The organism is Nocardioides seonyuensis (assembly GCF_004683965.1).
Taxonomy (GTDB): Bacteria; Actinomycetota; Actinomycetes; order Propionibacteriales; family Nocardioidaceae; genus Nocardioides; species Nocardioides seonyuensis.
In genome coordinates this window covers 57,672-284,369 of the sequence record NZ_CP038436.1, presented here as the reverse complement: position 1 = coordinate 284,369, position 226,698 = coordinate 57,672, and the positions used below count along the sequence as shown (strand labels likewise).

At 70.5% G+C, this 226,698-nt stretch carries 225 protein-coding genes, 2 tRNA genes, 1 pseudogene and 1 riboswitch (1 of these 229 cut by a window edge); of the genes and pseudogenes, 153 read left to right on the top strand and 75 right to left on the bottom strand.

Annotated features, from left to right (window positions below; all coding sequences use genetic code 11):
- The first annotated feature begins 146 nt into the window (after positions 1–146).
- Genes EXE58_RS01390 through ilvC form a run of 3 tightly spaced genes read left to right on the top strand, consistent with a single transcriptional unit; the run spans position 147 to position 3,502 of the window.
- Positions 147–1,889, top strand: a complete 1,743-nt coding sequence (locus EXE58_RS01390; protein WP_135266228.1) for an acetolactate synthase large subunit — start codon at positions 147–149, stop codon at positions 1,887–1,889.
- A gap of 7 nt (positions 1,890–1,896) precedes the next feature.
- Entirely contained in the window at positions 1,897–2,439 is a 543-nt protein-coding gene (gene ilvN / locus EXE58_RS01385; protein ID WP_135266227.1) for an acetolactate synthase small subunit, read from the top strand.
- 37 nt (positions 2,440–2,476) lie between these two features.
- Positions 2,477–3,502 (top strand): ketol-acid reductoisomerase, encoded by a 1,026-nt coding sequence (gene ilvC, locus EXE58_RS01380; RefSeq protein ID WP_135266226.1) that lies wholly within the window; start codon positions 2,477–2,479, stop codon positions 3,500–3,502.
- A 96-nt stretch (positions 3,503–3,598) separates the two neighbouring features.
- Here ilvC and EXE58_RS01375 read toward each other — a convergent pair whose 3' ends face one another.
- Positions 3,599–4,411, bottom strand: coding sequence for an ABC-2 transporter permease (locus EXE58_RS01375; protein WP_135266225.1), 813 nt, complete (start codon positions 4,409–4,411; stop codon positions 3,599–3,601).
- The gene (locus EXE58_RS01370; RefSeq protein WP_135266224.1) at positions 4,408–5,307 is read right to left on the bottom strand and encodes an ABC transporter ATP-binding protein; all 900 of its coding nucleotides are present in this window, start codon (positions 5,305–5,307) and stop codon (positions 4,408–4,410) included. The genes EXE58_RS01375 and EXE58_RS01370 overlap by 4 nt, the downstream gene beginning before the upstream one ends.
- Before the next feature lie 181 nt (positions 5,308–5,488).
- Between EXE58_RS01370 and EXE58_RS01365 the strand changes: the two genes are divergently transcribed.
- From EXE58_RS01365 to serA, 3 genes are all read left to right on the top strand, one after another.
- Entirely contained in the window at positions 5,489–7,012 is a 1,524-nt protein-coding gene (locus EXE58_RS01365; RefSeq protein ID WP_135266223.1) for a purine-cytosine permease family protein, read from the top strand.
- Positions 7,013–7,060: 48 nt separating this feature from the next.
- On the top strand, positions 7,061–7,777 hold the full coding sequence (locus EXE58_RS01360; protein WP_135266222.1) for a DsbA family oxidoreductase: 717 nt from the start codon (positions 7,061–7,063) through the stop codon (positions 7,775–7,777).
- A 78-nt stretch (positions 7,778–7,855) separates the two neighbouring features.
- Positions 7,856–9,457 carry a phosphoglycerate dehydrogenase gene (gene serA / locus EXE58_RS01355; protein WP_244242372.1) on the top strand — a complete coding sequence of 534 codons (1,602 nt, stop codon included), beginning with the start codon at positions 7,856–7,858 and terminating at the stop codon, positions 9,455–9,457.
- Positions 9,458–9,461: 4 nt separating this feature from the next.
- On the opposite strand, the gene yczR is transcribed toward serA, so the two are convergent.
- Positions 9,462–10,904, bottom strand: coding sequence for a MocR-like transcription factor YczR (yczR, locus tag EXE58_RS01350; RefSeq protein WP_135266220.1), 1,443 nt, complete (start codon positions 10,902–10,904; stop codon positions 9,462–9,464).
- A 61-nt stretch (positions 10,905–10,965) separates the two neighbouring features.
- On the opposite strand from yczR, the gene yczE reads away from it, so the two are divergent.
- Complete coding sequence (yczE, locus tag EXE58_RS19365; RefSeq protein ID WP_167288611.1) at positions 10,966–11,667, top strand: membrane protein YczE; 702 nt, start codon at positions 10,966–10,968, stop codon at positions 11,665–11,667.
- Here the strand turns inward: yczE and EXE58_RS20245 are convergent.
- The 3 genes from EXE58_RS20245 to EXE58_RS01330 all read right to left on the bottom strand — a co-directional run bounded on the left by EXE58_RS20245 (position 11,629) and on the right by EXE58_RS01330 (position 14,360).
- On the bottom strand, positions 11,629–12,981 hold the full coding sequence (locus EXE58_RS20245; protein ID WP_167288609.1) for a signal peptidase I: 1,353 nt from the start codon (positions 12,979–12,981) through the stop codon (positions 11,629–11,631). The two genes, yczE and EXE58_RS20245, sit on opposite strands and share 39 nt — an antisense overlap.
- Entirely contained in the window at positions 12,981–13,586 is a 606-nt protein-coding gene (locus EXE58_RS19360) for a hypothetical protein (protein WP_167288607.1), read from the bottom strand. Before EXE58_RS19360 ends, EXE58_RS20245 begins: the two co-directional genes overlap by 1 nt.
- Positions 13,587–13,793: 207 nt before the next feature.
- Positions 13,794–14,360, bottom strand: a complete 567-nt coding sequence (locus tag EXE58_RS01330; protein WP_135266217.1) for an O-methyltransferase — start codon at positions 14,358–14,360, stop codon at positions 13,794–13,796.
- 415 nt (positions 14,361–14,775) lie between these two features.
- On the opposite strand from EXE58_RS01330, the gene EXE58_RS19355 reads away from it, so the two are divergent.
- Genes EXE58_RS19355 through EXE58_RS01315 form a run of 4 tightly spaced genes read left to right on the top strand, consistent with a single transcriptional unit; the run spans position 14,776 to position 18,638 of the window.
- On the top strand, positions 14,776–14,913 hold the full coding sequence (locus EXE58_RS19355; protein ID WP_167288605.1) for a hypothetical protein: 138 nt from the start codon (positions 14,776–14,778) through the stop codon (positions 14,911–14,913).
- A gap of 10 nt (positions 14,914–14,923) precedes the next feature.
- A complete protein-coding gene (locus EXE58_RS01325; protein WP_135266216.1) occupies positions 14,924–15,991 on the top strand; it encodes a 3-isopropylmalate dehydrogenase in 1,068 nt (355 codons plus the stop codon).
- A gap of 17 nt (positions 15,992–16,008) precedes the next feature.
- Entirely contained in the window at positions 16,009–17,082 is a 1,074-nt protein-coding gene (locus EXE58_RS01320; protein ID WP_135266215.1) for a branched-chain amino acid aminotransferase, read from the top strand.
- 35 nt (positions 17,083–17,117) lie between these two features.
- A complete protein-coding gene (locus EXE58_RS01315) occupies positions 17,118–18,638 on the top strand; it encodes a serine/threonine-protein kinase (protein WP_135266214.1) in 1,521 nt (506 codons plus the stop codon).
- 30 nt (positions 18,639–18,668) lie between these two features.
- On the opposite strand, the gene EXE58_RS01310 is transcribed toward EXE58_RS01315, so the two are convergent.
- Complete coding sequence (locus tag EXE58_RS01310) at positions 18,669–19,427, bottom strand: alpha/beta hydrolase family protein (RefSeq protein WP_135266213.1); 759 nt, start codon at positions 19,425–19,427, stop codon at positions 18,669–18,671.
- Positions 19,428–19,481: 54 nt separating this feature from the next.
- Here EXE58_RS01310 and EXE58_RS01305 point away from each other — a divergent pair, with 54 nt between their 5' ends.
- The 5 genes from EXE58_RS01305 (at position 19,482) to cimA (ending at position 25,713) form a co-directional block, all read left to right on the top strand.
- A complete protein-coding gene (locus tag EXE58_RS01305) occupies positions 19,482–19,856 on the top strand; it encodes a response regulator transcription factor (protein ID WP_135266212.1) in 375 nt (124 codons plus the stop codon).
- Positions 19,853–20,914 carry a HEAT repeat domain-containing protein gene (locus tag EXE58_RS01300; protein ID WP_135266211.1) on the top strand — a complete coding sequence of 354 codons (1,062 nt, stop codon included), beginning with the start codon at positions 19,853–19,855 and terminating at the stop codon, positions 20,912–20,914. Before EXE58_RS01305 ends, EXE58_RS01300 begins: the two co-directional genes overlap by 4 nt.
- Positions 20,914–22,374: a glycosyltransferase family 2 protein gene (locus EXE58_RS01295; RefSeq protein WP_244242511.1), complete on the top strand. Its 1,461-nt coding sequence runs from the start codon at positions 20,914–20,916 to the stop codon at positions 22,372–22,374. The genes EXE58_RS01300 and EXE58_RS01295 overlap by 1 nt, the downstream gene beginning before the upstream one ends.
- Positions 22,371–23,939: a sensor histidine kinase gene (locus tag EXE58_RS01290; RefSeq protein WP_135266210.1), complete on the top strand. Its 1,569-nt coding sequence runs from the start codon at positions 22,371–22,373 to the stop codon at positions 23,937–23,939. The genes EXE58_RS01295 and EXE58_RS01290 overlap by 4 nt, the downstream gene beginning before the upstream one ends.
- Positions 23,940–24,120: 181 nt before the next feature.
- Complete coding sequence (gene cimA, locus EXE58_RS01285; protein ID WP_135266209.1) at positions 24,121–25,713, top strand: citramalate synthase; 1,593 nt, start codon at positions 24,121–24,123, stop codon at positions 25,711–25,713.
- Positions 25,714–25,722: 9 nt separating this feature from the next.
- Here cimA and EXE58_RS01280 read toward each other — a convergent pair whose 3' ends face one another.
- Complete coding sequence (locus EXE58_RS01280; protein WP_244242371.1) at positions 25,723–26,313, bottom strand: TetR/AcrR family transcriptional regulator; 591 nt, start codon at positions 26,311–26,313, stop codon at positions 25,723–25,725.
- A gap of 72 nt (positions 26,314–26,385) precedes the next feature.
- Here EXE58_RS01280 and EXE58_RS01275 point away from each other — a divergent pair, with 72 nt between their 5' ends.
- Together EXE58_RS01275 and EXE58_RS01270 are read left to right on the top strand one after the other, a co-directional pair.
- A complete protein-coding gene (locus tag EXE58_RS01275; protein ID WP_135266208.1) occupies positions 26,386–26,943 on the top strand; it encodes an NAD(P)H-dependent oxidoreductase in 558 nt (185 codons plus the stop codon).
- A gap of 32 nt (positions 26,944–26,975) precedes the next feature.
- The gene (locus tag EXE58_RS01270) at positions 26,976–28,373 is read left to right on the top strand and encodes an amidase (RefSeq protein WP_135266207.1); all 1,398 of its coding nucleotides are present in this window, start codon (positions 26,976–26,978) and stop codon (positions 28,371–28,373) included.
- 15 nt (positions 28,374–28,388) lie between these two features.
- Here the strand turns inward: EXE58_RS01270 and EXE58_RS01265 are convergent, their stop codons facing one another.
- The 3 genes from EXE58_RS01265 to EXE58_RS01255 are packed head-to-tail and all read right to left on the bottom strand — an operon-like array spanning position 28,389 to position 30,300.
- Positions 28,389–29,009, bottom strand: a complete 621-nt coding sequence (locus tag EXE58_RS01265) for an energy-coupling factor transporter transmembrane component T family protein (RefSeq protein ID WP_135266206.1) — start codon at positions 29,007–29,009, stop codon at positions 28,389–28,391.
- Positions 29,006–29,695 (bottom strand): energy-coupling factor ABC transporter ATP-binding protein, encoded by a 690-nt coding sequence (locus tag EXE58_RS01260; RefSeq protein ID WP_135266205.1) that lies wholly within the window; start codon positions 29,693–29,695, stop codon positions 29,006–29,008. Before EXE58_RS01260 ends, EXE58_RS01265 begins: the two co-directional genes overlap by 4 nt.
- Entirely contained in the window at positions 29,692–30,300 is a 609-nt protein-coding gene (locus EXE58_RS01255) for a biotin transporter BioY (RefSeq protein ID WP_208544093.1), read from the bottom strand. The genes EXE58_RS01260 and EXE58_RS01255 overlap by 4 nt, the downstream gene beginning before the upstream one ends.
- Before the next feature lie 123 nt (positions 30,301–30,423).
- On the opposite strand from EXE58_RS01255, the gene EXE58_RS01250 reads away from it, so the two are divergent.
- Genes EXE58_RS01250 through EXE58_RS01240 form a run of 4 tightly spaced genes read left to right on the top strand, consistent with a single transcriptional unit; the run spans position 30,424 to position 33,022 of the window.
- Positions 30,424–30,975 (top strand): TetR family transcriptional regulator, encoded by a 552-nt coding sequence (locus EXE58_RS01250; protein WP_135266203.1) that lies wholly within the window; start codon positions 30,424–30,426, stop codon positions 30,973–30,975.
- A gap of 28 nt (positions 30,976–31,003) precedes the next feature.
- Entirely contained in the window at positions 31,004–31,645 is a 642-nt protein-coding gene (locus tag EXE58_RS19350; RefSeq protein ID WP_167288603.1) for a sulfotransferase family protein, read from the top strand.
- Positions 31,646–31,655: 10 nt separating this feature from the next.
- Positions 31,656–32,192: a ribonuclease FAU-1 family protein gene (locus EXE58_RS19345; protein WP_167288601.1), complete on the top strand. Its 537-nt coding sequence runs from the start codon at positions 31,656–31,658 to the stop codon at positions 32,190–32,192.
- Positions 32,171–33,022 carry a phosphotransferase family protein gene (locus EXE58_RS01240; protein WP_244242370.1) on the top strand — a complete coding sequence of 284 codons (852 nt, stop codon included), beginning with the start codon at positions 32,171–32,173 and terminating at the stop codon, positions 33,020–33,022. The genes EXE58_RS19345 and EXE58_RS01240 overlap by 22 nt, the downstream gene beginning before the upstream one ends.
- Here EXE58_RS01240 and EXE58_RS01235 read toward each other — a convergent pair.
- Entirely contained in the window at positions 33,012–34,484 is a 1,473-nt protein-coding gene (locus EXE58_RS01235; protein WP_135266202.1) for a hypothetical protein, read from the bottom strand. The two genes, EXE58_RS01240 and EXE58_RS01235, sit on opposite strands and share 11 nt — an antisense overlap.
- A 143-nt stretch (positions 34,485–34,627) precedes the next feature.
- Here EXE58_RS01235 and EXE58_RS01230 point away from each other — a divergent pair, with 143 nt between their 5' ends.
- Positions 34,628–35,194 carry a DUF305 domain-containing protein gene (locus EXE58_RS01230; protein WP_244242369.1) on the top strand — a complete coding sequence of 189 codons (567 nt, stop codon included), beginning with the start codon at positions 34,628–34,630 and terminating at the stop codon, positions 35,192–35,194.
- A gap of 15 nt (positions 35,195–35,209) precedes the next feature.
- Here EXE58_RS01230 and EXE58_RS01225 read toward each other — a convergent pair whose 3' ends face one another.
- On the bottom strand, positions 35,210–36,097 hold the full coding sequence (locus EXE58_RS01225) for a 3-methyladenine DNA glycosylase (protein WP_135266201.1): 888 nt from the start codon (positions 36,095–36,097) through the stop codon (positions 35,210–35,212).
- A 32-nt stretch (positions 36,098–36,129) separates the two neighbouring features.
- Between EXE58_RS01225 and EXE58_RS01220 the strand changes: the two genes are divergently transcribed.
- From EXE58_RS01220 to EXE58_RS01200, 5 genes are all read left to right on the top strand, one after another.
- Complete coding sequence (locus EXE58_RS01220; RefSeq protein WP_135266200.1) at positions 36,130–36,942, top strand: fumarylacetoacetate hydrolase family protein; 813 nt, start codon at positions 36,130–36,132, stop codon at positions 36,940–36,942.
- Positions 36,939–38,420: a glutamate--tRNA ligase gene (gltX, locus tag EXE58_RS01215; protein WP_135266199.1), complete on the top strand. Its 1,482-nt coding sequence runs from the start codon at positions 36,939–36,941 to the stop codon at positions 38,418–38,420. The genes EXE58_RS01220 and gltX overlap by 4 nt, the downstream gene beginning before the upstream one ends.
- Positions 38,420–39,406 carry a CPBP family intramembrane glutamic endopeptidase gene (locus EXE58_RS01210; protein WP_135266198.1) on the top strand — a complete coding sequence of 329 codons (987 nt, stop codon included), beginning with the start codon at positions 38,420–38,422 and terminating at the stop codon, positions 39,404–39,406. The genes gltX and EXE58_RS01210 overlap by 1 nt, the downstream gene beginning before the upstream one ends.
- A gap of 75 nt (positions 39,407–39,481) precedes the next feature.
- Positions 39,482–39,553 (top strand) — tRNA-Gln (locus EXE58_RS01205).
- Between the two features lie 94 nt (positions 39,554–39,647).
- A tRNA-Glu gene (locus EXE58_RS01200) sits at positions 39,648–39,720 on the top strand.
- A 97-nt stretch (positions 39,721–39,817) separates the two neighbouring features.
- Here the strand turns inward: EXE58_RS01200 and EXE58_RS01195 are convergent.
- Complete coding sequence (locus EXE58_RS01195) at positions 39,818–40,501, bottom strand: response regulator (protein ID WP_135266197.1); 684 nt, start codon at positions 40,499–40,501, stop codon at positions 39,818–39,820.
- Entirely contained in the window at positions 40,498–41,580 is a 1,083-nt protein-coding gene (locus EXE58_RS01190; RefSeq protein ID WP_208544092.1) for a sensor histidine kinase, read from the bottom strand. The genes EXE58_RS01195 and EXE58_RS01190 overlap by 4 nt, the downstream gene beginning before the upstream one ends.
- Before the next feature lie 156 nt (positions 41,581–41,736).
- On the opposite strand from EXE58_RS01190, the gene EXE58_RS20240 reads away from it, so the two are divergent.
- From EXE58_RS20240 to EXE58_RS01170, 5 genes are read left to right on the top strand one after another with little or no spacing between them, the layout of a single operon-like run.
- Positions 41,737–41,871 (top strand): hypothetical protein, encoded by a 135-nt coding sequence (locus EXE58_RS20240; RefSeq protein ID WP_279638255.1) that lies wholly within the window; start codon positions 41,737–41,739, stop codon positions 41,869–41,871.
- Positions 41,868–43,238 (top strand): TrkH family potassium uptake protein, encoded by a 1,371-nt coding sequence (locus EXE58_RS01185; RefSeq protein WP_135266195.1) that lies wholly within the window; start codon positions 41,868–41,870, stop codon positions 43,236–43,238. The genes EXE58_RS20240 and EXE58_RS01185 overlap by 4 nt, the downstream gene beginning before the upstream one ends.
- Positions 43,231–43,896, top strand: a complete 666-nt coding sequence (locus tag EXE58_RS01180; protein WP_135266194.1) for a potassium channel family protein — start codon at positions 43,231–43,233, stop codon at positions 43,894–43,896. Before EXE58_RS01185 ends, EXE58_RS01180 begins: the two co-directional genes overlap by 8 nt.
- Positions 43,897–43,947: 51 nt before the next feature.
- On the top strand, positions 43,948–45,132 hold the full coding sequence (locus tag EXE58_RS01175) for a zinc-dependent alcohol dehydrogenase (RefSeq protein ID WP_135266193.1): 1,185 nt from the start codon (positions 43,948–43,950) through the stop codon (positions 45,130–45,132).
- A gap of 1 nt (position 45,133) precedes the next feature.
- Positions 45,134–45,844, top strand: coding sequence for a phosphodiesterase (locus EXE58_RS01170; protein WP_135266192.1), 711 nt, complete (start codon positions 45,134–45,136; stop codon positions 45,842–45,844).
- Here the strand turns inward: EXE58_RS01170 and EXE58_RS01165 are convergent.
- Together EXE58_RS01165 and EXE58_RS01160 are read right to left on the bottom strand one after the other, a co-directional pair.
- On the bottom strand, positions 45,772–46,656 hold the full coding sequence (locus EXE58_RS01165) for a MerR family transcriptional regulator (RefSeq protein WP_135266191.1): 885 nt from the start codon (positions 46,654–46,656) through the stop codon (positions 45,772–45,774). The genes EXE58_RS01170 and EXE58_RS01165 overlap by 73 nt on opposite strands.
- 9 nt (positions 46,657–46,665) lie before the next feature.
- Positions 46,666–47,103, bottom strand: a complete 438-nt coding sequence (locus tag EXE58_RS01160; protein WP_135266190.1) for an SRPBCC family protein — start codon at positions 47,101–47,103, stop codon at positions 46,666–46,668.
- A 131-nt stretch (positions 47,104–47,234) separates the two neighbouring features.
- On the opposite strand from EXE58_RS01160, the gene EXE58_RS01155 reads away from it, so the two are divergent.
- The 7 genes from EXE58_RS01155 to EXE58_RS01125 are packed head-to-tail and all read left to right on the top strand — an operon-like array spanning position 47,235 to position 54,650.
- Positions 47,235–48,491, top strand: coding sequence for an NAD(P)/FAD-dependent oxidoreductase (locus EXE58_RS01155; protein WP_135266189.1), 1,257 nt, complete (start codon positions 47,235–47,237; stop codon positions 48,489–48,491).
- The gene (locus EXE58_RS01150) at positions 48,488–49,240 is read left to right on the top strand and encodes a DUF1365 domain-containing protein (protein WP_244242368.1); all 753 of its coding nucleotides are present in this window, start codon (positions 48,488–48,490) and stop codon (positions 49,238–49,240) included. Before EXE58_RS01155 ends, EXE58_RS01150 begins: the two co-directional genes overlap by 4 nt.
- Positions 49,237–50,496, top strand: coding sequence for an SAM-dependent methyltransferase (locus EXE58_RS01145; RefSeq protein WP_135266188.1), 1,260 nt, complete (start codon positions 49,237–49,239; stop codon positions 50,494–50,496). The genes EXE58_RS01150 and EXE58_RS01145 overlap by 4 nt, the downstream gene beginning before the upstream one ends.
- Entirely contained in the window at positions 50,493–51,260 is a 768-nt protein-coding gene (locus EXE58_RS01140) for an SDR family NAD(P)-dependent oxidoreductase (RefSeq protein WP_135266187.1), read from the top strand. Before EXE58_RS01145 ends, EXE58_RS01140 begins: the two co-directional genes overlap by 4 nt.
- A complete protein-coding gene (locus EXE58_RS01135; protein ID WP_135266186.1) occupies positions 51,257–52,621 on the top strand; it encodes a cryptochrome/photolyase family protein in 1,365 nt (454 codons plus the stop codon). Before EXE58_RS01140 ends, EXE58_RS01135 begins: the two co-directional genes overlap by 4 nt.
- 56 nt (positions 52,622–52,677) lie before the next feature.
- A complete protein-coding gene (locus EXE58_RS01130) occupies positions 52,678–54,165 on the top strand; it encodes an AlkA N-terminal domain-containing protein (protein ID WP_135266185.1) in 1,488 nt (495 codons plus the stop codon).
- Positions 54,165–54,650, top strand: coding sequence for a methylated-DNA--[protein]-cysteine S-methyltransferase (locus EXE58_RS01125; RefSeq protein ID WP_135266184.1), 486 nt, complete (start codon positions 54,165–54,167; stop codon positions 54,648–54,650). The genes EXE58_RS01130 and EXE58_RS01125 overlap by 1 nt, the downstream gene beginning before the upstream one ends.
- 10 nt (positions 54,651–54,660) lie before the next feature.
- Here EXE58_RS01125 and EXE58_RS01120 read toward each other — a convergent pair whose 3' ends face one another.
- Both EXE58_RS01120 and EXE58_RS01115 read right to left on the bottom strand, forming a co-directional pair.
- Positions 54,661–55,074 carry a hypothetical protein gene (locus tag EXE58_RS01120; protein ID WP_135266183.1) on the bottom strand — a complete coding sequence of 138 codons (414 nt, stop codon included), beginning with the start codon at positions 55,072–55,074 and terminating at the stop codon, positions 54,661–54,663.
- Between the two features lie 56 nt (positions 55,075–55,130).
- Positions 55,131–55,853: an IclR family transcriptional regulator gene (locus EXE58_RS01115; protein ID WP_135266182.1), complete on the bottom strand. Its 723-nt coding sequence runs from the start codon at positions 55,851–55,853 to the stop codon at positions 55,131–55,133.
- Between the two features lie 141 nt (positions 55,854–55,994).
- Here EXE58_RS01115 and leuC point away from each other — a divergent pair, with 141 nt between their 5' ends.
- The 3 genes from leuC (at position 55,995) to EXE58_RS01100 (ending at position 58,902) form a co-directional block, all read left to right on the top strand.
- Positions 55,995–57,404, top strand: a complete 1,410-nt coding sequence (gene leuC, locus EXE58_RS01110; RefSeq protein ID WP_135266181.1) for a 3-isopropylmalate dehydratase large subunit — start codon at positions 55,995–55,997, stop codon at positions 57,402–57,404.
- Positions 57,405–57,416: 12 nt separating this feature from the next.
- Positions 57,417–58,016, top strand: a complete 600-nt coding sequence (leuD, locus tag EXE58_RS01105) for a 3-isopropylmalate dehydratase small subunit (RefSeq protein WP_135266180.1) — start codon at positions 57,417–57,419, stop codon at positions 58,014–58,016.
- A 214-nt stretch (positions 58,017–58,230) separates the two neighbouring features.
- Entirely contained in the window at positions 58,231–58,902 is a 672-nt protein-coding gene (locus EXE58_RS01100) for an HU family DNA-binding protein (RefSeq protein WP_135266179.1), read from the top strand.
- 119 nt (positions 58,903–59,021) lie between these two features.
- Here EXE58_RS01100 and EXE58_RS01095 read toward each other — a convergent pair whose 3' ends face one another.
- From EXE58_RS01095 to EXE58_RS01085, 3 genes are all read right to left on the bottom strand, one after another.
- A complete protein-coding gene (locus EXE58_RS01095) occupies positions 59,022–59,285 on the bottom strand; it encodes a hypothetical protein (protein WP_135266178.1) in 264 nt (87 codons plus the stop codon).
- 327 nt (positions 59,286–59,612) lie between these two features.
- Positions 59,613–60,986: an HNH endonuclease signature motif containing protein gene (locus tag EXE58_RS19890; RefSeq protein ID WP_135266177.1), complete on the bottom strand. Its 1,374-nt coding sequence runs from the start codon at positions 60,984–60,986 to the stop codon at positions 59,613–59,615.
- Between the two features lie 230 nt (positions 60,987–61,216).
- The gene (locus EXE58_RS01085; RefSeq protein WP_135266176.1) at positions 61,217–61,843 is read right to left on the bottom strand and encodes a CofC family guanylyltransferase; all 627 of its coding nucleotides are present in this window, start codon (positions 61,841–61,843) and stop codon (positions 61,217–61,219) included.
- Between the two features lie 84 nt (positions 61,844–61,927).
- Between EXE58_RS01085 and EXE58_RS01080 the strand changes: the two genes are divergently transcribed.
- Together EXE58_RS01080 and EXE58_RS01075 are read left to right on the top strand one after the other, a co-directional pair.
- Positions 61,928–62,704 carry a lysophospholipid acyltransferase family protein gene (locus tag EXE58_RS01080; RefSeq protein ID WP_135266175.1) on the top strand — a complete coding sequence of 259 codons (777 nt, stop codon included), beginning with the start codon at positions 61,928–61,930 and terminating at the stop codon, positions 62,702–62,704.
- A complete protein-coding gene (locus EXE58_RS01075) occupies positions 62,701–63,702 on the top strand; it encodes an NAD(P)H-dependent glycerol-3-phosphate dehydrogenase (RefSeq protein WP_135266174.1) in 1,002 nt (333 codons plus the stop codon). Before EXE58_RS01080 ends, EXE58_RS01075 begins: the two co-directional genes overlap by 4 nt.
- On the opposite strand, the gene EXE58_RS01070 is transcribed toward EXE58_RS01075, so the two are convergent.
- Positions 63,703–64,800 (bottom strand): trans-sulfuration enzyme family protein, encoded by a 1,098-nt coding sequence (locus EXE58_RS01070; RefSeq protein WP_135266173.1) that lies wholly within the window; start codon positions 64,798–64,800, stop codon positions 63,703–63,705.
- 33 nt (positions 64,801–64,833) lie between these two features.
- On the opposite strand from EXE58_RS01070, the gene EXE58_RS01065 reads away from it, so the two are divergent.
- The gene (locus EXE58_RS01065) at positions 64,834–65,970 is read left to right on the top strand and encodes a D-alanine--D-alanine ligase family protein (RefSeq protein ID WP_279638254.1); all 1,137 of its coding nucleotides are present in this window, start codon (positions 64,834–64,836) and stop codon (positions 65,968–65,970) included.
- Positions 65,971–65,988: 18 nt separating this feature from the next.
- Here the strand turns inward: EXE58_RS01065 and EXE58_RS01060 are convergent, their stop codons facing one another.
- Positions 65,989–66,225, bottom strand: coding sequence for an Lrp/AsnC family transcriptional regulator (locus EXE58_RS01060; RefSeq protein ID WP_135266172.1), 237 nt, complete (start codon positions 66,223–66,225; stop codon positions 65,989–65,991).
- 77 nt (positions 66,226–66,302) lie between these two features.
- Here EXE58_RS01060 and EXE58_RS01055 point away from each other — a divergent pair, with 77 nt between their 5' ends.
- Positions 66,303–67,253: a thiamine-phosphate kinase gene (locus tag EXE58_RS01055; RefSeq protein WP_135266171.1), complete on the top strand. Its 951-nt coding sequence runs from the start codon at positions 66,303–66,305 to the stop codon at positions 67,251–67,253.
- Between the two features lie 74 nt (positions 67,254–67,327).
- Here EXE58_RS01055 and rpmB read toward each other — a convergent pair whose 3' ends face one another.
- Entirely contained in the window at positions 67,328–67,513 is a 186-nt protein-coding gene (gene rpmB / locus EXE58_RS01050) for a 50S ribosomal protein L28 (protein WP_129473193.1), read from the bottom strand.
- 210 nt (positions 67,514–67,723) lie between these two features.
- Here rpmB and EXE58_RS01045 point away from each other — a divergent pair, with 210 nt between their 5' ends.
- From EXE58_RS01045 to ftsY, 15 genes are all read left to right on the top strand, one after another.
- Positions 67,724–69,370 carry a DAK2 domain-containing protein gene (locus tag EXE58_RS01045; RefSeq protein ID WP_135266170.1) on the top strand — a complete coding sequence of 549 codons (1,647 nt, stop codon included), beginning with the start codon at positions 67,724–67,726 and terminating at the stop codon, positions 69,368–69,370.
- The gene (locus EXE58_RS01040) at positions 69,371–71,581 is read left to right on the top strand and encodes an ATP-dependent DNA helicase RecG (RefSeq protein ID WP_135266169.1); all 2,211 of its coding nucleotides are present in this window, start codon (positions 69,371–69,373) and stop codon (positions 71,579–71,581) included.
- A 2-nt stretch (positions 71,582–71,583) separates the two neighbouring features.
- Complete coding sequence (rsmD, locus tag EXE58_RS01035) at positions 71,584–72,144, top strand: 16S rRNA (guanine(966)-N(2))-methyltransferase RsmD (RefSeq protein ID WP_135266168.1); 561 nt, start codon at positions 71,584–71,586, stop codon at positions 72,142–72,144.
- Positions 72,145–72,174: 30 nt separating this feature from the next.
- Entirely contained in the window at positions 72,175–72,660 is a 486-nt protein-coding gene (coaD, locus tag EXE58_RS01030; RefSeq protein ID WP_135266167.1) for a pantetheine-phosphate adenylyltransferase, read from the top strand.
- Positions 72,661–72,751: 91 nt separating this feature from the next.
- The gene (locus EXE58_RS01025) at positions 72,752–73,315 is read left to right on the top strand and encodes a YceD family protein (protein WP_135266166.1); all 564 of its coding nucleotides are present in this window, start codon (positions 72,752–72,754) and stop codon (positions 73,313–73,315) included.
- 61 nt (positions 73,316–73,376) lie between these two features.
- Entirely contained in the window at positions 73,377–73,562 is a 186-nt protein-coding gene (rpmF, locus tag EXE58_RS01020) for a 50S ribosomal protein L32 (protein ID WP_090972061.1), read from the top strand.
- Positions 73,504–74,274: a ribonuclease III gene (rnc, locus tag EXE58_RS01015; RefSeq protein WP_425271667.1), complete on the top strand. Its 771-nt coding sequence runs from the start codon at positions 73,504–73,506 to the stop codon at positions 74,272–74,274. Before rpmF ends, rnc begins: the two co-directional genes overlap by 59 nt.
- Complete coding sequence (gene mutM, locus EXE58_RS01010) at positions 74,258–75,121, top strand: bifunctional DNA-formamidopyrimidine glycosylase/DNA-(apurinic or apyrimidinic site) lyase (protein WP_135266164.1); 864 nt, start codon at positions 74,258–74,260, stop codon at positions 75,119–75,121. Before rnc ends, mutM begins: the two co-directional genes overlap by 17 nt.
- An 83-nt stretch (positions 75,122–75,204) precedes the next feature.
- Entirely contained in the window at positions 75,205–75,402 is a 198-nt protein-coding gene (locus EXE58_RS01005; RefSeq protein ID WP_135266163.1) for a hypothetical protein, read from the top strand.
- 71 nt (positions 75,403–75,473) lie between these two features.
- Complete coding sequence (locus EXE58_RS01000) at positions 75,474–76,718, top strand: MFS transporter (protein WP_135266162.1); 1,245 nt, start codon at positions 75,474–75,476, stop codon at positions 76,716–76,718.
- Between the two features lie 110 nt (positions 76,719–76,828).
- Positions 76,829–77,314, top strand: a complete 486-nt coding sequence (locus EXE58_RS00995; protein WP_135266161.1) for a DUF1707 SHOCT-like domain-containing protein — start codon at positions 76,829–76,831, stop codon at positions 77,312–77,314.
- A 176-nt stretch (positions 77,315–77,490) separates the two neighbouring features.
- Positions 77,491–81,249, top strand: a complete 3,759-nt coding sequence (gene smc, locus EXE58_RS00990; protein ID WP_425271666.1) for a chromosome segregation protein SMC — start codon at positions 77,491–77,493, stop codon at positions 81,247–81,249.
- 840 nt (positions 81,250–82,089) lie between these two features.
- The gene (locus EXE58_RS00980) at positions 82,090–82,548 is read left to right on the top strand and encodes an acyl-CoA thioesterase (RefSeq protein WP_244242367.1); all 459 of its coding nucleotides are present in this window, start codon (positions 82,090–82,092) and stop codon (positions 82,546–82,548) included.
- Positions 82,549–82,659: 111 nt separating this feature from the next.
- On the top strand, positions 82,660–82,836 hold the full coding sequence (locus tag EXE58_RS19340) for a hypothetical protein (protein WP_167288599.1): 177 nt from the start codon (positions 82,660–82,662) through the stop codon (positions 82,834–82,836).
- Positions 82,837–82,879: 43 nt separating this feature from the next.
- Complete coding sequence (gene ftsY / locus EXE58_RS00975) at positions 82,880–84,007, top strand: signal recognition particle-docking protein FtsY (protein ID WP_135266158.1); 1,128 nt, start codon at positions 82,880–82,882, stop codon at positions 84,005–84,007.
- Positions 84,008–84,013: 6 nt separating this feature from the next.
- Here the strand turns inward: ftsY and EXE58_RS00970 are convergent, their stop codons facing one another.
- Both EXE58_RS00970 and EXE58_RS00965 read right to left on the bottom strand, forming a co-directional pair.
- A complete protein-coding gene (locus EXE58_RS00970) occupies positions 84,014–86,980 on the bottom strand; it encodes a glycosyltransferase family protein (protein ID WP_135266157.1) in 2,967 nt (988 codons plus the stop codon).
- Positions 86,970–87,897: pseudogene (locus tag EXE58_RS00965) on the bottom strand (rhamnan synthesis F family protein). Before EXE58_RS00965 ends, EXE58_RS00970 begins: the two are co-directional and overlap by 11 nt.
- 212 nt (positions 87,898–88,109) lie before the next feature.
- Between EXE58_RS00965 and EXE58_RS00960 the strand changes: the two are divergent.
- The 6 genes from EXE58_RS00960 (at position 88,110) to EXE58_RS00935 (ending at position 95,095) form a co-directional block, all read left to right on the top strand.
- Positions 88,110–89,411 carry an ammonium transporter gene (locus EXE58_RS00960; protein WP_135266155.1) on the top strand — a complete coding sequence of 434 codons (1,302 nt, stop codon included), beginning with the start codon at positions 88,110–88,112 and terminating at the stop codon, positions 89,409–89,411.
- On the top strand, positions 89,408–89,746 hold the full coding sequence (locus EXE58_RS00955) for a P-II family nitrogen regulator (protein ID WP_135266154.1): 339 nt from the start codon (positions 89,408–89,410) through the stop codon (positions 89,744–89,746). Before EXE58_RS00960 ends, EXE58_RS00955 begins: the two co-directional genes overlap by 4 nt.
- Before the next feature lie 4 nt (positions 89,747–89,750).
- Positions 89,751–91,958: a [protein-PII] uridylyltransferase gene (locus EXE58_RS00950; RefSeq protein WP_135266153.1), complete on the top strand. Its 2,208-nt coding sequence runs from the start codon at positions 89,751–89,753 to the stop codon at positions 91,956–91,958.
- Positions 91,959–92,060: 102 nt separating this feature from the next.
- Complete coding sequence (gene ffh / locus EXE58_RS00945) at positions 92,061–93,638, top strand: signal recognition particle protein (protein WP_135266152.1); 1,578 nt, start codon at positions 92,061–92,063, stop codon at positions 93,636–93,638.
- Positions 93,635–94,003 (top strand): hypothetical protein, encoded by a 369-nt coding sequence (locus EXE58_RS00940; RefSeq protein ID WP_135266151.1) that lies wholly within the window; start codon positions 93,635–93,637, stop codon positions 94,001–94,003. The genes ffh and EXE58_RS00940 overlap by 4 nt, the downstream gene beginning before the upstream one ends.
- Before the next feature lie 21 nt (positions 94,004–94,024).
- The gene (locus EXE58_RS00935; protein ID WP_135266150.1) at positions 94,025–95,095 is read left to right on the top strand and encodes an amidohydrolase family protein; all 1,071 of its coding nucleotides are present in this window, start codon (positions 94,025–94,027) and stop codon (positions 95,093–95,095) included.
- 61 nt (positions 95,096–95,156) lie between these two features.
- On the opposite strand, the gene EXE58_RS00930 is transcribed toward EXE58_RS00935, so the two are convergent.
- A complete protein-coding gene (locus tag EXE58_RS00930; RefSeq protein ID WP_135266149.1) occupies positions 95,157–95,735 on the bottom strand; it encodes a hypothetical protein in 579 nt (192 codons plus the stop codon).
- A 106-nt stretch (positions 95,736–95,841) separates the two neighbouring features.
- The gene (locus EXE58_RS00925) at positions 95,842–96,738 is read right to left on the bottom strand and encodes a VanW family protein (RefSeq protein ID WP_135266148.1); all 897 of its coding nucleotides are present in this window, start codon (positions 96,736–96,738) and stop codon (positions 95,842–95,844) included.
- Here EXE58_RS00925 and EXE58_RS00920 point away from each other — a divergent pair.
- The 14 genes from EXE58_RS00920 (at position 96,737) to EXE58_RS00855 (ending at position 108,065) form a co-directional block, all read left to right on the top strand.
- Entirely contained in the window at positions 96,737–97,390 is a 654-nt protein-coding gene (locus tag EXE58_RS00920; RefSeq protein WP_135266147.1) for a GNAT family N-acetyltransferase, read from the top strand. The two genes, EXE58_RS00925 and EXE58_RS00920, sit on opposite strands and share 2 nt — an antisense overlap.
- Positions 97,391–97,422: 32 nt before the next feature.
- Positions 97,423–98,649, top strand: a complete 1,227-nt coding sequence (locus EXE58_RS00915; RefSeq protein WP_135266146.1) for a calcium-binding protein — start codon at positions 97,423–97,425, stop codon at positions 98,647–98,649.
- A 169-nt stretch (positions 98,650–98,818) separates the two neighbouring features.
- On the top strand, positions 98,819–99,349 hold the full coding sequence (rpsP, locus tag EXE58_RS00910) for a 30S ribosomal protein S16 (RefSeq protein WP_135266145.1): 531 nt from the start codon (positions 98,819–98,821) through the stop codon (positions 99,347–99,349).
- Between the two features lie 5 nt (positions 99,350–99,354).
- Complete coding sequence (locus EXE58_RS00905; protein WP_135269356.1) at positions 99,355–99,597, top strand: RNA-binding protein; 243 nt, start codon at positions 99,355–99,357, stop codon at positions 99,595–99,597.
- Between the two features lie 86 nt (positions 99,598–99,683).
- The gene (rimM, locus tag EXE58_RS00900) at positions 99,684–100,241 is read left to right on the top strand and encodes a ribosome maturation factor RimM (RefSeq protein WP_244242366.1); all 558 of its coding nucleotides are present in this window, start codon (positions 99,684–99,686) and stop codon (positions 100,239–100,241) included.
- Positions 100,238–101,410: a tRNA (guanosine(37)-N1)-methyltransferase TrmD gene (gene trmD, locus EXE58_RS00895; protein WP_135266144.1), complete on the top strand. Its 1,173-nt coding sequence runs from the start codon at positions 100,238–100,240 to the stop codon at positions 101,408–101,410. Before rimM ends, trmD begins: the two co-directional genes overlap by 4 nt.
- Positions 101,411–101,603: 193 nt before the next feature.
- Positions 101,604–101,954 carry a 50S ribosomal protein L19 gene (gene rplS, locus EXE58_RS00890; RefSeq protein ID WP_135266143.1) on the top strand — a complete coding sequence of 117 codons (351 nt, stop codon included), beginning with the start codon at positions 101,604–101,606 and terminating at the stop codon, positions 101,952–101,954.
- A gap of 30 nt (positions 101,955–101,984) precedes the next feature.
- Positions 101,985–102,767, top strand: coding sequence for a signal peptidase I (gene lepB / locus EXE58_RS00885; RefSeq protein WP_135266142.1), 783 nt, complete (start codon positions 101,985–101,987; stop codon positions 102,765–102,767).
- A 28-nt stretch (positions 102,768–102,795) separates the two neighbouring features.
- Positions 102,796–103,494 carry a ribonuclease HII gene (locus EXE58_RS00880; protein WP_208544091.1) on the top strand — a complete coding sequence of 233 codons (699 nt, stop codon included), beginning with the start codon at positions 102,796–102,798 and terminating at the stop codon, positions 103,492–103,494.
- Entirely contained in the window at positions 103,491–103,799 is a 309-nt protein-coding gene (locus EXE58_RS00875; RefSeq protein ID WP_135266140.1) for a DUF2469 domain-containing protein, read from the top strand. The genes EXE58_RS00880 and EXE58_RS00875 overlap by 4 nt, the downstream gene beginning before the upstream one ends.
- A 138-nt stretch (positions 103,800–103,937) precedes the next feature.
- Entirely contained in the window at positions 103,938–104,351 is a 414-nt protein-coding gene (locus EXE58_RS00870) for a YraN family protein (RefSeq protein ID WP_341869524.1), read from the top strand.
- Positions 104,351–105,967 carry a YifB family Mg chelatase-like AAA ATPase gene (locus tag EXE58_RS00865; protein ID WP_135266139.1) on the top strand — a complete coding sequence of 539 codons (1,617 nt, stop codon included), beginning with the start codon at positions 104,351–104,353 and terminating at the stop codon, positions 105,965–105,967. Before EXE58_RS00870 ends, EXE58_RS00865 begins: the two co-directional genes overlap by 1 nt.
- Positions 105,964–107,100: a DNA-processing protein DprA gene (gene dprA / locus EXE58_RS00860; RefSeq protein WP_167288597.1), complete on the top strand. Its 1,137-nt coding sequence runs from the start codon at positions 105,964–105,966 to the stop codon at positions 107,098–107,100. Before EXE58_RS00865 ends, dprA begins: the two co-directional genes overlap by 4 nt.
- Before the next feature lie 65 nt (positions 107,101–107,165).
- Positions 107,166–108,065 carry a tyrosine recombinase XerC gene (locus EXE58_RS00855; RefSeq protein ID WP_135269353.1) on the top strand — a complete coding sequence of 300 codons (900 nt, stop codon included), beginning with the start codon at positions 107,166–107,168 and terminating at the stop codon, positions 108,063–108,065.
- Here the strand turns inward: EXE58_RS00855 and EXE58_RS00850 are convergent.
- A complete protein-coding gene (locus tag EXE58_RS00850) occupies positions 108,013–108,627 on the bottom strand; it encodes a murein hydrolase activator EnvC family protein (protein WP_135266137.1) in 615 nt (204 codons plus the stop codon). The two genes, EXE58_RS00855 and EXE58_RS00850, sit on opposite strands and share 53 nt — an antisense overlap.
- A 428-nt stretch (positions 108,628–109,055) precedes the next feature.
- On the opposite strand from EXE58_RS00850, the gene rpsB reads away from it, so the two are divergent.
- The 9 genes from rpsB to rlmN all read left to right on the top strand — a co-directional run bounded on the left by rpsB (position 109,056) and on the right by rlmN (position 116,355).
- Positions 109,056–110,258, top strand: a complete 1,203-nt coding sequence (gene rpsB / locus EXE58_RS00845; RefSeq protein ID WP_167288595.1) for a 30S ribosomal protein S2, sunset domain variant — start codon at positions 109,056–109,058, stop codon at positions 110,256–110,258.
- Positions 110,259–110,265: 7 nt separating this feature from the next.
- Positions 110,266–111,078: a translation elongation factor Ts gene (tsf, locus tag EXE58_RS00840; protein WP_135266136.1), complete on the top strand. Its 813-nt coding sequence runs from the start codon at positions 110,266–110,268 to the stop codon at positions 111,076–111,078.
- A gap of 182 nt (positions 111,079–111,260) precedes the next feature.
- Complete coding sequence (locus EXE58_RS00835; protein ID WP_135266135.1) at positions 111,261–111,893, top strand: dihydrofolate reductase family protein; 633 nt, start codon at positions 111,261–111,263, stop codon at positions 111,891–111,893.
- Between the two features lie 113 nt (positions 111,894–112,006).
- Positions 112,007–112,723, top strand: coding sequence for a UMP kinase (gene pyrH / locus EXE58_RS00830; RefSeq protein WP_135266134.1), 717 nt, complete (start codon positions 112,007–112,009; stop codon positions 112,721–112,723).
- 64 nt (positions 112,724–112,787) lie between these two features.
- Positions 112,788–113,342: a ribosome recycling factor gene (gene frr / locus EXE58_RS00825; protein WP_208544194.1), complete on the top strand. Its 555-nt coding sequence runs from the start codon at positions 112,788–112,790 to the stop codon at positions 113,340–113,342.
- Positions 113,343–113,360: 18 nt separating this feature from the next.
- Positions 113,361–114,236: a phosphatidate cytidylyltransferase gene (locus EXE58_RS00820; protein ID WP_135266132.1), complete on the top strand. Its 876-nt coding sequence runs from the start codon at positions 113,361–113,363 to the stop codon at positions 114,234–114,236.
- Between the two features lie 4 nt (positions 114,237–114,240).
- The gene (locus EXE58_RS00815) at positions 114,241–114,813 is read left to right on the top strand and encodes a histidine phosphatase family protein (protein ID WP_135266131.1); all 573 of its coding nucleotides are present in this window, start codon (positions 114,241–114,243) and stop codon (positions 114,811–114,813) included.
- A 10-nt stretch (positions 114,814–114,823) separates the two neighbouring features.
- Positions 114,824–115,186, top strand: a complete 363-nt coding sequence (locus tag EXE58_RS00810) for a hypothetical protein (RefSeq protein ID WP_135266130.1) — start codon at positions 114,824–114,826, stop codon at positions 115,184–115,186.
- A 41-nt stretch (positions 115,187–115,227) separates the two neighbouring features.
- Positions 115,228–116,355: a dual-specificity RNA methyltransferase RlmN gene (gene rlmN / locus EXE58_RS00805; protein ID WP_135266129.1), complete on the top strand. Its 1,128-nt coding sequence runs from the start codon at positions 115,228–115,230 to the stop codon at positions 116,353–116,355.
- Between the two features lie 202 nt (positions 116,356–116,557).
- On the opposite strand, the gene EXE58_RS00800 is transcribed toward rlmN, so the two are convergent.
- Both EXE58_RS00800 and EXE58_RS00795 read right to left on the bottom strand, forming a co-directional pair.
- Positions 116,558–117,634, bottom strand: a complete 1,077-nt coding sequence (locus tag EXE58_RS00800; protein ID WP_135266128.1) for an LOG family protein — start codon at positions 117,632–117,634, stop codon at positions 116,558–116,560.
- 50 nt (positions 117,635–117,684) lie between these two features.
- A complete protein-coding gene (locus EXE58_RS00795; protein ID WP_244242364.1) occupies positions 117,685–118,566 on the bottom strand; it encodes a serine protein kinase RIO in 882 nt (293 codons plus the stop codon).
- A 152-nt stretch (positions 118,567–118,718) separates the two neighbouring features.
- On the opposite strand from EXE58_RS00795, the gene EXE58_RS00790 reads away from it, so the two are divergent.
- The 9 genes from EXE58_RS00790 to EXE58_RS00755 all read left to right on the top strand — a co-directional run bounded on the left by EXE58_RS00790 (position 118,719) and on the right by EXE58_RS00755 (position 126,622).
- Positions 118,719–120,131 carry a M1 family metallopeptidase gene (locus EXE58_RS00790; RefSeq protein WP_135266126.1) on the top strand — a complete coding sequence of 471 codons (1,413 nt, stop codon included), beginning with the start codon at positions 118,719–118,721 and terminating at the stop codon, positions 120,129–120,131.
- 2 nt (positions 120,132–120,133) lie between these two features.
- A complete protein-coding gene (locus tag EXE58_RS00785; protein WP_135266125.1) occupies positions 120,134–120,664 on the top strand; it encodes an AMP-binding protein in 531 nt (176 codons plus the stop codon).
- A gap of 64 nt (positions 120,665–120,728) precedes the next feature.
- Positions 120,729–120,881, top strand: coding sequence for a hypothetical protein (locus tag EXE58_RS19335; RefSeq protein WP_167288593.1), 153 nt, complete (start codon positions 120,729–120,731; stop codon positions 120,879–120,881).
- Between the two features lie 38 nt (positions 120,882–120,919).
- Positions 120,920–122,023, top strand: a complete 1,104-nt coding sequence (dxr, locus tag EXE58_RS00780; protein ID WP_167288592.1) for a 1-deoxy-D-xylulose-5-phosphate reductoisomerase — start codon at positions 120,920–120,922, stop codon at positions 122,021–122,023.
- On the top strand, positions 122,020–123,381 hold the full coding sequence (locus tag EXE58_RS00775) for a M50 family metallopeptidase (RefSeq protein ID WP_135266124.1): 1,362 nt from the start codon (positions 122,020–122,022) through the stop codon (positions 123,379–123,381). The genes dxr and EXE58_RS00775 overlap by 4 nt, the downstream gene beginning before the upstream one ends.
- A 34-nt stretch (positions 123,382–123,415) precedes the next feature.
- On the top strand, positions 123,416–124,567 hold the full coding sequence (ispG, locus tag EXE58_RS00770) for a flavodoxin-dependent (E)-4-hydroxy-3-methylbut-2-enyl-diphosphate synthase (RefSeq protein ID WP_135266123.1): 1,152 nt from the start codon (positions 123,416–123,418) through the stop codon (positions 124,565–124,567).
- A gap of 15 nt (positions 124,568–124,582) precedes the next feature.
- On the top strand, positions 124,583–125,434 hold the full coding sequence (locus tag EXE58_RS00765; protein WP_135266122.1) for a GNAT family N-acetyltransferase: 852 nt from the start codon (positions 124,583–124,585) through the stop codon (positions 125,432–125,434).
- A gap of 100 nt (positions 125,435–125,534) precedes the next feature.
- Positions 125,535–126,131, top strand: coding sequence for an RNA polymerase sigma factor (locus tag EXE58_RS00760; RefSeq protein WP_167288590.1), 597 nt, complete (start codon positions 125,535–125,537; stop codon positions 126,129–126,131).
- Positions 126,128–126,622: a hypothetical protein gene (locus EXE58_RS00755; protein ID WP_135266120.1), complete on the top strand. Its 495-nt coding sequence runs from the start codon at positions 126,128–126,130 to the stop codon at positions 126,620–126,622. Before EXE58_RS00760 ends, EXE58_RS00755 begins: the two co-directional genes overlap by 4 nt.
- On the opposite strand, the gene EXE58_RS00750 is transcribed toward EXE58_RS00755, so the two are convergent.
- On the bottom strand, positions 126,613–127,881 hold the full coding sequence (locus EXE58_RS00750) for a S8 family peptidase (protein WP_167288589.1): 1,269 nt from the start codon (positions 127,879–127,881) through the stop codon (positions 126,613–126,615). The genes EXE58_RS00755 and EXE58_RS00750 overlap by 10 nt on opposite strands.
- Positions 127,882–127,960: 79 nt before the next feature.
- Between EXE58_RS00750 and EXE58_RS00745 the strand changes: the two genes are divergently transcribed.
- From EXE58_RS00745 to EXE58_RS00735, 3 genes are read left to right on the top strand one after another with little or no spacing between them, the layout of a single operon-like run.
- Positions 127,961–130,552: a CHAT domain-containing protein gene (locus EXE58_RS00745; protein WP_167288588.1), complete on the top strand. Its 2,592-nt coding sequence runs from the start codon at positions 127,961–127,963 to the stop codon at positions 130,550–130,552.
- 38 nt (positions 130,553–130,590) lie between these two features.
- Positions 130,591–130,947, top strand: a complete 357-nt coding sequence (locus tag EXE58_RS00740; protein WP_135266117.1) for a DoxX family protein — start codon at positions 130,591–130,593, stop codon at positions 130,945–130,947.
- A 51-nt stretch (positions 130,948–130,998) separates the two neighbouring features.
- Positions 130,999–132,765, top strand: a complete 1,767-nt coding sequence (locus EXE58_RS00735; protein WP_135266116.1) for a proline--tRNA ligase — start codon at positions 130,999–131,001, stop codon at positions 132,763–132,765.
- A 217-nt stretch (positions 132,766–132,982) separates the two neighbouring features.
- Here the strand turns inward: EXE58_RS00735 and EXE58_RS00730 are convergent, their stop codons facing one another.
- Both EXE58_RS00730 and EXE58_RS00725 read right to left on the bottom strand, forming a co-directional pair.
- Positions 132,983–133,426: a DUF4439 domain-containing protein gene (locus EXE58_RS00730; protein ID WP_135266115.1), complete on the bottom strand. Its 444-nt coding sequence runs from the start codon at positions 133,424–133,426 to the stop codon at positions 132,983–132,985.
- Positions 133,423–133,935, bottom strand: a complete 513-nt coding sequence (locus EXE58_RS00725; RefSeq protein WP_135266114.1) for a hypothetical protein — start codon at positions 133,933–133,935, stop codon at positions 133,423–133,425. Before EXE58_RS00725 ends, EXE58_RS00730 begins: the two co-directional genes overlap by 4 nt.
- A gap of 86 nt (positions 133,936–134,021) precedes the next feature.
- Between EXE58_RS00725 and EXE58_RS00720 the strand changes: the two genes are divergently transcribed.
- The 10 genes from EXE58_RS00720 (at position 134,022) to EXE58_RS00675 (ending at position 146,282) form a co-directional block, all read left to right on the top strand.
- On the top strand, positions 134,022–137,666 hold the full coding sequence (locus EXE58_RS00720; RefSeq protein WP_167288587.1) for a fibronectin type III domain-containing protein: 3,645 nt from the start codon (positions 134,022–134,024) through the stop codon (positions 137,664–137,666).
- Between the two features lie 70 nt (positions 137,667–137,736).
- On the top strand, positions 137,737–138,240 hold the full coding sequence (gene rimP, locus EXE58_RS00715; RefSeq protein WP_135266112.1) for a ribosome maturation factor RimP: 504 nt from the start codon (positions 137,737–137,739) through the stop codon (positions 138,238–138,240).
- Positions 138,240–139,220 carry a transcription termination factor NusA gene (nusA, locus tag EXE58_RS00710; protein WP_135266111.1) on the top strand — a complete coding sequence of 327 codons (981 nt, stop codon included), beginning with the start codon at positions 138,240–138,242 and terminating at the stop codon, positions 139,218–139,220. The genes rimP and nusA overlap by 1 nt, the downstream gene beginning before the upstream one ends.
- Positions 139,221–139,259: 39 nt before the next feature.
- Entirely contained in the window at positions 139,260–139,556 is a 297-nt protein-coding gene (locus tag EXE58_RS00705) for a YlxR family protein (RefSeq protein WP_341869523.1), read from the top strand.
- A 140-nt stretch (positions 139,557–139,696) separates the two neighbouring features.
- Positions 139,697–142,504 carry a translation initiation factor IF-2 gene (gene infB / locus EXE58_RS00700; RefSeq protein ID WP_135266110.1) on the top strand — a complete coding sequence of 936 codons (2,808 nt, stop codon included), beginning with the start codon at positions 139,697–139,699 and terminating at the stop codon, positions 142,502–142,504.
- A 146-nt stretch (positions 142,505–142,650) separates the two neighbouring features.
- Positions 142,651–143,112 (top strand): 30S ribosome-binding factor RbfA, encoded by a 462-nt coding sequence (gene rbfA, locus EXE58_RS00695; RefSeq protein WP_135266109.1) that lies wholly within the window; start codon positions 142,651–142,653, stop codon positions 143,110–143,112.
- A complete protein-coding gene (gene truB / locus EXE58_RS00690; protein ID WP_135266108.1) occupies positions 143,112–143,987 on the top strand; it encodes a tRNA pseudouridine(55) synthase TruB in 876 nt (291 codons plus the stop codon). Before rbfA ends, truB begins: the two co-directional genes overlap by 1 nt.
- A gap of 111 nt (positions 143,988–144,098) precedes the next feature.
- A complete protein-coding gene (locus EXE58_RS00685) occupies positions 144,099–144,971 on the top strand; it encodes a hypothetical protein (RefSeq protein ID WP_135266107.1) in 873 nt (290 codons plus the stop codon).
- Positions 144,972–145,024: 53 nt separating this feature from the next.
- Positions 145,025–145,963, top strand: a complete 939-nt coding sequence (locus tag EXE58_RS00680) for a bifunctional riboflavin kinase/FAD synthetase (RefSeq protein ID WP_135266106.1) — start codon at positions 145,025–145,027, stop codon at positions 145,961–145,963.
- A gap of 52 nt (positions 145,964–146,015) precedes the next feature.
- On the top strand, positions 146,016–146,282 hold the full coding sequence (locus EXE58_RS00675; protein WP_135266105.1) for a DUF6458 family protein: 267 nt from the start codon (positions 146,016–146,018) through the stop codon (positions 146,280–146,282).
- On the opposite strand, the gene metW is transcribed toward EXE58_RS00675, so the two are convergent.
- Genes metW through EXE58_RS00665 form a run of 3 tightly spaced genes read right to left on the bottom strand, consistent with a single transcriptional unit; the run spans position 146,237 to position 149,287 of the window.
- Complete coding sequence (metW, locus tag EXE58_RS19885) at positions 146,237–146,872, bottom strand: methionine biosynthesis protein MetW (protein WP_244242362.1); 636 nt, start codon at positions 146,870–146,872, stop codon at positions 146,237–146,239. The two genes, EXE58_RS00675 and metW, sit on opposite strands and share 46 nt — an antisense overlap.
- Positions 146,862–147,980: a homoserine O-acetyltransferase MetX gene (metX, locus tag EXE58_RS19880; RefSeq protein ID WP_244242361.1), complete on the bottom strand. Its 1,119-nt coding sequence runs from the start codon at positions 147,978–147,980 to the stop codon at positions 146,862–146,864. Before metX ends, metW begins: the two co-directional genes overlap by 11 nt.
- Before the next feature lie 8 nt (positions 147,981–147,988).
- Positions 147,989–149,287: an O-acetylhomoserine aminocarboxypropyltransferase/cysteine synthase family protein gene (locus EXE58_RS00665; protein WP_135266104.1), complete on the bottom strand. Its 1,299-nt coding sequence runs from the start codon at positions 149,285–149,287 to the stop codon at positions 147,989–147,991.
- Positions 149,288–149,456: 169 nt separating this feature from the next.
- Between EXE58_RS00665 and rpsO the strand changes: the two genes are divergently transcribed.
- The 3 genes from rpsO (at position 149,457) to EXE58_RS00650 (ending at position 153,615) form a co-directional block, all read left to right on the top strand.
- On the top strand, positions 149,457–149,732 hold the full coding sequence (gene rpsO / locus EXE58_RS00660) for a 30S ribosomal protein S15 (protein WP_135266103.1): 276 nt from the start codon (positions 149,457–149,459) through the stop codon (positions 149,730–149,732).
- A 262-nt stretch (positions 149,733–149,994) separates the two neighbouring features.
- Positions 149,995–152,226: a polyribonucleotide nucleotidyltransferase gene (locus EXE58_RS00655; protein ID WP_135266102.1), complete on the top strand. Its 2,232-nt coding sequence runs from the start codon at positions 149,995–149,997 to the stop codon at positions 152,224–152,226.
- A 72-nt stretch (positions 152,227–152,298) separates the two neighbouring features.
- Positions 152,299–153,615, top strand: a complete 1,317-nt coding sequence (locus EXE58_RS00650) for a M16 family metallopeptidase (protein WP_135266101.1) — start codon at positions 152,299–152,301, stop codon at positions 153,613–153,615.
- A gap of 1 nt (position 153,616) precedes the next feature.
- Here EXE58_RS00650 and EXE58_RS00645 read toward each other — a convergent pair whose 3' ends face one another.
- Positions 153,617–154,132, bottom strand: coding sequence for a class I SAM-dependent methyltransferase (locus tag EXE58_RS00645; RefSeq protein ID WP_135266100.1), 516 nt, complete (start codon positions 154,130–154,132; stop codon positions 153,617–153,619).
- Between the two features lie 80 nt (positions 154,133–154,212).
- On the opposite strand from EXE58_RS00645, the gene dapB reads away from it, so the two are divergent.
- The 4 genes from dapB to EXE58_RS00625 all read left to right on the top strand — a co-directional run bounded on the left by dapB (position 154,213) and on the right by EXE58_RS00625 (position 159,640).
- Positions 154,213–154,968, top strand: coding sequence for a 4-hydroxy-tetrahydrodipicolinate reductase (gene dapB, locus EXE58_RS00640; protein ID WP_135266099.1), 756 nt, complete (start codon positions 154,213–154,215; stop codon positions 154,966–154,968).
- Between the two features lie 75 nt (positions 154,969–155,043).
- Positions 155,044–158,142: an FtsX-like permease family protein gene (locus EXE58_RS00635; protein ID WP_135266098.1), complete on the top strand. Its 3,099-nt coding sequence runs from the start codon at positions 155,044–155,046 to the stop codon at positions 158,140–158,142.
- Positions 158,139–158,984: an ABC transporter ATP-binding protein gene (locus EXE58_RS00630; RefSeq protein ID WP_135266097.1), complete on the top strand. Its 846-nt coding sequence runs from the start codon at positions 158,139–158,141 to the stop codon at positions 158,982–158,984. Before EXE58_RS00635 ends, EXE58_RS00630 begins: the two co-directional genes overlap by 4 nt.
- Positions 158,984–159,640 (top strand): ABC transporter ATP-binding protein, encoded by a 657-nt coding sequence (locus EXE58_RS00625; protein WP_135266096.1) that lies wholly within the window; start codon positions 158,984–158,986, stop codon positions 159,638–159,640. The genes EXE58_RS00630 and EXE58_RS00625 overlap by 1 nt, the downstream gene beginning before the upstream one ends.
- A 20-nt stretch (positions 159,641–159,660) precedes the next feature.
- Here EXE58_RS00625 and EXE58_RS00620 read toward each other — a convergent pair whose 3' ends face one another.
- Genes EXE58_RS00620 through EXE58_RS00605 form a run of 4 tightly spaced genes read right to left on the bottom strand, consistent with a single transcriptional unit; the run spans position 159,661 to position 161,825 of the window.
- The gene (locus EXE58_RS00620; RefSeq protein WP_135266095.1) at positions 159,661–159,957 is read right to left on the bottom strand and encodes an AzlD domain-containing protein; all 297 of its coding nucleotides are present in this window, start codon (positions 159,955–159,957) and stop codon (positions 159,661–159,663) included.
- A complete protein-coding gene (locus EXE58_RS00615) occupies positions 159,957–160,673 on the bottom strand; it encodes an AzlC family ABC transporter permease (protein WP_135266094.1) in 717 nt (238 codons plus the stop codon). The genes EXE58_RS00620 and EXE58_RS00615 overlap by 1 nt, the downstream gene beginning before the upstream one ends.
- On the bottom strand, positions 160,666–161,229 hold the full coding sequence (locus EXE58_RS00610; RefSeq protein ID WP_244242360.1) for a GNAT family N-acetyltransferase: 564 nt from the start codon (positions 161,227–161,229) through the stop codon (positions 160,666–160,668). The genes EXE58_RS00615 and EXE58_RS00610 overlap by 8 nt, the downstream gene beginning before the upstream one ends.
- Positions 161,226–161,825, bottom strand: a complete 600-nt coding sequence (locus EXE58_RS00605) for a DUF3043 domain-containing protein (protein ID WP_135266093.1) — start codon at positions 161,823–161,825, stop codon at positions 161,226–161,228. Before EXE58_RS00605 ends, EXE58_RS00610 begins: the two co-directional genes overlap by 4 nt.
- Before the next feature lie 165 nt (positions 161,826–161,990).
- Between EXE58_RS00605 and EXE58_RS00600 the strand changes: the two genes are divergently transcribed.
- From EXE58_RS00600 to pspAB, 4 genes are read left to right on the top strand one after another with little or no spacing between them, the layout of a single operon-like run.
- Complete coding sequence (locus EXE58_RS00600; RefSeq protein ID WP_208544090.1) at positions 161,991–162,782, top strand: PspA/IM30 family protein; 792 nt, start codon at positions 161,991–161,993, stop codon at positions 162,780–162,782.
- Positions 162,779–163,057 carry a PspA-associated protein PspAA gene (gene pspAA, locus EXE58_RS00595; RefSeq protein WP_135266092.1) on the top strand — a complete coding sequence of 93 codons (279 nt, stop codon included), beginning with the start codon at positions 162,779–162,781 and terminating at the stop codon, positions 163,055–163,057. Before EXE58_RS00600 ends, pspAA begins: the two co-directional genes overlap by 4 nt.
- 7 nt (positions 163,058–163,064) lie before the next feature.
- The gene (htpX, locus tag EXE58_RS00590) at positions 163,065–163,973 is read left to right on the top strand and encodes a zinc metalloprotease HtpX (RefSeq protein WP_135266091.1); all 909 of its coding nucleotides are present in this window, start codon (positions 163,065–163,067) and stop codon (positions 163,971–163,973) included.
- A gap of 10 nt (positions 163,974–163,983) precedes the next feature.
- Complete coding sequence (gene pspAB / locus EXE58_RS00585; RefSeq protein WP_135266090.1) at positions 163,984–164,556, top strand: PspA-associated protein PspAB; 573 nt, start codon at positions 163,984–163,986, stop codon at positions 164,554–164,556.
- An 82-nt stretch (positions 164,557–164,638) separates the two neighbouring features.
- Here the strand turns inward: pspAB and EXE58_RS00580 are convergent, their stop codons facing one another.
- From EXE58_RS00580 to EXE58_RS00570, 3 genes are read right to left on the bottom strand one after another with little or no spacing between them, the layout of a single operon-like run.
- Positions 164,639–165,826, bottom strand: a complete 1,188-nt coding sequence (locus tag EXE58_RS00580; RefSeq protein WP_135266089.1) for a winged helix DNA-binding domain-containing protein — start codon at positions 165,824–165,826, stop codon at positions 164,639–164,641.
- A 7-nt stretch (positions 165,827–165,833) separates the two neighbouring features.
- Positions 165,834–167,018, bottom strand: coding sequence for a quinolinate synthase NadA (gene nadA, locus EXE58_RS00575; RefSeq protein WP_135266088.1), 1,185 nt, complete (start codon positions 167,016–167,018; stop codon positions 165,834–165,836).
- 19 nt (positions 167,019–167,037) lie between these two features.
- Positions 167,038–167,937, bottom strand: coding sequence for a GNAT family N-acetyltransferase (locus tag EXE58_RS00570; protein ID WP_208544089.1), 900 nt, complete (start codon positions 167,935–167,937; stop codon positions 167,038–167,040).
- A 60-nt stretch (positions 167,938–167,997) separates the two neighbouring features.
- Here EXE58_RS00570 and EXE58_RS00565 point away from each other — a divergent pair, with 60 nt between their 5' ends.
- A complete protein-coding gene (locus EXE58_RS00565; protein ID WP_135266087.1) occupies positions 167,998–169,080 on the top strand; it encodes a glycerate kinase family protein in 1,083 nt (360 codons plus the stop codon).
- Positions 169,081–169,171: 91 nt separating this feature from the next.
- Positions 169,172–169,534 carry an iron-sulfur cluster insertion protein ErpA gene (gene erpA / locus EXE58_RS00560; RefSeq protein ID WP_135266086.1) on the top strand — a complete coding sequence of 121 codons (363 nt, stop codon included), beginning with the start codon at positions 169,172–169,174 and terminating at the stop codon, positions 169,532–169,534.
- Positions 169,535–169,656: 122 nt separating this feature from the next.
- Here erpA and EXE58_RS00555 read toward each other — a convergent pair whose 3' ends face one another.
- The gene (locus tag EXE58_RS00555; RefSeq protein WP_135266085.1) at positions 169,657–169,899 is read right to left on the bottom strand and encodes a hypothetical protein; all 243 of its coding nucleotides are present in this window, start codon (positions 169,897–169,899) and stop codon (positions 169,657–169,659) included.
- 64 nt (positions 169,900–169,963) lie between these two features.
- Between EXE58_RS00555 and EXE58_RS00550 the strand changes: the two genes are divergently transcribed.
- On the top strand, positions 169,964–170,950 hold the full coding sequence (locus EXE58_RS00550) for a carbohydrate kinase family protein (RefSeq protein WP_135266084.1): 987 nt from the start codon (positions 169,964–169,966) through the stop codon (positions 170,948–170,950).
- An 11-nt stretch (positions 170,951–170,961) separates the two neighbouring features.
- Here EXE58_RS00550 and EXE58_RS00545 read toward each other — a convergent pair whose 3' ends face one another.
- Positions 170,962–171,198 (bottom strand): sulfurtransferase TusA family protein, encoded by a 237-nt coding sequence (locus EXE58_RS00545; protein WP_167288585.1) that lies wholly within the window; start codon positions 171,196–171,198, stop codon positions 170,962–170,964.
- Positions 171,195–172,304, bottom strand: a complete 1,110-nt coding sequence (locus EXE58_RS00540; protein ID WP_244242359.1) for a cysteine desulfurase family protein — start codon at positions 172,302–172,304, stop codon at positions 171,195–171,197. Before EXE58_RS00540 ends, EXE58_RS00545 begins: the two co-directional genes overlap by 4 nt.
- A 105-nt stretch (positions 172,305–172,409) precedes the next feature.
- On the opposite strand from EXE58_RS00540, the gene ctaC reads away from it, so the two are divergent.
- From ctaC to EXE58_RS00515, 5 genes are all read left to right on the top strand, one after another.
- Positions 172,410–173,333, top strand: a complete 924-nt coding sequence (gene ctaC, locus EXE58_RS00535; protein WP_244242358.1) for an aa3-type cytochrome oxidase subunit II — start codon at positions 172,410–172,412, stop codon at positions 173,331–173,333.
- Positions 173,330–175,102 (top strand): aa3-type cytochrome oxidase subunit I, encoded by a 1,773-nt coding sequence (ctaD, locus tag EXE58_RS00530; RefSeq protein ID WP_135266081.1) that lies wholly within the window; start codon positions 173,330–173,332, stop codon positions 175,100–175,102. The genes ctaC and ctaD overlap by 4 nt, the downstream gene beginning before the upstream one ends.
- Positions 175,099–175,497, top strand: a complete 399-nt coding sequence (locus tag EXE58_RS00525) for a cytochrome c oxidase subunit 4 (RefSeq protein ID WP_135266080.1) — start codon at positions 175,099–175,101, stop codon at positions 175,495–175,497. The genes ctaD and EXE58_RS00525 overlap by 4 nt, the downstream gene beginning before the upstream one ends.
- Before the next feature lie 147 nt (positions 175,498–175,644).
- The gene (locus EXE58_RS00520; RefSeq protein ID WP_135266079.1) at positions 175,645–176,856 is read left to right on the top strand and encodes a L,D-transpeptidase; all 1,212 of its coding nucleotides are present in this window, start codon (positions 175,645–175,647) and stop codon (positions 176,854–176,856) included.
- 307 nt (positions 176,857–177,163) lie between these two features.
- Positions 177,164–178,150 (top strand): hypothetical protein, encoded by a 987-nt coding sequence (locus tag EXE58_RS00515; protein WP_135266078.1) that lies wholly within the window; start codon positions 177,164–177,166, stop codon positions 178,148–178,150.
- A gap of 181 nt (positions 178,151–178,331) precedes the next feature.
- Here the strand turns inward: EXE58_RS00515 and qcrB are convergent, their stop codons facing one another.
- Genes qcrB through ctaE form a run of 4 tightly spaced genes read right to left on the bottom strand, consistent with a single transcriptional unit; the run spans position 178,332 to position 182,711 of the window.
- Positions 178,332–180,083 (bottom strand): cytochrome bc1 complex cytochrome b subunit, encoded by a 1,752-nt coding sequence (gene qcrB, locus EXE58_RS00510; protein WP_135266077.1) that lies wholly within the window; start codon positions 180,081–180,083, stop codon positions 178,332–178,334.
- The gene (gene qcrA, locus EXE58_RS00505) at positions 180,080–181,147 is read right to left on the bottom strand and encodes a cytochrome bc1 complex Rieske iron-sulfur subunit (protein WP_167288583.1); all 1,068 of its coding nucleotides are present in this window, start codon (positions 181,145–181,147) and stop codon (positions 180,080–180,082) included. Before qcrA ends, qcrB begins: the two co-directional genes overlap by 4 nt.
- On the bottom strand, positions 181,144–182,016 hold the full coding sequence (gene qcrC, locus EXE58_RS00500; protein WP_135266076.1) for a cytochrome bc1 complex diheme cytochrome c subunit: 873 nt from the start codon (positions 182,014–182,016) through the stop codon (positions 181,144–181,146). Before qcrC ends, qcrA begins: the two co-directional genes overlap by 4 nt.
- Before the next feature lie 44 nt (positions 182,017–182,060).
- Positions 182,061–182,711 (bottom strand): aa3-type cytochrome oxidase subunit III, encoded by a 651-nt coding sequence (gene ctaE, locus EXE58_RS00495; RefSeq protein WP_482805351.1) that lies wholly within the window; start codon positions 182,709–182,711, stop codon positions 182,061–182,063.
- A gap of 73 nt (positions 182,712–182,784) precedes the next feature.
- Between ctaE and EXE58_RS00490 the strand changes: the two genes are divergently transcribed.
- From EXE58_RS00490 to trpD, 3 genes are read left to right on the top strand one after another with little or no spacing between them, the layout of a single operon-like run.
- The gene (locus EXE58_RS00490) at positions 182,785–183,705 is read left to right on the top strand and encodes a cytochrome c oxidase assembly protein (protein ID WP_244242357.1); all 921 of its coding nucleotides are present in this window, start codon (positions 182,785–182,787) and stop codon (positions 183,703–183,705) included.
- A complete protein-coding gene (locus EXE58_RS00485; protein WP_425271665.1) occupies positions 183,702–184,172 on the top strand; it encodes an Rv3143 family two-component system response regulator in 471 nt (156 codons plus the stop codon). The genes EXE58_RS00490 and EXE58_RS00485 overlap by 4 nt, the downstream gene beginning before the upstream one ends.
- Positions 184,173–184,215: 43 nt before the next feature.
- On the top strand, positions 184,216–185,244 hold the full coding sequence (trpD, locus tag EXE58_RS00480; RefSeq protein ID WP_135266073.1) for an anthranilate phosphoribosyltransferase: 1,029 nt from the start codon (positions 184,216–184,218) through the stop codon (positions 185,242–185,244).
- Here trpD and EXE58_RS00475 read toward each other — a convergent pair.
- Both EXE58_RS00475 and EXE58_RS00470 read right to left on the bottom strand, forming a co-directional pair.
- Positions 185,241–185,873 (bottom strand): hypothetical protein, encoded by a 633-nt coding sequence (locus tag EXE58_RS00475; protein WP_135266072.1) that lies wholly within the window; start codon positions 185,871–185,873, stop codon positions 185,241–185,243. The two genes, trpD and EXE58_RS00475, sit on opposite strands and share 4 nt — an antisense overlap.
- Positions 185,874–185,962: 89 nt before the next feature.
- Positions 185,963–190,384, bottom strand: a complete 4,422-nt coding sequence (locus tag EXE58_RS00470; protein WP_135266071.1) for an Ig-like domain repeat protein — start codon at positions 190,382–190,384, stop codon at positions 185,963–185,965.
- Positions 190,385–190,543: 159 nt separating this feature from the next.
- Between EXE58_RS00470 and EXE58_RS00465 the strand changes: the two genes are divergently transcribed.
- Positions 190,544–190,822: an Lrp/AsnC family transcriptional regulator gene (locus EXE58_RS00465; protein WP_135266070.1), complete on the top strand. Its 279-nt coding sequence runs from the start codon at positions 190,544–190,546 to the stop codon at positions 190,820–190,822.
- A gap of 53 nt (positions 190,823–190,875) precedes the next feature.
- On the opposite strand, the gene EXE58_RS00460 is transcribed toward EXE58_RS00465, so the two are convergent.
- A complete protein-coding gene (locus tag EXE58_RS00460; RefSeq protein ID WP_208544087.1) occupies positions 190,876–192,681 on the bottom strand; it encodes a DEDD exonuclease domain-containing protein in 1,806 nt (601 codons plus the stop codon).
- Positions 192,682–192,783: 102 nt separating this feature from the next.
- On the opposite strand from EXE58_RS00460, the gene EXE58_RS00455 reads away from it, so the two are divergent.
- The 5 genes from EXE58_RS00455 (at position 192,784) to EXE58_RS00430 (ending at position 198,393) form a co-directional block, all read left to right on the top strand.
- Positions 192,784–193,071 (top strand): hypothetical protein, encoded by a 288-nt coding sequence (locus EXE58_RS00455; RefSeq protein WP_135266068.1) that lies wholly within the window; start codon positions 192,784–192,786, stop codon positions 193,069–193,071.
- A gap of 13 nt (positions 193,072–193,084) precedes the next feature.
- Positions 193,085–194,335 (top strand): NYN domain-containing protein, encoded by a 1,251-nt coding sequence (locus EXE58_RS00450; RefSeq protein ID WP_135266067.1) that lies wholly within the window; start codon positions 193,085–193,087, stop codon positions 194,333–194,335.
- Positions 194,336–194,757: 422 nt separating this feature from the next.
- Positions 194,758–194,892, top strand: a riboswitch (cyclic di-AMP (ydaO/yuaA leader).
- A gap of 30 nt (positions 194,893–194,922) precedes the next feature.
- Positions 194,923–195,909 carry a C40 family peptidase gene (locus EXE58_RS00440; RefSeq protein WP_135266066.1) on the top strand — a complete coding sequence of 329 codons (987 nt, stop codon included), beginning with the start codon at positions 194,923–194,925 and terminating at the stop codon, positions 195,907–195,909.
- Positions 195,890–197,176, top strand: a complete 1,287-nt coding sequence (locus tag EXE58_RS00435) for a hypothetical protein (RefSeq protein ID WP_135266065.1) — start codon at positions 195,890–195,892, stop codon at positions 197,174–197,176. Before EXE58_RS00440 ends, EXE58_RS00435 begins: the two co-directional genes overlap by 20 nt.
- Positions 197,173–198,393 carry a M48 family metallopeptidase gene (locus tag EXE58_RS00430; RefSeq protein WP_135266064.1) on the top strand — a complete coding sequence of 407 codons (1,221 nt, stop codon included), beginning with the start codon at positions 197,173–197,175 and terminating at the stop codon, positions 198,391–198,393. Before EXE58_RS00435 ends, EXE58_RS00430 begins: the two co-directional genes overlap by 4 nt.
- Here EXE58_RS00430 and EXE58_RS00425 read toward each other — a convergent pair.
- The 11 genes from EXE58_RS00425 to EXE58_RS00375 all read right to left on the bottom strand — a co-directional run bounded on the left by EXE58_RS00425 (position 198,383) and on the right by EXE58_RS00375 (position 210,276).
- Complete coding sequence (locus tag EXE58_RS00425) at positions 198,383–198,544, bottom strand: Flp family type IVb pilin (protein ID WP_135266063.1); 162 nt, start codon at positions 198,542–198,544, stop codon at positions 198,383–198,385. The two genes, EXE58_RS00430 and EXE58_RS00425, sit on opposite strands and share 11 nt — an antisense overlap.
- A gap of 77 nt (positions 198,545–198,621) precedes the next feature.
- Positions 198,622–198,795 carry a Flp family type IVb pilin gene (locus tag EXE58_RS00420; protein ID WP_135266062.1) on the bottom strand — a complete coding sequence of 58 codons (174 nt, stop codon included), beginning with the start codon at positions 198,793–198,795 and terminating at the stop codon, positions 198,622–198,624.
- Between the two features lie 194 nt (positions 198,796–198,989).
- Positions 198,990–199,637, bottom strand: a complete 648-nt coding sequence (locus tag EXE58_RS00415) for a response regulator transcription factor (RefSeq protein WP_135266061.1) — start codon at positions 199,635–199,637, stop codon at positions 198,990–198,992.
- A complete protein-coding gene (locus EXE58_RS00410) occupies positions 199,612–201,207 on the bottom strand; it encodes a sensor histidine kinase (RefSeq protein ID WP_135266060.1) in 1,596 nt (531 codons plus the stop codon). The genes EXE58_RS00415 and EXE58_RS00410 overlap by 26 nt, the downstream gene beginning before the upstream one ends.
- Before the next feature lie 3 nt (positions 201,208–201,210).
- Positions 201,211–202,134, bottom strand: a complete 924-nt coding sequence (locus tag EXE58_RS00405) for a type II secretion system F family protein (protein WP_167288581.1) — start codon at positions 202,132–202,134, stop codon at positions 201,211–201,213.
- Between the two features lie 11 nt (positions 202,135–202,145).
- A complete protein-coding gene (locus EXE58_RS00400; RefSeq protein ID WP_135266058.1) occupies positions 202,146–204,044 on the bottom strand; it encodes a type II secretion system F family protein in 1,899 nt (632 codons plus the stop codon).
- Positions 204,041–205,498, bottom strand: a complete 1,458-nt coding sequence (locus EXE58_RS00395) for a TadA family conjugal transfer-associated ATPase (protein WP_208544086.1) — start codon at positions 205,496–205,498, stop codon at positions 204,041–204,043. The genes EXE58_RS00400 and EXE58_RS00395 overlap by 4 nt, the downstream gene beginning before the upstream one ends.
- 1 nt (position 205,499) lies before the next feature.
- Entirely contained in the window at positions 205,500–206,741 is a 1,242-nt protein-coding gene (locus EXE58_RS00390) for a CpaE/TadZ family protein (RefSeq protein WP_135266057.1), read from the bottom strand.
- The gene (gene cpaB, locus EXE58_RS00385; protein ID WP_135266056.1) at positions 206,738–207,517 is read right to left on the bottom strand and encodes a Flp pilus assembly protein CpaB; all 780 of its coding nucleotides are present in this window, start codon (positions 207,515–207,517) and stop codon (positions 206,738–206,740) included. Before cpaB ends, EXE58_RS00390 begins: the two co-directional genes overlap by 4 nt.
- Before the next feature lie 294 nt (positions 207,518–207,811).
- Positions 207,812–209,608, bottom strand: coding sequence for an AMP-dependent synthetase/ligase (locus tag EXE58_RS00380; RefSeq protein WP_135266055.1), 1,797 nt, complete (start codon positions 209,606–209,608; stop codon positions 207,812–207,814).
- Between the two features lie 20 nt (positions 209,609–209,628).
- Complete coding sequence (locus tag EXE58_RS00375; RefSeq protein ID WP_135266054.1) at positions 209,629–210,276, bottom strand: methyltransferase family protein; 648 nt, start codon at positions 210,274–210,276, stop codon at positions 209,629–209,631.
- 107 nt (positions 210,277–210,383) lie between these two features.
- On the opposite strand from EXE58_RS00375, the gene EXE58_RS00370 reads away from it, so the two are divergent.
- Together EXE58_RS00370 and EXE58_RS00365 are read left to right on the top strand one after the other, a co-directional pair.
- Positions 210,384–210,821, top strand: coding sequence for an SRPBCC family protein (locus EXE58_RS00370; protein WP_135266053.1), 438 nt, complete (start codon positions 210,384–210,386; stop codon positions 210,819–210,821).
- A 6-nt stretch (positions 210,822–210,827) separates the two neighbouring features.
- A complete protein-coding gene (locus EXE58_RS00365) occupies positions 210,828–211,142 on the top strand; it encodes a hypothetical protein (RefSeq protein WP_135266052.1) in 315 nt (104 codons plus the stop codon).
- A 28-nt stretch (positions 211,143–211,170) separates the two neighbouring features.
- Here EXE58_RS00365 and EXE58_RS00360 read toward each other — a convergent pair whose 3' ends face one another.
- Positions 211,171–212,376, bottom strand: coding sequence for a pilus assembly protein TadG-related protein (locus tag EXE58_RS00360; protein WP_135266051.1), 1,206 nt, complete (start codon positions 212,374–212,376; stop codon positions 211,171–211,173).
- A complete protein-coding gene (locus tag EXE58_RS00355) occupies positions 212,373–212,804 on the bottom strand; it encodes a TadE/TadG family type IV pilus assembly protein (RefSeq protein ID WP_135266050.1) in 432 nt (143 codons plus the stop codon). Before EXE58_RS00355 ends, EXE58_RS00360 begins: the two co-directional genes overlap by 4 nt.
- Before the next feature lie 169 nt (positions 212,805–212,973).
- Between EXE58_RS00355 and EXE58_RS00350 the strand changes: the two genes are divergently transcribed.
- Positions 212,974–213,945, top strand: coding sequence for an ROK family protein (locus tag EXE58_RS00350; protein ID WP_135266049.1), 972 nt, complete (start codon positions 212,974–212,976; stop codon positions 213,943–213,945).
- Here EXE58_RS00350 and EXE58_RS00345 read toward each other — a convergent pair.
- Together EXE58_RS00345 and EXE58_RS00340 are read right to left on the bottom strand one after the other, a co-directional pair.
- Positions 213,930–215,168: an ornithine cyclodeaminase, nickel-pincer nucleotide-dependent gene (locus EXE58_RS00345; protein ID WP_135266048.1), complete on the bottom strand. Its 1,239-nt coding sequence runs from the start codon at positions 215,166–215,168 to the stop codon at positions 213,930–213,932. The genes EXE58_RS00350 and EXE58_RS00345 overlap by 16 nt on opposite strands.
- A gap of 14 nt (positions 215,169–215,182) precedes the next feature.
- A complete protein-coding gene (locus tag EXE58_RS00340) occupies positions 215,183–215,632 on the bottom strand; it encodes a hypothetical protein (RefSeq protein ID WP_135266047.1) in 450 nt (149 codons plus the stop codon).
- A gap of 82 nt (positions 215,633–215,714) precedes the next feature.
- Between EXE58_RS00340 and EXE58_RS00335 the strand changes: the two genes are divergently transcribed.
- Genes EXE58_RS00335 through EXE58_RS00305 form a run of 7 tightly spaced genes read left to right on the top strand, consistent with a single transcriptional unit; the run spans position 215,715 to position 220,958 of the window.
- Entirely contained in the window at positions 215,715–216,533 is an 819-nt protein-coding gene (locus EXE58_RS00335) for an alpha/beta hydrolase (RefSeq protein ID WP_244242356.1), read from the top strand.
- A gap of 9 nt (positions 216,534–216,542) precedes the next feature.
- Positions 216,543–217,262 carry a lysophospholipid acyltransferase family protein gene (locus EXE58_RS00330; RefSeq protein ID WP_135266046.1) on the top strand — a complete coding sequence of 240 codons (720 nt, stop codon included), beginning with the start codon at positions 216,543–216,545 and terminating at the stop codon, positions 217,260–217,262.
- 44 nt (positions 217,263–217,306) lie between these two features.
- Positions 217,307–218,407, top strand: a complete 1,101-nt coding sequence (macS, locus tag EXE58_RS00325; RefSeq protein ID WP_244242355.1) for a MacS family sensor histidine kinase — start codon at positions 217,307–217,309, stop codon at positions 218,405–218,407.
- The gene (locus EXE58_RS00320; RefSeq protein ID WP_135266045.1) at positions 218,404–218,913 is read left to right on the top strand and encodes a flavin reductase family protein; all 510 of its coding nucleotides are present in this window, start codon (positions 218,404–218,406) and stop codon (positions 218,911–218,913) included. The genes macS and EXE58_RS00320 overlap by 4 nt, the downstream gene beginning before the upstream one ends.
- A gap of 10 nt (positions 218,914–218,923) precedes the next feature.
- Positions 218,924–219,568 (top strand): response regulator, encoded by a 645-nt coding sequence (locus EXE58_RS00315; RefSeq protein WP_135266044.1) that lies wholly within the window; start codon positions 218,924–218,926, stop codon positions 219,566–219,568.
- A complete protein-coding gene (locus EXE58_RS00310; protein WP_135266043.1) occupies positions 219,552–220,034 on the top strand; it encodes a GNAT family N-acetyltransferase in 483 nt (160 codons plus the stop codon). The genes EXE58_RS00315 and EXE58_RS00310 overlap by 17 nt, the downstream gene beginning before the upstream one ends.
- A gap of 9 nt (positions 220,035–220,043) precedes the next feature.
- Positions 220,044–220,958 (top strand): hypothetical protein, encoded by a 915-nt coding sequence (locus EXE58_RS00305; protein ID WP_244242354.1) that lies wholly within the window; start codon positions 220,044–220,046, stop codon positions 220,956–220,958.
- A 2-nt stretch (positions 220,959–220,960) separates the two neighbouring features.
- Here EXE58_RS00305 and glpK read toward each other — a convergent pair whose 3' ends face one another.
- The 4 genes from glpK to EXE58_RS00285 form a co-directional block, all read right to left on the bottom strand.
- Positions 220,961–222,433, bottom strand: a complete 1,473-nt coding sequence (glpK, locus tag EXE58_RS00300; RefSeq protein WP_135266042.1) for a glycerol kinase GlpK — start codon at positions 222,431–222,433, stop codon at positions 220,961–220,963.
- Positions 222,430–223,266, bottom strand: coding sequence for a DUF1028 domain-containing protein (locus EXE58_RS00295; protein ID WP_135266041.1), 837 nt, complete (start codon positions 223,264–223,266; stop codon positions 222,430–222,432). The genes glpK and EXE58_RS00295 overlap by 4 nt, the downstream gene beginning before the upstream one ends.
- Positions 223,267–223,412: 146 nt before the next feature.
- Entirely contained in the window at positions 223,413–224,609 is a 1,197-nt protein-coding gene (locus tag EXE58_RS00290; RefSeq protein WP_135266040.1) for a pyrophosphate--fructose-6-phosphate 1-phosphotransferase, read from the bottom strand.
- 51 nt (positions 224,610–224,660) lie between these two features.
- Positions 224,661–225,329 carry a helix-turn-helix transcriptional regulator gene (locus tag EXE58_RS00285; protein ID WP_135266039.1) on the bottom strand — a complete coding sequence of 223 codons (669 nt, stop codon included), beginning with the start codon at positions 225,327–225,329 and terminating at the stop codon, positions 224,661–224,663.
- Between the two features lie 56 nt (positions 225,330–225,385).
- On the opposite strand from EXE58_RS00285, the gene folE reads away from it, so the two are divergent.
- Together folE and EXE58_RS00275 are read left to right on the top strand one after the other, a co-directional pair.
- Positions 225,386–225,982: a GTP cyclohydrolase I FolE gene (gene folE, locus EXE58_RS00280; RefSeq protein WP_135266038.1), complete on the top strand. Its 597-nt coding sequence runs from the start codon at positions 225,386–225,388 to the stop codon at positions 225,980–225,982.
- Positions 225,979–226,698, top strand: the 5' portion of a protein-coding gene (locus tag EXE58_RS00275) for an NAD(P)/FAD-dependent oxidoreductase (RefSeq protein ID WP_135266037.1). It continues 489 nt past the right edge of the window; only the first 720 of its 1,209 coding nucleotides appear in the window; its start codon is at positions 225,979–225,981; its stop codon lies beyond the right edge, outside the window. Before folE ends, EXE58_RS00275 begins: the two co-directional genes overlap by 4 nt.

Below are 226,698 nucleotides of genomic sequence, written 5' to 3'. Positions count from 1 at the left end.
TTGTACGCACGCGACGCGTGAGCTGAGGTCCACCGGACCGAGCGCACACGCGTCACCCCTCGTCGCCCACCCGGGCCGAGGGGTTTTTTGTTGGGCAGCACCAGATCGCAGTCGGCACTGGCTCGAAGGACGAGGTTGAGGAAGTCATGACGCAGCACGGGCAGGTCACAGGAGCGCAGAGCCTGATCACCTCGCTGGAGGCCGTCGGCGTCACCGACATCTTCGGCATCCCGGGCGGCGCGATCCTTCCGGCCTACGACCCGTTGATGGACTCCCAGCGCATCCGGCACATCCTCGTGCGCCACGAGCAGGGCGCCGGCCACGCAGCCCAGGGCTACGCCGCCGCCACCGGCAAGGTGGGCGTCTGCATGGCCACCTCCGGCCCGGGTGCGACCAACCTGGTGACGCCGCTGGCCGACGCCCACATGGACTCCGTCCCGATGGTCGCCGTCACCGGCCAGGTCGGCGCGTCGATGATCGGGACCGACGCCTTCCAGGAGGCGGACATCCGCGGCATCACGATGCCGATCACCAAGCACGGCTTCCTGGTCACCGACCCTGCCGAGATCCCGCGCACCATCGCCGAGGCCTTCCACCTCGCCTCGACGGGTCGCCCCGGCCCGGTGCTGGTCGACGTCGCCAAGTCCGCCCTCCAGGCGCTCACCTCCTTCGAGTGGCCGACCGAGCTGCAGCTGCCCGGCTACCGCCCGGTGACCAAGCCCCACGCCAAGCAGATCAAGGAGGCCGCGCGGCTGATCACCGAGTCGCGCCGCCCGGTGCTCTATGTCGGCGGCGGTGTGATCCGGGCGGGCGCCTCCCGTGAGCTCGCCGAGCTCGCGGCGCTCACCGGGATCCCCGTGGTGACCACCCTCATGGCGCGCGGCGCGTTCCCCGACAGCCACCCGCAGCACCTCGGCATGCCCGGCATGCACGGCACGGTGGCTGCGGTCGCCGGCCTGCAGAAGAGCGACCTCATCATCAGCCTCGGCGCGCGCTTCGACGACCGGGTCACCGGCAACCTCGACTCCTTCGCGCCCCACGCCCAGGTCATCCACGCCGACATCGACCCGGCCGAGATCGGCAAGAACCGCCACGTCGACGTGCCGATCGTGGGGGACTGCAAGGAGGTCATCGCCGACCTGCTGACGCTCCTGCGCGAGACCGGCGAGCAGGGCGACTACGAGGCGTGGGTCGCCTTCCTCGCGGGCGTCAAGCAGCGCTACCCGTTGGGGTACGACACCCCGCCCGGCGGCGCGCTCGCTCCCCAGCACGTCCTGGAGCGGCTCGGCGCCATCGCCGGCCCGGAGGCGATCTACTGCGCCGGCGTGGGTCAGCACCAGATGTGGGCGGCGCACTTCGTCGGCTACGAGCGACCCAACACGTGGATCAACTCCGGCGGCCTCGGCACGATGGGCTACGCCGTTCCCGCCGCGATGGGCGCCAAGGTCGGCATGCCCGACTCGACCGTGTGGGCCATCGACGGTGACGGCTGCTTCCAGATGACCAACCAGGAGCTCGCCACCTGCGCGATCAACGACATCCCGATCAAGGTCGCGATCATCAACAACGAGTCGCTCGGCATGGTGCGCCAGTGGCAGACGCTGTTCTACAACGAGCGCTACTCCAACACCGACCTCCACAGCAAGCGCATCCCCGACTTCGTCAAGCTCGCCGAGGCCTACGGCTGCGTGGGCCTGGCATGCGACTCGCCGGCCGACGTCGACGCCACCATCGAGAAGGCTATGGCGATCGATGACCAGCCGGTCGTGGTGGACTTCCGTGTCCACCGCGACGCGATGGTGTGGCCGATGGTCGCCGCCGGCACCAGCAACGACGAGATCAAGTACGCCCGCGACCTGGCTCCCGACTTCGACGAGAACGACCTGTGAGGAACTGATGTCCAAGCACACCCTGTCCGTCCTCGTCGAGAACAAGCCGGGCGTCCTGGCCCGGATCGCGAGCCTCTTCTCCCGTCGCGGCTTCAACATCGACAGCCTCGCGGTCGGCCCGACCGAGCATCCCGAGGTGTCCCGGATGACCATCGTGGTCAACGTCGAGGAGTCCCCGCTCGAGCAGGTCACCAAGCAGCTCAACAAGCTGGTCGAGGTCCTCAAGATCGTCGAGCTCGACGGGCCGTCGTCGATCAGCCGCGAGCTGCTGCTGGTCAAGGTCCGTGCCGAGGCGTCCTCGCGGGGTGCCGTGCTCGACGCCGTCCAGCTCTTCCGCGCCAAGGTCGTCGACGTCGCCCCGGACGCCATCACCATCCAGGCGGTCGGCAACTCCGACAAGCTGTCCGACCTGCTGCGCGTCCTGGAGCCCTTCGGCATCCGCGAGCTCGTGCAGTCGGGCATGGTCGCGATCGGCCGCGGGTCCCGCTCCGTCAGCGAGCGCAGCCTCCGACCGGTCCCCGTGCCGGCGCCCGCCGCCCTCAACCTCTAGAAGCAACCCACCACCCCAACCCGAAGGAGAGCCCCCAGTGGCTGAGATGTTCTACGACGACGACGCCGACCTGGCCCTGATCCAGGGCAAGAACGTCGCCGTGATCGGCTACGGCAGCCAGGGCCACGCCCACGCGCTCAACCTGCGCGACTCCGGTGTCGACGTGCGCGTCGGCCTGCCCGAGGGGTCGAAGTCCCGTGCCAAGGCCGAGGACGAGGGCCTGCGCGTGCTCACCCCGGCGGAGGCGGTCCAGGAGGCCGACGTCATCGTCGTGCTCGCCCCTGACCAGGTGCAGCGCCACCTCTACAAGGAGTCGATCGAGCCCCACATCGCCGCGGGCGACACGCTCGTCTTCGGCCACGGGTTCAACGTCCGCTTCGGCTACATCCAGGCACCCGAGGGTGTCGACGTCATCCTGGTCGCCCCCAAGGCTCCCGGCCACACCGTGCGCCGCGAGTTCGTCGCCGGCCGTGGCATCCCCGACATCATCGCCGTCGAGCAGGACGCCTCCGGGAGTGCCTGGGAGCTCGCGAAGTCCTACGCCAAGGCCATCGGTGGCACCCGCGCGGGTGTCATCAAGACGACCTTCACCGAGGAGACCGAGACCGACCTCTTCGGCGAGCAGGCCGTGCTGTGCGGCGGCGTCTCCCACCTGGTGCAGGCGGGCTTCGAGACCCTGACCGAGGCCGGCTACCAGCCCGAGATCGCCTACTTCGAGGTGCTCCACGAGCTGAAGCTCATCGTCGACCTCATGTGGGAGGGCGGCATCGCCAAGCAGCGCTGGTCGGTCTCCGACACGGCCGAGTACGGCGACTACGTCTCCGGGCCGCGCGTCATCACCCCCGAGGTGAAGGCGAGCATGAAGTCGATCCTCGAGGACATCCAGAGCGGCGCGTTCGCGCAGCGGTTCATCGACGACCAGGACAACGGCGGCAAGGAGTTCCTGGAGCTCCGCGAGAAGGAGGCCGCCCACTCCATCGAGGCCACCGGCCGCGACCTGCGCGCCCACTTCGCGTGGAAGCAGCAGGACGCCGACTACACCGAGGGCTCCGCCGCGCGCTGACGCGTCCTCCGACCGGGCAATGCATGCCACTGACCGGGCACGAGCTCTGGGAGCTCGTGCCCGGTCAGTGCGTCGACGGTGCCTGTGCCCGCCCGCTCACTTCACCTCGGAGCGGCGGAGGAAGAGCAGCCCGACGACCAGCGGCAGCACGATCCAGATGGCGGTGGTCGAGCCGAGCATCGCCCACTCCCTGGCGGTGTCGGTGTTGCCCCCGAAGAGCTCCACCTGCGTGTGGTTCCAGTCGATCCACGGCTGCAGGTCGGCGAACCAGGCGCGCACCGAGGCGAGCAGCGCGAGGATGCCGGGCAGGACCAGCGAGACCACGAAGTAGCCGACGATCGCGGCCGCGGAGCTCCGGAGCACGACGCCGAGGGTGAAGCCGATGGCCATGCCGACCAGGTTGCCCAGGACGATCTGGGGTGCGGTCGCCAGCGAGATGTTCCAGACCGTGTCGACGCCGGCGAGCGCGGAGCCCACCAGGTTGCCGAGGGCACCGACGGCGAACGCGACGGCCATGGAGACCACGCCGACCAGGAAGGTGGCGATCGCCTTGGCACCGATCACCCGGGCCCGGCCCGGCACGAGCGTGAACGTGGTGAGCCCGCTGCGCTGGCTCCACTCGCTCGTGACGGCCAGGATCGCGATCATCGGCAGGATCACCGACATGGGGAAGCCGATCGCGGTCGCAAAGGCCTCGTAGGTGATCTCCTCGTCGGGGGCGAAGACGATGGTCGCCGCTGTCGCGAGCAGGGAGAGCGCCCCGATGCTGATGAGCATCCAGAAGCCCGAGCGGGTGTTGAACATCTTGCGGAGCTCGACCTTGACCAGGCGGGTGGTCGGGATCGTGCGTGTCGTACGACGACTGGGGGCGACCGTCGCGGTGTCGGGGATGGTGGTCGTGGCGGTCATGCCGCTACTCCTTCTCGTTGGGTGTCGGCAGTGAGCGACAGGAACATGTCTTCGAGTCCCGCGCCCTCGGCGGACCGGAGCTCGGTGAGGGCGATGCCGGCGGCCAGGGCCACCGCACCGACGTGGGAGGGGTCAGCGTCCGTGCGGACCGACCCGTCGCCGGCGAGCGTGCTGGGGATCCCGGCCAGCTCGAGGGCGTGCGCCAGGTCCCGAGGCGTAGCGCTGCGGGCCAGGGTGCCGGCCGCGGCGAGCAGCTCGTCCTTGGTGCCCGACGCCACGATCTTGCCGTTGCCGATGACGACCAGGTCGTCGGCGATGACCTCGATCTCGTGCAGCAGGTGCGACGAGAGCAGCACGGTGCCGCCCTTGTCGGCGTACCCGCGGAGCAGGTCGCGCATCCAGCGGATGCCGGCCGGGTCGAGGCCGTTCGCAGGCTCGTCGAGGATCAGCACCCGTGGGTCGCCCAGGAGGGCGGTGGCGATGCCGAGGCGCTGGCGCATGCCGAGCGAGTAGTTGCGCACGCGGCGCTTGGCCTCGCCCGGGGTCAGGCTGACGAGGTCGAGCATCTCGTCGACCCGCTTGCGCGGGAGCCCCATCGTGTCGGCGGCGACCGTGAGGATCTCCCGTCCCGTACGACCGGCGTGCTGCGCGGAGGCGTCGAGGAGGACGCCGACCTCGAGCCCGGGGTTGGGCAGGTCGGCGAAGTTGACGCCGTCGATGGTGGCCGAGCCGGCGCTCGGAACGGTGAGACCGACCATGACTCGCATCGTGGTGGACTTGCCGGCCCCGTTGGGACCGAGGAACCCGGTCACGCGGCCGGGCTGGGCGGTGAAGGAGACGTCGTCGACGGCGGTGAAGCCGGCGTACCTCCGGGTCAGTGAGTCAACTGTGATCATGGGCCCAACCCTCGCCGCGACGGGGACGGTCGCGCATCGGGTGCGGTCCCCGACTCCGCCCCCAGGCGACCCCCGCCCGACCCTGAGCCGAGGGGGTGCCGGCGTCAGGGTGCGAGCCACACCGAGGCGCGGGCACAGGCCCGGATGGCGCCCGGCTGGTTCGTCGGGAAGGATGCTGGGCATGAGCGACACATGGACCAAGGGACCCGACCCCGCCGGCGGCTCGGGGCTGGACCGCACCCGTCGCCTCGGGGTCGAGCAGACCGGCATCGAGATCATCGACGAGGCCGACCGCACGGCAAAGCCGTCGGACCTCTTCTGGCCGTGGTTCGCAGCCAACGTCTCGGTGTTCGGCATCAGCTACGGCTCGTTCGTCCTGGGCTTCGGCATCTCCTTCTGGCAGGCGGCCCTCGTCACGGTGGTCGGCGTGGTGTTCTCGTTCGCCCTCTGCGGCGTGATCGCGATCGCCGGCAAGCGGGGCTCGGCGCCCACGATGGTGCTGAGCAGGGCGGCGTTCGGCGTCAACGGGCAGAAGGTGCCCGGGGTCGTGTCGTGGCTGGTCTCGATCGGCTGGGAGACGTTCCTGGCGATCCTGGCCGTGCTGGCCACGGCCACGATCTTCGACCAGCTGGGATGGGCGGCAGGCACGACGACCAAGGTCGTCGCCACCGTCGTCGTGGCCGCGCTCATCGTCTCGGCGAGCGTGGCGGGCTACCACGTGATCATGAAGATGCAGTCGTGGCTCACCTGGATCACCGGCATCGCCACCCTCGTCTACGTCGCGCTCACCCTGGACGAGGTGCGCTGGTCGCAGATCTCGTCGATCCCCGACGGCAGCGCCCAGCAGATGGTCGGTGCGCTCGTGATGCTGATGACAGGCTTCGGCCTCGGGTGGATCAACATCGCGGCCGACTGGTCGCGCTACCAGAAGAGGTCCTCGCTGGGGGCTGCCATCGTGGGCTGGAACACCTTCGGCGGGGCGATCGCCCCTGTGCTCCTGGTCCTCTTCGGCCTCCTGCTCGCCGGCTCGTCACCCGACCTGTCCGCCGGCATCGTGGACGACCCCATCGGGACGCTCGGCACCCTCCTGCCGACCTGGTTCCTCGTGCCCTTCCTGCTCGCCGCGATCCTCGCGCTCGTCAGTGGTGCCGTGCTCGGCATCTACTCCTCGGGCCTGACGCTGCTCTCGCTGGGCGTGCGCATCCCGCGTCCGGCGGCGGCCTTCGTCGACGGCATGATCCTCACCCTCGGCACGATCTGGGTGGTGTTCTTCGCCGAGGACTTCCTCGGCCCGTTCCAGAGCTTCCTGATCACCCTCGGCGTCCCGCTCGCCGCGTGGGCCGGCATCATGATCGCCGACATCGCCCTGCGCAAGCGTGACTACGACGACGCCGCGCTGTTCGACGCGAGCGGCCGCTACGGCTCCTTCGACTGGGTCTCGATCGGGACCATGGTCGTCGCGTCAGTGCTGGGCTGGGGGCTCGTGGTCAACAACTTCGCAGCGGACGCCGCGTGGAACAACTGGCAGGGCTTCCTGATCTCGCCCTTCGGGCTGGGCACCTACGTCGACGACCCGGCGGGCCCCTACTGGGAGGGCAACTGGGCCTACGCCAACCTCGGCGTGCTGCTCGCCCTGGTGCTCTCGTTCGTCGTCACCCTGCTCGCCCGGCGTGCCAAGGTGCGAGGGCAGGAGACCGGGGCCTGAGACCTGGTTGAGGGAACAACCACCCCGGGGCGCGGCGTTGGGGCCGACATGCTGATCGAGATCTGGTCCGACGTCGTCTGCCCCTGGTGCTACATCGGCAAGCGCCGCCTCGAGCGGGCCCTGGAGAGCTTCGAGCACCGCGAGGCCGTCGAGGTGGTGTGGCGCTCCTACCAGCTCGACCCGGCGGCCCCGACCGAGCCGACGGAGCCGACGAGCGCGATGCTCGCCCGCAAGTACGGCCAGAGCGCCGAGGGCGCCCGTCAGATGCAGGACCGGGTCGAGGCCGTGGCGGCCGAGGAGGGCCTGGTCTACCGGCTCTCCGAGACCCTCCACCTCAACACTGTCGACGCCCACCGCCTGATCCACCTCGGCCACGAGCAAGGTGGGGCCGAGCTGCAGGGCAAGGTCAAGGAGGCCCTGCTCGACGCCTACTTCGTCCGGGCGCGCAATCTCGCCGACCACGCGGTCCTCCGGAAGGTCGGTGTCGAGGCCGGGCTCGATCCCGCCCGGGTCGATGAGGTCCTGGCCGGCTCTGAGTTCAACGACGACGTGTGGGCCGACGCCGAACGTGCGCGCCAGTACGGCGCCACAGGCGTGCCGTTCTTCGTCGTCGACCAGAAGTACGGCGTCTCGGGCGCGCAACCTGTCGAGGTGTTCACGCAGGTGCTCGACCGTGCCTGGTCGGAGTCGCACCCTCACGTCGAGATGGTCGCGGGCTCGGGCGATCACGACGCTGCCTGCGGACCGGACGGGTGCGCGGTCTGAGCGGCACGGCCGTTAGACTGGCGACCGCACAGCGTCGTGCGGTCCATGACCCGACCGATTCCTGACGAGGAAAACGCTGTGACGACATCCACCCAGGCCAAGCCCGTCGTACTCATCGCCGAAGAGCTGAGCCCGGCCACGATCGAGGCCCTCGGCCCCGACTTCGAGATCCGGCACTGCAACGGTGCCGATCGTGCCGAGCTGATCCCTGCGATCGCCGACGTCGACGCGATCCTGGTCCGCTCGGCCACCAAGGTCGACGCCGAGGCGCTCGCCGCCGCGAAGCGGCTCAACGTCGTGGCCCGGGCGGGTGTCGGTCTCGACAACGTCGACGTGAAGGCTGCGACCCAGGCCGGTGTCATGGTCGTCAACGCGCCCACCTCCAACATCGTGAGCGCCGCCGAGCTCGCCGTCGCGCTGATGCTCGCTGCCGCGCGCCACGTCTCCCCGGCCCACGCCGCGCTCCGCAACGGTGAGTGGAAGCGCTCCAAGTACACCGGCATCGAGCTCTACGAGAAGACCGTCGGCATCGTCGGTCTGGGCCGGATCGGCGTGCTCGTCGCGCAGCGGCTCTCCGCCTTCGGCATGAAGGTCATCGCGTTCGACCCCTACGTCCAGGCCGGCCGCGCCGCCCAGATGGGCGTGCGCCTCGTCGATCTCGACACCCTCCTCGCCGAGTCCGACTTCATGAGCGTCCACCTGCCCAAGACGCCCGAGACCGTGGGGCTGATCGGAGCCGAGCAGCTCGCCCGGGCCAAGCAGAGCCTGGTGCTCGTGAACGCCGCCCGCGGCGGCATCGTGGACGAGGCCGCGCTCTACGACGCGCTCAAGACGGGCCAGATCGCTGCGGCCGGGCTCGACGTATTCGCCCAGGAGCCGTGCACCGACAGCCCGCTCTTCGAGCTCGACAACGTCGTGGCCACCCCTCACCTCGGCGCCTCCACCGACGAGGCCCAGGAGAAGGCCGGGGTGGCTGTCGCCAGGTCCGTGCGCCTCGCGCTGTCGGGCGAGCTCGTTCCCGACGCCGTCAACGTCCAGGGCGGGGTCATCGCCGAGGACGTGCGTCCCGGCATCCCGCTCACCGAGAAGCTCGGCCGCGTCTTCACCGCGCTGGCGGGCGAGGTCGCGAGCGCCCTCGACGTCGAGGTGCGCGGCGAGATCACCGAGTACGACGTCAAGGTGCTCGAGCTGGCTGCGCTCAAGGGCGTCTTCTCCGACATCGTCGAGGACCAGGTCTCCTACGTGAACGCGCCGCTGCTCGCGGCCGAGCGCGGCACCGAGGTCCGCCTCGTCACCGAGACCGAGAGCCCCGACCACCGCAACCTGATCACCCTGCGGGGCACGCTCGCCGACGGTTCGCAGGTCTCGGTCAGCGGCACCCTGGTGGGCATCGCCCAGAAGGAGCGGCTCGTCGAGGTCAACGGGTTCGCTGTCGACATCGAGCCGACCGAGCACCTCGCGTTCTTCGCCTACGCCGATCGTCCCGGCATGGTCGGGACCGTCGGCGGGATCCTCGGCGCGGCCTCGGTCAACATCGCCGGCATGCAGGTCTCCCGCGACGAGCAGGGCGGCCAGGCCCTGGTGGCGCTGTCTGTCGACTCGGCCATCCCGGCCGAGACCCTGGCCGAGATCGAGGCTGCCATCGAGGCGTCCTCGGTGCGCGCGGTCGACCTCGACTGACCCCTCAGGCGACGGTGAGTCGCCCGGCTCCTTCGCCGTCGCCGACCCGGCCGCTCCCGACACTGGCCCAGGCGTGGGCGAGCCTGTCGACCGCGACCTCGAGCTCCTCCGCCGGCCTCGTCCACGGGATCCGCACGAAGTGCTCCAGCCCGCCCTCGACGGCGAACACGCGACCTGCCGCGACGACCACACCGCGTCGCTCGGCCTCGACCACCAGCGAGCTGGCCCGAGGCTGCGGCAGCTCGCACCACACGGCGAGGCCTCCGCTGGGTCGGTGGAACCGCCACTCCGGCAGGCGGTCGGCCAGCGCCCCGAGGAGGGCGTCACGCTGGTCGCGCAGCCTGGCGCGGTTGGCTGCCCAGACCTCGTGCCGGTGCTCGATCAGGTGCACGAGCGCGAGCTGGTCGACCAGCGGGGCGCCGAGGTCGAGGCTCATGCGGGCGTGCAAGAGCGTCGGCATCATCTCCTCGGGCGCGCGCAGCCACCCGAGGCGCAGCCCTCCCCAGAACTGCTTGCTGGCGCTGCCGATGGTGACCGCGGAGGGAGCGTGCGCGGCGAAGGGTGCGGGCATGGCCTGTCCGTCGAGGGCCAGCGCCTGGTGCGCCTCGTCGACCACGGGGACCGCGCGGGCACGCCGGAGGGAGGCGGCGTACTCCTCCCGCTGGGACTCGCTCATGACGTGTCCGGTGGGGTTCTGGAAGTCGGGGATCAGGTAGGCCAGTCGAGGCGCCGCCTGTCGGACGATCGCCGCCGTGGCCTCCAGGTCCCAGCCCTCGGGGTCGACCGGTGCGGGCACGAGTCTTGCGCTGCGGTGCGAGAGCGCCTGGGTGGCGTTGGGGTAGACGGGGTCCTCGACGACGACCCGGTCGCCCGGGGCGGTGAGCGCCTGGGCGACGATCGCCGCGCCGCCGAGCGCCCCGGCAGTGACCATGACCTGCTCGGGGGCGGTCGGCAGCCCGCGCTCGTCGTACAGCCCGGCAATGGCCTCTTGGAGCCGGGGGAGCCCGGCCGGGTAGTAGCCGTGGCTGGAGAGGTAGGCCGGCAGCTCGGTGACTGCTGCCTCGAACGCGGCGCCCACACCGCTCGGGGCGCTGGGGGCCGCGCAGTTGAGGTCGATGACGTCGTCGTCCTGCGTCCACGGTGCGAAGACCCGGTCCAGGACCGTCTGCGGCCTCAGTGGAAGGCGGGTGACCGTGCCCGACCCGCGGCGCGACTCGGCGTAGTCGCGCTCGCGAAGCTCGGCGTAGGCGCGCGTCACGGTCGTGCGGCTCACGGCGAGAGCCGTCGTCAGCTCGCGCTCGCTGGGCAGCCGCGTCGCAGCCGGGATGCGGCCCTCGCCCACGAGGAGCCGCAGCCGTTCGGCGAGCTCGAGGTAGAGAGGTCGTTCCGCGGCAGTCAGGGGACCCACCAGTGTGGCCACCCTGGCAGCGGTGATGGTGCGACTCATGCAGTCCACTCTCCCACGATTGGCTATCGGCGAGAAGGCCAATTCCGTGGAGGATGGGAGCATGAGCTCCACGGTCCACGCCCCTCGAGGTGTCCTCGCCGACCTCGGTCCGATCCAGCAGCTGCGAGCCGGCAGCCTCGGACGGAGGATTCCCCAGCTCCTCGTGGGCCTGGTGCTGTACGGCGTCTCGTTGGGGCTGATGGTCCGTGGAGCCCTGGGGCTCGCGCCGTGGGACGTCCTCCACTCAGGGTTCATCCGACACGTGCCGATGACCTTGGGTCAAGCGGTCATCCTGTTCAGCTTCGTCGTGCTGCTCCTGTGGATTCCGCTGCGCGAGAAACCCGGCATCGGCACTGTCGCCAACGCCTTCCTGGTCGGGCTATCCGCCGACGTGACGCTGGCGTTGCTCGGCGAGCCGGGCGCGTGGTCCGCGCGCATCGCCCTGATGGTCGGCGGCGTGGTGCTCAACGGGCTCGCCACCGCGCTCTACATCGGCTCCCAGCTCGGACGCGGGCCGCGTGACGGCCTGATGACGGGTCTCGCCCGTCGCACCGGACTGTCGCTGCGCCTGGTGCGCACGGTGCTCGAGGTCAGCGTCGTCGTGATCGGCCTGCTCCTGGGCGGCGTGCTGGGAGTCGGCACCGTCCTCTACGCGTTGGCGATCGGGCCGCTCGCCCAGGTGATGCTCCCGTGGGTCGTCGTCCAGCTGCCGGTGCGTGCAGGATCAGCGGGCAACCCAGTGGGCCGCGACCCGGCTGGGTGACAGCACCGAGTGGAACACCGACACGTTGTCGATCTCGCCGGGGAAGGACGACGTGTGGTTCGTCCCGGGGCCGACGGTGCCCTGGCCGAGCCTCCAGAAGCCGAAGTAGGTGGACACGGGCGAGGTCGGGCCGCTGGTGACGGGTGACCCGTCGACGTAGATCGTCGAGAGCCGGCCCGAGGTGGTGGTCACGACCACGTGGTGCCAGCGGCCGTCGTTGTAGGCCGCTGGGGTGGTGATGGAGGTCTTGTAGCTGTCCCAGGCGCCGAAGGTGAGTCGCCCGGACGGCTCGAGCTGGAGGATGCGGTCGGCGGTGGCCTTCCAGCCGGAGCCGTCGCGGTCGTTCTCGAATCCGGCGACGTAGCCACCGGAGGCCGACGTCGAGCGGAACCACAGCTCGAGCGAGTAGGCCGCCGGAGCCGGCGTCGGGTTGTTGCCGAGGACGGCTCGCCCCCCGCTGAGGCGCATGGCGGTGCCCGGGTTGTTGGGGAGGGCGCCGGGCTGCCCGAGCGTGAGGGAGTCGTAGAACTGCGCGGTATGGTCGTTGCCGGAGCGGTCCAGGCCGTAGGCCGATCCAGCCGGCTCGTCGAGGAGCCAGAACCCGAACGGCCGGTCCGCCGACACAGCCGCCACGTAGGGATGCATCCACGTGCCTGCCGTCCACTTGCTGGAGCCGTTGGCGGTGGTGTCGGTGAAGCCGGCACCGGCGGTTCCCGCGGTGGAGGTGGTGGCCACCGCGAGGGCCACTGCCGCGGCCGCGCCGGAGCGACGACCTCTGCCGGTGGGGCGACTCCCGTCGCAGGTGCGCGTGGCCAGGGTGAAGGCAGCACAGGTGAACATCAGGAAGAGCGCCAGCCGGCTCCACTGGCCGGTGTGCACCCAGTGCACGGGCAGCCCGACGTAGGGAGCCAGCAGGATGCCCTGGGCACGGATGCTCGACGGCTCCAGCGGCGTGCTGTCGGTGACCTCGTTGGCGTCACCCGCTGTGGTGAAACCACCGTCGTCACGGCGCTCGACGACGCGGTGGACGAGCAGCCGGTCGGCACGGGCGGGGTCGGCGAAGACGTAGACCCTGCCGACGTGCACGCGGTGCTCTGCTTCGACTGGCTTGGCGACCACGACGTCACCGACCGCGATCGACGGCTCCATCGACCCCGACTCGATCACGAACGAGCTCCAGCTGAGGAGCAGGGGCGCCGCCGCGACCGCTGCCAGCACCAGCAGTCCAGCGCGGTAGGCACGCGCGAGCACCACGAGGAGCAGCCGCGCCCAGGCGAGGGGCCCGGCTGCTGCCAGACGACGTGGTGTGCGCACTAGTTGCTCTGCATCTCCCACTGCACGTCGATGCCCGTGCTCTTCCCCTGCAGCTGGTCGACGGCGGCCTGGGAGAGACCGGTGGTGTCGAACTTCCAGCTGATCTGGTAGGTCTTGCTCGAGACGCCGGCGGGGACCGACCATCCGCCGATGCCGGCCTCGTAGCGGTTGGCCATGGCGAGGTTGAACAGCGGGGCATCCGAGACCAGCGTGTTCTCGGCCTGGAAGCCGGTGCAGTCGGCGAAGGAGCCGCCGGTGCCGTCCTTGATGGTGATCTTGACGTACTTCTCCAGGTCGGAGTTCGAGAGCACGGGGTTCACCGTGTAGCCCTTGACCGTGCTCGCCACGCTGGCGTTCGCGGTGACCTTGATGCACTTGCTGTCGTTGTCGCCGGGCAGCATGTTGCCGACCTGGAAGCGCGCCGAGCCCGCGTCGTCGTCGGTCAGGCTGACCGAGCCGGTGGACCACTGGTTGCCGGAGTTCCGGGTCTGTCCGCTGAATGCGGCGTACGACGCCTGGTAGATCATCGCGCCGGCTGCCACGAGGGCGAGGGGGGTGGCGGCGGCGGTCAGGATCTTCTGGGCACGCCGAGAGGGCATCTGCATGACGGGTTCCTTGTCTGGGCACGCCGCGCTGAGGTCTGAGAGCGATGGAGCCCGGGAGGGACGCTTACGTCACCGTGGGTGACGAGCGATCGAGTGAGGTGACTCACACGCTAGGCGGCGATCAGGGTCCACGTCTCAATGTTGCGGAAAATTGACCACCAAAGTCTTGACAAGCCAGGACAGAGGTCCTACGTGAGCGAGAGCCGCCTAGCGGCGCGTGGCGATCAACGCCGCCGCATCGGGGGCGATCATCACCTCGACGGCCGTGAAGCGGTCGTCGGTGAGCCACTGCTCGCGCAGGGTGTCGACGCGTCCGTAGGAGACCGGCGGCCACATCTCGCACGGGGTGAAGTCGTCGAGGACGACGATCCCGCCGGGCTCGAGCAGGTCGACCAGCGAGTCGACGCCGACGGACTCGGGGTCGCCGGAGTCGAGGAAGATCAGCGAGTAGGGGCCGCGCTGGTGGAGGGTCGACCAGTCGGCCGCGAGCACCTCGACCCTGTCGTCGTCCTCGAAGATCTCGGCAGCCGCCGTCGCGAGGCGTGGGTTGAGCTCGGCGGTGATGATGCGCGCACCGTCGCGGGCACCGCTGCGCAGCCACGCCGTGCCCACGCCGCATCCGGTGCCGAACTCCGCCATGGTCCCGCCTCGAGTCGCGGCGAGCGTGGACAGGAGTCGTCCGGTCTCGTTCCGACAGAAGGCGACATAGCCGGCCTCGCGGCACACGGCGAACGCGCGGGAGACGATCTCGGGGAGCTCGGGAGGTGCAGACATGAGGCTCCGGAGTCTGTCACGGCACGCTCGCGGTCTCGCCACCCGGGCACCCGTCTCAGGATCTGACACGTTCTGCGAACTGCGTGGCGGCGGGTGGGCGGGGCGTCGTACAGTCCTCGCACCATGCGGAGCGTCTTCGTACTTATCGTTCGCCGCGGCGGGGCCTGACAGAAGGGCCACCTCGTCGCGGTGTTCGGCGTTGACGAGGATCTCCGCCCCAGGCCCTTCAGAACCTTTCCTGGTTCGAAGCCACCGCCTCCGCGGCGGGTCCTGCCGATTAGGCGCGAGACCCGCACCTCCGCAGGCCGGTGTCCGGGCACGACGGGCGATCCCCGCCACCTCCCGACCCTTCACCCGCCGTGGTGTCGGTGTCTTCGAGCCGCACGACAGAGCCGAAGACCGAGGAGTGAGAGCGATGTACGACATGTATCCCGACTGGGGCCCCGCAGCGCACAGCCCCGACAACCCACGCAGCGTCGAGAACGTCAACCAGGCCCTGCAGACCGCGCTTGACCTGCGAGACAACGGCGCCCAGCGACCTGACGACAACTAGGTTCTCCGCCATGCCAGACACCCCGCAGACCCCATCCTCCGGCACCCCGACACTCGCCGTCATCCCCGGCGACGGCATCGGGCCGGAGGTCACCGCCGAGGCACTCAAGGTGCTCGAGGTGGCCGCGCCGACCAAGTTCGAGGCCACCCGCTACGACCTCGGCGCCGAGCGCTACCTCGCGACCGGCGAGGTGCTCCCAGACTCCGTGCTCGCCGAGATCCGCGAGCACGACGCCATCCTGCTGGGTGCCGTGGGCGGCAAGCCCAACGACCCGAACCTTCCGCCGGGCATCCTCGAGCGCGGGCTGCTCCTGAGGCTCCGCTTCGAGCTTGACCACTACGTCAACCTGCGGCCCTCACGGCTGTTCCCCGGGTCGGAGTCGCCCCTTGCCGCACCCGGTGAGGTCGACTTCGTCGTCGTACGCGAAGGCACAGAGGGCCCCTACACCGGCAACGGTGGAGCCCTGCGCGTCGGCACGCCGGCCGAGGTAGCCACCGAGGTCTCGGTCAACACCGCCTACGGCGTCGAGCGTGTCGTCCGCGACGCCTTCGCCCGCGCCGAGCGCCGCCCGCGCAAGCAGCTGACCCTGGTCCACAAGACCAACGTCCTGGTCAACGCGGGCTCGCTGTGGTGGCGCATCTTCGAGTCCGTGGCGGCCGAGCACCCCGACGTGACCACCGACTACATGCACATCGACGCCGCGATGATCCACATGACGGTCAACCCGTCCCGCTTCGACGTGATCGTGACCGACAACCTCTTCGGCGACATCATCACCGACCTCGCCGCCGCCATCACCGGTGGCATCGGTCTCGCGGCCAGCGGCAACGTCAACCCCGACCGCACCGCCCCCTCGATGTTCGAGCCCGTGCACGGTTCGGCCCCCGACATCGCGGGGCAGCAGAAGGCCGACCCCACCGCCGCGATCCTCTCGACCGCCCTGCTCCTGGACCACCTCGGTCACGGTGACGCCGCGGCTCGGGTGGAGGAGGCCGTGCTCGCCGACCTCGCGGCGCGGGCGCCCGGCACCACGCGTTCCACCTCCGAGGTCGGGGACGCGATCGCCGCCCGTCTCTGAAGCGTTAGGTTGCCTGTATGCAGATCAGCACCACCGCCAACCCCGCCCCGGTCGACGACGCCCGGTTGGTCGAGATCCTCGCCAACCCCGGCTTCGGCACCCACTTCACCGACCACATGCTCACGGTGGAGTGGACTCCCGAGAAGGGATGGTACGACGCCCGCATCACCCCCTACGGCCCCCTCACCCTCGACCCCGCGACCGCGGTGCTGCACTACGCGCAGGAGACCTTCGAGGGGATGAAGGCCTACCGCCACGACGACGGGTCGATCTGGACCTTCCGGCCCGAGCAGAACGCCGCGCGCATGGTCCGCTCGAGCCACCGGCTGGCGTTCCCGGAGCTGCCGGTCGACGACTTCGTCTCCTGCGTCGACGCGCTCGTCGAGGTCGACCAGCGGTGGGTGCCCGACAGCGAGGGGGAGAAGTCCCTCTACCTGCGCCCCTTCATGTTCGCCTCCGAGAAGTTCCTCGGTGTGCGGCCCGCGCAGCACGTCACCTTCATGGTGATCGCATCCCCGGCCGGCGCCTACTTCAAGGGCGGTGTCAGGCCGGTGACGCTGTGGCTCTCCGAGCAGTTCACCCGCGCCGGTCGCGGCGGCATGGGTGCGGCCAAGACCGGCGGCAACTACGCCTCCTCGCTGGCCGCCCAGCGCGAGGCCATCGAGCAGGGGTGCGACCAGGTCGTCTTCCTCGACGACCAGGAGTTCCGCTACGTCGAGGAGCTGGGCGGCATGAACATGTTCTACGTCCACGCCGACGGTCACATCGTCACACCCGAGACCGGCACGATCCTCGAGGGCATCACCCGCGCCTCCATCATCGAGCTGGCCGGCAAGCTCGGTCACCGCGTCGAGGAGCGGAAGTTCTCGATCGACGAGTGGCGCGAGGGCATCGCCAGCGGTGACATCATCGAGATCTTCGCGTGCGGGACCGCCGCCGTCGTCACGCCTGTCGGCGAGCTCAAGTCACCCCACGGCGACGTGCCGGCCCCGGCGAGCACCGACCTGACGATGCGGCTGCGCGATGCGCTGGTCGGCATGCAGTTCGGCCGCGCGGAGGACTCCTTCGGCTGGATGCACCGCGTCTGCTGACGCTTTCCGGCGATCCCCGCGGCTAGTCTCGTCGCGTGACGACCTCACCCCACGCGCCACCCCCGGGGCTCACCGTGGGCGGCTACGCCCTGCGCGCCCGACTGGGCGAGGGCGGCATGGGTGTCGTCCACCTCGGGCAACGGCCGGGGGAGCGGCCGGTGGCGATCAAGGTGCTGCGGCCCCACATCGTGGGCGACGAGGAGGCGCGGCGTCGCCTCGAGCGCGAGGTCGGCTCGCTGAGCCGGGTCCGCAGCCGGCGGATCGCCGAGATCGTCGACTCCGACCCGTGGGGAGACATCCCGTTCGTCGCCACGCGCTACGTCCCGGGACTCTCGCTGCAGGAGCACGTGCGCGAGGAGGGGCCGCTGGCCGGTGACGACCTGCTCTGGTTCGCCGACTGCCTGGCCGAGGCGCTCCAGGCCGTCCACTCCGTCGGCGTCGTCCATCGTGACGTCAAGCCGTCCAACGTCATCATGGAGGGTCGCAGCCCGGTCCTCATCGACTTCGGGCTCGCGCGGGTCGCCGACGACGCGCGGATCACCATGACCGGCTGGCTGCTGGGCACGCCGGGCTTCCTGGCACCGGAGATCCTCCTCGGAGAGGACGCGACCACGGCGTCCGACGTGCACTCGTGGGCGGCGACCGTGGCCTTCGCCGCCACCGGACACGCTCCCTTCGGCCGCGGCCCGTCGGCGGCGGTGATGGACCGCGTCCGTCGCGGCCAGCACGACCTGACCGGCGTCGACCGACGAGTCAGGGCACTCCTCGAGGACGCGCTGGCTCCCGACCCGGCGGTCCGCCCCTCCCTCGACGAGGTGCGCGACCGCCTGGCCGACCCCCACGCCGTGCCCACCACGTCGACGCTGCCCATCTCGGCGGCGCCCTTCTGGGAGCCGACGGACCCACCCACCCGCCCCGCGACGTCATACGTCGACGGACCCATGGATGCCTCGATGTATGACGCCCCGGTCGCCGCAGGCGCGGCGGAGCGGCTGCGCCGGGCGCTGCTCGTCCTGGCTGGCCTCGGCGTGGTCGCCGGCGGCGTGGCGCTGGCTCCCTACGTCACCGTGGCCGTGGCGTTCGTCGTCGTGTGGCTGTTGCGCAGCGGCTCCTTGTCGGCGACCTCGGCCAGCATGCGGCGGCAGCGCCGGGGCGCCCGCTGGTACGACGTCCCGCAGACCTTGCTCGCCAGTCCCTGGCACCTGGTGGCGGGCCTGGTGGGATCCCTCGTCCTGCTGCTCTGGAGCTTGGGCATCGGGCTGGCCGCGGCGCTGCTGTGCTTCGCCTTCTCCGTGTCGATGACCACCTCTCTCGGGATCATCGGCGCGGCGTTCGGACTCTCCTTGTGGTGGGGGCCAGGCAGCGGCCGTCTTCGCTGGCCGGTGCACCTGGTGGTCGACCCCATCGCGCGCCGCGGCGTTCCGTGGCTCCTGACGACGCTGCTCGTCGCGGCGCTGGGCAGCGGCCTGGGAGCTGCTGCCTCGGCCACGGGCACCAGCTGGTTGCCCGACGACTCCGCGCCGTTCGCCGGCGTCCAGCTGCCGAGCTGGTTGTGACCGAGGAGGTCATCGCGGGGATCCGCCGCGTCAGTCGACGAGGTACTGGTCCGCCCAGGCGCTGATGATCCGAGCGGCTCGCTGCGCCTGCCCCCGGGCCGTGAGGAGGTGGTCGGAGCCCTCGAGCGAGATGAAGTTGCGCGGGTGCCGGGCGGCCCTGAAGATCTCGCTGGCGTTGGAGATGCCCACGGTGTTGTCGGTGGGGGAGTGCATGACCAGGAGGGGGCGACGCAGTCCGACGATGGCGTCGTGGAGCTCGGCGCGACGGACATCCTCGACGAAGGCTCGCTTCATGGTCAGCACCTTGTCGCCGAAGGCCACAGGAGCATGTCCCTCCTCGAGGACGCGCCCGACCACTGCGTCGTACAGGTGCTCGACGTGCGAGGGGTCGTAGGGCGCCCCGACCGTGGCGATCGCACGTGCCTGGGGGATGCCGCGTGCGGCCGCGATCACCGCGGCACCTCCGAAAGAATGGCCGACCAGCAGCTCGACGGGCCGGCCGGTCGACTCCAGGAAGCGCGCCGCCTCGATCGTGTCGGCCACCTTGTGGGAGAAGGAGCCGTCTCCCCAGTCACCCTCGGAGTCGCCGAGGCCGAGGTTGTCGAAGCGGAGCATTCCCACGCCCTCTGCTGCGAGCTCCTTGCAGATCCTCGACGCTGCGGGACTGTCCTTGCCCAGGGTGAAGCCGTGGGAGAACACCCCCCAGCCGCGCACGTCGCCTCTGGGAACGTCCAGCAGACCCGCCAGCGCCTCGCCGGAGACGCTGGGAAAGGTCACGGGATCGGCCATGACACACATCTTCCCCGACCCGGGATCCGGGGTCGCTGTGGATACGGTGTCTCCATGGCGAAGATCGTGGTGGCAGATGACGACGCTGACATCCGAACCATGGTGGGCTACCGACTGCAGAGGGCAGGTCACGAGGTGATCCCCGTGGCGGACGGGGCGGCGGCCCTCGACGCGTGCCGTGAGCACGCGCCCGACCTGGCCGTGCTCGACCTGATGATGCCGGGGCTGGGCGGCCTCGACGCCGCACGCCAGATCCGCGCCGACTCGACGCTGCGGGACGTCCGCATCCTCATGCTGACCGCGCGCGCGCAGGAGTCCGACATCGAGCAGGGCTTCGCAGCCGGCGCCGACGACTACCTCACCAAGCCCTTCAGCCCGCGCGAGCTGTCCACCAGGGTCGCCGCGCTCCTCGGTCGCGGCCGCGCGTGAGCCTGGAGATCCTCGACATCGCCCGCGATGTCCTGCTCGGCACGATCGTTGCCTCGGCGGTCCTGGGCGTCGGTCTCCTCCTGATGCGTGGCAGCCGGGGGTGGCGTGACCGCCGCACCGAGTCACGTCGCGACGGAGCGCGCCAGGTGCTGATGTCGCTGATGATGGGTGAGCCCGACGAGGTGGAGACGGCCCGGGCGACCATCTCCTCAGCGACCCGGCGCGAGCGCGCCGACCTGCGGGCCGAGGCCTTCCAGCTGCTGACCAAGGTGCGTGGAGAGGCGGCCGACGAGCTCCGCAGGATGTTGCTCGCGGACACTGCCTCCGAGGACGCGCTCGCACTGACCAGGTCACGATCGGCCGTGCGCCGCTGCCGGGGGATCCACCGGCTCGGACTGCTGCGACGGGCCGAGGACCTGCCGGTCATGGTGCGCCTGCTCGACGACAAGGTCTTCGACGTCCGGCGGATGGCGGTGCGGGCCCTCGGATCGCTCGGGCACGCCGACGCGGCCAGCCCTCTGGTGCGGCGCGCCGGGCAGGCCCGGCTGCGCCGTGACCTGCTCGTCGCCCTGAGCCGGCTCGGAACCCCGGCTGCGCCCGCCCTGAGGCATGAGCTCCAGAACGGACTCACCCGCTCCAGCGGCCCCGGGCGAGCCGCAGAGCTGTCCGCCCATGCGCTGGGCCTGCTGGGGGACGTCGAGTCGGTCGGGTTGCTGGTGACCGGGCTCCGCTCGGGTGAGGTTCGGCTGATGGTGCGGTGCGCGAACGCGCTCGGCGACATCGGTGCGCCCGGGTCCGTGGCGGACCTCGCGGCACTGCTGGGCCACGAGGATCGCGAGGCACGCACGGCCGCGGCGACCGCGCTCGGCCGCATCGGCGCACCGGAGGCCGTCCCGGCCCTGGCCGCGACCTTCGACGACGGCGACCGCGTCCTCAACCGCGCCGTGGCCACCGCACTGCTGCGCATCGGGGACGCGGGACGCCAGGCACTGGCCTCGTGCCCGTCGCCGTACGCCCGGGAGGCTCTCGCAGTCTCCGAGGTCAGGGGGATCGCGTGATGGACGTGGTCGCGATCTTCTCCGAGCTCATGTGGTGGCTCGGCATGTTCTTCGTCGCCTACTCGGTGGCCATCAACACCAGCTTCGTCGGGCTGACGCTGTTGGCCCTCGGTGACCTGAGGTCCTACCGCCGCCGGTTGGGCTTCGCCGCCTACGACGAGACCTTCGGCGAGCCACTGGCGCGCGGGGTGTCCATCCTGATGCCCGCCTACAACGAGTCGGCCACCATCATCGACTCGGTGCAGGCGATGCTGTCGCTGCGCTACCCCGACTTCGAGGTCGTCGTCGTCGACGACGGGTCCAAGGACGACACCGCGGCCAAGGTCATCGAGGCGTTCGACATGGTCGAGGTCCCCCTCGTGGTGAGCCGGCGCATCGCGTTGGAGGGTGAGGTGCGAAGCGCCTGGCTCAGCCGTCGCGGCAGCTCCAACCTCCTGCTGATCCGCAAGGACAACGGCGGCAAGGCCGACTCGCTCAACGCCGGCATCAACGCGGCCCGCAAGGAGCTCGTGTGCATGGTCGACGCGGACTCCCTGCTCGATCCCGACTCGCTCCTCCACGTGTGCCGGCCGTTCGCCGACGACCCTGACCGTGTGGTCGCGGCCGGGGGAGTCATCCGGATCGCCAACGGCTCCTCGGTGCGGCACGGCCGCGTCGTCGACGTGCGCATGCCTCGCACCTGGTTGCCGCGGGTCCAGGTCGTGGAGTACCTGCGGGCCTTCCTGGTCGGCCGTGCGGGCTGGTCGGCGATCAGGGGCCTGCTCATCATCTCCGGCGCGTTCGGCGTCTTTCGGCGCGACGTCCTGCTCGCGGTGGACGGACTCTCCACCGACACCATCGGCGAGGACGCTGAGCTCGTGGTCCGCATCCACCGCTGGATCGGCGACAACGACGCCGACGCCCGCGTCGTGTGCATCTCCGAGCCCGTCGCGTGGACGGAGGCGCCCGAGGACCGCGCGGTCCTGCGCAAGCAACGACGTCGCTGGCACCGCGGCCTGACCGAGATCTTCCTGCGGCACAAGGACATGATGTTCCGCCCGCGCTACGGCGTGATCGGCATGGTCACCCTGCCCTGGTTCCTCGTCTTCGAGCTGCTCGCGCCCGTGGTCGAGGTCTTCGGTTTCGTCTACTTCGTGGTCGTGGTGGTGATCCTGGGCCTGGAGGAGGTGGGCGTCGTCCGCACCGACCTCGTCGATCCCACGGTCCTGGTCCTCCTCCTCGCGACGTCGGTCGTCTATGCCGTGCTCGTCACGTTCGCCTCGCTGATCGCCGAGGAGACCTCCTACCGCCGCTATCGTGGTGTTCCCGACCTCTTGGTGGCCATGTGGGCCGCCATCGAGGAGAACTTCGGCTATCGCCAGCTCAACGCCTTCTGGAGGCTGGGCGGCCTGGTCGAAGGGGTGCGGGGAACGCGTCACGACTGGGGCGAGATGCAACGGAAGGGGTTCGGCGAGGCATGAGCGAACCCACGACCGTCCGGCGCCGGCTCACCCCGATCCTCGTCCTCGCGACCATCCTCCTCGTGGTGACCGGGTCGGTCGGGACGCTGAGCGCGGTGCTGTCCTACCGGAACATCGTGCGGCTCACCGACGAGATCCGTCCGGCGTCCGAGTCGAACGCGGCGATCCTGCAGGACCTCACCGACGCCGAGACCGGCGTCCGCGCCTGGGGGATCAGCGGCGAGCGCTCGGGTCTCGATCCCTATGTCAAGGGCCTGGCCCGGCTGCCCAGGGACCAGGAGACGCTGCGGTCCTACGCCGCTGGCGACCCTGAGCTCAAGGCGCTGGTCGCCCGGCAGGAGCAGGCCGCCGACGCCTGGCTGCAGGACTACGCCACGGTCCGGGTGGAGAGAGCCGGGGGGCCGGGCACCTACGACCCGCAGCTCTTCGTCGTGGGCAAGAACCGCTTCGACACGATGCGCTCGATCAACGCGCAGGTCGCGGAGGTCCTCGGCGAGGAGGTGGCCGAGACCCGCAGGACGGCCGTCCTGCGCGCCCGTCGTACGGCCATCGGCCTCGGGTTCCTCGCGCTGCTCGGGGTCGGCGTGGCGTTCTTCGCCGTGAGACGTCTCCTGCGCGACATCCGCGACCCCCTCGAGCACCTCGAGAGCGTCGTACGACGCCAGGCAAAGGGCGATCGTGAGGTGCGCGCCAGGCTCGAGGGTCCGCGTGAGATGCGGGCGGTGGCCCGCGCGCTCAACGACCTCGCGGACGAGAACGACAGGTCGCGGGCCTCGGAGGAGAAGGTCGCCGCGGAGATCCGCGCTCTCGACACCGCCCGTGGTGACTTCGTCTCCAATGTCTCCCACGAGCTCAGGACCCCGCTGACGACCATCGCCGGCTACGTCGAGATGGTCGAGGACGAGTTCGAGGGGCGGCTCTCCGAGGAGCACCAGCAGATGCTGGAGGCCACGCAGCGCAACGTCACCAGACTGCGCATGCTCATCGAGGACCTCCTCACGCTGTCCCACGTGGAGAACCCCTCCACGGACCTGCAGCAGATCGACCTGTGCCAGCTCCTGCGCGACACCGTGGACGACCTGCGCCTCAACGCCAGTCGCCAGGGCGTCGGCCTCGTGCTCCGTTGCGAAGGTGACCCCGTCGCCGTGCTGGCTGACCCCGGGCAGCTTCAACGCGTCTTCGTCAACCTCGTGTCCAACGCACTGAAGTTCAGCGACGAGGGGAGCAGCGTCGACGTCGTGCTGGAGCGTCACTCCTACGAGGTCGAGGTGCGCGTCGTCGACCGCGGCATCGGGATCCCGGCCGAGGACCTGGTCCATGTCGGCTCGCGGTTCTTCAGGGCCAGGAACGCCGTGGTCGGCCAGGTTCCGGGGACCGGTCTGGGGCTGAGGATCGTGCAGACGATCGTGAGCAACCACGGCGGGACCCTTCGGCTCGACTCGGTCGAGGGCGAGGGCACCACGGTCACGGTGACGCTGCCGCGCCAGGCCTCGACATTCGCGGAGCAGGCCCTCGACGACCAAGAGCTCGACGACCAGGACCTCGCGGACTCCTCGCCCGGATGACGAGACCACTGCGCCGCACGCTCCACGCGTGGCAGAGTGGGCGCGTGCCCACCACGAACATCCCCACCACGATCATCATTGCCTAGCGCGACGGGACCTCCCGCCGCGCCGACCTCCTGCACCCCAGGAGGTTTTTTCTTGCCACGACCAGTGTGTGCCCCGGATTCGAGAGAGAAGATCGATGGACCTGCAGGGCGACTTCCACGTCTACGACACCACGCTGCGCGACGGTGCCCAGCAGGAGGGGCTCAACCTCTCGGTCGCCGACAAGCTGACGATCGCGCGCCAGCTCGACTCGCTGGGTGTGGGCTTCATCGAGGGCGGCTGGCCCGGCGCCAACCCCAAGGACACCGAGCTCTTCCGCCGCGCAGCCACCGAGCTGGACCTTCGGCACGCCCGGCTGGCAGCCTTCGGCTCCACCCGCAGGCCCGGCGTCGTGGCCGCCGACGACCCCCAGGTGGCTGCGTTGCGCGAGAGCGGTGCTTCTGTCGTCACCCTCGTCGCCAAGTCGCACGACCGGCACGTCGAGCTCGCGCTGCGGACCACGCTGGAGGAGAACCTCGCGATGGTCCGTGACACGGTGGCGCACCTGCGCGCGGAGGGTCGCACGGTCTTCGTGGACGCCGAGCACTTCTTCGACGGCTACCGCGCCAACCGCGACTACGCGCTGGAGGTCCTGCGCGTCGCCGCCGAGGCCGGCGCCGAGGTCGTCGCCCTGTGCGACACCAACGGCGGGATGCTGCCCGACTGGGTCTCCGAGGTCGTGCACGACGTGATCGGGTCCACGGGTGCCCGGGTCGGCATCCACGCCCACAACGACAGCGGCTGCGCGGTCGCCAACTCGCTGGCGGCCGTCAACGCCGGGGCCACCCACGTCCAGGGCTGCATCAACGGCTACGGCGAGCGCACCGGCAACGCCGACCTCGTCACCGTGGTCGCCAACCTCGAGCTCAAGCTCGACCGGCGCGTGCTCCCGCAGGGGCTGCTCCGCGACGCGACCCGTGTCGCCCACGCGGTCGCCGATGTCACGAACTTCCCGCCCGCGTCCCGCCAGCCCTACGTCGGCTCGTCGGCGTTCGCGCACAAGGCAGGCCTGCACGCCAGCGCCATCAAGGTCGACCCCAACCTCTACCAGCACCTGGACCCGGCCGAGGTCGGCAACGACATGCGGCTCCTCGTCTCCGACATGGCCGGCCGGGCGTCCATCGAGCTGAAGGGCCGCGAGCTCGGCTTCGACCTCTCGGGCGATCGTGAGCTGCTCACCCGGGTCACCGAGCGGGTCAAGGCGCTCGAGCAGCGTGGCTACACCTTCGAGGCGGCCGACGCGTCCTTCGAGCTGCTGCTGGCGGAGGAGGTCGAAGGCGCCCGCCCCAGCTACTTCGACGTCGAGTCCTGGCGGGTCATCACCGAGACCCTCGAGCACAGGCGGGTGGACGAGGAGGCGGTGTCGGAGGCCACGGTCAAGCTCCGGGCCGCAGGGGTGCGCTATGTCGTGACGGGGGAGGGCAACGGGCCGGTCAACGCCCTCGACGCGGCCCTGCGCGAGGCGATCGGCCAGGCCTTCCCCGAGGTCGCCAAGTTCGAGCTGATCGACTACAAGGTCCGCATCCTCGACCAGGGCCACGGCACCGACGCCATCACCCGCGTGCTCATCGAGACGACGGACGGCGAGTCCTCGTGGGTGACGGTCGGTGTCGGCCACAACGTCATCGAGGCCTCGTGGGGTGCGCTCGTCGACGGGCTCACCTTCGGGCTCCGGCGCCACCACCGCTGAGCGTGCCGCTCAGCCCGTCACGACCCGACGCACGAGGTCGTCCCACCCGGCCTCGATCCGTGCCAGCTCCATCTGCTCCGTGACGGTCTGCTGCTCCAGGATCGGGGCCTCCAGGGGCGCGAGCAGTGCCGTCGCCAACAGAGCCAGGTCTCCGCGGACGCCGAGCTCCCCGAGCAGGTAGCGCACGTGCATGGCAGCGAAGGAGACGGCCGCGTAGGAGCGGGCGCCGGCATGCCCGGCGGCCCGGATGAGCCGCCCGTGCTGGAGGTTGGTCCTCAGCCGGGAGTGGCCGAAGGCCAGCAGACGCTCCATGGCAGGTGCCCCGGGTCCGAGTGGAGGCGGCCCGGAGAGGACGGCCCGTTGCCAAGCCGTCTCCGAGCGGTTCAGGACGGCCGCCATCAGCCCTTCGCGGCTCTCGAACCGCCGGAACACCGTGCCCTTGCCGACCCCGGCCTCGTGCGCCACGGCATCCATGGTCACGTGGTCGATCCCGTGCCTGTCGATGAGCCTCTCGGCCGCGGCCAGGAGCAGCTCCCGGTTGCGCGCGGCGTCCGCGCGCTCGCGGGGCGGCTCGTCTGCGCGGGGAAGCTCGATGGGCACGCCCGCGATCCTAGGGAGAGAAGACTTGTCCGGCACCGGAATAGAAACGGACCGTGGTCCGTTTTGTACTCCATGACATCTGAGAAGCAGACCCGCGTCGTCGTCCTCCTCGGCAGCCTGCGCGCCAGCTCGTTGAACCGGCGCATCGCCGAGACCCTCCGGACCGAGGCGCCTGAGGGCGTCGTCGTCGAGATCGCCGAGGGTCTCGGTGAGGTCCCGTTCTACAACGAGGAGCTCGACGGCACCGAGATCCCTGCCGCTGCTGCCAGGCTCCGGGACACCGTCGCGACCGCCGACGCCGTCCTTGCGGTGACACCTGAGTACAACGGCACCATGCCCGCCGTCCTCAACAACGCCATCGACTGGCTCTCCCGGCCCTACGGCCAGGGCGCCATCGTCGGCAAGCCGTTCGCGGCGGTCGGCGCCACGCCTACGCCGTACGGCGGCAAGTGGTCCCACGAGCACGCCCGCCACTCCGCCACGATCGCCGGCGCGCGGGTCGTCGAGGACATCGTCGTGAGCGAGCCTGCCGTCGACGGTGACCCGCTCGAGGACCCCGCCGCCGTTGCCCGGCTGGTCGGCGCCCTGCGCTCGCTCGTCGAGCACCAGGCAGCCTCGACCGCGGCCTGAGCCCACTGCCGGGTCGGAGTACGGTCGCGCCTGTGACCGACCTCCACGACCTGACGGCCCTCGAGCAGGGTGGCCTCGTCCGCAGCGGCGAGGTCACCCCGCTCGACCTGGTCGACCACTACCTCCAGCGCGTCGACGACGTCGGCGCGTTCGTCACCGCCACGCCTGAGCTCGCACGGGTCCACGCGAGCCGCCTCCGGGACGCCGGGCGGCCCGACGGCGCCGGTCCGCTCTGGGGAGTGCCGACGGCGGTGAAGGACCTGCACCCCACCGCGGGCGTGCGCACGACCTTCGGCTCGGCGGCCTACGCCGACCACGTGCCCGACTTCTCCGACAACGTGGTGCTCTCCCTGGAGGCTGCCGGGATGCCCAGCCTGGGCAAGACCAGCACCCCCGAGTTCGGCTCGCCCTGCTACACCGAGCCCGACGTCGCGCCGCCCACGGTGACCCCGTGGGACCGCACTCGGACAGCAGGCGGGTCCTCGGGCGGTGCCGCGGCCGCCGTGGCCGCCGGCCTGATCCCGGTCGCACCCGGTTCCGACGGCGGCGGGTCGATCCGCATCCCTGCCTCGTGCTGCGGGCTCGTCGGCCTCAAGCCGACCCGGGGGCGCATCAGCGGCGCCCCGATGTACGGCGACCCGGTCGGCCTCTCGACCGCAGGCACCCTCGGTCGCACCGTGCGCGACGCAGCGGCGCTCCTCGACGTGCTGGCCGGCCGTCGCGTCGGCGATCCGTCGTGGGCGCCGCAGCCGCAGGAGTCGTTCCTGGCCTCGTGCGACCACGAGCCGGGTCGTCTACGGATCGCGCGGTTCGTCGCCCCGGTCATCGCCGAGGTCGAGGTGGACGACGAGTGCGTCACTGCCTGGGAGGACGCCTCGACGTTGCTCGCCGGGCTCGGCCACGACGTCGAGGACGTGCCGGTCCCGCTGCCGCCCGGGGCGGTCCCGGTCTTCGAGACCTGCTGGGCGGTCCTCACCGCGCTCTCGGCAGCACCCGGGGGCCGCGAGCACCTGCTGCGCCCGCTCACCCGCTGGCTGACCGAGCGCGGCCGGGCCGTGAGCGGCCCGGAGTTCGGCCTGGCGATCGGCGCGATGCGCAGGTTCGCGGCCGACGCCCTCGCCGCGCTGGCGCCGTACGACGCCGTCCTGACGCCGACGCTCGCCTCGCCCCCGCTCCCCGTCGGGGCGATGCGCGACGACGCCGACCCGGCGGCGGACTTCGAGGCGCAGAAGCGCTTCACCCCGTGGACCAGCGCGTGGAACGTCACGGGGATGCCAGCGGTCTCGCTGCCGACGCACTGGACGGCCGATGGGCTGCCAGTCGGCGTCATGCTCGCGGCGCGGCCTGCGGAGGAGGGCCTGCTCCTCGCCCTGTCAGCGCAGGTGGAGGCGGTGGCGGCGTGGTCGTCGTGGCGTCCGCCCTGCTGGTGACGCGGGCCGGACGGCTCAGTCGTCCCCGAGGCCGCGCGCGTGCAGGGCGTCGCCGGTCTCGCGCGCATGGGCCACCACGCGGATCACCAACGGGGTCAGCCGAGCCCGGGGATCGCGTTCCAGACCTCGAGCGATCGCGGCGTCCCGGGTCTCCTCGGCGATGGCCAGTGTGGTCGGGATGGAGCGCAGCAGCAGCGAGAAGGCGAGCGCGACCTGCTCGGCGTCGACGCCGAGACGACTGAACGGGCGCAGGGCTCGGACCACGGCGTCCAAGATTTCGTCGACCGGCGTTGCGACAGTGACTGCCGTGGCGAGCAGCACGAGGCCCAGCAGGTCAGCGACCACCTCGACTGCCCGGGGCCAGCCGTTCTGCCACACGTGGAAGGCGCCCAGCACGCTGACTGTCAGGAGCAGGAACCGCAGGCCCGAGAAGGTCGTGCGCAGTCCTGCTCCGGACGATGCGAGCACGCCGAGTGCCACCACCAGTCCGACCAGCGCAGGCCACGGGCCGCGTACCAGGACGACGACCAGCCCGGCCAGGAACAGCCCGGCAAGCTTGGCGCCCGCGGGGAGCCGGTGCAGCCAGGTGTTGCCGGGCACGTGCGCCCCGAGCAGCGCAGTTGCTGCCCGGGTCACGCTGTGGCCCGGTAGTGGTCGACGACGTTCTGCGCGTCCCCGTCGTGCTGCACGCGCCCGTCCGCGACCAGGATCGCTCGGTCGCACCGCGCAGCGAGGTCCAGGTCGTGGGTCACCAGCACGAGCTGTTGGGGGAGCGACAGCAACAGGTCGCCGATGCGTCGCGAGTTGGAGAGGTCGAGCAGCGTGGTCGGTTCGTCTGCGACGAGGATTTCGGGGCCAGTTGCCAGCACGCCGGCAAGAGCCAACATCTGGCGCTCTCCTCCGGAGAGGCCGTGCACGCTGCGGGGCCCGAAGCCCGCGAGACCGAAGTCGGACAGCACGGCCTCCGCTGCTGCCAAGCGGGCAGACTTGTGGGGGTGGGTGCGTCTCAACGAGAGCGCCACGTCCTCGGCTGCGGTGGGCATGACCAGCTGGGAGGCGGGATCGGTGAACACGAAACCGACCTTCCGCCGCACTTGTCTCCCGTCCCGCATCGTGTCCAGACCGTCGACGACGACGCGGCCGGAGGTCGGCTCGACGAGGCCGTTGAGCAACCTGGCCAGCGTCGACTTGCCGGAGCCGTTGGCTCCGATCAGGGCTACTCGGTGCTCGGTGATGCGCAGCGTCGTCTCGAAGAGGATCGTCCGGTCGCCCTCTGCTGTCGGGACCCGGACGCTGGCCGCCTCGACGCTGATCGTGCTCACGAGGCGAGCGCGCCCTCCGACTCGGATGCGTCGCGGTGGACGCGGCCCAGGAGGTCCGGGAACGCGCGGTGCACTGCGGTGGCAACCACGGCCATCGCCACGTTCTTGAGCACGTCGCCGATCCAGAAGACCTTGTCGACGTTGAACGCCTCGCTCCAGCTCAGATCGGCCCGCAGCACCAGACCAGCCATGCCGCAGGTGTGGATGAAGACTGCCGAGCTGAAGAGACCGGCGGCGAAGATCAGTGGTGCGCTGGACAGGGTGCGGCGCGGGAAGCTCTGCACGAGCAGGCCGCAGAGCCCGGCCGCAAACGGGAAACCGACCAAGTAGCCGGCCGACGGGCCGGTCAGGACCGCCAGCCCGGAGGCGCCCCCGGAGAAGATCGGGAGCCCCGCCGCCCCGGCCACGACGTACAACAGGACGGCGAGGAATCCGCGACGAGCGCCGAGCAGCGCCCCGGAGAGCAGGACAGCGAAGGTCTGCAACGTCACCGGCACGGGACCCGTGACGTTGATCGCCGGAAGCAGCGCACAGACAGCTGTAAGTGCTGCGAAGGCGGCGATGAGGGCGATGTCGGTGCTGTTGCGACGGGGGCTGACGTTCACGGGTCCTCGATTCGTGGGTGGCGCCAAGCGGGTTGTCCCACTCACGGCGACCTGAACGGTGTTCAGGTGAACAGCGTTCAGGTTAGGGTGGGTGTCGAGCATCGGTCAACTGAGGGGGAGGGTGTGGGACATCACCGCGACGACGTGCTCGCGCACGCCGTGGAGCTCCTCGACACCCACGGCCTCGGCGCCCTGACGATGCGCCGGCTCGGCACGGAGCTGGGCGTGCAGCCGAGCGCCATCTACCACCACTTCGCCAACAAGCAGACCCTGCTGGCGGCCGTGGCCGACGAGATCCTTGCGTCCCGGCCGGCAGCCACCGCGTCCTCCTGGCCGGACCGGGTGCGCGAGACCTGCGCCGGGCTGCGCACGGCCATGCTCGACTGCACCGACGGAGCCGACGTCGTCGCAACGGTGTGGGCCTTCGGGCTCGGCGCGCACGGGCCCGCCGACGAGCTGGTCGCCGTACTCGTGGAGGCAGGTGCCGACGACGAGCTCGCAGCCGTCGCGAGCCGGACCCTCCTGCACTACGTGTTCGGCCACGCCTTCGAGGAGCAGACCGCGCGTCAGGCGATCGCGGCCGGGGCGGTCGACCGCACCCTCGACAGCCTCCCCGACTTCGACCTCGGGCTCGAGCTGGTCATCGACGGACTCAGGTCCCGGTTGTCGGCGTGAGGGTGGGGCGGCCGATATGGTCAGGCTCGTGATCGCGTCCCATGCCCACCGCTTCGTCTTCCTCAAGACCCGGAAGACCGCCGGAACGAGCGTGGAGATCGCCTTGTCGAGGGTCTGCGGGCCCGACGACATCATCACCGAGATCAGCCCTGAGGACGAGGCGCTGCGCCAGGAGCGCGGCGGCCGTGCCCCCCAGAACTTCTCCTCCCCGCCACTGCCGCGCAAGGCCTACAACCACATGGGCGCCAAGGCTGCGCGCGAGGTCGTCGGCCCCGACGTGTGGCGCGACTACTTCACCTTCGCCATCGAGCGGAACCCCTGGGACGCGGTGGTCTCCCTCTACTTCTGGAAGTACAAGGACCTCCCCGAGCTCCCCGACTTCGAGCACTACGTCAACCAGATCTGGATCGAGCAGCTGGCCAACAACCGCAGGATGTACCGCATCCGCGGCGAGCTGGCCCTCGACCGGGTGCTGCGCTACGAGAGCCTCGACGCCGAGCTCCAGGAGGTCTGGGACCAGCTCTCCCTGCCCGGCAGCCCCGACCTTCCGCGCGCCAAGGGCCAGGCGCGCCCGGCCGGTCACTACCGCGACCTCTACACGCCGGCCTCGCGTGATCGTGTCGCCGACGTCTTCGCCGACACGATCGAGACCTTCGGCTACGAGTTCTGAGGCAGGGCTCGTGACTCGTGTGTTCGAGCCGGGCGAGGTCATCTCGCGACGCGAGGTGCTGCACGGACGCCTCTGGTTGGAGCACCCGGTCACGGTCGTCTCCGACGACGGCGAGATCCTCGCCACCCGACTCGACCCCGGGTCGGTCTTCACCTTCCCTGCCCACCCGTTCGGGCCGCACCCCTGGCGTGCGCACACTGCCTGGGGGAGCAGCATCGTCCTGCACCTGAGCCGGGCCGACACTGCCTACGGGGTGTGGAAGTTCTTCGACACCGACGGACAGTTCCGTCATTGGTACGTCAACTTCGAGCCCCCGTGCGTGCGCGTTCCCGGCGGCTACGAGACCGGCGACCATGGTCTCGACCTGATCGTCCACCCTGGCGGACGCCGCGAGTGGAAGGACGTCGAGGACCTCCACCACCAGCGGGAGCAGGGCCGGATCTCGCTGGAGACGGTCGGTGAGGTGCTGGCCGCTGCGGCCGAGGTCACCGAGCTGCTCCATCGTGAGGACCGTTGGTGGTCGCCGTGGGACACCTGGACTCCGTGACGGCAGTGACGCCGAGGCAGCGGGCGCTCCTGGAGGAGTGGCTGCCAGGCGCGGAGGTCGTCGCGGACCTCAGCTGGGGACTGGCGGGCACGACGGTCCTCCACGTCCGCCGTGGTGAGGAGTCGTACGTCGTCAAGGCGGGCGGCGACTCCGACCACCACATCGCGCGAGAGCTGCGAGCCCACCGCGAGTGGCTGCGACCCTGGACCGAGATCGATCGAGCGCCGGTGCTCGTCCACGCCGACGACGAGGCCAAGCTGCTGGTCACGCGCTTCCTGCCGGGTGAGCTCGTCGAGGGCCACCCCAGCGAGGGCGAGCCGTGGGCGTACCGAGAAGCCGGTCACCTGCTCGCGGTCTTCCACGCCCAGCTTGCCGTCGAGGACGCGACCTACGAGGCCCGGGCCAACGAGAAGACGCTGGCGTGGCTCAGCAAGCCGCATCGCATCGATGCCCACACCGAGGCGCGCCTGCGCGACGGGGTGACTTCCTGGCCGACGCCGCCGGCGACGTTGGTTCCCACCCACGGTGACTGGCAGCCGCGCAACTGGCTCGTTCACGAGGGTGTCGTGAGCGTCATCGACTTCGGGCGGGCAGACCTGCGACCGGCGTGGACCGACTTCTCGCGGCTGGCGGCCCGGCAGTTCCTGGCGGACCGCGCGCTGGAGGAGGCCTTCCTCGAGGGCTACGGCGACGACCCACGCGATCCGGACGCGTGGCGGCGCGAGCGCATCCGCGAGGCCGTCGCGACCGCCGTCTGGGCGCACCAGGTGGGCGACGAAGCCTTCGAGGAGCAAGGTCACCGCATGATCGCGGACGCCCTCACCGACTGAGGACGACGCTGGGTCCGACGTAGATGTCGCAGCCGGGTGGTGCGTTGAGGATGAGGTCGGCGGCGTGGTGGTCGAGGCGATGGGTGCCGGTGGGGTCGACGAGGTAGCAGAGCCCGTGGGGTGTCTGCCAGAGGTGTCGACCGGGTCCGGCTTGTCGGACGCGGTAGCCGCCGTGGGTCTTCCAGCGGTGGTGTCGGCGGCGGAGGGGGCCGGAGTTGTGAGGTCCGGTCTGGCCAGGAGGTCCGCCGGTGTCGGTGGGGGTGAACGGGCGGGCGTGGTCGAAGTCGACGCTGGCCCGGGTGGCTGTTCTGGGGGCGTAGGGGAAGACGTCGCCGCCGGTGGAGGTCCAGACGTGGTCCTTGAGGGACTCGGGGTGCTCGTAGGCATCGACCCGGCGGCGGATCCGGTGGTCGAGGACCGGCTTCATCGTCACGTCGGCGTGGCCGAGGAGCTCGCTGAGTGCCTGGACGAGCATCGGGCCCTGGGCCTCGACCCGGGCGATGCCGGCCTGCTGCAGGAGGCTGGTGTCTGTGAGGTGCACGAACACCACACCGCGTCCCCGCAGGCAGGCCAGCTGGCGTGTCGACATGGACGCCAGCCGGTCCACGGTCTGCACCAGGTGGGCGGGTGCCCACACGGGGTGCTCGCTTGTCTGGGTCGGCTCGGTGTGGTCGAGGAGGAGCTTGAGCAGGTCGGCGGGGCGAGCCAGCCACCCGAACGCCAGGGACCGCAGCTCGTCCCGGTTGTGGTCGTGGCCGTGCTGGGCGGCCAGGATGTCAGCGACGCGGTCGACCATCGCGTCGATCCAGGCGGCGTCGCCGGCCGTGGTCCTGGCGATGACGCACCGGAAGCCGTTCTCATCAGCCCGTGACAGGGTGACGTAGCGGCGGTGCCGCTCACGCTCACGCTCCATCGCGTGGGTCTCGGGATCGGCCTGCATCACCTTGGCCGCGGTGATCTCGAAGACCGTCGAAGGCGCGTGGCCGGTGATCGCAGCCGCGACAGCCCGGTCCACCACACGGATGTGCTCGAGGGCGAGCCGGCGGGTCAGGACCGCGACCCGGCGACCCACCCACGCATCACATGCGCCGGCGCGGACCTTGGCCCAGGTGAGTGGGAGGCGATGCTGGAGGTCCAGGACATCGGCGACCATCGCCCGGGTGCGCAGCGTGTGCTCGCCGCGAGCCATCGCCAGCTCGGGCAGCGCGTACTCCCGCACCGCTGGGGTGCCCTCGCCACCCGGGCTGACCATCGGGTCCCGCCGACCGCCCTCGACCGGCAGCGGATGACCATGTCGCACCACCCACTCGATTGCCACCTCGAGCTCGGCCACCTCGGCGAGACGCCGGGCCACCACGCCTGCAGCCGCGGCCTCGAGGAGCTCCCGGTTGTCCACCAAGGAGCCGACCGGCGTCGCGCCCACGGTGTCCGTGGGGGCCGCGACGAGGTGAGTGGTGGTCATGACCCATTCTCTCTCGAACGCATGTTCGAAGGCAAGCCCTTTGCCGACCTTGTTGAGCTGCAGTGCTCAGCCCGCGGCGGCGTGTGGCAGGCCGTCGATGGGTTACCACCCAAGGTGTCGTACCCGACGGAAGGACTGAAGTGATGCAGCACGACGCGGACAACCAGCACTCGAGCGGCGGCACGTCCGGCTCGCACGAGCGGAAGATGTACCTCCGCTTCGGCGCCATGATCGCGACCTCCACCGCCGTCATGTATGCGCTCACCTACACGAACCTCTTCGCCTTCGAGCATGCACGGTGGAGCGAGGAACGTGCCTACATGGCGATCCTCATGGGCTCGGCGATGGCGATCATCATGCTGGGGTTCATGTGGGGCTCGATGTACAAGAACGTCAAGGTCAACCTCGCGATCCTCGCCGCGGCGGTGGTCGTCGGCGGCAGCGCGCTCGCCCTCTCCCAGAGCCAGGTCCTGGTGGGCGACGTGGCCTACATGAAGGGCATGATCCCGCACCACTCCATCGCGATCTTGACGAGCGAGCGCGCGGACATCGACGACGTTCGGGTCCAGAAGCTCGCTGAGGACATCAGCAAGGCCCAGGTCAAGGAGATCAAGGAGATGGACTGGCTGATCGACGACATCGCGTCGAACGGCAAGGCCACCAGCGATGAGGAGGCCGGCGACCGACCGGTCCCCGACTTCTCGAAGTGAGATCCGGGTCGCGGGTCAGGACGGCTGACTGATCCGGAGCAGCAACCGCTCGCACTGCTCGATGAGCGCCTGCCGCAGGGGGGCGCCGCGCTCGGCGAACCCGCGCTGCGCCTCGGCGTACTCTCGCTTGCCCTCCGGCGTCTCGATCCGCACCGGGTCCAAGCCGAGGTCGGCGAGGTCGTAGGGAGCCGCGCGCATGTCGAGCACCCTGATGTCGCGGGCGAGCTCGAAGCAGTCTGCGACCAGGTCGCTGGGCACCATCGGGGTGAGGCGGAAGGCGTGCTTGTAGAGGTCCATCCCGGCGTGCAGACACCCAGGCTGCTCGTACGACGCCCGGTCGTCGCGGCCGGGCTGCAGGAGGTTGAGCTCCCGGGCCGGCTCGGTGAAGAACCGGAACGCGTCGAAGTGGGAGCACGCGACGCGGTGCGTCTCGACCACCTCGTCGGTGCCGGAGGAACCCAGGCGCAGGGGCCAGGCGTTGTGGCGCAGCTGGTCGGGGGACTGGCGGTACACCATCGCCCACTCGTGCAGCCCGAAGCACCCGAGCTGTGGCGCGCGACCGGCCGTGGCGGTCAGCAGCTGGTGCAGCTGCTCGACCAGGGGCCGCTGCGAGGCGACGTACGACGTCGCGACCGTCGCCGAGCTGCCGACCCGCTCATATCCCTTGAGGTCGGCGTGCTCGGGAGCATCCTGCAGCTCGACCCCGAAGCCAGGGTGCCAGCGTCGGAGCTGGGCGGGCCGCTGGGAGTAGTAGGTGAAGAGGAAGTCGTGCACCGGGTGCTTCACGCGGTCGGCACGACGAGCCAGGTGCGGCTCGATGAAGACGTCGACGCGGGCAGCGTGCGCCTCGGCCTGCGCCTGCCACTCCTCGCGCGAGAGCGTGGTCGGCCCGTGCACCCTCATGGCAGCCAAGGGTAGGTCGATAGGCTCACCTGGTGCGCATCGCGAGATTCACCACCGGCGACGAGCCCCAGTACGGCGTGGTCACGGGCGAGGTCGACGAGTTCGGCCAGCCCGCCGACGACTCGGTCGTCGTCGCGCTGGCTGGAGACCCGCTCTACGTCGGCATCAAGCTGCTCGAGCAGGAGCACCGCCTCGCCGACGTGCGCCTGCTCGCCCCCATCATCCCGCGCAGCAAGGTCGTCGGCATCGGGCGCAACTACGCCGCCCACGCTGCCGAGATGGGCCACGACCTGCCGACCGAGCCGTTGATGTTCCTCAAGCCCAACACCACCGTCGTCGGGCCCGGTGACCCGATCTTCTACCCCCCGCAGACCAGCGACCTCCACTACGAGGGCGAGCTCGCGGTCGTGATCGGCCGGATCTGCCGTGACGTGCCGGTCGAGCAGGCCACCGACGTGATCTTCGGCTACACGATCGCCAACGACGTGACGGCTCGTGACCTGCAGAAGTCCGACGTGCAGTTCACCCGCGCCAAGGGCTTCGACTCGTTCTGTCCTCTCGGACCGTGGATCGAGACCGATCTCGACCCCCAGGCCTTCGTCGACGGACGGCAGGTCCAGACGTTCCTCAACGGCGACGTCGTCCAGGACGGCTCGACGGCCGACATGGTCTTCGACGTGCCGACCCTGGTCGCCCACGTCTCCAGCGTGATGACGTTGCTGCCCGGCGACGTGATCCTCACCGGCACCCCCGAGGGTGTCGGCCCCATGCAGGTCGGTGACGAGGTCGAGATCTCGATCGCCGGCATCGGTTCCCTGACCAACAAGGTGAGCAAGAGAAATTGAGCACTGCGCCGAGCACGCCCGTCCGCGTCCGCTTCTGTCCGTCCCCGACCGGTTCCCCGCACGTCGGGTTCGCCCGGGCCGCCCTCTACAACTGGGTGTTCGCGCGCAAGCACGGCGGCACCTTCGTGTTCCGCATCGAGGACACCGACAAGGAGCGCAGCACCGCCGAGTCGTTCAACGCGATGGTGGAGACCATGCAGTGGCTGGGCCTCGACTGGGACGAGGGGCCGGGCAAGGGCGGTCCCCACGGCCCCTACCTGCAGTCCGAGCGCACGGACCTCTACCTCGAGGTGCTCGGCCGGCTGCGTGAGTCGTCCTACACCTACGACTGCTTCTGCACCAACGACGAGGTGACCGCTCGCCGCAAGGCGGCCGGGTCGAAGGTCCAGGGGTACGACGGCTTCTGCCGCGACCTCTCCGATGACCAGCGCGCCGCCTTCGAGGCGGAGGGCCGGTCGTCGGTGGTGCGGTTCAGGATGCCCGACGGCTCCGTCACCTGGAACGACCTCGTCCGGGGCGAGGTCACGTTCGAGACCGAGTTCGTCCCCGACTTCGCCCTGTGCCGAGCCAACGGAGACCCGCTCTACACGCTGGTCAACCCGGTCGACGACGCAGCGATGCACATCACCCACGTGCTGCGTGGCGAGGACCTGCTCTCCTCGACTCCCCGCCAGATCCCGCTGCACCGCGCGCTCGTGGAACTGGGCATCTCCGAGGGGGTGCCGGAGTTCGGGCACCTTCCGCTGATCATGGGGGAGGGCAACAAGAAGCTCTCCAAGCGCGACCCGCAGGCCCACCTGTTCATGTACCGCGACGCCGGCTTCCTCCCCGAGGGGCTGCTCAACTACCTCGCGCTGCTGGGCTGGGCGATCGCCGCCGACCGCGACATCTTCACCCTCGACGAGATGGTCGATGCCTTCGACATCGCCGACGTCAACCCCAACCCGGCCCGCTTCGACCTCAAGAAGGCCGAGGCGATCAACGCCGCCCACCTGCGCCTGCTGTCCGTCGAGGACATCACACACCGGGTGCTGCCGTTCCTCAAGGCGAGCGGTGTGGTCTCCGACCCCGTGAGCGACGCCGACGCCCAGCTGCTCGAGCTGGCGATGCCCCTGGTGGCCGAGCGGATCGGCAACCTCACCGAGGCGGTCGACATGCTGGGCTTCCTCTTCGTCGACGAGGCCGAGTTCACCCGCACCGACGAGCTCGACGGCCCCGGCCGCGACGTCGTCAAGGCGGCGTACGACGCCCTCTCGGCGCTCGACACCTGGAGCACTGCCGCGATCGAGGAGGCGTTGCGCGCCGCGCTGGTCGACAAGCTCGGGCTCAAGCCCCGCCTGGCCTTCGGTCCCGTGCGCATCGCGGTGTCCGGGCGCAAGGTCAGCCCGCCGCTGTTCGAGTCGATGGAGCTGCTGGGCCGCGACCGCTCCATGGCGCGGCTGCACGACGCCATGTTCGACGCCGACCCGGACGAGTGATGCCCCCGCTTAGGACCCAACCGCTCGACCCAGGGTTCCGCCCGCTCTACCACCAGCTGCACCGCGTCGGGAGGCCCGGCATCTGGCGTTCCCTGCTGGGAATCCTCACGATCGCGGCGATGATGATGCTGGTGGTGCCTGCCGTCGCCGGGCTGGTGATGTTCGCGGTGCTCATGGCCTCGGGCCAGTCGGTGGACCAGGCCACCGCGACCCTCGACATCACCCGTGAGGTCACCCCGATGGGCCTGGCCCTGGTCAACGTGGTGATCGCGCTGGCGATCCCCGTCGTGTGGCTGGTGACATGGCTGTTCCACCGGTTGAAGCCGCGCTGGATCTCCTCGGTCGCCCCGCGGCTGCGCTGGGGCTACCTGCTGGCCTGCGTGGGCCTGTCAATCGTCGCGCTGCTCGCCAGCTTCGGCGTGGCTCTCCTCCTGCCGACCACGCCCGGGGAGGCGCCGCTGGGGGAGATCAACCAGTTCACCGACCGGACACGGGCCTTCCTGCTCGTCATCGTCCTGCTCACGCCCCTGCAGGCAGCGGGGGAGGAGTACGTCTTCCGCGGCTACTTCACCCAGGCCTTCGGGTCGCTGGTGGCCGGTGAAGCGGTCTCCAAGGCACTCGCGGTGCTGTGTCCGGCGCTGCTGTTCGCACTGGCCCACGGTGCCCAGGACGTGCCGGTCTTCCTCGACCGCTTCGCCTTCGGTGTGGTGGCCGGGATCCTCGTGCTCGTGACGGGTGGGCTGGAGGCCGGGATCGCGATGCACGTCCTCAACAACTTCTTCGCCTTCGGCCTGGCGCTGGCCTTCGGCGACATGACCGAGACGCTCAACGCGACCGTCGCGAGCAACTGGTGGATGATCCTGACGACGCTGACCCAGTCCCTGGTCTACCTCGGCCTGGCGGTGCTGGTCGCTCGGGCGATGGGCCTGGTCGATCGTGGACCTGCGGTGGGGAGCGTTTTGGAGACGTCGCCGGCTCGCGTGTAGTCTTCGGGCCGCGGTTCCTTCACCGGGCCGCGTGGTCATCAGATGGGTCGCCCAGCGATCTGACTGATACCCCCTTGGGGTATGGTGTAATTGGCAACACGGCTGGTTCTGGTCCAGTTGTTCTAGGTTCGAGTCCTAGTACCCCAGCGAGATCGTCATCACCGATGATGATTTTGAGCGGAACCTCGGCTTCGGTTAGAGTTCCACTCGCTTCCCCGCCGCAAGGCGGAGGAGCAGGCAAGCCCCCGTCGTCTAGCGGCCTAGGACGTCGCCCTCTCACGGCGGTAACGCCGGTTCAAATCCGGTCGGGGGTACAAACGCCAGACTTGCGGCCCGCCCGGCCTCGCCGGGCGGGCCGCAGTCGTATTCATGGCGACTCGCCCCTGGGATCGGTGTAGGCGTCTCCGACGCTCACACCTGGAGTCGGTAGCCGAGTCCTGGCTCGGTCACGAAGTGCCGGGGCCGCGCTGGATCCACCTCGAGCTTGCGACGAAGCTGTGCCATGTAGAGCCGCAAGTTGCCCTGCGCGGTCTCGTAGCCGGGACCCCAGACAGCGCTGAGGAGGTCGGCCTGGCTCAGCAGGCGACCCGGGGACTCCAGGAAGGCTTCCAGGAGACGCCATTCGGTCGGCGTCAGGTGCTCCTCGTGCCTCATGCCGTCTCGGGCGACGGTGACGCGTTTGGCGACGACGTCGATCTCAGCGGCGCCGAAGCAGAAAGGGTCGATCTCGTCGGGTCCGGTTCGCCGCGACATCGCGCGCAGGCGCGCCAGGAGCTCGTCCATCCCGAAAGGCTTGGTGACGTAGTCGTCGGCGCCGGCGTCGAGGGCGTCGACCTTGTCTGCGCTGTCGGTGCGCCCGGACAGCACGAGGATCGGCGCCTGGCTGATGGCACGCAGCTGGGCGATGACCTGAATTCCATCGAGGTCGGGCAGACCGAGGTCGAGCACGACGATGTCAGGCTCTGTGCCGCCGGCCCGCGCAAGTGCATCTTCGCCGTCCGACGCGGTGTCGATGTCGTAGCCGCTGGCGCGCAGCGTGATGGCCAAGGTCTCGCGGATGCCGGGCTCGTCATCGACGATCAGGACTCGGGTCATGCGGGGGACTCCTTGCCCGCTGCCTCGAGGTCGAGCACCATCGTGAGGCCGTCTGCTGTCGAGTCCTTCGGCACGAGGGTGCCGCCCATCGCTTCGGTGAGCCCTCGGGCGAGCGCGAGTCCCAGCCCGAGACCGGTGCCTGCGTCGGTGTCGCCGAGGCGCTGGAAGGGAGCGAACACTCGCTCGCGGTCCTCGACCGGAATGCCGGGGCCGCGGTCGGCCACCTGGATCAGGACCCGTCCGGCGTCGGCCTGGGCGATGACGGTCGGTGGCATGCCCGCGGGGGAGAATCTCTGTGCGTTGGTGATGAGGTTCGCGAGCACCCGCTCCAGCAGCACGGGGTCGGCCAGGACGGGCGGAAGATGCTCGTCGATGTCCAGGATCACGCCGCGGGGCTCGACGCCGATGTCGTCCAGCGCACCGGACAAGACGTCGTCCACGGAGACGGCTTGGCGACGCAGGCTCAGCGCGCCGGTCTGGAGGCGACTGAGATCGAGCAGGTCCTCCAGGAGCCCGGCGAGCCGGTCCAGTGCGTGGTCTGCGCGGACCAGCAGTGCGTGCCGATCCTCGGCCGTGAGGTCGACGGCGGTGCTGCGGAGCCCGGAGACGCCGGCCTTCGCCACGGCGAGGGGGGTGCGGAGGTCGTGGCCGACCGCGGCGAGGATCGCGGTGCGCAGGTGTGCGGCTGCTGCGTTCGTCTCGGCGCGCGCCGCGGATTCGGCCGCCTGCTGGGTGCGCCGCGCAGCAAGGTCGACGGCCCAGCTGACCAGGACGGCCACGAGCACGAAGGTCACCACACTGACGACGTTCTCGGGGTCGGCGATCGACCAGTGGTGATACGGCGGGACGAAGAAGAAGTTGATGGCCACCGACCCGGCCAGTCCGGCCACGATCGCCGGGCCACGGCCACCGAGCAGCGCGATGACGACAGTGAGCAGGAGAAACGTGGGCATCGTGGTGGCCAGGGCCAACGAGTCACGGAACGGCACCAGAGCGAGCGTGAGGCCCGGGATCGCGCACGCAGCCAGCAGGTAGCCCCGCCGTCGGCGGGAGGGGCTGAGGCTGCTGGTTCCGAGCACGACCCAAGTGTGCCGTCCCATCGCGTGGTCGTCCGCCATCGGTGTTAGGAGTTCGTTAGGACCGGCACAGTGCACGATCGCGCCACCTTGAATGGAGGCGCGCCCCGGGTCCATCCCGGCTGCGGAGCCACGTGGGGACACCAGAAGGGAGCGTCGATGACCGAGGTTCTCATTGTCATCGGCGCGCTGCTGGTCTTCTGCATCCTCACGTTCGGCGCGGCGTGGCTCATGGCTGGCTGGGTGGGTGAGACACCGCTCTGGTGGCGCCGCAAGAGGAGCAACCACAGATGAGGGCCCGCCGCGACGTCCTCGCTGAGGGCAGGGCCAGACGTGCCTGGCTGCGTCATCCGGCGCAGCTCGTGGTTGCGGGTTTCCTCGTCGCGATCCTGGCCGGCACGCTGTTGCTGATGCTCCCTCTTGCCCGTAGCGGGCCCGGCGGTACGGGCTTCCTCACCGCCCTCTTCCATGCCACCAGTGCCGTGTGCGTGACCGGCCTCGTCACCGTGGACACGCCGGTCTACTGGTCGACTTTCGGCGAGGTGCTCATCCTGGCCCTGATCCAGGTCGGTGGATTCGGGATCATGACGCTGGCCTCGTTGCTTGCGATGCTGGTGTGGCGCCGGCTCGGTCTGCGCTCGCGGATGACCGCAGCGGTCGAGACGAAGGCGATCGGCATCGGCGAGGTCCGCACCGTGATCCGCGGGGTCCTGGTGATCACCGTTGTCATCGAGCTCCTCACCGCCACGTTGCTCACGTTCCGATTCGCCCTGGCGTACGACGAGGGCTGGGGGCGGGCGGCCTACCTGGGCGTGTTCCACGCGGTGTCGGCGTTCAACAACGCCGGCTTCGCGCTCTACAGCGACAGCCTGATCGGTTTCGTCGATGACCCGTGGGTGTGCCTGCCCATCGCGCTCGCGGTGATCGCCGGTGGCCTCGGGTTCCCGGTATGGCTCGAGCTCATCCGCCACGGGGCCGTGTGGCGGGCCTGGAGCCTGCACACCACGATGACGGTGTCCACGACGGTCGTGCTGCTCGTCGTCGGCACCGTGTTCGTCACTGCGAACGAGTGGGGCAACCCCGGCACCCTGGGCTCGCTGGACACCCCGGGTCGCATACTCGCCGGCTTCTTTCACTCCGTCATGCCCCGCACCGCCGGATTCAACGCCATCGACTACGCCCAGGCACGCGACGGCACCCTGCTCGGCACCAGTGCGCTGATGTTCATCGGCGGCGGCTCGGCCGGGACCGCTGGTGGCATCAAGATCACGACCTTCGTGCTGTTGTTCTGGGTGATCTGGGCCGAAGCGCGTGGCGAGCGCGACGTCGAGGTGCACGGACGACGCATCGATGACCGGGCCATCCGTCAGGCACTCACCGTCGCGCTGCTCGGTGTGGGTGCCGTCATGACGGCGACTCTCGCTCTCGTCGAGATGACCGACCACGCCCTCGACCTCGTCCTCTTCGAGGCCGTGTCGGCGTTCGCCACCGTGGGACTCTCCGCCGGCATCACCGACGACCTTCCAGCTGCCGGGCAGCTCATCCTCATCGGTCTGATGTTCCTCGGTCGCCTCGGTCCGATCACTCTCGTCTCCGCCCTCGCGCTGCGAGAGCGCGGCAGGCTCTACCGACTCCCGGAAGGACGGCCCCTCATTGGGTAAGCACCGCACGAACGGAGTCGTCGTGATCGGCCTGGGCCGCTTCGGGCGCTCCCTCGCACTGGAACTCGTCGCGCAGGGTGAGGAGGTCCTCGGCATCGATGGCGACCCCAAGATCGTCGCCGCCCTCGCTGGCAGGCTCACCCATGTGGTCGAGGCCGACTCCACCAACGAGGACGCGATGCGCCAGCTCTCGGTCGGAGAGTTCTCCCGGGCAGTGATCGGCGTGGGCACCAACCTCGAGGTCAGCATCCTGTCCGCATCGATCGCTCTCGAGCTCGGCGTCCAGAACGTCTGGGCCAAGGCGATCAGCGCGTCCCACGCCAAGATCCTCGAAAAGCTCGGCGTCCACCACGTCGTCCGCCCCGAGCACGACATGGGCAAGCGGGTCGCGCACCTCGTGCGCGGCGAGGAGATCCTCGACTACATCGAGTTCGACGAGGGCTACGCCTTCGCCAAGTCGCCGGCTCCGCGGGCCCTGCACGGCCGCAGCCTCCAGGGATACGGCGTCCGCCAGGAGTTCGGGATCACCGTCGTCGCAGTGAAACGTCTCGGTCAGACCTTCGCGTACGCCACACCCGAGAGCGTCATCCGTGAAGGCGACCAGGTTGTGGTGTCCGGACCGGCGGACAAGGTCGAGGCCTTCTGCAACCTTCGCTGACCCCGGACGACCGCTCGTATTCATGGCTGCCGGGTGGGTACCGCGCTCCCCATGAAGGCACTGACCTGGCACGGCAAGCGCGACGTCCGAGTGGAGGAAGTGCCCGATCCACGGATCGAGGAGCCGACCGACGCGATCATCAAGGTCACCTCGACCGCGATCTGTGGTTCGGACCTCCACCTCTATGAAGTGCTCGGACCCTTCCTCACCCCGGGCGACATCCTCGGGCACGAGACCATGGGCATCGTCGAGGAGGTGGGCAGCGGCGTCGAGAACCTCCAGCCGGGTGACCGCGTGGTGGTGCCGTTCAACATCTCCTGCGGCTCCTGCTTCATGTGCGACCGCGGACTCTTCGCGCAGTGCGAGACCACGCAGGTGCGCGAGCTGGGCAAGGGTGCGCGCCTGTTCGGCTACACCTCCCTCTACGGAGCCGTCCCCGGCGGCCAGGCGGAGTACCTCCGCGTCCCCCAGGCGCACTTCGGCCCGATCAAGGTGCCCGAGGAGCACCCCGACGAGCGCTGGCTCTTCCTCTCCGACATCCTTCCGACCGCGTGGCAGGCCGTGGAGTACGCCGACGTCGAGCCCGGCGGCACACTCGCGGTCCTCGGTCTCGGACCCGTCGGACAGCTCGCGGTGCGCTGTGCCCGCGCCATGGACGTGGAGCGTGTCATCGGCGTCGACCCCGTCCCCGAGAGGCGGGCTCTGGCAGCCAAGTACGGCGCCGAGGTCCTCGACCCGGCCGACGTGGGTGACGTCGCCGAGGCCCTCATCGAGATGACGAGCGGTCGCGGACCGGAGGGCGTGGTCGACGCCGTCGGGATGGAGGCGCACGGCTCGCCGGTCGCAAAGGTCGCCCAGAGCGCGGTCGGGCTGCTCCCTGACGCCGTCGCCAGGCCGTTGACCGACAAGATGGCCATCGATCGCCTGTCGGTGCTCCGCGCGGCGCTCAAGGGAGTGCGGCGGGGCGGCACGGTCTCGATCAGCGGGGTCTACGGAGGCGAGGTCGATCCGCTGCCGCTGATGGAGATGTTCGACCGCGGCATCCAGGTCCGGATGGGCCAGTGCCACGTCAAGAGATGGATCGACGAGCTGATGCCCCACGTCCAGGACGAGGCCGACCCCCTCGGCACCCAGGACCTGACCACCCACAGGGTTCCGCTCTCGGAGGCGCCGCGGATGTACGAGCTGTTCCAGAAGAAGGAGGACGGCTGCATCAAGGTCGTCCTCGAGCCCTGACATGGCTGCGCACCCTCTCTCGCGCGCAGCGGGCGCGCTGCCCGGCGCCGCACTGGCGGCAGCCGCCGGGGTGACTGGAGCCCTGCGCCGCGACAAGGCGCTGCACCCCCAGGGGCGGCTGGGCGCCGGCACCCTGCAGATCACCAGGCCCGACCCCACCCTCGGCCCTCCGGTGCTCGCGGGCGTCGGGGACCATCCGTGCGAGCTGCGGTGGTCGCGTGCGATGGGTCTCCCCACGAGCTGGCCCGACATCGAGGGCCTCGCCCTCCGCCTGCCGGGCCTCGGCGTGCAGGGCGATGCCGACCTGCTGTTCGCCAGCACGGGCGAGCACGCGTGGTCGCGCTACCTGCTCACGCTGCGGCCGCCTCGGGTGTACGGCGTGCTGACGACCTTGCTGCCCGTCCGAGCCGCAGGTGGTCCCCTGACGTTCCGTCTGGTCCCGGGGAGCGGAGCAGGCGGTGAGGTCCCGCCGGCGTCGTACGACCTCGAGGTCGCGCGAGGCACCGGCTCCTGGCACGCGGTAGGCCGCATCGACGCAGAGTGGTCCGAGGTCGACACGACCGAGCGCTACGACCCGGTCACCCACGCCCTGGCCGGGACCGAGCAGTACCCGCTGGTCTCGGCGATGCGCGAACCGGCCTACGTCGCGGCCCGCTTGGCTGCCAGGCTCCCCAGACGTTCGGCGAGCAGGACAGCAGCCGGTCCCACCTGATGGCCGAGGCGCAGGCACTCGGGCGGGGCCGAGTCCTGGGCGCTGCCACCCACGGCCACGATCGTGCCGGGTCGTGCCGCCGAGATCGCGGAGACAACCTGGTAGAGCGCGTCGACATCGGCGTCGTCCGACAGGGCCAGCACCGCGCAGGCGACCGGCCGCGCGGCCACGGCTGCCTGCCACGCACTCACGGGGACGTCGGCGCCGAGATAGGTCGTGGCCAGGCCGAGTCGGCGCGCAGCAGTCGCGAACGACAGGAGGCCGAGCTCGTGCCGTGATCCGGGGGGCAGACCCACCACGACGTTGGGTGTGGAGGCACCGAGGACGTTGCCCCCCGCGGCGTCGTAGGACGCGGACAGCCGACGAGCAATGCTGTAGGAGACGAGGTGCTCCCCGGCCACGCTCACCCGGCCCGCCTCCCAGGCGCTGCCGAGGTCCTGCAACGAGGGCATCAGCCACCCGTCGACCGCGGACTCGAACGAAGCCGTGCTGAACCTCTCGTCGAGGAGGGCAGTCAGGCTGGCCACGTCGTAGGACTCCGCCATCGCCACGAGCGACTGGTCGGAGGGGCGCGGCACTCTCTCGACGGGAGCCGCCGCACGACGGAGGGCCTCCTCCGCCGCGGCTCGCACCGACCATCCCTCTGTGATCAGGGCCTGCATGATGCTGAGCTCGCGCACGGCGTGCTCGTCGTAGAGCCGGTAGCCGGAGTCGGTCCGTTGCGGCGACCCGATCCCGTAGCGACGCTCCCAGGACCTCAACGTCGAGACGCTCACGCCGACCTGCTCGGCGGCACGCTTGATGGTGTACATCGTTCGCGGTCAGCGACCTGCGTCGCCGAGGACGTCGAGCAGCCGCTGCTCGGCCTCGTCCCCGAGTCGCTTGAAGGCGGGAGCCATGAGTGGCGCGACCAGGCGAGCAAGACCCTTGAAGTCGAACCGTGCGTGGTAGGTCAGCTCGGTCCCTCCTGAAGCGGTCGGCATCAGGGTCATCGTGTCATGGGCGACGACCGTCTTGTTCTCGCCCCTCAGCCGCAGGGTGCGTGGCGCCTGGACCTCCTCGACCACGTAGGTGAGCTCGGTCTCGCGACCCAGGAACTTCGACACGTTGTGGTAGCGCGTACCGACGCCGCCGTCGCCGGACACCAGCGTGGTGGAGACCGTGCCCGGGTCCCACTCGGTCGTCGTCGTGAAGTCCTGGAGGTAGGCGAAGACCTCGTCGTGCGGACGGCTGACAGTCATCGTGCGTCGGATCTCCACGGCAGTCTCCTTGTTGGACAAACCTTTGACAAACCTTGTGCAGAGACTATACCTTCTTGGCAAGCGGGTGGGCAATCCGCAGGGGCGACCGGCTCCGAAGCACTTCTACACACACGACTCGAGGAGTCCGCATGACCACCACGGCCGTCATCGGCGCAGGCGTCTCAGGGCTGACCGCCGCCCACGTCCTGGCGGGCAGCCGCGACGTCACCCTCTTCGAGGCGGACGGCCGTCTCGGCGGCCACGCCCACACCCACGACGTCCCCTCGGGCGCGGGCGGCCTGCTCGCGGTCGACAGCGGGTTCATCGTCCACAACGAACGCACCTACCCCCACCTGCTCCGGCTCTTCCGCGAGCTCGGGGTGGAGACCCGGCCGACCGAGATGAGCATGAGCGTCACCTGCTCCTCGTGCGGCCTGTCCTACGCCGGCGGCCGCGGCGCGGGCGGCATCCTCGCCCAGCCCTGGCGCGCCGCCGACCCACGGTTCCTTCGCACCCTCAGCGAGGTGCCGCGCTTCCACCGGGCCGCGCGGGCGCTGCTGGCCACCGAGGGCGCCGAGACGACCTGGGGCGAGTTCCTCGCCGAGGGCGGCTACTCCGACCACTTCGTCCACCACTTCGCCGTACCCCTCGTCTCCTGCGTGTGGTCCTCGGCCGACGCCGACGCGCTGGCCTACCCCGCGCGCCACCTCTTCCAGTTCCTGGACCACCACGGGATGCTCAGCGTGAAGGGCTCGCCGACCTGGCGGACCGTCGTGGGAGGGTCTCGCGTCTACGTCGAGCGGCTGGCCGCGCTGCTCCCCGACGTACGACGCTCGTCCCCGGTCGTGGCCGTGACGCGGCACGCCGACGGGGTGGACGTGATGACCGCCGGCGGCGAGGTGTCGACCTTCGACCAGGTCGTCGTGGCGACCCACGCCGACCAGGCGCTGGCGCTGCTCGCGGACGCCACGGCGCAGGAGAAGCAGGACCTCGACGCCATCACCTACTCCGTCAACCACACCGTCCTCCACCGGGACGAGTCGTTGCTGCCGGCCCGTCGGGCCGCGCGGGCGTCCTGGAACCACCGCACCAGCTGCGGTGGCCCTCTCGCGGATCGTGGTGTGACGGTGAGCTACTGGATGAACCGCCTGCAGGGCCTGCCCGCTGGCGACGACCTGGTCGTCACGCTCAACGGAGCCGGCCTGGTCGACCCCTCCAAGGTCGTCGCCGAGATGAGCTACGCCCACCCCGTATTCACCACCGAGGCGGTGGCTGCCGCGCAGCGTCTGCGGTCGGCGGGTGGCGAGCGCCTCGCCTTCGCCGGCGCCCACCTGGGCTGGGGATTCCACGAGGACGGCTGCCGCTCCGGCGTGGAGGCTGCCGCGTCCCTGGGTGTCAGCTGGTGAGCGCGCTCGACGCCCCGCAGGTGCCCGCGCTCGTGGTCGGCACGGTCAGCCACGTGCGCCGTGCTCCGATGCGCCATGCCTTCGAGAACGCCCACTACCAGTGGCTGGTCGACCTCGACGCGCTGCCGCGGTTCAGGGGCCCTCTGCGGTGGCTGGCCCGGTTCGACGCACGGGACCACCTCGACGGCGGACGTCTCGGGGGTGGAATCCGTGGAGACCTGAGCCGGTGGCTGGCGGGCCGCGGGGTCGTGGTCGAGCCCGGGGACAGGGTCCTCATGCTGGCCCACGCCCGGGTCCTCGGCCACGTGTTCGACCCGCTGACGGTCTTCTGGTGCCTGCGCGCGGACGGCTCGCCGCGTGCGGTGGTGTTCGAGGTGCACAACACCTACGGCGAGCGCCACGCCTACCTCGTCGAGGCCGACGAGCGTGGTCGCGCCCGGCTCGACAAGGAGTTCTACGTCTCGCCCTTCAACGACACCAGCGGCACCTACGACCTGGCGTGGCGCCTCACGTCCGACCAGGTACTGGTGAGCATCTCCCTCGAGCGGGCGGGCTCGCGGGTCTTCACCGCGGTGACGACCGGACGTCCCGTGCCCGCCACGACGAGCACCGTCCTGCGCACGTCCGCCCGCCACCTCTTCATGACCCACCGCGTGAGCCTGCTGATCCGCTGGCACGGCATCCGCCTCTGGCTCGCCCGACTCCCCATCCAGCCCAGACCCGCGCACTCCCAGGAGGCAGTTCGATGACCACGCTGACCACAGCCCCGACACGGCTTCCCGTGGCAGTGCCCTCAGGCCTGCGCGCCGGCGTGGCACGTCGGATCCTCCGGGCGGTGGCGGGCCGCGTCCCCGTGGACGTGCGACTTCCCGACGGCTCGCTCCTCGCCGGCGGGGCGGGGGAGCCCGGACGCCCCGTGCTCGAGCTCGTGCGACCGGAAGCGTTCTTCCGCCGCGTCTCCGAGCACCCGAAGATCGGCATCGGCGAAGGCTACATGGCCGGAGACTGGCGGCCGGCTGCCGGCACCGACCTGGCCGAGGTGCTGCTGCCCTTCGCCGAGCGGATGACCACCGCGGTTCCGCCGGCGCTCGCGCGTCTGCGCCGGGTGGTCGACCGACCGATCCCCAGGGCGCAGCGCAACTCGCTCGAGGGCTCGCGCCGCAACATCGAGGCCCACTACGACCTGAGCAACGACCTCTTCGCCGCCTTCCTCGACGAGACCATGAGCTACAGCTCGGCGCTGTTCGAGGAGTCCCTGCCCTTCCACGACCAGGACCTGGCCCTGGCCCAGGTCCGCAAGGTGCACGCGATCCTCGACCTCGCGCACGTCGGTGCCGGAAGCCGGGTGCTGGAGATCGGCACCGGGTGGGGCACTCTCGCCATCGAGGCGGCCCGGCGCGGCGCGGAGGTGACCACCGTGACTCTCTCGCGCGAGCAGGCCGACCTGGCGCAGGGGCGTGTCGAGGCCGCCGGGCTCGCACACCTGGTCGACATCCGGCTGCAGGACTACCGCGAGGTCTCAGGCACGTACGACGCCGTGGTCAGCGTCGAGATGATCGAAGCCGTGGGCGAGGAGTACTGGCCCACCTACTTCGAGGCCATCGACCGGCTCCTCGCCCCGGGCGGGGTCGCAGCGGTGCAGGCGATCCTCATGGCCCACGACCGCTACCTGGCCACACGGCGCTCCTACGGCTGGATCCAGAAGCACATCTTCCCCGGCGGGATGATCCCCTCGGTCCAGGCCATCACGACGACCGCGGACAAGCACACCCGGCTGCGGGTCGACCGGGTGCACGCCTTCGGTCCGCACTACGCCGAGACGCTGCGGCGCTGGCGCTACGCGTTCGACGCGGCCTGGCCCGAGATCAACCGCCTCGGGTTCGACGAGACCTTCCGCCGGAAGTGGGAGTTCTACCTGGCCTACTGTGAGGCGGGATTCGACTCCGGCTACCTCGACGTCGCGCAGGTGCGACTGACCCGCCGGGGACGGGAGGGACGGGCATGAGCAACGATGACGTGGTCAACGGCCGGCGTTTCTGGCTGGTCGGTGCCAGCAGCGGCATCGGTGCGGCCCTCGCGCGCGAGCTGCGCGCTCGCGGAGCCCACGTGGCGATCAGCGCCCGCAAGGCCGAGGACCTCCACGAGGTCGCCGGTGGCGACATGGTCGTCGTACCCCTCGACGCGACGGACCGGCAGGCCGTCAGCGCGGCCGAGGGCGAGGTCAGGGCCGCCCTGGGAGGCCTCGACACGGTCGTGTGGTGTGCCGGCTACTGGGAGCAGTTCGACGCTGCGCGGTGGGACGCCGACTCCTTCCAGCGCCACGTCGAGGTCAACCTGCTCGGGCTCAACAACGTGCTGGCCGCCGTCGTCCCGCCGATGGTCGACGCCGGGCACGGCCACCTGGTCGGCATCGCCTCCGTCGCGGGCTACCGCGGACTCGCCGGCGCCGAGGCCTACGGGGCCACCAAGGCCGCCCAGATCAACCTGCTCGAGGGTCTGCGCGCCGCGCTCAGGCGCCACGGCGTGCGGGTCACCACCGTCTGCCCCGGGTTCGTCCGCACTCCCATGACCGACACCAACGACTTCCCGATGCCGTTCATGGTGGAGGCGGAGGAGGCTGCGCGCACGATTGCCGACGGCCTCGAGGCGCAGCGCACCGAGATCGTCTTCCCGCTCCCGATGGCGATCATGATGAAGGTCGCGCGCGTCGTGCCCGTGCGCGTGTGGTCGGCCATCACGACCAGGATCGGCAACCCGGCGGACGGATGACCGCGATCGTGTGGCTCAGGCGCGACCTGCGCCTCCACGACCACCCTGCCCTGGCTGCCGCAGCCGAAGCGGGCCTCGTGCTGCCGCTCTTCGTCCGCGACCCGCGCTTGGCGGGAGCCGGCGACGCGCGCCGCAGCCGCCTGGAGGCGTCGCTCGCGGCCTTCGACGTCGCCACTGACGGGGCCCTCGTGGTGCGCACCGGCAACCCCGCCGTGGTCGTGCCTGAGGTGGCAGCGGAGGCAGGCGCGCGCAGCGTGCACGTCACGGGCGAGTTCACCCCCTTCGCCCTGGCCCGGGACCGGCAGGTCGCGCAGGCCCTCGACTCGGACGGGATCTCGATGCACGCCGGCGGGACGCCGTACGCCGTGCGTCCCGGCACCCTGCTGACCGGGGGCGGTACGCCCTACCAGGTCTTCACGCCGTTCTCCCGGGCGTGGCACGGCCACGAGGTCGCCCCGCCCGAGCCTCGTCCTGCCGGCCTGCGCTGGCGACGGACGGTGGAGTCCGAGCGCCTCGACGAGGGGCTCGTGGACCACGGGCGGTCGTTCGGCCCGGTGGGGGAGGAGGCGGCGCTCGCTCGGTGGCGCGAGTTCCTCGAGGACGGCCTCGAGCACTACGCCGAAGGGCGGGACAGGCCCGACCTCGACGGGACCAGCCAGCTCTCCGTCCACCTGAAGCACGGCGAGATCCACCCGCGCACGCTGCTCGCCGACGTGGCCGCGCACCCGGCCGCTCGGTCGACGGGCGCGCGCACCTTCGTGACCGAGCTCGCCTGGCGGGAGTTCTACGCCGACGTCCTCTGGCACCGACCGGACTCCGCGTGGGCGGACCTGCGCGACTCGCTGACGCGGATGTCGTACGACACCCAGGTCGAGACCGAGCCGTTGGTCGAGGCATGGCGCGCCGGCCGGACAGGCTTCCCGTTCGTCGACGCCGGGATGCGCCAGCTGCTCGAGACCGGCTGGATGCACAACCGGCTCCGGATGGTGACCGCCAGCTTCCTCGCCAAGGACCTCCACGTCTGGTGGCCGGTGGGCGCGCGCCACTTCCTCGACCACCTCGTCGACGGCGACCTCGCCTCCAACAACCACGGCTGGCAGTGGGTCGCAGGCACGGGCACGGACGCGTCGCCCTACTTCAGGGTCTTCAACCCCGTCACCCAGGGGACGCGGTTCGACCCCCAGGGCGACTTCGTACGCCGCTGGGTCCCCGAGCTGGCCCACCTCGAGGGCCGTCAGGCCCACGAGCCCTGGCGGCACGCGGACGGCTACGCCCACGGCTACCCCGAGCGGATCGTGGACCACGACCATGAGCGGGTCGAGGCGCTCGAACGCTACGAGCAGGCCCGGTCGACCGCCTGACTCGCAGTGTCCGATTTCCGCCGGTCGAGGGGTCGGGCACCGGGCATGATGGGCACATGACCGCAAGCACCGTCGACCTGGATCCCGCATCCTGCTACCGCGCGGTGAAGAGCCGGGACCGGCGGTTCGACGGGGTCTTCTACACCGCGGTGCGCACGACCGGGATCTACTGCCGCCCGTCCTGTCCCGCCCGGACGCCGGCCTTTGCCAACGTCTCCTTCCACCCGACCGCGGCCTCGGCGCAGTCGGCCGGCTACCGCGCCTGCAAGCGGTGCATCCCCGACGCCACGCCGGGGAGCCCGGGGTGGGACGTGGCCGCCGACGTCGCCGGACGCGCCATGCGGCTCATCAGCGACGGGGTGGTGGACCGGGAGGGCGTCGACGGCCTGTCCCGTCGGCTCGGCTACACCTCGCGCCACCTCTCCCGGCTGCTCACCCGCGAGCTCGGTGCGGGCCCCCTGGCCCTGGCGCGGGCCAGGCGGGCCCAGACGGCGCGGAGCCTGGTGGAGTCCACCGACCTCAGGCTGACCGACGTGGGGTTCGCGGCGGGCTTCTCCAGCATCCGTCAGTTCAACGAGACGATGCGCGAGGTCTACGGCTCCTCACCCACGCAGCTCCGCGGGCGCCGTCGCCACGGCCGCCCCGCCTCGGGGACGGTGTCGTTCCGGTTGGCCGTCCGCACCCCCTTCGAGGGTCGGTCGCTGCTCGAGTTCCTCGCGGTCCGTGCGGTGCCGGGTGTCGAGGTGGCCGACGAGTCGTCGTACTCCCGCACACTGTCTCTGCCCCACGGTCACGGGACGGTGCGCCTGGAGCTGGCCGACCTCCTGGCCGACGGCGGGGTCGGACAGGTGTCGGCGACCTTCGAGCTCAGCGACCTGCGCGACACCTCGGCGGCGGTCGAACGGACCCGGCGACTGCTCGACGCCGACTGCGACCCCGTCGCCGTCACCGAGGCGCTCGCCAGCGACCCGGTGATCGGCCCGCTCGTACGACGACACCCCGGCCTGCGCGTGCCCGGCCACGTCGACGGGGCGGAGCTGGCAGTCCGTGCCGTTCTCGGCCAGCAGGTCAGCGTCGCGCGCGCCCGAGGGATGGCAGAAGGCCTGGTCGCCGAGCACGGGGTCGCGATCGAGACCGGGACGGACGGGCTGACCCGGCTCTTCCCCACAGCCGCAGCGCTCGCGGGGCTGGCTCCCGAGGACTTCCCGATGCCTCGTGCCCGGGGCCGGGCCCTCCTCGCGCTCTGCGCAGCCGTCGCGGACGGCCAGGTCGCGCTCGACCGGGGTGGCGACCGGGTCGCCGTACGGGACTCCCTCCTCGCCATCCCCGGCATCGGACCCTGGACGGCCGACTACATCGCCCTGCGCGCCCTCGGCGACCCCGACGTCTTCCTCCCCACCGACGTCGGCATCAGACATGCCCTGGCCGCACTCGGTGCCGACCCGGCCGACGCGGCCACGCTGAGCGAGGAGTGGCGTCCCTGGCGCTCCTACGCGCAGCTCCAGCTCTGGCACTCCCTGTCCACTCCCGAAGGAGAACGTTGATGTTCACCGTGATGCCCTCGCCGATCGGCGACCTGCGCATCGTCGCGCGCGACGAGGCGATCGAGGCGATCGAGTTCACTCCGTTCCGCCCGCCGGCGGACGGGCGGCCGCTCGGTCCGCGCCTCGACGACGACCTGTTGTTGCGGGAGGCGGTCCGCCAGCTCGACGCCTACTTCGCTCGCGACCTCAAGGAGTTCGACCTCCCGCTGGCGCCGCAGGGGACCGAGTTCCAGCAGCGCGTCTGGGAGCAGCTGCGGGCCATCGGCTACGGCGAGACCGCTTCGTACGGCGCGATAGCCCACCGGCTCGGGATGACCAACGCCGCGTCGCGCGCGGTGGGCCTGGCCAACGGCCGCAACCCGATCCCGGTGGTGGTGCCCTGCCACCGGGTCATCGGCGCCAACGGGACGTTGACCGGCTATGCCGGCGGCCTGGAGCGCAAGCAGGCGCTGCTCGACCTGGAGCGCTCCGGCACGCTCTTCTGAGGGAGCGGTCTCAGCCTTCGCTGCCGGAGGCCCCGCCGAGGGCCCTGCCGATGGCCACGCCGACGAGCGCGGGGGCCAGCACCAGCGAGCCCATGAAGACCATCAGGAAGGCATCGACCTGGAGGCGTTCGGAGACGGTCATGCTGTCGTCGGACTCGACCAGCGCCAGGCCGACCAGCCACAGCACGCCGAAGACGACCGCGACCACGGCCCAGACGGCCGTCGCCGTGGCGGCGCCCCTGGCGCGACCGTCGACGATGCCCCACAGGCCGCAGGCCAGCGCCACGAGCGCGAACGCGAGGAGCCCGGCGCCGATGTTGGCGTCCTGCTCCCCGGGGAAGAGGTAGGGCATGGCTGCGTAGTAGGCGGTGAGCAGGACGCCCAGTACGACCAGGCGCAGGACGACGGCGAGGAGATGGGTCATGCGGCCAGCGTGCGCCGCAGGTGGCGGCGTGGCATCCGTCGTCGTACTCAGCCGCGCTATTCGGCCGCAGCGCGGCGCAGCGACTCCGAGAGTCTCTCGGCAGCGGCCAGGACGGCCGGAGCGTGCATGCGACCGGGCTGGCGGGAGAGCCGCTCGAGCGGGCCGGAGACCGAGACGGCGGCGATGATCTTGCCGCCGGGGGAGCGCACCGGGGCGGAGACGGAGGCGACGCCCTGCTCGCGCTCACCGACTGACTGGGCCCAGCCGCGGCGCCTGATCCCCGACAGCGCGGTCGCTGAGAACGCGGCGTTCTGGAGGCCTCGGTGCATGCGGTCGGGGTCTTCCCACGCGAGCAGCACCTGGGCGGCCGACCCGGCGCGCATGGTGAGCTGTGATCCGACCGGGATCGTGTCGCGCAGGCCCGAGGGACGCTCGGCAGCGGCGACGCACACACGGTGCTCGCCCTGCCGGCGCCACAGCTGGGCGGACTCGCCGGTGATGTCGCGCAGCCGCGCGAGCACGGGGCCGGCCGCCGCGAGGAGCCGGTCCTCGCCGGCGGCGGCGGAGAGCTCGGAGAGCCGTGGCCCCAGCACGAAACGGCCCTGCATGTCTCGCGAGACGAGGCGGTGGTGCTCGAGCGCCACTGCCAGCCGGTGGGCCGTCGGTCGCGCGAGGCCCGTTCCCGCCACCAGACCTGCCAGCGTGGCGGGTCCGGCCTCGAGCGCGGCCAGCACCAAGGCGGCCTTGTCGAGTACCCCTACCCCAGATCCGTTGTCCATATTGCGATATTCCCATCTCAGATCATGGGATGCAAGGCCTATTCTTGGTGAACACAGACACAGCACGTGACAACGCGTCGAACCTGCTCCGAGACCCGGAGCGCCGGCCCGTCACGGTAGCCGACGAAGGAGCCGCACGGCATGGCAACGAGCCCCAGGACATTGGCCGAGAAGGTGTGGGACGAGCACGTCGTCCGCACCGCACCGGGTGAGCCGGACCTGTTGTTCATCGACCTCCACCTCCTGCACGAGGTGACCTCGCCCCAGGCCTTCGACGGGCTCCGGCTGGCCAACCGTGCGGTCCGCAGGCCCGACCTGACCCTTGCGACCGAGGACCACAACGTCCCGACGCTCGACTGGGACAAGCCGATCAAGGATCCGGTGAGCCGCACGCAGGTCGAGACGCTGCGCAAGAACGCCGCGGAGTTCGGGGTCCGCCTGCACCCCCTCGGTGACGTCGAGCAGGGCATCGTGCACGTCGTCGGTCCTCAGCTGGGCCTGACCCAGCCGGGCATGACCATCGTCTGCGGCGACAGCCACACGTCCACGCACGGCGCCTTCGGAGCGATCGCCTTCGGCATCGGCACGTCCGAGGTCGAGCATGTCCTGGCGACGCAGACGCTCACCCAGGCCAAGCCCAAGACCATGTCGGTGACCGTCAACGGCTCGCTGCCTGCCGGGGTCACGGCCAAGGACCTCGTTCTCACGCTCATCGCCCACACCGGGACCGGCGGTGGCCAGGGCTACATCGTGGAGTACCGCGGCCAGGCCATCGAGGAGCTCTCGATGGAAGGACGCATGACGGTCTGCAACATGTCGATCGAGTGGGGTGCGAAGGCCGGCATGATCGCGCCCGACCAGACCACCTTCGACTACATCGAGGGCAAGCCCGAGGCCCCCAAGGGAGCCGACTGGGACGCCGCGGTCGCCCACTGGAAGACGCTGGTCACCGACGAGGACGCCGTCTTCGACAAGGAGATCGTGCTCGACGCGACGACCATGGCGCCCTTCGTGACGTGGGGGACCAACCCCGGCCAGGGGGTCCCGCTCAGTGCCGAGGTCCCCAGCCCCGACGACTTCGACGAGCCGACCGACAAGATCGCCACCGAGAAGGCCCTCGAGTACATGGGCCTCGAGGCCCGCACCCCGATGCGTGAGATCGCCATCGACACCGTCTTCGTCGGGTCCTGCACCAACGGCCGCATCGAGGACCTCCGCCTCGCAGCCCAGATCCTCGAGGGCCGCAAGGTCGCCGACAACACCCGCCTGCTCGTCGTGCCGGGCTCGGTCCGCGTGCGACTCCAGGCCCAGGAGGAGGGCCTCGACAAGATCTTCGTCGAGGCCGGCGCAGAGTGGCGAGGAGCCGGCTGCTCCATGTGCCTGGGCATGAACCCCGACCAGCTCGCCCCCCAGGAGCGAAGTGCGTCGACCTCCAACCGCAACTTCGAGGGTCGTCAGGGCAAGGGTGGGCGCACCCACCTGGTGTCGATCCCCGTGGCTGCCGCCACCGCCGTTCGCGGCACCCTGTCGTCGCCCGCCGACCTGGACTGACGAGGAGCCCTCATGGACAAGTTCACCACCCACACCGGCGTCGGCGTCCCACTGCGACGCAGCAACGTCGACACCGACCAGATCATCCCGGCGGTCTACCTCAAGCGCGTGACCCGCAGCGGTTTCGAGGACGGGCTGTTCGCAGCCTGGCGCGGCGACGAGGACTTCGTGCTCAACAAGCCCGAGTACGCCGCAGGCACCGTGCTCGTCGCCGGTCCCGACTTCGGCACCGGCTCCTCGCGCGAGCACGCCGTCTGGGCACTGCAGAACTACGGCTTCCGGGCCGTCATCTCCTCGAGGTTCGCTGACATCTTCCGCGGCAACTCCGGCAAGGCCGGTCTCGTCGCCGCGCAGGTCGACGAGAAGGTCGTGCAGCGACTCTGGGACTACCTCGAGGACTTCCCGGGCGCCTCCGTGACCGTCGACCTGGAGAGCCGAACGGTCAAGGCTGGTGAGGGTCCTGACGCAATCGAGGACTCCTTCGACATCGACGACTACACGCGTTGGCGTCTGCTCGAGGGGCTCGACGACATCGGCATCACGTTGGGTCACGCCGATGAGATCGCCAAATTCGAGGCAAGTCGCCCGAGCTGGAAACCAGCCACTCTCTGAGCACCAACTTCGACGAGAACCCCCATTCCATGGGGGTTCTCGCCATTTCTATGACATTCCAAGGCCGACCAGTGGTCCCATGGACGTTTCGGACACCCGAAAAAACCCCGGAAAATGGGCGGTTGGTGATTGTGGCGGTCCTTGCGAATACCTAGCGTGCACTCCATGAGGTCGAGCATCGGCTCGGCACCCGGGTTCATTGGAAGGGAAGCTAGTGAACAAGTCACAGCTCATCGACGCGCTCGCCGCGCGTTACGAGGGGAACCGCAAGCAGGCGGCCCACGCACTCGACTCGGTGCTCGACACCATCACCCGCGAAGTCGCGCGGGGTGAGAAGGTGGCGATCACCGGCTTCGGTTCGTTCGAGAAGGCGGTGCGCAACGCCCGCTGGGTCCGCAACCCGCAGACCGGCGAGCGCATCAAGTCCAAGAAGAAGTCGGTGCCGAAGTTCTCCGCAGGCAAGGAGTTCAAGGACATCATCTCCGGCGCCAAGAAGCTCCAGAAGCTGACGGCAGCCAACATGCCCAAGCCTCCGGCCCAGGTGCGCGCTGCCGCGTCCGCGGTGTCCGCCCCGGCCCGGGCTGCGGCGACGAAGAAGGCCACCCCGGCCAAGAAGGCCACGCCGGCAAAGACGGCAGCTGCCAAGAAGGCCACGCCGGCCAAGAAGACCACGGCGAAGAAGGCCACCCCGGCCAAGAAGACCGCTCCCGCCAAGACCGCGGCTGCCAAGAAGACGACGCCGGCCAAGAAGACCACGGCGAAGAAGGCCACCCCGGCCAAGAAGTCGACGCCGGCCAAGAAGACCACGGCGAAGAAGGCCACTCCCGCCAAGAAGACCACCACGGCCAAGAAGGCTCCGGCGAAGAAGACCGCCAAGAAGTCCTGACGCACCACTTTCCTCGAGGGCGGGCCTGCGGGCTCGCCCTCGAGGCATTTCTGCTGGTCCTGCCCGTGTCGGAACGCCGGCTACTTGATCTGCCGATGTCGGGAGGTGCCTCCCGGCGGCTACGCCGAGTTGAACACTGCCCAAGCGACGAAGACGGCCAGCCCCGACATGCCCGCCAGAAAACACCCAGCGGCGACCGCCGAAGTCGCGAGCCAACGGCGTAGGGCCAATCCCGCGAACACGACCAGCATCACCGCCCAGAGCGCGCTCAGCGTGGCCCATTCGATGAAGTCACTGGTCACCCAGATGCCACGGGCGCGTGACCTGTCGTTGATCAGGAACCATGCGACAACGGACACCGACGCCTGAGCGGCGAATGCCACGGCTACCAGCCGAGGCCAAGCCGGGTTGTGGGGCACAGGTGGCGGTGACATCGCATGAGTATGACGCCGCGAAGCCACCGCGCCGGGGGCTTCGCGGGCATCCGGACCTGTCGCGATGCGTGCGCTGCGCTGGGCCGGGAGGGCAACGGGGAATGTCCTGGCTCGTTCTCCTAGGCACGGGACCAAGTGTCTTCCCGACCTGCGAGAGCGCCGTATCGCAGATGTGTCTGACTCGGGTAAGGCATGCCCGCACCATGACCGCGCGACCTTCCAGCCGAGTGGAACTCAGCCAGTCGCAGGGCGAACTGACATCCGTGTGATCGGACCTCAGCTCGTGGGCAGGGTGATGGTGCCGGTGGGGGTGACGAGGGCGGTGAGGGCGGCGGGTCCGGTCCAGAGGTAGGTGCCGGGTGCGGTGCGTTGGTAGCTCCAGCGGCCTGTTGTCTTGGCGCGGTGGTGTCTTCGACACAGCGGCGCGAGATTGTCAGGTCTCGTCTGGCCCGGTGGTCCGCCTTCGTCGGGGTCCTCGTAGGGCTCGATGTGGTCGAGGTCGGCGTGCCGTGAGGGGTGTGAGCACCAGGGGAACACGCAGGTCGGGTCGCGCAGGACGACCTGCTCGGTCATCCGCGGGGGCGGGTCGTGGCGGTCGACGGACCAGGTGTCCTCGGTGGCGACGTGGAGGACCGGCTGGATGGTGAGGCGGGAGCGGCCGGCCCAGTCCTTGATCTGGGCCAGGGTGACCGGGCCGAGCCCTTCGACCGTGCCGACCGCGCCGGACGTGCCGGCGACGACGTCGGCGAGGGAGGCGTGGAGGTAGAGGCGGACCTTGGCGTCGCGGCGCTCGATCAGGCGACGCCGCAGCTGGGTCTGGTCCTCGGGGCTGGTGTCCTGGTCGAGGAGGCTGGTGAGGTCGAGGCGGGCCTGCGCGTCGGCGATGACACCGAGGGCCTTGGCCTTGCGGACCTCAAAGCTGTCGTCGTCACCCAGGGACCCGAGTGCTTCTGCTTCGGCGCACACGATGTCGTGGAACCGGGTCAGGTCGAGAGTGTCGCCGATCGCGTGGAGCTCACTGGTGGCGCCGCCCTGACTCGGGTCGCGGTGGTTGAGCTTCACGTCCCACTCGCTGCGCTGGCGCTTCTCCTTCTCGGCCAGGGGCTCGCCGTCCACCCGGGCCGCGGCCTCGGCGATCAGCCGGTCCAGTGCCCCGAGGCCGAGGGAACCGACCCTGCCGGCGGTCTGCCGGTCCACCCACAGGGCAGCGTCCAGGGACAGGTCTCGGGTCCGGAAGGCGACCCGGCGCGCCTTCCACACCGCAACCAGCCCGGCCTGGGTCTGGTCCCAGAGCACCGGGAGCCGGTGGTGGAGGTCCAGCGCATCAGCCAGCAACGCCGTCGCAGCAGTGGGTGCGATCCCGCAGGCGACGGCGAGCGGCTCGGCGGTGAACGCCGCCACCGCCGGCGTCCCTGCACCACCCAACGTCTCTGGGGCTTCCAGGACCGAAGGGAGGACAGGCCCATGAGGAGTCTCGGCCGCATCCACGACCGGGTGCGCAACAGCCCATTCGTAGGCGATGCGCAGCTGGTGCACTGCCGCTTCGCGCATCACGGCCTCGCACTCGGCGGCCTGCTCCAGCAGGCCACGCACGCTCGCGTCCGCGAGGTCGACGACCTCGGGATCGGAGTCTTGTGCGGTGCTGGTCATGGGAATACTCAACCAGTCGCCACCGACAGTCGAAGGCCCGAGAACCGCCATTCCACAGGGGTTTCGAGACAGGACTTCGTCCTTCCTCAACCAGCGAGGGGTGCGGGGTTTCGAGACGAAACTTCGTTCCTCCTCAACCACCGAAGGGGCGCCCTTCCTCAACCACCGGAGGGGCCTTCCTTCCTCAATCACCGAGGGAGGGCGTCCGCCCTCCTCGACCACCGGGCCAGTCAGTCGAGGTCGATCGCACTCGTGTGAGGACCCAGCCCGAGCTCACGCGCGACGTTGAGAGCCTCGACGTCGTCGACGTCGTGCCGGACTGTGGGCGCTGGTACGACGACCTCCTGGGCGCCCGCCGCGACGTGCGCGCCAGCCGAGCCCGGTCCGAAGTAGGGAGCGAACAGGCCCACAGGTGCGCCGTAGACGGTGGTGCCGGTGCCCGAGGAGTCCCGCACGAAGCCGGGGGAGTCGGGCGGCAGCGCGTCGAGGACGTCGGCAAGCTCCTCGGACCGCAAGGTCGGCAGGTCTGCGCAGAGCACGACCGGCCACGCGCCTTCCCAACGCCTCACTGCTTCGGCCGCGGCCTGCACCAGCACGACGTTGAGGTCGGTCGTCGTACCGTCCGGGATCACCTCGCACCCCAGTTCACGGAGCTGTGAGGCGAAGCGGTAGTCGTCGGTGACGGCCAGCACCGCGGTGACGCCCGGCGTCATCAACGCAGCTCGAGCGGTGTCGAGGGCGAAGGCGCCGGCGAGCCGGCGTCGTACGTCGTCGGGCAGCCCGGTCAGGCGCGACTTGCCGATCGCTGGCGGCTTCACCGGCAGGATCACGACATGGTGTCGGGGCGTCGTGGACACCCGAAGGAGTGTGCCAGCGAGTAGCCTGCTTCGCGACGCAGGGTGTGTCCCGGCCGCTTGGGCCGTAGAGATCGGAGTGGCGGCGTGCGGGTCCGCAAGCTTGAGCGGAAGCGAGGGTGGCCGTTCGTCGTCGCAGAGTCGATCCTGCGTCCGACGCTGCTCTCCGCGGTCGCCCACACCTGGATCGACGGGGAGAAGATCCCGGCCACAGGTGGCTGCATCCTGGTGCTCAACCACGTCTCCCACATCGACCCGATGCTCTCGGCCCACCTGGTCTACGACCACGGCCGGCTGCCGCGCTACCTCGCCAAGTCCGGCCTCTTCAAGAACCGCTTCCTCGGCGCCTTCCTGAGGGCGCTGGGTCAGATCCCGGTGGAGCGCCTCAGCCGCAACGCCGTCGGTGCCTTCGACGCCGCTGTCACAGCCGTGCGCGAGGGCGAGTGCATCATCGTCTACCCCGAGGGCACCTTGACCCGGGACCCGGACCTGTGGCCCATGGCCGGCAAGTCCGGCGCCGCCCGGATCGCGCTCGCCACCGGGTGTCCGGTGATCCCGGTGGGTCACTGGGGAGCCCAGGACGTGCTCTACCCCTACTCGACGCGTCCCCACCTGTTCCCGCGCAAGAGGGTCGTCATGAAGGTCGGTGACCCGGTCGACCTGGACGACCTGCTGGGCCAGCCCGTCACCACCGCGACCACGGCGGAGGCGACGCGTCGCATCATGCGAGCCATCACCGACATCGTGGAGGACCTGCGCGGGGAGAAGGCGCCCACCGATAGGTTCGACCCCAGGAAGGCCGGGGTCACCGAGATCGGCAACCCGGGCGCGTCGAGGTCGAAGAAGCGGAGGAGGCACCCGTGAGCAAGGTCGCCGTGTTCAGTGCCGGGTCCTGGGGCACCGCCTTCTCGCTCGTGCTGGCCGACGCCGGCAACGACGTCAGCCTCTGGGCCAGGCGCGAGAGCGTCGTCGAGACGATCAACGACCGCCGGGAGAACACCGACTACCTGCCCGGGGTGGAGCTCCCGACCTCGATCTCGGCCACGGCCGACGCCGAGCAGGCCATGTCCGGTGCCGACGTCGCGATCCTCACCGTCCCCTCCCAGACGTTGCGGGAGAACCTCACCGAGTGGGCGCCACTCATCGGGCCCGACACCACGCTGGTGTCGCTCATGAAGGGCGTCGAGCTCGGCACGCTGATGCGGATGAGCGAGGTCATCCACGAGGTGACCGGTGCCGACCCCTCCCGCATCGCGGTGGTCAGTGGTCCCAACCTGGCCCACGAGATCGCCCGACGCGAGCCGGCCGCCTCCGTGGTGGCGTGCACCGACGAGGACCAGGCCAAGCGCCTCCAGGCGATGATCCACGGCCCAGCCTTCCGTCCCTACACCTCCACCGACGTGCTCGGCTGCGAGATCGGCGGCGCCTACAAGAACGTCATCGGCCTCGCGGTCGGCATGGCGGTAGGCCTCGGCTTCGGTGACAACACCACCGCCTCGGTGATCACGCGCGGCCTCGCCGAGACTGCCCGGCTCGCGACCGCGCAGGGGGCCGACCCGCTCACCCTGATGGGTCTCGCCGGACTCGGCGACCTCGTCGCCACGTGCTCCTCGCCCCTCTCGCGCAACCGCACCTTCGGTGAGCGGCTGGGCCAGGGCATGACGACCGAGGAGATCTACGCCACCACGCGCCAGGTCGCCGAGGGTGCCAAGTCCTGCAAGTCGCTGCTCGCCCTCGCGGACCGTGTCGGGGTCGACGCTCCCATCGCCGCTGCCGTCGACGCGGTCGTCGACGGCAAGATGACCGCGCAGGACATGATGCAGAGCTTCATCAAGCGCGACACCAAGGCAGAGCGCGACTAGCTAGCCCACGCACCCGTCGAGCGCCTGGCGGAGGTCGTCCCACAGGTCCTCGACGTCCTCGATCCCGACGGACATCCGCACGAGTGCGTCCGGGATGGTGGCGGGCTCGGTCTTCCAGCGCCGACGACGCTCGAACGTCGACTCCACCCCGCCCAGCGACGTGGCGTGCACCCAGAGCGACGTCTTGCGCGTGAGCAGGTCGGCGGCCAGCTCGCCCTGGTTGGTGTCCGAGGGAGCCAGTACGACGCTCACGATGGCACCGAAGCCGGGGTAGCGGACCTCACCGACCGCAGGGTGCTCCCGCAGCCGGGTGACCAGCTCCTGGGCGTTGGCCTGGGCCCTCTCGACGCGCAGGTGCAGCGTGCGGAGCCCGCGGAGGGTCAGCCATGCCTCGAAGGCCCCCGGGATCGCGCCGAGCAGGTCGCGGCGACTCTTGAGCACGTCGTACAGCTCGTCGTCCCTGGTGCACACGGCACCCATGAGCACGTCGGAGTGACCGGCCAGGAACTTCGTGGCGGAGTGCACGACGATGTCGACGTCGTGGTCGAACGGAGTCTGCAGCAGGGGGGTGGCGAAGGTGTTGTCGACGACGACGTAGGCACCGGCCTCCTGGGCAGCAGCGGTGATGGTGGCGATGTCGGCCACCTCGAGGGCGGGGTTGGTGGGCGACTCCAGCCAGACGAGCGCTGCGTCGGCACAGGCCGACACCACGGCGTCGGTGTCGGTGATGTCGACCAGCTCCGCGACGATCCTGCCGCGCGACTCGAGGTCGGCCAGCTGCATCACCGTGCCGTTGTAGGAGTGGCGCGGTGCCACGACCTTCTGCCCGGCGCCCACGAGGTCCAGGACGGTCGACACCGCGGCCAGCCCGGAGGCGAACGTGAGGCACCGGCCGCCCTCCAGGGACCCGATCGCCTCCTCCAGCGCCGTCCACGTGGGGTTGCCGTAGCGGCCGTACTCGGTGGTCCCGCCGGCGACGTAGGTCGAGGCCATCGTGATCGGCTCGTTCAGCGGGCTGTCGGGTGTGCGGTCCGGCCGACCTGCGTGGACGGCCCTGGTGCTGGGGCGCAACGAGGAGGGCTGCGTGCTGGGTTCCATGACGGCCAGCGTAGGTGGATAGGGTCGGGCACGATGAACTCCTCCCAGCTGATGGCCTCGGGCCAGCGCAAGCCCCGCGTCGCCGTCGTCTTCGGTGGCCGTTCCAGCGAGCACGCCATCTCCTGCATCACCGCGGGCAGCGTCCTGAGGGCCATCGACCGCGAGGTCTACGACGTCGTCCCGGTGGGGATCGCCGCCGACGGCCGGTGGGTCCTGGAGTCCGGCGACACCTCTCGGCTGGCGCTGCACGGGTCGGCGCTGCCTGCGGTCGACGGTGAGCGGGCCGCGATCTCGCTCATGCGCGAGGAGGCCCACACCGACCTGGTCGTGAGCGAGCCCGGCCAACCCCCGCAGACGCTGGGCGAGGTCGACGTGGTCTTCCCGGTCCTGCACGGGCCGTGGGGGGAGGACGGCACCATCCAGGGCATGTTCGAGATGGCGGGCGTCCGCTACGTCGGAGCAGGCGTGCTCGCCTCGGCCCTGGGCATGGACAAGGCGTTCATGAAGATCGCCCTGGCTGCAGCGGGTCTCCCGGTGACCCCGGGCATCGTCGTCACGCGTCGGGAGTGGGAAGCCGATCGCGGCGACGTCCTCGCGCGGGTGGAGTCATTGGGCTACCCCTCCTTCTCCAAGCCCTCAAGGGCGGGCTCCAGCATGGGGATCAGCAAGATCCACGACGCCTCCGAGGTCGCGGGGGCCCTCGAGGAAGCCTTCGCCCACGACCCCAAGGTCCTCGTCGAGGTCTCGATGGAGGGCGCCCGCGAGGTCGAGTGCGGCGTCCTCGGGTCGCTCGAGGGTCCGCCGGAGACGTCCAGGCCCGGGGAGCTTCGCGTCGGGGGCGACCACGAGTTCTACGACTTCGAGGCGAAGTACCTCCCCGACCAGCACACCGAGATCGACATCCCCGCCGACCTGCCTGCCGACGTGGAGGAACGGCTGCGCGCCATGGCGCTGCGCGCCTTCGAGGCCGTGTCCTGCGAAGGGCTCGCCCGCGTCGACTTCTTTCTGATGCCTGACGACTCGGTCGTCATCAACGAGCTCAACACGATGCCGGGGTTCACCCCGACCTCGATGTACCCCCAGCTGTGGGCGGCCGCCGGCCTGACCTATCCCCAGCTGGTCGACCGCCTCATCCAGCTCGCGCTGCAGAGGGACACCGGCCTGCGCTGAGCCGGGCCGTCCCGGTGGTCAGATGTGGACGACGGGGCAGGTCAGGGTGCGGGTGATCCCGGAGAGGTTCTGCACCTTGGAGACGACCAGCTTGCCGAGCTCGTCGACGTTCTTGGCCTCGGCACGGACGATGACGTCGTAGGGGCCGGTCACGTCCTCGGCGAGGGTGACTCCCTTGACCTGGGCGATCTCGCTGGCCACCTCGGCGGCCTTGCCGACGTCGGTCTGGATCAGGATGTAGGCCTGGACGACCATCGTGGACTCCTCGAGCTCGGCGGGTGGGTCGGACCCGGCCAAACCTACCGGAACAGGCGATCTGGTGGGATGGGCGCATGGTCCTTCCTCCCGACGCCACCCTCGCCGACGTCGGCGAGTTCGGACTAATCGCCGCCCTGGTCGAGCAGTTCGGCACCGACGACCAGGTCCTGGTCGGGCCGGGCGACGACGCCGCGGTGCTGCGGATCCGCCACGGGCACGTGGTGGTCTCGACCGACCTCATGGTCGAGGGACGCCACTTCCGGCGGGACTGGGCCAGCGCGGAGGACGTCGGCCACCGCGCCGCCGCCCAGAACCTCTCCGACATCAACGCCATGGGCGGGCGAGGGACGCACCTCACGATCGGGCTGGCGGCCCCGGCCGACCTCCCCGCCGCCTGGGCGCTCGACTTCGCGCGCGGCTTCTCCCAGGAGTGCGCCGAGGTCGGGGCCACGGTCGTGGGCGGTGACCTGACACGGGCCGACCAGGTCGTGATCTCGGTGACCGTCCTGGGCCGGTGCACGCAGGCCCCGGTCCTGCGCTCGGGAGCCCAGCCCGGTGACGTGCTGGCGCTGGCGGGTCGCCAGGGCTGGGCCGCGGGGGGACTGGCGGTCCTCGGCCGCGGCTTCCGGTCGCCGAGGGTCCTCGTGGAGGCCTACCGACGTCCGCGGCCTCCCTACGCCCAGGGCCAGGCAGCCGCGGAGGCGGGCGCCACAGCACTGATCGACGTCTCCGACGGACTGCTCGCTGAGGCGGGGCACGTCGCCGTGGCCAGCGGCGTGGCCATCGACGTGCGTCGTGACGCGTTCGAGGTCCCCGAGCCGCTGCACGCCGTTGGTGCCGCCCTGGGCGCGGACCCGATGGAGTTCATCCTGGCCGGCGGCGACGACCACGCGCTGCTCGCCACGTTCCCCGGCACCGGCTCGGTCCCCGAGGGCTGGCAGGTAATCGGTGCCGTCGCCGAGGGGGAGGGCGTCACGGTCGACGGGGCGTCGTACGACGGCTCCACCGGCTGGACCCACTTCTGACGCGCCTGCTCCCGGGAGCAAAATGCGAAGACCCCGCCGCGGATCGCGGCGGGGTCATCGACGAAGACGTCAGGTCAGCGGGTGACCTTGCCGGCCTTGAGGCAGCCGGTGCAGACGTTGAGGCGCTTGGGCGTGCCGTTGACGGTGGCCCGGACGCGCTGGATGTTGGGGTTGAAGCGACGCTTCGTGATCTTGCGGGACCAGGGACGGTTGTTTCCGAAGCCCGGCTTCTTGGCGCAGATGTCGCAGACGGCAGCCACCGTGCACTCCGATCCGTTCGAGGGTGATTGAGGATGAGCCCCGCGCTCGGTCGTGAACCGATGGCGAGCACGAAGGCAACCGCGCAAGAGTAGCCGAGAGGCGCGCGCTGCATGAAATCGCAGCCGACGCCGGACCGGGCACTAGCCTGTGCCTCGCCACACCCTGGCATTCTCACAAGCTGATCCGATTCCTGGGAGAACACCGACGCGATGGAGCTGGTCAACCACGGCATCACGGTGGAGTCCCTGGTCAGGTTCGCCGACGTCGCCACCGATGCCCTGCTGGCGGCCCGCGAGGAGATCGACGCCCTCAACGTCTACCCGGTGCCCGACGGCGACACCGGCACGAACATGTTCCTCACGGTCTCGACCGCCCGTGACGAGCTGCGCCAGGCGCTGGCAGCCGATGCGGACCTCGACCTGGCCGCGGGGATGACCCTCCTCGCACGTGCCGCACTGCTGGGGGCCCGCGGCAACTCCGGGGTCATCCTGAGCCAGATGCTGCGCGCGTTCCTGGGGCGGGTGGCCCAGGTCGGAGCCGCGGGCGAGAGGCGTGCCGAGGTGGTGGCGGCGGCCATGGCCGCGGCGACCGACGCGAGCTACGCCGCGGTCGGCTCGCCCGTCGAGGGCACCATCCTCACGGTGGCGCGCGCCGCCTCGGACGCGGCCACCGAGGCCGCTGCCACCCCGGACGCCCGCGCCGGGGACGTCTTCACCGCCGCAGCCGCGGCCGCCCGCTCTGCTCTCGAGCGCACTCCCGAGCAGCTCCCCGTGCTCGCGCAGGCGGGCGTCGTCGACGCCGGCGGTCGCGGCCTCTGCGTCGTGCTCGACGCTGCCGAGCAGACCTCGACGGGCCGCCGCCCGCGGCCGGTGCCCGCGTCCATGGTCACCCGCCAGATCCCGGTCGCGCTCCCCACCGACGACCTGACCGCCGACGGCCCGGCCTACGAGGTGATGTACCTCCTCGACGCCGACGCCGACGCCATCGGTCCTCTGCGCGAGTCGCTCGCCGCGCTCGGAGACAGCCTCGTGGTGGTCGGCGGCGAGGGGCTGTGGAACGTCCACGTCCACGTCGACGACGTCGGTGCCGCGGTCGAGGCCGGCATCACCGCCGGCCGGCCCCACCGCATCCGGGTGACCCACTTCGCCGAGCAGGTCACCGCGGCTCGCCGAGCCTCGACCCGCTCGACCCGCTCGGGCCGCAAGGTCGTCGCGGTGTCCGCCGGTCCCGGACTGACCTCGCTGTTCGAGTCGGTGGGAGCCGTCGTCGTCCCCGGTGGACCCGGAAGGCGGCCGTCCACCGGCGTCCTGCTCGAAGCGATCCGCGCCTGCGGTGCGGCGGAGGTCGTGGTCCTCCCCAACGACGCCGACTCGGTGAGAGCAGCCGAGATCGCGGCCCACACCGCCGAGCACGAGCACGACGTCCGGGTCGAGGTCATCCCCACCCGTGCCCAGGTGCAGGGACTGGCAGCCGTGGCGGTGCACGAGCCGGGGCGGGCCTTCGACGCGGACGTGCGCGAGATGACGGCAACGGCACGGCACGTGCGCCACGGCGCCGTCACCGTGGCAGCCCGACAGGCGATCACGATGGCCGGGCCGTGCGAGCCGGGCGACGCGCTGGGGGTCATCGCCGGTGACTTCGCCCTCGTCGGCTCCGACCTCTCCGACGTCGCGAACGAGATCGTGGATCGCCTTCTTGCCGGCGGTGGCGAGCTGGTGACCATCGTGGCCGGGGAGGGTGGCGACGACCTGGCCGCGACCACCGCCGCCCACGTCGAGGAGCGCCACGCCCACGTCGACGTGGTGGTGCACTCCGGTGGCCAGGACCGCTACCCGTTGCTGGTGAGCGTGGAGTAGATGGCGGCGATCACTCCCGAGAGCCCCGTCGCGGCGGTCTTCGGCCGGCAGCACCAGAAGCGCAAGCTGGTGGAGGACGGCCTCGGGCTGCGCACCGTCGGCGACCTGTTGCGCCACTTCCCGCGCCGCTACATCGCCTCGACCGAGCTCTCGCAGGTCGGCGACCCGGTGGTGGGCGAGCAGCTCACCGTCGTCGGTGACGTGGTGGCGGTCAAGGTCGCCGACTTCTTCCGCAACAACCGGAAGAACTTCCGTACAGAGATCCGCGTGCGCACGGACGGGCCCGAGTTCACCTGCACGTTCTTCAGTCCCTACGCCAACCACGCCGAGAAGCTGGCGGCGGAGTTCCCGGTCGGGACCAGGGGGGTGTTCACCGGCAGGACCAAGCTCTTCAACGGCTCCTGGCAGCTGGAGCAACCCCACGGCCAGGCCTTGGGAGGTGACGACGACGCCAGCACGATGAGCCGGCTGATCCCGGTCTACCCGCTCACCCACAAGCTCTACTCCTGGGACCTGCAGAAGGTCATCCGCGCCACCCTCGACCTGGTCACCGATGTCCCCGACGTGTTCCCACCCGACCTGCGCGAGCGTTACGACCTCGTCGGGGTGATGCAGGCGCTGCGGTGGATCCACGGACCGGACGAGTGGAGCCAGCTCGGGGCCGCGCAGAAGCGGTTCCGCTTCGAGGAGGCCCTCGTCCTGCAGCTGGTGCTGGCGCGCCGCCGGGCGGTCCTGCGTGCCCGCGGTGCCCAGGCCCGCCCCCCGCGACCCGACGGGCTGCTGGCACGGTTCGACGACCGGCTGCCGTTCGAGCTGACGGCCGGCCAGCGCCAGATCGGAGAGGTGATCGCGGGTGAGCTCGCACAGCCCCATCCGATGAACCGCCTGCTGCAGGGCGAGGTCGGCTCGGGCAAGACCCTGGTCGCTCTCCGCGCGATGCTCCACACCGTCGATGCCGGGGGACAGGCAGCCCTGCTCGCACCTACCGAGGTGCTCGCCCAGCAGCACCACCGGTCCATCACGGCGATGCTCGGCGACCTCGCGCAGGGCGGGATGCTGGGTGGCGACGACGAGGGCACGTCGGTCGTCCTGCTGACCGGCTCGATGGGCAAGGCGGCTCGTCAGGAGGCGATGCTGCGGATCGTCTCCGGAGAGGCCGGCATCGTGATCGGCACGCACGCCATCCTGGAGACACAGGTCGAGTTCGCCGACCTCGGCCTGGTGGTGGTCGACGAGCAGCACCGCTTCGGCGTGGAGCAGCGCGCGGCCCTCACGGACAAGGCGGGCTCCCCGCCCCACGTGCTCGTGATGACCGCGACGCCGATCCCGCGCACCGTGGCGATGACCGTCTTCGGCGACCTCGAGACCTCGGTGCTCACCGAGCTGCCGGCGGGGCGCGCGCCGATCCAGACCAACGTCGTACCGCTCGCCGAGCAGCCCACGTGGATCGGTCGGGTGTGGGAGCGGGTGCGTGAGGAGGTGTCCAAGGGCCACCAGGTCTACGTCGTCTGCCCGCGCATCAGCGGCGACACCCGCGAGGAGGGCGGGCTCGACGAGTCAGACCTCGACGAGGAAGGACACGAGATGAAGCCCCAGCGGCCCCTCGCGGCGGTGGAGGACGTCCACGCCATGCTCGTGGAGGGACCCCTGTCCGGGCTCCGGGTGGCTGTGCTGCACGGCCGCCTCCCGTCCGACGAGAAGGACCGCACCATGCGCAGCTTCGCTGCGGGCCAGGTCGACGTGCTGGTCTCCACCACGGTGATCGAGGTCGGTGTCGACGTCCACAACGCCACCGCGATGGTGCTGCTCGACGCCGACAGGTTCGGGGTGTCCCAGCTCCACCAGCTCCGCGGTCGCGTCGGCCGAGGTGGCTTCCCCGGACTGTGTCTCCTGGTGACGCACGCCGAGCTCGCCAGTCCCGCCCGCGATCGGCTCGACGCCGTCGCCTCGACGACCGACGGTTTCGAGCTGAGCAGGATCGACCTCGAGCAGCGTCGTGAGGGCGACGTCCTCGGCGCCAGCCAGTCCGGGCTGCGCTCCGGACTGGTCAGCCTGCGCGTCCTGCGCGACGAGAAGACGATCCTGCGCGCGCGGGAGGCGGCCGAGGAGCTGCTCGCGGAGGACGCCGGGCTGTCCCGCGCACCGGACCTGGCTGCCGCTGTGCAGGAGGTTGAGCGCTCGACGGCGTCCGCCTTCCTGGAGAAGGGCTGAGGATGACGCGGATCATCGCGGGCAGGGCCGGGGGGCGGAGGCTCGCCACACCACGGGGGACAGCCACCCGTCCGACGAGCGACCGTGTCCGGGAGGCGCTGTTCTCGGCGATCGAGTCGTGGTGCGGCTCGCTCGACGGACTGCGCTTCCTCGACCTCTACGCCGGATCGGGAGCGGTGGGCCTGGAGGCCTGGTCGCGCGGCGCCGGTGCGGTCACCCTGGTGGAGCACGACCGCCGTACGTCCTCGCTCATCCGCACCAACGCCAAGGAGCTCGGGTTCCACGCCGCCCACGTCGTGACCGGCACGGTGGCCACCGTGCTGGCGGCCGCTCCGGCTGCTCCCTACGACGTGGTGTTCTCCGACCCGCCCTACCCGTTGGACGACGGGTCCGTGGCGGACGACCTCGTCGCGCTGGTCTCCCAGGGCTGGCTCGTCCCCGGCGCCCTCGTCGTGGTCGAGCGCTCCTCGCGCAGCCCCGAGCCGGCCTGGCCCCCGGGCATCGACGGGGCCCGGTCCAAGAAGTACGGCGAGACCGCGCTTTGGTACGGTCACGCCACCTGAGTCCGCCTCGCCTACCCGTCAGGAGACTCCGTGCGTCGTGCCGTCTGCCCCGGCTCCTTCGACCCGGTCACCAACGGACACCTCGACATCATCGAGAGGGCCGCGCGCCTCTTCGACGAGGTCGTCGTGGCCGTCGGTGCCAACATGTCGAAGAACCGCCTCTTCGAGCCCGACGAGCGCATCGCCATGCTCGAGGAGGTGACCGCCCACCTGCCCAGCGTCCGAGTGAGCGGCTTCACGGGACTGATCGTGGAGCTCTGCCAGGAGATCGACGCGGTCGCGATCGTCAAGGGCCTGCGGGGCTCGGTCGACTACGAGTACGAGCTGCCGATGGCCCAGATGAACCGCCACCTGACGACCGTGGAGACGGTGTTCCTGCCCGGGGCCGTGGGCAACGCCTTCGTGTCCTCCAGCCTCATCAAGGAAGTGGCTGGTCTGGGTGGCGACGTCGCGGGCCTGGTGCCCGAGCCGGTGCGTGCGCGACTGGTGGAGCGCGTGAACCGGCAGCGCCAGTGATCCGGGGGGTTCCACGACCGCGTTTTGCTGCGCCCGACCCCGACGGATACGATTCTCTGGTTCTGTACGTGTCCGGAATCAGGAGTTCGTCTTGACCAGCCTGGACCCGAGGGCGCCGCTCGTGCTCGACACACGCGAGCTCGGCCGCCGCCCGGGGTCCCAGCGTGAGGTCGAGCTCACGGCTCCGGCGCCGTCAGAGCTTGGTATCGAAGTCCTCCACGTCCCCGAAGGGTCGCCGGTCACGCTCGACCTGCGCCTCGAGGCGGTCATGGAGGGTGTGCTGGTCACGGGCACGGCCTCGGCCGTGCTCGAGGGTGAGTGCGTGCGGTGCCTGACGCCGATCGACGACGAGATCGTCGCGAGGCTGCAGGAGCTCTACGTCTACCCCGACCAGCACGACCGGGCTGCGGAGCACCACGACCGTGACCTGGACGACGAGACCAGCCGGCTCGAGGACGACCTGCTCGACCTCGAGCCGCTGCTGCGGGACGCGGTGGTGCTCGCACTGCCGTTCCAGCCGCTGTGCGAGGACGACTGTCCGGGGTTGTGCGTCGAGTGTGGAGCACGACTGGCGGACGACCCCGACCACGCACACGAGGCGGCGATCGACCCGCGGTGGGCCGGGCTCCAGCAGCTCCAAGCAGACCAGGACTAGACAGCATCAACCACCTGCTCCGGCGGACCAGCCGAGGCAACCAAGGCAACAGGAGACAATCATGGCTGTTCCGAAGCGGAAGATGTCGCGCAGCAACACGCGCCACCGCCGGTCGCAGTGGAAGGCCGTGGCCCCCACGCTCGCCACCTGCGCCAACCCCGCCTGCGGTGCCAAGCACCTGCCGCACCGTGCGTGCGGCCAGTGCGGCCAGTACGGCGCGCGCGCCGACCGCCGCCAGGTCCTCTGATCCCGCTCCACTGAGCACGGAGGCGCTTCGCAAGGAGCTCGGAGATCCGGTCCTGGATCCCGAGCTCCTCGAGCGTGCCCTGACGCACCGGTCGTTCGCCTACGAGAACGGCCAGATCCCGACCAACGAGCGCCTGGAGTTCTTGGGTGACTCCGTCCTCGGGGTCGTGATCACCGAGACGCTCTACCTGGCACACCCCGACTTCTCCGAGGGTCGCCTGGCGAAGCTCCGCGCGGCCGTGGTCAACGCTCGCGCACTCGCCGACGTCGCGCGCACCATCGGCCTCGGCGCCCACATCAAGCTGGGTCGCGGCGAGGAGACCACCGGGGGTCGCGACAAGGCCTCGATCCTCTCCGACACTGTCGAGGCGGTCATCGGAGCCATCCACCTCAGCGGCGGGCTCGACGAGGCCGCCAAGGTGATCCACCTCCTCTTCGACCCGGTGATGGAGGCCGCGTCCTCGATGGGTGCCGGGCTCGACTGGAAGACCTCCCTCCAGGAGCTGTCCGCCTCGCTGGGACTGGGCGTCCCCGAGTACGTCATCGAGGACGAGGGCCCCGACCACGCGAAGTCCTTCGTCGCCCGCGTCCGCGTCGGCGACCAGCTCCTGGGCAACGGCGCCGGGCGCTCCAAGAAGGAGGCCGAGCAGGGCGCCGCCGAGACGGCCTACCGCGACATCAGGGCTCAGCAGGACGGTGCCGGAGCTTCCTGAGGTCGAGGTCGTGCGTGCCGGCCTCGAGCGGCACGTCGTCGGCACGACCATCACCGGCGTCGAGGTCCTGCACCCGCGGCCGGTCCGGCGCGATCCCCGGGGCTCGACAGGTTTCGTCGCCGCGATGACGGGGCGTCGTATCGATGCCGCACGTCGTCGCGGCAAGTACTTCTGGTTGGCGCTCGCCCCCGAACCCGGCCAGGCGGTCGGGGACGCCCTCCTGGGTCACCTCGGCATGAGCGGTCAGATGCTCGTGCAACCCGTGGGAGCCCCCGACGAACGCCACCTGCGGGTGCGCTTCAGCCTCGCCCCGCAGTCGTGGGAGCTGCGCTTCGTCGACCAGCGGATGTTCGGCGGGCTCCTGGTCTCCGACGGCGGCGCCGAGCTGCCTGCCGAGATCGCCCACATCGCGCGCGACCCGCTCGACCCGGAGTTCGACGACGCCGACTTCGTGCGGCGCGTGCGACGCCGTACCTCCGGCATCAAGCGCCTGCTCCTGGACCAGGGACTCGTCTCGGGGGTGGGCAACATCTACGCCGACGAGGCGCTGTGGCGCGCGCGGCTCCACTTCGAGCGCCGGGGCGACCGGCTCCCGGTAGCGAAGGTCCGAGAGCTGCTCGAGCACGCACGAGCGGTGATGGGGGAGGCGCTTCACCAGGGCGGGACCTCCTTCGACGCTCTCTACGTCAACGTCAACGGCGAGTCGGGCTACTTCGACAGGTCCCTGGACGCCTACGGCCAGGAGGATGAGCCGTGTGCGCGTTGTGGCACCCCCATCCGGCGAGTGGCGTTCATGAACCGGTCCTCCTACTTCTGCCCCCGCTGCCAGCGGCGGCCGCGGGATTGACCTTGCAGCCCCCGGGGTGGGACTCTGGGAGACGGCTCGGCCGAGCCATCTCCACTGCACGTGCTCCACACGAAAGGCACTCCATGGCCAAGGCGCTGATGGGCCATCTGCACAGCGACCTGCGAGACGCCGCGACCCTCTCCTCGGAGAACCGTCGCCTGCGCGCCCGCGTGAAGGACCTCGAGGCGCTCGTCCTGCGCCTCCAGGCGGAGAATGACCGGCTCGCCGCTGCGGCGCGCACGGACGCACCTCTGTCGCTCGAGGACCTCCAGCCCGCCTGATCCCCCCTCAGGGACGGCGCTGCGAGAATTCACGCGACCCCGGGTTCGCCGCGGGGTAGCCTCCCGACCTTGTGAGCCGGCTGATCGAGTCCCTGGTCCCGAGCCGGCTCGGCACCTCCTTCCGCTGGCTGCTGGGCTCGGCCTGGACCTCGAACCTCGGCGACGGCATCGCGATGGCGGCCGGCCCCCTGCTGGTCGCCTCGCAGACCGATGACGCGCGCCTCGTCGCCCTGGCCGCCCTGCTCCAACGCCTGCCCTGGCTGCTCCTTGCCCTCTGGGCAGGGGCCGTGGCCGACCGGGTCGACCGGCGACTGCTCGTGGTGGCCGGAAACCTTGCGCGCGCCGCGGTGCTGCTGGTGCTGTGCACGACGATCGCGACCGGCGAGGTCTCGGTCGCGGTCGTGCTCCTCACCATGCTCGCCCTCGGTGTCGCGGAGGTCTTCACCGACACGACCGCCTCCACCCTCACGCCGATGCTCGTCGAGAAGGCCGACCTGGGGACGGCGAGCACCCGTATGCAGGCGGGCTTCCTGACGGTCAACCAGCTCGCAGGCCCCCCGGTCGGAGCGTTCCTGTTCGCCGCAGGCATGGCGTGGCCCTTCGTGACACAGCTCGTGACGATGGTGCTGGCCGCGATGCTGGTGAGCCGCATCTCGATCCCTCGCGGCAGCGTGCGGCCGGACACCGACAGCCACGTCCGCCAGGACATCGTCGAGGGGCTGCGGTGGGTGCGCGACCACGCCGCGATCCGAACCCTTGCGCTGGTCATCCTGACGTTCAACATCACCTGGGCAGCACCGTGGGGGGTGATGGTGCTCTGGGCGCTCGACCGCGTGCACATGAGCGAGGTCGGCTTCGGGCTGCTCACGACTGCGTCGGCGGTCGGGGGCGTGCTGGGGACGGTGTCGTACGGCTGGCTCGAGCGGCGCTTCGACCTGGCCACCTTGATGAAGGGCTGCCTGCTGCTGGAGGTGCTCATGCACCTGGTCCTGGCGCTCACCACCGTCCAGTGGCTGGCGTTCGTTACCATGTTCGGCTTCGGCGCCTACGCCTTCGTCTGGTTCAACGTCTCGCAGGTGGTCAGGCAGCGGGCCGTGCCGACGGAGTTCCAGGGCCGCGTGGCCTCGGTCTACCTGATGGCGGTCTTCGGCGGCATGGCGATCGGCCAGGCGCTCGGCGGCTTCATCGCCGAGCACTGGGGGCTGGCCGCCCCCTGGTGGTTCGCCTTCGTGGGGTCGGGCATCACCCTCGCGCTGGTGTGGACGCGGTTGGCGCACATCGCCCACCCCGACGAGGCCCCCGCCGAGGTCACCTGAGGCGGGAGGCGCTGGAGGACGTGCTCGGTCGCTGTCGGCCCGGCACTCGACCGTGTCACCGAGTCCGCGAAGTCGCCACGCAGGGGCCGGGAGGGGCCTAGCCTTGGCCCATGAGCATGCCGCACGGCGCGCCCGGAGCGGGCGACGAGGCCTACCGCCACTGGCTGCGATCGCAGAGCGAGGCAGACGCCGCCCAGGACTCGCTCCTCGCCTCCGACACCGAGCGCGACCAGGTCTGTCGGCGGTTGGCATCCGCGTTCAGCGAGGGCCGGATCACCTCCGCCGAGCTCGACGAGCGCACCTCGCAGGCACTGATCGCGCGGACGCATGGCGACCTCGACGCGGTGTTGCGGGGTCTGACCGTCCCGGCGGTTCCCGCTCGACCCATGCCGCCGGCTTCCTTCGGCTACGCCCCGCCAGCCGCGCGGGTCCCGAGCGGCGTCAACCCCCGGATGGTGTTCTGGATCGTGTGCTTCTTCATGGCGCCGTCCCTCCTCACGGGGCTCCTCGCGCAGGGGCCCACCGGGCTTGTCCCGGTCGTGATCCTCGGGCCCATCCTCTACCTGGTCTACCGGCGCCTCTACCCGCGCACCTGAGCGTCCACACCACCGGCGCCGACTCCCGGCCATCGCCCACACCGACACCGGCCGCGAGGTCCCCACGCCGGCCACGGGCTGACCTAGGCTGGCGGGGCTGGGCTTCCCCGTCACGGCGTCTGAGAGGATGCCGCGTCCAGCCGTCGACCAGCCGCGTGAAGAGGGAGCGCTCTGCCTTGTATCTCAAGAGCCTGACGCTGAAGGGGTTCAAGTCCTTCGCGTCCTCCACGACGCTCCAGCTCGAGCCCGGCATCACGTGCATCGTCGGGCCCAACGGTTCGGGCAAGTCCAACGTCGTCGACGCCCTGGCGTGGGTGATGGGCGAGCAGGGTGCCAAGAGCCTGCGTGGCGGCAAGATGGAGGACGTCATCTTCGCCGGGACCAGCGGTCGTCCGCCGCTGGGTCGCGCCGAGGTCCAGCTGACCATCGACAACACCGACGGTGCTCTGCCGATCGACTACTCCGAGGTGACGATCAGTCGCACCATGTTCCGCAACGGCGGGTCGGAGTACGCCATCAACAACCAGTCCTGCCGGCTGCTCGACGTGCAGGAGCTGCTCAGCGACTCCGGCATCGGGCGCGAGATGCACGTCATCGTCGGGCAGGGCCAGCTCGACTCCATCCTCCACGCGACCCCCGAGGACCGGCGCGGCTTCATCGAGGAGGCCGCCGGTGTCCTCAAGCACCGCAAGCGCAAGGAGAAGGCGCTCCGCAAGCTCGACTCCACCGACGGCAACCTCACCCGTCTCGGCGACCTGCTCAGCGAGATCCGGCGCCAGCTCAAGCCGCTCGGCCGACAGGCCGAGGTGGCCCGCAAGGCCGCGACCGTCCAGGCCGACGCGCGTGACGCGAAGGCGAGGCTCCTGGCCGACGACCTGGTGACCGCCCGGCGTGCGCTCGAGCAGGAGATGTCGGACGAGTCGCTGCTGGTGAAGCGGCGCGAGCAGGTGGAGGCCGAGACCGCCACCGCCCGCGAGAAGGAGTCGCGGCTCGAGGCCGCCCTGCGTGAGGACCTGCCACGGCTGGCAGCAGCCCAGGAGACCTGGTTCGCCCTCTCCGGTCTCAAGGAGCGGCTCCGCGGGATCCAGTCCCTGGCCGGCGAGCGCATCCGCAACGCGGCCGGCGCCGCAGAGCCCGACGGTGTCGACTCCGGCCGCGACCCCGACGAGCTCGAGGCCGAGGCCGAGCGCGTGCGCCTCCAGGAGCAGGAGATCGGCGCCCAGGTCGAGGAGCACCGCACGACACTTGAGTCGGCGGTCGCCGCCCGCCGCGAGGCCGAGGACGCAGCCGCAGAGGAGGACCGCAGGATCGCGGGCCTCCAGCGGGCAGCCGCCGACCGCCGGGAGGGGCTCGCCCGGCTGGCCGGGCAGGTCAACGCCGTGAAGTCCCGGGCCGAGGCCGCCGACGAGGAGATCCGACGACTCTCGGAGGCGCGCGAGGAGGCCCTCGCGCGTGCCGAGCGCGCGCAGGCCGATTTCACCGCGCTGGAGACGCGCGTGGCCGGCCTGGACGCCGGCGAGGAGGGGTTGGACGAGGAGCACGAGGCGGCCGTCGGCCTCCTCGACGACATCGAGGAGAAGCTCGCGACCGCCCGGGAGGCAGCTCAGGCGGCAGATCGTGACCGTGCCGGCCTCGTCGCCCGACGGGACGCGCTCGAGATCGGCCTGAACCGCAAGGACGGCGCCGGCGCCCTGCTCGCCGCCACCGACAGGGTCGGCGGCATGCTCGGCTCCGTGGCTGCTCTGCTGGACGTCCAGCACGGCTACGAGGCAGCCGTCGCGGCAGCGCTGGGCGCCGCGGCCGACGCCGTCGTCGTGACCGGTGCCGACGCGGCGGTCGGTGCCATCGAGCACCTCAAGGGCGAGGACCTGGGTCGCGCCGGGCTGCTCGTGGGGGGTGGACCGGCGGAGGACCGCGACTGGCCCGGGCTGCCGAGCGGGACGCCGTACGCCCTCGACGTCGTGCAGGCTCCCGCCGAGCTGTCCGGCGCGCTGACCCGGCTCCTGCACAAGGTCGCCGTGGTGGACGACCTCTCATCGGCGCGTGCCCTCGTGGGTGAGCTCCCCGACGTCACCGCAGTGACCCGCGAGGGGGACGTGATCGGGGCCCACTACGCAGCCGGTGGATCGTCCAGCCAGCCGAGCCTCATCGAGGTCCAGGCAGCCGTCGACGAGGCGACGAGCCAGCTCGCCGAGGCGACCGCCACCACCGAACGGCTCGGCTTCGAGATCTCCCGGCTGGAGGCCCAGCGGCACGACGCCCTCAAGCGCGTGGACGTCGCGCTGGCCAAGCTCCACGAGTCCGACGCCACGCTCGCCGCCGTCGCCGAGGAGCTCGGCCAGCACGGCTCGCAGGCGCGTGCCGCCCGTGGAGAGGCCGACCGCCTCGAGCGCAGCCTGGCCGCGGCGCGCGAAGCCCGCGAGAAGGACCAGGCCGGCCTGGCCGACCTCGAGGCTCGTCTCGGTGCGGCTCAGGAGGCGCCCGAGGAGGACCCCGACGTGAGCGAGCGTGAGCGCCTCGTCGAAGCGGCCAGGGCGTCGCGCCAGGGCGAGATGGACGCCCGCCTCGCGCTGCGCACGGCCGAGGAGCGAGCGCGAGCCCTCCACGGCCGCGCCGACTCCCTCCTACGAGCAGCCGCCGCCGAGCGCGAGTCGCGTGCCCGCGCCGCCGAGCGCCGTGAGCGACTGATCCGTGAGGGTCGTGCGGCCGAGGCAGTCGCCTCGGCCGTCGGGTTCGTGCTCCACCGGCTCGAGCGCTCGGTGATGCTGGCGGCCGACGAGCGGGCGGCGATCGAGGAGTCCCGGCAGGGTCGCGAGCAGGAGCTCATGGCGGTCCGCGCGTCGCTGCGCGACCTGGCGCGTGAGCACGACGAGCTGGTCAACTCCGTCCACCGCGACGAGATGGCCCGCACCCAGCAGAAGATGCGCATCGAGCAGCTCGAGGAGCGCGCTCTCGAGGAGCTGGGACTCGACCCCGACGGCCTCGCCAACGACTACGGCCCCGAGACGCTCGTGCCGTTCTTCGGAGAGGTCGCCGAGGGGGAGGAGACACCCGAGCCGGTCCCGTTCGTGCGTGAGGACCAGGTCAAGCGACTGCGCTCGGCCGAGCGAGCACTGGCGATGCTGGGGAGGGTCAACCCGCTGGCGCTCGAGGAGTTCTCCGCGATGGAGGAGCGACACAAGTTCCTCACCGAGCAGCTCGAGGACCTCAAGCGCACCCGCAAGGACCTCCTCGACATCGTCCGCGAGGTCGACCAGCGCGTGGAGCAGGTCTTCACCCAGGCCTACGAGGACGTCTCGAAGGCCTTCGACTCAACCTTCGCCCGTCTGTTCCCCGGGGGTGAGGGCCGCCTCGTGCTGACAGAGCCGGGCGACATGCTCAACACGGGCATCGAGGTCGAGGCCCGTCCGGCGGGCAAGAAGGTCAAGCGACTCTCGCTCCTCTCGGGGGAGAGCGTTCCCTGGTCGCGGTGGCGTTCCTCGTCTCCCTCTTCAAGGCGCGCCCCTCCCCGTTCTACATCCTCGACGAGGTCGAGGCCGCCCTCGACGACACCAACCTGGGTCGCCTGCTGGAGATCTACGAGGAGCTGCGCGAGAACTCCCAGCTCCTCGTCATCACCCACCAGAAGCGCACGATGGAGGTCGGTGACGCGCTGTACGGCGTCACCATGCGAGGCGACGGGGTGTCCGCTGTCATCTCGCAGCGCCTGCGCGACGCCGAGCCGGCCTGAGCCGACCCGGCGACGCGGCCAGGCCGTGCGTCACTGGACGGTGATGGCCTGGATCATCGAGTCGCTGGCGACCGCGTTGATGCGGTTCCCGGCGACGAGCGGGGCCAGGAACACGCTGGGCGCGCTGAGGCCTCGCAGCGTCAGGGTCGCCGGCCCGGTCGTGGTGATCTGCTTGGTCATGTCGACCATCGTCGTCCCCTGGTAGATCCCGGCCAGCACCACCAGGAACGCCGCCTCGGCCTCGCAGGAGGCCAGCTCGCTGGCGACCTGCGTGCCGTTGAGCATCAGCTGGCCGCGGGCGTAGAAGTAGGGCTGGTTGGGCGAGGGGTCCGCCGGGGTCGCTCCGTCGCTGCCGTCGTAGGTGCAGAAGACGGGGATCCGCGCGCTGACGAGGTACTTGCCCGCCTTGGGCAGCTCCAAGGTGACCAGGTCGGTGGGGGTCGTCTTCTCGATGTCGGTGCTGCCGCCTGCCTGGGTCCCCTCGAAGTACTCACCTCCAGCCGCGGCGACGATCTGCGCCACCGAGAGTCCCCCGAGGGTGCTGGCGTCGTCAAGGTCGGTGCGCAGGGTGCCCGCAAGCTCGCCGGCGCCGACCTGGCCGTCGGCGATGTCGGCCCCGGTGACCTGGCCGTCCGCGATCGCGGCGGAGTCCACGGCGTCGTCGGCCAGCTGCTTGGCCTTGACGGCGTTCTTCGTCACGTCCTTCGCCTTCACCTGGCCGTTCTTGATGTCGACGCTCTTGACCTGGCCGTTCTTGATGGTCTTCGAGATGACGGAGTTCTTGGGGAGCACCGTGGCGGCATAGGCGCCGGTGCTGCAGGCGACGACCAGGGCCAGAAGCGCCACGATCATCGACGGTGTCGGCCGGTAGCGGCCGTTCTCACGAGTGGTGGACATGAACGGATCCTCCTGTTGATGGATGAAAGCCGTCCTGCGTGCGCGGGGGTTCACGCGCAAGGCTGCAACCGTCCAGAGTTCTCCTCCACGTCGACCACGGCAAGGTGGTCTGGACCGATCGCGCAGCCCTGCGTGGCACGATGCGGCGGTGAGCGAACGTCAGGCCCCCCGTCCCGTCCGATCCGACTACGTCGCATGGCGCACGGCGACCTCCCGATGGCGTGACGACGACGCCTACGGGCACCTCAACAACGCCACCTACTACGAGCTCTTCGACACCGCGGTCAACGCCCACCTGTTCGAGGCCACCGGGACCAACGTGCGGCTGCTGCCGCAGATCGGGGTGGTGGCCGAGACGTCGTGCCGCTACTTCCGCGAGATCGGGTTCCCTGAGCCGATCGAGATGGGCCTGGTGGTCGACAAGGTGGGCACCAGCTCCGTGATCTACCGCATCGGCCTGTTCCAGGGCGAGGACGACGAGGCGGCTGCCGAAGGACGCTTCGTGCACGTCTACGTCGACAACACCCGCGGCCCGGGGGACCGGCCGGTGACTCCCATGCCCGAGGAGATCCGGGCCGCGGTGGAGCCGCTGCTGCGCACGACCTGACCGGCTGGCTGTGAGTCACGCCACAGCCTGTCGCCGTACGGCGTGGGGGCTGGCGAGCCGCCACGCAGGATGTGCCACTCTGGGACGGATGCATCCACTCGGGAGGAACCCATGCTCGCCATCGTGCTGATGATGATGTTCGGTCTCGCTCTCGCCGGTGCCGTGGCCGCCTACGTCGCCTTCCCACACCGGGGAGAACAGCTTCCGGTCGTGCCCCAGCTCGGCGACGCCATGCGCAAGGGCGTCGACGCGCTCCCCACGCTGGAGGACTCCGAGAGCCGCGTCTGACGGCTGTGTCCGGCCGTGCGCGAGCGTCTGATTGGATTGCGGCATGGGTGACTGGCTCTATCTGATCATCGGTATCGCCGTCGTCGGCGTGCTCACGCTCGTCGGCCTCCTCACTGCAGGCCGGCGCAGGCCGGCGCCGCCCGCGGGGGGCACCGACGTCATCGCGCCGCCTCCGACGGAGACAGACACCGCGGTCGACACCGCGCCGGAGCCGACCCTCGAGTCCCCGGCCGCGCCGACCCTCGAGCGCCCGGAGGGGACCGCCTCTCGCCTGGTCCGACTGCGCGAACGACTCTCGCGGAGCCAGGGCGGCCTCGGCAGGGGGCTGCTGGCGCTCCTCAGCCGCGACCGGCTCGACGAGGACACCTGGGAGTCGATCGAGGACACGCTCCTCACGGCCGACATCGGGGTCGGCCCCACCCAGGAGCTAGTGGACAACCTTCGCAGCCGTCTCAGGGTCCAGGGTGGCGACGCCCCCGACCCCCGTGCGGTGCTCCGCGAAGAGCTGGTCAAGCTGGTCGGGCCCGATCTGGATCGCCGTCTCCAGGTGACGGGCACAGACGGCAATCCGGGCGTCGTGCTGGTCGTCGGGGTGAACGGAGCCGGCAAGACGACGACGGTCGGCAAGATCGCTCGCATCCTCGTGGCCCAGGACCACACGGTCACGCTGGGCGCAGCCGACACGTTCCGCGCCGCGGCCGTCGACCAGCTGGCGACCTGGGGCGAGCGAGTGGGCGTCGACGTCGTACGCGGCCCCGAAGGCTCCGACCCGGCTAGCGTCGCCTTCGAGGCTGTGAAGACGGCCGCAGCACAGGGCGTCGACACCGTGCTCGTCGACACTGCCGGCCGCCTGCAGAACAAGGCCGGGCTGATGGACGAGCTCGGCAAGGTCAAGCGGGTGATCGAGAAGCAGGCCCCGGTCACCGAGGTCCTCCTCGTCCTCGACGCCACGACCGGCCAGAACGGGCTGATCCAGGCGCGTGTCTTCAGCGAGATCGTGGACGTGACCGGCATCGTGCTGACCAAGCTCGACGGGTCCGCCAAGGGCGGCATCGTCGTGCAGGTGCAGCGTGAGCTGGGCGTGCCGGTCAAGCTGGTCGGGCTGGGCGAGGGGGCAGACGACCTCGCCCCCTTCGACCCCGGCGCCTTCGTCGACGCACTGCTCGGCTGAGGGCCGTCAGCGGCCGCGCTCGCGGAGCAGGCGCACGGCATCGCCTATCAGCGTCTCGGCCCGCCGGTCGAAGGTGTGCTCGGCGACGATCCGCTGCGCGATGGACCGTCGGGTCGCGTCATCGGGGAAGGCCGGGTAGGGGCGAGAGATGAGCTCGCGCAGCTCGGCCTCGTTGCGGAAGGTCTGGACCAGCCCCGAGAACGTCTCGTCCAGTCCCTCGATGGGGTCGCTCACGATGCGTGCCCCACAGGCGGCGGCGTCGAAGAGCCGGTTGGAGGCGAAGCTGTCGCGGCGCATGTCGAGGTGGTGGTCGTTGAGGACCACTCCGGCTGAGGCGTAGAGGGCGCCGACGTCCTCGTTGGCGAGCCCGTTGGACGCGATGACCTCGGCCGGCACGAACTCCTTCCAGTCGTTGCCGTGCAGGGTCAGGGGCGCGCCGATGGCGAGTGCGCTGCGGACTGCGAACCGGTAGACACCCCTGGAGTTGCCGACGAAGACGACCTCGGGACCGGTGTCGGGCTCGGCGCGGTCGGGGTGGAACCACCGCGGGTCCGTGCACTGCAGCAGAGGAGTGATGGGCACGCCCCACTCCCGCGCAGCGCGCGCGGTCCAGCTCAGGCTTGCGGCGTAGACCGTGTCGAAGCCGACCACCTCCTCCGGCGTGACCATGTCGGGGTGGCTGATGATCCACTCCATGTTGAGCAGCCCGGGCCTGGGCTCCACGCGGTCGAGCCCCCTCAGAACGAGCAGCACGTCGTCGTGGTCCCGGGTGTCGCGGTCCCGGGCGTCCCGTCGGTCGACGGCCACGTCCTGGCCTCGCTGCTCGAGCGCGCTGGCCAGGGAGCGCGCGAAGTGGGTGTCCCCCCAACGGTCTCCCCGCGCGGCGGCGGGGGAGGCGATGTCGATGGCCCAGCGCAGCCGCGGTGGTGACTCGTGGATGCCGTCGATCGCGCGTACGACGGGGAGTGGCAGCAGCGCTGACCTGCGCGGGCTGGCGCTGATGCGCTGGGTGCGATGGTCGGTGACCTCGAAGCCAGCCCGACGCAGGAGGCCAGGGGTGTCGTCGGACGGGTGCGGAAGGTCTCGCGCGTGCAAGGACGCGAGAGCGGCCACGAGCTCCTCCGGGGTGGCGTAGTCACCGCGGGAGCTGACCACCGCGTCCGGGAGGAGCACGGACTCGCCGTGGCCGGCGGCCAGTGCGCGCAGGCCGAGGTCGGTCTCGGCGAGCACTGACCGGAAGCGGCAGTCGAGGCCGTGAAGAGCCTCGAACGTGGAGGCGCGGAGGGCGATGAGCGGGGAGGCTGGCGCGCCGACCCGGCACTGGCCGATGCGTCGGGCGTCCTCGACGACGTGCCCTGCGAGGAACAGCCCCGGATTGTCGTGCCCAGGGGCGAAGCGGGCCCCGCCGCTCAGCACCGTTCCGTCCGGCGCTGCCACCACGGGCTGCACGACAGCGACCCCGGGTTCGGCGAGCGCGCCGGCGAGCCGGGCCGTGATGGACTGACGGGGTGGCATCGCCTCCGGGCGCACGAGCGCGACCGTCGATCCCCCTGCCTGCGACGCGCCGATGTTGATCGCCACGTTGACGTTGACATCGGCCTGCACGCGGACGAACCGGGCGCCTGGCACGATCGCGGCGAGGGAGCCCGCGAGCATGTGGTGGTGCCGGGGAAGCCGAGTGCCCACGACGATCCGCTCGGCGTCGTTCAGGGACACCGCGGTGAGCCACTCGACGGTACGGCGCAGCTCGCTGCCGAGCGGGAGCACATAGCTGACGAGGTCGGCCTCGCGGGAACGGGCCGACACCGACTCCCAGTCCACCAGGTGCTGCTCGAGCACGAAGGACTCCCAGTCCTCGACCTGTGCGTTGCCCGAGCCGTTGAGGACGCTGTCGGGGCGCCGCTCGACCGGCAGGTCCACCGGGTCCATCGCGTGCTGCTGGGTGAGCCTCAGGGCCAGGTCGCGTTCGACGGCACCGGCCAAGGACTCGTCGAAGCCACCGACCGCCTTGATCGCGTCGCGGCGGACGAGGGCGGTGCTCAGGTCGGCGGGGCGGCCGGCGAGGAGCTCCTCGCGGGTGCGAGCGACCGGTCCGGTCCCCACCTGGACGAATGCGTGGCCGGTGCCGGCTGCATGCGCCAGCACCTGGCTCAGGTGCTCGACCGGCCAGGAGCGGCCGGGTGCCAGGAAGGCGAGATGGTCGTGACGAGCCTGCTCCACAGCGGTGTTGAGGCTGGCTCCGGGCGTTTGCCGAGGCTCCCGCAGCACGGTGATGCGCTCGTCGAAGGCCGCGAGCCCGTCGAGCACGGCGGCAGTGTCGTCGAGCGAGCCGGCGTCGACTGCGATGAGCTCCCAGTCGGTGAAGGTCTGGGCCTGCAGGGTGGCGACGGTGGACCGCAGGAGGGGGGCGGCGTCGCGCGCGATCATGACCACGCTGACCCCGCCGGCTGTCCCGGAGTCGACCGGCGGCGTCCTCCGTGGCCGCCGGATCGCGCTGTCCTCGCGCCAGGCAGCAGCTGCCTCGACCGCCGCAGCACGGAACTCACCCCAGGTCACCGGCGTGGACAGCAGCTGGGTCGGCAGCGGGGTGTCGGGGGTCGCCATGTCGAGCCAGTAGGACAGCACGCCGAAGGGGTGGAACCTGGCATCGAGGTGGCTGGTCCAGATGAGCCGCGGGTCGACCAGCGGGTGCGTGGGCAACCGGTTGCGTCGACGCCGCTCGGCGGCGTACCAGCTGATCGGGTGCAGCCCCGAGCGCTGCCACGACTTGCGGCGCGGCAGCCAGCCGAACTCCACCAGTGGGTGGGGCGACGCGTCGCCGGACTCGATGACGGCCCGGGCCGCGTCGGTCGCCGTGGCGAAGGACCTGCCCAGCTGGGCGGCCACGAAGTCGAGGTCGACGAAGCCGGCCTCGACGAGCACCTCGACCGGGTCCTCCGGGACCAGCGGCGGCTCGCGACGGTCAGCGCGCATCGGAGTACCTCACTCGGTGGAACAGCGGCTCGAGCGGCAGGGGAGTGGGGTGGAGCCGCTCGTTGTCACGGAGCGGGTAGTCCTCCGAAGTCTTCTCCAGGTAGTCCCGGACGCCGGCGAAGCGGTCGGGGAAGCGGCGCTCGCAGAGCGTGAGCAAGCGGTCCGCGTCGAGGTTGTAGGGGTCGTAGCGCAGGGTGTCGATCTTGACGTAGGGGAGACGCCCGTCGTCGAGCACGCGATCGGCCAGGCTCCGAGCCGGGTTCCAGGGCTCCCTGGCCCGTTCGCGCCACTCGCGCAGCTCGATCCGGGTGCGGGGGAACGCCGACCGGTGAACCGCCCACCAACGCACCCGCTCGCGCGCGATGCGGCGATCCTCCTCGGTCTCGACGAAGTAGCTGTCGGAGGCGAAGCCCGCCTCGTAGAGGCGGCGAGACATGCCGATCTCGTAGCGACGGATGACCTGACGTCGTCTGGAGATCGGCTCCATCTCCTCCCAGAAGGTCCGGAACGTCCGCGAGGTGACGACCCAGGGGCGGAAGGCGATGAAGAACGACTGGATGTGGGGGGGCGACGCGGTTGGCGGCGGTCAGCCCCCAGAAGTCGCAGGGCCGGTGCCGCATCTCCTCGATGATGCGGTCGTAGTTGTCGTGGGCGAAGACGTAGCTGTCGTTGCAGACCACGACCTCGTCGAACCCTGAGAGGTCTCCGACGGCGTCGAGGCCGACCTTGTAGCTGAAGAAGTCGTAGCCGTAGTTGGCGCGCTCCACGAGCTCGGCCCGCTCGGAGAGCCATGCGCGCGCGGAGTCCTTCAGCGGGGCGGTCGTGCAGACCACGACGCGGTCGAAGGAGGCCGCGAGCGAGTCGACCTGCCCCCGCACGTGCGGTCGCAGCTCACCGGCGACGTCGTAGTGCGCCATCACGGCCAGTCTGGACACGGCCGAACCCTAACAACAGGCGCTGGTGTTCACATGTCCGTAACACCGGGCGGGAATCTGTTTCACGACCGCAACAACGGGCGTCGTGCAGCGAAATCTGCGACGAGCAGGGTTCCGGTCAACTGGTGGACCGCCCGCACGACACCGGCGTCATGACCTGGCGGTCCACTCCCCGAACGTTCCCTGGAGGTCCTGTGGACGGCTACTACGCCTTCATGCTGGTGGCGACATCCTTCGTCCTGATGATGACGGTGCCCGCGCTGGCACTGTTCTACGGCGGCATGTCGCGATCGAAGTCCGTGCTCAACATGATGATGATGTCCTACGTCGCTGCCGCGATCGTCGGCATCCTGTACGTCGCAGTCGGCTGGTCGATGGGCTTCGGCGGGAACGGCACGCTGTTCGCCAACCCCTTCGAGATGCTCTGGCTCGACGGCGTCTCGACGGGCGACTACATCTTCGTGATGTTCCAGATGACCTTCGCGATCATCACCGCCGCCCTCATCAGCGGCGCGGTCGCCGACCGGATGAAGTTCTCGGCCTGGGTGCTGTTCGTCCCGCTGTGGGCGGTCATCGTCTACTTCCCGATGGCGCACATGGTGTTCAGCTGCACCGACGACTCGCTCATCTGCGGCCGCATCGGCGCGCAGGACTACGCGGGCGGCACGGCCGTGCACATCAACGCCGGTGTCGCGGCCCTCGTGCTCGTCCTGCTGCTCGGCAAGCGGATCGGGTGGCCCCGGGAGCAGATGCGTCCCCACAACCTGACGCTCACCATGCTCGGAGCCGGGCTGCTGTGGATGGGCTGGTACGGCTTCAACGTCGGCTCGATCGTGTTCGGCGACGACCCCGAGACCCAGTTCCCGCTGGAGACGGGTCGCACCTTCGCGACGACCACGCTGGCCACCATGGCCGCCATCCTCGGATGGCTGCTCGTCGAGCGCCTGATCCACAAGAAGGCCACGTCGCTCGGTGCGGCCTCCGGCATCGTCGCCGGCCTCGTGGCGATCACCCCGGCCACGGGCGCGGTCAACCTGTCGGGGGCGGTGGCCATCGGCGCCATCGCCGGCGGCGTCTGCGCCTGGGCCGTGGGCCTGAAGTACAAGCTGGGCTACGACGACTCCCTCGACGTGGTCGGGGTCCACCTGGTCGGTGGCATCATCGGCACGGTGCTGATCGGGGTGTTCTCCACGTCCGAGGGCGCCGGTGGCGTCGACGGCCTGCTCTACGGCGGTGGCTTCGGTTCACTGGGCGACCAGGCCCTGGGCGTGGTCGTGGCCGTCATCTACTCCGGCCTGCTCACCACGGTCATCGCAGTGGCGATCAAGTACACCATCGGTCTGCGCCTCGACGAGGAGGACGAGGTCAACGGCATCGACCTCGTCGCTCACGGCGAGTCGGCCTACGACCTGCACAGCGGAAGCTCCGGCGGCAGCAGCAGCGTCCTTGCTGCGGCCGCTGCCCCGACCACCAAGACTGAAGGAGCCAGCGCATGAAGCTCGTCACCGCGGTCATCAAGCCGCACAAGTGGGAAGAGGTCCGCGAGGCCCTCGAGACGTTCGGCGTCGCCGGCATGACCGTGTCCGAGGTCAGCGGCTACGGCCGCCAGAAGGGACACACCGAGGTCTACCGGGGCGCGGAGTACGACATCGCCCTGGTGCCCAAGATCCGCCTCGAGATCGTCGTCGACGACGCCGACGCGGACGACGTGGTCGGCATCATCGTCAAGACCGCCCAGACGGGCCGCATCGGCGACGGGAAGGTGTGGGTGAGCCCGGTCGACTCGGTCGTCAGGGTCCGCACCGGCGAGCAGGACGCGTCGGCGCTGTGACGGCGTGAGCGCCACCGACCGGGCCGCCAGGGCCGCGGCCGCTGACGGGATCTGCCAGGAGGCGTACGCCGCCGCCGGCGGCCCCGAGGCGGGCGTGGCCCTGGTGGCCGTCGGTGGCTACGGCCGTGCCGAGCTCGCTCCGCACTCCGACCTCGACGTGGTGCTCGTGCACGAGCCCGGGGTCGACCCCGGCGCGATGGGCGAGCAGCTGTGGTACCCGCTGTGGAACTCCGGTCGCCGCCTCGACCACGCGGTCCGCTCGCTGCCCGAGATGGTGGACGCGGCCCAGGACCTGCGCGTCGCGCTCGGCCTCCTCGACGTGCGGCACCTGGCCGGGGACTCCGGCCTGGCCATGCAGCTGCGCACCACGATGCTCGCGGACTGGCGCCGCCGGGCACGCCAGTCGCTGCCTGAGCTCCGGGCGCTGGTGGCCAAGCGCCATGCCGTCCTCGGGGAGCTCGCCCACGAGTCCGTGCCGGACCTCAAGGAGGCCGAGGGCGGGCTCCGTGACGCCGGTGTCCTGAGGGCACTCGAGGCGACCTGGCTCGTGGATGCCTCGACTCCCGCCTCGGAGTCGGCCCGGATGGCGCTGCTGGACGTCCGGGACGAGCTCCACGACCTCGCGGGCCGACCGACCGACCGGGTCGCGCCGGAGCTCTGGGCGCCCCTGGCGGAACGGCTGGGGCTCGCGGACGCCGAAGCGGCGCAGCGGCACGTCCGCTCCCTCGGCCGGCGGATCACCCACGTGTCGCGCCTGAGCTGGCGTCGGGTCGACGCGGTGCTGGCGAGGCCGAGCGGCGAGCGCGGTCGTCGTACCCCTGCCCTGCAGCCGGTCGCCCGCGGGATCGCCCTCTCGCGCGGGGAGGTCGTGCTCGACCGACAGGCTCGCCCCGCGGCAGACCCGACCCTGCTCCTGAGAGCCGCGGCGGAGGCTGCGAGTCGTGACGTGGTGCTCGCGCCGGTGACGGCCGCGCGCCTGGTGCGAGAGGCTCCGAGCCTGCCCGTGCCGTGGCCGGCAGAGGCGCGCGACGCCCTGGTGCGGCTGCTGGCCGGACCCGGACTCCTCCACGTGTGGGAGACCCTCGAGGAGACCGGCGCCCTCGAGACGTTCCTGCCCGAGTGGGACGCGATCAGGCTGCTGCCGCACGCTTCCGCGATCCACCGCTTCACCGTCGACCGCCACTCCGTCGAGACATGCACGGAGGCGGCCGCCCTCATCAGGTCCGTGGCGCGCCCGGACGTGCTCATGGTGGCCGCGCTGCTGCACGACATCGGCAAGGGGGAGCTCGTCGAGCACAGCGTGGCGGGGGAGCCGATCGCCCGGGAGATCGCGACGAGGATGGGGTTCGACGCGGCAGCGGTCGACATGGTGGGGGCGCTCGTGCGGTGGCACCTCCTGCTGGGCGAGACCGCCACCACGCGTGACCCGGACGACCCGGTGACGGTGGAGCGGGTTCTCGCGCGCTTCCCGACCGCGCAGGGGCTGGCCCTGCTGCACGCCCTGACCGAGGCGGACGCCCGGGCGACGGCACCGCAGGCCTGGTCGTCGTGGCGGGCCACGCTCATCGACCGGTTGGTCGAGCGCGCGCGCTCCGTGGTTGCTGGGGACGCCCCTGCCGAGGACGAGCCGACGCTGGAGGTGCCGGTCGCGCAGTCCTCCACGATCCAGGTCGACGTGGCCACCGACGAGGAGGGCGCGAGGGTCACGGTGGTCGCCGCAGACCGCGTCGGACTGCTCGCGGACATCGCCGGAGCACTCGCGCTCCTGCGAGTGTCGGTGCGCTCGGCCCGTGCCTGGTCCCAGCTCACGGACGGCGAGGAGTGGGCATGCTCGCTCTGGGAGGTGGCCGACGCCGACCTCGATCCCGGCGTGCTCAGGGACCGGCTGCGCCGCGTCGTCGCAGGCGAGGAGGTCCGCCTCCCGTCGTACGGAGACCGGGTGCTCCCGCCGACCGTGGCAGTGCGCGGCGACTCCTCCCGCCGGTGCGCGGTGCTGGAGGTCCGCGCTGCCGACCGTCCGGGGACCCTCTACGACGTCCTGGGGACACTCGCCGGGCTCGACCTCGCCGTGCGCTCGGCGCACGTCGCCACGCTGGGGCCCCAGGCGGTGGACGTGTTCTACGTGCAGGAGCCCGGCGGCGTGCGTCCGTCCGACGAGCGGGCCGCGGAGGCGGCGCGCGCACTCCGAGGTGTCCTCGCCGGAGCGAGGTGATCGCCTTCGACGTACGGCGGCAGCAGGCCTGCGGCTAGGCTGGACCGACGCCTCATCTGGCTTCAACCGCCGTCCTGACCGCAGACCCAGGGGAATCAATCCTTGTTCGCCACACTCTCCGACCGGCTCGCTGACACCTTCAAGAACCTGCGGGGGAAGGGTCGACTCTCCGACGCAGACATCGACGCGACAGCACGCGAGATCCGGATCGCGCTCCTCGAGGCCGACGTCGCGCTTCCCGTCGTCAAGGAGTTCGTGGGCGCCGTCAAGGAGCGAGCCCGAGGCGAGGAGGTCAGCGGAGCGCTCAACCCCGCCCAGCAGATCATCAAGATCGTCCACGAGGAGCTCGTGGCGATCCTCGGCGGCGAGACGCGCCGGCTGCGCTACGCCAAGAGCGGCCCGACGGTCATCATGCTCGCCGGGCTCCAGGGTGCGGGCAAGACCACCCTCGCGGCCAAGCTCGCCCTGTGGCTGAAGGAGCAGGACAAGACGCCGATGCTCGTGGCTGCCGACCTCCAGCGCCCCAACGCGGTGCAGCAGCTGCAGGTCAACGGTGAGCGCGTCGGCGTACCCGTCTTCGCGCCCGAGCCCGGCAACGGCACGGGCAACCCGGTCGACGTCGCTCGCGCGTCTCTCGAAGAGGCCAGGCGCAAGCTCCACGACGTGGTCATCATCGACACCGCGGGCCGGCTGGGCGTCGATGCCGAGCTGATGAAGCAGGCTGCCGACATCCGTGACGCGGTCCAGCCCGACGAGGTCCTCTTCGTCGTGGACGCGATGATCGGTCAGGACGCCGTCACCACCGCGCAGGCCTTCCTCGAGGGCGTGGGCTACGACGGTGTCGTGCTCACCAAGCTCGACGGTGACGCCCGCGGCGGTGCGGCGCTGTCCATCCGGTCGGTCACCGGCAGGCCCGTCATGTTCGCCTCCAGCGGCGAGAAGATGACCGACTTCGACCTCTTCCACCCCGACCGGATGGCCTCGCGCATCCTCGACATGGGCGACATGCTCACCCTGATCGAGCAGGCCGAGAAGGCCTTCGACTCCGAGCAGTCCATGAAGGCCGCCGAGAAGCTCGCCACCAAGGGCGGGTTCACGCTGGAGGACTTCCTCCAGCAGATGCAGCAGATCCGCAAGCTCGGCTCGATGACCAAGATCATGGGCATGCTGCCCGGCATGGGTCAGTTCCGTGACCAGCTGGAGAACTTCGACGAGCGCGAGATCGACCGCCTCCAGGCGATCATCCAGTCGATGACGCCCGCCGAGCGGGCCAACCCCAAGATCATCGACGGCTCCCGCCGCGCGCGCATCGCCAAGGGCTCGGGCCGTCAGGTCTCCGACGTCAACCAGCTCGTCGACCGCTTCTTCGAGGCGCGCAAGATGATGGAGCAGATGGCGCGGGGCGGCGGCATGCCCGGCATGCCCGGCATGCCCGGGATGGCCGGCAAGCGCGGCGGCGCCAAGCAGGCCGCCAAGGGCAAGAAGGGCAAGGGCAAGCGGACCTCGGGCAACCCGGCCAAGGCGGCACAGGAGAAGGCCGCCCAGCAGGCTGCCGCCAAGGCAGCGGCGGCCGAGAAGGCCGCCAACCCGTTCGGCGACCCCGCCGGCGGCGAGGTCGACTACGAGAAGGCTGCGGCCGCGCTCGACCTGCCGAAGGACTTCAGCAAGTTCCTGAAGTGACCCGCTCCGTCCTGGTGGTCGACGGCGCCAACGTCGTCGGCTCAGTCCCGGACGGCTGGTGGAAGGACAGATCAGGCGCTGCGCGGCGACTCCACGAGCGGTTGCTGGTGGCCGACCTCGCCCACGACGACGTCGTCCTGGTGCTCGAGGGGGCTGCCAAGGCCGGCGTCAGGGCAGGGCGCGACGGCCATGTCCTCACCGTGCACGCCGCCCGTGACGGCGACTCCGAGATCCGCGCCCGGGCACGCTCGGCCGTGTCCTCCGGTGCGCACGTGGTCGTGGTGACCGCCGACCGGGCCCTCGGCGCCAACGTCTCCCCGGCGCAGGTGCTCTCGCCCTCGTGGCTGCTCGACCGGATCGGCTGAGTCCGGGATAGCGTCGCCCGCATGCGAGCGCTGAAGTTCTCCGGCCCGGTCCTGCCCCACGCGGAGTCACGTGACGTCTACGTCGTCGACGGCCGGGTCACCTTCGAGAAGCAGGCCGGCGCCGAGTCGGCCGGAACAGGCTGGATCGTTCCCGGACTGGTGGACGCCCACAACCACCTGGGGCTCGACGACGGCGGAGCGGTGTCGGACGAGGAGACCGAGGCCCAGGCGCTCGCCGACCGTGACACGGGAGTGCTGCTGCTGCGTGACTGCGGCTCACCGGCCGACACGCGCTGGGTGCACGAGCGCGAGGACCTGCCGCGCCTGATCCGGGCCGGGCGGCACCTCGCGCGGACGCGGCGCTACATCCGCAACTACGGCCACGAGGTCGAGCCCGAGGAGCTGGCGTCGTACGCCGCCCGCGAGGCGAGGGGGTCGGACGGCTGGATCAAGCTCGTCGGCGACTGGATCTCCCGCGACGACGGCGACCTGGCTCCATCGTTCCCGGTCGAGGCGTTCGCCGCTGCGATCGAGTCGGCACATGCCGAAGGTGCTCGCGTCACGGCGCACTGCTTCGGCTCCGACGTGCTGCAGGGACTCCTCGACGCCGGCATCGACTGCATCGAGCACGGCACCGGGCTCTCGGTCGACCAGGTGGAGCAGATGGCGGCGAACGGCGTCGCCCTGGTGCCGACGGTCCAGCAGACCGGCAAGTTCCCGCAGTTCGCGAGCGCGGGACGTGAGAAGTTCCCCGACTACGCCACCACCATGGAGGAGCTCCACGCGAGGCGGCGCGAGACGCTGATGTCGGCATGGGAGGCTGGGGTCTCGCTGTTCGTCGGGTCCGACGGTGGCGGCGTGGCGCGGCACGGCGAGCTGATGGGGGAGATCGAGGCGATGGTCGAGATGGGTCTTCCCGCGGACGACGTCGTCGCTGCGGCGTCCTGGCGAGGCAGGGAATGGCTGGGCTGGCAGGGGATCGAGGAGGGAGCCGCGGCCGACTTCGTGGTCCTGGACGCGGACCCTCGGCAGGACCTCACGACGCTGCGCCGACCCGCCCGCGTCGTGCTGCGCGGTCGCGTCGTCGCCTGAGCGAGCACGACAAAGGGCGGCCACCCCCCGAGTGACCGCCCTTCGTCCGTGGCTCGTGCGCTCAGACCTCTTCGAGCTCCGTGTGGGCCAGCTCGAGGTGAGCACGAGCAGCCTTCACGTCCGCCTTGGTGCTGGTGGCGGTGAGAGCCAGGGCGGCAGTCTCGGCCGCGTCCAGCGCGGCGGTCGCCTCCGGGTCGGTGGCGGCCTCCTCAGCGAGGTTCTCGGCCTGCTTGAGGATGTTCACGGCCAGGCGGAAGTTGACCACCCGGAAGCTGCGCAGCTCCTTGCGGACCGCGCGGGTGTCGACGGTGGAGTCCGCGGCCTCGACAGCAGTCTTGACGTCGGTGAGCGCAGTCTGGGCGTCGGTGATGTTGGCGACGAGCGCAGCCTCGGTCTCGTCCGCCAGGCGAGCGACCGCGTTGCTCTCGGCCAGACGAGTCAGGCGCTTGTCCTTGCCGGCGACGTCCTTGAGCAGCTGCTTGGCCTGCGACTTGACGGTGCCCTTGGCAGGCTTGTCCGTCTTGGCGGGCTTGTCCTTGTGCTCGTGCGGCGCAGCGGTCGCCGAGGCGGTCACGGCTGCCGGAGCGACGAGCGCGGCCGTGGCGGCCGCTGTTGCGATGAGGCGTCGGGTGCGAGTCATTCTTGGTTGCTCCTCGAACTATCGGGGGGATTGACGCACCCGAGTGTGCGTGAGCCGTGCGGTCTAGACAAGTCGAGGATCGGCCAGTTCGCGTGGTCCGTTCGGGCTAGGCGTCGACCACAGGAGTGTCGGGCGAGAGGTCGTAGACGACCAGTGCGAAGTTCGCCTTGAGCAGCTCCTCGCCCACCGGCGAGCCCGTGTCAGGGTCGAGGGCCCGGCGCCAGATCTGGTTGCGCCGGAAGACCCGGTCGTCGTGCCGCACGAACTCCTCCTCACGCGCCTCCACCTCGAAGGATCGCGGCGGGCGCTCGTCGCTGCGCAGCTGCCCGTGGAGGAACCGCTTGCCGACCTCCACCCCCAGCTGGAAGGTCAGGTCGGTGTCGTTGCGGACGACCAGGTCGACGTAGTTGTAGACGATGGAGCAGCCCACACCCCAGGGGACGACCCGTCCGGTGTCGGGGAACAGGTCGAAGGAGTGCTCGGAGCGCTCGACGACCGTCAGTGGCGAGTGCAGGACCATCCAGTGGATCAGGTTGGCCAGCTGACAGATCCCGCCTCCGACACCCGACTCCGGAGAGCCGTTGGACAGGCGCATCCCGTCGAGGTAGCCCTGCCGCCGCGTGCAGTTGCCGACCACGCGGTTGAAGGAGAGCGTCTCGCCGGGACGGATCAGCAGGCCGTCGACGTGGGAGGAGGCCAGGCGCAGGTTGGTGACCTTGTTGTGCTGCAGCACCATCCGGTCGGGGTCGAGCTCACGCAGCAGCAGGGAGCCGTGCTGCTTGACGCGATGGGGGAGCGGCTCCGCGGCCCGAGTGGTCGCCCAGCAGGTGGTCCCGGTCAGCGACGCCTTGATCCACGACGTACGACGCCGTGCGCGGTGGACAGCGATCGCCAGCGGGAGGAGTCGGGGATGACGCTGGGTCAGTCGCGGTGGGCCGGTGAGATGAGCAGGGACCCGAAATGGTTGGGCCTGCGTGGCCGCTTCCGGCGAGGATGGCCCCATGTCCGGCATCGTAGACCTCTTCCCGCCCTTCGGGCTGCGCATCTGCGCGGGGCCGCTCGAGCTCCGCGGGATCACCGACGACGTCCTTCCCGAGCTCTGCGACCTCGTCGTCGGAGGGATCCACGACCCGGACGAGATGCCGTTCTACTTCCCGTGGACCGACGCCCCCAAGGAGGAGCTGGCTCGCAACACCGCGGCCTACCACTGGCGCACTCGCGCAGAGTTCTCCCGGGAGCAGTGGGGCCTGCACCTCGCGGTCTTCCACGATGGCCACCTGGTCGGCACCCAGGGTCTCGAGACCTCCGACTACCTCGTGACGCGCACCGGTGAGACCGGGTCGTGGTTGGGGCGCCAGTTCCAGGGCCGGGGCATCGGGACCGCGATGCGCCAGGTCGTGTGCGCGTTCGCCTTCGACCACCTCGGCGCGGCAGCCATCACCTCTGGTGCCTTCCTAGACAACCCGGCCTCGCTCGCGGTCTCGCGCAAGGTCGGTTACGTCCCCAACGGCGTCCGCAGGCTCAAGCGGCGCGAGGGCGAGCTGGCGCTGAACCAGGCGCTGCTGCTCACCCCGGACGCGTTCGTGCGCGGCCCCGACGAGCTCCAGGTCAGCGGAGTGGAAGCGTTCCGCCAGGCGATCGGCCTGGACGCGTAACCTGACGGGGGCAGACTGATCGGGGGAGCTTCATGAGGACTGTCCACTGGCTGGCCGTGGCGCTGGCCGCGGCAGGGTTGACGTCCGCCACAGCGGTGCAGGCTGCCGGGCCGGCCATGTGCGACGGCAGGCTCGCGACCATCGTGGGGAGCCCGGGTGACGACCGGATCACCGGCACCTCCGGCTCCGACGTGATCCTGGCCGGCGGCGGCCGGGACTCGGTCGACGGCCGTGGCGGCGACGACCGCGTCTGCGGCGGTGCGGGGGCAGACGTGATCGTCGGCGGGCCTGGGGACGACCGGCTCTTCGGCGAGGGCAACCAGTTCCACGCCGACCGCGGAGGCGTCCACTTCCGCGGCGACGTGCTCGACGGTGGCGCCGGAGACGACCTCCTGGACGTCGGACCCACTCCCGACGCCGACAGCCTCGCCGGTGAGCGGGTTGAGTTCCTCACGGTTCCGGGAGCGGTGGCCGTGGACCTCGCCGCAGGCACCTCGACCGGGCAGGGTGACGACGTCATCCGCGTGCGGCGGAACATGTCGGTGCGCACCGGCGACGGGGACGACACGATCCTGGGGACGAGACGGGCCGACAGCGTCGATGCCGGCCCGGGCAACGACACCGTGCGGCTGATGCGGGGCCAGGACACGTACGTCGAGCGCCGCACGTCCCTGCCCGACGACGACGTGGTCGACACCGGGGGCGGCTACGACACTGTCGACGTCGTGTCCGGGGCCGACACCGTCATGACGGGGAGGGAGGCTGACTCCGTCGGACTGAGGGGTCGCGGGCCGCACAGGGTGGAGACGGGTCCCGGCAGTGATCTGGTCGTCGCCGGCACGAGCGACGCCCCCGGGTCGTCGTACGACATGGGGCCGGGAGCCGCCGACGACCTGTCACTCGACGTCGGGCCCCTGCGCGGCGAGGGGGGTGTGCTGCCGATCCGGATCGACATCCCGGCCGGCCAGCTCCTGCTGACAGGACCTGCGGGGCCTGTCACCGTCGAGATCCACGGCATCGAGGACTTCGTGCTCGGGAAGGAGTTCAGGATCGACTTCCTGGGCAGCGATGCCGACGAGTCGCTGTTCCTCGCTCCCGTCGGGTCCATCCCGGTGCACGCACTCATGGGCGGCGGCGACGACCGTGTGTGGGGGTCTCGGGGCGACGACCACCTCGACGGTGGCGCCGGGGTCGACACGGCCTACGGGGACGAGGGGGACGACACCTGTGTGGGGATCGAGCACCCCACGAGCTGTTGAGCCGGGGCCGATTGGTCGTCGTACGCAGCCTCTGGCAGAATCATCCCTCGTGTCCTGCGCGGAGGGACCCTCTCATCCCGCCGTGACAGCGCCCATCGAGTGACCCGACCCGGTCCCCACCTGGCGGGGGTCGCTCACAAACCACAACTTTCGAGGAGACACCACAAACGTGGCCGTCAAGATCCGTTTGAAGCGCCTGGGCAAGATCCGGGTCCCGCAGTACCGCATCGTCGTCGTCGACTCCCGCAAGAAGCGCGACGGCAAGGTCCTCGAGGAGATCGGCAAGTACCACCCCAAGGAGGAGCCCTCGTTCATCGAGGTCACCTCCGAGCGGGCGCAGTACTGGCTCGGCGTGGGCGCACAGCCCTCCGAGGCCGTCGAGGCCATCCTCAAGATCACCGGCGACTGGCAGAAGTTCAAGGGCCTGCCGGGCACCGAGGGCACGCTCAAGGTCAAGGAGCCCAAGCGCTCCAAGCTCGACATCTTCAACGAGGCGCTGAAGGAGGCCGCCAGCGAGCCCAAGGGCGCTGCGGTCACCAAGAAGTCCTCGAAGAAGGCCGAGGAGAAGACCGAGGAGGCGGCTCCGGCTGCCGAGTCGGCTCCTGAGGTCCCCGCGTCGGAGACTCCTGAGGGCGCCGCCGAGCAGGCCGAGGCGGCCGAGACCGTCACCGCCGAGGACGCCGGCAAGAGCGAGGCGTGAGCGACGTGCTCCCCGACGCCCTCGAGCACCTCGTGCGCGGCGTGGTCGACAACCCCGACGACGTCGTCGTGCGCGACAAGCAGCTGCGTCGCGGGTCGATCCTCGAGGTTCGTGTGCACCCCGACGACCTCGGCAAGGTGATCGGCCGCAACGGCCGGACAGCCACGGCGTTCCGCACCGTGATCTCGGCCCTGGCAGGTCGCGGCGGTGCGCGGATCGACTTCGTCGACACCGACCGCCGCCGGTAGCCGCCGGTCCACCGGACCGCACAGCGTCATCCGAACGGACGTCACCCCGCACAGGGGTGGCGTCCGTTCGTCATTACGCTTGCAGCGTGAGTGAGGACATCGAGCTGGTGGTCGGTCGGATCGGCAAGCCGCACGGGGTGCGAGGAGAGGTCACCGTCGACGTCCGCACAGACGAGCCCGAGCGCCGTTTCGCGCCCGGCACGACCCTGCGCGCCGCACCTCCGGCCGGTGCGGACCGCCGTCCTGCGACGCTCACCGTGACCAGGTCACGCTGGCACCAGCAGACCCTGCTCGTCACGTTCGAGGAGCTCACCGATCGCAACGCCGCCGAGGCCGCGCGCGGCACGGTCCTGCACGCCACGGTGCCGGCCGACGAGCAGCCGGAGGACCCCGACGAGTACTACGACCACCAGCTCGTGGGGCTCGCGGCCGAGGACACCGACGGGACCCCGCTGGGGGAGGTGACCGCCGTGGTCCACGGCGCCGCCCAGGACCTCCTCCGCATCAGGACCACCGACGGGCGCGACGCCCTGGTGCCGTTCGTGGCAGCGCTCGTGCCGGAGGTCGACGTCGCCGGCGGGCGGGTCGTCGTCGCCGACAGGCCCGGGCTGGTCGCTCCGTTCGCGGACGAGGCCGGCTCGTGAGGATCGACGTCATCACGATCTTTCCCGACTACCTGGCGCCGCTCTCGCTGAGCCTCCCGGGCAAGGCACGGGACAAGGGGCTGCTCGACCTGCGCGTCCACGACCTCCGCGACTGGACCCAGGACCGCCACCGGACCGTCGATGACACCCCCTACGGCGGTGGTGCCGGCATGGTGATGAAGCCCGAGCCGTGGGGGGATGCCCTCGACGCGATCGCCGCCGGGGCGACGATCATCTTCACCACGCCCAGCGGGGAGCCGTTCTCCCAGGGGTTGGCCCAGGAGCTCAGCAAGCGCGAGCACCTGGTCCTCGCGTGCGGACGCTACGAGGGAATCGACCAGCGGGTGGTCGACCACGCCGCCACCGTGGGTGAGGTGCGTGAGGTGTCGCTCGGCGACTACGTCCTCAACGGTGGAGAGGTCGCGGCGCTCGCCATCACCGAGGCCGTGGTGCGCCTGCTTCCCGGCTTCATGGGTAACGCCGAGTCACTGGTCGAGGAGTCCCACGAGGACGGTCTGCTGGAGTACCCCGTCTACACCAAGCCCGCCTCCTGGCGTGGACGCGAGGTTCCCGAGGTGCTGCTCTCCGGCGACCACGGGAGGATCGCGACGTGGCGCCACGACCAGCGCGTGCGTCGTACTGCTGCCCGTCGCCCCGACCTCGTGGCTGCGGTGGCAGCGACCGGCGCCCTGTCCGACCTCGAGGTGCGCCGTGCGGTCCCGGCCGACGCCGGCGAGATCTACACGCTGCAGCGTGCGTGCTGGTTGCAGGAGCTGGAGGCCAACCCGGGGGTCACCATCCCTGCGCTCGAGGAGAGCCTCGAGGACGTACGCCGTGGGCTCGCCGAGTGGGCGACCTACGTCGCGCGCGACCCCGCATCCGGTCGCCTCGTCGGCGGGGTCCGCGGGCGCGTCGACCACGGCGAGTGGGACATCGGACGGATCATGGTCGCCCCAGACCTGCAGGGCCGGGGGCTGGGCCGAGACCTCCTCGCCCTCATCGAGGACGTCGCGCCGCCCGAGGCGACGGGATTCGTCCTCTTCACGGGCACGGGGTCGCAGCAGAACATCCGCATGTACAAGAGGGCCGGCTACCGGTTGCGTCCTGACCGGCCCGCACCCACGGGAGCCGTGGTCCTCACCAAGCGTCGGATTTCGCCGCGGACGTGAGCCTCTGGCAGACTTGCTCCTTGGTCCATCTGGTCAGGGACGTCCGGAAGTCATCACTCGTGGTGACATCACGCCGGAGTCCTGCCGCAACGCGCCTGCCACAGGGGGAGCGGCGGCAGACCACCTCGATGGCCGGCCTGCACCGACATCCACGATTCCGCGACTGACCTGTGGCGCTCGCGAGGAGCACATCATGACCAATGCCATCACCGAGCTCGGCAACGCCCACAAGCGCGACGACGTCCCGGCCTTCCGCGCCGGTGACACCGTCAAGGTCCACGTGAAGGTCGTCGAGGGCAGCCGCTCGCGCGTCCAGGTCTTCCAGGGAGTGGTGATCCGGGTCCACGGCTCGGGCGTCGGGCGCACCTTCACCGTCCGCAAGGTCTCCTTCGGCGTCGGCGTCGAGCGCACCTTCCCGCTGAACTCCCCGATCTTCGAGTCGATCGAGGTCGTGACCCGCGGCGACGTGCGTCGAGCCAAGCTCTACTACCTCCGCAACCTGCGCGGCAAGGCGGCCAAGATCAAGGAGCGCCGCGAGGCCTGAGATCCACCAGTCACTGGTTACTCTCTGCCCGTGACTTCCGACGACGACCGCGTCTCCTCCGCTGATCCGACCGAGGAGGCGCGGTCGTCGCACTCCCGGCACAAGCGCAAGCCACTGCCCCTGTGGCAGGAGACGATCCTGCTCCTGGGCGTCGCCCTGGTGCTCGCGCTCGTCGTCAAGACGTTCTTCATCCAGGCGTTCTACATCCCCTCGGAGTCGATGGAGCCGGGCCTGGTCGTCGACGACCGGATCCTCGTGCAGAAGGTCTCCTACTGGGGCGGTGGCGAGCCCGAGCGTGGCGACGTCGTGGTCTTCGAGGACCCGGGCGGTTGGCTCTCGGGGGTGGGCGCCGAGCCGGCGACGCCGATGATCAAGGTGATGACCAAGCTCGGTCTCTACCCGACGGGTGGGCACCTCGTGAAGCGCGTCATCGGAGTCGCGGGCGACACGATCGAGTGCTGTGACGACCAGGGTCGCCTGCTCGTCAACGGTGAGCCTCTCGACGAGGACGACTACGTCCAGCGGGCTGGCGTGACCTGCAACGGACCCATGGTCAACGGCTGCGACAAGGACTGGACCGCCGGCCCGGTTCCTGACGGCCACGTCTTCGTGATGGGCGACAACCGGGCGCGCTCGGCCGACTCCTCCGAGCACATGTGCACTGACCGGGAGACCGACTGCGTCCCGGGCGACGAGTTCGTCCGGGCCGACTCGGTCGTGGGCAAGGTCTTCGTGCTGCTCTGGCCCGCCGACAGGTTCACCTGGAAGACACGTCCCGAGACCTTCGAGGACGTTCCCGACGCGAAGTCGTGAGGTCACGGTGACACATCTTCCGGAGGGGATGACCGTCCGCCGCGATGCGGGCCTCTACGGCTACGAACGCGCGTTGCGCCGCGCCGGGCTCGACCCGATCGCCGGCGTGGACGAGGCGGGCCGAGGTGCCTGCGCCGGCCCCCTGGTGGCCGGTGCTGTCGTGCTGCCACCGGGCAAGGCCGGCATCGTCCCGGGCCTGGCCGACTCCAAGCTGCTCACCGAGAAGGCCCGGGAGCGGGTCTACGCCCAGGTCGTGCGCCGCGCCCTGGCCTGGTCGGTCGTGGTGATCGACAGCGAGGAGTGCGACCGTCTCGGCATGCACGTCGCCAACGTCGAGGCCCTGCGCCGCGCGGTGGCGCGGCTGGACACGCGACCCGCCTACGTCCTGACCGACGGGTTCCCCGTCGACGGGCTCGAGGTCCCGGGACTGGCCGTGTGGAAGGGGGACCGTGTCGCCGCCTGCATCGCCGCGGCGTCAGTGGTCGCCAAGGTCACTCGCGACCGGATCATGTGCGAGCTCGACGACGCCTGGCCGTCCTACGACTTCCGGACCCACAAGGGCTACATCACCGAGACCCACTCGGCCGCGCTGACCCAGCACGGTCCCTCGCCCGTCCACCGCATGAGGTTCGTGAACGTCCGCCGGGCGGCGGGCCTGGTCGATAGTGTCGGGAGCGGTCCTGCGCCGGGGCCGATGGCAGCGCACGCCGAGACGGAGGACGCATGAGTGCCGAGGACCTCGAGAAGTACGAGACCGAGATGGAGCTCACCCTCTACCGCGAGTACCGCGACGTCGTCGGCATCTTCAAGTACGTCGTCGAGACAGACCGCCGCTTCTACCTGTGCAACCAGGTGGACGTGAAGGCGCGGGCCGAGAGCGGAGACGTGTTCTTCGAGGTCTCCATGGCCGACGCCTGGGTCTGGGACATGTACCGCCCTGCGCGTTTCGCCAAGAACGTGAAGGTCCTGACGTTCAAGGACGTCAACGTCGAGGAGCTGGCCGACCAGGACATCGACCCCCCCAAGCCCTGACGCGCGGGGCGGATCGCGGGCCCGTTCCCGTCCACAGCTGCCCTACACACCCGGTCGTCCACAGGTCCCGCTCCGCACGGACGTGGGACGTCGGCGGCTGGCGCTGTGCTGGTGCCTCCCTACCAAGGAGACCGCACCGTGACAGCCACCGCTCCGAACTCGTCCACACCGCCTTCCCTGGCCGTCTCGCCGGCTGCGCTGCACAAGCGCCGCCTCGGCGCCTACGGCGAGAACATCGCAGCCCGGCACCTGTGTCGCGGCGGCATGGTCCTGCTCGACCGCAACTGGCGCTGCGACGCCGGCGAGATCGACCTGGTCCTGCGCGAGGGTCCGATCCTGGTCATCTGCGAGGTCAAGACCCGCACGTCCCTCGCCTACGGCTCGCCCCTGGAGGCCGTCGACGTGCGCAAGGCCGACCGCTTGCGCCGCCTGGGAGCGAGGTGGCTGCAGGCGCACCGGGTCCATCCCGACGACGTCCGGATCGACATGGTCGGTGTCCTCGTGCCACCGCGGGGCGAGATCGAGGTCGAGCACGTCCGCGGGATCGGCTGATGGCCTTCGCCACGGCACACACCATGGCCCTCCGCGGCGCCGAGGGCCACCTCATCGACGTCCAGGTGGACGTGTCGCCCGGCCTGGTCGGCACCACCTTGGTGGGCCGGGCCGACAAGAGCCTGAGCGAGGCGCGTGACCGCGTGCGGATGGCGATCAACAACAACTGCGGGAGCTGGCCGGCGACCAAGCGGGTGACCATCCTGCTGGCACCCGCCGACCTGCCGAAGTCCGGGACCCACCTGGACCTCGCCATCGCCTTGGCCGTCAAGGCGGCCGACACCGACCCCAAGGGTGCCGTGCCCTTCGGTCCCGACCTCCTTGCGGGGAGCCTGTTCATCGGCGAGCTCTCCGTCTCCGGGGGGCTCCGACCGGTGCAGGGGGTCCTGCCGATGGTCATGGCCGCGGCGTCGCACGGGATCACCCGCGTCTTCGTCCCCGAGCCGCAGGCCCACGAGGCCGCGCTGGTGCCGGGCGTCACCGTCTTCGGCATGCGCTCACTCGCGCAGGTCGTGGCTCAGCTCCAGGGGGAGGAGGTCCCCGACGCTCCGCCTGTGGCCAGCCCGTCGGCAAGCCGCCTGGCCTCGTGGCGCGGCGAGGACCGCATGTCTGAGCTCGACTTCGTCGACCTCGACGGTCTGGCGGAGGTGCGCTATGCCGTGGAGGTGGCCGCGGCGGGCGGTCACCCGGTGATGTTGATGGGCCCACGTGGCAGCGGCAAGACCTCGGTGGCGGAGCGGATCCCCTCGATCCTGCCTGACCTGACCGTCGAGCAGTCGCTCGAGGTGAGTGCGTTGCACTCGGTGGCGGGCACCCTGCAGGGCCGGGGGCTGGTCCGTCGCCCGCCGTGGTTCGCACCCCACCACGGTGCGTCGGGCGCCAGCGTCCTGGGCGGGGGCTCAGGTCGCGTCCGACCCGGCCAGGTGAGCCTCGCGCACCACGGCGTGCTCTTCCTCGACGAGTTCGCCCACTTCCGCGCCGACGTCGTCGAGGCGCTGCGCCAGCCACTGGAGTCGGGCGAGGTCACGATCGCGCGGGGCGAGGAGAGCGCCACCTATCCAGCGCGCAGCCTCGTCGTGCTGGCAGCCAACCCGTGCCCCTGCGGCAACTACTACGCCGGCGGCGGTGCTCTCCTCGACCCGTGCGAGTGTCCCGAGACGGCCCGGCGACACTACGGGCGCAAGCTGTCAGGTCCGGTGGTCGACCGCGTCGACATCTGGATGGAGGTCGCTCCTCAGGGGGCCCACCACGGCCGTGACCCGCTGCGGCCCCCGGAGCCGTCGGCGGCCATCCGAGCACGCGTCGCACGGGCCCGCGAGGTCCAGGCCCAGCGCTACTCCGGGCGCAGCTGGCAGCTCAACTCCGCGGTGCCGGGCCCTGTGCTCACGAGGGAGTGGCCGGTCGTGCCGTCGGCGCAGGCGCTCATGGACGAGGCGCTCAGCACGGGAGAGATCACCCGGAGGGGACTGACCCGGGTCCACCGACTCGCGTGGACGGTCGCCGACTGCGACGGCGTCGAGCAGCCCGGCGACGACGAGGTCCGCACAGCACTCGCACTCCGCGCGACCGACGCGGTCCACCCGTTGCCGGCCAGGATCTTGAGGAGGGCCTCGTGACGCCCTTGGTTCCGCCTTCGGAGAGTGAGCGACTGGCCCGCGTGGTCCTGAGCCGCGCGGCCGAGCCGGGTGACCTCACCGTCGCCTCGCTGGTGCTGCAGCTCGGCGCCGTCGGCGCAGTCCAGGCACAGCTCGAGCCCAAGGCCGACAGCCAGCTCCACCGACGGCTGGAGGAGGTCGACCCGGCTCGCGAGCTCGAGCAGGCCCAGACATTGGGCATCCGCTTCGTGGTGCCTGGTGACCCCGAATGGCCGCTCCAGCTCGACGACCTCACCCACGGCAGGCTCGACTGGCTGGGGATGGGCGGTCCCCCGATCGGCCTGTGGGTCAAGGGGCCGATGCCCCTGACCGAGCTCGCCGAGTCTGTCGCGGTGGTCGGGTCCCGCTCAGCCACCACCTATGGCACCACCGTCGCCAACGACATCTCCGCGGTCGTCGCACGCGCCGGGCTCGCGGTCGTCTCGGGGGCCGCCTTCGGCATCGACGAGGCGGCTCACCGGGGCGCGGTGGCGGCTGGCGGTGCAACGGTGGCTGTCCTCGCCTGCGGGGTCGACCGTGCCTATCCCGCGGAGCATCGTGCGCTCCTCGCCCACCTGGCCAGCCACTGTGCGGTGGTCTCGGAGTCTCCACCGGGAGCCTCCGTCACCCGGTTGAGGTTCCTGACCCGCAACCGGCTGATCGCCGCACTCACCCAGGGCACGGTGCTGGTCGAGGCGGCCATCCGCAGCGGCGCACTCAACACCGCCAGCTGGGCGCACGAGCTCAATCGTGTCGTGATGGGTGTCCCGGGCCCCATCACCGTCGCCCAGTCGCAGGGAGTGCACGAATGGATCCGCAGCGGGGGTGCGACCCTCGTGGCCAACGGCCACCACGTGCTCGAGCAGGTGGGTGCCGCGGGGGAGCACCTGCTCGAGGTTCCGCGTGAGGAGCCCAAGGCCCGCGATCGGCTCAGCGCGACCGACCAGAGGGTGCTGGAGGCAGTGCCGCTCGTGCAGCCCGCCGACGTGACCTCCATCGCCCGCGTCGCGAGGGCTCACGTGCGCGACGTCGACTCTGCGCTGCGGCGGCTGGAGCGCACGGGTTTCGTCCTGCGGGTCGAGCAACGCTGGCGGCAGTCGGTTGCGGTGTCCTGACCCGCCGGCGGCCTACCATCGTGGCTGTGACGGAGCAGCCGGAGGTCGACGTCCTCCCGGAGCCGATGGCTCGGGTGCTCGCCGACTACGAGCGTCACCTCTCCTCCGAGCGCGACCTGAGCTCCCACACGGTCCGTGCCTACCGCGGTGACCTGCTCAGCCTGCTCGAGCACGCCTCGCGCCTGGGCATGCACGGGGTCGACGAGCTCGACCTGCGCACCCTGCGCAGCTGGCTGGCCAAGCAGCAGACCATGGGCAAGAGCCGCACCACCTTGGCTCGACGAGCCACCGCGGCCCGCGTGTTCACGGCGTGGCTGGCAAGGACCGGGCGGATCGCGTCCGACCCAGGGGCCGCGCTCGGCTCGCCCAAGCGTCACAAGTCCCTGCCCCCCGTGCTGCGTGCCGACGAGGCCGCGGAGCTGATCCGGGCCGCGACCGACCTGGCCGACGACGGGAGCCCGGTGGGGTTGCGCGACGTGGCGATGCTCGAGCTCCTCTACGCCACCGGGATCCGGGTCGGCGAGCTGGTCGGGCTCGACGTCGACGACATCGACGGGGAGCGCCGGGTCGTGCGCGTCCTCGGCAAGGGGCGCAAGGAGCGGTCAGCTCCCTACGGGACGCCGGCGAGCAGGGCCCTGGACCGATGGCTGCGCCTGGGCCGGCCGGCACTCGTGGCCGAGGGGGCCGGTCCCGCGCTCTTCCTGGGCGCTCGCGGACGCCGCATCGACCCCCGCGCCGTACGCGAGCTGGTGCACCGCCGCGTCGCTCAGGTTCCGGGTGCCCCCGACATCGGACCCCACGGACTCCGTCACACCGCGGCGACCCATCTGCTGGAGGGGGGAGCCGACCTGCGCTCGGTGCAGGAGCTGCTCGGCCACGCCTCGCTGGCCACGACCCAGCTCTACACCCACGTCACCACGGACCGCCTGCGGCAGGCCTATCGCCAGGCTCATCCGCGCGCCTGACTGCCTGGGCGATCCACGGGTGCCAGGAGTCCAGCACCGACCGCCACGGATCACCGCCGGCGTCCGGCGCGACCGGGGTGTCCCGCCAGAGCGGGAGGAGGCGCACCGCGTGACCGCCGACGAGGACGAGCGGGTCGAGGTACTCGTCTCCCTCGCGCAGCCCCCAGTGCAGGCACGCGGCGGGAAAGCAGTGGCTCGACGTCAGCGCAAGTCTCCCGACCGGGTCGCCGGCGGCCACGTGGTCACCCGCCTTGGCGGTGCCGACCACCGGCTCGTAGGTCGTGCGCCGTGCACCGTGGCGGACGGTGACCACGGGCTTGCCGGCGATCGTGCCCACGAATGCGACCGTGCCGTCGAGAGCGCTGCGCACGACCTGTCCCGCCGTGCCCGCGAGGTCGACGCCGCGGTGGCCGGCACCCCACGTCTCCTCGGGAGGGGCGAAGTGGGCCAGCACCGTGGGCTCGGGGTCCAGCGGCCAGACCCCCTGGTCCTCCGGGGAGGAGAGGGCGGCTGGCGGCAGCGCAGCCAGCACCACACTCGTCAGCAAGCTTGCGAGGGTCATCGCCCCAGTGTCGTGAGTGCCGCTCGGGCGGGGGACCGCCTGTCGTCGTGCCTGGGGACGGGTGTCGTGCCACGCGGGCTGTGGACGCCCACCGGCCCGCGATCACGGGGGAGCGCGCGATTCGCGCACGGGAAGGGCGTGGGCCTAGGATTGTCCTCGCAGTCCACCGGACTGACTTCGCACGCACACAGACCGCGACGGGATGCAGCCTGGTCCCGACCGCCCGCGGGCGTCGATCCTCAGTTCCGACCCGTCCTCGCCGATGGGATCGGATCGGGTCGCGCGTGAGCGTCAGGGCCGAGGGCACCCGCCCGAGGCAGCAACTGAAAACAACCCCGGAGCACGCTCCCGGCTCGCCCTGACTCAAGGGCGAGCGCTCGGCCACGCGGTCGACGAGGGCAGCGCCTCCGCCTCACCAGGAGATACACATGGCAGTCGTCACCATGCGCCAGCTGCTCGAGAGCGGCGTCCACTTCGGTCACCAGACCCGTCGCTGGAACCCCAAGATGAAGCGCTTCATCATGACCGAGCGCAACGGCATCTACATCATCGACCTGCAGCAGTCGCTCGCCTACATCGACCGGTCCTTCGCCTTCGTGAAGGAGACCGTCGCCAAGGGTGGCGTCGTGATGTTCGTCGGCACCAAGAAGCAGGCCCAGGAGGCCATCGCGGAGCAGGCCACCCGCGTCGGCATGCCCTACGTCAACCAGCGTTGGCTCGGCGGCATGCTCACCAACTTCCAGACGGTGCACCAGCGGATCAACCGCCTCAAGGAGCTCGACGAGATCGACTTCGACGACGTCGCGGGCTCCAACCGCACCAAGAAGGAACTGCTCCAGATGAAGCGCGAGCGCGACAAGCTCGACAAGACCCTGGGCGGCATCCGTGAGATGTCGAAGGTTCCTTCCGCGGTCTGGATCGTCGACACCAACAAGGAGCACCTTGCCGTCGAGGAGGCGCGCAAGCTGCACATCCCGATCATCGGCATCCTCGACTCCAACTGCGACCCCGACCACGTCGACTACCCGATCCCGGGCAACGACGACGCCATCCGCGCCGTGGGCCTGCTGACCCGTGTGGTCGCCGACGCCGTCGCCGAGGGCCTGATCGCCCGCTCCGGGGGCAAGAACGCCTCCGCCGAGGGCACCGCGCAGGAGCCGCTCGCCGAGTGGGAGCGTGAGCTGCTCGAGGGCGACGCCGAGAAGGTCGCCGTCGAGGCGACCGGTGGCGACGCCACCGCCGAGGCCCCCGCCGCCGAGTCGACCGGTGCGGCCACCGAGGCCCCCGCCGCCGACGCTGCCGCTGCTGCCGCGACCGAGGTCCCCGCCGAGGCTGCCGCCACCGACGAGGCCGCCACCGAGGTCCCGGCCGCCGAGGCTGCCGCCACCGACGAGGCCGCCACCGAGGTCAAGCCCCTGGCCGCGACCGAGGGCGAGTTCGCCGACTCCGCGGCTCCTCTCGAGGACGGCACGGCGCCTGAGGGCTTCGAGATCAAGGGCAACAAGGGCTCCATGAAGTTCCACGCCCCCTCCAGCCCCTGGTACGACCGCACCAACGCCGAGGTCTGGTTCAAGTCGGCCGAGGCCGCCGAGGCTGCTGGATTCGTCAACGCCGAGCAGAAGAAGGACTGATCAGACCATGTCGAACTTCACCGCCGCCGACGTCAAGAAGCTCCGTGAGCTGACGCAGGCCGGGATGATGGACTGCAAGAAGGCGCTCACCGAGGCCGACGGCGACTTCGACAAGGCCGTCGAGCTGCTTCGCGTCAAGGGTGCCGCCAAGGCCGCCGCCCGCGGTGCCGAGCGCGAGACCGCTGCCGGTCTCGTCGCCACCGCCGGCAACGCGCTGGTCGAGCTCAAGAGCGAGACCGACTTCGTGGCCAAGAACGAGGACTTCATCGCCAAGGCACAGCAGATCGCCGAGGTGGCCGACGCCGTCAAGGCGGCCGACACCGAGGCCCTGAAGGCCGCTGAGCTCGACGGCAAGACCGTCGGCGCGGTGGTCGAGGACCTGGCCATCACCATCGGCGAGAAGATCGAGCTGGGCGACGTCGCCTACTTCGAGGGCAACACCGTCACCTACATGCACAAGCGTGCCGCCGACCTGCCTCCGGCCGTGGGCGTGCTGGTGGAGTTCGAGGGTGACGAGGCTGCCGCCCGCGCCGCCGCGATGCAGATCGCGGCGATGAAGGCCCAGTACCTCACCCGTGACGAGGTGCCTGCCGACGTCGTGGCGCAGGAGCGCTCGATCGCCGAGCAGAAGACCCGCGAGGAGGGCAAGCCCGAGCAGGCGATCGCCAAGATCGTCGAGGGACGCCTGGGCGGCTTCTTCAAGGAGATCGTCCTGCTCGAGCAGGAGTCGGTCACCGAGTCCAAGAAGTCGGTCAAGGCCGTGCTCGACGAGGCCGGCACCACCGTGAAGCGCTTCGCGCGCTTCGAGGTCGGCGCCTGACCGCGAGTCACCACCACGCCTGACAAGGGCGGTACGACGGCGACGTCGTACCGCCCTTGCGGCTTTCGTGGCCTGGTCGGCCTCCCAGGTGCGGGGGCGGGAGGTCGCGCGCCGCAGGTGGAGGCTGGCAGGCTGTCTCCGCGCGGATCGCACCAGGCGGCCACCTCACCAGGAGCGCACGGATGTCCCTGACCCGGGTGCACAACCTGTCCATCTCCCTCGACGGCTTCGCCACTGGCGAGCCCCAGTCCGCGGAGGCGCCGTTCGGGCACGCGGGCCAGCGGCTCCACGAGTGGATGTTCCGCACGCGGTTCTGGGACCAGGGCGGAACCACCGGGGTGGACGACGCCTTCGCCGAGCGCCACAGCGTGGGGATCGGCGCCGAGATCATGGGCGCCAACAAGTTCGGCCCCCCGGGCTGGCAGGACGACCCCGACTGGAAGGGCTGGTGGGGGACCGAGCCCCCGTTCCACACCCCGACGTTCGTGCTGACCCACCGTCCCCGTCCATCGATCGATCTGGAGGGAGGCACCACGTTCCACTTCCTCGACGCCAGTCCGGCAGACGCGCTCGAGGCGGCGCGCGAAGCCGCCAGCGGTCAGGACGTCCGGATAGGGGGCGGTGCCACCGTCGTGCGCGACTTCCTCGCCGCCGGGCTCGTCGACCAGATGCACGTGGTCCAGGTGCCGCTCGTGCTCGGCCGCGGCGTCCGCCTCTGGGACGGTCTCGAGGGCCTCGAGGACTCCTACGACGTCGAGGCGGTGTCCTCGCCCAGCGGCGTCGTCCATCTCACTTTCAGGCGCGCGCTCGCCTGAGCACCGGGGTCGTCCGTGGGGTCACCTGCCGGGAGCCACTCCGGCGTTCGCGCTGGGACGACTCGCCCCGGTAGGTTGCGCAGGACGATCGACCTTCTGCGGAAAGGCCTCACGTGGTGGCGTACAAGCGTGTCCTGCTCAAGCTCTCGGGAGAAGTGTTCGGAGGTGGTGAGGTCGGCCTCGACCTCGACGTCATCAACGCCACCGCGGCCGAGATCGCCGAGGTGGCCAAGTCGGGCGTGCAGATTGCGATCGTGGTCGGTGGTGGCAACTTCTTCCGGGGCGCCGAGCTGCAGCAACGAGGCATGGAGCGCGCGCGTGCCGACTACATGGGCATGCTGGGCACGGTGATGAACTGCCTGGCTCTCCAGGACTTCATCGAGAAGCACGGGGTGGAGACGCGGGTGCAGACCGCCATAGCGATGGGCCAGGTCGCCGAGCCCTACATCCCGCGGCGCGCGATCCGCCACATGGAGAAGGGGCGCGTGGTGATCTTCGGAGCGGGTGCGGGCATGCCGTTCTTCTCCACCGACACCGTCGCCGCGCAACGCGCCCTGGAGACCCGCTGCGAGGTCATCCTGATGGGCAAGCAGGGCGTCGACGGCGTCTACGACTCCGACCCCCACCTCAACCCTGCCGCCACGAAGTTCGACCGGCTCAGCTTCGACGAGTACCTCGCGCGGGACCTCAAGGTGGCCGACGCCACCGGGATCGCGATGGCTCGCGACAACAGGATGGACATGGTCTTCTTCAACCTCTCCACCCCCGGCACCATCGGCCGCGCTGTGCGGGGTGAGAAGATTGGCACGCTGGTGAGCAGCGAGGCCTGACCTGGCGCACTCCGCGCCCGCAGCACCCAGATCGAGACGACCCCGAGAAGGTGGAGAAGCCGTGATCAACGAGATCCTCAACGATGCCGACGCGAAGATGAACAAGTCGGTCGAAGCGACCCGTGAGGAGTTCGCCACCATCCGAGCGGGTCGGGCCAACCCGAGCATGTTCTCCAAGATCGTGGCCGACTACTACGGCACGCCCACGCCGCTGCAGTCGCTGGCCTCGTTCACGTCCCAGGACGCCCGCACGATCCTGATCCAGCCCTTCGACATCGGGGCCATGAGCGCGATCGAGAAGGCGGTGCGTGACTCCGACCTGGGCGTCAACCCCGCCAACGACGGCAAGGTGCTGCGCTGTGTGTTCCCCGAGCTGACCGAGGAGCGCCGCAAGGAGTACATCAAGATCGCCAGGGGCAAGGCCGAGGACGGCCGCGTCTCCGTGCGCAACGTGCGCCGCACGGCCAAGCAGGGGCTGGAGAAGCTCGAGAAGGACGGCGACGTCGGCAAGGACGACGTGACCGGTGCCGAGAAGAAGCTCGACTCCCTCACCAAGAAGCACACCGACGCGATCGACGAGATGCTCAAGAACAAGGAAGCCGAGCTGCTCGAGGTCTGAGACCGGCGAGCCTGCGACATGACGAACCCCTCTGCAGCACCCCCGAAGGACCACGGCCGCGCCGGCCGGGACCTGCCGGCTGCCATCACGTCTGCCGTCGTGCTGGTGGGGCTGATCCTGCTCTCGCTGCTGTTCTGGAAGACCGCCTTCATGGCCATCGTGGCCGTGGCCGTGGTCGTGGCGGTGTGGGAGCTCCACCGGGGCCTGTCCGCCCAGGGGATCGACATCCCTGAGCAGCCCCTCATGGTCGGCGGCGCCGCCATGGTGGTGCTCGCCTACTTCTGGGGGCCGCCGGCCCTGGTCACCGCCACGGCCGTCACGTCGCTGATCCTCATGCTGTGGCTGCTGCGGCGAGGGGTCGACGGATACGTCAGGAACGCCACGGCAGCGGTCTTCACGCTGGTCTACGTGCCCTTCCTCGCATCGTTCGTGGCGCTGCTCCTCGCCGAGGGTGGCACCACCCCGGGTCTCGGGTTCGACCCGCACGACATCGGCATGCGTGGCGTGGTCACCTTCATCACGATGACGGTCGCCTCCGACATCGGGGGGTACGCCGCAGGGGTGCTCTTCGGCAAGCACCCCATGGCCCCGGTGATCTCGCCCAAGAAGTCGTGGGAGGGGTTCGCCGGCTCCCTGGTCACCTGTGTCGCCGTGGGCATCGGCCTCGTCGTCTGGCTCCTCGACGGTGACTGGTGGATCGGGATCCTCCTGGGTCTCATCGCCGTGGTGATGGCCACGCTCGGCGACTTGTGCGAGTCGGTCATGAAGCGCGACCTCGGCATCAAGGACATGAGCCAGATCATCCCGGGGCACGGCGGGCTCATGGACCGGCTGGACTCCCTGCTGGCCACAGTCGCCCCGATCTGGCTCGTGCTCCACTACCTGGTGTTCTGAGCGCGTGACCCTGCACCTCGTCCGCCACGGCCGTCCCTCCGTCGTACCCGGTGTGCCGGCTGCCGAGTGGAACCTCGACCTGGCGACCTACGACGACGTCTGGGCACTGCGGGACCGGCTGCCGCGCCGTGCGGCGTGGTACTGCTCGCCCGAGCCCAAGGCGGTGGAGACCGCCCAGCTGCTCACCGATGCCGACGTCGGCATCGTCGAGGACCTGCGCGAGCACGAACGCGGTGGGGAGTGGTTCGACGACTTCCCGGCTGTGGTGCGACGGGCATTCGCCGAGCCGGAAGTCCCCGCCGTGCGGTCCTGGGAGCCCTTGGTCGCCTGCCGCACTCGCGTCGTGGCCGCAGTACGACGCATCCTCGCGGTCCACGGCTCGGATGACCTCGTCCTCGTAGGACACGGGACTGCCTGGACGCTCGTCGTCGCCGAGCTCACCGGCTCGGAACCGGACCTCCACGCCTGGGCGGCACTCGGGATGCCGGATGTCTGGACGGTCTCGGGTCCTGACAACCTCTCGGGAAGCTCATCGCAGCGGCGAGGTGCGGAAGACCGCCCGGACGCTCGCCCCTAGGATGAAGGCCATGAGCGCGCCGGAGTCTGTCGAGGTCCGCGACGAGGAGCACGCACGCGCCCGTCCCTTCGAGTGGTGGCACCACAGCCACCCCACCTTCGCGGCGCTCACGGGTTTCTTCAGCGGCATGCTCTTCGTGACGGCGGTGCCGGGCGGGTTCGCGGCGCTGCTGCGCCTGCTGTTCAGCTACGACCGGGCCGAGAAGCTCTTCCCGTGGGTCGCGGTGTTCCTGGTGGTGCCGATCGTCCTGCTCGCCAGGCGCAAGACCCGGCGCTTCGGCCAGTACATGGCGCTCGGCATGCTCCTGACGGCGCTGGTGGTCGGGGGCGTGGCGTCCCTGGTGCTCTACTTCATGGTGCGCGCCGACGCCTGAGAATCGCCGTTGGCGCCGAGGGGTGGGAGAATCGTCGCCTCATGTCTGATGCTCCGAAGCAACTGCCCCTCGTCCTCGCCGAGCCGCGCGGCCGCAAGAAGCCGCCGCGACACCTTGCCGACCTCGACGAGGACGGCCGCAAGGACCTGCTCACCGAGATGGGCCTGCCGGGCTTCCGTGCCAAGCAGCTCTCCACCCACTACTTCGGCCGCCTCGTCGATGACCCGGCGGAGATGACCGACCTGCCGGCCGGTCAGCGCGACGAGCTGGTGTCTGCGCTCCTCCCCGAGCTGATGACCCCGCTGCGCACCATGGAGGCCGACAAGGGGACCACGCGCAAGACGCTGTGGAAGCTCTTCGACGGCGCCCTGGTCGAGTCGGTGCTGATGCGCTATCCCGACCGCGCGACGGTGTGCGTGTCGAGCCAGGCCGGCTGCGGCATGGCGTGCCCGTTCTGCGCCACCGGCCAGGGCGGCCTGCAACGCAACATGTCGACCGCCGAGATCGTGGAGCAGGTCGTGGCCGGCGCCCGGTCGATGGCACGCGGCGAGGTCCCCGGCGGGCCCGGCCGGGTCTCCAACGTGGTCTTCATGGGAATGGGCGAACCGTTGGCCAACTACAACGCGGTGATCGGCGCCGTACGCCGTCTCACCGATCCCTCGCCGGCCGGTCTCGGGATGAGTGCCCGCGGCGTCACGGTCTCGACCGTGGGCCTCGTGCCGCGCATCAAGCAGCTCACCGAGGAGGGCATCCCGGTGACGCTCGCCCTGAGCCTCCACGCCCCCGACGACGAGCTGCGCAACGAGCTGGTGCCGATCAACACCCGCTTCTCCGTCGACGAGACCGTCGACGCTGCCTGGGGCTACGCCGAGAAGACCAAGCGGCGGGTCTCGATCGAGTACGCCATGATGCGCGGCATCAACGACCAGGCCTGGCGCGCCGACCTGCTCGGCGACGTCCTGCGCGCCCGGGGCGACTGGGGATGGGTCCACGTCAACCTGATCCCGCTCAACCCGACCCCGGGCTCGAAGTGGACCGCGAGCGACCCGAAGGACGAGCGCGAGTTCGTGCGCCGGCTCGAGGCCAAGGGGATCCCCACGACAGTCCGCGACACCCGCGGGCGGGAGATCGACGGGGCGTGCGGCCAGCTGGCCGCGACCGAGGCGTGAGGCCCGTCCGGGACGGGCAGGCGCGCCTGCTCCTCGCCATCATCGGCACGGACGGTTCGGGGAAGACCACGGCGGCGATAAGCGGTCGTCCGCTCGCTGCGGTCGAACGGTCACCGGGCTACCGAACAGTCAGGGGGCCTGGCCGGCGAACTGACCCCCGGACTGGTCGGTAACTCCGGTCGCTCGGTGCGCAGGTCGGCACTCACGAGAACAGGGCGACCGCCTCGTCCACGCTGTCGACGAGGTGGACGTGCGACTCCATCGCACGGTCCCTGGCGAGGGTGTGGAGGAGGGGCCACGCAGGCACCGTCTCGGTCCAGTGCGTGCGGCCGACGAGGACCATCGGGGCGATCGAGGCCGGATCGGCGTAGTAGTTCTCGCACGCGTCCTGGAAGACCTCCTGCACCGTGCCCGCGGCGCCCGGCAGGAAGACGATCCCTGCGTTGCACACCTGCAGCAGGATCGCCTCCCGCGTGGCGTTCTTGAAGTACTTCGCGATCGCGGTGGCGAACGGGTTGGGCGGCTCGTGCCCGTAGTGCCAGGTCGGGATCCCGAGGGTGTCGGTGCCCGTGCGGGCGTCGACCAGAGCCAGGGCTGCTCTCGCCCACGCACCGACGTCGGGCTCGAAGGAGGGTACGGCGGCCACGGCGGCGAGGGCGTCAGTGAGCGTGGCCGCCGACTCGCCGGACAGCCAGGCACCCAGGTTGGCCGCCTCCATGGCACCGGGCCCACCCCCGGTGGCGACGGTGAGGCGCGAGCCGAGGGCGTGCCCCAGCCGCGCGGCGTCGTCGTACCCGGCCGAGCCCCGGGCCAGGGCATGACCGCCCATGACCCCGACGATCGAGCGGCCGTCCACCCAGGCCGTGAGCGCGCCGTCCAGGGCATGGTCGTGCAGTGCCATCGCCAGCTCGTCGTCGGTCTCCACGGCCCCTTGGGACCAAGCGTAGGCGCGTGCGTCGAGGGTGTCCCGGTAGTGCTCGGCGTCGTAGAGCTCGCGTGGGGAGTAGAGCCTCGCGCGGTAGGGGTCCACCGGGGTGTCCGGGATCTTCGGCAGCACGACAGCCCCGGCTCGTCGTACGACCTCGCCGTCCCCGGGCGCGAAGGTGCAACCGAGGAACAGCGCCTGCGCCACCGAGCGCTCCTGGAGCGCCTTGCCGTGATGTGTGAGGTCGAGCCCGATCAGTCGCCAGCCCGCGAGCGAGCGAGCGCCGGCCGCGAGGTGTCGGTCGAGGTCGGCCAGGGAGGTGATGTCGACGACGCGTCCACGGTTGCTCTTCACGCTGATGACATTAGGGGGCGGCTCCAGGAGCACTCGTGACAGCGCGAACCTCAGAACGCGTGCGCCATCAGGTCCGCGAACAGCACGTGCTCGTCGACCTCCAGACCGCGCGCACGGAACCAGGTCGCCATGTTGGTGCAGTCGCGCAGCAGGAAGTCCATGCCCTGGGGGTTGCCCACGAGGTCGACCACCTGGGGCAGGTCGATGATCACGAGCCGGTCACCTGCCGCGAGGGTGTTGTACGGCGACAGGTCACCGTGGACGAGCCCCGCCTGGACCAGCGTGGCCATGCAGTCACGCAGCTGCTCGAGATAGCCCTCCAGCACCTGCCGGGACGGTCGGGTCTGCGCCAGTCGCGGTGCGGTGTCCCCGTCGTGGGTGATCCACTCCATCATGATCTCGGTGCCGTCGATCTGGACCGGGTAGGGGACCGGCAGGCCGAGCTCCCAGCAGCGCCTGAGCGCGGACCACTCGGAGGCCGCCCACTCGCCGGCGGCCACCACCTGGCCCCAGGTCGACTTGCGCTTGAGCGCACGGTTGTCGCGCGAGCGCTTCATCGAGCGCCCCTCGGTGTAGGCGGCAGCCCGGTGGAAGGAGCGGTGGTCGGTGTCGCGGTAGCGCTTGGCGGCCATCACGACGCCTGCCTCGGGATGCTGGGGGTCGGCTCGATCGACGAGGAACACGTCGGCCTCCTTGCCCGTCTTGAGGACGCCGAGGTCGGTGTCGACGGCGCCGCTGGACGTCACGACCCAGTCCGGGCGCGGCTCGGGGCCCCGCATGAGGGCCTCGAGGTCGTCCCAGCGCGACCAGCGCTGGTGGGGCGGGAGATCGTCGGAGTAGGAGGTGAAGTCGAAGACGAACCGCTCGTCGATGCCGTCGAGGGGGTCGTGGTGGTCAGGAGTGAGGAACTCCTGGGGAAATTCGCGGGTCAAGGGTGCTCCGTGGGGATGAGAGGTGGTCGGCGGGCAGGCCGAGGACAGTGATCGACATGTCGCGGCTCCTCTCTGGCACGGATGGGGCGAGACCATTGTGGGCTCCGGTGGAACGTGTCGCCACGGGTTTTCCCAGCGGCTAGATTGCGTGGGTGAAGCACCGACGCATCTCTCGCGCCCTCGCGGCGGCAGCAGTGGGGGTCGCCCTGCTGGCCGCCCCGGGGCAGGCGCACGCGCCCGCGGATGGCGCCGGGGGCGTCGGAGACTCCTACTGGCCGCTCGACGGCAACGGCGGCATCGACGTGCAGTCCTACCTGATCCGTGACCGCTACGACTTCGACACCCGTCGGCTCGAGGGCAGCACGGTGATCAGGCTGCGGACCACCCAGGAGCTCAGCAGCTTCTCCCTGGACTTCCTGCTCCCGGTCAAGCAGGTGTGGGTCGACGGCGTCAGGACACCACACTCCCAGTCGCAGCGCCACGAGCTGCGCATCACCCCTGCCGCCGGGCTGCCCGCGGGATCCCTGCACCGAGTGCTCGTGCACTATGCCGGCAAGCCCGACACCGAGCGCTATGCCGGCGAACGCAACTGGCTCGCAAACCGCCACGAGGTCGTGACGATGAACGAGCCTCACATGGCGCCGTGGTGGTTCCCCGTCAACGACCACCCCTCCGACAAGGCGTTGGTCACCATGGAGATCACGGTGCCCCGAGGCAAGCAGGTCGTCGGCAACGGTCGCCTCGACTGGCGTCGCTCCCGGGGCGAGACCACGACGTGGCGCTGGAGCGCCGCCGAGCCGATGGCGCCCTACCTCGCGTTCTTCGCGGCCGGCGACTTCACCATCGCCAAGGGCTCGCACGACGGGTTGCCGTGGCTGGTCGCGGTGTCGCGGCGCCTCCACCCAGCCGACCAGCGCGCCTCGATGAAGCTGATGCGACGCACTCCGCAGGTGATCGACCGGCTCGAGGACGACCTCGGCCCATACCCCTTCTCCGTCACCGGCGGCCTGACCACGTCGCTCCAGCCGGGCTTCGCGCTGGAGAACCAGACGCGGCCGATCTATCCGGCCGTGGGGGCCGGAGCCGTCTGGCTCGTCGTGCACGAGCTCGCCCACCAGTGGTTCGGCGACCACGTGGCCGTGGCGCGCTGGCGCGACATCTGGATCAACGAGGGTTTCGCCACCTTCATGGAGTGGCGGTGGGAGGAGCGCACCGGCGGCCGCACCGGCGCCGAGATCCTGGAGTCCGCGCACGCGGCCACCCCGGCCAGCTCGACCTTCTGGTCCGTCACGGTGGGGGACCCGGGGCCGGACAACCTGTTCTCCGGCGCGGTCTACGACCGCGGTGCGATGACCCTCCAGGCCCTGCGCAACCGCGTGGGCGACGAGGTCTTCTGGAGGCTGCTGCGCACCTGGATCGCCGAGCAGGGCGGTGGCAACGCCACCTCGGAGGAGTTCGAGGAGCTGGCCGCCCGCATCAGCGGCCAGGACCTGACGGGGTTCTTCGCTGCGTGGCTCCGGACCCCGGCGAAGCCCGCCTCGACCAGCGCCAACGGACTCGGTTGAGCATGCCCGAGTCGCGCAGTGCCGTGCACAACGCCTGCTTCCGTGCCCTGGACATGCACGTCGTCCGTGGCGGCGCCGACGACCCTGCGCTGGTGCACGAGCGCGCCGACGGCAGCAGGCACACGATGACCTACGCCGAGCTCCTGACCGAGGTCGCCGCCCTCGGGGGAGTGCTGCGTGCCTTCGGCGTCGCGCCGGACGACACGGTGGGCATCGACCTCCCCGAGACGCCCGACGCGGTGATCGCGGTGCTCGCCTGTGCCCGGATCGGGGCCCGGCACGTCGAGGGCACCGCCCCCGGGACCCCCGTCGTCCTCAGGTGCTCCGAGGAGTCCGGCACCGTGGTGGCCGCGGACGGCCAGGAGCTTGCGTGGGACGTGGCGATGCGAGCCGGTCGTACCGACCCGGCGGCCGTGGTCGAGGTGCTCGCGGACGGCCCGGGATCCCTGCCCGCGCAGGACTCTCAACTCTTCGAACCGCTGCTCGAGGGGGCGACGATCGTCCTCCAGGAGGCAGGGCCGACCGAGCGATGAAGCCGGGAGGACGCAGGTGACATCCATTTCGCGGGACGACCTCGTGGCGCCTAGACTCCCGTACATGGGCGAGACGATCTCGAGGAAGCCGACGCTGGCACAGCGCCGCCCCCAGCAGATCCCGGCCGACGAGATCGGTGAGCAGCACCGCCCCGAGGTCAGCGCCGACGAGATGCAGCAGATCCTCCTCGCTCTGATGGAGCAGCAGACGCGCTGAGGTTCGTGCTCGCAGTCGCGTCCTGACACACTTGGGCGGTGACTGCGCGCGACATCGTGATCCTCGGCTCGACCGGCTCGATCGGGACGCAGGCCCTCGACCTCGTGCGTGCCAACCCCGATCGGTTCCGCGTGGTCGGGCTGACGGCCGGCGGCTCCAACCCCGGCCTCTTCGACTCCCAGGTCGCGGAGTTCGCCCCGGCCTTCTCCGGTCTGGGCGAGGAGGCCTCCATCGAGGCAGCGAGCCTCGGGTGCGACGTCGTGCTCAACGGCATCACCGGGGCGGTGGGTCTGCGCCCGACGCTGGCGGCGCTCAAGGCCGGCACCACGCTGGCGCTGGCCAACAAGGAGTCCCTCATCATCGGCGGTCCCCTGGTCAAGGACCTGGCCCGGCCCGGGCAGATCGTCCCCGTCGACTCCGAGCACAGCGCCATCGCGCAGAGCCTGCGGGCCGGCTCTGCCGCTGAGGTACGACGTCTCGTCCTCACCGCCTCCGGTGGGCCGTTCCGGGGCCGCAGCAGTGGTGAGCTCGCGGCGGTGTCGCCCCAGGAGGCCCTCGCCCATCCCAACTTCGCCATGGGCAAGGTCATCACCACCAACTCCGCGACGCTCGTCAACAAGGGCCTCGAGGTGATCGAGGCCCACCTGCTCTTCGACGTCCCGTTCGACCGGATCGACGTGGTCGTCCACCCCCAGCAGCTGATCCACTCGATGGTCGAGTTCGTCGACGGTGCCGTGGTGGCGCAGCTCGGGCTGCCGACCATGCTGGTGCCGATCTCGCTCGGCATGGGGTGGCCGGACCGGGTGCCCGACGCGGAGACCCCCATCGACTGGACGAAGGCAGCCGACTGGCGCTTCGAGCCCCTCGACGACGAGGTGTTCCCCGCGGTGCGCCTCGCCCGCGAGGCAGGAGAGCGCGGGGGGACGGCCCCTGCGGTCTACAACGCGTCCAACGAGGTGTGCGTCGAGGCCTTCCACGACGGCCGCCTCGACTTCCCCGGGATCGTCGCGACGATCGCCGACGTGCTGACCAGTCACGGCGTAGGCTCCGTTGAGCACCTCTCCGTGGACACCGTCCTGGCCGCAGACGCCTGGGCGCGCGCAGAGGCCGCCCGACTCATCGACAAGGACCTTCCGGCATGACCGCGCTCCTCTACACGCTCGGCGTGCTGGCGTTCGTGCTGGCGATCCTGGTCTCGATCGGTCTCCACGAGCTCGGCCACCTGGTCCCGGCGAAGAAGTTCGGCGCCAAGGTCCCGCAGTGGTTCATCGGCTTCGGGCCCACGGTGTGGAGCAGGCAGATCGGTGAGACCGAGTACGGCGTCAAGGCGATCCCGCTCGGCGGCTACGTGAAGATCGTCGGCATGCTCCCGCCAGGGGCCGAGGAGCTGGTGGAGGAGACCACCTACGACGAGGACGGCGAGCCGGTCCACCGGGTGCGCCGCTCCAACACCGGCATGTTCACCCAGCTCATCTCCGACGCGCGTGCGGCGGAGTGGGAGTACGTCAAGGAGCACGACGCCGACAAGCTCTTCTACCGCCTGCCGTGGTGGCAGAAGGTGATCGTGATGGCGGGTGGTCCGACCGTCAACATCACCATCGCGTTCCTCATCTTCCTCGGGATCTTCGCCACCGTCGGCATCAAGACCCAGGAAGCGGTCCCGGGGCAGCCGGTGGTCGACTACGTCGCCGACTGCGTCGTACCCGCCTCGGAGAGCGGTCGCGAGTGCACCGAGGACGACCCGGTCGCCCCGGCGCGCGCCTCGGGGATCAGGGTCGGCGACCGGATCGTCTCGCTCAACGGCACGGAGATCGAGGAGTGGTCGCAGCTCCAGGAGCTGATCCGCGCCAACGACGACGGCCGCGCGGTCATCGGCCTGGTGCGCGACGGCAAGCCCACGGAGGTGACGACCAACACCACGGTGACGGCCCGCCCCACCTCCGCCGACGACGCCACCCTGCGCCAGGTCGGGTTCCTCGGGGTGTCCCCGCGCACGCGCATCGTGACCGAGACCGGCGGCGTCCTCTTCACCCTGGAGCAGATGGGCCACATGACGGTCGACACCGTCCAGGCCCTCGGCACCCTGCCGCTCAAGGTCTACGACGTCGGCCAGGCCATCCTGGGCCTCGAGGAGCGGGCGATCGACAGCCCGGTGAGCATTGTCGGCGGCGGCAGGTTCGCGGGTGAGGCGGCGTCCGACACGTCCGTCGACGTCACCGACCGGCTGCTCTTCCTCCTGACCCTGATCGCCTCCTTCAACTTCTTCATCGGGATGTTCAACTTCGTCCCGCTTCTCCCGCTGGACGGTGGCCACATCGCCGGGGCGCTGTTCGAGGCCCTGCGTCGCGGCCTGGCCCGACTGTTCGGACGGCCTGATCCCGGGCACGTCGACGTGGCCAAGCTGCTGCCGGTGGCCTATGTCGTCGGGCTCGCGATGCTGGTGATGGGGGTCGTGCTGATCCTGGGCGACCTGATCGTGCCGCTCCACCTCGCCGGCTGACGCAGCCGCTGCGGCCCGCCCCTAGGATTGCGGCATGACCTCCGTCGGCCTCGGCATGCCCGCACTTCCTCCGCCCGTCCTGGCCCCGCGCCGGGCGACACGCCAGATCAAGGTCGGTTCGGTCGGGGTGGGGAGCGAGAGCCCGATCTCGGTCCAGTCGATGACCACGACCCTCACCTCCGACGTCAACGCCACGCTCCAGCAAATCGCCGAGCTGACCGCGACAGGGTGCGACATCGTGCGGGTGGCGTGCCCGAGCCAGGACGACGCGGACGCGCTGCCCGAGATCGCGCAGCACTCGCAGATCCCTGTGATCGCCGACATCCACTTCCAGCCCAAGTACGTCTTCGCGGCCATCGACGCCGGCTGCGCTGCCGTACGCGTCAATCCCGGCAACATCCGCAAGTTCGACGACCAGGTGAAGGAGATCGCCCGGGCCGCCAAGGACCGCGGGACCTCCATCCGGATCGGCGTCAACGCCGGATCGCTCGACAAGCGGCTCCTGGAGAAGTACGGCAAGGCCACGCCCGAGGCGCTGGTCGAGAGCGCGGTGTGGGAGGCGAGCCTCTTCGAGGAGCACGGCTTCCACGACTTCAAGATCTCGGTCAAGCACAACGACCCGGTCGTCATGGTGCGCGCCTACGAGCTGCTCGCAGCGGCCGGCGACTGGCCGCTGCACCTCGGGGTGACCGAAGCAGGTCCGGCCTTCCAGGGCACGATCAAGTCGGCGGTCGCGTTCGGCCACCTGCTCAGCCAGGGCATCGGCGACACCATCCGGGTCTCGCTCAGTGCCCCGCCGGTCGAGGAGGTCAAGGTCGGCCTCCAGATCCTGGAGTCGTTGAACCTCAAGCCTCGTCGCCTCGAGATCGTCTCCTGCCCCTCGTGCGGTCGCGCCCAGGTCGACGTCTACAAGCTCGCCGAGGAGGTCACCGCCGGTCTCGACGGTCTCGAGGTGCCGCTCAGGGTGGCGGTCATGGGCTGTGTCGTCAACGGGCCGGGGGAGGCCCGCGAGGCCGACCTCGGGGTCGCCTCCGGCAACGGCAAGGGTCAGATCTTCGTCAAGGGCGAGGTGATCAAGACCGTGCCGGAGTCGCAGATCGTCGAGACCCTCATCGAGGAGGCCTTGCGTCTCGCCGAGGGGATGGAGCCGATCGAGGGCAGCGAGCCCGTCGTGAGCATCACCTGAGGTTAGGCTCGCTGCGTGCTGAGGACCCGTGAGCAGGTGCGCGTCCTGGGCCCGGCCGACCGGGACCAGTTCCTCGCCCTCGCCAACCTCGACCCGGTGGTCAACGTCTTCGCCGACCATCGCGCACGGCTCACGAGCCTCGACGAGCGCTGGCTCGGGGGACAGGTCTGGGGGCGGTTCGAGGGGGACGACCTCGTCGCTGCCTGCCACATGGCCGCCAACCTGGTGCCCGTCCAGTGCACCCCCCATGACATGCGTGCCTTCGCCGAGCCGGCGTTGCAGCGTCGTCGGAGCACCGGCACCATCGTGGGACCGCAGGAGGCCGTCGTGGCCCTGTGGGAGGCCGTGGGCAGCCGTTGGGGCGTGCCTCGCGAGGAGCGCTGGAACCAGCCCCACCTGGAGATCGCGCAGCCTCCGCTGGTCCCGCCCGCGCCGGACGTGCGCGTGACGGCTCCCTCCGACATGGGGCGGCTCTACCCGGCCTGCGTCGCGATGTACACCGAGGAGGTGGGGGTCACGCCCGAGACCGAGGGCGGCGGCGCCGACCTCTACCGAGCCCGCGTCCAGCAGCTCATCAGCAAGGGCTGGTCGTTCGCGAGCTTCGACGACCAGGGTGTCGTGTTCAAGGCCGAGGTCGCCTGTGTCTCGCCCCATGCCGCCCAGGTGCAGGGCGTGTGGGTGCGCCCGGACCGCAGGGGAGAGGGCCTGGCGGGTCCGGGGATGGCGGCCGTGGTGCACCAGGTGATCGCCGGCGGGATCGCGCCCGTCGTCTCGCTGTACGTCAACGAGTGGAACACCGCGGCCCGGGCGGCCTACGGCAGGGTCGGGTTCGTCCAGACCGCGACGCTGTCCACCCTGATGTTCTGACCCGCCTCGTGCTGGTCTGGACCACTGGGGGCGGTTTCAAGGCCGACGTATCAGGAGAGGTGCTGCCCACTCCTGAGATGGCATGGGGACAATGGTGGTCATGACGGAGCACCGTGGAGTCGCTGGGGGGCGACTCGAGGAGTCACCGTGGGACGCAGCCAAGGGGGCGTTCTCGGCATGGCGTCAGGGGGACGCGGCAGCCGTGGACGAGCTCGTCCGGGTGATGACTCCCGTGCTCTGGCACGTGGTGCGGTCCTACGGGCACGACCGGCAGACGTCTGAGGACATCGTCCAGACGACGTGGTTGGGATTCGTCCGGTCGCACCAGACCATCGTGGAACCGGGGGCCGTCGCCGCCTGGCTGATCACCTCAGCCAGGCGCGACGCGGCCCGCCACCTCGGACACGCCCGTCGTTCGCAGCCGGTCGAGGGCGAAGCGCTCGCCACATGGCTGCCCGACGTCGACTCCGCCGAGGCGCTGGCCGTCCTCGACGACGAGGGCTCACGCCTGTGGAAGGCGGTGTCCGGCCTGGACGAGCGCTGTCGCAGGCTCGTCAGCGTCATCGCCTTCCTCGACAGACCCGACTACGCCTCGCTGGGGCGGGAGCTCGACATGCCCGTGGGCAGCATCGGGCCGACCCGGGCCAGGTGCCTGGACAAGCTGCGCGCCGCACTGGCGAAGGAGGGTCGGCCATGACCACCGGAGATGACCGGGTGCTCGCTGACGTGCGCAGGATGTGGCACGAGGTCGACCCGCCCCCGACGGACCTCGTCGAGCGGATGATCGCTGCCGTTGCCTCCGCCGACCTCGACCTCGACATCGAGCTGGAGCTGATGCAGCTGGTGCGCGACTCGGCCACCGAGGCGCCGGCCGGCGTCAGGGGAGGCGCCACCGTCCGGGTGCTCCACTTCGCAGGGCTGCACGGATGGGTCCTGGAGACCGAGATCGACGCCGATCGGGTGCGGGGCCAGCTGCTCGACTTCCCGGGCGACCTGGCCTCCGTCGAGGTCGTCGTCGAGACGGCGGAGGGTGGCGAGTGGACGACCCGGCTCGACGAGGTGGGCTTCTTCGTGCTCGACACGAGGGTCGCCGGGTCTGTCAGGTTCGGCGTCCGCCACGAGGACTCGGGCTCGATCAGCAGCTGGGTGCGGCTCCAGGGATCGAGGAGCGCGCCCGGTCAGGAGTAGGGCGGGCCCAGCACCTGGATCGGACCCACCCCGGGGTCGGAGTCGTAGACCGACCGCGCCAGCACGGCGTCGGCCGCGTCACGGGCACTCGACCCGTTCAGGGAGATCTCCAGGGCTATCAGCCCCGCCACCACCGGAGCCGCGAACGACGTGCCGCTCCACCGCGCCATCCCGGTGCTGAACACTCGGACGTCGTCCTTGTCCGGGGTCTCCCGGCACACGAAGGTGCCGTCCGGGAAGGCGTTGACCAGGTTGCGGCCCAGGGCATAGACGTCTGCGGACACGCCGAAGTTGGAGTACGCCGACACGCGCCCGTCGCGATCGAGGGAACCGACGCCGACGGCCCAGTCGAAGGCGGCCGGCCAGAAGGGCGCCGACGTGGAGTCGTTCCCCGCAGCCGCCACGAGAACGCAGTCGCGTCTGCGCAGCCGTGTGGTGTGGAAGACATCGAGCGCGATCGGCGGTAGGTCCTGTCGCGTGCGACAGCCGGCGGAGAGGTTGATGACCCGGGGCTCGTGCTTGAGAGCCTCCTCGAGCTGGATCACCAGGTCGGACTCCAGGACACCACCTCCACCGAGACCGTCGACGGCGAACCCCTCGACGAAGATCGAGGTGCGCGGAGCGATGCACCGCACCACCCCGGCGATGAAGGTGCCGTGGCCGGCGTACTGACGCAGGTCGGGGCCGTTGTGCTCGTCGTCACCCTCGACTCCCTTCAGCCAAGGGGTGCGGAGGTCACTGCCCGCCGGTGGGTGCCATCCGGTGTCGACGACGACGACGCTCACCTCGTCGCCCCGCTCCTGCCAGGAGTCGGCCGGCCATGGCTTGGTGAGTCCGGTCTCCAGGGGCTCGATGGCGGGGCACAGGCTCCCTCCTTGCGGGGAGACGTGGACCCAGTGGTCGGGGGAGACACGTCCGGGTGTGAGCGCCCCCTCTGACTCGAGCAGGTCGAGCACCTCCGCCACGCTCTCGCCGCGCGCCCGGGGCGGCAGCGTGTAGCGAAGCAGCGCGCCGTCGAGCAGCGCTGCCTCGCGTTGCGGGGCGTCCTTGAGCAAACCGTCGATCCGGGAGACCGCCTCCTCGAACTCATCGGCATGCTCGGCTCGCACCAGCACCCGATCGGGGTGGTAGAGGAAGGTGAAGTCGGCGGGGGCCTCGGTGTCCCACGCCACCGCGCCGTCGTTGGCTCTCCGGAACTGCCGCAGCTGGTCGGTGGTACGTCGCCGCTGGTCACTGCCGATCTTCCAATCGCCTGCCATGTGCCCGACGCTAGCGCTGCCCCGCTTCGCTGGACAGGGAATCGGCACGGCTCGCCGGGGGATCGGCAAGGATGGGATCGTGGACCGGGATGACGCGGAGGAGCTGCTGCGCACCCTGTTCGCCGACCCGGCAGGGGCGCGAAGGCGCGCCGAGACGGTCCTGGCGACCACCGACGACGCCGCGGTGGCGTCGCTGGCACACCAGACGATCGGCATCGTCCTGCGTGACCTGGGCGAGACCGACGCATCGTTGGAGCAGCTGCGCGAGGCGCTGCGGCTGGCCAAGTCCACGGGCGAGTCCGAGCGGGTCGCCGACGTACGGGCGACGTGGGGTGCGTCGCTGGCAACCGCGGGTCGCACCAGCGAGGGGCTCGTCCAGCTGGACCGTGCCATCGAGGAGCTGGACGGAGTCCGACGCGCGACGGTGCTGGTCCGCCGGGCGTGGGTGCTGAGCGTCCTGCTGTCAAGGTTCGAGGAGAGCGTCCTCGACCTGCGTCGCGCGGGGCAGGTCTTCGCAGAGGTCGGAGACCCGGTGTGGGAGGCACGGGCGCTCAACCTCGAGGGCTATGCCCGAGCAGGACTCGGAGACCTCGCTGCGGCCGGGCGGGCCTTCGAGGCCTCCGGTGCGCTCCACGAGGAGCTGGGCAACGCCTTCGACCTCGCGGGCACCATCCACAACCTGGGCTTCGTGGCCTTCCTCGCCGGAGACCTGCCCCTGGCCTTCAGCCGGTACGCCGATGCTGCCGCGCGGCTCGAGGGGATCGGCGTCACCAGCCCCGACCTGGCCGTCGACCGTTGTGTCGCCTACCTCGCCGGTGGTCTGGCCGCCGACGCCCTCGACGTGGTCCACCAGGCGCTGACGGGCCGTCCCGTGCAGGCTCGCGAGCGAGCGGACCTGCTGGTGGCCCTCGCCGAGGCCGCGCTCGCGTCCGGAGACCTGGCTCGCGCTTGCGAGAGCGCCGACGAGGCGGCCCGGATGCTGCGCTCCCAGGGCCGCCGCGTCCGGGGTCTGCGCGCGCTGCTGCTGTCGATCTGGGCACGCGCCGAGGACGAGCAACCTCCGGGGCCGCTTCTCGTGCGAGTGGAGGCACTCGTCGACGAGGCTCGCGGCGAGCGTGCCCCCGAGCTCGTGCAGGCACTCCTGCTGGGTGCCCGACTCGCCTCGCGTGTTCGCTCGGCACGTGCGGCGGGCTTGGCGGACGCGTGGCTGGCCGAGGCCGCCGAGCATCGACACTCCGCTGTGCCCACGACCCGGGCGCTCGGTTGGCTGGCCCTCGCGCGACGTCGGGAGCGCGCCGGGAACAGCACGGGGGTGCTGAGGGCGTGCGGCCGCGGTCTCCAGGCACTCGACGACCACCAGGCGTCCCTGGGGAGCCACGAGCTCCGGGCGTTGGTGTCAGGTCAGGGGGCAGAGCTCGCTGCACTGGCGACCCGCACGGCGCTGGACTCCCGCCGCCCACGGAGCCTGCTGCGATGGGCCGAGCGGTGGCGTGCCACCGCGCTCACCCTGCCGCCAGCCACCCAGGACCACGACGCGGCCACCGGTGCTGACCTGGCCGCCCTGCGTGCGCACCACCGGCGGCTGGCCCAGGCCCGGGCAGAAGGAGAGTCCACCGAGCGCCTGGAGCAACGGACCCCCAGGCTCGAACGAGCCGTCCGTGAACGGTTGATCCAGGAGCGAGGAACCGGGACCACGTCGTCGTACTTCTCCGCGGATGCCTTGCTCGCTGCCCTGGCACAGGACGATGCGGTGCTGTTGGAGCTGCTCGAGGTCGAGGGCCACCTGCACGTGCTCGTCGCCGGGCACGGCCGGGTCCGCCAGCATGCCGTCGGTGGGGCGAGTGCTGCCCGTGCCGCGGTGGACTTCGCCCGGTTCGCCCTCCGGCAGACAGTCCGCGGCGCCAGCAGCTCGCGCCTGGAGATGGCAGGGGCCCGGCTCGAGAGAGCGCTGCTGGGTCCAGCCGTGCGCGAGCTCCGCGCCGATCGGGTGGTGGTGTGTGCTCCGAGCACTCTCCAGGACGTGCCCTGGGGACTGCTGCCAGCCCTGGCACGACGGGCTTTCACCACCACGCCGTCGGCTCGACTCTGGCTGCGGGCCCGTGGGGCCCAGGGGCCACAGGACGCCCGGCGCGTGTTCCTCGTCGGACCTGGGCTGGCCTCGGGTGGAGCCGAGGTGCCGGTGGTGGCATCCCAGGACGACCGAGCCAGGATCCTGACCGGTTCGGGGGCGACGGTCGAGGCATCTCTGGCCGCGCTGGAGGGCGCAGACCTGGTGCACGTGGCCGCTCACGGCCACTTCCGGAGCGACAGTCCTCTCTTCTCCTCGCTCGACATGGCCGACGGCCCGTTGGTGGTGCACGACCTGCAACGGCTGCGTCGCCCTCCGCACCGGGTGGTGCTCTCCGCCTGCGAGTCCGGCGTGATGCAGCCGGTGGGTGCCCATGAGCTCCTCGGGCTGGCGTCGGCGCTGCTGTCGATGGGCACTGCCGGAGTGGTCTCGAGCCTCGCGGAGGTCGACGATGCCGCCACCGTGGAAGTGATGGTCGCCCTCCACCGCGGGCTGCGCGAGGGCTCCGGCCTCGGTGAGGCGTTGCTGGCGGCTCGTGACCAGGCTGCGCGGGAGCCCGTGCTGGCTGCCACCGCCGCGTCCTTCACCGTGCTCGGCGCCTGACCCGGACGCCCCTGGCGCGTGCCGCTACCCTCCAGCGCATGCACAAGGACGTCACCGCCCTGGCAGGGCTCTTCACGGTCTCCGGCACGGTCCACCTGGTGAGGCCGGAGACGTTCGAGCCGATCATGCCGGCAGTCGTCCCGGCCCACCGCGAGGTGATCCTGGCCAGCGGGGTGGCCGAGCTGCTCTGTGCCGCGGGCCTCCTCCACCCCCGCACCCGCAGGGCCGCAGGGTGGGCCAGTGCGGCCCTGCTCCTGGCCGTCTATCCCGCCAACCTCAAGATGGCGGCCGACCTCAAGGACAGTCGCCGTACCGGCCTGAAGACCGCGGCGTTCGCCCGTCTGCCCCTCCAGATCCCGATGGTCAGGGCAGCCCTGCGCGCTGCGCGAGGCTGACGCGGGGGAACACCGTCGCCGCTGCCGCCGCGGTCGCCGTACCCTCTCCCCATGATCTTGCGGATGTCCTCCCTGTTCGTGCGCACGCTGCGTGACGACCCCAACGACGCCGAGGTCCCCAGCCACCGGCTGCTGGTCCGGGCGGGCTACATCCGTCGCAACGCGCCGGGCATCTACACCTGGCTGCCGCTGGGGCTGCGCGTGCTGCGGCGCATCGAGAACGTCATCCGCGAGGAGATGGACGCCATCGGCGCGCAGGAGCTGTCGTTCCCGGCGCTGCTGCCCCGCGAGCCCTACGAGGCGACGAACCGGTGGACCGAGTACGGCGACAACATCTTCCGGCTCCAGGACCGCAAGGGCGGCGACTACCTCCTCGGCCCGACCCACGAGGAGATGTTCACCCTCCTGGTGAAGGACCTCTACTCCTCCTACAAGGACCTGCCGCTCTCGATCTACCAGATCCAGACGAAGTACCGCGACGAGGCACGCCCGCGCGCCGGGCTGCTGCGCGGGCGCGAGTTCATCATGAAGGACTCCTACTCCTTCGACGTCGACGACGCCGGGCTGGACGCGTCGTACGCCTCGCACCGCGAGGCCTACATCCGCATCTTCGACAAGCTCGGCTTCGAGTACGTCATCGTGCGCGCGCACGCGGGCGCGATGGGAGGCTCCAAGTCGGAGGAGTTCCTCGCCAAGGCCGCGGTCGGTGAGGACACCTACGTCACCTGTCCCGCCTGCGGGTTCGCCGCCAACGTCGAGGCCGTGGAGACGCCGTCGCCGGCGCCGGTGCCCTACGACGACGCGCCCGACGCACACGTGGAGGACACGCCCGACACGCCCACCATCGACTCCCTGGTCCAGCTGCTCAACGGCTCGTTCCCTCGCGAGGACCGTCCGTGGGCGGCCGAGGACACGCTGAAGAACGTGCTGATGGTTGTCACGCAGCTCGACGGCACCAGCGAGCCGCTGGCGATCGGCGTCCCCGGCGATCGTGAGGTGGACCCCAAGCGGCTCGAGGCGACGCTCTACCCCGCGGAGTTCCGGCCGTTCAACGAGGAGGACTTCGCGAAGTACCCCGACCTCGTGAAGGGCTACATCGGTCCCGGCGTTCTCGGGGAGAAGGGCTCGTCCGGCATCCGCTTCCTCGTCGACCCGCGGATCGTGGAGGGGACGCGCTGGGTGACCGGCGCCAACGAGCCCGGTCGCCACGTGCTCGACCTCACCGTCGGCCGCGACTTCACCCCCGACGGAACGATCGAGGCCGCGGAGGTGCGAGCGGGCGACCCGTGCCCGCGCGGAGACGGCATCCTCGAGGCCGCGCGCGGCATCGAGATGGGCCACATCTTCCAGCTGGGCCGCAAGTTCGCCGACGCGCTGGGGCTTCAGGTCCTCGACGAGAACGGCAAGCTCGTCACCGTCACCATGGGGTCCTACGGCATCGGGCCCTCGCGCGCCGTCGCCGCGATCGCGGAGGGCACCCTCGACGAGATCGGGCTGTGCTGGCCCCGCAACGTGGCCCCCGCCGACGTCCACATCGTCGCCGCCGGCAAGGACGAGGCCGTCTTCGCGGCGGCCGCCGAGCTCGCCGAGGCGCTGTCGCAGCAGGGCCTCGACGTGCTGTACGACGACAGGGCCGGCAAGGTGAGCCCCGGGGTGAAGTTCAAGGATGCCGAGCTGATCGGCGTCCCGACGATCGTGACGGTCGGCCGCGGGCTTGCTGACGGCACCGTCGAGGTCCGCGACCGGGCCAGCGGTGAGAGGCAGGAGGTGGCGGTCGGGGAGGCCGCCGGGCACCTGGTCGGGATCGTCCGCGGCTGACTCGCGGCACCCCACTTCTGCAGGTTTGTGTGTTGCAAGAACATGCACCTCGATAACACTTGGCCTTCGCCTCGATCCGTTGCATGATTTTGCACGTGGCCAGGTTCCCCCACAGGCCGGGCCACACGGGTGATGCTGACCAACCCCCAAGGTGGTCCGCGTCCGTGCTTGGGAAGGGTCTCGGGGCTTTCCCAAGCACGTTGACGCGGGCCACCGTTCAGTTTCCGGCCCGTGCCTCCAGCTCGGGCGCTCCGGGCCACGTCGAGGGATCCTCACCCAGGGCGACATGCCACGTGGCCGACCACACCAGCTCTGCGGCCGCCCACCGACGGACCGCGGCCGTGGTCTGGGCCACCAACGCGGCCATCACCTCGGCGCTGGTCCGCTCGAGGTCCGCTGCAGCCGACCTGACCCCGGCCGCGGACCCCAGGCCCGCCGGGCTCTCGTAGGCCACCTCGGCGGGCACCGGCTCGGCCCCGACGTCTCGTAGGAAGGTCCGCAGCCGGTCGCGACGTGCGCGGTGACGGCGGTAGGCGGCGGTGATGGCGGCGAACAGCTCCGGCTCGGCGGAGGCAGAGGTGCGCGCACCCAGGACGCCGTGGACGTAGAGCGCAGCGTGCTCGGCCCGGAGGGCGTCCTGCATGGCCGACGCCGGCGTCACGATGCGCGCCCGGCATTGGCGTCGAGCGCGGCGAGGTGCTGCGAGGACGAGGCGCTGAGGCTGGCCAGGACCCGGGCGAGGTCTCCGCTGGAGGCGTCCACGCACGCCTCGATCGCGGTGCGCTGCAGCGTGGCCTCCGACCTGCGGACAGCGCGGAGCGCGGCTGCACGCCCGTCAGGAGGATCGGCCAGAGCCGGCGAGTCCGAGGCAGCATCGGGTGCTGCCTCGGCGAGGAGAGTGCGGTGAGCGGCGTGGGCGGTCGCGAGGAGCTCGAGCGGGCGCGCCAGGACTGGGGCGGCGACCGCAGCAGCTGCGATGACCGACTCCGCCCGCACGACCTCCGCAAGAACTGAAGCCACCAGCTCGCTGTCGGCGTCCCGGGGTGGCGTGCTCGGCGCGGTCGACGGCTCCTCGGCAGGAGATCCGACGTCGCACGCGGCAGCACCTGCGGGGACCAGGAGGACCGTCGTGATCGTGGTCCGTCGGGAGAGGGGGAGAGGTGCACGCACCGCGCCAACCTATCGACAGTCCGGCTGTCTAGACCTACGTCATGTCACGGATGACGAGCATCTCCGCTCGGTGGTGTGATGCGTCCATGATCGTCCCGAGCGGCTTCCCGGCACGCGCACTCGCGGCCTTCGGGCTGGCGCTGGCCAGCATCCTCGTCCCCAGTGCCGCCCCCGCGACGGTGGACGACGGGGACGCGAGCTGCGCATGCCCGACACCTGGCCCCTACGTCGCCCCAGCCGGCACGGAGGACCCCTTCATCGGTGACGACGGGTCGTCCGCGCAGACCGCTCCGCGCTACCGGGTCAGCGTCTCGGGCGCACCGCCCGCCACCACCGTGGAGGTTCGCCGAGTCAGCGACAGCTCCCTGGTGCTCAGCCTGACGACCGCCCTGACGCACTGGGGGTTCAGCCCCGACCAGGACCGCTTCGTCGTGACAGGCCTCGTCAACGGGCTGCACGAGGTGCGCCTCCACGACCTGACCAGCGCCACGCCCGCGTCGCCCGTGGTGCAGGTCTCGACCACCGAGCACGGTGCCCGCCTGGGATTCAGCCCTCACGGCGAGTACTTCGCCTACACCGGGCTGCTCGACGGCACCAGCAACACCGTGCGCACCCAGGTCTGGGACTCGCGCACGGGCACGCGGCGCCACGACACGACGTACGTCTTCGACGTGGGCGCCTCGCAGGGCGACGAGCTCGGCGAGGCGGGCTTCGGCTTCAGCCCCGACGACGACGAGTTCTTCTACGCCTACCGGTCGGGCCAGCAGACCGTCCAGTGGAGCCTGGTCGACCTCGACGCCGGTGTGCAGCGCTCCTCGGGCACCATGACCGGCACCGGGTTCTGGCAGTTCAGCCCGTGCGGGGAGGTCCTGGCGCTCGTCGAGCAGAACAGCCAGGCCTCGATGGAGGTCACCCTGCGCAGCACCGACACCGGTGCGGTGGTGTCCAGCACGTCGTACCCGGTCGCGGACATCGACTTCGTGCGGACCGCCACCCACCACCGCGCCGTCGTGGACGGCGTCGCGCACGACCTCGTCGCGGTCAGCCCGCCGGTGCCAGACGTGTGCGCACCCCGCTGGCCGGACCAGGCCGCGCTTCAGGCAGAGGCATCGGGTCCGGGACAGGTCACGTTGACCTGGAGCGCCGCGACCGACGACACCGAGGTGACGGCCTACCGCGTCTACCGCGGTACGACACTCGTGGGCTCCACCGCCGCGACGCCACGCGAGCTGGTGGTCTCCGGGCTCTCGGCGGAGACCACCTACACCTTCCGGGTCGAGGCGGGCGACGCCGCGGGCAACTGGTCGGACGACGGTCCGTCGGTGGAGGTGACCACCGCCGGGGCCGGTCCTTCGTGGCCTGCGGGGGCGAGCCTTCTCGCGAGCGACGTCAGCTCGACCGGTCTCCGGCTCACCTGGAGCTCGGCCGTCGACGACCAGGGGGTCACGGGCTACCGGGTCTTCCGCGACGGCGAGGTGGTGGCGACGCTGCCGGCTGCCCCGCGCACCTACGTCGTGTCGGGGCTGACGCGTGCGACGTCGTACACGTTCCGGGTCGAGGCGCTCGACGCCGACGACCGCGAGTCGACCGGGGGGCCCTCCGTGACGGTCGCCACCGACTCGCGCGAGCCTCTCGACCGCAACGCGGTCCTCGGCACGGTCTACATCGACGCCAACCGCAATGGCATCCAGGACTCGGGGGAGCCGGGCGTGCAGAGCCCCACCGTCTGGAGCGACTACCTCGACGTGTTCGCGTTCCGGGTGGACGCGGCGGGGCGGGTGCTGGACCGGCGCACCACGCAGACCGGCGCCGACGGGTCCTACTCGTTCGAGGGTCTCGCCCCGGGCACCTGGATGGTGGGTCAGGGCAACTACGACGTCTTCTACGGCATGCGTCAGCAGACCAGGCCTGCCGAGCTCCAGCCCCACGTGGTGGAGGTCGGTCCGCAGAGCGGGTGGTCCGGGGTCGACTTCGGCCTGGACGCGGCCCGCTCCTGGCCCTCGGAGTATCCCGACGGGCCCGCCTCGATCAGGGGTGTGGTCTTCGAGGACCTCGACCGGGACGGCGTCCAGGATGCCGGCGAGGACGGCATGCCCGGAATCAGCCCCACCTGCTACCGCATGTCCACCGCGGGCGGTCCCGGCTGCGGCAACGACCTGGGTGTCAGCGGGGCGGACGGCTCCTTCGAGCGCACCGGCTTGGGCATCGGCGTCTACACCGTCCACCCGCCGGTGGTCGACGGGTACTGGCGCACCACGCGCGGGGACTTCGTCGTCGCCGCCACGGCCGGGAGCACGTCCGGCGACGTCGCCTTCGGCCTGGTGGAGGGGCGGTCCAGCATCGCCGGGCTGGTCTTCGCCGATGCCGACGGCGACGGGGTGAAGGATCCTGAAGAAGGCGGTCCGGGCGATGGCGTGTGGCTCAACCTCTGCGCCCAGGGCCCACTGGCCGACGACTGCGTCAACCCCGACGCCGACGGCTCCTACACACTGAGCGGGCTCGTCGACGACGACTACGTCGTCCAGGTCTCCCTCGGCGGTGACCCCAACCTCCGCATCACCACTCCGGCCGCTCAGGGCCAGACGGTGACGATCGCCGTCAACGGGCAGAGCGTCAGCGCGCTGCCCATCGGGGTGAGGGACCTGCGCGGGTCCGTGAGTGGGGTCACCTTCGCGGACAGGGACGGCGACGGGGCGCAGGACGCGGGGGAGCCGGGCCTCGGGGGCGCCGACGTCTGCCTGACGGACACCGCGCCCGGCACCGAGGACGGCACGTGCATGCGCACCGCGTTCGACGACCCCTCGACGGACGCCGACGAGACCGGCCGATACCGCTTCGACCGGGTCCGCCCGGGCACCTACGACCTGACCTCCCAGTCCTTCGACTACCCGCCGACCCTCCCGGCCGGCGGCGAGGCGCGGCTGACCGTCCTCGAGAGCGGGGCCGTGCGCCAGGACCTCGGGTTCGCGCCTCCTGCCGGGGCACCGTCGGTCCCGCGCGACGTCACCGCCGCGCCCGGCCCGAGCAGCGCGGTGGTCTCGTGGCTGCCCGCGGACGCGGGGAGCGCCGGCTCGGTGACCGGCTACGTGCTGCGCTGGAGCCGCAGCCCCGACAGCGGCTCGTGGACGATGTCCGGCCTCGCGCAGGGCCCGACGTACACGATCACGGACCTCGACGAGGGCGAGGCCTACTGGGTCCAGGTCAGGGCGCTCAACAGCGCCGGCGGCGGGTGGTGGAGCGAGCGGGTCCGGGTCGTGCCGGGCGCGGGGACCCCGACGCCCACCCCGACCCCGACCCCCACCCCGACCCCCACCCCGACCCCGACGTCCAGCCCCACCGCGACGCCCACGGCGACCCCGACCGTTGCCCCGACCTCCACCCCCGCGACGACTCCGACGGTCGCCCCGCCTCCCGTCATCGCGCCGCCCACGCCCTCGAGCCCGTCGGCGCCGAGGTCACTCAAGGCGGTCGCGGGCAAGAAGGGGATCACGCTGACGTGGAAGCCGCCGCGCGGGACCAGTGACGCGCGCATCACCGACTACGTGGTGCGGCTCGCGACGAAGAAGTCCGGGCCGTGGCGCACGGTCAAGGACCAGCGTGGCACCCGGACGTCCTGGCTCCTCCCGCGACGCCGCCTCGTCGGCGGTACGACGTACTGGTTCCGGATCGCGGCGAAGAGCTCGGCCGGGCTCGGGGCGTGGAGCAGCCGCGTCAAGGTGAGGTGGCCCTGAGGGGTCTTCGGACCTGCCGGCATGGCCGGTAGGCTGTCGGTCCTACAACAGCACAAGGAGGTCACCCGTCGTGAGCACCCCCAAGCAGGACGCCACCAGGGACCGCATCGAGGCGGAGCTGGTCGACCCCCTGAGTGCGAAGGGCCTCGACGTCGAGGCGGTGGAGGTGACCCCCGCGGGCAAGCGTCGCGTGCTGCGGGTCGCGGTCGACAAGGACGGCGGTGTCACCCTCGACGACGTCGCCGAGGCCACCCGCGAGGTCTCCCGCGTCCTCGACGAGTCCGACGTGATGGGGGAGCAGCCCTACACCCTCGAGGTCACCTCGCGCGGGGTCGACCGGCCGCTGACGCTGCCGCGTCACTGGCGTCGCAACGCCGGCCGCCTCGTCAAGGCCGACCTCCGGGGCGGCGAGGTGGTCATCGGACGGATCACGTCCTCGACCGACGACACCGTCACCCTCGAGGTCGACGGAGTGTCCCGCGAGCTGGCCCTCGGCGACGTCGCCAAGGCACTGGTCCAGATCGAGTTCAACCGCAAGAGCGACGCCGACCGCGAGCAGGGGAAGGACTCCTGATGGACATCGACCTGAGCATCCTGCGGATGCTGGAGCGCGAGAAGGAGATCTCCTTCGAGGTCCTCGCCGACGCCATCGAGCAGGCGCTGCTGATCGCCTACCAGCGCACGGCGGAGGCCCAGCAGCACGCCCGGGTCGAGCTCGACCGCAAGACCGGTCACGTGACCGTCTTCGCCGCCGAGCTCGACGACGACGGCAACAAGATCGGGGAGTACGACGACACCCCCGAGGGGTTCGGCCGCATCGCTGCGACGACGGCCAAGCAGGTGATGCTGCAGCGCCTGCGCGACGCCGAGGACGAGATCAAGTTCGGGGAGTTCGCCGGCAAGGAGGGCGACATCATCTCCGGGATCATCCAGCAGGGTCGCAACCCCGACGACGTCATGGTCGACCTCGGCAAGATCGAGGCGCTCCTGCCTGTCGGCGAGCGGGTGCCGGGCGAGTCCTACGTCCACGGCGAGCGCATCAAGTGCCTGGTGGTGTCAGTGCGCAAGGGCATGCGCGGCCCCCAGATCACCCTCTCCCGCAGCCACCCCAACCTCGTGCGCAAGCTCTTCGCGCTGGAGGTGCCCGAGATCGCCGACGGGACCGTCGAGATCGCCGGCATCGCCCGCGAGGCCGGTCACCGCACCAAGATCGCGGTGCGCACCTCCGTGCCCGGCGTCAACCCCAAGGGTGCCTGCATCGGCCCGATGGGCCAGCGTGTCCGGAACGTCATGAGCGAGCTCCACGGCGAGAAGATCGACATCGTCGACTGGTCGGACGACCCCGCCGAGCTGGTGGGGCACGCGCTGTCGCCGGCTCGCGTGACCTCGGTGGAGATCCTCGACCTGGCCGCCCGGTCCTGCCGCGTCGTCGTACCCGACTTCCAGCTGTCGCTGGCGATCGGCAAGGAGGGCCAGAACGCCCGGCTCGCGGCACGCCTGACGGGCTGGCGCATCGACATCCGGTCCGACGAGGCCCCCGCCCCGGAGGACTGAGTTCGGTATTCCGCCTCGAGGCGGTAGGGTTCTTCCTTGGTGGCACGCTCGTCGATCAACCCTGTCCCCGGTCCTGTGCGGACCTGTGTCGGGTGTCGTGAGCGGGTCACCGCGAGCGAGTTGTTGCGTGTGACTGCAGGCTCGGACGGCGAGGGCCACCTGGTCCTCACCCCCGATCCGGGGCGCACGGCACCTGGCCGCGGGGCGCACGTGCACCCCACGTCCGAGTGCTTCGACCTCGCCGTGCGCCGGCGGGCGTTTCCCAGGGCCCTCAGGGTCGAGGGAGCGCTGAGCAGCACACGGGTGAGCGACTACCTCGCCTCGCTCGACACATGACCAAGCCAAGACCGACCAGAAACTGGAGCAGCAGCTCATGAGCACTCGATGAGTAGTTCCCGATGAGTTTGCACACCCGCTAACGGTCCGAACCACCCCGCCGCACCCTGCGATCCGGGACTCGGGCCAGAAGGAGAATTGTGGCCAAGACCCGAGTCCACGAACTCGCCAAGGAGTTCGGAGTCGAGAGCAAGTTCGTTCTCGAGAAGCTCAAGGAGATGGGCGAGTTCGTCAAGTCGGCTTCCTCGACTGTCGAGCCCCCCGTCGAGATGCGGTTCAAGAAGCAGTACGCCGACCAGCTGAAGGCCGCCGGCGCAGCCGCGCCCGCCGCCGAGCCGGCACCCGCCAAGAAGACCGCCGCCAAGAAGCCGGCCGCCGCGCCTGACGCCGAGGCCCCCGCGGCCCCTGCGGCGTCCACAGCGCCCAGGCCAGGTCCCAGGCCGGGGCCCAAGGCCGCTCCCGCCGAGCCTGTCGCGGAGCCCGTGGCAGAGCCGGTCGCGGAGCCCGCACCCGAGCCCCAGGCGCCCGCTGCCGCTGCGCCGCAGGCACCTGCCACGCCGGAGTCCGGCGAGGGCACCGCTCCTGCGGCACCCCGCCCCGGTGGAACTCCCGGCCCGCGTCCCGTGGGCCGGCCCGGAGCCCCGCGTCCGGGCAACAACCCGTTCGCGCCCAGTCAGGGCATGGGCAGCCGGCCGGCTCCTGCGCGCCCCGACGACACGCGGGCACCTCGCCCGCCGGCAGCACGTGAGGGTGGCGCCCCGGGCATGCCGCGGCCCAACCCGGCGATGATGCCGAAGTCCCCGGCAGCCTTCGGCTCCGGTCCCGGCGGGCGTCCCGCTCGTGGTGGCCCCGGTGGTGCTCCCGGTCGCGGTGGCCCCGGTGGTGCTCCCGGTCGCGGTGGCCCCGGTGGTGCTCCCGGTCGCGGTGGCCCCGGTGGCGGGGGCGGTGCTCCCGGTCGTCCCGGCGGCTTCCCCGGTGGCGGACGCCCCGGTGGTGGACGTCCCGGCCAGCGCGGTCAGACCCAGGGCGCCTTCGGGCGCGCAGGGGGTCCGTCGCGTCGAGGCCGCAAGTCCAAGCGTGCCCGTCGCATGGAGTTCGAGGCCATGGAGGCCCCGACGATCGGCGGCGTGCGCGTCCGCAAGGGCAACGGCGAGACCGTCCGCCTGCCGCGCGGCGCCTCCCTGACCGACTTCGCCGAGCGCATCGGCGTCGATCCTGCGGCGTTGGTGCAGATGCTGTTCTCGCTCGGCGAGATGGTGACCGCGACCCAGTCCGTCGGCGACGAGACGTTCGAGCTGCTCGGCGAGGAGCTCAACTACGTCGTCCAGGTCGTCTCCCCCGAGGACGAGGACCGCGAGCTGCTCGAGTCCTTCGACATCGAGTTCGGCGAGGACGAGGGCGACGAGGGCGACCTCGCCGTGCGTCCGCCCGTCGTCACCGTGATGGGTCACGTCGACCACGGAAAGACCAGGCTCCTCGACGCCCTCCGCAACGCCAACGTGGGCGACAAGGAGGCAGGTGGCATCACCCAGCACATCGGTGCCTACCAGGTGCAGACCCTCGTCGACGACCAGGAACGCCGCATCACCTTCATCGACACCCCGGGTCACGAGGCGTTCACCGCCATGCGTGCTCGTGGTGCCCAGGCGACCGACATCGCGATCCTCGTGGTGGCGGCCGACGACGGCGTGATGCCGCAGACGGTCGAGGCGCTCAACCACGCCAAGGCCGCCGGTGTCCCGATCGTGGTCGCGGTCAACAAGATCGACAAGCCCGAGGCCGACTCCACCAAGGTGCGAGGTCAGCTGACCGAGTACGGCCTGATCCCCGAGGAGTACGGCGGCGACGCCATGTTCGTCGACGTCTCCGCCAAGGCGGGGCTCAACCTCGACAAGCTGCTCGAGGCCGTCGTCCTCACCGCCGACGCCTCGCTCGACCTGCGGGCCAACCCCGACCAGGACGCCCAGGGCCTCGTCGTCGAGGCCCACCTCGACCGTGGTCGCGGCCCGGTCGCAACGGTCCTCGTCCAGCGCGGCACCCTGCGGGTCGGCGACTCGATCGTGGCCGGTCCGGCCCACGGCCGCGTCCGGGCGATGCTCGACGAGTTCGGCAACGAGATCGCCGAGGCAGACCCGTCGCGCCCGGCGATGGTGCTCGGCCTGAGCGCGGTTCCCGGTGCGGGCCAGAACTTCATCGTGGTCGAGGACGACCGCATGGCCCGCCAGATCGCCGAGAAGCGCGAGTCCCGCGAGCGGGCGGCCATGCAGGCCAAGCGTCGCGTGCGCCGCAGCCTCGAGGACTTCATGGCCTCCATGGAGAAGGGCGAGAGCCAGGAGCTCAACCTCATCCTCAAGGGTGACGTGTCCGGTTCGGTCGAGGCCCTCGAGGACGCGCTCGCCAAGATCGATGTGGGCGGTGACGAGGTCTCCATCCGCGTCATCGACCGCGGAGTCGGCGCCATCACCGAGACCAACGTCGACCTGGCGGCAGCCTCCGACGCCATCATCATCGGCTTCAACGTCCGCCCGCAGGGCAAGGCGACCGAGATGGCCGAGCGCGAGGGTGTCGAGATCCGCTACTACAGCGTCATCTACAACGCCATCGAGGAGATCGAGGCGGCGCTGAAGGGGATGCTCAAGCCCGAGTACGAAGAGGTCGCCCTGGGTCAGGCGGAGATCCGCGAGATCTTCCGCTCGTCCAAGACCGGCAACATCGCGGGCTGCATGGTCACCTCCGGTGTCATCCGCCGCAACGCCAAGGTGCGGGTGCTGCGTGACAACCAGGTCGTGGCCGACAACCTCGACCTCGCCTCGCTGCGTCGCGAGAAGGACGACGCGTCCGAGGTCCGCGAGGGCTTCGAGTGCGGTCTGGTGCTGAAGAACTACCAGGACATCAAGATCGGCGACTTCGTGGAGTCCTTCGAGATGCGCGAGATCCCGCGGGGCTGATCCCCACCACCCAGGCCGACCTCGTGCTCGGCGATCCCCGGTCAGCCGGGGATCGCCGAGCATGTCGGCCCTTGCAAGGCCTGACAACTTCAGTGGTCGCCGGTCAGCCGGGGATCACTGAAGAGTCATTTTGAGAGAGTGAGCACATGAGCAACCCCCGCATCCGCAAGATCGCCGACCGCATCCAGGTCATCGTCGCCGAGATGCTCGAGCGCCGGGTCAAGGACCCGCGGCTGGGCTTCGTGACCGTGACCGACGTCCGGGTCACCGGCGACAGCCAGCAGGCGAGCATCTTCTACACGGTTCTCGGCGGTGACGAGGAGCGTGCGAGCACGGCTGCGGCGCTCGAGTCCGCCAAGGGCGTGATCCGGTCCGAGGTCGCCAAGCAGCTGGGCATGCGCATCGTGCCGACGCTGTCGTTCTTCCCCGACGCCCTTCCCGAGAGCGCCCGCGCTCTCGACGAGGTGCTCGAGCGGGCCCGGAAGCAGGACGAGGAGGTCGCCGCGCGCCGCGTCGAGGCCTACGCAGGCGAGCCTGACCCCTACAAGAAGCCTCGGGTGGTCCAGGACGACGACCTCGACGACGAGGACGAGGACGACGAGGGCTGATGGCCCCCACACCCGGTCTGGTCGTCGTCGACAAGGCCGCGGGCATGACCTCCCACGACGTGGTGGCACGGGTCCGCCGCCTTGCAGGCACCCGCAAGGTCGGCCATGCCGGCACGCTCGACCCGATGGCCACCGGGGTGCTCGTGCTCGGGGTCGATCGCGCCACCCGGCTGCTGGGCCACCTCATGCTCACCGAGAAGTCGTACGACGCCACCGTGCGGCTGGGCGCCACGACCACGACCGACGACGCCGAGGGTGAGCTCGTCGACACCGCGCCTGCGGGTCACCTCGAGCCAGCGGGCGTCGCCGCCGCGTTCGCCGCTCAGGTCGGCGAGATCATGCAGGTCCCGACAGCGGTCTCGGCGATCAAGATCGACGGCAAGCGCGCCTACGCGCGGGTCCGCGACGGCGAGCAGGTGGAGCTGAAGGCGCGCCCGGTGACGGTGCACGCCCTGGAGGTGCTCGGCCAGCGCGTCGTGGACGACTTCCTCGACATCGACATCTCGATGCGGTGCTCGAGCGGCACCTACGTCCGGGCCATCGCCCGCGACGTGGGGGAGACCCTCGGGGTCGGCGGCCACCTCACCGCGCTGCGCCGTACAGCCGTGGGTCCCTTCGACCTCGCACGCGCCAGGACCCTCGAGGAGCTGGCCGACGACTTCGCCGTCGTTGCCATCGCGGACGCTGCGCGGGCGACCTTCCCCGGCGTCGACCTCTCGGAGGAGCAGGCCCAGCACGTGCGCTACGGCCGGGCCCTGGACCTGGCACTTCCCGGGGAGGGCGAGCACGCGTTGTTCGCCCCGGACGGCGAGTTCCTGGCCCTCTACGCCCCGAAGGGCGGTCGAGCGACCCCGGTGGCCGTGTTCGTCGGCTGACGACAGCAGGCTGGACGAGCACGCTTCTCACCAGAATCGGGCGTGACAGGGGGCGGTCCTGCTGCACACGCTGGCTGAGACCACCGATCCACATCGCCCGTTGGGGGAAGCATGGACTTCAGGAAGCTACGAGTGCTCGTGTCGGGGGTGGCACTCCTGGGAGCAGCCTCGATCACCACAGTCACCAGCGCATCGGCCGCGGAGACCTCCGCGTCCTCGAGCGCCGCCACCGTCGAGGTGAGCATCAGCAAGACGCACGCAGTGACGCTGCCGACGACGCTCCAGCCGGGCGTGAACGAGTTCCGCGTCACGACGGAGGCGAAGCGATCCGGCTTCCAGCTGGCACAGCTCGCCGACGGCTACACCCTGGACCAGGCCATCGCCGACATCGACAACGGCCTCAACAAGGGCAAGGTGAAGCCGTTCAAGCGCTTCGAGGCGAACGTCACCCTCCTGGGCGGTGTCACCGTCATGCCCGGGACCGTCGGAAAGGTGACGCTCGACCTGCCGGCCGGCACCTACTACGCGACCGACATCGAGAAGAACAAGGCCTCGGCGTTCACGCAGTTCACCGTGGCGGGCGCCGATGCCGGAGGCACGATGCCCTCGGGCGCGACGATCAGGGCGACCAAGAAGGCGACGTGGGCGAAGAACCCGAAGACCATCGATCGCAAGGGCATGCTCACCTTCGAGAACTTCAGCTCGGCAAACCACTTCGTGGGGCTGATGAGGCTCAAGAAGGGCAAGACGGTCAAGGACTTCAGGCGCTGGGTCGAGGCGACGATGAACGGAGAGCAGGGGCCGCCGCCGGTGCGATTCGACGGCGCCTACGACAGCGGCGTCGTCTCCCCGGGTCACACCGTCGCCATGAACTACAAGCTGCCCAAGGGCGACTACGTCCTCGCCTGCTTCTGGCCCGACGCCGACATGGGTGGCATGCCCCATGCGTTCATGGGCATGTACCGCGCGATCAGGCTGAGGTGACCGCAGCAGCACTGCGACGCGGGCCGGGAGGCCCGCGTCGCTAGGCTGCGCGGGTGCAGATCTGGCATCACATCGACGACGTCCCGGCCGACCTCGGTCGCACGGTCGTGAGCATCGGCAACTTCGACGGCGTCCACCTGGGCCACCAGCACGTCCTGAGAGAGGCTCGCGCCACGGCCGCTCGCCTGGGTGTCGACACGGTGGTGGTCGTCACCTTCGACCCGCACCCCATGGCGGTGCTGCGCCCCGAGCACGCCCCACCGACGCTCACCTCGATCCCGACCCGGTCGCGCCTGCTCGACACCGTCGGCGTGGACGCCATCCTCGTGGTGCCGTTCAGCCGGGAGGTCGCGAGCTGGACTCCCCAGCAGTTCATCGACCGCGTCCTGGTCGACGCCCTGCACGCCCGCGGGGTCGTGGTGGGCGCGAACTTCCGCTTCGGGGCCCGAGCAGCGGGGGACGTGACCAGCCTGCGCGAGGCGGGCGAGGCAGGCGGCTTCGAGACGGTCGGCGTCCCGCTCGACGGCGGACCCCAGGTGTGGAGCTCCACCTACGTGCGCCAGTGCCTGTCCACCGGTGACGTCTCGGGAGCGGCCGAGGCCCTCGGCCGTCCGTTCACCGTCCGGGGCGTCGTCGTGGAGGGCGACAAGCGCGGACGTGAGCTGGGCTTCCCGACGGCTAACGTCCCCGTGCCCCCGGTGGACGCAGCTCCGGCCGACGGCGTCTACGCGGGGTGGCTGACCCGGCTCGACACGGACGAGCGGTTTCCCGCGGCCATCTCGGTGGGCACCAACCCCACCTTCGCCGGAGAGCGTGCGCGCCGCGTCGAGTCCTACGTCCTGGACCGCGACGACCTCGAGCTCTACGGCCTCGAGGTCGAGGTGTCGTTCGTCGAGAGGCTCCGCGGGATGGTGAAGTTCGAGGGCATCGACGCCCTGGTCGAGACCATGCACGACGACGTACGACGCGCGCGTGCGGCCCTGGGCGACTGACGCACCCTAGGCTGTCGGTCGACACATCCACTCACAGAACCGGAGTCGTGCCATGGGATACGGAGGACCGATCGGTCTCATCGTGCTGGGCCTGATCCTGACCTTTGCCCTCAGGGAGCAGCAGGTCGGCCCGCTCAACGTCTGGACGCTCGGGCTGATCCTGGCGGGCGCGGGCGTGGTCTGGCTGCTTCTCGTCATCGCGCAGCAGAACACCAAGCGACGTCACACCACCACGGCCACCACGACGGATGCGGAGGGCCGCCAGGCCTCGACTCAGCGGACGAGCGAGTCCGACCCGCCGGCACCGCCGGCAGTCTGAGAGACCAGCAGGTAGACGGCCCCGCCAGCCACGAGGTTGGCGGGGCCTCGCCGTGCCAGGACGGTGCGCCGACCCGACGAGTCGAGCAGCACCCGCTCCTGGACGCGCATCCCCGCGGTCGCGAAGAGCTCCTCCACGTCGACGAGGCTGGCCAGGTGGATGTTGGGAGTGGCGTACCACGGGTGGGGAAGGACCGGCGAGACGGGCATCCGGCCCCGGAGCAGGAGAGCCAGGCGGTGTCGCCAGAGGGCGAAGTTGGGGATCGACACGATGCCTCGACCCGCGATGCGACCCACCTCGCCCAGGATGTCGTCGGGACGGCGCGTGGCCTGGAGCGTCTGGGAGACCACGACCAGGTCGTAGGAGCCGTCGCCGAACTGGTCGAGCTGGGAGTCGATGTCGAGGTCGATGACGGGCACACCCCGGCGGATGGCCGCCACGAGCGAGTCGGGGTCGCTGTCGACTCCGGTGCCGGTGCAGCCTCCCTCGCGGGTGAGGTGGTCCAGCAGCTCGCCGGAGCCGCAGCCCAGGTCGAGGACGCGCGACCCGGGTGGGACGAGCCCGGCGACCACTTCGAGGTCAGGACGCACGACCGGCCTCCTCGTGGGCGCGGTCCAGGAAGGCCGCGACGGTCGTGAGGTAGTCGGGGACGTCGAGGAGGAACGAGTCGTGCCCGTGGGGCGAGCCGATCTCGCGGAAGGAGGTCGGCAGCCGGGCACCTTCGAGCCTGCGTGTGATGCGTCGCGAGTGCTCGGTGGAGAACCGCCAGTCCGAGTCGAAGGACATGACCAGGAACCTGGGAGGACGTGGGCACGATGCGGCCGCGTCGAGGGCCCCCGGCTCGGAGAACGGGTCGAAGTAGTCCAGGGCTCGCGAGAGGTAGAGGTAGGAGAGGGGGTCGAAGCGGTCCAGGAAGGTGCTGCCCTGGTGCTCGAGGTAGGACTCGACCGCGAAGTCGACCCCGAACCGTCGCCTGGGCTCGTCGGCATCCTGGATCCGCCGCCCGAACTTCGAGGCCATCGCCTCCTCCGAGAGGTAGGTGATGTGGGCCATCATCCGTGCCGTGGCGAGCCCGGAGCGGGGTCCGCCGCCCTCGTCGTACCTTCCCTCGGAGAACTCGGGGTCACGCATGATGGCCGACCTGGCCACCGCCGAGAAGGCGATGTTCTGCGCCGACAACCGGCTCGAGGCCGCCACGACCACGGCGTTGGCCACCTCGTCCGGGGCGTCGAGCGCCCACTGGAGTGCCTGCATGCCCCCGAGCGAGCCGCCCACGACGGCGAGCAGCCGCGTGATGCCCAGGTGCCGGACGAGCCGGCGGTGCACCTCCACGAAGTCGCGGATCGAGAGCAGCGGGAAGTCCAGGGCGTACGACGCCCCGGTGGCGGGGTCGATCGACGCGGGGCCCGTCGTGCCGCGGCACCCGCCCAGGAGGTTGGCGCACACGACGAAGAACCTGTCGGTGTCCACGGGTCGCCCGGGTCCGACCATGGTGTCCCACCAGCCCGGGTCGTCGGTGGTCCCGCTCGCATGCGAGTCGCCGGTCAGCGCATGGGCGATGAACACGGCGTTGGACCCGGCGTCGTCGAGCTCGCCCCAGGTCTCGTAGGCCACCTCGACGTGGGGGAGCACCCGACCCCCCTCGAGCCGCAGCGGCTCGTCGAGGGTCAGCCGGTATGTGGTGCGGGCGTCCGGCACGTCCGCGGCTACTGCGTCCCGCCGGTTGCCTTGGTGAGGGCCTGCTCGAGGTCGGCGAGGATGTCGTCGACGTGCTCGATGCCGATGGAGAGGCGCACCATGTCCTCCGGGACGCCGGCCGCCTCGAGCTCCTCGGGCGTGAGCTGCGAGTGGGTGGTCGTGGCGTTGTGGATGGCCAGCGACTTGGCGTCGCCGATGTTGGCGAGGTGGCTGAACAGCCCCAGCCCCTCGACGAACGCCTTGCCCGCGTCGCGGCCGCCCTTGATCCCGAAGGAGACCAGGCCGCCGTACCCACGCCCGGTGAGGACCTTGTCGGCGGTCGCGTGGGAGCTGTCGGTCTCGAGGCCGGGGTAGTTCACCCAAGCCACGTCCTCGCGCGCGGCCAGCCACTGCGCGACCTTGAGGGCGTTCTCGCTGTGGCGCTCCATGCGCAGGTGGAGCGTCTCCAGGCCCTGGAGGAACAGCCAGGAGTTGAAGGGGGTCGTCGCCGCACCCGTGTTGCGCAGCAGCACGGTGCGCGCCCGGATGATGTAGGCGAGGTTGCCGACGGCCTCGGTCCACACGACGCCGTGGTAGGCGGCGTCGGGCTGGGTGAGACCCGGGAACCTCTCGGAGTGGGCGGCCCAGTCGAAGTTGCCGGAGTCGACGATCACGCCGCCGATGGACGTGCCGTGGCCGCCGATGTACTTGGTCGCGGCGTGCACCACCACGTCGACACCGTGCTCGAAGGGCTTGCACAGGTAGGGCGTGGGCGCGGTGTTGTCGATGATGAGCGGCAGGCCCTGGGCGTGCGCGGCGTCGGCCCAGGCGTCGAGGTCGACCACGTTGATGCGCGGGTTGCCGATCGTCTCGCCGAAGACGAGCTTCGTCTTCTCGTCGACGTGCTTGGCGAGCTCCTCCGGCTTGCCCGGGTCGACGAACCGGACCTCGATGCCGAACTGGGGGAGCGTGTGCGCGAACAGCGCGTAGGTGCCGCCGTAGAGCGTCGACAGCGCGACGATGTTGTCACCGGCGTAGGTCAGGTTGAGCACCGCGTAGGTCGTGGCGGTCGAGCCCGAGGCGACAGCCAGGGCGCCGACCCCGCCCTCGAGCTGGGTCATCCGCTGCTCGAACACGTCCTGGGTGGGGTTCATGATGCGGGTGTAGATGTTGCCCGGCTCGGCGAGGGAGAACAGGTTGGCCGCGTGCTCGGTGTCGTTGAACACGTAGCTCGTGGTCTGGTAGATCGGCACGGCACGGGAGTTGGTGGCCGAGTCGGCCTCCTCCTGTCCGGCGTGAACGGCGAGGGTCTCGGGCTGGAGGGTCATGCCTCCAGTGTGCGGGGTCGGAGCGTGCCGAGCGGGCCACGTCCGCGTTTTGGGAGGCCTCCGGCGCCGCTGATAGCCTCCCCATGTTGCCGTGCAACGGCCGCGGATCCCAGTGCCCGGATGGACAAGCTCCGGCGCGCCGCGCAACGAGAGAAAACAAGGAGCCCTCATGACTGTCGGAACCGACGCTGAGACCAAGAAGAAGATCATCGCCGAGTACGCCACCACCGAGGGCGACACCGGCTCTCCCGAGGTCCAGATCGCGCTGCTCAGCCACCGCATCTCCCACCTCACCGAGCACCTCAAGCAGCACAAGCACGACCACCACAGCCGCCGCGGGCTGCTGCTCCTCGTGGGCCAGCGCCGCCGGCTCCTCAACTACCTGCAGAAGACCGAGATCGCGCGCTACCGCTCGATCGTCGAGCGTCTCGGCCTTCGTCGCTGACTCTCCGGAGCGGCTCCCTGCCGGGGAGCCGCTCCGCTTCGTTTAACAACTCAACACACACCACACCAGGAGTGACCCGCAACGTCCGGCTCGGTCCTCGGTAGTGGCTCCCGGTTCGGCCTCGCGCCGACACCGAGGGCCTCGATCGAAGACCGGCCCCTCCACACCGGAGACGCAATGCTGGCGGGCAACCTTCGATGATCCGCCCACGCAGGCGGACGCCGCGGATCACTCCGAGAAGAGAAAGCAGGGACCTGCTTCCATGAGTGAACCCACCATCGCCGCAGTCGAGACAGTCCTCGACAACGGCAGCTTCGGCAAGCGCACCATCAAGTTCGAGACGGGTCTGCTGGCCCGCCAGGCAGCCGGCTCCGTCACGGCCTACATCGACGACGAGACGATGCTGCTCTCGGCGACGACCGCGGGCAAGACGCCCAAGGACCACTTCGACTTCTTCCCCCTGACGATCGACGTCGAGGAGCGGATGTACGCCGTGGGCCAGATCCCCGGCTCGTTCTTCCGCAGTGAGGGTCGTCCCGGCGAGGACGCGATCCTCACCTGCCGTCTCATCGACCGGCCGCTGCGCCCCACCTTCAAGAAGGGCCTGCGCAACGAGGTCCAGGTCGTCATCACCGTGATGGCGCTCGACCCCGACATGCCCTACGACGTGCTGGCCATCAACGCCGCGTCGCTGTCGACCCAGCTCTCCGGCCTGCCGTTCTCCGGCCCGGTCGGTGGCGTCCGCGTCGCCCTGATCAAGGGCCAGTGGGTCGCGTTCCCCACGCACTCCCAGCTCGAGGAGGCCGTGTTCGACATGGTCGTCGCGGGCCGGGTCACCGACACCGGTGACGTCGCGATCATGATGGTCGAGGCCGAAGCGACCGAGCAGGTCATCGAGCTCGTCCAGGGCGGCCAGCAGGCCCCCACGGAGGAGGTCGTGGCCAGTGGCCTCGACGCCGCAAAGCCGTTCATCAAGCAGCTCATCGAGGCCCAGGTCGAGCTCGCCAAGGAGTCGGCCAAGCCGGTTCAGGAGTTCCCGATCTTCCTCGACTACGAGGACGACGTCTACGCCGCCGTCGAGGCTGCCGTGCGCGACGACCTCGCCGCCGCGATGCAGATCGCGGGCAAGGAGGAGCGCAACGACCGCACCGACGAGCTCAAGGCCCAGGTGCTGGACAAGCTCTCCGGTCAGTTCGAGGGCCGCGAGAAGGAGATCGGGGCTGCGTTCCGCTCGCTGAACAAGTCCCTGGTGCGCGAGCGCGTCCTGCGCGACAAGGTCCGCATCGACGGCCGCGGCCCGGCCGACATCCGCCCGCTGCACTCCGAGGTCGGCGTGATCCCGCGCGTCCACGGCTCGGCCCTGTTCGAGCGCGGTGAGACCCAGATCCTGGGCGTCACCACCCTCAACATGCTCAAGCTTGAGCAGCAGCTGGACACGTTGTCGCCGGAGAAGCACCGCCGCTACATGCACAAGTACGTCTTCCCGCCGTTCTCCACCGGCGAGACCGGCCGGGTGGGCTCGCCCAAGCGTCGCGAGGTCGGTCACGGTGCGCTCGCGCGCCGCGCCATCCTGCCGGTGCTCCCCAGCCGCGAGGAGTTCCCCTACGCGATCCGCCAGCTCTCCGAGGCCATGGGCTCCAACGGCTCGACCTCGATGGGCTCGGTGTGCGCCTCGACGCTCTCGCTGCTCCAGGCCGGCGTGCCGCTGAAGGCCTCCGTCGCGGGCATCGCGATGGGTCTCATCTCCGACGAGGTCGACGGACAGACCCAGTACGTCGCCCTCACCGACATCCTCGGTGCCGAGGACGCGTTCGGTGACATGGACTTCAAGGTCGCCGGCACTCGCGAGTTCGTCACCGCGCTCCAGCTCGACACCAAGCTCGACGGCATTCCCGCCGAGGTCCTGGCCAGCGCGCTGACCCAGGCCCGCGACGCCAGGATCGCGATCCTCGACGTGATGGCCGAGGCCATCGACGCGCCCGAGGAGATGTCGATCCACGCGCCGCGGATCATCACCGTCCAGGTGCCCGTCGACAAGATCGGCGAGGTGATCGGGCCCAAGGGCAAGGTCATCAACCAGATCCAGGACGACACCGGGGCCACGCTCTCGATCGAGGACGACGGCACGGTCTACATCGGGGCCACCAACGGTGAGGCTGCCGAGGCGGCCAAGGCTGCGGTCAACGCCATCGCCAACCCGACGATGCCCGAGGTCGGCGAGCGCTACCTCGGCACGGTCGTGAAGACCACCAACTTCGGTGCCTTCGTCTCGCTCATGCCCGGCAGGGACGGTCTGCTGCACATCAGCAAGCTGCGCTCCCTCGCCGGCGGCAAGCGTGTCGACGCCGTCGAGGACGTCGTCTCCGTCGGCCAGAAGATCCAGGTCGAGATCGGTGAGATCGACGACCGCGGCAAGCTCTCGCTCGTCCCCGTGGTGGAGGAGTCCGCCGACGAGGCGACCGAGCCCGCCGACGAGGACGCCGCGTCCGAGTGACCTGAAGCTCCGTCACGACCGGCCGGCAGGGAACCTGCCGGCCGGTCCTGTTTCTCCCGCAGAAAGGCATCAGTGCAGAACAACGCTTCGAAGCAGGGCACCACCAGGACCCTCCAGACCGTCAAGGACAGCGGGGGGCAGGTGACCTCGCGGGTGCGTCGTACCGTCCTGCCCAGCGGGCTGCGCATCCTCACCGAGCAGATGGCCGGGACCCGGTCGGCGAGCATCGGCGTCTGGGTGGACGTGGGCTCGCGTCACGAGACCCCCAGCCTGCACGGCTGCTCCCACTTCCTCGAGCACCTGCTCTTCAAGGGAACCCCCGAGCGCAGCGCTCTCGACATCTCCGTCGAGCTCGACACCATCGGCGGTGAGTTCAACGCGTTCACCGCCAAGGAGTACACCGTCTTCCACGCTCGCGTGCTCGACGAGCACCTCCCGATCGCCGTCGACGTCCTGGGCGACATGGTCACCGCCTCGGTGATCGCCAAGGCCGACGTGGAGGCCGAGAGGGACGTCATCCTCGACGAGATCGCCATGCACGACGATGATCCCGACGACGTCGTCCACAACCTCTTCGCGCAGCAGGCGTGGGGTGATTCGCCGCTCGGCCGCCCGATCGCGGGCACCGAGGCGTCGATCTCCGCCATGACGCGCGCCCAGATCCACCGCTTCTACAAGCGTCACTACCGGCCCGAGCACATGGTGGTCGCGGTCGCCGGCAACGTCGACCACACCGCCGTGGTCCGGATGGTGCGCAAGGCGTTCTCCCGCCAGGGATTCCTCGACGGCGAGGCGACGCCCGCGGAGCCGAGACTCACCTCGCGCGCCCGCGCCGTGCACCCCGGGGAGTCGCGGACCACACGCCCCCTCGAGCAGGTCAACCTCGTGCTCGGGGTGAAGGGCCTGACCCGCACCGACGAGCGTCGCTTCGTGCTGGGCGTGCTCAACACCGCGCTCGGTGGCGGCACGTCCTCCCGCCTCTTCCAGGAGGTGCGCGAGCTCCGTGGACTGGCCTACTCGGTCTACTCGTTCGCGAGCCACCACGCCGACGCCGGCGTGGTCGGCGTCTCGGTCGGGTGCCTCCCGGCCAAGTACGACGCCGTGCTGGCCACGGTGCGTGCCGAGCTCGCGAAGGTCGCTGCCGAGGGCATCACCGCCGAGGAGCTCGAGCGCGGCAAGGGCCAGCTCAAGGGCGGACTGCTGCTCGGGCTGGAGGACTCCGGCTCGCGGATGTCACGCCTGGGCAAGGCCGAGCTCGTCTACGACGGGCTGCTGACCCTGGACGAGGTGGTGGCACGGATCGAGGCAGTCACCCTCGAGGACGTCCGCGCGCTGGCAGCAGAGCTCTTCGGCCAGCAGGAGATCCTCGCCGTCGTCGGGCCGGCCTGACTCAGCGGCGGCCGATGATGCCGATGACGGGCGGCGCCTTCTGCTCCACCACGCTGACGCGGAAGCCGCCTCGCATGAGGTTCTCGGAGGCGAGCTTGACGATGTTGGGGACGAGCTCGGGTCGGTTGGCCTCGTAGAACAGGTAGACCGCGCCGCCCGGGACGACGCGCTCGTGGAGCAGTGCCACCTCGTCCTCACAGGGGCGCACCCAGAAGAGGTTGACGTTGAAGGCGAAGACCTTGTTGAGGCGCTTGACGGGGACGCGCAGGGTGGCCAGGTCGATCTGACGGACGACGAGCCGGCCGGCGTCGACGTGCTTCTGGTTGCGCCGCTTGGTGCGGTCGACACCCGACTCCGAGCGGTCGATCGCGAACAGCTTGCCGGTCTCGAGCCGGGCGCAGATCGCCTCTGCCCCGGCGCCGGGACCACAACCGATCTCGAGGACCTGGTCGCTCGGCTGGACGTCCATCAGGTCCACTGCCCACTTGATGCGCGGTGGGATGGTCTGTTGCCGCATGGACGACAGCCTGCCAGACCCGAGTTCACCAGTCAGCCACCGCCACTCCCCACGGACGGCCCGGCACTAGGTTGGGAGCCATGAGCCAGAAGCTGCGAGTGGGTGTCCTGGGTGCGCGTGGAAAGGTCGGCCGTGAGGTCTGCCGGGCGGTCGAGGGCGCCCCGGACACCGAGCTGGTGGCCCAGGTGGACGCCGGCGACGACATCGAGGAGCTGGTGCGCGCCGGTGTCGAGGCCGTGGTCGACTTCACCCACCCGGACGTCGTCATGGACAACCTGCGCTTCTGCATCGAGCACGGCATCCACGCAGTCGTCGGCACCACCGGGTTCGACGACGACAGGCTCGAGCAGCTCCGAGGCTGGCTCGGAGACGAGCCGAGGGCGGGAGTGCTGATCGCGCCCAACTTCTCCATCGGCGCCATCTTGATGATGCACTTCGCTGCGCGAGCGGCCCCGTTCTTCGAGTCGGCCGAGATCGTCGAGCTGCACCACCCCGACAAGGCGGACGCACCGTCCGGCACCGCGCGTCGTACCGCGGCGCTCATCGCCGCGGCCCGGCGTGACGCAGGCATGGGGACGATGCCCGACGCCACGTCCACCGTCCTGGACGGAGCCCGCGGCGCCGACGTCGACGGGGTCCGGGTGCACGGGCTGCGCATCAGGGGCCTCGTCGCCCACCAGGAGGTGGTCCTGGGGGGAGTGGGGGAGACCCTGACCATCCGGCACGACTCCCTCGACCGGGCTTCCTTCACCCCCGGCGTGCTCACGGGACTCCGCGCGATCACCGATCACCCCGGCCTGACGGTCGGCCTGGAGAACTTCCTCGACCTCGGTTGACGGCTCGTGCCTGACCGCCTGCCCCGGGCGTAGGGTGCGCTCGACGGCCACGGAGCACGGGGGAGGGGGTTGAGAGTGCGGCGGTTCCGCAATCGTCCGCTCGAGACGTCGGGCCTGCTCGTCCTCTCGGCACTCCTGACCGCGATCGTCTGCTTCGCACCGCTCTACGACGGTGCCATGCGACAGGAGGCCACCGACCGCCAGCTCGCGCAGGCGCCGAGCTTCGTCACGGACGTCCGGTTCACCTCGACCGCGGACCCCGACTACTACGAGCCGCGGCCGGCCCTCCCGCCGGATGATCTCGAGCAGCTCGTTCCCGACAGCATCAGGCCCTACTACCGCGACCCCGTCGCGGGCCACGTGGCGGACGCGTCGGTGCCGTCCGGCCGGCACAAGTCCTCCGGCAGGGTGCTGTCCCGGCCGGGGCAGTGCGAGATCGTCACCATCGTGGAGGGCTCCTGCCCGTCCGGGCCCGGCGAGGTGCTGGTGAGCGCCGCTGACCGGGAGAACTTCGGCTTCCGGGTCGGCGAGGCCTTCGAGGTCTCGGCGCAGGACGGAGCGAAGGTCCGGCCCAACGGCCTGGTCGACCCCGTCCCGCGGGTCCTCGAGCTGGAAGTCGTCGGGACCTACGACTCCTCGCCCTTCCGTGAGCCGTCGCAGGTGTGGGCAGGACAGCGCCTCGGCGGGTTGTCCGGCACGGTCAACCCCGGTCCGCCCACCGGCCTGTTCCACGACGCCTGGCTGGCGGAGGCGAGCTCCTTCACCGCAGGGGAGCGCCTGCCCCTCGCGGGGCTGGCGTCCTACGTCGGTCTCGAGCTCGACCAGGACAGCGTGGGGGCCGGCGAGGTCGCGCTGGTGGCGAAGGTGCTCGAGCGGCTCGGTCCCGAGGTCGCGATGCGCACCGACGCCGACATCGCCGTGGAGTCGACGATCGGGACGATCGCGGAGAGCGTCGAGGTCCAGGTGGACCAGGCGCGGGTGACGGTCCCGTTGCTCATGGCGCAGCTGGCCCTGCTCTGCCTGGTGGTCTTGTGGCTGGCGTTGCGTGCAGCAGCGGAAGCACGACGTCCCGAGCTGGCGTTGGCGCGGCTGAGGGGCCGCCGGCGCACCGGCGCGCGCCGCCACGTGGTGAGCGAGCTGCTGCCCGTGCTGCTCGCGGGCGTGCTCCCCGGCGCGGTGATCGCCGTCGCCGGCTGCGCGCTCCTTCAGCGCTGGCTCCTCTCCGTGGTGTGGACGCTCCCGGAGGTTGGCCTTCGGCTCTGGGCCGCCCTGGCGCTCGCCGCGATGCTCCTGGCGGTCGCCGTCCTGCTCGTCGCCCACCGCATGAGCCTCGAGCCGGTGGCCGACCTGCTCCGCCGCGTCCCGGCCAGGCGGTCGCCGTGGCAGGTCGGGGTGGTCGCCACCGGCGCCGTGGCTGCAGCAGGAGCGGCGCTCGTCGCCATCGTCTCCGGTGACGCCCATGGACCGGTCGCCCTCGCTGTGCCGGCCCTCCTGGCCGTGGTGGTCGGGGTGGTCCTCGCCTACCTGAGCAGTCCCGCGGTGAGCCTGCTCGGGCGCTGGCTGCTCCGCCGCGGCCGCCTCGTGGAGTCGGTGGCCATGCTCGGCGCCGCCCGGAGCGGCGCGGCGGCCCGCACCGTCGCCATGGTGACAGTGGCCGCAGGACTCGCCGTCTTCTCGGTCAACGCGCTGTCCGTCGGTGAGCGCAACTGGAGCCTGGCTGCCGCTCAGCGCGCCGGTGCGTCCGTCGTCGTACCAGCCAGCGGCGGCACCGTCGCCCAGTTGCGTGCGGCGGCGAGGGAGGCCGACCCGTCGGGCGATCACGTCACGCCTGTCGTGCGGGTCACTCCACCCGGCACCAATGCGCCCGAGGTGCTGGCCGTGCTTCCCGAGTCTTTCGGCCGGGTGGCGCTCATCCCCGGTGGCTCGCCGCCCGACGACGTGTGGGCGACCCTCGAGCCGGGCGACGCGGAGCCGCTGCAGGTCACGGGGGAGCGTGCGCAGGTCAGGCTCGAGGTGGACGAGCTGCGGACCCGCGACGCCGACGGGGCATCGCCGCCCGTGGACCTGTGGGTGATGCTGCGCAACGAGACCGGGCCCACCTCGGTCTGGCTGGCACGCGACCTCCGGGCACGTACGACCACCCGCCCCAGCGTCGCGCTCCCGTGCTCGGCCGGGTGCGTCGTCACCGGCTTCGCCCTCCGGACGGTCCCGGGCTCGTCGATGCGAGCCCAGGTGACCCTGGGTGACCTGCGGGTCGACGGCGCACCGGTGGGGCTGGACCCGCGGGGTGGGTGGCACCAGTCGACGGGGACGGACCTCAGCGTGACCTCCACCAGGGTCGGTGACGACCTCGGGATCGAGGTGGAGAGCAGTGGTGCGGCCGCAGCAGAGCTGGTGTCCGCCTGGCTCCCCTCGTCCGTGCCCGTCCTCGCCACCGCGTGGGTGGCGAAGGACGCAGGCTCCTCCGGGGCGGGCATCACCGCGGTCACGGGGCTCGACGGGCTCCTGGTGCCGGCAGAGGTCACCGGGACGATCGCCCACGCCCCGGCCTCGGGCGACCGCACCGTGGTGGCTGCCCTCGAGACGCTCGAGCGAGTGGCGCCGGGCCGGCCGGAGGCGGCAATGGAGCTGTGGGTCGACTCGCCCTCGCGCCGGGTGGCGGCGGAGGAGGCTCTCGTCGCCCAGGGACTGGTCGCCGGTGAGGCCCGATCCGCGGCGGCCCTCGAGGAGGAGCTGCGCAGCACCACTGCTGCCTGGAGCCTCCAGCTGGCCCTGGTGGTGGGGATCCTCGGGGTCCTCCTGGCCGGCACGGCCCTGGTCGTGGTCGGGGTGGCGGGCTGGCGGTCGAGCAGCCGCGACCTCGCGGGGCTTCGGCTGGCGGGTCTCTCGGCGCGGGCCGTGCGTCGGGTCGCGATCCTGGCACAGCTCCCTGCGGTCCTGGTCGGTGTCCTCGCCGGGATCGTGAGCGGCCTGCTCGGGGCGAGGATCGCCCTGCCGATCGTGCCGCTGTTCGCCACGGAGCCCGAGGTCTCCCTGCTCGAGCTCGGCCCCGCCTGGTGGACGGCCGTGGCCGCTGGGGGGTGCTGCCTCGTGGCGCTCATGGGCACCGGGGCGGCGGCCGGGCTCGGTCTCGCCCGCCGGTCGGAACCCCAGCGGACGCGGGAGGCCCTGTGAACGGATCGGCGATCCGCACGCGTCGCCTCGTGCACATCTACCGCAGCGAGGGCCACGACGTGGCTGCCCTGTCGGGGGTGGACCTCGACGTCCGGTCGGGTGAGTTCATGGGCCTGCTCGGACCATCCGGAGCGGGCAAGTCGACGCTCCTCAACCTGCTGGCAGGGCTCTTCCGGCCGAGCGCGGGCAAGATCTTCATCGACGACGTCGAGCTGTCGCAGGCCCCGGAGGCCGAGCTCGACCGTCTGCTCCGCACGCGCGTGTCGCTGCTGCTCCAGGGTGCACCCCGCAACCTCATGCCCTTCCTCGACCCGACCGAGAACATCGCCTTCGCCCAGTCAGCGGCACGCAGTGACGGCGTCGACCTGCCGCCACCGGCAGACGTGCTGGACCAGGTGGGTCTCGCGGGAGCGGCGACGCGGCCACTGTCCGTCCTCTCGCCGGCTGACCGCCAGCGGCTCGCGATCGCGGTCGCGATCTCGACCGGGCCCGGCCTCATCCTCGCCGACGAGCCGACCAGCATGCTCGACCACCGGGCCAGGGACGCGATCCTGGAGACCCTGGCCGACATCAACCGGTCCACCGGGGCCACGATCGTGCTGGTCACCCATGATCCCGACGTCGCCGACTTCCTCCCGCGCACCGTGACCATCCGTGACGGCCGCATCGGCGGGGAGGGACGCTCCGGCGAGGAGTACGCCGTCGTGACCGCCGACGGCTCCCTGGTGCTGCCCGAGCACGCGCGGCTCGACCTGCCTCCCGGCACGTTGGTGAGGTTCCACCTCGTCGACGGCCAGTACGTCCTCCTCGTCGAGGACCCGAGCCGAGGTGTGGGTGACTGATGGACCGGAGAGCCTTGTGCGCCCAAGGGATGAGCGTGGCGTACGACGGGGTGGAGGCGCTGCGTGACGTCCACCTCGACCTGTCCCCGGGTTCGTTCCTGGCGGTGCGTGGGCCGTCGGGCTCCGGGAAGTCCACCTTGCTCTGGGCGCTGGCAGGCCTGGTCCCGCTGCGCAGCGGCTCGGTGTCGCTCGGTGACGTCGCCGTCACCGGCCCCGACCAGGCCTCGAGGCCGCGCATCGCACTGATGCCTCAGGGCAACGGCCTGGTCGGCACCCTGACGGCCCGGGAGAACGTCTACGTCGCGGCGGTCGCCTCCGGGCTGGCCCCGAAGGAAGCCGATCACCGCAGCGGTGAGGCGCTGCACCGCCTGGGGCTCGAGGACGTGGGGGAGCACCTCATCGAGGAGCTCTCCGGGGGCCAGCAGCAGCGTGCCGCCCTCGCGCGGGCGCTCGCCACGAACCCCGCAGTGCTCCTGGCCGACGAGCCCACGAGCGAGCTCGACTCCGCCAACCGTGAGCGGGTCATCGCGGCGCTGCGTGACGAGAGCGACCGGGGTGCGGTCGTGGTGATGACCACCAACGACCCGGTCGCCGCGGAGCAGGCTGACGTCGTGCTCCACATCCACGAGGGAGAGCTGACCGGGACGCTCCCCTGAGCCTGCCCGGCGCCCGGTGGTCAGAGGGCGCGGACGAGAGCGGCCACAGCCGCAGCGCCGATCACGACGACGAGGAACGGCGCCCGCAGCAGCAGTGCCACCACCGCGAATGCCAGCCCCGCGGTCCGGGCGTCGACCTCGAGGTCGGGACCGGTGCTCCAGACCTGGACGGCGACCAGCGCGGCCAGGAGCGCCACCGGGATCAGGTCGGCGACCCGCTCGACGACCGGGTGGGCCAGTACGCGGGCGGGGAGGGACAGCCCGGCCAGCTTGAGGGCGTAGCAGCCGACGCACGCGAGGAGGATCGCCGTCCACATCAGTGGTGACCCCCCGCCACGTCGCCGGGACCGGGAACCTCGGTGGGATCGGTCGTTCCCCGCGTCAACACCCCGGCGAGGAGGGCGACCCCGCCTGCGGCCAGCACCGGCCAGCCCGCCGCCGTCAACGGCACCAGCACGAGCGCCACCGCCGCGGCGACGAGCCCGACGACCTGGTTGGAGCGGACGTCCAACCTCGGCCAGAGCAGGGCGAGGAACGCCGCGCCCACCGCGGCGTCCAGCCCGTAGGTGCGGGGGTCGCCCAGGATCTGCCCACCGACCGCCCCGATGGCCGTGGCGAGGTTCCACAGCACGAACACCGACAACCCCGTCGAGGCGAACCCCAACCGGGCCTCCGCGCGCGTCCCGCGGTTGACGCTCATCGCGGTGGACTCGTCGATCAGGACGTGCGCCGCGGCGGCGCGGCGCCATCCCCTCCAGCCCAGCAGCGGGGCCATGCGAAGGCCGTAGAGGGTGTTGCGCGTGCCGAGCAGGAGGGCCGTAGCCGCACCCGAGACCGGGGCGCCGCCCGCCGCCACGACGCCGACGAACGCGAACTGGGACGCCCCGGTGAACATCAGGAGCGACAGGACGCAGGTCTGCAGGACGCTCAGGCCGCTGGCCACCCCGATCGCCCCGAAGCTGACGCCGTAGAGGCCGGTGGCCAGTCCGACGGCGAGGCCGTCGCGGACGATGCCGGAGCGCTCGTCAGTCACGACCTGCTCGGTCGCCGATCGCGGTGTGCAGGCGGACCTGCTTGACCGTCGTCGTGCCCTCCCCGTCGAGGTCGAGCTCGCGGTGGGCCGAGTCGGGAGCCCAGCCCGCGTCGGTGAGGAACGTGCGCGTCGCATCGTCGGTGGAGACCACCCACGTCACCGCGCGGGTGAACCGGTCGGCCACGAGCGTGTCCACGGCGGCCTGGAGAAGACGGGAGCCGTGCCCCTTGCCCCGCTCGTCGGGAGCCAGCACCAGCTCGCCCAGCTCACCGTCGGCCACCGGGTCGCAGTCGGGGTCGCTCGCGGGAGAGGTCACCGCGAACCCCACGACGCGGTTGCGCTCGAGGGCGACGAGCACGCGGTTGCGTGCGTCAGCCGGGCGCGTCATCGCCGCTCGCCAGGCTTCGGCCACCGCCGCAGCGTCGGCGGGCAGGGCGCCGGCCGGCAAGAGGTCGCCGTACATCTCGGGCCACGCGCGCATCTGGACCTCGGCGACGGCGGGGGCGTCATCGGCCCATGCCACGCGGACCGAGACGTCGGCGGTGGGTCCGCTCACCGGTAGGTGTCCGGGAGCTTCTGGCCGACCTTGACCTGGGCCTTGGGCAGCCGCATGAACCGCATCTGCATGGAGCGCATCAGGGCGTAGAGCGTCGAGCCCTTGGTCGACTCGCCCGGGAAGCGCCGCGCGAGCTCGCGTCGCAGGCGGAACCGCATGAAGAAGAAGTCGACCAGGATCAGCATCAGCGTCGTGAAGAGCAGCGTGTTGCTCAGGCGCGCGGCGGTGTCGTTGCCCGAGTAGCCCATGATCATGGACACGACCAGGAGCGGCACGAGCAGCTCGATGAACGTGAAGCGGACGTCGACGAAGTCGCGGATGAAGCGCCGGACCGGTCCCTTGTCACGGGCGAGCAGGTAGCGCTCCTCGCCGGCCTTCATGCCCTCCCGGGCCCGGCGCGTGGAGTCGCCCCGCGCGCTGCGCTGGGCGAGCATCTGCTCCTTGCGCGAGCGGGGGGCCTTGGCGCGCGCACGCGCAGCCGCCTCGGCCTCCTTGCGTGACGGGGTGGGCCGTCCCTTCGCGCCCGGTCGGTCGGGCGTGGACGTGGTCGCCGGGGCTGCGCTGGTGGGCGCCTCGGACTTCGTACGACGGAACAACTCAGGCTGCCTTCGGGGGGATCGGATGCTCCGGCCAGCCTATCGCCGTACCAGCGGACGCCCGCGATCGGCGCCGGACAACGCTGCTGGGTGCTACCTCTTGCTTGGCATTGGATCTAGGGTGAAGACGACAACCGAGCATGACGAGAGAGGGTCCGCACCCCGATGAGTCTCATGAAGCGCATCAGCCTGATCTTCCGGTCCAAGGCCAGCAATGCCCTCGACCGGGCGGAGGACCCCCGCCAGACGCTGGACTACAGCTACCAGCGCCAGCTCGACCTGCTCTCCAAGGTCCGTCGCGGCGTGGCCGACGTCGCCACCAGTCGTAAGCGCGTCGAGCTCCAGATCAAGCAGCTCGAGCAGCAGTCCGCCAAGCTCCAGGGCCAGGCCGAGAAGGCCATCGGCGTCGGTCGCGAGGACCTCGCCCGCGAGGCCCTCACCCGCAAGTCCGGCCTGACGACCCAGATCACCGACCTCCAGGCCCAGCGCGACAACCTCCAGGGCGAGGAGGAGAAGCTCGTGCTCGCCCAGCAGCGGTTGCAGACCAAGGTCGAGGCCTTCCGCACGCGCAAGGAGACCATCAAGGCCAACTACACCGCTGCCGAGGCGCAGACCCGCATCGGGGAGGCCATGTCCGGCATCGGCGAGGAGATGGGCGACGTCGGGCTTGCCATCCAGCGCGCCGAGGACAAGACCGCCCAACTGCAGGCGCGTGCCGGTGCCATCGACGAGCTGATCGCCTCCGGCGCCCTCGACGACGCCTCGCAGCTCAACTCCGGCGACGACATCGCCCGTGAGCTCGACGCCCTCAGCTCCGGCAGCGACGTGGAGGCTGAGCTCGCCCGGCTCAAGGCCGGCAGCCAGCCGCAGGCCATCGAGTCCGGTGGCGACATCCTCGCCGACGAACAGGCCGAGCCCGAGTCCGCCCGACGCGACACCGAGGGCGGTCAGCCGTGATCGTGCGCATCCTGGGCGAGGGCCAGTACGACCTCGAGGACCACGCCCTCGACGCCCTCAACGGTCTCGACACCCAGATCGAGTCCGCCATCGAGTCCGGTGACGAGGCGATGTTCCGCACCGCGCTCGAGGGCCTGCTGGCGGCCGTGCGTGCCTCGGGCACCCACCACGATCCCGAGAGCCTGGACGAGTCCGACCTCATCCTGCCTCCGGGCGACGCCACCCTCGAAGAGGTCCGCGAGCTGCTCGGGGACGACGGCCTGATTCCCGGCTGAGCGCTCCGTGGCCCACTCCCGCTTCATCAAGGACGCCGGTCTCACCGCCCGGATGACCCTGACGATGTTCCTCCTCGGGGGGCTCTTCGTCGCGCTGGTGGTCGGCGTCATCTATGCCGTGGGGTGGGGCTACGCGCCGATCGTCGCCGTCATCGCGATCGGCATCGCCTTCTGGCAGTGGTGGAGCTCCGACAAGGTCGCCATGAGGGCGATGCGGGCCCGCGAGGTGACCCCCGAGGAGGCTCCGGAGCTGCACGGCATGATCGACCGCCTCTGCGCCCTGGCCGACATGCCCAAGCCACGGGTGGGCGTCTCCGACATGGCGATGGCCAACGCCTTCGCGACGGGCCGGTCCCCGGAGCGTGCGGTGGTGTGCGTGACCACCGGGATCCTCCAGACGCTCGACGCCGAGGAGCTCGAGGCGGTGCTGGCCCACGAGCTGAGCCATGTCGCCCACCGTGACGTCCTGGTGATGACGATGGCGGCCTCCGCCGGCATCGCTGCTGGGCTGCTGATGCGTGGCGCCCAGTTCGGGATGATGGGGCGCTCCCGCAACAACAACGCCCTGCCAGCCGTCCTCGTCGCGGTGCTCGTCAGCCTGGTGGTCTACGCCGTCAGCTTCCTGCTGCTGCGCCTGCTCTCGCGCTACCGCGAGCTGTGTGCCGACCGAGCGGGCGCCTACCTCACCATGAAGCCCGGTGCCCTCGCCTCTGCGTTGCAGAAGATCAGTGGTAGCGGGGCGGCGGCCATCCCCACCAAGGACCTGCGCTCCGTCGATGCGGCGAGTGCGCTGTGCATCGTCCCGGCGATCAAGGGCGCCTCCCTGGCCTCGCTGATGGCGACCCACCCACCACTGGAGAAGCGCCTCGAGCAGCTGGCGCGCATCCAGGCCGAGCTCGGCCGCCCGACGGCCTGAGAGCGCGGTCATGGGCCTGTGGGACGCGATGCGCGGGCGGTCACGCCCCACGCGCAACAACCTCGACTCCCTCTTTCTCGTCCCCAGCGCGGCGATCACGCTGCAGACTGCCGCGGGTCTGGAACCCACGGGGCTCGGGGCCGTCTGCTACCGCGCCGCCGCGGGCGCGGCCTTCGCGCAGACGCAGGACGACGTCGTGACGCTGATCCGCGACGACCCCGATGCGCCTGAGGTGTCCTTGTCGACCGACCCCTTCGGCTTCACCTGGCTGGTGGTCGACGACGACCCGCACGACCTCACCGGCCTGTGCACCGACCTGCACGCCGTCAACACCAGCCTGGAGGCTCAGGGCTTCCAGGCCGGGCTGCTGTGCTCCGTGGTCCCCTTCGCCTCGTCCACGGGCCAGAAGGTCGGGCTCGTCTACCTCTACAAGCAGGGCACGTTCTACCCCTTCGCGCCCACCGGTCCGCAGGCACGCGACAACCTCCTCGAGCTCTCGGTGCGCGACCACCTCGCGGCCGAGCTGCCGATGGAGCAGGACCTCTCACGCTGGCTGGCGCTCTGGGGTGCCCCGGGTCTCTGACCTGTGCCGCGGGCTGCCCAGGGTGGCGGCACACGACATCGGCCAGGCTGGTCGCCAGGATGTCGTACGCCGCCAGCGTGGATCAGGGAAGCCGGGCCCGCTTCATCTGGGGCGAGGCGTAGACGTTGGTGACGACCGTGCCGTCCAGCCACGTGGAGAGGCGCGCGACCTCCCGCTCGAGGGCGGCCAGGCCTTCGGCCCCCACGTCCTCCAGCAGCGAGAGCCGCACCCTGCCTGCGGCGTCCTGGACCCAGCAGCCCACGATGCGGCCGTTCCACCAGGCCGTGGTCCCGGCGTTGCCGTTGGTGTCGAAGAGGTACGGCGCGTGGGCGGCGTCGAGGTAGTGGGCCCGCGACTTCCACCCCATCGTCGTCGGGTCGAGCGTCGGCAGCAGCGCCGCCCATGGCTCGACGGGGTCGGTCCCCTCGAGGTCGTCGGGCAGGACCCACCCCGTCGACCCGTCGTCGAGCGCGACCTCCACGGCATCCACGTCGGCAAGGGCCCGTGTGACAGCGGTCTTCGTCGACCCCAGCCACCACTGGATGTCTGCGGCTGTCCCGGGGCCGAAGGTGGCGAGCCAGCGTCGTACGAGCTCGGCGTAGCCGGCAGCCTCGTCGAGGGGCTCGGGAACATCGCCCAACCAGTGGGCGGTCAACGCCCACGTCGGCTTGTTGAAGCGCCAGTGGCCTGCGTTGTGGGCGCGTACGACGTCCCCGCGCACGCCGAGCTGGGTGAGCACCCACGGCGCGACGTTGACCGGACGGCCCCACTTCGTGCCGGTCCCGATCTCGACGGTGCCGGTGAGCTCCGGGACGTCCTGGCGCAGCTGCGTCGTCGTCGCGGGGCCCTCCTCCAGGCGAAGCAGCACCGCCTCGCAGGCGCGGTCGAGCCAGGCGTCACCGTCGTCGGTGATCCCGGCTGCGACGACGTCCTTGGCCACCCTGCGCGACAGCGCCCTCGCGACCCTGGCCGACGCGCTGCCCCATGCCGCGGGCAGCAGGTCGCGCGGGAAGACGAACAGGGTGCGCCGCATCGCCAGCTGCTTGACGACCGAGCGGTAGTCGTAGAGGGCGGCGTCCACGTCGGACGGCGTGACACCCTCCGCGCGCGCGGCCACGGCCAGGTGGACGGTGGCGGCTTCAGTGGCGTGCAGGACGGTCATGGCACGGGTGACTCCCACGACGTCGCACCGCCGCGCGCTGGGCGCGAGCGCGTGTCGTACGGCGATCCGGCGGCGACGCTCCTCGTCGTCGATCCGGGGGAGTGCCACGTGGGGCTCAGTCGCGGTGGGACTTGCCCGGCAGGTCGAGCATCCGCTGCAGGGCGACCAGCGCCTCGCGCTCGGTGTCGGGGTCGACGCTGATCTGGTTGACGACGTTGCCGGCGACGAGGTTCTCCATCGCCCACACGAGGTGGGGCAGGTCGATGCGGTTCATCGTCGAGCAGTAGCAGACGTTGCGGTCGAGGAAGACGATGTTCTTGTCGGGGTGGGCGTCGGCCAGGCGCTTGACGAGGTTGAGCTCGGTGCCGATGGCCCAGGTGGTGCCTGGCTCGGCCGCCTCGATCGTCTTGATGATGAACTCCGTCGAACCGACCAGGTCGGCCTTGAGCACCACCTCGTGGGTGCACTCCGGGTGGACTAGGATATGGATGCCGGGGTGCTGGGCGCGGAGATCGTCGACGACGCTGGCAGAGAACCGCCCGTGCACGGAGCAGTGTCCCTTCCACAGGATCATCCGGGCGGCTCGCAGCTCGTCGACGGTGAGGCCGCCGTTGGCCTTGTGGGGGTCCCAGACGACGCAGTCCTCGAGCGACATGCCCATCTTGAGCACCGCGGTGTTGCGGCCGAGGTGCTGGTCGGGGAAGAACAGCACCTTGGCGCCGTCCTCGAGGTGCGCCTTCTGCTCGAAGGCCCACTCCAGCGCGACGTCGGCGTTGGAGGAGGTGCAGACGACGCCGCCGTTGCGGCCGCAGAAGGCCTTGATGTCGGCGGTGGAGTTCATGTAGGTGACCGGCACGACGCTGTCCTGGACGCCGGCGTCGGCCAGCGCGTCCCAGGCGTCCTCGACCTGCGCGAGGCGGGCCATGTCGGCCATCGAGCACCCCGCGGCGAGGTCGGGCAGGATGACGCGCTGCGTGTCGGCGGTGAGGATGTCGGCGGACTCCGCCATGAAGTGGACGCCGCAGAACACGATGAACTCGGCATCGGGCCGGGCCGCGGCGTCGCGGGCCAGCTTGAAGGAGTCGCCGGTGACGTCGGCGAACTGGATGACCTCGTCGCGCTGGTAGTGGTGGCCCAGCACGAACACACGCTCGCCCAGGGCCTCCTTGGCCGCGAGGGCTCGGGCGACCAGGTCAGGGTCGGAGGCGGGCGGCAGGTCGCCGGGGCACTCGACGCCTCGCTCGGCGTCGAGGTCGCGGCCCTTGCCGAGCGGGAGCAGGGGCAGGTCCACCGTGGTCATGCCCCCATCCTAGGGAGGGTCACAGCAGGCTGCCGTGGTGGATGTACGGCGTGGGCGGCTTCATGCCGCGGAGCGCGAGGTAGCCCGACTGGTGCACCTCCAGGCCCGCGGCGAGCCCCACGTCGATGGCCCACTCGTTCGCCGCGGTGACGTGGCTGACCTGGACCAGCTCGCCCGGCGGCGTCGACGCGAGTGCTTCCCACATCAGGAGGGCGGCGGTGCGGCGACTCGTCGCCGCGAGGAGGACCGGTGAGCCGGAGTCGTCGACGTAGGCGTAGCCGGTGCCGGAGGGGTGGTCCACCACGGCCAGCCGGAAGAGCGACAGCAGCGGCTCGTGGTCGGGTCCGTGGGCGGCGCCGCGCGTCTGACGGTCGACGGAGTCCATCAGGTCCCGGTCGCCCGGGGACCCCTCGCGGACGCGGTCGAGGTCCGGCAGGACGGCGCGGTCCACGACGCCGCGCAGGAGCATCTGCGGGTGGAGCGTGAAGCCTGAACGCCGGTAGCGACGTACGGCGCGCGGATCGGCGGACGAGGCGAGCATCCCTCGCAGGCAGCCGCGCCCGTGGTGCATCGCCGCCTGGAGGAGCTGGGTGCCGACACCCAGGCCCTGTCGGCCGGGGAGCACGGCGTACGAGGAGAGGATCCACATCAGCTCCCGGACGCGCGAGACGGCGCATCCGACGACCTCTCCGTCCACCTCGGCCACCCAGCAGCCGCCCGGGTCGGTGCGCAGGGCGTGCCGGGTGCGCTCGATCCACGAGGCCTCCCGGGCGAGCGTGCGCGGCACGGGGTCGGGCCATGCGCGCTGGTAGGTCTGCAGGTCGACCTCGTGGAAGGCCCGTGACGTGATCTCGCCCATCGCCGGAAGGTCGGCCTCGGTCGCCGGCCTGACCAGCACGTCATGCGTCGTGTCACCCATAGCGCGCCGAGCGTATGACGTCCCGGCGGCGCACACCGGGCGGCAGGGCAGGATGTGGACATGCGCGTGCTCATAGCCCCCGACAAGTTCGCCGGCACCCTGACGGCCGTGGAGGCTGCCGAGGCCATCGCCGCGGGCTGGGCACGCCAGGCGCCCGGCGACGAGCTCGACCTCGCCCCGATGGCCGACGGTGGTCCCGGCTTCGTGGACGTGCTCCACGCCGCGCAGGGCGGGGAGCTCCTCGGTGTCACGGTGGAGGCTCCCCACGGCGAGAAGGTCCCTGCCACGGTGCTCGTGGTGGGCGACGTCGCCTACGTCGAGGCAGCCCAGGCCTGCGGGATCCACCTGATGGACGGCGGCGCCGAGTTCGGCAGCACCGTGGGCGTCGGCGAGCTCCTCATCGCCGCGCTCGAGAGCGGCGCCCGTCGTATCGTGGTCGGCCTGGGCGGCTCGGGCACCAACGACGGCGGAGCAGGCGTGCTGGCCGCCCTCGGCGCGACGTCCGACGGGATCCTCGACAGCGGCGCCATCGCGCTCGACACCGTCTCGCGCGTCGACGTCGCTCCGGCGCGTGCCCGGCTCGCAGGCGTCACCCTGGTCGCAGCCACCGACGTCGACATCCCCCTCACCGGCATGTTCGGCGCCACCAAGACGTTCGGTCCCCAGAAGGGGATCGACGAGGATCGCATCGCCGAGGTCGACGGCTGGCTCGAGGGCTTCGCGACGGCGAGCGATCGTCGTACCTCCCTGGAGAAGGGAGCCGGCGCCGCGGGCGGCATCGGGTTCGCGCTGCTGCTCCTGGGGGCCAGCCGCGAGCCCGGCATCGAGCTGGTCTCCGAGGCCGTCGGCCTGCTCGCTCGTGCGCGAGCGGCTGACCTGGTCATCACCGGCGAGGGGGCGTTCGACTTCAGCAGCAGGTCGGGCAAGGTGCCGTACGGCGTCGCCGAGGTCTGCTCCCAGGCACTGCGGCCGTGCGTCGCGCTCGCCGGTCAGGTCCTCGTCGGCTCCCGCGAGATGCGCGCCCTGGGCATCGAGTCGGCCTACTCGCTGGTCGACGCGGTGGGGGAGGAGCGGGCGTTCGCCGACCCGGCCGGCGCGCTGGCCGACCTCGCCGAGCGGGTCGCCCGCACCTGGTCACGCTGACCGGCTGGCGGATGAGGTGGGCCGCCACGGAATATCCACGCGTGTGCGACCATTGAAGGCAGCAGCACGTACCGACTTCTGGAGGATCACGATGACCGAGCAGGTCGAGACCAGCACCGAGCGCCGCACCGACCAGATCAACCTGTCCGCCGTCGCGGCCGAGAAGGTGAAGAGCCTGCTGGCGCAGGAGGGTCGTGACGACCTGGCGCTGCGCATCTCCGTGCAGCCGGGTGGCTGCTCCGGGCTGCGCTACCAGCTCTTCTTCGACGAGCGCACCCTCGACGGTGACGTCACGACCGACTTCGACGGCGTGACCGTCGTGGTCGACCGCATGAGCGTCCCCTACCTCAACGGCGCCCAGATCGACTTCGTCGACTCCATCGAGAAGCAGGGCTTCACGATCGACAACCCCAACGCCACCGGCTCCTGCGCCTGCGGCGACTCCTTCCACTGAGCTCGGGGCGGTCCGCCGCCCGAGCACGCAGGACCTGGACACGAACGAAGGGCCCCCGCCTGAGGCGGGGGCCCTTCGTCATGTCACGCGCGACACCTTCGACAGGGAGGGAGGGAGGGAGATCAGTCGAGATGCAGGTGAAGCGCATTCGCCAAGCGGGCGGCGGCATCGGAGATCGCAATTTCCCGTTTGCCCACCTCGCTCGGGTAGTCCTCGAACCGCAGGCTCGGCGCTGCTGCCACCCTTGCCCGCGCGGGGCTCGGCAGTCGCAGGTTGTGACCCACGACGTGGCAGTCGGCAGCCAGCTCCACAGACGGCGCGAGCTCCGCGTGCGTCAGGTGGGAAGCAGGTGTCTGTCGGCTCATGTCGACGACGCTATTGGCTACTGATTGGTATCCCAAACGGTACTCACGGGTAGTGTTTCGTGTCGTGTCTCTACTCATCGCGGGCTCCATCGCCACCGACCACCTGATGTCATTTCCGGGCAAGTTCGCCGACAGCCTGGTGGTCGACCAGCTCGACAAGCTCTCGGTGTCGTTCCTCGTGGAGGACCTCGAGGTACGACGCGGTGGTTGCGCCGCCAACATCTGCTTCGGGCTGGGCAACCTCGGCCTCGCCCCGGTGCTGGTGGGGGCGGTCGGCGAGGACTTCGCGGAGTACCGCGCCTGGCTCGAGCGCCATCAGGTCGACTGCCAGTCCGTGCACGTCTCGGAGACCCGTCACACGGCCCGCTTCGTGTGCACCAGCGACTCCTCGATGGCCCAGATCGCCAGCTTCTACGCCGGTGCCATGAGCGAGTCCCGCGAGATCGAGCTCAAGCCGATCGCCGACCGCGTGGGAGCGCCCGACTACGTCCTGATCGGCCCCGACGACCCGCAGGGCATGCTCCGCCACACCGACGAGTGCCGCCAGCGTGGCTACCGCTTCGTCGCGGACCCGTCCCAGCAGCTCGCCTTCGGCGACGGCGACCTCATCCGCCCCCTCATCGACGGTGCGGAGATCCTGTTCTCCAACGAGTACGAGGCCAGCCTCATCACCCAGAAGACCGGGTGGTCGCGCGAGGAGGTCTTGAGCCGGGTCGGCACCTGGGTCGTCACCCTCGGCGCCGAGGGCGTCCGCATCGACCGCGAGGGCGAGGAGTCGATCACCGTCGCCGCCGTGCCCGAGATCGAGAAGGTCGAGCCCACCGGGGTGGGCGACGCCTTCCGTGCCGGGTTCCTCGCAGCCCTCACGTGGGGGCTCGGCCACGAGCGGGCCGCGCAGCTGGGCTGCCTGCTGGCTGTCTACGTCGTGGAGCAGATCGGCACCCAGGAGTACACCCTCTCCCGCAAGGCGTTCCTCGAGCGCTGCGAGGCCACCTACGGGCCCGAGGCCGTCGCCGACTTCGAGCCGCACCTCAAGACGCTCCACCCCTGAGGCACACCCCCTCAGGCCAGGCGTCGTACGACGTAGCGGGGCGCGCCGTCGGCCGCGGTGTCGGCACCGACGTACTCCTGGCCGCGCATCCGGCACCACGCGGGAACGTCGACACGCGCCGCGGGATCGTGGGCGACCACGGCGATGAGCCCGCCGACCTCCACCTCGACGAGGTGCCGGGCGAGCTCGATGACCGGCATCGGGCAGGGCTGGTCCCTGCAGTCGAGCTCGAGCTGCGGCTCGCTCACAGACCGACCCGTGCCCGGATGTCGCCCACCACGTGGGGGAGGACGTCACAGAAGGCGTCGACCTCCGCACTGGTGACGTCGCGCTGCAAGGAGAGGCGCACGTTGCCGTGGGTGAGGACCCCCATCGCCTCCAGCACGTGGCTGGGCGTGAGGGTGGACGCCGTGCACGCCGATCCGCTGGCGATGCCGAAGCCCCGGCGGTCGAGCTCGCTGACGAGTGCCTCGCCGTCGACGTAGAGGCAGGAGAACGTCACCAGGTGGGGAAGCCGCTGCTCGGGATCGCCCACCACCTCCACGTCGGGGACCTCGGCGGCCACCCGGCGTCGTACGACGTCCACGAGTCGTCGGTGCCGCGCGTTGACCTCGTCCCGCTCGGCCACCACGGCCTGGAGCGACGCGGCCGCGGCCAGGATGGCGGGGACGTTCTCGAAGCCGACAGTCCGCTCGTCGATCCGGTCGTCGACGGGGAAGGGGTTGCGCCAGCGCGCGCGCTTGCGAACCAGCAGGACGCCCACCCCGGCGGGGCCGCCCCACTTGTGGGCCGACCCGGCCGCCACCGCCCAGCCACCGGGCAGCGGCAGCCGCCCCATGGAGGCGCACGCGTCGGTGAAGAGCGGGATGTCGTTGGGCAGCCGGAACTCGCCGACCGGCTGGACGGTGCCGACCTCGTGGTTGGCGGTCTGGAGCGCGACCACGCCCACCTCCGGCGCGACCGCCTCGTTGACGAGGTCGCCGTCGTAGACCCGGCCATCTCCCATCACGCCGACCGGCGCTGACCGGGCACCCCAGTCGATCGCGTGCCTGACCGCGGAGTGCTCCACCGCGGAGTGCACCACCACGTCACCGCGACGCGACCCGCGCACCAGGCCCAGGAGGCCCTGGTGGACCGCGTGGGTGCCGCTGGGGGTGAAGGTGACCTCGTCGGGACGGACGTCCAGTGCTTCCGCCACCGCCGCGCGGGCGTTCTCCAGGAGCAGGCGGGCCGTGCGGCCGGGTCCGTGGAGCCGGCGCGGGTCGGCGTACCCCTGCTCCAGCGCAGCCGCGAACGCCTCTCGGGCGGCCGGGTGCAGAGGCCCCGACGACGCGGAATCGAAGTCGGTCGTCACGAGGGGCAACCTATGCCACGCCCGACACTCGACCCTGCCCATGCTGTCGTCCTGCTTTGGGGATAGTGTTGGTGAGTCGAGATGGACCGAGAGAGAGGCTCGTTCGTGGGTCTGCAACTCCCCAAGCGCACCGCCGCGCGCACCAAGCGGGTGGCGATGGGCGCGATGCTGGGTGCGCTCCTGATGTCGCTGTCCGCCTGTGGTGGTGACGCGTGGACCAGGGACCAGTGGGCCAACCTGGCCATGCCGGATCCCGCCAGCGCCCAGGCTCCCTACACCTTCGACCTGTGGCGCTGGGCGTGGGTGGCCGCGATGGTCACCGGTGTCATCGTCTGGGGCCTCATCTTCTACGCGATGTGGCGCTTCCGTCGCCGCAACGACGACGAGATCCCGGTGCAGACGCGCTACAACCTCCCGCTCGAGGTCTTCTACACGATCGCCCCGGTCCTCATGGTCGTCGTCTTCTTCTTCCACACCGTCAAGGTGCAGGACGAGATGACCAACATCTCGCCCGACCCCGACGTCACCATCGAGGTCATGGGCCAGCAGTGGACGTGGACCTTCAACCACGGCATCGGCGAGCAGAACACCGCCGAGGCCGACCCCGAGAACGGCGAGTACGCCTACGGCGAGTACGCCTACACCTCCGGAGACGCCGGCACCATCCCGACCCTCGTGCTCCCGGTGGACCAGGTCGTCCAGTTCAACCTCCACTCCCCGGACGTCATCCACTCCTTCGGGGTGCCGGCGTTCCTGACCAAGCTCGATGTGATCCCCGGACGCGTCAACCAGCTCCAGGTCACGCCCACCGTCGAGGGCACCTTCGCCGGCAAGTGCTACGAGCTGTGCGGTGAGTCCCACGCCCGGATGCTCTTCACCGTCGAGGTGGTCAGCCAGGAGGAGTACGCCGCCTACGTCGAGGAGCTCCGGGCCAGCGGTGACGTCTCCGACGAGCCCGTGCTCGGTGGCGACTACGTCAACGACCAGGTCGGCCTCGACGAGCACGCACAGGAAGGAAGCCACGAGTGACCGCCGCAACTGCCTCCGTGACCACGGAGGACCGCAAGCCGCCGCTCGGCCAGCAGGTGGTGAGGGTGCTCACCACCACCGACCACAAGCTGATCGGCAAGCTCTACCTCGGCACCTCGTTCGCGTGGTTCATGGTCGGCGGCCTGATGGCCATGCTGATCCGTTCCGAGCTCGCCTTCCCCGGCACCCAGGTCGTCAACGACCAGCTCTACAACCAGCTGTTCACGATGCACGGCACGATCATGCTGCTGCTCTTCGCGACGCCACTGTTCTTCGGCTTCGCCAACGTGATCATGCCGCTGCAGATCGGCGCCCCCGACGTCGCCTTCCCGCGCCTGAACATGCTGAGCTACTGGTTCTTCCTGTTCGGCGGCCTGATCGCGGCCTCGGGGTTCCTCACCCCGCAGGGCGCGGCCGACTTCGGGTGGTTCGCCTACACGCCGCTCTCCGACGCCGTGCGCAGCCCGGGCGTCGGTGGTGACCTGTGGATCATGGGCCTGTGGCTCGCCGGTCTCGGCACGATCCTGGGTGCGGTCAACTTCATCACCACGATCATCTGCATGCGTGCACCGGGAATGACGATGTTCCGGATGCCGATCTTCGTCTGGAACACCCTGATCACCTCGATGCTCGTGATCATGGTCTTCCCGATCCTCGCGGGCGCTCTGCTCTCGCTGGAGGCCGACCGCCTCCTCGGTGCCCACGTCTTCGACCCGTCCCACGGCGGCCCGATCCTGTGGCAGCACCTCTTCTGGTTCTTCGGCCACCCCGAGGTCTACATCATCGCGCTGCCGTTCTTCGGCATCGTCTCGGAGATCCTGCCGGTCTTCTCCCGCAAGCCGATCTTCGGCTACGTCGGCCTCGTCGGAGCCACGCTCGGCATCGCGATGCTCTCGGTGGCGGTGTGGGCCCACCACATGTTCGTCACCGGAGCGGTCGACCTTCCGTTCTTCTCCGGCATGACCTTCCTCATCGCGGTGCCCACCGGGGTGAAGTTCTTCAACTGGATCGGCACGATGTGGGGTGGGTCCCTGTCCTTCGACACCCCCATGCTGTGGTCGCTCGGGTTCCTCACGACCTTCCTCTTCGGCGGCCTGACGGGTGTCATCCTGGCCAGCCCCCCGCTCGACTTCCACGTGTCCGACTCCTATTTCGTGGTGGCGCACTTCCACTACGTCGTCTTCGGCACCGTGGTGTTCGCTATGTTCGCCGGCTTCTACTTCTGGTGGCCGAAGATGACCGGGCGGATGCTCGACGAGCGCCTCGGCAAGGTCCACTTCTGGCTGCTCTTCGTGGGCTTCCACCTCACGTTCTTGGTCCAGCACTGGCTCGGTGTCGAGGGCATGCCGCGTCGCTACGCCGACTACCTGCCCGACGACGGGTTCACCACGCTCAACCAGATCTCGACGATCGGCGCGTTCCTGCTGGGTGCCTCCACGCTGCCGTTCCTCTACAACGTGTTCGTCAGCTCCAAGGGACCCAAGGTCCTGGTCGACGACCCGTGGGGCTGGGGACGCTCGCTGGAGTGGGCGACCAGCTGCCCGCCGCCGCGCCACAACTTCGCGTCGCTGCCGCGCATCCGCTCGGAGTCGCCTGCCTTCGACCTGCACCACCCGGAGGTCGCACTCCTCGAGCTCGGCGAGAACCCGGCCGAGCGGCACGACGAGCCGGCGGACGCTCCGGACACCCAGGGCCGCGAGGAGATGCTCCGCGACCGCATCGAGGACGGCCCCGACGCCTCCGAGACCACTGAGGGAGACAAGTCATGAAGGCAGAGACCCTGATCTTCGGTATCACCACCGTCTTCTTCGCGCTGGTCGCTCCTGCCTACTGGTTCATCACCTATGACCCGACCGGCACCTCGGCGCTGACGATGACGACGTTGCTCGTGGGCATGGTGACCCTCTACCTCGGGTTCCACGCTCGCAAGATGGACCCCCGTCCCGAGGACCTGCAGGAGGGCGAGATCGCCGACGGTGCCGGCGAGCTGGGCTTCTTCCCGCCCTACTCGTGGTGGCCACTGTGGTGCGCCCTGACGCTGGCGGTCATGGTCTACGGCGTCGCGTTCCTGGCATGGTGGCTCGTGATCATCGGAGGAGCGCTCGGCTCCCTTGCGCTGTGCGGCCTCATCTTCGAGTACTACCGCGGAGAGCACGCTCACTGAGCACCGTCCCGCTCCACGACTGTCGACGACCCGCCCGAGCTCCTCGGGCGGGTCGCGGCGTCCTCGGGGCCCTTCTCGAATCGGAGGTTGTCGGCGGGCGTGGTTAGGGTTGCCAGGAACGTGAACGCAACCTCATGGGGGATCTCGATGTCTGTGCGCCTGCCGCGCCGAGCGGTGCTGCGACGACGTGCCGCTGCCGTGCTCACGCTGCTCACCTGCTTGGCCCTGGTCGCCTGCGAAGCCGAGGCAGGTGACTCCGCCAGATCGGCCACCGAGCGGGGATCGGCCGACGAGGCGACGCCGCCAACGCCGGTGAAGCTCATGACCAACCTCCCCCAGGGCGCGTCGGTGCCGGTCGACCACAGGCTCCGGGTCGACGTGCAAGGGGCAGAGCTCGGTCGGGTCAAGGTCACCTCGTCCGCGGGTGAGCTCGCCGGCGCCGTCGGCGACGGCGCCTGGCGCGCCACGGGGCGGCTGGAGCCCAGCACTGACTACACCGTCCGTGTGACGGCCGAGCGTGCCGACGGTTCCAAGGTCCGACGCCGCGCTCGCTTCCACACTGCTGACCTCACGCTGGACCAGCAGGTCTACGCCTCGGTGGCTCCCCTGGACGGGGAGACCGTGGGGGTGGGCATGCCTGTGGTCGTCACCTTCGACCTCCCGGTGAGCGACCGCGCCGCCTTCGAGCGGCAGATGATCGTCACCAGCAGCCCTCGACAGGCCGGTTCCTGGCACTGGCTGAGCGACCTCGAGGCTCACTGGCGGCCACGGAGCTACTGGCAGCCCGGGACCGACGTCCACGTCGAGCTCGACATCAACTCCGTCGCTGCCGGTGAGGGTCTCTACGGCCAGGAGAGCCGCAGCATCGACTTCCGCGTCGGCGACTCGGTGGTGAGCAAGGTCGACGTCGACGCACACGTCATGCGCACGTTCATCAACGGCAAGCTCGCCCGGACGATCCCGGTCAGCGCGGGCAAGCCTGGCTGGGAGACCCGCTCAGGCACCAAGGTGATCATCGAGAAGTTCCGCCGCAAGCGCATGGACGCCAGCACGATCGGGGTCTCCGAGGACGACCCCGAGTACTACGACCTCGCCAACGTCCAGTACGCCCTGCGAGTGACCTACTCGGGAGAGTTCCTGCACGCCGCGCCATGGTCGGCAGGTTCTCAGGGGTCGGCCAACGTGTCCCACGGCTGCGTGGGGATGAGCGTGGCCGATGCCGCCTGGCTCTACGACCTCACTCATCGCGGAGACGTGGTCGAGGTGACAGGGTCTGATCGTCAGATGTCCCTCACCAACGGCTACGGCGACTGGAACGCCTCGTTCGCCGACTACCGCGCGGGCTCCGCCCTGCACTGACCGTCCCCGGCCCGCGATCCTGGGGGCACACGACAGCCCCTCACCCTCAGACTGGCGGCACCCGTCACCCAGGAATCCCAGAGTGGCGGCACACGACCGTGTGGTCGCGAGATTTCATGTCGAGTGCCGCCAGGGTGCGGCGTCACAAATCGGGTGCCGCCAGTCCCGGCCGGGACGTGCGACAGCGGCGCGTTCGAGGCGTCGTACCGGCCAGCCACTGTCAACAGGGCAGCGGGCGGTCTCTCCCTCCACAGGTGCACATCATCGTGCTGGTCGGGCGAGGTGACGCCCGGCACGCTCGGCCGACATGAGTGCCGACGAGAGACAGCCGAGTGACCTACCCCAAGCCGTCCGCGGACATCCTCGGATCAGGGCCTACGTCCGCGAGTCGTATGCCGTCCACCGGCGGGCAGACCTCGGCACCGATGACGTGGCCGGCCTGCACGCGTGGCAACTGCTGATGCCTGACGCAGGATGCTTCACGGGGCTGACCTCCGCACGCGTCCGCGGGTGGTGGCTACCACCCCTACCCGAGGGCACCCCGATCTTCTTGGCGCTCGGTCTCGACGACCCGCGCCCGATGCGGTCGGGGGTGAGGACCAGTCGGCATGCCCGCCCCATGGAGTTCGAGGAGATCGGCGGCCTCAGATGCGCCTCGGTCCCCGAGACCCTGCTTGCGTGCGCGCGCTGGCTGAGCCTGATCGACATGGTGGTCCTCCTCGACTGCGTGCTCCAGACCAAGCAGGCGGGCGTCGACGAGATCGAGGCCGTGATCAAGCCGCGCCGTCCTGGTGGGCTGGCTCTCAGACGCGCGCTGGCGCTGGCCGACGCGCGATCGGAGTCGGTGTTCGAGACGCTGACCCGGCTGCTCCACGTGTTCTGCGACGTGGACGTCGAGCCGCAGTTCGTGGTCGTCAACGAGCATGGCGAGGAGGTGGCGCGCCTGGACCTCATACTCATCGGGACCAACGCGGGTCACGAGTACGACGGCGACGAGCATGAGCAGGCGCCGCGTCGGGTGAAGGACCGCCGTCGAGACCGGACGCTGGAGAGGTTGGGCTATGTGCGTCGGGGCTACACCGCGGGCGACATCCTCCACCGCGGTGTCGCCGTGCTCCGGGATGCCGATCGCTCACTCGAAAGGCCTCATGACCCCAGCAGGATCCGTCCGTGGCTCGACGAGCTGCGCGGGTCGCTCTTCATGCCTTCTGGCCAGGCGTCCTTCGTCTCTCGCGTGACGCCGACGGTGCCGACGCGACAGCGACAGCCCTCCGACGGGGGATCAGCTGCCTGACACCCGCCGGGGTGACCCTGGCGGCGTACGACACCTACCCTTGAACCTGCCGCCGCAGCGAGTGCCGTGTGCCGCCAGTCTGCTGGGCAAGGTGTCGGGTGCCGCCAGTCTGGGGCGGCGGTGGGGGAGCAGGACGACGAAGGGCCCGCCGGATGATCCGGCGGGCCCTTCGTGCGCTGGCTCAGTCTCGCAGCGGTACGTCGTCCGCGTCGCGCAGGCGGTGGTCGTCGAACTGGTGTCCGTCGACCGGGTGGTCGAGCCCTGCTTCGAGAGCCGCCACGTGCTCAGCGTGGTGGTGGGCCTCCTCTAGCTCAGCCGCCGTGGGCTTCTGCACGTTGTGGCCGACCATCCACTGGGACAACCTGGCCCTGATCCGCTGGGAGCGGGAGCCGGGTGCGGCCACCCCGCCCTCGTCGGGAGCGCCGTCGACGGCGAGCACCTGGTCACGGTCACGCGCGGTGAGCGTGTAGGCCGCGCTGTTGCTGATCGGCAGGTGACGCTCGGAGTAGGCGCCCTCGGCCGACCGCATGATGATGCCGGTCTCGTAGCCGTGGAGCAGCTTCTCGTTGTCGGCGCGCTGGAGCGAGATGCACCAGCGACGCGTGATCCAGAACGCCAGCAGCGGACCGACGAAGATTGCCACCCGCATGAAGTAGGTGATGGCGTTGATGCTGAGGTCGAACTTGATGCCGATGATGTCGTTGCCGCCGGCCGCCCAGGCGAGGCCGTAGAACGTCATCAGCGCGACCATCACGCCGGTGCGGGTGGGGGCGTTGCGCGGGCGCTGCAGCAGGTGGTGCTCGCGCTTGTCGCCGGTGATCCAACCCTCCAGGAACGGCAGGAGCAGCACGATGGTGAGCATCAGCGGCGGCATAAGCAGGATCGGGATGATCACGTTCCACGAGATCGTGTAGCCGAAGATCACCGACTCCCATCCCGTCGGGATGATGCGCAGCAGACCGTCGGGCCAGCCCATGTACCAGTCGGGCTGCGAACCAGCCGTGACCTTGGTCGGGTCGTAGGGGCCGAACTTCCACACCGGGTTGATGGTCAACAGCCCGCCCATGAGGGCGGTGAAGCCGAACACGACGAAGAAGAAGCCACCCGCCTTGGCGGCGTAGACCGGGAGCATGGGGAAGCCCACGACGTTCTGCTCCGTCCGGCCGGGCCCGGGCCACTGCGTGTGCTTGTGGTAGACGAGCAGCAGCATGTGGGCGGCGATCAGGGCCAGCAGCAGCCCGGGGATCAGGAGCACGTGGATGGTGAACAGGCGCGGGATGATCGAGTCACCCGGGAACTCGCCACCGAACAGGAAGAAGGACATGTAGGTGCCCACGACCGGGGAGGCCTTCAGGAACCCGTCCGTGGCTCGCACGCCGGTGCCCGAGAGCAGGTCGTCGGGCAGGGAGTATCCGGTGAAGCCCTCGATCGTGCCCAGCAGGAGCAGCAGGCAACCGATCACCCAGTTGAGCTCGCGCGGCTTGCGGTAGGCGCCGGTGAGGGCCACGCGCAGCAGGTGCACCATCATCGAGGCGACGAAGATCATGGCTGCCCAGTGGTGCATCTGGCGCATGAGCAGGCCGCCGCGGACGTCGAAGGACAGCTTGAGCGTCGAGGCCATCGCCTCGGACATGCCGACGCCGCGCAGCTGGTCGTAGGAGCCCTCGTAGGTGGTGTGGGCCATCGACGGGACGAACCAGAACGTGAGGAAGACGCCGGTGAGGAGCACGACGACGAAGCTCCACAGCGCGATCTCGCCGAGCATGAACGACCAGTGGTCGGGGAAGACCTTGCGGAGGTTCTTCTTCATGCCGCCGGCCAGGCCGAGGCGGTCGTCGGCCCAGGTGGCCAGGCCCCCGACCTTGGAGGGCTTGGAGGCGGTCGCAGCCGTGGTGCGGTTGCTGCTCGCGACCTTGCTCGTGTCGACGCTCATACCTTCTCACGCTCCCAGAAGCTCGCCCCGATGGGCTCGGTGAAGTCGCTCTGGGCGACCAGGTAGCCCTCCTCGTCCACCGCGAGCGGCAGCTGGGGGAGGGGACGTGCGGCCGGACCGAAGACGACCTTGGCACCGTCTGCCAGGTCGAAGGTGGACTGGTGGCACGGGCAGAGCACGTGGTGGGTGGTGCGCTCGTAGAGGGAGATCGGGCAGCCGACGTGGGTGCAGATCTTGGAGTAGCAGATCACGCCCTCGATCGACCAGTCCTCGCGGCCGTCCACGGGGACGATCTCGTCGGGGTCCATGCGTACGACGATGATCGCGCCCTTGGCCTTCTCGACCTCCTTCTCCGCGCCGTGCAGCTCCTCGTAGCCGTTCTCCTCGGTGGGGAACAGCGCCTCGGGTGCGGCGTTGATCAGGTCTCCGACCTCGATCTCGTCGATCCTGATCGGGGTGCCGATGGCGTCACGCACCAAGCGCATCCCCTTGGTCCAGATCGTTCGGGCGAGCAGCTCGGGCGGGCTGGCGTCGGGCGCCGTGGCGTTGGGGTAGAGGTCGCGCAGGAGCACCACGGCGGGCAGGCCCAGCAGGCCGACCGCGGAGAGCAACGAGTTGCGGACGAGCGGGCGTCGGCCGATGCCGGACTCCTCAGCACCTGCGTTGAGAGCCGCGAGCGTGGTGGCGCGGTCCTCCTCGGAGGATGCGGCGGGGTGACGCATCTCGACGATCTCGTGGTCCGACATGAGCTTGCGCGACCAGTGGATGATGCCCACGCCGATCAGCAGCAGGGCCATGCCGAGAGTGACGCCGAGGGCTGCGGTGGACGCACCCAGGCCGGCGAAGGTGTCCCAGTTGTCACCGATGTCGAGGGTGAAGTAGGCGACCAGGAAGAGGATGACGAAGACCATCGACAGGCCGAACATGGTCGCGACCTGGCGCTCGGCGCGCCGCTCGGCCTTCGGGTCGACGTCGGTGGGTCGCCACGTGTGCGGCGGGAGACCCGGGTCGGCGATGGGCTCGGCCTCTGCGGCCGGCACGGGGGTGTGGTCGTCGGTGCTCACGCTTCCACCTTGGTCTTCTTGCTGCGGGTCGTGTGGGAGGCGATCCAGACTGCGACGCCGACGAGGCCGCCGATGCCGAGCAGCCAGGCGAAGAGCCCCTCGGACACGGGACCCAGGCCGCCGAGGCCGAAGCCGCCGTACTCGGGGTTCTCCTGGATGCTGGTGAGGTAGGCGATGACGTCGCGCTTGGCCTCGGGGTCGAGGTTGCCGTTGCTGAAGTTCGGCATCTGCTGGGGGCCGGTCAGCATCGCCTCGTAGATGTACTTGGGGTCCACACCGTGGAGGCTCGGGGCGTAGCCGCCGCGAGGCATCGCGCCGCCGCCGCCGTTGAAGTTGTGGCAGGCCGTGCAGTTGGTGAGGAAGATCTGGCCACCGCGGACGATCGCCTCCTCACGCTCCTCCTCGGAGAGACCCTCGATGGAGTAGTCGGACTCGGAGGGGATGGCGGGCCCGGGGCCCAGGGAGGCGACGTAGGCCGCGAGCGCCGCGGTCTCCTCGTCGGTGAAGACGGGCTCCTTGCGCGGCGCCTGCGCGCCGCTCCTCATCATCGGCATGCGTCCGGTGCCGACCTGGAAGTCGACGGCTGCGGCGCCCACACCGACCAGCGACGGACCGACCTGGTAGCCCTCGCGGTCGGTCGAGATGCCCTGCCCGTTCTTGCCGTGGCAGAAGGCGCAGCTCGCGAGGAACAGCTCACGGCCCTGGGCCACCTGCTCGGTGTCGCTGGCCTGGTCCTGCGCCTGCGCCGGGGAGAACACCGTGTAGAGGGCGCCGGTCATCACCAGCCCCAGCAGCAGCACGAGGAGGCCCGCGAGCGGACCCCGACGGCGCCGGGAGAGGCGACCAGCGGTTTGGTTGAGCAGACGCACGATGAGTCCTTGTGTCTCTTGTAGGGCCGGGCCGAGGTGTAGGGCTACTTGATCAGGTAGATCGTGGCGAACAGGCCGATCCAGACCACGTCGACGAAGTGCCAGTAGTAGGACACGACGATGGCGGTGACCGCCTGTTCGTGGGTGAATCGACGGGCGAGGTAGGTGCGACCGAGGACGAACAGGAAGGCGATGAGCCCACCTGTCACGTGGAGCCCGTGGAAGCCGGTCGTCAGGTAGAACATCGTGCCGTAGGCGGAGCTCGGGATGGTCACCCCGTGGTGGATGAGCTCGGCGTACTCGAGCGCCTGGCCGCCGATGAAGACCGCGCCCATGACGTAGGTGAGGATGAACCACTCACGCAGTCCCCACCCGGAGCGGCCGCCCCAGAACTTCCAGATCGGCCCGCCGCGCCCGACCTGGCCGCGCTCGGCAGCGAACACGCCCCACTGGCAGGCGAAGGACGACAGCACCAGGATGACGGTGTTGGCCGTGGAGAAGGGGATGTTGAGCTTCTCGACCTCTTGGGCCCACAGGTCGGGGCTCACTGCGCGGATCGTGAAGTAGGCCGCGAAGAGGGCTGCGAAGAACATCAGCTCGCTGGAGAGCCAGATGATCGTGCCCACGCTGACCATGCTCGGCCGGTCGTGGTGCCCGTGCAGACGGGATGCTGGAATCGCTGTTGCTGTCGCCACGCGCTCATTATGGCTGTTGTCGGTCGGGAGGCCACCCCGACCCCCTGGGTTTGGGCGTCATAAAGTTCACAGGGTGCTCATCCCTGTGTCCGACACGCCCGCCGACCTGCCCCGGTTCACGTGGGGCGGCGTCTTCACGGACTGGGGGATCGACCCCTTCCCGTTCGTCCTGACCATCTGGGTCGCCGGGCTCTACCTGCTCGGTGTGTCGGTGCTCAGGCGACGGGGCGACGCGTGGCCGTGGGGGCGCACGCTCGCCTTCGTCGGTGTCGGGATGGGGGCCTTCTTCGTCGCCACGGCCTCGGGCATCGGGCGCTACGACACCACCCTGCTGAGCGTCCACATGGTTCAGCACATGATCCTGTCGATGGTGGTGCCGCTCGCGCTGGCCCTGGGCGCCCCCGTGACGCTCGCGCTGCGCACGCTGCCAGCGCGACCCCGACGCTGGCTGCTCGCGGTGCTGCACTCGAGGGTGGCCAAGGTGCTGTCCTTCCCGCCGCTCGCGTTCGCCCTCTACGTGACCGCGCCGTGGGCGCTCTACTTCACCGGGTGGTACGACGCCAGCCTGGCCTCGGCGTACGTGCACGAGATGATGCACGTCCACCTGGTCCTGGTGGGCACGCTCTTCTTCTGGCCGCTCATGGGCATCGACCCCGTGCCGGGACGGGTCGGCTACCCGTTCCGGGTGCTGCTCATCGTCATGACGCTGCCCTTCCACGCCTTCCTCGGCATCACGATCATGGACCAGACCACCCTCCTGGGCGCCGAGCACTACACCGCGCTCCGCGACGGGCCGATGGGGGCGTGGTTGCCCGATCCGATGGACGACCAGCACCGTGCCGGAGGGATCCTGTGGGCGTCGGGTGACCTCATCGGGATGGTCTTCTTCGCCGTGCTCTTCGTCCAGTGGGTGCGGGCCTCCATGAAGGAGGCCGTCCGTGAGGACCGGCGCCTGGACCTCGAGGAGGCACGCGGCTCCTCGGGCGTCGAATGAGCCACGACGAGCCTCGGGACGGCGATGGCGGCCCGCGGCGATACGATGCGGGGGTGAGCGCATCGACTGCCCCCCTGAAGGTCCTCGTCTACAGCGACGACGTCAACACCCGCCAGCAGGTGATCCTCGCCCTCGGTCGACGGCCGCACCCCGACCTCCCCGAGCTCGAGTACGTCGAGGTCGCGACGCAGCCGGTCGTGCTGACCAACGTCGACGCTGGTGGCCTCGACCTCCTCATCCTCGACGGGGAGGCCGTGCCGTCGGGTGGCCTCGGCATCGCCAAGCAGCTCAAGGACGAGATCTACGAGTGCCCGCCCGTCGTGGTGCTCACCGGCCGGCCGCAGGACGCGTGGCTCGCCACCTGGTCGCGGGCCGAGGCCGCCGTGCCCCACCCGCTCGACCCGCTCCAGCTCTCCGAGGCGGTCGTCACGCTGCTGCGCGGCCGCGTCCCGGCAACCACGTCCTGAACCAGCCGTGGCGCGCCCAGGCGCGGCCACTAGCCTGACCGCCATGTCCCACACCTGGCCCGACGTCCTCTCCGCCCTGGTCGCTGGCAGCGACCTGACGACGGAGCAGGCGCGATGGGCGATGGGTGAGGTGTTCGCGGGTGCCGCGACTCCCGTGCAGATCGCCGGCCTGGTCGTGGCGCTGCGCGCCAAGGGAGAGACGGTTGAGGAGGTCTCGGGCATCGCCGACGCCATGCTCGCGGCGGCCAACCCGATCTCAGTCCCGGGTCGACTCCTGGACGTCGTGGGCACAGGGGGTGACCGCTCGATGTCGGTGAACATCTCCACCATGTCGGCCATCGTCGCCGCCGGGGCCGGCGCGCGGGTCGTCAAGCACGGCAACCGGTCGGCCTCGTCGAAGTCCGGCTCCGCCGACGTGCTCGAGGCCTTGGGCATCCGCCTCGACCTCGAGCCTGCGCGCGTGGCCGAGGTCGCGGAGGAGGCGGGGATCACCTTCTGCTTCTCGGCCGCCTTCCACCCCGCCATGCGCCACGCCGCGGTGCCCCGCCGCGAGCTGGGCATCGCCACCACGTTCAACATCCTCGGGCCGCTGACCAACCCGGCCCGTCCGCAGGCGGTCGCGATCGGGTGTGCGGACGCGCGCATGGCCCCGGTGATGGCAGGGGTGCTCGCGGGCCGCGGGATCGACGCCTGGGTGTTCCGGGGCGACGACGGCCTCGACGAGCTGACCACCACGACCACCTCGACCCTGTGGCGGGTCCATGGCGGCAGTGTCACCGAGTCCTCCGTCGAGCCGGCCGACTTCGGGATAGCCCGCGCGACCACCGAGGACCTGCGCGGGGGGGACGCCGCCCACAACGCCGACGTCGTACGACGCCTGCTCGCCGGCGAGGCCGGGCCCGTCCGGGACGCCGTGCTGCTCAACGCCGGTGCCGCGCTCGCGGTCTACGACGACCCGTCCGCGCCGGTGGAGAAGTCGCTCGCAGCGGGCATCGCGAAGGCGGCCGACGCGATCGACTCGGGAGCGGCGGGGGCGGCCCTCGAGCGGTGGGTGGCAGCGACCGCTGCCTAGCCCTGCAGGTCGAGCACCCAGGAGTCGCCGGCGCGCCGGAACCCGAGGCGGTCGTAGTAGGCGTTGACCATCCCGGCCGGGGTGACGACGCGTCGTACCCCTCGGTCGGCGAGCAGGCCGCTGCGCCGCCACACGAACTCACCGGGGGAGAAGTCGCGGAACCGCGGCGTGACGTAGTCGAGGAGCACGCGCGCGTCGTCGCCCTCGACCCGGAGGATGATCACCCCGACGGTCTCGTCACCCTTCTGGACCAGGAAGGCCTCCTGGTCCGCGTCGCCGGAGTCGTGCACGAAGCCGGGGTTGAAGCGCAGGATGTCGGAGCCGTGGACCCGCAGCACGTGGCGGAGGTACTCGTCGGCGGGCGAGACCTCCAGCACGTCGAAGACGGACTCGTCGTGCCGCTCGCCGATCATCCGGGCGATGAACCACGCGTTGATGCCGACCAGCACGATGTTCATCCCGACCATGGGCCAGACGTCGAGCAGCCAGTTGAACACCACGAGCACGACGCAGGCGACCAGGTTGAGCACGCGCAGCCGCAGGACGCTGGTCTGCAGCAGCGAGTAGACCAAGAGCGCGCTTCCACCCCACCCGAGGAGGTCGAGCCAGTGGTCGGCGAGCCAGTTCACAGCGCGAGGCTACTGCCACGCCACGTCCCCGCCAGAATGCAGACGGCCCGCCCGGAAGGATCCGGGCGGGCCGTCTGCTTGAGCTCAGCTCACTTCTTCCGGACGATGATCTTGAGCTTCTTGGACTTCGACGAGTTGATCGCCGAGCTGCCCTTGTAGATCACCTTCAACTTGTGCTTGCCCACCTTCAGGCGCGGCAGCTTGTAGGTGCGGACCCCGTTGTGCGAGGCCTTCAGCGTGGTGGTCTTGAGGGTCTTGCGACCGTCCTTGATCACCAGCTTGCCGGTCGGCTTGGTCAGGCCCGGGGCGGTCACCCTGATGGTCAGCTTGGCGCGCTGGCTCTTGGTGATCGTCGTCGGGAAGGCCGTCACAGAGGTGGTCGAGGAGACCTTGGGCACGACCACGCCCGGCGAGGTCGCGGCGCCGTTGGCCATGCCCGCCTTGGTCCCGGTGACCACCACCGACAAGGTGTGGGCGGCGTCCTGCTCGGTGACGCGGTACATCAGCGAGGTGGCAGCGGGGATGGGTGCACCGTCGCGCAGCCACTGGTACGTGAACATCACGCCGGCGGCCGGGTTCCAGGTGCCGTTCTTCACCGAGAGGAAGGCGCCCACGCCGGGGGTCCCGGAGATCGTCGGGAGCGACGTCGGCGTGACCGTTCCGCCGGTCTCGGTACCGCCGCCGCCACCCGAGCCGGGCGCGCCCACGACGACGATCGCCGCGGACACTGCCTCACCGTCGGTGTAGCCGGTCTTGGTGGCGTAGACACGGACGCTGATCGGCAGTCCGATGTCCTCGGCCACGGTCCGGTAGCTCGACGTGGTTGCCTGGTCGATCGGGACGCCGTTGCGCAGCCACTGGTAGCGGAAGCCGTTGGGAGCCTGGTTCCAGGTCCCCGCCGTGGTGAACAAGGTCGATCCGACAGTCACCGAGCCTGAGACGACCGGGTTCGAGGTCGCCACGAGTGCGGTGCCCGCGCCGACCAGGACACCGTCGCTGGTGGAGCTTCCCGGAGCGAAGTTGGGCTTGGTCCCGGTGGCCTTGACCGACACCATCTTGTTGTAGTCGGCGGCCTGCAGGACGTAGGCGGTGCCAGTGGCGCCGATGATCGGAGCCCCGTCACGCAGCCACTGGTAGGTGTTGGTCACATCGGTGTGCCCTGCCCAGACGGGAGCTTGGACCTGGAGCTCGTCGCCCACGGCCGTGCCGTTCGGCGCGAGGATCGCAGGGGCCTGGTCGGCCTCGAGCACGGCGTCGACCTGGAAGGACGACGTGGCGGTGCCCAACGTGTTGCCGCTGGCGTCCTTCGCCGCGAGGGACCAGCTGTAGGTCCCGCTGGCGAACTTCGCCGTGGCCGCCCAGGCCGTGGACACCGTGTTCGCGATGACGTTGGATCCGACTCCCTGCGGAGTGATCGTGACGGTGTAGCTGGCCGCACCGGCGAGTGGCTCCCACTCGAGCACTGGACCGTTGGGAGCCTGGAGGCCTCCCGAGGCCGGTGCGACGATGTTCGGAGTGCCTGCCGAGACGAAGAAGCGTCCCGTGTTCGACCAGTCACCGAGGTTCCCGGAGGCGTCGACCCTCTGGACCCGCCAGCGGTAGGCGGTGGTGCTGGGCGCCAGCGCCTTGTTCCACGTGTAGGCGGTGGTGAGGACATTGGTGCCGAAGGCGACGCGGTTGGCCGTGGAGAAGGTGGAGTCGTCGTTCCTGAAGACCTCGACGTTGTAGGCCTTGGCGTAGGGCTGGGCCTCCCACCGGAAGGCCGTGGTGCTCGGCGCCTGGGCGTTGCCCACCGGGGACAGCTGCGTGATCGCCGGCGTGGAGCGAACGAAGGTGGCCTCCTGCGTCGACCAGGTGAGCCCGTTGCCGTCCGAGTCGATGGCCTGCACCCGCCACCAGTAGGTCCGCGTGGGGTAGATCCGCGCAGTGCTGGTGAAGGTGGTCTGGTCGACCTCGGCCGACTCGACGATCGAGGACGGGGAGAACGAGGAGTCAGTCGCGATCTCGATCCGGTACTTCATCGCCGACTGGGGCAGTGCCTCACCGGTCTGCTGCCACTTGTCCGCAGGGTCCGAGGACTCGGGGTCGTGCCAGTAGTTGTCCCAGTCGAAGCTGACCTCGGTCCGCTCGGTCACGGTGCTCTCGAGACCGGTGACCGGCGGCGACTTCTTGAAGAAGGTGTGCTGTGCCGACCCGGCCACACCCACCGGGCCCGCTCCGCACTGCGCCACGGCACGGCAGGGGCGGACGAACCAGTAGTACGGGCGCTCGGTCTGGTTGTCCGCGTAGGTCCAGTCGCGGTTGTCCAGGGCCGGGGTGTACATCGTGTTGGTCGTGGCCGGGACCGCGGTCGTGGGCTCGAGCAGGTTGGAGAAGCTCGGGTCCTCGCTGACGTAGACCATGTAGAAGGCCGTTCCCGGCTCCCTGTCCCACTTCAGCACCGGGGTCGCGGGGACCGTGCACACACCGGTCGTCGGGGTGCACGGTGTCTGCCCCGGGTTGTTGGAGTCGAGGGCACGACCGCCCAGGGCGACCTTGTGGCCCACCGGCGCTGCGAAGTTGCGGATCTGGAAGGTGCTGTCCGGACCCTCCGCGATCACCAGGCCGGTGGACGAGTGAGCGGTCACCCACCAGGTGTAGGTGCCGGCGCGCTTGAGCTCGCTGGAGGTGTCGGTCATGGCGGCGTAGGGGTAGGCGGCGCCGTTGCCGAAGGCCGCGCTCGGCACGAGGATGTTCTCGGAGTTGTGCGCGTGCACCCGGTAGAAGGCCGCGTCGGGGTGCGGCTCCCAGGTGAGGGACGGCGGGCCGGTGAAGGTGCTCCCGGGCGCCGGGCCGCGGGGCGTGAGGGGGTCGGCCCCCGACGGAGTGGGCTGCTCACCGGTGACGTAGAACCGGCGCTGAGGGATCAGGGACTTGGTGCCCTCGGCGGTCTCGGCGTAGACCGTCCACGTGTAGGGGTTGTTCGCCGCGGGGAAGCGCTGGTTGCCCTTCGGGGTGTAGGACGTGCCGTGCGTGGTCGCGCTGTCCACCGTGTTGCCCAGGCCGTTACGGATCTCGACCCGGTAGGTGAGCGCACCCGGGGAGACGTCCCAGCTCAGGGAGGGGATGTCGACGGTCGCATTGTGGGGCGGGAGCAGGTTGTTCATCTCGAGGCCGGTGTAGGTGAAGCTCTGGGTGGGGGACCAGAGGCCCTGCACGCCGGGCAGGTCTCCGCCGCCGGGCTTCACGTAGGGCCGGTCGAGCGGCCGCACCCTCCAGTAGTTGACCTTGCCCGGCGCGGGGTCGCAGTCCTCGTTGATCCGGTTGGGGAGCACGTTCGTCAGGTCGGTGTCGTTGATGGCGAAGAGCCCGGGGGTGTACGTCGTCGCTGCGACGCGGCACGAGTTGTAGGTGTTGGGCGAGAAGAACTCGTCGGTCCCGACCCAGATCTCGTACTCGGAGGCGTGCGTGACCGCCTTCCAGTCGAAGTACAGCGGGTCCGGGACGTTCGTCGCGCCGTCGGCCGGGTAGATCAGCTCAGGCGCCTCGTCGTAGTGACGGTTGAAGTCGACCTGCGACCGCGCCCAGTCCGAGGAGTTGCCGGCCGGGTCGACCGCGCGAACACGCCAGTAGTAGCCGTTGTTGTCGTAGGTGATCGGCGGGGAGAACTTCGTGCCGAAGACGCGCTTGAGCGATCCCGTGCGGTCCTCCACGATGGAGCCGGGGCTGAAGTCGGCGGCACTGGCCACCTGGAGCTCGTATCCGACGGCTCCGGGGACGGGGTCCCAGTCCAGCACCACGTCCATCACGTCGGGGGAGACGGTGGGCGAGGACCCGAGCGGCCCGGTGATGACCGGCGTCGCGAGCGGGTCGATCCAGAAGGAGGAGGCGCTGCTGGGCTCGGACACGATGCCCGGACCCTTGGACGCGATGACCCGCCAGAACCAGTCTCCCAGGCCGAGCGGCCTGGACACGACGAGCGAGGTCGTCTCCGTGGTGTACTCGTCGACGCCGACGAAGTCGCTGTCGCTGTCGACCTGGACGGTGTAGGACTTCGCGCCCGGAGAGGGGGTCCAGGAGAGCAACGGGGGGTTCCCCGGCTGCTGCAGGTGGGCACCGTTGGTCGGACTCGAGGGGATGGGGACACTGACGGTCGGGGGACTGAACGGCAGGCCGGAGGACCACGTCGACCTCTCCGTCCCGAGCACGGCACGCACCCGCCAGTGGTTCTCCGAGGGCTTGAGCACGACCTCGGGGACATAGACCGAGTTCACCGTGGCCGTGTTGACCTCGGGGGAGCTGAAGGACGGGTCGTCGTCCACCTGGATCTCGTAGCGCTCGGCGCCTTCGGAGCGGTTCCAGTTGAACTTGGTGGTCGAGGGGATCGGCTGGTCCACGTTGAGGCCGCTCGGCGCCTCGGGCGCGGCGGCGTACGACGGTGCGGCGACGCCCAGGGTCGCGACGACGAGTCCGATGACCAGCGCTACGCATGCGCGCACGCCCATCTTCGACGGCTGAATGGAGCGTGACATCCCGATTTCCCCTCATAGGGCGTTGCTCTGACCGTGACACGCTAGGTCGATATGGCTCGTGCCGGTGAAGAAATGGTCACCGCATAGTTCGAAATGACTAGAGGGTCGAACCGATCGGGCTCGCAGCGTTGGCGGCGGGCAGGGCGCTAGCGTGTCTCCATGATCACCGCCATCGTCTTCGTGAAGGCCGACGTCGCCCGCATCCCCGAGGTGGCCGAGCAGATCGCCGCGTTGGAGGGAGTCAGTGAGGTCTACTCGGTGACCGGGCAGATCGACCTGATCGCGCTGGTGCGGGTGCGCGAGCACGAGGAGGTCGCCTCGGTGGTGGCAGACAGCCTCAACAAGGTCGCGGGTGTCCTGGAGACCGAGACCCACATCGCGTTCCGCACCTACTCGCGCCACGACCTCGAGTCGGCCTTCTCCCTCGGTCTCGACTGACCCGACCTGGTTTCGAGACAGCACTCCGTGCTTCCTCAACCGGCGAAGGCTTGTCAGCGGGCCGGTCGGTGCGCCGGGCTCGGGAGGCGCTGCTCGTCGAAGGGCACGACCGTCAGTCTCGAGCGGGTGGCCGCGTCGTAGAGATCGAGGTGTCGGGCGGCTCCCGCCACGGGACACGTCCACTCGCCCTCGACGTCGACCAGGCGCACACCGGGGGACTCCAGCCAGCGAAGGATCCGCTCGGTCTCCTCGGCACTGGCGACGGGCACGGGCCCGGGGCCTGCGGACACGGTCTCGGCGCTGGCCCGCAGCTCGCGGACGAACGCGTGCGCGTCGCCGCCCGGAGGGATGGTGCCGGCCGCTGCAAGCCGGCCGAACCTGATCACGTGGACCGCCCAACGTCCGCCGTCGTCTCGTCGGGCGGCGACGATCTCAGGGCAGGAGGTCAGCGCGGAGAGGCGCTGGGTCCGGGCGGCTGAGCGCACGAACGTCGCCAGCCGATCGCGGTGGATGCTCGCCTCCTCGAAGCGCTCTAGGGCCGCGAGTGCGCTCATGCGCTCGTTGATGGCCTCGACCACCTCATCGGGACGGCGCAACAAGGTCGACCTCAGGCGCTGCACCACCGCCGCGTAGACGGTCGGCTCGACGCTGCCGTCACAAGGAGACAGGCATCGCCCCATCTCGGCGAGCACGCACGGCGACCCGGAGGGCTGGCGCGGGAGCCGACCCCCGCACTGGCGCACGGGGAAGGTGTCGTGGAGGGCGGCCAGGCACTTCTCGGCCGTCTTCTTCGACGAGAAGGGTCCGAGGTAGTCGGCGCCGTCGTCGAGCACCTGGCGGACCAGGGACAGCCGTGGCCATGTCTCGCGTGTCAGCTTGAGGAAGTGCATCTTCTCGGGGAAGCGGGAACGGCGGTTGTAGCGAGGCTTGTGCTCGGCGATGAGCCGCAGCTCGCGCACCTCTGCCTCCAGCGGAGTGGCGCACTCGATCCCGGTGACGCTCTCGGCCAGCCCGACCATCTCGCCCATCCGGGACCTGGTCTCGGAGGCGGTGAAGTAGGTGCGCACCCGCGTGCGCAGGTCGCGTGACGTGCCGATGTAGAGGACCGTGCCGCGGGCGTCGCGGAACAGGTAGACGCCCGGAGCGTGGGGGAGGGACTCGGCCAGGTGACGCTTGCGCCGCTGCGCAGTGGTCACCCGCGACGAGAACGTCTGCAGCTCCTCGAGCGTGTGGACACCGAGCCCCCCGAGCCGCTCCATCAGGCCGTGAAGGACGTCGACGGTGGCTCGAGCATCGGCGAGCGCGCGGTGGTTGGGGGTGGTGGTGGAGTTGAACAGCTGCGCCAGCGAGGAGAGCTTGCAGTTGGGGGCGTCGTCGCGGGTGATCACCCGCCGGGCGAGCTTGGCGGTGTCGAGGACCTCGAACTTCGGCCAGGGCCGACCCTGCTGCGCCGCGAAGTGCTTGAGGAAGCCGACGTCGAAGGGAGCGTTGTGCGCCACGAGCACGCACCCTGCGGCGAACTCCAGGAACGCGGGAAGGGCCGACTCGATGGGTGGAGCGTCGTGCACCATCGAGTTGGTGATGCCCGTCAGGACGGCGATGAACGGCGGGATCTCGGCGTGCGGGTTGACCAAGGTCTGGAACTCCCCGAGCACCTCGCCGCTGCGGACCTTCACAGCACCGATCTCGGTGATCATCGATCCGCCCGCGGCGGAGCCGCCGGTGGTCTCGAGGTCGACCACGCAGAACGTCAGGTCCCTCAACGGCCGGCCGAGCTCGTCGAAGCTTCGCTGGGCCTCCCACCGCGTCAGCGACCCGCCGCCAGCGCGGGCCTGCGGGTCGAGGGAGGTGGTGCTCATGTGGCTGACGCTAGACGTGGGTTCCGACATCGGGCGGTTGGACTCGCACTACGCTGGGACTGGAATCGTCCTGCTGAACACGAACCATCTCGAGGAGTGCCCGTGAGCGAACAGACCGCCGCCCTTCGACTTCCCACCGAGGGGGAGCGTTGGCGCTGCGGCGGCTGTGGCAACCTCACGCGCTTCGACGTGACGGTGTCGCGCCGGACCACCCAGTACTGGCACCTCGACCTGGCCGGGGACCATCGCGTGGAGGAGGAGAACGTCCACGCGGAGTCGGTCGAGTCCATCAGCTGCCGCTGGTGCGGTCGCGACGACGCGATCGAGCTGGTCGATCGTGCCAGCGCCGACGCGTCCACCGACCCTTCCGCGGACCCGGCCGGGGCCTGAGAGGTCGTCGGCGATGTCCGGCGGACCAGCACTGGAAGAGCTCCCGGAGCGGGTGCGGCTGAGGATCCTTTCCCTGGTCGCCGACGCGTTGCCGGTCATCACGCCGCTGCCTCCCACCCTCCGCAAGGTCTCGGCGTTCGCGCCGCCGCGCCGCGCACGCCTGGGCGGGGCAGCCATCGCGACGGCGCTCGCGGACGACGACTTCAGACGTCACGCCGCCACCCAGGTCGCGGCGAGCCCGGTCGTTCCCGACGACCCGGTCGACACGGCGGGCCGGGCGTGGCTCGGACGCCCCGACGGATGGGAGGAGACCGTCGCCGACACTGTCCTCCGCCTCGAGCAGCAGGACGCGTCCCCCGGCCACGAGGCCGAGCAGGTCGAGCGACTCAGCGCCCAGGTCGCCTCGCTGCAGGACGACCTGCACGCGAGACGAGTCGAGCACAAGGCACGGCTCGACGAGGCGAAGGCCGCGAACTCGACGCTGCGACGCAGGCTCGGCGAGACCAGACAAGCCCTCCGGGTCGCAGAGCAGGCGCGGGCCGCAGCCGAGGCTGCGCTCGACGAGGCCGTCCGGTCCGCGGAGTCGGCCGTGCGGGCAGCGGAGGCAGAGAGTCGTCGCCTTCGCGTCCAGCTGGAGGCGGCGAGCGCCGAGCTGGCCTCGTCACGACAGGGGACGAAGTCGGACAAGGACTCGGCCACCCTGCGCGCCAGGCTGCTCCTGGACACCCTCGTGGATGCCGCGTCGGGGCTGCGTCGTGAGCTTGCGATCCCCAGTGTCGAGGGTGCTCCGGGAAGCGCCATCGAGGCGGAGCTGGCCGGACAGCACGCCATCCGCTCGACCTCGGCTCCCTCGGGCCCCGCGGCGCTCGAGCAGGTGCTCATGCTCCCGCACTCGCGGTTGCTCATAGACGGCTACAACGTCACCAAGACCGCGTGGGAATCAGCCACCCTGGAGTCACAACGCAGCCGCCTGGTCGCCGCCCTGGCGCCCCTCGTGGCGCGCACCGGCGCCGAGACCACCGTGGTGTTCGATGCAGCGTCCTCGACCAATCGTCCTGTGCTGCCGACTCCCCGCGGTGTGAAGGTGGTCTACAGCCCACCCGGCGTGATCGCCGACGACGTCATCCGTCGCCTCGTGGCTGCGGAGCCGACGGGAAGGGTCGTCGTGGTCGTGACGAACGACCAGGAGCTGGCGAGCTCGGTCCGGCGAGAGGGCGCGCGGACCGTCGGGTCGGAGTCCCTCGTCGCTCTCGTCAGCTCCTGACATCGACGCGGTGACACGCCGGGGCCGGGCCTGTGCTGAGGCCGCTGTCGGTGGCGCCTGTCACCGTTCCGGCATGACGACAAGGATCGACTGTGACACCTGTGTGGTGCGAGGGCTGGCCTGCCACGACTGTGTCGTGACCGTCCTGCTCGGCCCCCTCCCGAGCTGACCATCGACGACGACGAGCTGCGCGCGCTCGAGGCGCTCGCCGAGGGCGGGCTGGTGCCTCCGCTGCGGCTGGTCGAGCCCGTTCCGGGCCCCGTGGTGGAGTCGGCGTGAACAGTGAGTGATGCGACACCTTCCACCAGATGTGGGCAAAGATTGGCGGCACCACCCTCCCCGGTCTAGTCTTGCCGTGGCTTCCGTGGAAGTGGGTCACCAGGGCCCGCGCGGGAGCCGCGCCGAGTCACCGTCCGCAGCCCCCGAAGCACCCGCGGCCGGTGAGCCGGGGAACCACACTTCCCCCTGGGGTGAATCCCCTGTGAGGCACGTTGCGCGAGCGGCGTGTGGAGCAGGGGTAGGACAGTCGTGCCGAACCCGTCAGCTCACCCGGTAGGCGTACGACACCCCAAGGAGTACCCCCGCTCGTGGCTTTCGCCCGCAAGCGTCTCAGCGCCACCGCACTCGGCCTGACCGCGATCAGTGCCGCTGCCCTCGTTCCCGTGGCCCCCGCCCAGGCCGACCCCGACATCCAGGATGTCGAGGCGAGGGTCGAGAGCCTCTACCACCAGGCCGAGCAGGCCCAGGAGCGGTTCCACGACGCCAAGCTCGACCTGGCCGGGTTGCGCAAGGACTCGGCCGACCTCAAGGCCGACCAGCGCCGCCAGAGCAACCGCCTCGAGTCCATTCGCTCCCAGGTCAGCGACGCGGTCGTGCGGCAGATCCAGGGCGAAGGCCTCTCCACGGTGAGCCAGGTCGTCGTCGCGGACGACCCCGACGCCTTCTTGGGCACGCTCTCGACGATGTCGTCCTTCGACGACCTGCAGCAGTCGATGCTCGATGACTACCGCGTCGAGCTCGAGGCCCTGGAGATCCGCCAGGAGGCCACCGACGACCGCGCGGCCGAGATCGCCGAGCTCACCGAGCAGCTCGACGAGGAGCAGCGGGAGGTCGACGCCAAGCTGGCCGAGGCCGAGTCCCTCCTCGACGACCTGGAGGCTGAGGAGCGCGAACGCCTCACCTCCCGCTCCACCTCCACGCGGCTTCCCACCAACGTCCCGGCCTCGGGTCGCGCCGGCGCAGCCGTGTCCTACGCACTCGCCCAGGTCGGCGACGCCTACGTCTACGGCGCGATGGGCGAGAGCGCCTTCGACTGCAGCGGCCTGACCATGCGCGCCTGGGCCCAGGCGGGTGTCGCGCTGCCCCACTCCTCCAGCGCCCAGTACTCCTCAGGTCCCCACGTCGCCGCCAGCGACCTGCAGCCCGGTGACCTGGTGTTCTACTACAGCCCCATCAGCCACGTCGGGATCTACATCGGCAACGGCATGATCGTGCACGCCGCCAACCCCGGCACCGGCGTGGCCGTCTCCGGCCTCTACTCCATGCCCTACGTGGGTGCGGTCCGTCCTGGCTGACGCCCCGAGCACGAAGACCGGTCGCCCGCTCCTGCGGGCGGTCGGCCCAAGATCGGCGCTGGCGCTGTCCGTGGCCCTGGTCGCCGCGATGTTGATCGCGCTGGTCCTCCAGGACGAGCGGCGACGAGCCGACCCGCCTGGCCTCACGACAGGTGGGCCCTCGCCCGCCGCAGCATCCACAGCCCTGCGCCGCTTCGTCGAGGCCGTCGATGAACGCGACCCAGGCCTGGCCCGCGACGCGGCCCCGCCCGGGAACGTCGACGCAGCCGAGCTCCTGGCAGCCTTGGTGGGCAACGCCGAGAAGCTGGCGGTCAGCGACTTCTCGGCCCGCTACGTGGACGCGGTCGGTGCCGTCAGCCCTGACGGCTCGTGGGCCGCCGCGGTCGAGCTGACCTGGCGGTTCGCGGGGTTCGACGGTGTCCCGGCGCGAGCCGAGGTGCTCGTGCACCTCGGCGGGGCCGGCGCGGACACGGGGATCGTCCAGTTCGGAGGAGACCAGCCGGCGAGGGGACGACGTACTCCCGTGTGGCTGACCGGGCCGATTCAGGTGGCGGGCAACGACAAGCGCGTCGTGCTGGTGGCCGGAAGTGCCGTCCAGGCGCGCCGGGTCGCGCGCCGGGTAGACGTCGGCATACACGTCGTACGGCGCATGCTGCCGCGGTGGCGACCGCGGGTCGTGGTCGAGGTCCCCGCGAGTGCTGCCGCCCTGGACGAGGCCCTGGGTACGGAGCCCGGCACCCATGGCTCGATCGCGGCCGTGACGGCCGCCGTCGGTGCTCCGGCCGGCACGCGCACACCCGCCCACGTCTTCGTCAACCCTGACGTGAGCGATGACCTACGGCCGGCCGGTGCACAGGTCGTGATGAGCCACGAGCTGACCCATCTGGCCACTGACGCGACAGCCAGCCCGATGCAGGTCTGGCTGCTCGAAGGATTCGCGGACTACGTGGCGCTGCGCGATGTCGCACTTCCTGATCGCACCACGCTGGCCCGGGCGATCCGGCTGGCCAGGCGATCGGGGGTGCCCGACCACCTGCCCGGACCCGCTGAGCTCGACAGCCGGGCCGGCGACCTCCAGGCGGCCTACGAGCAGGCGTGGCTGGCCTGTCGCATCGTGGCGGAGCGGCTCGGGGAGCGCGGGCTGGTCCGCGTCTACCGGGCAGCCGATCGGGGTGTGCCTGTCGAACGCGCCCTCAGGCAGGCGGGCCTGCGCCAAGGCGAGCTGCTCCGGGAGTGGCGTCGCCGCCTGCGAGACTTGGCCGGATGAAGACAGGGGACCGCACCGTCGGGGCTGTGGTGTTCGCGGTCGGCGGTGTCGGCTTCCTCGTGGCGTCAGCCCTGCTCGTCCCCTGGTCCCCGGTCCCCGGCGGAGCACCGGACGCCGTGAGTGCCGCCAGCGTGTTCGCTCCCGAACAGGTGGAGCGGGCCGAGTCGTTCGCGTGGTGGGCGCGAGTCTGGAGCTGGAGCTCCCTGGCAGTGCACCTCGTGGCCGTGAGCGTCGCCGGCTTCACGCACCGCGGCAGGCGACTGTTCGCCCGGCTGCCAGGGCGTTGGTTCGTCCAGGTCGTCCTGGCGGTGGCACTGCTCGAGACCGGCCTGCGTGTCCTCACCCTCCCCTTCACGGCAGCAGCCCATGAGCACAGGCTGGAGCACGGCCTGTCCACGCAGTCGTGGTCAGCCTGGGTCAGGGACGTGGCGGTCGGGCAGGCCGTGTCGATCACGGCGACCTCGATCGGGCTCGTGGTCGTGCTCGGCGCAGCGCGCCGCTGGCGCCGGGCCTGGCCCGCGGTCGTCAGCCTCTGCATGGTGACGCTCGTGGTGGCCGGTTCCTGGCTCTACCCCGTGGTCGTGGAGCCACTGTTCAACTCGTTCACACCCCTCCCGGCCGGCCCCCTGCGCACCCAGATCCTGGAGGTCGCCGAGCGGGAGGGTGTGTCGGTCGACGACGTCCTCGTGGCGGACGCGTCCCGGCGAACGACCTCGCTGAACGCCTACGTCTCGGGGCTGGACCTCCCCGGCCTCGGCGAGACGCGGCGTGTCGTCGTCTACGACACGCTCGTGGAGTCGCTGCCACAGGACCAGGCGGTGTCGGTGGTCGCCCACGAGATCGCTCACGCGCGCCATGACGACGTGTTGATCGGTACGGCGCTGGGGGCACTGGGGCTGGGCGCCGCGTCCGGGCTCCTGCCGATGCTCCTGGGGCGCCGGCGGCAGCTCGGTGAGGCGGCGGCGGTCCCGCTCCTGGTCGCCCTCGTGGCGTGGGGCGGGGTCGTCGCCGCCCCGGTGGAGAATGGGATCAGCCGGCGGATCGAGACACGCGCCGACGTGGATGCACTGAAGGCGACCGGTGATCCGGTCGCCTTCGGTGAGATGCAGAAGATGCTGGCACTGCGCGCCCTGGCGGATCCGACTCCGCCGGCGTGGTCGCAGTGGTGGTGGGGGAGTCACCCCACGGTGCTGGAGAGGCTCGCTCTCACGGGTTGAGGACGCCGGCGGGGATGAAGAAAAGGTCCCGCACGCCGATGCCGAAGAGAGTCACTGCTCCGACGATGACGACTGTGATGAGGCCGATCATGAGGGCGTACTCGACCGAGGTCGCGCCCCGCTCGTCGCGGTGGCTCGAGGGTGACTCCATCGGCTGCTCCTGTCAGGGAAAGAGTTCAGGGTCGGCATCATGCGTTGCGCACGATGCCGACCCTGAGCTGAGGGATGTCAGATCGCGGCCGCGGCGGCGTTGAACATCGCGTTGATGCTGCCACCGAGCGCGGTGACGGCGCCGATGATGACGACGGCGATGAGCGCGACCATCAGGCCGTACTCCACGGCGGTGGCGCCCTTCTCCTCGTCGCGACCGATGAGCATGAGGGTGATGAACTTCTCGATCATGGGATTCCCCTTGGTTCTGTGATGGTGATGAGTCCGGTTGTCCGAGTCCATCAGGACCCGTCGAGGAATACTTTGCCCGGAATCGAGGCCTGTCGAATCGGGTGATCGGCCGCCTCTGCGTAGTCCCTTGTGACTAGCCCGCCACGACCCATCGGACCACGTTTCCGCGACGATCGAAGCCGGGTCCTGCACCGTCAGAAGCGCTCAGGAGAGAGATGGTCGAGCAGTCCAGCACGCATCGCCGTCACCAGTGCCTGGGCCCGGTTTGCGGCACCGAGCTTCTGGTAGATGTGGGTGATGTGGGTCTTGGCGGTCGACTCGCTCATGAACAGCTTGGCGGCGATCTCACCCGTGCCCAGGCCGTCCGCCAGGAGGCGAAGCACCTCTTCCTCGCGCGTGGAGAGCTTCGGTGTGGCCGGAGTGGTCGCACGACGCATCATGGCGGCAGAGAGCCCCGAGCAGAGGAACGTGCGGGGTGCCACCGCCGCGTGCTTGGCGGCGCTCACCACCTCGGTCGCCTTGCTGTCCTTGCCGACGAACCCGGAGGCGCCGGCCTCCATCGCGGCGAAGATCTGCTCGTCACCGGCATGCATCGTGAGGACCACGACCCCGACCTTGTCGCTCAAGGCGCGGACGGCCCGCACGACGTCGAGACCGTGGCCGTCGGGAAGCTGCAGGTCCGTCACGACGACGTCGGGCTGCAGGTCCTCGTACAGGCGCACCCCCTCGGCCACACCCCCGGCCTGGCCGACGACGTGCATGGCGTCGTCCCGTTCGAAGGCCCTGGCGAGTCCTTGGCGGATCAGCTCGTGATCGTCAATCAGCAGGACTGACGTGCTCATGCTGATCACTCCTTTCGGTTGCGGTGCCTGTGCGCGAGGTCAGGCAGACGGTCGTCCCGCCGCCCGGACGCGGCCTGACCGTGAGGTCGGCCCCGATGCTCGTCGCTCGTTCGTGCATGGTCTGGAGTCCCCAGTGACGGTCCTTGGCCGAGGCGTTGCCGACGCCGTCGTCGTCCACCTGGAGGCGCAGCTCGGTGTCGTCGGAGACGTAGGTCACCCACAGGTTCGTCGCTCGTGCGTGACGACGGACGTTGCCGATGGCCTCCTGCGCGATGCGGAGGAGCTCGTTCTCGATCCTGCTCCCGAGGGGCGGTCGGCTGTCGTCGAGAACCAGGTGGACCCTCAGGTCGGTGTCCTGGCTGACCTCGCGCACGTAGTCGGCGAGGGCGCCGGAAAGTCGCCTGTCCGCGAGTGCCTGCCGCAGGTCGAAGATGGAGTAGCGGAGCTCGGTCACGATCCGACTGATCTCGTCGCGCAGGCCACCTGCCAGGGCGCGGGTCTCAGGATCGGGGGAGACGGACTCGATCTCGTCGACGATGTAGCCCAGGGCGACGATCTCCTGCGCCACGCCGTCATGCATCTCACGGGCGATGCGGTTGCGCTCTTCCGACATCGCCATGGAACGAACATCGTCGAACAGGACGGCGGTGTCGAGCCGCAGGGCGAACTCGTCGGCGACGGCCTTGGCGCGCGCGTTCAGCGTGTCGTCCCAGTGCGACACGCCTCCCAGCACCACGGCGCCGTGCAGGCGCTCGGCGCCCCGGAGAGGTACGACGACCTTGCCGGCCCTTGGCTGGAAGCCGCCACGATCGACCTCCGTCGCCTGCTCCTCGACCCCCGTGGCCGCTCCGTGGGACGAGGTCATGGTGACCTCGCCGTCAGGGCGGTAGTGGAACACCGAGGAGTCCTTGGCCCCGGTCGCGTCGCGCAGGGCGGTGCCCAGCTCTGCCGACACCATGGCGCTGTCGAGGCCTACGGCCCCACTGCGAGCCAGGGTGTGGAGCTGGGTCATGAGCTGGTGGGCCGCAGTGTAGGGCGCAAGGCGCTCGTCGAGGTCACGGGTGGAGCGGGATTGCCAGCTGGCGAGCAGGCCGGCTCCCAGGCCGGCCAGGAGCCAGGGTGCGGTGGCCCCGAGGCGCGCCAGGCGATCGGGGTCAGGAGACACCGCGAGCGCGGCCAGCACGGCCAGGGCGCCGACGGAGGCGGTGTTGACGGTACGCACGATGCCATGCCTGAGACCGGCGATCACCGGTGGGACGACCAGGTAGGCGAAGAGGCCGGGAGGTGATTCGGCCGTGGTGAGGATCAGCGCGCTCAACGCCGCCTCGCCGAGGGGGATCCACGGCTTCCCCACACCGGCACGTCCCCACTCCAGGGCGGAGCTCACACCGGCGATGATGGCGATGGCGGCGAGCAGGGGGCCTGCTTCCCCGATCGCACGGTCGCTGATCAGGATGCCGGTGGCGAGCGCGAGGGTGAAGACGCGGACCGCTGTCGTCACCCGCCACCACTGCAGGCTGGGGTTGACCAGTCCCTGCTGGTCAACGGCAACGGACCGCCGTGTGGCCATCAGCTACTGCTGGGAGAAGGTCTCGACCATCTGGATGCCGGCCGGCCCCAGGATGATGATGAAGAGCGCCGGGAGGATGAACAGCACGAGCGGGATCATGATGCGCACAGGCACCTGCTGGGCCTTCTCCTCGGCACGCTGGCGGCGCTTGGTCCGCATCTCGCCGCTCTGGACGCGCAGGACGCGACCGATCGGGATGCCCAGGGTGTCTGCCTGGACCATGGCCAGGCAGAAGGACTTGAGGTCGGGCAGCGACGTGCGCGCGGCCACCGCGCGCATGGCGTCGGCTCGGCCCACACCGATCTGCATCTCCTGCAGCAGGCGCGCGAACTCCTGGGACAGCGGCCCGTTGGTGTTCTTCGCGACCCGACCCACGGCGGCATCGAAGCCCAGTCCGGCTTCGACCGAGACCGTCAGCAGGTCCAGTGCGTCCGGCAGGGAGTTGCGCATGAGCTTCTCGCGCTTCTGCCCGGCGTTCGTCAACAGGATGTTGGGAAGCACGTAGCCGATGGACGCTGCGATCCCTGTCGCGATGGCCACCCGATAGAAGGGCATGTTCGTGCCGAGGAGGTAGAGGAAGCCGAGCAGGCCGAATACGCCGAGGCCCAGCACCTTGAGCCCCATGATGCGGCTCACGTCCCAGGCGGGCGGGTTGCCGGCGATGTCCAGCCGGTGCTGGATCTTGGTGCCGGTGTCTGCGCGTGCGAGCCGCCGACCCAGTCCGACGAGTCGGTCGCCCAGGGGGCCGAGGACCCGCTCGGCGAAGGGCTGCTCGATCTCGGCCCTGAGCACGTCCGGCGCGGAGTCGAGTGCCGCGATGGCTGCGACCGAACGAGCCACGCCTCGACGCTCCGAGGTGACGACTCCGACGACCGAAAGTGCGAGCGTGGTGGCAGCGAAGAGCAGTGCTGCTCCCAACATCAACATGGGGGACATGGTCAGACCTCGACTTTCGCGAGCTTGGCCATGGCGAAGGATCCCATGCTCAGCAGCCCGATGAAGCCCGCCAGCAGGAAGTAGCCGGGGGTGGTGGTGTAGAGCAGGCTCAGGTACTCCCGGTTGGTGAAGTACATGTAGACGGCGATGAGAATGGGCAGGCCGGTGAGGATGTAGCCGGACAGCCTCCCCTCGGCGCTGAGTGCCTTGACCTGTCGGCGAAGGTATTCGCGTTCACGCAGGGTGTCCGCGACGGTATGCAGGATCTCGGCGAGGTTGCCTCCGACCTCTCGCTGGATCCGGATGGCCATGACGACCCATCCGAAGTCGTCGCTCTCCATCCGCTTGCTGACGCTGTCGAGGGCGTCGGTGATGTCGATGCCGAGCCGCTGCTCGACCAGGGCGCGCCGCAGCTCGCCGGCCATGGGCTGGTTGCCCTCACGCACGACACTGTCGACGGCCTGCGGGAAGGAGAGGCCTGCCTGGAGGCCGCCGGCCATCAGGCCGAGGGTCTCTGCCAGCTGGCCGTTGAACGCGTTGAGCCGACGGCTATGACGGTGCTTGAGGTAGATCCATGGCAGCACGATGCCACCGATCAGGGCGAACAGCGCGAATGGGCCGCCGTACAGCACGAAGCCGATGAAGGCAGCGCCGATCGCGATCGCCGCGTGCAGCAGCAACCACTCGGATGCTGTCAACGCCGATCCAGCGCCCGCTAGCCGCATGGAGATCCGCGTCTCGAGGTCGGTCGTGACCATGCGGTCCGCGAGAGCCACGGCCGATCCCTTGAGGTCTGCCTTCTCCTGCGACTTGCGCTTGCCCTGCGTCGGCGCGCCGCCTGCGTCGAGGTAGTCGTCCAGACGCCGGGCCGACTGCGAGCGGGTGTCGGTGGCTCCCATCAGGGCCGTCACGAGCAACCCGGCCAGGCCGAGCGCCAGGGCCACCGCACCGATCAGCATCACCGGCTTGCCCACCAGGGCCTTGCCGGAGTCCACGACGGCTGGGAGCTCGGCGACGTCGGTCAACGTGACGAATGCCGAGTCGTGGAACGTCGCGTCGCCGGCGGTCACCGCGACGTCGATCGACGCCTCTTCGCTGGTCCCGGCCGGCGCCTCGAAGGTCACGAGCAGCTGCTGGGCCAGCGCATCGGCCCGATCGGTGAACACCGAGCTCAGCGCGGCCGGGTCGGCCGGGATGACCGACCCTCCGGTGAGCTCGGCCAGGCTTGCCAGCTCGTCGGCGCGGCTGGTGCTCGCGAGCGAGACGACGTCGACCACCACCCCGGCGTCCCGGGCAGTGCCCGAGGTCACGTCGAGCGTGGTGTCGCTGCCGGTGTCGGCCCCGTCCGAGAGCACCAGGACGGAGCGCGAGCCCGAGGTTCCCGCGGCGCCGACGCCCTCCAGGATCCCGTCGTAGACGCTCGTACCCTTCGCGAGGGTCACCTCCGCGAGCGCGGAGCGCAGGACCTCGTGATCGGTCGTCGGCGCGATGGACTCCGCGATCTGCCCGGCGAAGGTCACGAGGCCGATCTCGACATCGGCGGGAGCAGCGTCCAGGAACGCGTTGACTGCAGTGGTGGCAGCCTCGAACTTGCCCGCCTGCTTCATGCTGTTGCTCGCGTCCAGCACGAGGACGGTCGTCCGGGAGATGTCGCCGGCACTGACGACCTTGACGTCAGCGTCGACGGTTCGGCCGTCGACGTCGACCGTCACGTCATCGGGCTGGGCAGTCGCACCGGCAGGAAGCCCGTCGGTGGAGAGCACCAGGCTCACGCGGCCGCCCTTGGACTCCACGTGGTCGATCGCGATCTCGTCGGCTGCCACGGCCGGGGCGGCCATGCCGAGGGCGACCGGCAGCGCGAGCGCCAGCACGGTGAGGCCTTGCCGGATCCGCCTGCTCATCGCAGTGCTCCGCCTGTGGCGAAGATGGCCGGATCCACCTTGACGCCGTGGTCGGCGAGCCGGTCCAGGAACCGGGGGCGCAGACCCATCGACTTCAGCCCGCCCTTGAACTTGCCGTCCTCGTCCATCCCGGCGCTGTAGTCGAAGAGGAAGACGTCCTGGGTCGTGATGATGTCACCCTCCATGCCGACGATCTCGGTGATGGCGGTGATGCGACGGGTGCCGTCCTTGAGACGCGTCTGCTGGATGATGAGGTCCACGGCGCTCGCAACCTGCTCACGGATGGCTCGCACCGGCAGGTCCATGCCTGCCATCAGGACCATCGTCTCGAGGCGGGAGAGTGCGTCTCGCGGCGTGTTGGCGTGGAGCGTAGAGATGGAGCCGTCGTGACCGGTGTTCATCGCCTGGAGCATGTCGAGCGCAGCGGCATCGCGGATCTCACCGACGACGACGCGGTCGGGTCGCATACGGAGCGAGTTCTTGACGAGGTCGCGGATGGTGACGGCGCCCTTGCCCTCGATGTTGGCCGGGCGGGACTCCAGGCGCAGGACGTGGTCCTGGATCAGTCGGAGCTCGGCTGCGTCCTCGATCGTGACGATGCGCTCGTCCTCCGGGATGAAGGAGGACAGCACGTTCAGGGTCGTGGTCTTGCCGGCACCGGTTCCGCCCGAGACGAGGATGTTGAGACGGCCCTTTACACACGCCCGGAGCAGGTCGGCAGATGCTCGCGTCAGGGAGCCGAAGGAGATCAGGTCCTCGACCGTGTAGGGATCCTCGGAGAACTTGCGGATGGTGAGCTTCGAGCCGTCCAGGGCGAGCGGGGGGATGATCGCGTTGACACGGCTGCCGTCGGGCAGTCGTGCGTCGACCATCGGGCTCGTCTCGTCGACGCGTCGGCCGATCTTGCTGACGATCTTGTCGATCGTGCGTCGCAGGTGGGCCTCGTCGGTGAAGGCCGTGTCAGTCTTCACGAGCTTGCCGGAGCGCTCGATGTAGATGCTGTCGTAGGCGTTGACCATGACCTCGGAGAGGCTGGGGTCGCGCAGCAGGGGCTCGATGGGGCCGTAGCCCAGGATGTCGTCGGTGATCTCCTGGGAGATGCGGGTCCTGTCGGCCGACGACATCGGCTGGTCGGTGTCGGCGAGCACGGTCTGCAGGGTGAGCCGCACCTGCTGCTCGAGCTCGCCCTGCGTCATGTGCGCGTCGTAGAGCTTGGGACCCAGGCTCTCCACGAGCCGTGCGTGCACGATGCGCTTGAGCTCGGCGAACAGGTCACCGCGGCCGGGGGTGGCTGCGGCACGCTTGCCGACGACGCCGTGCGTGGCGGTGGGCGTCTCGGCGGGGCCGGAGGCCGGTGGCGCGGTGGCTGGTGCCTCCGTCGTCGTACGCTCCAGGCCGGTGGCGTCAGGGTTGGTACGTCGTTGGGCGGCTGCGAGCCGGTCAGTGAGACCCACGTCAGGACTTCCTCAATCGAAGGCGGGAACCGGACGACCTCCGGGCCGCGGCGGAGTCTCCCGCGCCGGACGAGGTGCCCGCGACGGAACGGGAGAAGGCGTTGATCGCCTTGCTGTTGGGGTGGTTGGGGTAGGCACGGACGAGAGGCTCCCCGCGGTTCACCGCGGCGAGGACCTCGTGGCTGGACACCATGGACACGTCTGCCTTGAGGCCGAGCGTGGACTCGTACTCGGAGGCGGAGAGGCCGACCTTGCCGTCGTTGCGGTTGAGCACGAACCGCCAGGTCTCACGTGGGTAGTTGAGCAGATCCAGGGTGCTGGTGGCGACCTTGAGCCCCTTCAGCGCAGGGATGTCGAGAGTCCCCACCAGGATGATCGTGTCGCTCCGGTCCAGCGCAGCGAGGGCCTCGTCGTCGAAGACGCCGGAGGTGTCGACGACGACGACGTCGAAGCGGTACTTCAAGGCGTCCAGGAGCTTGCCGATGTCATCGGCCGAGGCCTCGTCCGGTGAGTCCAGGCGCACCGGCGCGGCGACGATCGAGAGATTGTCGGAGTACTTCGTGAGGATCGACTCGACCGCGCCCTCGTCGATGACGCCGTTGAATCCGACCAGGTCCGTGATCGTCCTGCTCGGACTCAGCTGGAGCATGATGGCGACGTCGCCGCTGTTGATGTCGAGGTCCACGAGACACACGGACTGACCTGCGTCGGCAATGCTGACGGCCACGTTGGTGGCGACCAGGCTCTTTCCCACACCACCCTTGGTGGAGAAGACCGTGAAGAGCTTGCCGTTCGGGGCCTCGGCCGCGGCGCGCGCTGCCGCTGCTTCGTCGGCCAGCTGGGCCTTCACCGCGTCAGCCGCGGCCTGGGCCTCGCTCATGAGGGTCTGACCGATCGCGCTCGCCACGCTGCGCACGCGGGCGACGGCCGTCGTGACACCAGCCAGGTCCTTCGCGCCGACGACCTCCCGCATGCCGCTGCGCAGGGCCATGGCGAGGTCGTCGCTGCCCACGGTGTTGCGCAGCAGGATCACGCCCAGGTCGGGGCGTTGGATCCGCGCCCACTGGGCGAGGTCCACGGCGTCGCCGGACGACACGGAGGGCCCGATGACGACCGCGAACTCGTGGGGAGTCACCTGGAGGTGTGCGTTGAGCTCATCCATCGTCGTGAAGGCCACGCTGCCGTGCAGCATCGCCTGCAGGATGCCGAGCTGGCCCCTGTCGGGTTCGATGATGGCTGTCACGGTGCGATCCGGTAGGTCTCGGGGATCACGTCGTTGAGGGTCGAGCCGGGCTCGTCCTTCGTCTTGGAGTCCTCGGTCAGGAGCGCGAAGGTCAGGTCGGCCACCCTGTCGGAGTGGATCAGCTTCTCGGCCTCGTTCTGGGTCACCGCGAGCGTGAGGATCGTCTTCGGCACTTCCTCGGTCACCTCGTCGCCGTCCCCGGTGGTCACGGTGCGGGAGGTGACGCTCGTCGTACCGACTCCGATCACCTGCGAGCGCGGCAGGACGATGCGGGTGACGCCGGCCAGCTTGATCTCGTCTCCCGCAGGCGTGATGCGCACCGGGTTGGCGGCGGTGACGAACACCGCCACCTCCGAGCCCGGGTTCACGAACCCGGCCACGCGCTCCCAGTCGGTGAGCTCGACCGAGACGGCGATCAGGCCGTCGGGGATCACCAGGTTCTGCGCGTCGCCCAGGTTGCCGAACTTCTTGGCGATGAGCTGCTCGCCGGGGTAGATCGTGCCGAGGGCGACCAGGTCGGAGATGGAGCTCGTCGAGGACAGCGCGCCATCGACCATGTCGTCGCGACGCACCTCGGACTTCTCGAACTTGCCTGCCTCCTGGGCTGCGGAGACGGTCTCACCGGTGTCGATGACCTCGGTGGCGGTGAGCACCTCGACCAGCTCCTGGCCTTCGGTGGCGCGATCGTCGATGCCCTGCACGTACATCACGATCATTGCGGTGCCGAGCAGGGCGATGAGCACTGCTACGAGGAGGAGGACGGAACGACGCGCCATGTGGCAATCCTTAGGTCAGGGAATCCGGTGTGGAGCAGATTCACTCTGGAGCGGGCCGGGAGACCGGAGTCGACCGCCGAAGCGGGACGTCACAGGTGGTGGAGTCCATCTAGACACCCCTCTCGCCAGTCGGTGGGAGGTCCCGGAGCCCTCCCCAGCGATGAGAATCTAGGGCGGACGCGCTCGACGCGTGGGCTAAACCGCACAAACCGCCCAGACGTAGTGTCAACACCACCCGATATGACTAGGCCGCATGGCCCGATCGGTGTTCGCCGGGGTGTTCGCTCACCGGACTCAGAAGAGGTAGAGGTCCTCGATCTCCGACCGGTGCTCGCGTGTCACCACGTGCCGCTTCAGCTTCAGGCTGGGCGTGAGCTGGCCGCCTTCCTCGGTCCACTCCTGCGCAAGGATGACGAACTTGCGGATCGCCTCGGCCTGCGACACCGCGCCGTTCGCGTCGTCGACGGCCGCCTGGACGGCGGACACGAGCACAGGATGGGAGAGGGCATCCGCGACTTCCCTGGGCAGCCCGCTCGTGCCGGCCAGGCCCGCGTAGGCGGCACGATCGATCGTCACCAGGGCGCCGATGAACGGCTGGCCGTCGCCGACGACGAGGCAGTGGTCCACCAGGTCGTGAGCGCGGACGCGCTCCTCGAGCAGGGTGGGGGAGACGTTCTTGCCGCCAGTGGTGACGAGGATCTCCTTCCTCCGTCCGGTGATGCGGACGAAGCCCTCGTCATCGACCTCGCCGACATCGCCGGTGTGCAGCCACCCGTCAGGGTCGAGCGCCTGGGCGGTGGCCCTGTCGTCGTTCCAGTAGCCCGCGAAGACCTGTCCTCCGCGGAAGAGGAGCTCCCCGTCGTCCGCGACGCGCACGGTGGTCCCGGGAAGGGGGCGGCCGACGGTGCCGATCTTGTGTGCATGAGGGAGGTTCACCGTCAGTGCTCCCGTGGACTCGGTGAGCCCGTAGCCCTCGAGGACGGTGACGCCGATTCCGCGGAAGACGTGTCCGAGCCGCTCGCCCAGCGGGGCGCCGCCGGAGATGGCGTACCGGCACCTGCCGCCGAGCGCCTCGCGCACCTGCGAGTAGACCAGCTTGTCGTAGAGAGCGCGCTGGGTCCTGACGCGCAGGGGCACGCGCTTGTCGTCGAGCGCCCGCGAGTAGGCGATGGCCGCGTTGGCGGCCCGTCCGAAGAGCTTGCCGTGGCCGGCAGCAGTGGCCTGCTGGGACGCCGTGTTGAAGACCTTCTCGAAGACGCGAGGCACGGCGAGGAGGAACGTCGGCCGGAAGGCGTCGAGGTCGGCGGCCAGGTCCTTGATGTCGGAGCTGTGCCCCAGGGGGACACGCCGCTTGACCGCCCCGACCTGGATGATGCGCGCGAAGACGTGGGCCAGCGGGAGGAACACCAGCGTGGAAGCCTCCTCGTCGTCGAACACCTCCCCGAGCTCCTCGACCGTCACACCGAGCTCGAACATGAAGTTGCCGTGGGTGAGCATGCATCCCTTCGGCGCGGCGGTGGTCCCACTCGTGTAGACGATCGTGGCGAGGTCGAGGGGGGTCGCGGTGGCTCGCCGTCGCTCCAGGGTCTCGTCCGAGATGTCCTGGCCGAGTCGCCCCAGGTTGTCGAGAGCCTGGTCGCTGAGGGACCAGACGAGGCTGAGGTCGTCGAGGGCTCCGGACCGCTGCGCCTGCCGCACCCGGGCGAGGTGCTCCGGGCCTTCGACCACGACGGCCGCGGCGCCGGAGTCCTGCAGGATCCAGGCCACCTGCTCGACCGAGGAGCTCTCGTAGAGGGGCACGGTCACCGCGCCGGCGAACCAGACGGCGTAGTCGAGCAGCGTCCACTCGTAACGCGTCCTCGAGATGACCGCGACCCGGTCGCCGGCCTCCACACCGGCTGCGATCAGACCCTTCGCCGTCGCGCACACCTCGGCGTGGAACTCGCGTGCCGTGACGTCCTCGAGACCCGCGGCGACACGGCGACGGAAGACCACCTCGTCGGCGGCTTCCCGGGAGTGGTTCACCACGTCGTCGGTCAGGTTCCCGGAGTCGGGGATGCTGATCGTCGAGGGCGTGGAGAACTCACGCACTGGAACCTCCTGGGCTGGGCCTAGCTGCGAGTGAGTGCCGGCACGAGCATAGGGGTGCGCGCCTTGTAGGCGGCGTAGCCGGGCAGCTCACGCGTCAGGAGGTCCTCCTCGCGGCGCGCGCGGAAGATCTGGAAGGCCAGCAGGGCGGCTGCGACGCACCAGGGCCATGGACCGGTGGAGGCGAGGCAGACGCCGATGACGTTGACGAGCTCAGCAAAGTAGAGGGGGTGGCGCACCCGGGCGTAGGGGCCGTGGCTGACCACCTCGCGAGCCTGGGGGACGACGCTGATGTTGGTGCCGAGCGCACCCAGCGCCCACAGCATGGCCACCAGGCCGACGGCCAGCACCGCGGCGGCCGCAGACGTGACGAGACCCTCCTCCCGTGTTCCCGCCGACACCATCGGGAGCGCGAAGGGGGCGGCGGTGGCCAGGAACGCGACGAGCCACGACGTCCAGCGCATGTCGGTGCGCGTGCTGGGCGTCCTGCGGAGGTAGGCCCAGATCAGTAGGACGTAGAACGCCATCGTGAGGACGAGCACGAGGGTCGAGAGGGGGCTCTCGAGCGGCTCCTCCTCGAGCAGCCCGATGGCGTTGACCGTGAAGAACAGCGCGAAGAGGGTGACAGCGATCACCCGACCCAGGTCGATACGACTGTGCGCTTGGTTCATGACGTCTCCTGGGGCGTGGGTCCTGAGGCTGCCGCAGAACCCTAACCGGGCCCCGGCCTCGGCGGAGCCGTTTTCGGCGCCAGCCGTCGAACGCTAGGTTGTCCCCTATGGCCGAACAAACCTCTGCGTCGATCGTGATCGACGCAACGCCCGCTGCGGTGATGGCAGTGATCGCCGACTTTCCCGCCTACCCCCAGTGGGCCAAGGGCGTCCAGACCGCCGAGGTGAACGAGGTCGGGATCGACGGACGTGCCGAGCAGGTCTTCTTCGCCCTCGACGTCGCGCCGATCAAGGACGAGTACACGCTTGCCTACGACTGGGACGGCGACCACGAGGTCACCTGGACCCTGGTCGAGGGCAAGATGCTGAAGGCCCTCGACGGCGCCTACACGCTCAAGGACCTGGGCAACGGCTCGACCGAGGTCACCTACCGCCTGGCCCTGGATGTGAGCATCCCGCTGATCGGGATGCTGAAGCGCAAGGGCGAGAAGATCCTCATCGACACCGCCCTCAAGGGCCTGAAGAAGCGCGTCGAGTCGCTCTGAGCCGCAGTGAGTGACCACGACTGGAGCGACGAGACGGTGGGATCGTTCTCCGAGGAGGCGGAGAAGCTGTTCGGTGCGATCTCCCAGAACCTCGGCGGACATCTCGGCACCGAGGCGGCGGAGTGCGAGTGGTGTCCCGTGTGTCGCGCCGTCCGACTCGTCCGCGACCTCGACCCGGAGGTGAAGTCCCAGGTGGCGGCGGCGGCCGTCGCCGTGGGCAGGGCAGTGACGAGCCTGCTTGACGCTGGTACCTCACCGCCCGACAAGCCACGTGGGGCGGACACCGACATCGACATCGCGGACGCACGACTCGAGGACTGAGCGCCTGTCTTCGAGGGGCTCTCGCCAGTCACTCACTCAGGCGCGTGCGGCGCAGCCCGCCATCGCACTCGGCGCCGAGCGCACACTCCGTCTCGGCGTTGGTGCTGCTCGACCGGAACGTCGAGAACTTGAAGACGAAGTAGTTGTTGCCCGAGGTGTCCGAGCTCGCCGGGTACGGATTGCCGGCACAGTTCTCGTGCGTGGAGTCGTACTTGTCGCTGGCGTTGTTCCTGTAGTGGAACCCGCACACCACGGCGCTGACGAGCTTGTAGATGGGGAACACGGCGTTGGTGCCGTTGCCGTTGAGCGTCACTGCGTCGCAGCTGGTGGGTGCGCAGAACACGGGGAACAGCGCCGTCTCGCCGCTGTCGATGAAGTCCTTCCAGGCCTCAGCGTTCTGCCCCTGGGAGATGTTGCCGGGGTTTCCGCTCATGCAGGTCTCGGAGTACTGCTCGGCAGTGGGGCAGGCCTCCTCGAGGACCACGGTGAGCTGGCCGGGCGTGGTGGCGTCGGTCTGGCCGGGGATGACGGAGACGGGGTCCTGGCACCCCTCCCGGATCTGCGTCGGGAGGCCGTCCGGGCCTCCTGCTGCACCCGTGCGCTCGCCGGGGCAGTCGATGAGCCACCAGTTGCCGGGCGCGCTACCGCCGCACGCGGCCGGTGGCACGCGCCCTGCGCCGGGGAAGTGGACGCGGACGAAGTCACCGCTGCGCTCCATGTAGGTGGGGTCGAACGAGGCGGAGCAGAGGGCCAGGGGCCGCATGCCTTCGTTCGCGCCAGGTGCCACGTCGACGATCGCTTGCGCTCGACGGTCGGTGGTGACGGTGCTCTCGCCGCCGGCCAGCGGGCCGAAGAACGACGTGGTGTCGCCTTCCACCTCGTAGTCCACCACGAGGACTCGGAGCTCGGGATCGCACCTGACGTCGAAGTCGAGCTCGCGCGACGCGGTGTAGTTGTCCTCGCGGTTCGACTGGCGGTGGTTGTCTGCGGCCACGTGCGCGTTGGTCCGAGCAGTGCTGTTGGAGGCGACGTTGTTGCACGTGCCCTGGAACTGGGTCAGCTCTTGCGCGGCAGCGAGTGCACCCGCGTCGGCGGCCTTCTGCAGGTTGCGCTTGCTCACGTAGGCCTGTCCGAGGTCGATCGTGAAGGCGGAGATGACGAGGAGGGCCACGGCGAGCAGTCCGACCAGGACGATGGTCACGCCCTGCTCGTCGCGGTCGCGACGGCGCTTCATGAGTACTCGCACTGGAACTCCGCCTCACTGTGAATGTCGATCTCATCGGGCAGTCCGGGGAGCATCCACGGGAACAGGAACTCCGTCGTCACGTCCCCCGCGACGGTCAGGCTCTGGCCGAAGTCGCTGTCCTCGCAGGTGCTGATGGCTCCGGGGAAGGTGATGGTCGGAGTGTCCGTCGCAGCGAGCGCGCTGTTGTCGAACTCAGTGACCGCAATCGCCACGACGTCACCGCCGGCGTCGACGACGGCCGCGCGGGCCGCCTGCCTGACCGCGTTGTCGAGGGCGAGCTGTTGGCCGAATGCGACCCCGAAGTTGACGATGCCGCCCAGGATCATCAGGAGGGGGATCAGCACGAGTGCGAACTCCAGCGCCGCTGCCCCGCGTTCCTCGCGAGGTCGACGCGACCACAGTCTCGGAGCTCGCATCAACTCAACCTTCCGTCAAACATGGTGACCCGTGGCTTGCCAGAGTAGGGACGCTCACGAGTCGTCGTTGCCCTTCTGACGCTATCGGGGGGTTGCCATGACGGAATATGGCCCGAAAGGACTAGACCGCCTGCCCGATCGGGCTCGTGGGGACGTGGAGGATGGCCCGATGACCAATGATTCCGGGATGGCCGTCGGCGTGGACGTCGGTGGCACCAAGGTGATCGCCGGGGTCGTCGGTGAGCGCGGGGAGACCGTGTCGATCGCGCGTCGTGGCACCCCCGGTCGGTCGGTCGACGCGCGGCACCTGGAGGACACGATCGTCGAGGTCGTGCAGGAGGTCTCCGGAGGACGCCCGATGCTGGGGGTCGGGATCGCGGCTGCCGGGTTTGTGGACGTCACCCGCGAGCGAGTGATGTTCGCGCCACACCTGCCGTGGCGGGGGGAGCCGGTGCGGGAGCGGCTCCAGGAGAGGCTCGGCGCTCCGGTGGTGCTCGACAACGACGCCAACTGCGCAGCCCTGGCGGAGGCGACGTACGGCGCCGGGCAAGGCGCTGACCCGATGCTGATGATCACCCTCGGAACGGGCATCGGCGGTGCCGTCGTGCTGCGGGGCGAGGTCATGCGCGGAGCCCACGGGATGGCCGGCGAGTTCGGCCACATGCGGGTCGTGCCCGACGGGCGTCCCTGCCAGTGCGGGCGGTCGGGATGCTGGGAGCAGTACTGCTCGGGCAATGCGCTCGAGCGCTACGTCCGCAGCCGCATCGGGGTCGACTCGACCATTCTCGTGGACGCCTGCGACGGCAATCCCGACACGCTCACCGGTCCGATGGTCACCGCTGCTGCGGACGAGGGCGACCTCGTGGCCCGCGAAGCCTTCCGGGTGGTGGGGGAGCAGCTGGGTCTCGGTGTCGCCAACCTGGTCGCGGCGCTCGACCCGGAGGTCGTGGTGGTCGGCGGCGGCCTGTCGGCGGCCGGTGACCGGCTCCTCGAACCGGGCCGCATCGCGCTGGCACGCGCTCTCGTCGGCAGCGGCCACCGCGTCGTACCGCCCCTGGTCGGGGCCGCGCTCGGTCCGGAGGCGGGCGTCGTCGGAGCCGCGGAGCTCGTGCGGCAGCGCGTCGCTCAGGCGCGGCGGTAGTCCGGCACCAGCTCCAGGGCCAGCTGCTCGAGGAACAGCCCGACGTCGGTGACGATGCCGCGGGCGTGGCTGGACCCGCGGTCGGCGAGCTTGGTCACGGTGGCGGGGTTGATGTCGACGCACACGAGCGGGATCGACGCCGGGAGGATGTTGCCGGTCGCCACGGAGTGGAGCATCGTCGCCACCATCAGGCAGAAGCCGACGTCCTGGAGCTCGGCGCGCATGGCCCGCTGGCCCTCGATGACGTCGGTGTGGACGTCGGGCAGTGGCCCGTCGTCACGCACGGAGCCCACCAGCACGAACTTCTTGCCCTCGGTCACCAGCGCATGCATGATGCCGCCGGTCAGCACTCCCTGGTCGACCGCGTCCTTGATCGAGCCGGCCTTGCGGATGGTGTTGAGTGCTCGGATGTGGTGCTCGTGGCCGTGCTCGACGCCCTGCCCCATGGTCAGGTCGATGCCCAGGCTGGTGCCGTAGAGCGACGACTCGATGTCGTGGGTGGCGAGCGCGTTGCCTGCGAAGAGGACGTCGACGAAGCCCGCCTTGACCAGGGCCACCATGGCGGGGGCGGCCCCGGTGTGGACGACCCCGGGGCCGCCGACCCACAGGACCTTCTTGCCGGCTGCCCTGGCCTCTCGCATGCCCTCGGCGACCTGCCTGACCAGCACGGCCTGCGGCTTCTCGGACGAGACGTCGGACTCCATGAAGCCGAACGAGGCGCTGCTCTTGTCGGCCACCGGGATGGAGACCCTCACGCCGGAGGCGCTGCAGATCACGAGCATGCCGGTGCGGACGTCGGACATCGGGAGCGTGTAGACCCGGTAGCCGTCTCCCTGCGCCTCCACGACGAGACCGCAGTCCATCTCGGGGTTCTCGACGTCGTACCAGCGACCCTCGATGCGGACCTTGGTCTCGAGGTTGGTGGTGGAGTAGAAGCCGTCGGGGAACACGCCGTCCATGTCGGCCTCGGTGAAGGTGGCCTCGCCGGGGTGGACCTGGTTGACCCCGCGCGTCTGCAGGCGCATGAGCAGCCGCTGCAGCGCCTCGTCGTCCTCCGCCGTCACCGTGATCTGGGCTCGGCTGGTGTCGGCTGCCTCGTGGCCCACGTCGAACCGGTCGATGATGTAGTCGCCGTCGTACTCCCGGATGTCGTCGAGGATGGCGGAAAGGATGCCGCTGTCCATCAGGTGGCCGGTGACTTCGACGGTCTCGCTCGCACTCACGCGGCCGAGACTACTCAGACCCTCGACCCGTCGTCCCAGGGCTCCCGTGGTGTCGGGGACATCGTGACGATGAGGTAGACGAATCCGCCGACGAACCACGCGACCAGGCCCCAGCCGACGAGGCTCGCGACGTAGACGTCGAAGATCGCCAGGGAGATGCCGATCAACGGGGCGAGGAAGACCCCGGCCCAGGCGAGCCCGCGCTGCCAGGAGCGGGGGAGCGGGACCGGCGGGGGAGCAGGGGGTTGGAAGCGGTCGACGTCGGCGACCTCGCTCCAGGGCCGCATCGCGGCTTCCACCTCGGCCGCGGCCGCGTCGGCGACCGCGTCGTCGTACGGCGACGGACGCGGCGCCTCGGCGGCCGGTGCGACGTCGTCCTGGCCGAGGCGTGCCCGCTCGCCGTAGTGCGCGACGATCTCGCGCCAGGCCGAGTCGGTCTGGCTCTCGTCGTCGGGTCGGCTCACGGGACCACGGTACTCGGGTCTCGTGACAGGACTTCGTCCTTCCTCGACCACCGGGGCGAGCCGTTGCGGCAGGATGGCGTCCGTGAAGAACCCGCTCCGCCGGCCTCCGGCCGCACCCCTGGACCCCGTCCTCGTCGCCCCCATGTCGACCCCGGCCCGCCCCGAGCTCACCGGCGGCCGTCGGGTGGGTGTGCTCGTGCAGCACGGGTTCACCGGCAGTCCTGCGTCCATGCGCCCCTGGGCGGAGGAGCTCGCCGCCCACGGCTACGCGGTGGAGATGCCGCTCCTGCCCGGGCACGGCACCCGGTGGCAGGACCTCAACCGGACCACGTTCGCCGACTGGTACGCCGCGGTCGACGCGGCCGTGGACCGGCTCGTCGCCGAGAACGACGAGGTGGTCGCCGTCGGCCTCTCGCTGGGCGGTGCGCTGTGCCTGCGGCTCGCCGCCGACCGCGGCGACGACCTGGCCGGCGTCGTCGTCGTCAACCCGGCTGTCGACACGCTCCGCAAGGACGTCAGGCTGCTGCCCCTGCTCAAGCACGTCGTGCCGGCCTTCCCGGGCATCGCCAACGACACCAAGAAGCCGGGTGTCGACGAGGTCGCCTACCCCATGACGCCGCTGCGCGCCGCAGCCTCGATGTTCGCGGCGTTCAAGCAGCTGCGGGCGGACCTTCCCCGGATCACCGTCCCCGTGCTCTTCTTCCGGTCGGCCGAGGACCACGTCGTCGACATCTCCAGCTCCCGCGCGCTGAACAGCGGCATCTCCTCGCGCGACTTCACCGAGCGCGTCCTCGACAACAGCTTCCACGTCGCCACCCTCGACAACGACGCCCCGCGGATCTTCGCCGAGTCGATCGAGTTCATCGAGCGCGTGACGACTCGCGACGCCGAGCAGGGCTAGGCTCCCCCCGTGCTCTACTGGTTCCTCAAATGGATCGCCATCGGCCCGGTCCTGCGGCTGATCTTCCGTCCGCGCGCCTACGGCGTCGAGCACGTGCCCGAGGAGGGCCCGGCGATCCTGGCGAGCAACCACCTCTCCTACGCCGACTGGCTCTTCATGCCGCTGACCCTGCCGCGGCGGGTGACCTTCGTCGCCAAGGCGGAGTACTTCAACACCCCCGGCGTCAAGGGCTGGTTCCAGAGGAAGTTCTTCTCCGGTTCCGGGCAGGTGCCGATCGACCGCTCCGGCGCGAACGCCGCCGAAGGAGCCCTGAAGGCCGCGAAGAGGATCCTCGCCGAGGGTGAGCTCTTCGGCATCTACCCCGAGGGCACGCGGTCCCACGACGGCAAGCTCTACCGCGGCAAGACCGGCGTGGCTCGGCTGGCGCTGGAGAGCGGCGCGCCGGTCGTGCCGTGCGCCGTGGTCGGCACCGACGTCGTGGCCCCCACCGGCAAGATCTTCGGCTCGTGGACCCGCCCGACGGTGCGCTTCGGCAAGCCCTTGGACTTCTCGCGCTACGAGGGCCTGGAGAACGACCGCTACATCCTGCGCTCGATCACCGACGAGATCATGTACGAGATCATGCGGCTCTCCGAGCAGGAGTACGTCGACGTGTATGCCGCCAAGGCCAAGGAGCTCGACAAGGAGAAGGCACGGCAGTCGACCGAGGCCGAGAAGAAGGCATCCTGAGTCCCGGGGCACTGGCCCCGGACGGGGCGCGGATCGACTCCGCCGTGGCGGTCGAGGACCGTCTCTTCCGCGCCCTGGCGATCGCGCGGGTCGTCGTCACGGTCAACATGGTCGTGCTCAACGCCTACCGCCACGACAACTTCGAGCACCCGACCACCGCACTGGTGGTGGTCCTCGGCCTGGTGCTCTGGACGGTGCTGGCGCTCTGGCTGTTCGACGCCCACCGCCGCCGTACGCCGCTGCTGCTGGTCGCGGACCTCGTGGTGGCGTGTGCGGCGATGGCGCTGACGCCCCTGGTCAAGACGGAGTCGTTCAACGCGACCATCCCCGGCTTCTGGGTGATGGGGGCGCTGTTCGCGTGGGCGGTCCACTGGCACTGGAAGGGTGGCCTCGCCGCGGGCGCGGCGCTGTCGGCGACCGACCTGCTCATCCGTGACTCCGTCGACCAGGGCAACTACGGCAACGTCTTCCTGCTGATGATCGGCGGCCCCATCGTCGGCTACATGTGCGCCTCCCTGCAGCGGATGGCGGCCGAGCGCGATGCCGCGGAGCGGGCTGCTGCCGCCGCCGAGGAGCGCACCCGACTCGCCCGTGCCGTGCACGACGGGGTCCTCCAGGTGCTTGCGATGGTGCAGCGCCAGGGTGCGGCCGCCGGCGGGGAGTGGGCGCGCCTCGGGGCGCTCGCCGGCGAGCAGGAACGCTCGGTGCGCTCCCTCATCCGCCAGCAGGACTCACTCATGGCGCCGAGTGGGGCGACCACCGACCTGGCGGGAGCCCTCGAGTCGCTCGGCACCTCCCACCCGGTCCGCGTGGAGGTCGCGACACCGGGCGGCCCGGTCCTCCTGGACTCCGACCGGGCGGCGGAGATCGTCGCGGTCGTGCGTGCCTGCCTCGACAACGTGCTGGCCCACGTCGGCCCCGACGCGACGGCGTGGGTGCTGCTCCAGGCCTCCGCCGAGGCGGTCGTCGTCTCCGTGCGCGACGACGGCGACGGCATCCCACCGGGCCGCCTGGAGGCGGCCGAGCGCGACGGCCGACTGGGCGTCGCGTCCTCGATCCGCGGCAGGATCGCCGACCTCGGTGGCACCGCCTCGCTCGACACCGGCGAGTGGGGGACCTCGTGGGAGATCGAGGTGCCCAGGTGACGATCCACGACAGCCACCCCTTCCCGACGCCCGACGACGCCGTGCGCCGGTTCCGCGGTCGCTCCGGTGGAGCCGTCTCGCTCTGGACCACGGGTGACGAGGACGACCGGGCCGGGCTCACCGTGAGCTCGTGGCTGGTGGCCGGCGGGGAGCCGGGTCGCGTCCTCGCCCTTCTCGATCCGGTCGCAGACCTCACCGAGCTGCTGCTCGAGCGGCGGCGTGGGGTCGTCCAGCTGTTGCGCTGGGCCCACCGTGACCTCGCCGACGCCTTCGCAGGGGTCGCGCCGGCGCCCGGCGGCCCGTGGCGACTGGACCAGTGGGAGTCGACCTCGCACGGGCCACGGCTGGCGTCGGCGACGACCTGGGCCGACGTCTCGGTCGAGTCCGACGTCGAGGTCGGCTGGTCGCGCCTGGTCACCTGCACGATCGACGCCCTGGTCGTCGGCGACGACTCGGACCCCCTGATCCATCGAAGGGGCCGCTACGTGCGGCCCGCGGGGGACTAGGCTCGCCAGCATGGTCAGGGTGATGGTGGTCGACGACCACCCGATGTGGCGAGACGCGGTCGAGCGCGACCTGGTGGCAGCCGGTCACCAGGTGGTGGCGGTGGCGGCCAACGGGCGTGAGGCCCTGGCCCGGTTCTCCGCGGTCGCACCTGACGTCGTCGTGCTCGACCTGCAGATCCCCGAGCCCAATGGCGTCGAGGTGACCCGCCAGATGATCGAGCACGACCCCGGCACCAAGGTGCTGATCCTGTCGGCCTCGGGCGAGCAGGACGACGTGCTCGAGGCGATCAAGGCCGGCGCGACCGGCTACCTGGTGAAGTCCTCCTCGAGTGGCGACCTGATCGACGCCGTGCGTCGCGTCTCCGAGGGAGACACCGTCTTCACCCCCGGCCTCGCCGGGCTGGTCCTCGGCGAGTTCCGCCGCATCGCGGAGGGACCCGACGACGACCCCGCATCGGCGCTCACCGAGCGCGAGACCGAGATCCTGAAGATGGTCGCCACCGGGATGGCCTACAAGCAGATCGCGCAACGCCTCGTGCTGTCGCCTCGCACGGTCCAGAACCACGTGCAGAACACCCTGCGCAAGCTCCAGATGAACAACCGAGTGCAGCTCACGCGATGGGCGATCGAGCACGGGCTTGACCACACCGAGTGAGACGCGGCCAGCTCGCGCCACCTGGCGGCGGGCCAGCCCGGAGGACGCAGGAGCCCTGCGCGACCTCGAGCGCGACTCCAACCTCGTGGGGCTCGCACACGTCTTCGGCGAGCTGCCCTTCCCGTCCGACGCCGTGCTGGCCCGCTGGGCCCTGGTGCTGGACGACCCCGGCGTCGTGACCGAGGTCGTGGACGGGCCGGAGGGCCTGCTGGCGTTCGCCGCCCACGACGGCGACTCGCTGAGGCACCTCGGCGTCCACCCGTCGGCCTGGGGGCGCGGCCTCGGCTCGGCCGGGGTGGGGCGTGCCGTCGCAGCGGGCGCGAGGAGGCTGTGGGTGCTCGAGCTCAACCACCGCGCGAGAGAGCTCTACGAGCGGCTCGGGTGGACGCCGACCGGGGTCACCCAGGAGTGCCCGTGGCCGCCCCATCCCACCGAGCTGGAGTACGCCCTCGCTGGTGGGCAATAGGCTCGCGCCGTGCCCGACTCGCCGCTGGAGACCGCCCTGCTCGAGATCGCGGACGAGCTCTACGGCCTCCCGCTGCCCGACTTCACACCGTCCCGCGACGCGCTGGCCAAGGAGCACAAGGCCGACAAGGAGCTCGCAGCAGGCATCAAGGGCCTGAAGAAGGCCTCGGTCGCGGCGTGGGTCGTCAACCTGCTGGTGCGTCGCGACCCCGAGCAGGTCGAGCAGGTCCTCACCGTGGGGGCCGCACTTCGCGAGGCCGCCGCCGATCTCGATGCCGCCCAGCTGCGCGAGCTGACCAAGCAGCGGCGCCAGCTCACCGCGGCCGTCACGACGAGCGCTCGTCGGACCGCGCGCGGTGAGGGGGTCAAGGTCACCGAGTCCGTCGCCGAGCAGGTCGAGGCCACGCTCACGTCGGCGATGCTCGACGCCGACGCGGCCAAGGCGGTGCGCAGCGGGCTCCTCGTCAGCCCGATCGTGGCGACCGGTGTCGGTGAGCTCGACCTGAGCGCTGCGGTGGCCCTTCCCGGCGCACTCGGCTTCGAGGCGACGACGCGATCGGTGACCGTCCCGGAGCCGACCGCCAGGCCCCAGCTGCACGTCGTACCCGATCCCGAGGCCGACAAGAAGGCGCGGGCGGCGGCGGACGAGCGGGTGCGCGAGGCAGAGACCGCCCTGGAGGAGGCGCAGGCCGCAGCGCGCGCGCCGGCGGAGACGCTCGCCGAGCTGGAAGCCAGGACGTTGCAGCTCCAGGCGGAGATCGACGAGCTGCGCACCCGGATCGCCGAGCACGAGCGTGCCCTGGAAGAGACGGACGACGAGATCGCCGAGGCCGAGGAGGCCCGCGACGAGGCCGAGGAAGCGGTGGCCGAGGCCGAGAACGCTCTGGAGGACGCGCGGCGCGCTCGAGCCAGGCTGGACCGCTGAGGCTAGACCTCCGCCCAACCCTTGGCGCGCTCGACGGCCGCCGTCCACCGGCGGTACGACGCCTCGTGGGCCTCGCGGTCGCCCGTCGGCTCGAAGCGCCGGTCCAGCGCCCACGTCTCGCGCAGGTCGTCGGTCGAGCTCCACGCACCGGTCCCGAGCCCGGCCAGGAACGCCGCTCCGAGTGCTGTGGTCTCGACGATCTTCGGCCGCTCGACCGGCAGGCCCACCTGGTCGGCCTGGAGCTGGCAGAGCAGGTCGTTGGCAGCCGCGCCGCCGTCGACGCGCACGGCAGCGGCCTCGGGCATCGTCTCGAGCACGTCGCGTACCTCGAAGGCGATCGCCTCGAGGGTGGCGCGGACCAGGTGTGCCCGGGTCGTGCCTCGGGTGATCCCCAGGATGGTGCCGCGCGCGTGGGGGTCCCAGTGGGGGGCGCCCAGCCCGGTGAGCGCGGGCACGAAAACGACGCCGTCGGTGTCGGGGACGGTTGCCGCGATCGCCGCGGTCTCCTCAGCCGACCCCACGATCTGGAGCCCGTCGCGGAGCCACTGCACGGCGGCTCCCGTCACGAAGATCGCGCCTTCGAGGGCGTAGGTGGTCTCGCCCTCGGGTGAGCGCCAGGCGGCGGTCGAGAGCAGGCCCGCCTCGCTGCGCACCACCGTGGTCCCGGTGTTGGTGAGGATGAACGATCCGGTGCCGTAGGTGCACTTGGACTCGCCCTCGGCGAAGCACGTCTGGCCGAAGAGCGCGGACTGCTGGTCCCCCGCGATGCCGGCGATCGGCAGGGAGAGCCCGGCGAAGACGGCGGGGTCGCTGGGTGCGACCTCGCCCCAGTTGGGCACCAGGTCAGGGAGCGCGTCGCGAGGAACTCCGAAGAGCGAGCACAGCTCGTCTGACCACTCGCCGGCCTCGAGGTCGAGCAGGAGCGTGCGCGAGGCGTTGGAGACGTCGGTGACGTGCCAGGTGCCACGGGTCATCCGCGCGATGAGGTAGGAGTCGACGGTGCCGACGGCGTAGCGACCGGACTGGACGAGCGCCCAGGTGTGGGGTTCGTGCTCGGCGAGCCACATGAGCTTGGTGCCGGAGAAATAGGGGTCGAGGCGGAGCCCGGTCAGCTCGGTGACCCGCTGCTCGTGACCCTCGTCGCGCAGCCGGGTGCAGATGTCGGCGGTGCGCCGGTCCTGCCAGACGATGGCGCGACGGGGCGAGGAGAGGGTCTCGCGGTCCCACAGGACCACGGTCTCGCGTTGGTTGGTGATGCCGATGGCGGTCAGCTCGGACTGGTCGACCTGGGCCAGCACCTCGCGGGTGGCCTCCAAGGTGGCCTGCCAGATCTCCTCGGCCGAGTGCTCGACCCATCCCGGCCGCGGGAAGTGCTGGCGGAACTCCTGGTAGCCCTTGGCGGTGATGTGGCCCTCGGTGCTGACGACGACGGCAGTGACGCCGGTGGTGCCGGCGTCGATCGCGAGGATGCTCACGCCTGTCCCCGCACGATGGCCAGGACCTGGCGGTCGATCCACTCGGGCCGCAGCCCGGGGGCCACCCGCATCTCGTAGTTCTCGGAGCCGACCCACTCGCGGAAGTGCTCGTGGCCGTGTGCCCGGGCGAACGCCTCGAGCTCGTCGTGGATCTCGTCGGTCACCGCAACCTGCTCCTCGGGCGTGGACGCCGTGAGGTAGAGGTCGTTGAGGTCGAGCAGACGCGTCAGCTCGGTCACCGGGGCAGCGTGGTCGTCCACCCGGAGGTCGACGGCGGTGTCGTCGAAGCCGCCGTAGCCGGCTCCCTCGCGTACGACGAGCAGCGCGGCGGACTGCCTTCCGCGGCGGTCTCCGCCTGCGTCGTCCCCTGCTCGCAGCGCAGCGAGCAGCTGGCGTGCGAAGGGCTGGTCATGGGCGTCGCTGAACGCGGCCACCATCGCCTCGACCACCTCGGGGCCGGTCAGGATGTTGCCCTGGATCGCGTAGCCGGCGCCGTCGTCGGTCTGTCCGGCGGAGCCGCCGGCCCAGTCGAAGCAGTCGCGGCCGGTGAACGTGGCCGGCGTCCCATCGGAGTCGACGATCCCCACCTGCCGGTCCTCGCGCCCGTCGTCCTCCTCCAACAGCCGGTCGAGGGCGACCTGTGCGGTGGCCCCCTCGTCGAGGTGGGCCAGGCCCACGAACTTGTAGGAGATGTTGGCGTCGGCCTGGGTGGCGATCGCGCCGACGCGAGCGACAGCGGCCGGCACGGCCGAGCCGACCGCGAGGAACTTGGAGGCCACCGCCACCCCCCAGGACTCGCCGTCAGCGGATCTGGCCACGATCGAGAAGGTCATGGAGCGACCCTAGCGAGGGTGGCGGCGGACGACGTACGACGTCGCGAGGGTGGCGGCGGACGACATCCTTCCGACCGGGATCGATGTCGGGTGCCGCCAGCGTGGCGGACGCGATGTCGTGTGCCGCCAGTCTGGGGCGGACGGTCTCAGGCCTGGCCCATGTCGGCCAGCAGTTCGGTGAACCACGCCTGGGTGACGTCGAAGGGCTTGTGGCCGGCGATCCGCTCGAACTCGATGGCGCGAAGCTCGTCGTCGCGGTCCTCGTCGTGGCCGATGACCCCGGGCACGCGGTCGAGGCCGCACTGCACCGCGAGCTCTGCCATCTCCCGGATGAGCGCGAGGTCTGTCTCGCCGGCCGGCGCCGAGCGGCAGAAGTAGCCGGACTTCTGCACCATCCGCTTCTCGGCGCCGATGCGCTCGGCGAGCTCGCGAGCGATCCAGCGGCCCGGGTTGACCGTGTCGATCTTGACGTGGCCGAACGGGTCCCTCTCGACGGTCTCGCCCGAGGCCTCGAGGTTGGCAACGATGTCGGCCACGCCCGCCCCTTCGGCGAGGAAGACGTTGACGCAGCCGACCTCGTCCATCACCGCGCGCAGCCGCTCGGCCTCGGCATCGATGTCGAGCCCGAGCTCGGGCACGTAGATCGCGTGCAGGGCCCACCTCCGCGGGTCGAGCCCGATGCCGGGGAGCCATTGCTGCACGGCGTGCCAGGCCATGTAGTCGCGTGCAGCAGCCGCGGTGAGCCACCCGCTCGCGCGTCCCATCACCTCGTGGACGATGAGCATCCGTGGGTTGGAGCCGTGCTCGGCCAGGACGTTCTGGGCGAAGCGCGAGGCCTCCTGGGCGGCCGTGAAGGCGCCCAGGCTCTGCCGGATCGGCACGATGTCGTTGTCGATGGTCTTGGGCAGCCCGACGACGGTCAGCTCCGAGCCCTGTTCGCGGAGGAAGGCGGCGAGGTCCGCTGCTGCGGTGTTGGTGTCGTCGCCACCGATGGTGTGGAGGACGTCGACGCCGTCGGACCGAAGGCGTCCCGCCGCCACGGCCAGGGCAGTCTCGTCCTCGCCGATCAGTCCTCGCGCCCGGCAGTCCGCGTCGTTTGTGAGCTTGACCCGGCTGTTGCCGATCGGGCTGCCGCCGAAGCGGTGGAGCAGGCTCGCGCCCGCCCGCTCGTCGGGGCCGATCACGACGTGGTCGCCGGTCAGCAGCCCGTGGTAGCCGTGCCGGTAGGCGATCAGCTCGATGTCGGGGTCGGCGGCGTCGTAGAGCTCGATCAGTGCGCCCACCGCGGAAGAGAGGCACGGCGCGAAGCCGCCTGCCGTAAGGATCGCCACACGCTTGACCATGTCGTGAAGGCTAGTGGGAGGGCGCCGGCTCCACACATGCCGAGGGTCGAGTCAGTCCGGCCGGAGGACCACGCAGCAGCGCCCCGGCTCCGGTTCCAGGCTGGCGCCCAACCCGCCGACCCGCTCGCAGAAGCCCTCCAACAGGTCCCTGTTGAGGCCGCACACGAGCGCTGTGTGCTCGGTCATGAGCATGTGGAACGGGCAGTTGGCCATGGTCACGCAGCCGTCAGCGGCCCTCGGCTCGTATCCGTGGCCGGCGAGGACCCGCGCGGCGGTCTCGATCGGCGTGCCGGAGCCGGACGCCTCGTCAGCCATCTGCCTGCCGTGGTCGCGGGCAACCTCCGCGAGTGCCTCGGCCACGGGGTCGCCCGTGGCGGTCGACCGTGAGATCGCGCGTGCCATCAGGTCGCCGGCGAGGAGGTACTCGCGCGGAGGGAGCGAGACCGCGATCTCCTCGGGAGCCCGGCGGTAGACCTTGGCAGGCCGGCCCGCCCCGGGTCCGGTGCGTCCGCTCAGGCGGAGGTAGTCCGAGCTGAGCAGGCCGGTCTCCTCCAGGCGATCGAGGTGGAACTTCGCCTGGTGCCGGGGGAGACCCAGGGCCCGGGCGGCCTGGTCGCGGCCCACCGGCTCGTCCTGGGCGCAGACGTAGTCGTAGAGGCGGCGTCGTACGCCGTCGGCGAGCGCGCCGATGCCCGCTGCCTGCTCCTCGAAGCCCGCCATGCCACCTCCTCGGTCGTGCCCTTGACGATAGTGCGCGAGGCTTCTAACGTCTAGATATGACGACGTTAGAGATACGACCTCGCGACACGGTCAGCCCGATCCCCGACACGGTCGCCGCCGAGGCGGCGGCTCGTGACTTCCTGGCTGCGCTCGGCGTCGACGCCGACACGCCCGGGACGCTCGAGACCCCGGGCCGGATGGCCCGCGCCTGGGCAGAGATGCTCACGCCGCGGGAGTTCGAGATGACGACCTTCCCGAACGACGAGGGGTACGACGAGCTGGTGGTCGTCGGCGACATCCCGGTCCAGTCGCTGTGCGAGCACCACATGCTCCCGTTCACCGGTGCCGCCCACGTCGGCTACCTGCCCGGAGACCGCATCCTCGGGCTCTCCAAGTTCGCGCGCGTCGTGGAGATGTTCGCCAGGCGGCCGCAGGTCCAGGAACGCCTGACCCGTCAGGTCGCCGACTGGCTCGACGAGCACCTGGCACCACGAGGTGTCGGGGTGGTGATCGAGGCCGGCCACTCGTGCATGTCACTGCGGGGAGCGCGGGCAACCGGTGCGCTGACGCGGACAACGGCCCTGAGCGGGGAGCTCCGCAGCGATGCAGCCCTGCGCGCTGAGTTCCTCTCCTCGGTCGGAGGTGCGCGATGAGCGCCCCGCGGCTCGTGGTCGTCGGCGCCGGCATGGCCGCCGGCCACCTGGTGGGGGCACTCCGCGACGCGGGGGACGAACGACCGATCACGGTGCTCGGTGACGAGGGGCAGCGTCCCTTCGAGCGGCCGGGCCTGTCCAAGGAGGTGCTGCTCGGCTCCAAGGAGGCCGACTCCCTCTACGTCCGCGACCAGGACTGGTACGACGACCACGGGGTCGACGGACGCTGGGCCGATCCGGCCGTCTCCCTCGACCTGGAGGGCGGTTCGGTCCGGACGGAGTCGGGCGAGAGCATCCCCTTCGACGACCTGGTGATCGCCACCGGCGCGCGTCCCCGGACCCTCGACGTCCCGGGTGCCGGCCTGACGGGCGTGCACACGCTGCGGCGGATGGACGACACGGCGGCGTTGCGCGAGGCGTTCGGTCCCGGCGTCCGCGTCGTCGTCGTCGGTGCGGGCTGGATCGGTCTCGAGGTGGCCTCCGCCGCCCGCGCGGCCGGCGCGGAGGTCACGGTCCTGGAGTACGCCGACGTACCCCTCGCCGCCGCACTCGGTCCGGTGCTCGGACAGCACTTCGCCGACCTCCACCGCCGCAACGGGGTCGACCTTCGCACTGGGGTCACCGTCACCGGTTTCACCGGGGACGCCCGGGTCACCGGCGTCCGTGCCGGTGAGGAGGAGGTCCCCGCCGACGTCGTCGTGGTCGGCGTGGGGGCC

Bases quoted from the DNA above. Each gene is read 5' to 3' on its own strand.
- EXE58_RS01390 (WP_135266228.1), top strand. From the start codon at position 147: ATGACGCAGCACGGGCAGGTCACAGGAGCGCAGAGCCTGATCACCTCG.
- ilvN (WP_135266227.1), top strand. From the start codon at position 1,897: ATGTCCAAGCACACCCTGTCCGTCCTCGTCGAGAACAAGCCGGGCGTC.
- EXE58_RS01375 (WP_135266225.1), bottom strand. From the start codon at position 4,411: ATGACCGCCACGACCACCATCCCCGACACCGCGACGGTCGCCCCCAGT.
- EXE58_RS01370 (WP_135266224.1), bottom strand. From the start codon at position 5,307: ATGATCACAGTTGACTCACTGACCCGGAGGTACGCCGGCTTCACCGCC.
- EXE58_RS01365 (WP_135266223.1), top strand. From the start codon at position 5,489: ATGAGCGACACATGGACCAAGGGACCCGACCCCGCCGGCGGCTCGGGG.
- EXE58_RS01360 (WP_135266222.1), top strand. From the start codon at position 7,061: ATGCTGATCGAGATCTGGTCCGACGTCGTCTGCCCCTGGTGCTACATC.
- yczR (WP_135266220.1), bottom strand. From the start codon at position 10,904: ATGAGTCGCACCATCACCGCTGCCAGGGTGGCCACACTGGTGGGTCCC.
- yczE (WP_167288611.1), top strand. From the start codon at position 10,966: ATGAGCTCCACGGTCCACGCCCCTCGAGGTGTCCTCGCCGACCTCGGT.
- EXE58_RS19360 (WP_167288607.1), bottom strand. From the start codon at position 13,586: ATGCAGATGCCCTCTCGGCGTGCCCAGAAGATCCTGACCGCCGCCGCC.
- EXE58_RS01330 (WP_135266217.1), bottom strand. From the start codon at position 14,360: ATGTCTGCACCTCCCGAGCTCCCCGAGATCGTCTCCCGCGCGTTCGCC.
- EXE58_RS19355 (WP_167288605.1), top strand. From the start codon at position 14,776: ATGTACGACATGTATCCCGACTGGGGCCCCGCAGCGCACAGCCCCGAC.
- EXE58_RS01325 (WP_135266216.1), top strand. From the start codon at position 14,924: ATGCCAGACACCCCGCAGACCCCATCCTCCGGCACCCCGACACTCGCC.
- EXE58_RS01320 (WP_135266215.1), top strand. From the start codon at position 16,009: ATGCAGATCAGCACCACCGCCAACCCCGCCCCGGTCGACGACGCCCGG.
- EXE58_RS01310 (WP_135266213.1), bottom strand. From the start codon at position 19,427: ATGGCCGATCCCGTGACCTTTCCCAGCGTCTCCGGCGAGGCGCTGGCG.
- EXE58_RS01305 (WP_135266212.1), top strand. From the start codon at position 19,482: ATGGCGAAGATCGTGGTGGCAGATGACGACGCTGACATCCGAACCATG.
- EXE58_RS01295 (WP_244242511.1), top strand. From the start codon at position 20,914: ATGGACGTGGTCGCGATCTTCTCCGAGCTCATGTGGTGGCTCGGCATG.
- EXE58_RS01290 (WP_135266210.1), top strand. From the start codon at position 22,371: ATGAGCGAACCCACGACCGTCCGGCGCCGGCTCACCCCGATCCTCGTC.
- cimA (WP_135266209.1), top strand. From the start codon at position 24,121: ATGGACCTGCAGGGCGACTTCCACGTCTACGACACCACGCTGCGCGAC.
- EXE58_RS01275 (WP_135266208.1), top strand. From the start codon at position 26,386: ATGACATCTGAGAAGCAGACCCGCGTCGTCGTCCTCCTCGGCAGCCTG.
- EXE58_RS01235 (WP_135266202.1), bottom strand. From the start codon at position 34,484: ATGACCACCACTCACCTCGTCGCGGCCCCCACGGACACCGTGGGCGCG.
- EXE58_RS01230 (WP_244242369.1), top strand. From the start codon at position 34,628: ATGCAGCACGACGCGGACAACCAGCACTCGAGCGGCGGCACGTCCGGC.
- EXE58_RS01225 (WP_135266201.1), bottom strand. From the start codon at position 36,097: ATGAGGGTGCACGGGCCGACCACGCTCTCGCGCGAGGAGTGGCAGGCG.
- EXE58_RS01210 (WP_135266198.1), top strand. From the start codon at position 38,420: ATGCCCCCGCTTAGGACCCAACCGCTCGACCCAGGGTTCCGCCCGCTC.
- EXE58_RS01195 (WP_135266197.1), bottom strand. From the start codon at position 40,501: ATGACCCGAGTCCTGATCGTCGATGACGAGCCCGGCATCCGCGAGACC.
- EXE58_RS20240 (WP_279638255.1), top strand. From the start codon at position 41,737: ATGACCGAGGTTCTCATTGTCATCGGCGCGCTGCTGGTCTTCTGCATC.
- EXE58_RS01185 (WP_135266195.1), top strand. From the start codon at position 41,868: ATGAGGGCCCGCCGCGACGTCCTCGCTGAGGGCAGGGCCAGACGTGCC.
- EXE58_RS01175 (WP_135266193.1), top strand. From the start codon at position 43,948: ATGAAGGCACTGACCTGGCACGGCAAGCGCGACGTCCGAGTGGAGGAA.
- EXE58_RS01170 (WP_135266192.1), top strand. From the start codon at position 45,134: ATGGCTGCGCACCCTCTCTCGCGCGCAGCGGGCGCGCTGCCCGGCGCC.
- EXE58_RS01165 (WP_135266191.1), bottom strand. From the start codon at position 46,656: ATGTACACCATCAAGCGTGCCGCCGAGCAGGTCGGCGTGAGCGTCTCG.
- EXE58_RS01155 (WP_135266189.1), top strand. From the start codon at position 47,235: ATGACCACCACGGCCGTCATCGGCGCAGGCGTCTCAGGGCTGACCGCC.
- EXE58_RS01145 (WP_135266188.1), top strand. From the start codon at position 49,237: ATGACCACGCTGACCACAGCCCCGACACGGCTTCCCGTGGCAGTGCCC.
- EXE58_RS01140 (WP_135266187.1), top strand. From the start codon at position 50,493: ATGAGCAACGATGACGTGGTCAACGGCCGGCGTTTCTGGCTGGTCGGT.
- EXE58_RS01135 (WP_135266186.1), top strand. From the start codon at position 51,257: ATGACCGCGATCGTGTGGCTCAGGCGCGACCTGCGCCTCCACGACCAC.
- EXE58_RS01130 (WP_135266185.1), top strand. From the start codon at position 52,678: ATGACCGCAAGCACCGTCGACCTGGATCCCGCATCCTGCTACCGCGCG.
- EXE58_RS01125 (WP_135266184.1), top strand. From the start codon at position 54,165: ATGTTCACCGTGATGCCCTCGCCGATCGGCGACCTGCGCATCGTCGCG.
- EXE58_RS01120 (WP_135266183.1), bottom strand. From the start codon at position 55,074: ATGACCCATCTCCTCGCCGTCGTCCTGCGCCTGGTCGTACTGGGCGTC.
- EXE58_RS01115 (WP_135266182.1), bottom strand. From the start codon at position 55,853: ATGGACAACGGATCTGGGGTAGGGGTACTCGACAAGGCCGCCTTGGTG.
- leuC (WP_135266181.1), top strand. From the start codon at position 55,995: ATGGCAACGAGCCCCAGGACATTGGCCGAGAAGGTGTGGGACGAGCAC.
- leuD (WP_135266180.1), top strand. From the start codon at position 57,417: ATGGACAAGTTCACCACCCACACCGGCGTCGGCGTCCCACTGCGACGC.
- EXE58_RS19890 (WP_135266177.1), bottom strand. From the start codon at position 60,986: ATGACCAGCACCGCACAAGACTCCGATCCCGAGGTCGTCGACCTCGCG.
- EXE58_RS01070 (WP_135266173.1), bottom strand. From the start codon at position 64,800: ATGGAACCCAGCACGCAGCCCTCCTCGTTGCGCCCCAGCACCAGGGCC.
- EXE58_RS01065 (WP_279638254.1), top strand. From the start codon at position 64,834: ATGAACTCCTCCCAGCTGATGGCCTCGGGCCAGCGCAAGCCCCGCGTC.
- EXE58_RS01060 (WP_135266172.1), bottom strand. From the start codon at position 66,225: ATGGTCGTCCAGGCCTACATCCTGATCCAGACCGACGTCGGCAAGGCC.
- EXE58_RS01055 (WP_135266171.1), top strand. From the start codon at position 66,303: ATGGTCCTTCCTCCCGACGCCACCCTCGCCGACGTCGGCGAGTTCGGA.
- EXE58_RS01045 (WP_135266170.1), top strand. From the start codon at position 67,724: ATGGAGCTGGTCAACCACGGCATCACGGTGGAGTCCCTGGTCAGGTTC.
- EXE58_RS01040 (WP_135266169.1), top strand. From the start codon at position 69,371: ATGGCGGCGATCACTCCCGAGAGCCCCGTCGCGGCGGTCTTCGGCCGG.
- rsmD (WP_135266168.1), top strand. From the start codon at position 71,584: ATGACGCGGATCATCGCGGGCAGGGCCGGGGGGCGGAGGCTCGCCACA.
- rpmF (WP_090972061.1), top strand. From the start codon at position 73,377: ATGGCTGTTCCGAAGCGGAAGATGTCGCGCAGCAACACGCGCCACCGC.
- EXE58_RS01005 (WP_135266163.1), top strand. From the start codon at position 75,205: ATGGCCAAGGCGCTGATGGGCCATCTGCACAGCGACCTGCGAGACGCC.
- EXE58_RS00995 (WP_135266161.1), top strand. From the start codon at position 76,829: ATGAGCATGCCGCACGGCGCGCCCGGAGCGGGCGACGAGGCCTACCGC.
- EXE58_RS19340 (WP_167288599.1), top strand. From the start codon at position 82,660: ATGCTCGCCATCGTGCTGATGATGATGTTCGGTCTCGCTCTCGCCGGT.
- ftsY (WP_135266158.1), top strand. From the start codon at position 82,880: ATGGGTGACTGGCTCTATCTGATCATCGGTATCGCCGTCGTCGGCGTG.
- EXE58_RS00970 (WP_135266157.1), bottom strand. From the start codon at position 86,980: ATGCGCGCTGACCGTCGCGAGCCGCCGCTGGTCCCGGAGGACCCGGTC.
- EXE58_RS00955 (WP_135266154.1), top strand. From the start codon at position 89,408: ATGAAGCTCGTCACCGCGGTCATCAAGCCGCACAAGTGGGAAGAGGTC.
- EXE58_RS00935 (WP_135266150.1), top strand. From the start codon at position 94,025: ATGCGAGCGCTGAAGTTCTCCGGCCCGGTCCTGCCCCACGCGGAGTCA.
- EXE58_RS00930 (WP_135266149.1), bottom strand. From the start codon at position 95,735: ATGACTCGCACCCGACGCCTCATCGCAACAGCGGCCGCCACGGCCGCG.
- EXE58_RS00920 (WP_135266147.1), top strand. From the start codon at position 96,737: ATGTCCGGCATCGTAGACCTCTTCCCGCCCTTCGGGCTGCGCATCTGC.
- EXE58_RS00925 (WP_135266148.1), bottom strand. From the start codon at position 96,738: ATGGGGCCATCCTCGCCGGAAGCGGCCACGCAGGCCCAACCATTTCGG.
- EXE58_RS00915 (WP_135266146.1), top strand. From the start codon at position 97,423: ATGAGGACTGTCCACTGGCTGGCCGTGGCGCTGGCCGCGGCAGGGTTG.
- rplS (WP_135266143.1), top strand. From the start codon at position 101,604: ATGACCAATGCCATCACCGAGCTCGGCAACGCCCACAAGCGCGACGAC.
- EXE58_RS00880 (WP_208544091.1), top strand. From the start codon at position 102,796: ATGACCGTCCGCCGCGATGCGGGCCTCTACGGCTACGAACGCGCGTTG.
- EXE58_RS00875 (WP_135266140.1), top strand. From the start codon at position 103,491: ATGAGTGCCGAGGACCTCGAGAAGTACGAGACCGAGATGGAGCTCACC.
- EXE58_RS00865 (WP_135266139.1), top strand. From the start codon at position 104,351: ATGGCCTTCGCCACGGCACACACCATGGCCCTCCGCGGCGCCGAGGGC.
- EXE58_RS00855 (WP_135269353.1), top strand. From the start codon at position 107,166: ATGGCTCGGGTGCTCGCCGACTACGAGCGTCACCTCTCCTCCGAGCGC.
- EXE58_RS00850 (WP_135266137.1), bottom strand. From the start codon at position 108,627: ATGACCCTCGCAAGCTTGCTGACGAGTGTGGTGCTGGCTGCGCTGCCG.
- rpsB (WP_167288595.1), top strand. From the start codon at position 109,056: ATGGCAGTCGTCACCATGCGCCAGCTGCTCGAGAGCGGCGTCCACTTC.
- tsf (WP_135266136.1), top strand. From the start codon at position 110,266: ATGTCGAACTTCACCGCCGCCGACGTCAAGAAGCTCCGTGAGCTGACG.
- EXE58_RS00835 (WP_135266135.1), top strand. From the start codon at position 111,261: ATGTCCCTGACCCGGGTGCACAACCTGTCCATCTCCCTCGACGGCTTC.
- EXE58_RS00820 (WP_135266132.1), top strand. From the start codon at position 113,361: ATGACGAACCCCTCTGCAGCACCCCCGAAGGACCACGGCCGCGCCGGC.
- EXE58_RS00810 (WP_135266130.1), top strand. From the start codon at position 114,824: ATGAGCGCGCCGGAGTCTGTCGAGGTCCGCGACGAGGAGCACGCACGC.
- rlmN (WP_135266129.1), top strand. From the start codon at position 115,228: ATGTCTGATGCTCCGAAGCAACTGCCCCTCGTCCTCGCCGAGCCGCGC.
- EXE58_RS00785 (WP_135266125.1), top strand. From the start codon at position 120,134: ATGCCCGAGTCGCGCAGTGCCGTGCACAACGCCTGCTTCCGTGCCCTG.
- EXE58_RS19335 (WP_167288593.1), top strand. From the start codon at position 120,729: ATGGGCGAGACGATCTCGAGGAAGCCGACGCTGGCACAGCGCCGCCCC.
- EXE58_RS00775 (WP_135266124.1), top strand. From the start codon at position 122,020: ATGACCGCGCTCCTCTACACGCTCGGCGTGCTGGCGTTCGTGCTGGCG.
- ispG (WP_135266123.1), top strand. From the start codon at position 123,416: ATGACCTCCGTCGGCCTCGGCATGCCCGCACTTCCTCCGCCCGTCCTG.
- EXE58_RS00760 (WP_167288590.1), top strand. From the start codon at position 125,535: ATGACGGAGCACCGTGGAGTCGCTGGGGGGCGACTCGAGGAGTCACCG.
- EXE58_RS00755 (WP_135266120.1), top strand. From the start codon at position 126,128: ATGACCACCGGAGATGACCGGGTGCTCGCTGACGTGCGCAGGATGTGG.
- EXE58_RS00750 (WP_167288589.1), bottom strand. From the start codon at position 127,881: ATGGCAGGCGATTGGAAGATCGGCAGTGACCAGCGGCGACGTACCACC.
- EXE58_RS00740 (WP_135266117.1), top strand. From the start codon at position 130,591: ATGCACAAGGACGTCACCGCCCTGGCAGGGCTCTTCACGGTCTCCGGC.
- EXE58_RS00735 (WP_135266116.1), top strand. From the start codon at position 130,999: ATGATCTTGCGGATGTCCTCCCTGTTCGTGCGCACGCTGCGTGACGAC.
- EXE58_RS00720 (WP_167288587.1), top strand. From the start codon at position 134,022: ATGATCGTCCCGAGCGGCTTCCCGGCACGCGCACTCGCGGCCTTCGGG.
- nusA (WP_135266111.1), top strand. From the start codon at position 138,240: ATGGACATCGACCTGAGCATCCTGCGGATGCTGGAGCGCGAGAAGGAG.
- rbfA (WP_135266109.1), top strand. From the start codon at position 142,651: ATGAGCAACCCCCGCATCCGCAAGATCGCCGACCGCATCCAGGTCATC.
- truB (WP_135266108.1), top strand. From the start codon at position 143,112: ATGGCCCCCACACCCGGTCTGGTCGTCGTCGACAAGGCCGCGGGCATG.
- EXE58_RS00685 (WP_135266107.1), top strand. From the start codon at position 144,099: ATGGACTTCAGGAAGCTACGAGTGCTCGTGTCGGGGGTGGCACTCCTG.
- EXE58_RS00675 (WP_135266105.1), top strand. From the start codon at position 146,016: ATGGGATACGGAGGACCGATCGGTCTCATCGTGCTGGGCCTGATCCTG.
- EXE58_RS00665 (WP_135266104.1), bottom strand. From the start codon at position 149,287: ATGACCCTCCAGCCCGAGACCCTCGCCGTTCACGCCGGACAGGAGGAG.
- rpsO (WP_135266103.1), top strand. From the start codon at position 149,457: ATGACTGTCGGAACCGACGCTGAGACCAAGAAGAAGATCATCGCCGAG.
- EXE58_RS00655 (WP_135266102.1), top strand. From the start codon at position 149,995: ATGAGTGAACCCACCATCGCCGCAGTCGAGACAGTCCTCGACAACGGC.
- EXE58_RS00645 (WP_135266100.1), bottom strand. From the start codon at position 154,132: ATGCGGCAACAGACCATCCCACCGCGCATCAAGTGGGCAGTGGACCTG.
- dapB (WP_135266099.1), top strand. From the start codon at position 154,213: ATGAGCCAGAAGCTGCGAGTGGGTGTCCTGGGTGCGCGTGGAAAGGTC.
- EXE58_RS00625 (WP_135266096.1), top strand. From the start codon at position 158,984: ATGGACCGGAGAGCCTTGTGCGCCCAAGGGATGAGCGTGGCGTACGAC.
- EXE58_RS00620 (WP_135266095.1), bottom strand. From the start codon at position 159,957: ATGTGGACGGCGATCCTCCTCGCGTGCGTCGGCTGCTACGCCCTCAAG.
- EXE58_RS00600 (WP_208544090.1), top strand. From the start codon at position 161,991: ATGAGTCTCATGAAGCGCATCAGCCTGATCTTCCGGTCCAAGGCCAGC.
- pspAB (WP_135266090.1), top strand. From the start codon at position 163,984: ATGGGCCTGTGGGACGCGATGCGCGGGCGGTCACGCCCCACGCGCAAC.
- nadA (WP_135266088.1), bottom strand. From the start codon at position 167,018: ATGACCACGGTGGACCTGCCCCTGCTCCCGCTCGGCAAGGGCCGCGAC.
- EXE58_RS00570 (WP_208544089.1), bottom strand. From the start codon at position 167,937: ATGGGTGACACGACGCATGACGTGCTGGTCAGGCCGGCGACCGAGGCC.
- EXE58_RS00565 (WP_135266087.1), top strand. From the start codon at position 167,998: ATGCGCGTGCTCATAGCCCCCGACAAGTTCGCCGGCACCCTGACGGCC.
- erpA (WP_135266086.1), top strand. From the start codon at position 169,172: ATGACCGAGCAGGTCGAGACCAGCACCGAGCGCCGCACCGACCAGATC.
- EXE58_RS00555 (WP_135266085.1), bottom strand. From the start codon at position 169,899: ATGAGCCGACAGACACCTGCTTCCCACCTGACGCACGCGGAGCTCGCG.
- EXE58_RS00525 (WP_135266080.1), top strand. From the start codon at position 175,099: ATGAAGGCAGAGACCCTGATCTTCGGTATCACCACCGTCTTCTTCGCG.
- EXE58_RS00520 (WP_135266079.1), top strand. From the start codon at position 175,645: ATGTCTGTGCGCCTGCCGCGCCGAGCGGTGCTGCGACGACGTGCCGCT.
- EXE58_RS00515 (WP_135266078.1), top strand. From the start codon at position 177,164: ATGAGTGCCGACGAGAGACAGCCGAGTGACCTACCCCAAGCCGTCCGC.
- qcrB (WP_135266077.1), bottom strand. From the start codon at position 180,083: ATGAGCGTCGACACGAGCAAGGTCGCGAGCAGCAACCGCACCACGGCT.
- EXE58_RS00485 (WP_425271665.1), top strand. From the start codon at position 183,702: ATGAGCCACGACGAGCCTCGGGACGGCGATGGCGGCCCGCGGCGATAC.
- trpD (WP_135266073.1), top strand. From the start codon at position 184,216: ATGTCCCACACCTGGCCCGACGTCCTCTCCGCCCTGGTCGCTGGCAGC.
- EXE58_RS00470 (WP_135266071.1), bottom strand. From the start codon at position 190,384: ATGTCACGCTCCATTCAGCCGTCGAAGATGGGCGTGCGCGCATGCGTA.
- EXE58_RS00465 (WP_135266070.1), top strand. From the start codon at position 190,544: ATGATCACCGCCATCGTCTTCGTGAAGGCCGACGTCGCCCGCATCCCC.
- EXE58_RS00460 (WP_208544087.1), bottom strand. From the start codon at position 192,681: ATGAGCACCACCTCCCTCGACCCGCAGGCCCGCGCTGGCGGCGGGTCG.
- EXE58_RS00450 (WP_135266067.1), top strand. From the start codon at position 193,085: ATGTCCGGCGGACCAGCACTGGAAGAGCTCCCGGAGCGGGTGCGGCTG.
- EXE58_RS00430 (WP_135266064.1), top strand. From the start codon at position 197,173: ATGAAGACAGGGGACCGCACCGTCGGGGCTGTGGTGTTCGCGGTCGGC.
- EXE58_RS00425 (WP_135266063.1), bottom strand. From the start codon at position 198,544: ATGGAGTCACCCTCGAGCCACCGCGACGAGCGGGGCGCGACCTCGGTC.
- EXE58_RS00420 (WP_135266062.1), bottom strand. From the start codon at position 198,795: ATGATCGAGAAGTTCATCACCCTCATGCTCATCGGTCGCGACGAGGAG.
- EXE58_RS00415 (WP_135266061.1), bottom strand. From the start codon at position 199,637: ATGAGCACGTCAGTCCTGCTGATTGACGATCACGAGCTGATCCGCCAA.
- EXE58_RS00410 (WP_135266060.1), bottom strand. From the start codon at position 201,207: ATGGCCACACGGCGGTCCGTTGCCGTTGACCAGCAGGGACTGGTCAAC.
- EXE58_RS00405 (WP_167288581.1), bottom strand. From the start codon at position 202,134: ATGTTGATGTTGGGAGCAGCACTGCTCTTCGCTGCCACCACGCTCGCA.
- EXE58_RS00400 (WP_135266058.1), bottom strand. From the start codon at position 204,044: ATGAGCAGGCGGATCCGGCAAGGCCTCACCGTGCTGGCGCTCGCGCTG.
- cpaB (WP_135266056.1), bottom strand. From the start codon at position 207,517: ATGGCGCGTCGTTCCGTCCTCCTCCTCGTAGCAGTGCTCATCGCCCTG.
- EXE58_RS00375 (WP_135266054.1), bottom strand. From the start codon at position 210,276: ATGAACCAAGCGCACAGTCGTATCGACCTGGGTCGGGTGATCGCTGTC.
- EXE58_RS00370 (WP_135266053.1), top strand. From the start codon at position 210,384: ATGGCCGAACAAACCTCTGCGTCGATCGTGATCGACGCAACGCCCGCT.
- EXE58_RS00360 (WP_135266051.1), bottom strand. From the start codon at position 212,376: ATGAAGCGCCGTCGCGACCGCGACGAGCAGGGCGTGACCATCGTCCTG.
- EXE58_RS00355 (WP_135266050.1), bottom strand. From the start codon at position 212,804: ATGCGAGCTCCGAGACTGTGGTCGCGTCGACCTCGCGAGGAACGCGGG.
- EXE58_RS00350 (WP_135266049.1), top strand. From the start codon at position 212,974: ATGACCAATGATTCCGGGATGGCCGTCGGCGTGGACGTCGGTGGCACC.
- EXE58_RS00315 (WP_135266044.1), top strand. From the start codon at position 218,924: ATGGTCAGGGTGATGGTGGTCGACGACCACCCGATGTGGCGAGACGCG.
- EXE58_RS00295 (WP_135266041.1), bottom strand. From the start codon at position 223,266: ATGACCTTCTCGATCGTGGCCAGATCCGCTGACGGCGAGTCCTGGGGG.
- EXE58_RS00290 (WP_135266040.1), bottom strand. From the start codon at position 224,609: ATGGTCAAGCGTGTGGCGATCCTTACGGCAGGCGGCTTCGCGCCGTGC.
- EXE58_RS00285 (WP_135266039.1), bottom strand. From the start codon at position 225,329: ATGGCGGGCTTCGAGGAGCAGGCAGCGGGCATCGGCGCGCTCGCCGAC.
- folE (WP_135266038.1), top strand. From the start codon at position 225,386: ATGACGACGTTAGAGATACGACCTCGCGACACGGTCAGCCCGATCCCC.